The organism is Nonomuraea sp. KM90 (genome assembly GCF_052246675.1).
Classification (GTDB): Bacteria; Actinomycetota; Actinomycetes; order Streptosporangiales; family Streptosporangiaceae; genus Nonomuraea.
On the sequence record NZ_JBQQCB010000004.1, the window covers coordinates 112039 to 310577 of the forward strand.

The 198539-nt window shown below is 70.0% G+C and carries 199 protein-coding genes, 4 tRNA genes, 4 pseudogenes and 1 riboswitch (1 of these 208 running past the window's edge); of the genes and pseudogenes, 99 read left to right on the plus strand and 108 right to left on the minus strand.

Annotated elements, in window-relative coordinates; genetic code table 11:
- From rho to ACTWPW_RS06825, 3 genes are all read left to right on the plus strand, one after another.
- A protein-coding gene (gene rho, locus ACTWPW_RS06815; protein WP_375117307.1) for a transcription termination factor Rho crosses the window boundary here: on the plus strand, positions 1–1077 show its 3' portion. The gene continues 30 nt to the left of window position 1, outside the view; only the last 1077 of its 1107 coding nucleotides appear in the window; its start codon lies off the left edge, out of view; it ends in the stop codon at positions 1075–1077.
- A 36-nt stretch (positions 1078–1113) separates the two neighbouring features.
- A complete protein-coding gene (locus ACTWPW_RS06820; protein ID WP_375117308.1) occupies positions 1114–2154 on the plus strand; it encodes a putative RNA methyltransferase in 1041 nt (346 codons plus the stop codon).
- A 144-nt stretch (positions 2155–2298) separates the two neighbouring features.
- Entirely contained in the window at positions 2299–4059 is a 1761-nt protein-coding gene (locus ACTWPW_RS06825; RefSeq protein WP_375117309.1) for a S9 family peptidase, read from the plus strand.
- A gap of 220 nt (positions 4060–4279) precedes the next feature.
- Here the strand turns inward: ACTWPW_RS06825 and ACTWPW_RS06830 are convergent, their stop codons facing one another.
- Positions 4280–5470, minus strand: a complete 1191-nt coding sequence (locus tag ACTWPW_RS06830; RefSeq protein ID WP_364135183.1) for a PP2C family protein-serine/threonine phosphatase — start codon at positions 5468–5470, stop codon at positions 4280–4282.
- Positions 5471–5941: 471 nt separating this feature from the next.
- Between ACTWPW_RS06830 and ACTWPW_RS06835 the strand changes: the two genes are divergently transcribed.
- Together ACTWPW_RS06835 and ACTWPW_RS06840 are read left to right on the plus strand one after the other, a co-directional pair.
- A complete protein-coding gene (locus ACTWPW_RS06835) occupies positions 5942–10129 on the plus strand; it encodes a HAMP domain-containing protein (RefSeq protein ID WP_375117310.1) in 4188 nt (1395 codons plus the stop codon).
- Between the two features lie 3 nt (positions 10130–10132).
- Complete coding sequence (locus ACTWPW_RS06840; RefSeq protein WP_375117311.1) at positions 10133–10762, plus strand: response regulator; 630 nt, start codon at positions 10133–10135, stop codon at positions 10760–10762.
- A 135-nt stretch (positions 10763–10897) separates the two neighbouring features.
- Here ACTWPW_RS06840 and ACTWPW_RS06845 read toward each other — a convergent pair whose 3' ends face one another.
- Positions 10898–12145, minus strand: coding sequence for an NYN domain-containing protein (locus ACTWPW_RS06845; RefSeq protein WP_443168297.1), 1248 nt, complete (start codon positions 12143–12145; stop codon positions 10898–10900).
- Positions 12146–12331: 186 nt separating this feature from the next.
- Positions 12332–14680 carry a sigma-70 family RNA polymerase sigma factor gene (locus ACTWPW_RS06850; protein ID WP_443168211.1) on the minus strand — a complete coding sequence of 783 codons (2349 nt, stop codon included), beginning with the start codon at positions 14678–14680 and terminating at the stop codon, positions 12332–12334.
- A 97-nt stretch (positions 14681–14777) separates the two neighbouring features.
- Between ACTWPW_RS06850 and ACTWPW_RS06855 the strand changes: the two genes are divergently transcribed.
- Together ACTWPW_RS06855 and pyrE are read left to right on the plus strand one after the other, a co-directional pair.
- Positions 14778–15473, plus strand: coding sequence for a hypothetical protein (locus ACTWPW_RS06855; protein WP_375117313.1), 696 nt, complete (start codon positions 14778–14780; stop codon positions 15471–15473).
- Positions 15470–16003 (plus strand): orotate phosphoribosyltransferase, encoded by a 534-nt coding sequence (gene pyrE, locus ACTWPW_RS06860; protein WP_375117314.1) that lies wholly within the window; start codon positions 15470–15472, stop codon positions 16001–16003. Before ACTWPW_RS06855 ends, pyrE begins: the two co-directional genes overlap by 4 nt.
- Before the next feature lie 71 nt (positions 16004–16074).
- Here the strand turns inward: pyrE and ACTWPW_RS06865 are convergent, their stop codons facing one another.
- Positions 16075–16536 carry a hypothetical protein gene (locus ACTWPW_RS06865; protein ID WP_375117315.1) on the minus strand — a complete coding sequence of 154 codons (462 nt, stop codon included), beginning with the start codon at positions 16534–16536 and terminating at the stop codon, positions 16075–16077.
- Between the two features lie 208 nt (positions 16537–16744).
- Positions 16745–17545, minus strand: a complete 801-nt coding sequence (locus tag ACTWPW_RS06870; RefSeq protein WP_443168212.1) for a DedA family protein — start codon at positions 17543–17545, stop codon at positions 16745–16747.
- Between the two features lie 128 nt (positions 17546–17673).
- Between ACTWPW_RS06870 and fbaA the strand changes: the two genes are divergently transcribed.
- The 3 genes from fbaA (at position 17674) to ACTWPW_RS06885 (ending at position 20524) form a co-directional block, all read left to right on the plus strand.
- Complete coding sequence (gene fbaA, locus ACTWPW_RS06875) at positions 17674–18696, plus strand: class II fructose-bisphosphate aldolase (RefSeq protein ID WP_375117317.1); 1023 nt, start codon at positions 17674–17676, stop codon at positions 18694–18696.
- Between the two features lie 34 nt (positions 18697–18730).
- Positions 18731–19141: a DUF3151 domain-containing protein gene (locus tag ACTWPW_RS06880; RefSeq protein ID WP_364111088.1), complete on the plus strand. Its 411-nt coding sequence runs from the start codon at positions 18731–18733 to the stop codon at positions 19139–19141.
- A 99-nt stretch (positions 19142–19240) separates the two neighbouring features.
- The gene (locus ACTWPW_RS06885; RefSeq protein ID WP_375117318.1) at positions 19241–20524 is read left to right on the plus strand and encodes an adenylosuccinate synthase; all 1284 of its coding nucleotides are present in this window, start codon (positions 19241–19243) and stop codon (positions 20522–20524) included.
- 12 nt (positions 20525–20536) lie between these two features.
- Here the strand turns inward: ACTWPW_RS06885 and ACTWPW_RS06890 are convergent, their stop codons facing one another.
- Complete coding sequence (locus ACTWPW_RS06890; RefSeq protein WP_375117319.1) at positions 20537–21244, minus strand: GNAT family N-acetyltransferase; 708 nt, start codon at positions 21242–21244, stop codon at positions 20537–20539.
- Positions 21245–21353: 109 nt separating this feature from the next.
- On the opposite strand from ACTWPW_RS06890, the gene ACTWPW_RS06895 reads away from it, so the two are divergent.
- Positions 21354–22259, plus strand: coding sequence for a glycerophosphodiester phosphodiesterase family protein (locus tag ACTWPW_RS06895; protein WP_443168213.1), 906 nt, complete (start codon positions 21354–21356; stop codon positions 22257–22259).
- A 7-nt stretch (positions 22260–22266) separates the two neighbouring features.
- On the opposite strand, the gene corA is transcribed toward ACTWPW_RS06895, so the two are convergent.
- Positions 22267–23334 (minus strand): magnesium/cobalt transporter CorA, encoded by a 1068-nt coding sequence (gene corA / locus ACTWPW_RS06900; RefSeq protein ID WP_375117321.1) that lies wholly within the window; start codon positions 23332–23334, stop codon positions 22267–22269.
- 400 nt (positions 23335–23734) lie between these two features.
- Here corA and purD point away from each other — a divergent pair, with 400 nt between their 5' ends.
- The 4 genes from purD to ACTWPW_RS06920 all read left to right on the plus strand — a co-directional run bounded on the left by purD (position 23735) and on the right by ACTWPW_RS06920 (position 28616).
- Complete coding sequence (gene purD, locus ACTWPW_RS06905) at positions 23735–24949, plus strand: phosphoribosylamine--glycine ligase (protein WP_375117322.1); 1215 nt, start codon at positions 23735–23737, stop codon at positions 24947–24949.
- Positions 24946–25782, plus strand: a complete 837-nt coding sequence (locus ACTWPW_RS06910; protein ID WP_443168214.1) for a phosphoribosylaminoimidazolesuccinocarboxamide synthase — start codon at positions 24946–24948, stop codon at positions 25780–25782. The genes purD and ACTWPW_RS06910 overlap by 4 nt, the downstream gene beginning before the upstream one ends.
- Positions 25783–25859: 77 nt before the next feature.
- Positions 25860–27125: a UDP-N-acetylglucosamine 1-carboxyvinyltransferase gene (gene murA / locus ACTWPW_RS06915; RefSeq protein ID WP_375117324.1), complete on the plus strand. Its 1266-nt coding sequence runs from the start codon at positions 25860–25862 to the stop codon at positions 27123–27125.
- Positions 27126–27326: 201 nt separating this feature from the next.
- Positions 27327–28616: a GTP cyclohydrolase IIa gene (locus ACTWPW_RS06920; RefSeq protein ID WP_443168215.1), complete on the plus strand. Its 1290-nt coding sequence runs from the start codon at positions 27327–27329 to the stop codon at positions 28614–28616.
- 421 nt (positions 28617–29037) lie between these two features.
- On the opposite strand, the gene ACTWPW_RS06925 is transcribed toward ACTWPW_RS06920, so the two are convergent.
- A complete protein-coding gene (locus tag ACTWPW_RS06925) occupies positions 29038–29505 on the minus strand; it encodes a rhodanese-like domain-containing protein (protein ID WP_375117325.1) in 468 nt (155 codons plus the stop codon).
- 229 nt (positions 29506–29734) lie between these two features.
- Between ACTWPW_RS06925 and ACTWPW_RS06930 the strand changes: the two genes are divergently transcribed.
- A complete protein-coding gene (locus ACTWPW_RS06930; protein ID WP_443168216.1) occupies positions 29735–30643 on the plus strand; it encodes an EamA family transporter in 909 nt (302 codons plus the stop codon).
- A 61-nt stretch (positions 30644–30704) separates the two neighbouring features.
- Here ACTWPW_RS06930 and hisC read toward each other — a convergent pair whose 3' ends face one another.
- Together hisC and ACTWPW_RS06940 are read right to left on the minus strand one after the other, a co-directional pair.
- On the minus strand, positions 30705–31763 hold the full coding sequence (gene hisC / locus ACTWPW_RS06935; RefSeq protein ID WP_375117327.1) for a histidinol-phosphate transaminase: 1059 nt from the start codon (positions 31761–31763) through the stop codon (positions 30705–30707).
- A gap of 57 nt (positions 31764–31820) precedes the next feature.
- A complete protein-coding gene (locus ACTWPW_RS06940) occupies positions 31821–32939 on the minus strand; it encodes an alpha/beta hydrolase family protein (protein ID WP_443168217.1) in 1119 nt (372 codons plus the stop codon).
- A 114-nt stretch (positions 32940–33053) separates the two neighbouring features.
- Between ACTWPW_RS06940 and ACTWPW_RS06945 the strand changes: the two genes are divergently transcribed.
- Both ACTWPW_RS06945 and cpt read left to right on the plus strand, forming a co-directional pair.
- Complete coding sequence (locus ACTWPW_RS06945; protein WP_443168218.1) at positions 33054–33734, plus strand: hypothetical protein; 681 nt, start codon at positions 33054–33056, stop codon at positions 33732–33734.
- Positions 33735–33869: 135 nt separating this feature from the next.
- Positions 33870–34406, plus strand: a complete 537-nt coding sequence (cpt, locus tag ACTWPW_RS06950) for a chloramphenicol phosphotransferase CPT (protein ID WP_443168219.1) — start codon at positions 33870–33872, stop codon at positions 34404–34406.
- Here cpt and ACTWPW_RS06955 read toward each other — a convergent pair.
- The 5 genes from ACTWPW_RS06955 to ACTWPW_RS06975 form a co-directional block, all read right to left on the minus strand.
- Positions 34396–35061, minus strand: a complete 666-nt coding sequence (locus ACTWPW_RS06955; protein ID WP_364111118.1) for an NUDIX hydrolase — start codon at positions 35059–35061, stop codon at positions 34396–34398. The two genes, cpt and ACTWPW_RS06955, sit on opposite strands and share 11 nt — an antisense overlap.
- A 39-nt stretch (positions 35062–35100) precedes the next feature.
- Positions 35101–36894, minus strand: a complete 1794-nt coding sequence (locus tag ACTWPW_RS06960; RefSeq protein ID WP_375117331.1) for a DUF4434 domain-containing protein — start codon at positions 36892–36894, stop codon at positions 35101–35103.
- A 27-nt stretch (positions 36895–36921) separates the two neighbouring features.
- Entirely contained in the window at positions 36922–38010 is a 1089-nt protein-coding gene (locus tag ACTWPW_RS06965; protein ID WP_364111122.1) for a glycosyltransferase, read from the minus strand.
- Between the two features lie 19 nt (positions 38011–38029).
- Positions 38030–39277, minus strand: coding sequence for a nucleotide sugar dehydrogenase (locus ACTWPW_RS06970; protein ID WP_375117332.1), 1248 nt, complete (start codon positions 39275–39277; stop codon positions 38030–38032).
- Between the two features lie 133 nt (positions 39278–39410).
- Positions 39411–41093, minus strand: a complete 1683-nt coding sequence (locus ACTWPW_RS06975) for a glycosyltransferase family 4 protein (protein WP_443168220.1) — start codon at positions 41091–41093, stop codon at positions 39411–39413.
- Positions 41094–41149: 56 nt separating this feature from the next.
- Here ACTWPW_RS06975 and wecB point away from each other — a divergent pair, with 56 nt between their 5' ends.
- Positions 41150–42280 (plus strand): non-hydrolyzing UDP-N-acetylglucosamine 2-epimerase, encoded by a 1131-nt coding sequence (gene wecB / locus ACTWPW_RS06980; protein ID WP_364111128.1) that lies wholly within the window; start codon positions 41150–41152, stop codon positions 42278–42280.
- Positions 42281–42334: 54 nt separating this feature from the next.
- The gene (locus ACTWPW_RS06985) at positions 42335–44371 is read left to right on the plus strand and encodes a glycosyltransferase family protein (RefSeq protein WP_443168221.1); all 2037 of its coding nucleotides are present in this window, start codon (positions 42335–42337) and stop codon (positions 44369–44371) included.
- Positions 44372–44433: 62 nt separating this feature from the next.
- Here ACTWPW_RS06985 and ACTWPW_RS06990 read toward each other — a convergent pair whose 3' ends face one another.
- The 3 genes from ACTWPW_RS06990 to ACTWPW_RS07000 all read right to left on the minus strand — a co-directional run bounded on the left by ACTWPW_RS06990 (position 44434) and on the right by ACTWPW_RS07000 (position 46882).
- Positions 44434–45108, minus strand: a complete 675-nt coding sequence (locus tag ACTWPW_RS06990) for a hypothetical protein (protein WP_375117335.1) — start codon at positions 45106–45108, stop codon at positions 44434–44436.
- 75 nt (positions 45109–45183) lie between these two features.
- Complete coding sequence (locus tag ACTWPW_RS06995) at positions 45184–46671, minus strand: SPFH domain-containing protein (protein ID WP_375117336.1); 1488 nt, start codon at positions 46669–46671, stop codon at positions 45184–45186.
- Positions 46672–46681: 10 nt separating this feature from the next.
- Positions 46682–46882 (minus strand): hypothetical protein, encoded by a 201-nt coding sequence (locus ACTWPW_RS07000; RefSeq protein ID WP_364111136.1) that lies wholly within the window; start codon positions 46880–46882, stop codon positions 46682–46684.
- Between the two features lie 132 nt (positions 46883–47014).
- Between ACTWPW_RS07000 and ACTWPW_RS07005 the strand changes: the two genes are divergently transcribed.
- From ACTWPW_RS07005 to ACTWPW_RS07030, 6 genes are all read left to right on the plus strand, one after another.
- Positions 47015–48547 carry an FAD-dependent oxidoreductase gene (locus ACTWPW_RS07005; RefSeq protein ID WP_443168222.1) on the plus strand — a complete coding sequence of 511 codons (1533 nt, stop codon included), beginning with the start codon at positions 47015–47017 and terminating at the stop codon, positions 48545–48547.
- Positions 48544–49401, plus strand: a complete 858-nt coding sequence (locus ACTWPW_RS07010; protein WP_375117338.1) for a PrsW family intramembrane metalloprotease — start codon at positions 48544–48546, stop codon at positions 49399–49401. The genes ACTWPW_RS07005 and ACTWPW_RS07010 overlap by 4 nt, the downstream gene beginning before the upstream one ends.
- Positions 49402–49565: 164 nt before the next feature.
- Positions 49566–51671: a sensor histidine kinase gene (locus ACTWPW_RS07015; protein ID WP_443168223.1), complete on the plus strand. Its 2106-nt coding sequence runs from the start codon at positions 49566–49568 to the stop codon at positions 51669–51671.
- A 13-nt stretch (positions 51672–51684) separates the two neighbouring features.
- Positions 51685–52092, plus strand: a complete 408-nt coding sequence (locus ACTWPW_RS07020) for a roadblock/LC7 domain-containing protein (protein ID WP_375117340.1) — start codon at positions 51685–51687, stop codon at positions 52090–52092.
- Positions 52089–52451: a DUF742 domain-containing protein gene (locus ACTWPW_RS07025; RefSeq protein ID WP_375117341.1), complete on the plus strand. Its 363-nt coding sequence runs from the start codon at positions 52089–52091 to the stop codon at positions 52449–52451. Before ACTWPW_RS07020 ends, ACTWPW_RS07025 begins: the two co-directional genes overlap by 4 nt.
- Positions 52432–53004, plus strand: a complete 573-nt coding sequence (locus ACTWPW_RS07030; RefSeq protein WP_364111148.1) for a GTP-binding protein — start codon at positions 52432–52434, stop codon at positions 53002–53004. Before ACTWPW_RS07025 ends, ACTWPW_RS07030 begins: the two co-directional genes overlap by 20 nt.
- Positions 53005–53020: 16 nt before the next feature.
- Here ACTWPW_RS07030 and ACTWPW_RS07035 read toward each other — a convergent pair whose 3' ends face one another.
- From ACTWPW_RS07035 to ACTWPW_RS07065, 7 genes are all read right to left on the minus strand, one after another.
- Positions 53021–53395, minus strand: coding sequence for a DUF742 domain-containing protein (locus tag ACTWPW_RS07035; RefSeq protein WP_443168224.1), 375 nt, complete (start codon positions 53393–53395; stop codon positions 53021–53023).
- Positions 53392–55665, minus strand: coding sequence for a sensor histidine kinase (locus ACTWPW_RS07040; protein ID WP_443168225.1), 2274 nt, complete (start codon positions 55663–55665; stop codon positions 53392–53394). The genes ACTWPW_RS07035 and ACTWPW_RS07040 overlap by 4 nt, the downstream gene beginning before the upstream one ends.
- 56 nt (positions 55666–55721) lie before the next feature.
- Positions 55722–56396 carry a DUF998 domain-containing protein gene (locus tag ACTWPW_RS07045; protein WP_443168226.1) on the minus strand — a complete coding sequence of 225 codons (675 nt, stop codon included), beginning with the start codon at positions 56394–56396 and terminating at the stop codon, positions 55722–55724.
- 210 nt (positions 56397–56606) lie between these two features.
- Positions 56607–58022, minus strand: a complete 1416-nt coding sequence (locus ACTWPW_RS07050; protein WP_443168227.1) for a xylulokinase — start codon at positions 58020–58022, stop codon at positions 56607–56609.
- Positions 58019–59164 (minus strand): xylose isomerase, encoded by a 1146-nt coding sequence (gene xylA, locus ACTWPW_RS07055; RefSeq protein ID WP_375117346.1) that lies wholly within the window; start codon positions 59162–59164, stop codon positions 58019–58021. Before xylA ends, ACTWPW_RS07050 begins: the two co-directional genes overlap by 4 nt.
- Positions 59165–59207: 43 nt before the next feature.
- A complete protein-coding gene (locus ACTWPW_RS07060; RefSeq protein ID WP_043619667.1) occupies positions 59208–59396 on the minus strand; it encodes a hypothetical protein in 189 nt (62 codons plus the stop codon).
- Positions 59397–59456: 60 nt separating this feature from the next.
- Positions 59457–59906, minus strand: a complete 450-nt coding sequence (locus ACTWPW_RS07065; RefSeq protein WP_375117347.1) for a MarR family winged helix-turn-helix transcriptional regulator — start codon at positions 59904–59906, stop codon at positions 59457–59459.
- A gap of 62 nt (positions 59907–59968) precedes the next feature.
- On the opposite strand from ACTWPW_RS07065, the gene ACTWPW_RS07070 reads away from it, so the two are divergent.
- Together ACTWPW_RS07070 and ACTWPW_RS07075 are read left to right on the plus strand one after the other, a co-directional pair.
- Positions 59969–60478 carry a VOC family protein gene (locus ACTWPW_RS07070; protein WP_375117348.1) on the plus strand — a complete coding sequence of 170 codons (510 nt, stop codon included), beginning with the start codon at positions 59969–59971 and terminating at the stop codon, positions 60476–60478.
- A gap of 89 nt (positions 60479–60567) precedes the next feature.
- Positions 60568–60789, plus strand: coding sequence for a hypothetical protein (locus ACTWPW_RS07075; protein WP_375117349.1), 222 nt, complete (start codon positions 60568–60570; stop codon positions 60787–60789).
- 159 nt (positions 60790–60948) lie between these two features.
- Here the strand turns inward: ACTWPW_RS07075 and ACTWPW_RS07080 are convergent, their stop codons facing one another.
- Positions 60949–62229 (minus strand): TIGR04013 family B12-binding domain/radical SAM domain-containing protein, encoded by a 1281-nt coding sequence (locus ACTWPW_RS07080; RefSeq protein ID WP_375117350.1) that lies wholly within the window; start codon positions 62227–62229, stop codon positions 60949–60951.
- A 15-nt stretch (positions 62230–62244) separates the two neighbouring features.
- On the minus strand, positions 62245–62823 hold the full coding sequence (locus ACTWPW_RS07085) for an NADPH-dependent FMN reductase (protein ID WP_375117351.1): 579 nt from the start codon (positions 62821–62823) through the stop codon (positions 62245–62247).
- A gap of 84 nt (positions 62824–62907) precedes the next feature.
- On the opposite strand from ACTWPW_RS07085, the gene ACTWPW_RS07090 reads away from it, so the two are divergent.
- From ACTWPW_RS07090 to ACTWPW_RS07100, 3 genes are all read left to right on the plus strand, one after another.
- On the plus strand, positions 62908–63240 hold the full coding sequence (locus ACTWPW_RS07090; protein WP_364111170.1) for a winged helix-turn-helix transcriptional regulator: 333 nt from the start codon (positions 62908–62910) through the stop codon (positions 63238–63240).
- 27 nt (positions 63241–63267) lie between these two features.
- On the plus strand, positions 63268–63720 hold the full coding sequence (locus ACTWPW_RS07095) for a MarR family winged helix-turn-helix transcriptional regulator (RefSeq protein ID WP_375117352.1): 453 nt from the start codon (positions 63268–63270) through the stop codon (positions 63718–63720).
- Between the two features lie 115 nt (positions 63721–63835).
- Positions 63836–64987, plus strand: a complete 1152-nt coding sequence (locus ACTWPW_RS07100; protein WP_443168228.1) for an MFS transporter — start codon at positions 63836–63838, stop codon at positions 64985–64987.
- Here ACTWPW_RS07100 and ACTWPW_RS07105 read toward each other — a convergent pair.
- Positions 64981–65445 (minus strand): hypothetical protein, encoded by a 465-nt coding sequence (locus ACTWPW_RS07105; protein WP_443168229.1) that lies wholly within the window; start codon positions 65443–65445, stop codon positions 64981–64983. The two genes, ACTWPW_RS07100 and ACTWPW_RS07105, sit on opposite strands and share 7 nt — an antisense overlap.
- A gap of 183 nt (positions 65446–65628) precedes the next feature.
- Here ACTWPW_RS07105 and ACTWPW_RS07110 point away from each other — a divergent pair, with 183 nt between their 5' ends.
- The 3 genes from ACTWPW_RS07110 to ACTWPW_RS07120 all read left to right on the plus strand — a co-directional run bounded on the left by ACTWPW_RS07110 (position 65629) and on the right by ACTWPW_RS07120 (position 67638).
- A complete protein-coding gene (locus ACTWPW_RS07110) occupies positions 65629–66753 on the plus strand; it encodes a S1 family peptidase (RefSeq protein WP_375117355.1) in 1125 nt (374 codons plus the stop codon).
- Positions 66754–66886: 133 nt separating this feature from the next.
- Positions 66887–67264 (plus strand): VOC family protein, encoded by a 378-nt coding sequence (locus tag ACTWPW_RS07115; RefSeq protein WP_364111180.1) that lies wholly within the window; start codon positions 66887–66889, stop codon positions 67262–67264.
- 2 nt (positions 67265–67266) lie between these two features.
- On the plus strand, positions 67267–67638 hold the full coding sequence (locus tag ACTWPW_RS07120) for a VOC family protein (protein WP_364111182.1): 372 nt from the start codon (positions 67267–67269) through the stop codon (positions 67636–67638).
- Between the two features lie 75 nt (positions 67639–67713).
- On the opposite strand, the gene ACTWPW_RS07125 is transcribed toward ACTWPW_RS07120, so the two are convergent.
- Positions 67714–68487: a helix-turn-helix domain-containing protein gene (locus ACTWPW_RS07125; protein ID WP_443168230.1), complete on the minus strand. Its 774-nt coding sequence runs from the start codon at positions 68485–68487 to the stop codon at positions 67714–67716.
- A 145-nt stretch (positions 68488–68632) separates the two neighbouring features.
- Between ACTWPW_RS07125 and ACTWPW_RS07130 the strand changes: the two genes are divergently transcribed.
- A complete protein-coding gene (locus tag ACTWPW_RS07130) occupies positions 68633–69190 on the plus strand; it encodes a hypothetical protein (protein ID WP_443168231.1) in 558 nt (185 codons plus the stop codon).
- Between the two features lie 40 nt (positions 69191–69230).
- Here ACTWPW_RS07130 and ACTWPW_RS07135 read toward each other — a convergent pair whose 3' ends face one another.
- Positions 69231–70175: a hypothetical protein gene (locus tag ACTWPW_RS07135; protein ID WP_443168232.1), complete on the minus strand. Its 945-nt coding sequence runs from the start codon at positions 70173–70175 to the stop codon at positions 69231–69233.
- Between the two features lie 83 nt (positions 70176–70258).
- Between ACTWPW_RS07135 and ACTWPW_RS07140 the strand changes: the two genes are divergently transcribed.
- The gene (locus tag ACTWPW_RS07140) at positions 70259–70690 is read left to right on the plus strand and encodes a DUF6086 family protein (protein WP_443168233.1); all 432 of its coding nucleotides are present in this window, start codon (positions 70259–70261) and stop codon (positions 70688–70690) included.
- A gap of 256 nt (positions 70691–70946) precedes the next feature.
- Here ACTWPW_RS07140 and ACTWPW_RS07145 read toward each other — a convergent pair whose 3' ends face one another.
- The 5 genes from ACTWPW_RS07145 to ACTWPW_RS07165 form a co-directional block, all read right to left on the minus strand.
- Positions 70947–71384: a hypothetical protein gene (locus ACTWPW_RS07145; protein WP_443168234.1), complete on the minus strand. Its 438-nt coding sequence runs from the start codon at positions 71382–71384 to the stop codon at positions 70947–70949.
- An 89-nt stretch (positions 71385–71473) separates the two neighbouring features.
- Complete coding sequence (locus tag ACTWPW_RS07150) at positions 71474–72097, minus strand: transposase (RefSeq protein WP_443168298.1); 624 nt, start codon at positions 72095–72097, stop codon at positions 71474–71476.
- Positions 72007–72489 (minus strand): winged helix-turn-helix domain-containing protein, encoded by a 483-nt coding sequence (locus tag ACTWPW_RS07155; RefSeq protein WP_443168235.1) that lies wholly within the window; start codon positions 72487–72489, stop codon positions 72007–72009. The genes ACTWPW_RS07150 and ACTWPW_RS07155 overlap by 91 nt, the downstream gene beginning before the upstream one ends.
- Positions 72490–73022: 533 nt before the next feature.
- Positions 73023–73112 (minus strand) — tRNA-Ser (locus ACTWPW_RS07160).
- A gap of 182 nt (positions 73113–73294) precedes the next feature.
- Entirely contained in the window at positions 73295–73858 is a 564-nt protein-coding gene (locus ACTWPW_RS07165) for a YceI family protein (RefSeq protein WP_375110227.1), read from the minus strand.
- Between the two features lie 104 nt (positions 73859–73962).
- Between ACTWPW_RS07165 and ACTWPW_RS07170 the strand changes: the two genes are divergently transcribed.
- Complete coding sequence (locus ACTWPW_RS07170; protein WP_375110926.1) at positions 73963–74469, plus strand: MarR family winged helix-turn-helix transcriptional regulator; 507 nt, start codon at positions 73963–73965, stop codon at positions 74467–74469.
- Here ACTWPW_RS07170 and ACTWPW_RS07175 read toward each other — a convergent pair.
- Complete coding sequence (locus tag ACTWPW_RS07175) at positions 74435–74935, minus strand: SigE family RNA polymerase sigma factor (protein ID WP_364111228.1); 501 nt, start codon at positions 74933–74935, stop codon at positions 74435–74437. The two genes, ACTWPW_RS07170 and ACTWPW_RS07175, sit on opposite strands and share 35 nt — an antisense overlap.
- Before the next feature lie 221 nt (positions 74936–75156).
- On the opposite strand from ACTWPW_RS07175, the gene ACTWPW_RS07180 reads away from it, so the two are divergent.
- Positions 75157–76104, plus strand: a complete 948-nt coding sequence (locus ACTWPW_RS07180; protein ID WP_443168236.1) for a hypothetical protein — start codon at positions 75157–75159, stop codon at positions 76102–76104.
- Positions 76105–76108: 4 nt separating this feature from the next.
- Positions 76109–76900: a MauE/DoxX family redox-associated membrane protein gene (locus tag ACTWPW_RS07185; protein WP_375110229.1), complete on the plus strand. Its 792-nt coding sequence runs from the start codon at positions 76109–76111 to the stop codon at positions 76898–76900.
- A 103-nt stretch (positions 76901–77003) separates the two neighbouring features.
- On the opposite strand, the gene ACTWPW_RS07190 is transcribed toward ACTWPW_RS07185, so the two are convergent.
- Positions 77004–78185 (minus strand): ATP-binding protein, encoded by a 1182-nt coding sequence (locus ACTWPW_RS07190; RefSeq protein WP_364111234.1) that lies wholly within the window; start codon positions 78183–78185, stop codon positions 77004–77006.
- A 283-nt stretch (positions 78186–78468) separates the two neighbouring features.
- Between ACTWPW_RS07190 and ACTWPW_RS07195 the strand changes: the two genes are divergently transcribed.
- Genes ACTWPW_RS07195 through ACTWPW_RS07205 form a run of 3 tightly spaced genes read left to right on the plus strand, consistent with a single transcriptional unit; the run spans position 78469 to position 80693 of the window.
- Entirely contained in the window at positions 78469–78927 is a 459-nt protein-coding gene (locus tag ACTWPW_RS07195) for a MaoC family dehydratase (RefSeq protein WP_364111236.1), read from the plus strand.
- A 39-nt stretch (positions 78928–78966) separates the two neighbouring features.
- A complete protein-coding gene (locus tag ACTWPW_RS07200; protein ID WP_443168237.1) occupies positions 78967–79443 on the plus strand; it encodes a SigE family RNA polymerase sigma factor in 477 nt (158 codons plus the stop codon).
- The gene (locus tag ACTWPW_RS07205; RefSeq protein ID WP_443168238.1) at positions 79440–80693 is read left to right on the plus strand and encodes a hypothetical protein; all 1254 of its coding nucleotides are present in this window, start codon (positions 79440–79442) and stop codon (positions 80691–80693) included. Before ACTWPW_RS07200 ends, ACTWPW_RS07205 begins: the two co-directional genes overlap by 4 nt.
- On the opposite strand, the gene ACTWPW_RS07210 is transcribed toward ACTWPW_RS07205, so the two are convergent.
- Genes ACTWPW_RS07210 through ACTWPW_RS07225 form a run of 4 tightly spaced genes read right to left on the minus strand, consistent with a single transcriptional unit; the run spans position 80683 to position 83498 of the window.
- Positions 80683–80958: a hypothetical protein gene (locus tag ACTWPW_RS07210; protein WP_443168239.1), complete on the minus strand. Its 276-nt coding sequence runs from the start codon at positions 80956–80958 to the stop codon at positions 80683–80685. The genes ACTWPW_RS07205 and ACTWPW_RS07210 overlap by 11 nt on opposite strands.
- Before the next feature lie 11 nt (positions 80959–80969).
- The gene (locus tag ACTWPW_RS07215) at positions 80970–82496 is read right to left on the minus strand and encodes a radical SAM protein (protein WP_375110233.1); all 1527 of its coding nucleotides are present in this window, start codon (positions 82494–82496) and stop codon (positions 80970–80972) included.
- Complete coding sequence (locus tag ACTWPW_RS07220; RefSeq protein WP_443168240.1) at positions 82493–83224, minus strand: prolipoprotein diacylglyceryl transferase; 732 nt, start codon at positions 83222–83224, stop codon at positions 82493–82495. Before ACTWPW_RS07220 ends, ACTWPW_RS07215 begins: the two co-directional genes overlap by 4 nt.
- A gap of 1 nt (position 83225) precedes the next feature.
- Positions 83226–83498, minus strand: coding sequence for a hypothetical protein (locus ACTWPW_RS07225; RefSeq protein ID WP_443168241.1), 273 nt, complete (start codon positions 83496–83498; stop codon positions 83226–83228).
- Between the two features lie 126 nt (positions 83499–83624).
- On the opposite strand from ACTWPW_RS07225, the gene ACTWPW_RS07230 reads away from it, so the two are divergent.
- Positions 83625–83747 (plus strand): hypothetical protein, encoded by a 123-nt coding sequence (locus tag ACTWPW_RS07230; protein WP_443168242.1) that lies wholly within the window; start codon positions 83625–83627, stop codon positions 83745–83747.
- A gap of 521 nt (positions 83748–84268) precedes the next feature.
- Here the strand turns inward: ACTWPW_RS07230 and ACTWPW_RS07235 are convergent.
- The 3 genes from ACTWPW_RS07235 to ACTWPW_RS07245 all read right to left on the minus strand — a co-directional run bounded on the left by ACTWPW_RS07235 (position 84269) and on the right by ACTWPW_RS07245 (position 86639).
- A complete protein-coding gene (locus ACTWPW_RS07235; protein WP_375110236.1) occupies positions 84269–84496 on the minus strand; it encodes a hypothetical protein in 228 nt (75 codons plus the stop codon).
- A gap of 200 nt (positions 84497–84696) precedes the next feature.
- Positions 84697–85362 (minus strand): response regulator, encoded by a 666-nt coding sequence (locus ACTWPW_RS07240; RefSeq protein WP_443168243.1) that lies wholly within the window; start codon positions 85360–85362, stop codon positions 84697–84699.
- Positions 85363–85397: 35 nt separating this feature from the next.
- Positions 85398–86639: a sensor histidine kinase gene (locus ACTWPW_RS07245; RefSeq protein WP_443168244.1), complete on the minus strand. Its 1242-nt coding sequence runs from the start codon at positions 86637–86639 to the stop codon at positions 85398–85400.
- A 395-nt stretch (positions 86640–87034) separates the two neighbouring features.
- Between ACTWPW_RS07245 and ACTWPW_RS07250 the strand changes: the two genes are divergently transcribed.
- Both ACTWPW_RS07250 and ACTWPW_RS07255 read left to right on the plus strand, forming a co-directional pair.
- Positions 87035–87433 carry a hypothetical protein gene (locus ACTWPW_RS07250; RefSeq protein ID WP_375110239.1) on the plus strand — a complete coding sequence of 133 codons (399 nt, stop codon included), beginning with the start codon at positions 87035–87037 and terminating at the stop codon, positions 87431–87433.
- Between the two features lie 119 nt (positions 87434–87552).
- Positions 87553–87625: transfer RNA gene (locus ACTWPW_RS07255), tRNA-Arg, on the plus strand.
- A 61-nt stretch (positions 87626–87686) separates the two neighbouring features.
- Here the strand turns inward: ACTWPW_RS07255 and ACTWPW_RS07260 are convergent.
- Positions 87687–87986 (minus strand): annotated as a pseudogene (locus ACTWPW_RS07260) (tyrosine-type recombinase/integrase); the annotation flags it as partial.
- A gap of 224 nt (positions 87987–88210) precedes the next feature.
- Between ACTWPW_RS07260 and ACTWPW_RS07265 the strand changes: the two are divergent.
- Positions 88211–88714 (plus strand): hypothetical protein, encoded by a 504-nt coding sequence (locus tag ACTWPW_RS07265; protein WP_443168245.1) that lies wholly within the window; start codon positions 88211–88213, stop codon positions 88712–88714.
- 216 nt (positions 88715–88930) lie between these two features.
- Here ACTWPW_RS07265 and ACTWPW_RS07270 read toward each other — a convergent pair whose 3' ends face one another.
- Positions 88931–89206, minus strand: a complete 276-nt coding sequence (locus tag ACTWPW_RS07270) for a hypothetical protein (protein WP_443168246.1) — start codon at positions 89204–89206, stop codon at positions 88931–88933.
- Between the two features lie 188 nt (positions 89207–89394).
- On the opposite strand from ACTWPW_RS07270, the gene ACTWPW_RS07275 reads away from it, so the two are divergent.
- Entirely contained in the window at positions 89395–89634 is a 240-nt protein-coding gene (locus ACTWPW_RS07275) for a hypothetical protein (protein WP_443168247.1), read from the plus strand.
- A gap of 49 nt (positions 89635–89683) precedes the next feature.
- Here ACTWPW_RS07275 and ACTWPW_RS07280 read toward each other — a convergent pair whose 3' ends face one another.
- Entirely contained in the window at positions 89684–90124 is a 441-nt protein-coding gene (locus ACTWPW_RS07280) for a DUF6188 family protein (protein WP_443168248.1), read from the minus strand.
- 875 nt (positions 90125–90999) lie between these two features.
- On the opposite strand from ACTWPW_RS07280, the pseudogene ACTWPW_RS07285 reads away from it, so the two are divergent.
- Positions 91000–92190, plus strand: a pseudogene (locus tag ACTWPW_RS07285) (ATP-binding protein); the annotation flags it as partial.
- Positions 92191–93870: 1680 nt separating this feature from the next.
- Here the strand turns inward: ACTWPW_RS07285 and ACTWPW_RS07290 are convergent.
- From ACTWPW_RS07290 to ACTWPW_RS07305, 4 genes are read right to left on the minus strand one after another with little or no spacing between them, the layout of a single operon-like run.
- Positions 93871–94707 (minus strand): ABC transporter permease, encoded by an 837-nt coding sequence (locus ACTWPW_RS07290; protein WP_375110305.1) that lies wholly within the window; start codon positions 94705–94707, stop codon positions 93871–93873.
- Entirely contained in the window at positions 94704–95708 is a 1005-nt protein-coding gene (locus ACTWPW_RS07295) for an ATP-binding cassette domain-containing protein (protein WP_443168249.1), read from the minus strand. Before ACTWPW_RS07295 ends, ACTWPW_RS07290 begins: the two co-directional genes overlap by 4 nt.
- Before the next feature lie 56 nt (positions 95709–95764).
- On the minus strand, positions 95765–99805 hold the full coding sequence (locus ACTWPW_RS07300) for an AAA family ATPase (protein ID WP_443168250.1): 4041 nt from the start codon (positions 99803–99805) through the stop codon (positions 95765–95767).
- A 13-nt stretch (positions 99806–99818) separates the two neighbouring features.
- Complete coding sequence (locus tag ACTWPW_RS07305; RefSeq protein WP_375110308.1) at positions 99819–100130, minus strand: trypco2 family protein; 312 nt, start codon at positions 100128–100130, stop codon at positions 99819–99821.
- A gap of 165 nt (positions 100131–100295) precedes the next feature.
- On the opposite strand from ACTWPW_RS07305, the gene ACTWPW_RS07310 reads away from it, so the two are divergent.
- Positions 100296–100841: an SMI1/KNR4 family protein gene (locus ACTWPW_RS07310; protein WP_443168251.1), complete on the plus strand. Its 546-nt coding sequence runs from the start codon at positions 100296–100298 to the stop codon at positions 100839–100841.
- A gap of 64 nt (positions 100842–100905) precedes the next feature.
- Here the strand turns inward: ACTWPW_RS07310 and ACTWPW_RS07315 are convergent, their stop codons facing one another.
- Complete coding sequence (locus ACTWPW_RS07315) at positions 100906–102213, minus strand: vanadium-dependent haloperoxidase (protein WP_443168252.1); 1308 nt, start codon at positions 102211–102213, stop codon at positions 100906–100908.
- An 86-nt stretch (positions 102214–102299) separates the two neighbouring features.
- Positions 102300–102518, minus strand: coding sequence for a hypothetical protein (locus ACTWPW_RS07320; protein WP_443168253.1), 219 nt, complete (start codon positions 102516–102518; stop codon positions 102300–102302).
- 92 nt (positions 102519–102610) lie between these two features.
- On the opposite strand from ACTWPW_RS07320, the gene ACTWPW_RS07325 reads away from it, so the two are divergent.
- The 5 genes from ACTWPW_RS07325 to ACTWPW_RS07345 all read left to right on the plus strand — a co-directional run bounded on the left by ACTWPW_RS07325 (position 102611) and on the right by ACTWPW_RS07345 (position 108030).
- Positions 102611–105172, plus strand: coding sequence for a glycoside hydrolase family 2 protein (locus tag ACTWPW_RS07325; RefSeq protein WP_375110312.1), 2562 nt, complete (start codon positions 102611–102613; stop codon positions 105170–105172).
- A gap of 10 nt (positions 105173–105182) precedes the next feature.
- Positions 105183–105983, plus strand: a complete 801-nt coding sequence (locus tag ACTWPW_RS07330) for a PAS domain S-box protein (protein WP_443168254.1) — start codon at positions 105183–105185, stop codon at positions 105981–105983.
- Complete coding sequence (locus ACTWPW_RS07335) at positions 105973–106422, plus strand: hypothetical protein (RefSeq protein WP_375110314.1); 450 nt, start codon at positions 105973–105975, stop codon at positions 106420–106422. Before ACTWPW_RS07330 ends, ACTWPW_RS07335 begins: the two co-directional genes overlap by 11 nt.
- 96 nt (positions 106423–106518) lie before the next feature.
- Positions 106519–107583, plus strand: coding sequence for a DUF6745 domain-containing protein (locus ACTWPW_RS07340; protein WP_375110315.1), 1065 nt, complete (start codon positions 106519–106521; stop codon positions 107581–107583).
- A gap of 9 nt (positions 107584–107592) precedes the next feature.
- On the plus strand, positions 107593–108030 hold the full coding sequence (locus ACTWPW_RS07345; RefSeq protein WP_375110316.1) for a hypothetical protein: 438 nt from the start codon (positions 107593–107595) through the stop codon (positions 108028–108030).
- On the opposite strand, the gene ACTWPW_RS07350 is transcribed toward ACTWPW_RS07345, so the two are convergent.
- The 3 genes from ACTWPW_RS07350 to ACTWPW_RS07360 all read right to left on the minus strand — a co-directional run bounded on the left by ACTWPW_RS07350 (position 108027) and on the right by ACTWPW_RS07360 (position 111191).
- Positions 108027–109019: an LLM class flavin-dependent oxidoreductase gene (locus ACTWPW_RS07350; RefSeq protein WP_375110317.1), complete on the minus strand. Its 993-nt coding sequence runs from the start codon at positions 109017–109019 to the stop codon at positions 108027–108029. The genes ACTWPW_RS07345 and ACTWPW_RS07350 overlap by 4 nt on opposite strands.
- Before the next feature lie 119 nt (positions 109020–109138).
- Positions 109139–110494: a glycoside hydrolase family 6 protein gene (locus ACTWPW_RS07355; RefSeq protein ID WP_443168255.1), complete on the minus strand. Its 1356-nt coding sequence runs from the start codon at positions 110492–110494 to the stop codon at positions 109139–109141.
- A 139-nt stretch (positions 110495–110633) separates the two neighbouring features.
- A complete protein-coding gene (locus tag ACTWPW_RS07360) occupies positions 110634–111191 on the minus strand; it encodes a TetR/AcrR family transcriptional regulator (RefSeq protein WP_443168256.1) in 558 nt (185 codons plus the stop codon).
- Between the two features lie 96 nt (positions 111192–111287).
- Here ACTWPW_RS07360 and ACTWPW_RS07365 point away from each other — a divergent pair, with 96 nt between their 5' ends.
- From ACTWPW_RS07365 to ACTWPW_RS07400, 8 genes are all read left to right on the plus strand, one after another.
- Positions 111288–113096, plus strand: coding sequence for an MDR family MFS transporter (locus tag ACTWPW_RS07365; RefSeq protein ID WP_375110320.1), 1809 nt, complete (start codon positions 111288–111290; stop codon positions 113094–113096).
- Complete coding sequence (locus ACTWPW_RS07370) at positions 113093–113518, plus strand: hypothetical protein (protein ID WP_375110321.1); 426 nt, start codon at positions 113093–113095, stop codon at positions 113516–113518. Before ACTWPW_RS07365 ends, ACTWPW_RS07370 begins: the two co-directional genes overlap by 4 nt.
- Positions 113515–113751, plus strand: a complete 237-nt coding sequence (locus ACTWPW_RS07375; RefSeq protein WP_375110322.1) for a hypothetical protein — start codon at positions 113515–113517, stop codon at positions 113749–113751. Before ACTWPW_RS07370 ends, ACTWPW_RS07375 begins: the two co-directional genes overlap by 4 nt.
- Positions 113752–113764: 13 nt before the next feature.
- A complete protein-coding gene (locus ACTWPW_RS07380) occupies positions 113765–114244 on the plus strand; it encodes a universal stress protein (RefSeq protein ID WP_443168257.1) in 480 nt (159 codons plus the stop codon).
- A 29-nt stretch (positions 114245–114273) separates the two neighbouring features.
- Entirely contained in the window at positions 114274–114999 is a 726-nt protein-coding gene (locus ACTWPW_RS07385; protein ID WP_443168258.1) for a M15 family metallopeptidase, read from the plus strand.
- A gap of 111 nt (positions 115000–115110) precedes the next feature.
- Positions 115111–118665: a DNA polymerase III subunit alpha gene (gene dnaE / locus ACTWPW_RS07390; protein WP_443168259.1), complete on the plus strand. Its 3555-nt coding sequence runs from the start codon at positions 115111–115113 to the stop codon at positions 118663–118665.
- A complete protein-coding gene (locus ACTWPW_RS07395) occupies positions 118662–119003 on the plus strand; it encodes a DUF6300 family protein (RefSeq protein WP_364111310.1) in 342 nt (113 codons plus the stop codon). Before dnaE ends, ACTWPW_RS07395 begins: the two co-directional genes overlap by 4 nt.
- A 170-nt stretch (positions 119004–119173) precedes the next feature.
- Positions 119174–120019, plus strand: a complete 846-nt coding sequence (locus ACTWPW_RS07400) for an NUDIX domain-containing protein (protein WP_375110327.1) — start codon at positions 119174–119176, stop codon at positions 120017–120019.
- Positions 120020–120102: 83 nt separating this feature from the next.
- Here the strand turns inward: ACTWPW_RS07400 and ACTWPW_RS07405 are convergent, their stop codons facing one another.
- Positions 120103–120429, minus strand: a complete 327-nt coding sequence (locus tag ACTWPW_RS07405; RefSeq protein WP_375110328.1) for an STAS domain-containing protein — start codon at positions 120427–120429, stop codon at positions 120103–120105.
- Between the two features lie 51 nt (positions 120430–120480).
- Between ACTWPW_RS07405 and ACTWPW_RS07410 the strand changes: the two genes are divergently transcribed.
- A tRNA-Ser gene (locus ACTWPW_RS07410) sits at positions 120481–120567 on the plus strand.
- A 1-nt stretch (position 120568) separates the two neighbouring features.
- Here the strand turns inward: ACTWPW_RS07410 and ACTWPW_RS07415 are convergent.
- Positions 120569–122674, minus strand: coding sequence for a nucleotide-binding protein (locus ACTWPW_RS07415; protein WP_443168260.1), 2106 nt, complete (start codon positions 122672–122674; stop codon positions 120569–120571).
- A 153-nt stretch (positions 122675–122827) separates the two neighbouring features.
- Between ACTWPW_RS07415 and ACTWPW_RS07420 the strand changes: the two genes are divergently transcribed.
- A complete protein-coding gene (locus tag ACTWPW_RS07420; protein ID WP_375110330.1) occupies positions 122828–123784 on the plus strand; it encodes an NAD(P)H-quinone oxidoreductase in 957 nt (318 codons plus the stop codon).
- A 5-nt stretch (positions 123785–123789) separates the two neighbouring features.
- Positions 123790–124311 (plus strand): bacterial proteasome activator family protein, encoded by a 522-nt coding sequence (locus ACTWPW_RS07425; protein ID WP_375110331.1) that lies wholly within the window; start codon positions 123790–123792, stop codon positions 124309–124311.
- A 244-nt stretch (positions 124312–124555) separates the two neighbouring features.
- Here the strand turns inward: ACTWPW_RS07425 and ACTWPW_RS07430 are convergent, their stop codons facing one another.
- Entirely contained in the window at positions 124556–125353 is a 798-nt protein-coding gene (locus tag ACTWPW_RS07430) for an HAD family hydrolase (RefSeq protein ID WP_364111323.1), read from the minus strand.
- A gap of 223 nt (positions 125354–125576) precedes the next feature.
- Between ACTWPW_RS07430 and ACTWPW_RS07435 the strand changes: the two genes are divergently transcribed.
- The gene (locus tag ACTWPW_RS07435) at positions 125577–125780 is read left to right on the plus strand and encodes a cold-shock protein (RefSeq protein WP_043619750.1); all 204 of its coding nucleotides are present in this window, start codon (positions 125577–125579) and stop codon (positions 125778–125780) included.
- 181 nt (positions 125781–125961) lie between these two features.
- Complete coding sequence (locus ACTWPW_RS07440) at positions 125962–127359, plus strand: hypothetical protein (protein WP_443168261.1); 1398 nt, start codon at positions 125962–125964, stop codon at positions 127357–127359.
- Here the strand turns inward: ACTWPW_RS07440 and serS are convergent.
- From serS to ACTWPW_RS07460, 4 genes are all read right to left on the minus strand, one after another.
- On the minus strand, positions 127320–128585 hold the full coding sequence (gene serS, locus ACTWPW_RS07445) for a serine--tRNA ligase (protein ID WP_375110333.1): 1266 nt from the start codon (positions 128583–128585) through the stop codon (positions 127320–127322). The genes ACTWPW_RS07440 and serS overlap by 40 nt on opposite strands.
- 181 nt (positions 128586–128766) lie before the next feature.
- On the minus strand, positions 128767–129687 hold the full coding sequence (gene pheA / locus ACTWPW_RS07450; RefSeq protein ID WP_443168262.1) for a prephenate dehydratase: 921 nt from the start codon (positions 129685–129687) through the stop codon (positions 128767–128769).
- 163 nt (positions 129688–129850) lie between these two features.
- A complete protein-coding gene (locus tag ACTWPW_RS07455) occupies positions 129851–130270 on the minus strand; it encodes a DUF4446 family protein (RefSeq protein ID WP_443168263.1) in 420 nt (139 codons plus the stop codon).
- Between the two features lie 22 nt (positions 130271–130292).
- On the minus strand, positions 130293–131498 hold the full coding sequence (locus tag ACTWPW_RS07460; RefSeq protein WP_443168264.1) for a glycosyltransferase 87 family protein: 1206 nt from the start codon (positions 131496–131498) through the stop codon (positions 130293–130295).
- A gap of 58 nt (positions 131499–131556) precedes the next feature.
- Here ACTWPW_RS07460 and ACTWPW_RS07465 point away from each other — a divergent pair, with 58 nt between their 5' ends.
- A complete protein-coding gene (locus ACTWPW_RS07465; RefSeq protein ID WP_443168265.1) occupies positions 131557–134226 on the plus strand; it encodes a hypothetical protein in 2670 nt (889 codons plus the stop codon).
- Positions 134227–134551: 325 nt separating this feature from the next.
- Here the strand turns inward: ACTWPW_RS07465 and mptB are convergent.
- The 4 genes and pseudogenes from mptB to ACTWPW_RS07485 all read right to left on the minus strand — a co-directional run.
- Positions 134552–135895: pseudogene (gene mptB / locus ACTWPW_RS07470) on the minus strand (polyprenol phosphomannose-dependent alpha 1,6 mannosyltransferase MptB); the annotation flags it as partial.
- Between the two features lie 332 nt (positions 135896–136227).
- Entirely contained in the window at positions 136228–136767 is a 540-nt protein-coding gene (locus ACTWPW_RS07475; protein ID WP_443168266.1) for a DinB family protein, read from the minus strand.
- A 51-nt stretch (positions 136768–136818) separates the two neighbouring features.
- Entirely contained in the window at positions 136819–137574 is a 756-nt protein-coding gene (locus ACTWPW_RS07480) for a glycosyltransferase family 2 protein (RefSeq protein WP_375110338.1), read from the minus strand.
- Positions 137571–137918, minus strand: a complete 348-nt coding sequence (locus tag ACTWPW_RS07485; protein WP_364111341.1) for an STAS domain-containing protein — start codon at positions 137916–137918, stop codon at positions 137571–137573. The genes ACTWPW_RS07480 and ACTWPW_RS07485 overlap by 4 nt, the downstream gene beginning before the upstream one ends.
- Before the next feature lie 310 nt (positions 137919–138228).
- Between ACTWPW_RS07485 and ACTWPW_RS07490 the strand changes: the two genes are divergently transcribed.
- On the plus strand, positions 138229–138501 hold the full coding sequence (locus ACTWPW_RS07490) for a hypothetical protein (RefSeq protein ID WP_375110339.1): 273 nt from the start codon (positions 138229–138231) through the stop codon (positions 138499–138501).
- 16 nt (positions 138502–138517) lie between these two features.
- Here the strand turns inward: ACTWPW_RS07490 and ACTWPW_RS07495 are convergent, their stop codons facing one another.
- Together ACTWPW_RS07495 and ACTWPW_RS07500 are read right to left on the minus strand one after the other, a co-directional pair.
- Positions 138518–139624, minus strand: coding sequence for a sensor histidine kinase (locus ACTWPW_RS07495; protein WP_375110340.1), 1107 nt, complete (start codon positions 139622–139624; stop codon positions 138518–138520).
- Positions 139621–140316, minus strand: a complete 696-nt coding sequence (locus ACTWPW_RS07500; RefSeq protein ID WP_375110341.1) for a response regulator transcription factor — start codon at positions 140314–140316, stop codon at positions 139621–139623. Before ACTWPW_RS07500 ends, ACTWPW_RS07495 begins: the two co-directional genes overlap by 4 nt.
- Positions 140317–140410: 94 nt before the next feature.
- On the opposite strand from ACTWPW_RS07500, the gene ACTWPW_RS07505 reads away from it, so the two are divergent.
- From ACTWPW_RS07505 to ACTWPW_RS07515, 3 genes are all read left to right on the plus strand, one after another.
- Complete coding sequence (locus tag ACTWPW_RS07505) at positions 140411–140581, plus strand: hypothetical protein (protein WP_364111349.1); 171 nt, start codon at positions 140411–140413, stop codon at positions 140579–140581.
- Positions 140578–140778, plus strand: coding sequence for a DUF6412 domain-containing protein (locus tag ACTWPW_RS07510; RefSeq protein WP_364111351.1), 201 nt, complete (start codon positions 140578–140580; stop codon positions 140776–140778). Before ACTWPW_RS07505 ends, ACTWPW_RS07510 begins: the two co-directional genes overlap by 4 nt.
- Positions 140779–140862: 84 nt before the next feature.
- Positions 140863–141504: a YidC/Oxa1 family membrane protein insertase gene (locus ACTWPW_RS07515; RefSeq protein ID WP_364111353.1), complete on the plus strand. Its 642-nt coding sequence runs from the start codon at positions 140863–140865 to the stop codon at positions 141502–141504.
- Here ACTWPW_RS07515 and ACTWPW_RS07520 read toward each other — a convergent pair.
- Together ACTWPW_RS07520 and ACTWPW_RS07525 are read right to left on the minus strand one after the other, a co-directional pair.
- A complete protein-coding gene (locus tag ACTWPW_RS07520) occupies positions 141488–141910 on the minus strand; it encodes an ATP-binding protein (RefSeq protein WP_364111355.1) in 423 nt (140 codons plus the stop codon). The two genes, ACTWPW_RS07515 and ACTWPW_RS07520, sit on opposite strands and share 17 nt — an antisense overlap.
- Positions 141911–142061: 151 nt before the next feature.
- Positions 142062–143930 carry an ATP-binding protein gene (locus tag ACTWPW_RS07525; protein ID WP_375110342.1) on the minus strand — a complete coding sequence of 623 codons (1869 nt, stop codon included), beginning with the start codon at positions 143928–143930 and terminating at the stop codon, positions 142062–142064.
- A gap of 95 nt (positions 143931–144025) precedes the next feature.
- Between ACTWPW_RS07525 and ACTWPW_RS07530 the strand changes: the two genes are divergently transcribed.
- Complete coding sequence (locus ACTWPW_RS07530) at positions 144026–144604, plus strand: methylated-DNA--[protein]-cysteine S-methyltransferase (RefSeq protein WP_375110343.1); 579 nt, start codon at positions 144026–144028, stop codon at positions 144602–144604.
- Here the strand turns inward: ACTWPW_RS07530 and ACTWPW_RS07535 are convergent.
- A complete protein-coding gene (locus ACTWPW_RS07535; RefSeq protein ID WP_375110344.1) occupies positions 144564–145901 on the minus strand; it encodes a purine-cytosine permease family protein in 1338 nt (445 codons plus the stop codon). The two genes, ACTWPW_RS07530 and ACTWPW_RS07535, sit on opposite strands and share 41 nt — an antisense overlap.
- Positions 145892–146004: riboswitch (TPP riboswitch) on the minus strand. (Overlaps the previous gene by 10 nt.)
- 529 nt (positions 146005–146533) lie before the next feature.
- Here ACTWPW_RS07535 and ACTWPW_RS07540 point away from each other — a divergent pair.
- A complete protein-coding gene (locus ACTWPW_RS07540; RefSeq protein ID WP_443168267.1) occupies positions 146534–146956 on the plus strand; it encodes a hypothetical protein in 423 nt (140 codons plus the stop codon).
- Between the two features lie 231 nt (positions 146957–147187).
- Here the strand turns inward: ACTWPW_RS07540 and ACTWPW_RS07545 are convergent, their stop codons facing one another.
- Both ACTWPW_RS07545 and ACTWPW_RS07550 read right to left on the minus strand, forming a co-directional pair.
- Positions 147188–147511, minus strand: a complete 324-nt coding sequence (locus ACTWPW_RS07545; RefSeq protein WP_375110347.1) for a rhodanese-like domain-containing protein — start codon at positions 147509–147511, stop codon at positions 147188–147190.
- Positions 147508–147927, minus strand: coding sequence for a winged helix-turn-helix transcriptional regulator (locus ACTWPW_RS07550; protein WP_375110348.1), 420 nt, complete (start codon positions 147925–147927; stop codon positions 147508–147510). The genes ACTWPW_RS07545 and ACTWPW_RS07550 overlap by 4 nt, the downstream gene beginning before the upstream one ends.
- A gap of 130 nt (positions 147928–148057) precedes the next feature.
- On the opposite strand from ACTWPW_RS07550, the gene ACTWPW_RS07555 reads away from it, so the two are divergent.
- The gene (locus ACTWPW_RS07555; RefSeq protein WP_443168268.1) at positions 148058–149431 is read left to right on the plus strand and encodes an MFS transporter; all 1374 of its coding nucleotides are present in this window, start codon (positions 148058–148060) and stop codon (positions 149429–149431) included.
- On the opposite strand, the gene ACTWPW_RS07560 is transcribed toward ACTWPW_RS07555, so the two are convergent.
- Positions 149424–150302, minus strand: coding sequence for an Fpg/Nei family DNA glycosylase (locus ACTWPW_RS07560; RefSeq protein ID WP_443168269.1), 879 nt, complete (start codon positions 150300–150302; stop codon positions 149424–149426). The two genes, ACTWPW_RS07555 and ACTWPW_RS07560, sit on opposite strands and share 8 nt — an antisense overlap.
- Before the next feature lie 42 nt (positions 150303–150344).
- Positions 150345–150950 (minus strand): TenA family protein, encoded by a 606-nt coding sequence (locus ACTWPW_RS07565; protein WP_375110351.1) that lies wholly within the window; start codon positions 150948–150950, stop codon positions 150345–150347.
- Between the two features lie 23 nt (positions 150951–150973).
- On the opposite strand from ACTWPW_RS07565, the gene ACTWPW_RS07570 reads away from it, so the two are divergent.
- The gene (locus ACTWPW_RS07570) at positions 150974–151627 is read left to right on the plus strand and encodes a GOLPH3/VPS74 family protein (RefSeq protein ID WP_375110352.1); all 654 of its coding nucleotides are present in this window, start codon (positions 150974–150976) and stop codon (positions 151625–151627) included.
- Between the two features lie 10 nt (positions 151628–151637).
- Here ACTWPW_RS07570 and ACTWPW_RS07575 read toward each other — a convergent pair whose 3' ends face one another.
- Positions 151638–152903 carry an LCP family protein gene (locus ACTWPW_RS07575; protein ID WP_375110353.1) on the minus strand — a complete coding sequence of 422 codons (1266 nt, stop codon included), beginning with the start codon at positions 152901–152903 and terminating at the stop codon, positions 151638–151640.
- A 244-nt stretch (positions 152904–153147) separates the two neighbouring features.
- On the opposite strand from ACTWPW_RS07575, the gene ACTWPW_RS07580 reads away from it, so the two are divergent.
- Positions 153148–154497, plus strand: coding sequence for a hemolysin family protein (locus ACTWPW_RS07580; RefSeq protein ID WP_375110354.1), 1350 nt, complete (start codon positions 153148–153150; stop codon positions 154495–154497).
- On the plus strand, positions 154494–155510 hold the full coding sequence (locus ACTWPW_RS07585) for a hemolysin family protein (RefSeq protein WP_375110355.1): 1017 nt from the start codon (positions 154494–154496) through the stop codon (positions 155508–155510). The genes ACTWPW_RS07580 and ACTWPW_RS07585 overlap by 4 nt, the downstream gene beginning before the upstream one ends.
- A 318-nt stretch (positions 155511–155828) precedes the next feature.
- On the opposite strand, the gene ACTWPW_RS07590 is transcribed toward ACTWPW_RS07585, so the two are convergent.
- Positions 155829–155911, minus strand: a tRNA-Leu gene (locus ACTWPW_RS07590).
- 199 nt (positions 155912–156110) lie between these two features.
- Here ACTWPW_RS07590 and ACTWPW_RS07595 point away from each other — a divergent pair.
- The 7 genes from ACTWPW_RS07595 to pknB all read left to right on the plus strand — a co-directional run bounded on the left by ACTWPW_RS07595 (position 156111) and on the right by pknB (position 164821).
- Positions 156111–156851, plus strand: a complete 741-nt coding sequence (locus tag ACTWPW_RS07595) for an FhaA domain-containing protein (RefSeq protein ID WP_043619792.1) — start codon at positions 156111–156113, stop codon at positions 156849–156851.
- Between the two features lie 17 nt (positions 156852–156868).
- A complete protein-coding gene (locus tag ACTWPW_RS07600) occupies positions 156869–157339 on the plus strand; it encodes an FHA domain-containing protein FhaB/FipA (RefSeq protein WP_364111383.1) in 471 nt (156 codons plus the stop codon).
- Positions 157336–158637, plus strand: a complete 1302-nt coding sequence (locus ACTWPW_RS07605) for a Stp1/IreP family PP2C-type Ser/Thr phosphatase (protein WP_375110356.1) — start codon at positions 157336–157338, stop codon at positions 158635–158637. The genes ACTWPW_RS07600 and ACTWPW_RS07605 overlap by 4 nt, the downstream gene beginning before the upstream one ends.
- Positions 158638–160026, plus strand: coding sequence for an FtsW/RodA/SpoVE family cell cycle protein (locus ACTWPW_RS07610; RefSeq protein ID WP_443168270.1), 1389 nt, complete (start codon positions 158638–158640; stop codon positions 160024–160026).
- Positions 160023–161483, plus strand: a complete 1461-nt coding sequence (locus tag ACTWPW_RS07615; protein WP_443168271.1) for a peptidoglycan D,D-transpeptidase FtsI family protein — start codon at positions 160023–160025, stop codon at positions 161481–161483. Before ACTWPW_RS07610 ends, ACTWPW_RS07615 begins: the two co-directional genes overlap by 4 nt.
- A 21-nt stretch (positions 161484–161504) precedes the next feature.
- Positions 161505–162866, plus strand: a complete 1362-nt coding sequence (locus tag ACTWPW_RS07620; protein ID WP_375110359.1) for a serine/threonine-protein kinase — start codon at positions 161505–161507, stop codon at positions 162864–162866.
- A gap of 83 nt (positions 162867–162949) precedes the next feature.
- A complete protein-coding gene (gene pknB / locus ACTWPW_RS07625) occupies positions 162950–164821 on the plus strand; it encodes a Stk1 family PASTA domain-containing Ser/Thr kinase (protein WP_443168272.1) in 1872 nt (623 codons plus the stop codon).
- 155 nt (positions 164822–164976) lie between these two features.
- Here pknB and ACTWPW_RS07630 read toward each other — a convergent pair whose 3' ends face one another.
- Genes ACTWPW_RS07630 through ACTWPW_RS07640 form a run of 3 tightly spaced genes read right to left on the minus strand, consistent with a single transcriptional unit; the run spans position 164977 to position 166317 of the window.
- The gene (locus ACTWPW_RS07630) at positions 164977–165549 is read right to left on the minus strand and encodes an anthranilate synthase component II (RefSeq protein ID WP_375110361.1); all 573 of its coding nucleotides are present in this window, start codon (positions 165547–165549) and stop codon (positions 164977–164979) included.
- The gene (locus ACTWPW_RS07635; RefSeq protein ID WP_375110362.1) at positions 165546–165704 is read right to left on the minus strand and encodes a hypothetical protein; all 159 of its coding nucleotides are present in this window, start codon (positions 165702–165704) and stop codon (positions 165546–165548) included. The genes ACTWPW_RS07630 and ACTWPW_RS07635 overlap by 4 nt, the downstream gene beginning before the upstream one ends.
- 1 nt (position 165705) lies before the next feature.
- Positions 165706–166317 carry a class E sortase gene (locus ACTWPW_RS07640; RefSeq protein ID WP_443168273.1) on the minus strand — a complete coding sequence of 204 codons (612 nt, stop codon included), beginning with the start codon at positions 166315–166317 and terminating at the stop codon, positions 165706–165708.
- A 144-nt stretch (positions 166318–166461) separates the two neighbouring features.
- On the opposite strand from ACTWPW_RS07640, the gene ACTWPW_RS07645 reads away from it, so the two are divergent.
- Entirely contained in the window at positions 166462–166707 is a 246-nt protein-coding gene (locus ACTWPW_RS07645) for a cell division protein CrgA (protein WP_364111401.1), read from the plus strand.
- A gap of 34 nt (positions 166708–166741) precedes the next feature.
- On the opposite strand, the gene ACTWPW_RS07650 is transcribed toward ACTWPW_RS07645, so the two are convergent.
- Positions 166742–167602: a rhomboid family intramembrane serine protease gene (locus ACTWPW_RS07650; protein ID WP_443168274.1), complete on the minus strand. Its 861-nt coding sequence runs from the start codon at positions 167600–167602 to the stop codon at positions 166742–166744.
- Between the two features lie 124 nt (positions 167603–167726).
- Complete coding sequence (locus ACTWPW_RS07655) at positions 167727–168263, minus strand: peptidylprolyl isomerase (protein ID WP_375110365.1); 537 nt, start codon at positions 168261–168263, stop codon at positions 167727–167729.
- Positions 168264–168485: 222 nt separating this feature from the next.
- Here ACTWPW_RS07655 and ACTWPW_RS07660 point away from each other — a divergent pair, with 222 nt between their 5' ends.
- Both ACTWPW_RS07660 and ACTWPW_RS07665 read left to right on the plus strand, forming a co-directional pair.
- The gene (locus tag ACTWPW_RS07660) at positions 168486–168923 is read left to right on the plus strand and encodes a YtxH domain-containing protein (protein WP_375110366.1); all 438 of its coding nucleotides are present in this window, start codon (positions 168486–168488) and stop codon (positions 168921–168923) included.
- A 99-nt stretch (positions 168924–169022) separates the two neighbouring features.
- Complete coding sequence (locus ACTWPW_RS07665) at positions 169023–170099, plus strand: hypothetical protein (RefSeq protein ID WP_443168275.1); 1077 nt, start codon at positions 169023–169025, stop codon at positions 170097–170099.
- On the opposite strand, the gene ACTWPW_RS07670 is transcribed toward ACTWPW_RS07665, so the two are convergent.
- A complete protein-coding gene (locus ACTWPW_RS07670; RefSeq protein WP_375110368.1) occupies positions 170100–170537 on the minus strand; it encodes a hypothetical protein in 438 nt (145 codons plus the stop codon). It lies immediately after the preceding gene.
- Between the two features lie 124 nt (positions 170538–170661).
- On the opposite strand from ACTWPW_RS07670, the gene ACTWPW_RS07675 reads away from it, so the two are divergent.
- Both ACTWPW_RS07675 and ACTWPW_RS07680 read left to right on the plus strand, forming a co-directional pair.
- The gene (locus ACTWPW_RS07675; RefSeq protein ID WP_364111413.1) at positions 170662–171333 is read left to right on the plus strand and encodes a response regulator transcription factor; all 672 of its coding nucleotides are present in this window, start codon (positions 170662–170664) and stop codon (positions 171331–171333) included.
- Positions 171330–172706 (plus strand): sensor histidine kinase, encoded by a 1377-nt coding sequence (locus ACTWPW_RS07680; protein WP_443168276.1) that lies wholly within the window; start codon positions 171330–171332, stop codon positions 172704–172706. The genes ACTWPW_RS07675 and ACTWPW_RS07680 overlap by 4 nt, the downstream gene beginning before the upstream one ends.
- A 7-nt stretch (positions 172707–172713) precedes the next feature.
- Here ACTWPW_RS07680 and ACTWPW_RS07685 read toward each other — a convergent pair whose 3' ends face one another.
- The 11 genes from ACTWPW_RS07685 to ACTWPW_RS07735 all read right to left on the minus strand — a co-directional run bounded on the left by ACTWPW_RS07685 (position 172714) and on the right by ACTWPW_RS07735 (position 181035).
- Positions 172714–173064 (minus strand): hypothetical protein, encoded by a 351-nt coding sequence (locus ACTWPW_RS07685; RefSeq protein WP_443168277.1) that lies wholly within the window; start codon positions 173062–173064, stop codon positions 172714–172716.
- On the minus strand, positions 173061–173438 hold the full coding sequence (locus tag ACTWPW_RS07690) for an SgcJ/EcaC family oxidoreductase (protein ID WP_375110371.1): 378 nt from the start codon (positions 173436–173438) through the stop codon (positions 173061–173063). The genes ACTWPW_RS07685 and ACTWPW_RS07690 overlap by 4 nt, the downstream gene beginning before the upstream one ends.
- Positions 173439–173556: 118 nt before the next feature.
- On the minus strand, positions 173557–174129 hold the full coding sequence (locus tag ACTWPW_RS07695) for a PadR family transcriptional regulator (RefSeq protein ID WP_364111421.1): 573 nt from the start codon (positions 174127–174129) through the stop codon (positions 173557–173559).
- 183 nt (positions 174130–174312) lie between these two features.
- Entirely contained in the window at positions 174313–175107 is a 795-nt protein-coding gene (locus ACTWPW_RS07700; protein WP_443168278.1) for an MBL fold metallo-hydrolase, read from the minus strand.
- A gap of 39 nt (positions 175108–175146) precedes the next feature.
- Complete coding sequence (locus tag ACTWPW_RS07705; protein ID WP_364111425.1) at positions 175147–175788, minus strand: response regulator transcription factor; 642 nt, start codon at positions 175786–175788, stop codon at positions 175147–175149.
- Positions 175789–175810: 22 nt separating this feature from the next.
- The gene (locus ACTWPW_RS07710) at positions 175811–176977 is read right to left on the minus strand and encodes a sensor histidine kinase (protein ID WP_443168279.1); all 1167 of its coding nucleotides are present in this window, start codon (positions 176975–176977) and stop codon (positions 175811–175813) included.
- Between the two features lie 83 nt (positions 176978–177060).
- Complete coding sequence (locus tag ACTWPW_RS07715) at positions 177061–177582, minus strand: hypothetical protein (protein ID WP_443168280.1); 522 nt, start codon at positions 177580–177582, stop codon at positions 177061–177063.
- Positions 177583–177630: 48 nt separating this feature from the next.
- Positions 177631–178059 (minus strand): acyl-CoA thioesterase, encoded by a 429-nt coding sequence (locus tag ACTWPW_RS07720; RefSeq protein ID WP_443168281.1) that lies wholly within the window; start codon positions 178057–178059, stop codon positions 177631–177633.
- Between the two features lie 3 nt (positions 178060–178062).
- The gene (locus ACTWPW_RS07725) at positions 178063–178707 is read right to left on the minus strand and encodes a TetR/AcrR family transcriptional regulator (protein ID WP_375110378.1); all 645 of its coding nucleotides are present in this window, start codon (positions 178705–178707) and stop codon (positions 178063–178065) included.
- Positions 178708–178737: 30 nt separating this feature from the next.
- The gene (locus ACTWPW_RS07730) at positions 178738–179196 is read right to left on the minus strand and encodes a hypothetical protein (RefSeq protein ID WP_443168282.1); all 459 of its coding nucleotides are present in this window, start codon (positions 179194–179196) and stop codon (positions 178738–178740) included.
- A gap of 33 nt (positions 179197–179229) precedes the next feature.
- Entirely contained in the window at positions 179230–181035 is a 1806-nt protein-coding gene (locus ACTWPW_RS07735; RefSeq protein ID WP_443168283.1) for a flavin-containing monooxygenase, read from the minus strand.
- 186 nt (positions 181036–181221) lie between these two features.
- Here ACTWPW_RS07735 and ACTWPW_RS07740 point away from each other — a divergent pair, with 186 nt between their 5' ends.
- From ACTWPW_RS07740 to ACTWPW_RS07750, 3 genes are read left to right on the plus strand one after another with little or no spacing between them, the layout of a single operon-like run.
- Positions 181222–182580: a hypothetical protein gene (locus tag ACTWPW_RS07740; protein WP_375110381.1), complete on the plus strand. Its 1359-nt coding sequence runs from the start codon at positions 181222–181224 to the stop codon at positions 182578–182580.
- 16 nt (positions 182581–182596) lie between these two features.
- Positions 182597–182929, plus strand: coding sequence for an ArsR/SmtB family transcription factor (locus ACTWPW_RS07745; protein ID WP_375110382.1), 333 nt, complete (start codon positions 182597–182599; stop codon positions 182927–182929).
- Complete coding sequence (locus ACTWPW_RS07750; RefSeq protein WP_375110383.1) at positions 182929–183195, plus strand: hypothetical protein; 267 nt, start codon at positions 182929–182931, stop codon at positions 183193–183195. The genes ACTWPW_RS07745 and ACTWPW_RS07750 overlap by 1 nt, the downstream gene beginning before the upstream one ends.
- Before the next feature lie 4 nt (positions 183196–183199).
- On the opposite strand, the gene ACTWPW_RS07755 is transcribed toward ACTWPW_RS07750, so the two are convergent.
- The 6 genes and pseudogenes from ACTWPW_RS07755 to ACTWPW_RS07780 form a co-directional block, all read right to left on the minus strand.
- Positions 183200–183640 (minus strand): protein-tyrosine phosphatase family protein, encoded by a 441-nt coding sequence (locus tag ACTWPW_RS07755; RefSeq protein ID WP_443168284.1) that lies wholly within the window; start codon positions 183638–183640, stop codon positions 183200–183202.
- Positions 183641–183725: 85 nt separating this feature from the next.
- Positions 183726–183926: pseudogene (locus ACTWPW_RS07760) on the minus strand (cytochrome ubiquinol oxidase subunit I); the annotation flags it as partial.
- 260 nt (positions 183927–184186) lie between these two features.
- Entirely contained in the window at positions 184187–185374 is a 1188-nt protein-coding gene (locus tag ACTWPW_RS07765; RefSeq protein ID WP_443168285.1) for a CU044_5270 family protein, read from the minus strand.
- Positions 185367–185933: an RNA polymerase sigma factor gene (locus tag ACTWPW_RS07770; protein ID WP_443168286.1), complete on the minus strand. Its 567-nt coding sequence runs from the start codon at positions 185931–185933 to the stop codon at positions 185367–185369. The genes ACTWPW_RS07765 and ACTWPW_RS07770 overlap by 8 nt, the downstream gene beginning before the upstream one ends.
- 132 nt (positions 185934–186065) lie before the next feature.
- Entirely contained in the window at positions 186066–186704 is a 639-nt protein-coding gene (locus ACTWPW_RS07775) for a maleylpyruvate isomerase N-terminal domain-containing protein (protein WP_443168287.1), read from the minus strand.
- 49 nt (positions 186705–186753) lie between these two features.
- Positions 186754–187419 carry an HNH endonuclease family protein gene (locus ACTWPW_RS07780; protein ID WP_375110388.1) on the minus strand — a complete coding sequence of 222 codons (666 nt, stop codon included), beginning with the start codon at positions 187417–187419 and terminating at the stop codon, positions 186754–186756.
- A gap of 121 nt (positions 187420–187540) precedes the next feature.
- Here ACTWPW_RS07780 and ACTWPW_RS07785 point away from each other — a divergent pair, with 121 nt between their 5' ends.
- Positions 187541–188155: a DUF2975 domain-containing protein gene (locus ACTWPW_RS07785; protein WP_375110389.1), complete on the plus strand. Its 615-nt coding sequence runs from the start codon at positions 187541–187543 to the stop codon at positions 188153–188155.
- Complete coding sequence (locus ACTWPW_RS07790) at positions 188155–188391, plus strand: helix-turn-helix domain-containing protein (protein ID WP_443168288.1); 237 nt, start codon at positions 188155–188157, stop codon at positions 188389–188391. The genes ACTWPW_RS07785 and ACTWPW_RS07790 overlap by 1 nt, the downstream gene beginning before the upstream one ends.
- Here the strand turns inward: ACTWPW_RS07790 and ACTWPW_RS07795 are convergent.
- From ACTWPW_RS07795 to ACTWPW_RS07810, 4 genes are all read right to left on the minus strand, one after another.
- Positions 188364–188915 (minus strand): DUF3995 domain-containing protein, encoded by a 552-nt coding sequence (locus ACTWPW_RS07795; protein WP_443168289.1) that lies wholly within the window; start codon positions 188913–188915, stop codon positions 188364–188366. The two genes, ACTWPW_RS07790 and ACTWPW_RS07795, sit on opposite strands and share 28 nt — an antisense overlap.
- Positions 188902–189366, minus strand: coding sequence for a hypothetical protein (locus ACTWPW_RS07800; protein ID WP_443168290.1), 465 nt, complete (start codon positions 189364–189366; stop codon positions 188902–188904). The genes ACTWPW_RS07795 and ACTWPW_RS07800 overlap by 14 nt, the downstream gene beginning before the upstream one ends.
- A gap of 178 nt (positions 189367–189544) precedes the next feature.
- Positions 189545–189814, minus strand: a complete 270-nt coding sequence (locus ACTWPW_RS07805) for a hypothetical protein (protein ID WP_443168291.1) — start codon at positions 189812–189814, stop codon at positions 189545–189547.
- Between the two features lie 119 nt (positions 189815–189933).
- Positions 189934–190440 (minus strand): hypothetical protein, encoded by a 507-nt coding sequence (locus ACTWPW_RS07810; protein WP_443168292.1) that lies wholly within the window; start codon positions 190438–190440, stop codon positions 189934–189936.
- Positions 190441–190616: 176 nt separating this feature from the next.
- On the opposite strand from ACTWPW_RS07810, the gene ACTWPW_RS07815 reads away from it, so the two are divergent.
- Positions 190617–190946 (plus strand): hypothetical protein, encoded by a 330-nt coding sequence (locus ACTWPW_RS07815; protein WP_443168293.1) that lies wholly within the window; start codon positions 190617–190619, stop codon positions 190944–190946.
- A 77-nt stretch (positions 190947–191023) separates the two neighbouring features.
- Here the strand turns inward: ACTWPW_RS07815 and ACTWPW_RS07820 are convergent, their stop codons facing one another.
- Positions 191024–192472 (minus strand): hypothetical protein, encoded by a 1449-nt coding sequence (locus ACTWPW_RS07820; protein ID WP_443168294.1) that lies wholly within the window; start codon positions 192470–192472, stop codon positions 191024–191026.
- A gap of 60 nt (positions 192473–192532) precedes the next feature.
- Complete coding sequence (gene lgt / locus ACTWPW_RS07825; protein WP_375110397.1) at positions 192533–193333, minus strand: prolipoprotein diacylglyceryl transferase; 801 nt, start codon at positions 193331–193333, stop codon at positions 192533–192535.
- A 112-nt stretch (positions 193334–193445) separates the two neighbouring features.
- Here lgt and ACTWPW_RS07830 point away from each other — a divergent pair, with 112 nt between their 5' ends.
- Both ACTWPW_RS07830 and ACTWPW_RS07835 read left to right on the plus strand, forming a co-directional pair.
- Complete coding sequence (locus ACTWPW_RS07830) at positions 193446–194585, plus strand: sensor histidine kinase (protein ID WP_375110398.1); 1140 nt, start codon at positions 193446–193448, stop codon at positions 194583–194585.
- The gene (locus ACTWPW_RS07835; RefSeq protein ID WP_375110399.1) at positions 194582–195214 is read left to right on the plus strand and encodes a response regulator; all 633 of its coding nucleotides are present in this window, start codon (positions 194582–194584) and stop codon (positions 195212–195214) included. The genes ACTWPW_RS07830 and ACTWPW_RS07835 overlap by 4 nt, the downstream gene beginning before the upstream one ends.
- Positions 195215–196150: 936 nt before the next feature.
- Here the strand turns inward: ACTWPW_RS07835 and ACTWPW_RS07840 are convergent.
- Complete coding sequence (locus ACTWPW_RS07840) at positions 196151–197323, minus strand: hypothetical protein (RefSeq protein ID WP_443168295.1); 1173 nt, start codon at positions 197321–197323, stop codon at positions 196151–196153.
- A gap of 422 nt (positions 197324–197745) precedes the next feature.
- Between ACTWPW_RS07840 and ACTWPW_RS07845 the strand changes: the two genes are divergently transcribed.
- Positions 197746–198177, plus strand: a complete 432-nt coding sequence (locus ACTWPW_RS07845) for an ankyrin repeat domain-containing protein (protein ID WP_443168296.1) — start codon at positions 197746–197748, stop codon at positions 198175–198177.
- The last annotated feature ends 362 nt before the right edge of the window (positions 198178–198539 follow it).

The window sequence follows — 198539 nt, forward strand, 5'->3', positions numbered from 1 at the left end:
TCGTCTGTCTCGATCCGCCACGTCAGTGGCCTTCTGGACATCAACGACAAATCCGTGTTCATCCGTGCGGGACACCTGCCCGCTCCGGGAGACGTCCGTCTTCCCCCCGAAAAAGTACGGCAGTACGACCTGCGCCCCGGCGACCATGTCGTCGCGTCGCTCGCCGGGAACAGGCTCGTCGACGTCGAGTCGGTCAACGGCGCCACCGAGTGGCGCGGCCGGCCCCGGTTCGCCGAGCTCACGCCGATTCACCCGACCGAGCGGCTCAACGTCGAGACCGAGTCGCTCAGCACGCGCGTCATCGACCTTTTCGCGCCCATCGGCAAGGGGCAGCGCGGCCTCATCGTGGCGCCGCCCAAGGCCGGCAAGACCATGGTCCTGCAGGCGCTGGCCGCCGGGATCGCCCGCAACCACCCCGAGGCGCACCTGATGGTGGTCCTGGTGGGCGAGCGGCCCGAGGAGGTCACCGACATGCGCGCCACCATTCCGGGCGAGATGTTCTACTCGACCTTCGACCACCCGGACCGCGACCACGCCGCCGTCGCCGAGTTGGCCATCGAGCGGGCCAAGCGCCTCGTGGAGGCGGGCCGGGACGTGGTGCTGCTGCTCGACTCGCTGACCCGGCTGGGGCGCGCGTACAACAACCTGGCGCCCAGCGGCGGACGGGTGCTCACGGGCGGCATCGACGCCCGCGCCCTCTACCCGCCGAAGCGCTTCTTCGGCGCCGCCAGGAACGTGGAGGGCGGCGGCTCGCTCACCATCATCGCCACCGCGCTCGTGGACACGGGCTCGCGGATGGACAACAGCCTCTACGAGGAGTTCAAGGGCACCGGGAACATGGAGCTGCACCTGACCCGCGAGCTGGCCGAGCGGCGGCTGTTCCCGGCGGTGGACCTGGACGCCTCGGGCACGCGGCGCGAGGAGATCCTGCTGCACGAGGCGGAGCGGCAGGTGGTCTGGCGGCTGCGTCGCTCGCTGACGACCCTGGAGAAGCAGAAGGGCCTGGAGGTCCTCGTGGACAGGCTCCGCTCCACCTCCTCCAACGCCGCCTTCCTGCTCGAGGCCAGCGCCGCCTGACCCATCCGCTCCCCGCCTGCCGCGAGAATGGGCCGCATGCTGGCCGACATCGTCGAATACCTCATCTGTCCCGTCTGCCGAGCCGACCTGCGGCTCGACGAGAGCGCCGTGCGCTGCGCCGCCGGGCACACCTTCGATGTCGCCAAGCAGGGATACGTGAGCCTGCTCGTCGGATCCAGGCCCCCGGGCACCGCCGACAGCCCCGCCATGGTGGCCGCCAGGGCCGCCTTCCTCGACGAGGGGCACTACGCCCCGCTCGCCGGCGCGGTCGCGGAAGCAGTGCGGACGCATGCGACAGGTGAGAACGTTCCAGGAAAACGTGAGTCCTCTACCGAAACGAATGACGGCACGGAGTTGAGGGCGTACCGTGGGGCGGGAGTGGAGGCCGGTTACGGCACGGGGCCAGGAGGTTCCGAGCGGGAGCCGGACATCGTCGAGGATCGTCGCGCGGAGGGCAGGGCCGCGCCGGTGATCGTCGACGCAGGCGCGGGCACCGGGCACTACCTGGCGGCCGCGCTCGACGCGGTCAACGATGGCATCGGGATGGCGTTCGATGTGTCGAAGCACGCTGTACGCCGGGCGGCGCGGGTGCATCCCAGGGCAGGGGCGTTCGTGGCCGACGTGTGGCGTCCGCTACCGATCAGGAGCGGGGTGGCCGATGTGGTGATCGACGTGTTCGCGCCCAGGAACGGGCCCGAGTTCAGGCGGATCCTGCGGCCCGGCGGGGTCGCGGTGGTCGTCACCCCCGCACCTGAGCACCTCAGCCCGCTGGTCGAGGAGCTGGGCCTCCTCTCCGTGGACGAGGAGAAGGAGCGCAGGGTGGCACGCAGCCTGGAGGGGTTCACGGAGACCGGGCGGCGCTCGATCGAGTTCGAGATGGAGCTGGGGCATGGTGACATCGCCCAGGTTGTCGGGATGGGCCCGAGTGCATGGCATAACGACGCGACCACGCTCGATGAGCGAATTGCGGCATTTGTCGCCCGGAACGTCGCAAAAGGACAGCGAAAAGTAGTAACGCGCGCAGCGTTTCACCTGTCTATCTTCGAGCCGGCGCCCCGATCAAGACCCGTTACTTGACGGACATGAGCGACCGGTGTTACTGATGGGGCATTTAGTCCGAAATTCCCCCACATTCTCGCAGTATTTCCCCGGAACAGGCGCAATACTGGACGGCATCCCACGCCCGGCGGCGCGGGACATCAAAGGGAGGGGGCGCACCGGATGAAGGCGGAGGAACGCTGGCAGGCCAGGTTCCGGGCGTCGCGCATGACGCTGCCGTCCTGGGCGCGCCAGGCACCGAACCGCTCCATCTACCGCTCCAACGCCACCGGAACGTGGGAGGTCTACGCCTGGGACCGCGTGGCCGGCTCCATCCGCCAGGTCACCGACCGCCCCAAGGGCACCGCGTACGCCTCCATCGACCCCACCGGCCAGTGGATCTACTGGTTCGCCGACACCGACGGGGACGAGTTCGGCGAGTGGTGGCGCCAGCCGTTCACCGGCGGGCCCGACGAGCCGGTCGCGCCCGACCTGCGGCCGGGCCAGACCGGCGGCATCGCGCTGTCCACCACCGGCGTCGCGGCGATCAGCCTGGCCAGGGACGGCGCGTTCCGCATCCACCTGGTACGCGAGGGCGAGCGGGCCGAAACGCTGTACGAGCACACGGAGGCCGCCTGGCTGGCCGGGATGTCCCTCGACGGCTCCCTAATCGCGATAAATCATGGTGAGTACGGCGACTTCCGGCACCCGGCCCTCCGCGTCGTCCGCCAGGACGGCCGCACGGTGGGCGAGCTCCACGACGGCCCGTCCAAGGGCGTCGTCGGCCTCAGCTTCGCCCCCGTCGTCGGCGACCGCCGCCTGCTGGCCCTGCACGAGCGCCGCCAGCGCCACGAGCCCCTCGTCTGGGACCCGGTCACCGGCGAGCAGCGCGAGATCTGGCTGCGCGACGCCGGCGACCTGGCGGCCGAGTGGTACGACGACGGCCGCGGCCTGCTCATCATGCGCGACGACCGCGCCCGCAGCTACCTGCACCGCTACGACCTCGCCGGCGGCGGCCTGACCCTCATCGACACCCCGCACGGCGTGATCGAGGAGGCCGCTCCCCGGCCCGGCGGCCACGTCGAGTACTCCTGGTCGAGCGCCTCGCGCCCGCCGGTCATCCGGTCGAGCACCGGCCAGGTCGTGGTCAACCCCGGAGGCCCGCCGGCTCCGCCGAGCGTGCCCGTGGAGGACATCGACGTCGAGGGCGAGGGCGGACGCATCCACGCGCTGGTCTCCAAGCCCGAGGTGGGCACCGCCCCCTTCCCCACCGCCTTCCTGCTGCACGGCGGCCCGACGTCACACGACCGCGACGCGTTCTCCCCGGAGGTCGCGGCCTGGGTGGACGCGGGGTTCGCGGTGGTGCGGGTCAACTACCGGGGCTCGACCGGCTACGGCTCGGCCTGGCGCGACGCGCTGCGCGGCGACGTGGGGCACATCGAGCTGGCCGACGTGGCGGCCGTCCGGCAGTGGGTGGTCGACCACGGCATCGCCGACCCGTCCAGGACCGTGCTGGCGGGCTCGGCGTGGGGCGGCTATCTCACGCTGCTCGGCCTCGGCACCCAGCCGGACCTGTGGGCGTGCGGCATCGCCGCGGTGCCGATCGCCTGCCACCAGACCTCGTACGAGGACGAGGCGGAGAGCCTGCGCGCCTTCCACCGCGCCCTGCTCGGCGGCTCGCCCGACGAGCAGCCCGAACGGTACGCGGCCAGCTCCCCCATCACCTACGTCGACCAGGTCAAGAGCCCGCTGCTGATCCTCGCGGGCGAGAACGACCTGCGCTGCCCGCTGCGCCAGATCGAGAAATACGTGGCCAAGCTGGCCGAGCACGGCCGCGAGCACGAGGTCTACAACTACGACGCCTTCCCCGGCTCCCTCGTGGTCTCGGAGCGGATCGCGCAGACGGCGCTGCAGCTGGAGTTCGCCCGCAAGCATGTCGAGTGATGTCTGACACTCTGTAAGAATCTTCCTGACAGGCGCCCTTGAACGTCGGCCCGCTCGCCTGTCAACATCACGCCCACCCGCAATCAGCTGGAGGGGCGCACGTTTGAGCAGCAACGACGGGCGGCCCGGCCCAGCGGGCGCGCAGACCCACGACCGCCGGCCTGTCAACGCTCGGCCGACAGGTGCGCAGCACCACGACCGCCCGGTTGACAGCGCTCGGCTAGCGGGCGCGCAGGACCACGATCGCCAGGTCGTCGGCGCTCGGCTCAGAGGCGAACTCCGCCGCGCCCCTGCGGATGCGCTCCGCCACGGCGCGCGCCGACAGCCCCGCGCACTCGGCCAGCAGCTTGGCCAGGCCGCCGTCGTCGTCCAGCAGCCGCCCGCCGGAGCGCCGCTCGGTCACCCCGTCGGTCACGGCCAGCAGCACGTCGCCGTGCTCCAGGTGGACGGTGTCGGCCTCGAACAGGACCTCGTGGAAGACCCCGAGCAGCGACTGCGGCGTGGTCACCGCCTCGACCTTGCCGCTCGGCTTGAGCCGCAGCGCCTCCGGATGGCCGGCCGACACCAGGCGCACCTCCAGCCCGCTCTCGACGGGCGTGATGTCGCCGTGCAGCAGCGTGAGGAACCTCGCCCGCTCGCCCTCCTCCAGGATCGCCTGGTTGAGCCGCCCGAGCACCGCCGCCACGCCGTAGCCCTCCCGAGCCAGCAGCCGCAGCGTGTGGCGGGCCAGGCCGGTCACGGCGGCGGCCTCGGGGCCGGTGCCGCAGACGTCGCCGATGGCGAACCGCCACGAGTCGTCGCCCGCCTTGAACAGGTCGTAGAAGTCGCCGCCGACCTCGTTGGCCTCGCCCGCGGGCTCGTAGATGACGCCGTAGTCGAGCCCGGGGACCTCGGGCTCGTTGGGCGGGAGCAGGCTGCGCTGGAGCGCCCGGTTGGCGGCGGCCTGCTGGGCGTAGAGGCGGGCGTTGTCCATGGCCAGCGCGGCTCGCCGGCCGATGTCCTCGGCGAACTGGATGACCTCGTCGGGGAAGCGGTCGGGCCGGCCCAGGCACATCATGCCGAGGCTGCGGCCGCGCGCCATCAGCGGCACGGCGAGCACCTGCGACTCGGGCAAATGGATCATGGAGGTGACCCGGGTGTCGGCGGCACTGATGTCCATGTCCGTGAGCTGCTCGCGCAGCCCGTCGATCCTGGCCTCGTCGGCGTGCCAGAGATAGACCAGCCGCAGCGGGCCGGAGTTGTCGGAGGTGTAGACGGCGCACCAGCTCGACAGCCTGGGCACCACGACCTGGGCGATGATCGCCGGGACCATGTCGGGGTCTAGCGTGCCCGCCAGCAGGTCGCTGGCGTCAGCCAGGAACCCCAGCCAATGTGGCCCTCTGCTGCTCTCCTCCAGCCATTCGGCCGCCACCCGGTCCGCCGAGCCAGGTAGCGTGAGCCTTGCCCAATGGACACGGGAATCGCCCGCAAAGGTGACTCCCCACTCCTCGACGTTGACGGAAGGAGCTTTTGGATCACCCTGGGAAAGGTTTCGTTGCCGCAACTCCACCTGGACTGCGTCCCCGAAATGCTTCCAAATCACCTCAAACGGCTCGTCAGCGACCTGCTCTGCCAGATCTCCAGCGACCTGTTCGGCAGTATGGAGCACGCCACCGGTGGCCCACGCGGTCATCACCTCACGCGTGAACCTCATCGCAGCCGTCACAGCGGTCTCGCCCGGCGCGAAGGTCGCAGCGAGCACCGCATGGGGAGAAGCAGTCATCCCAACGTGCCTACCACACTTCCCGCTGACTTGGGGTAAATCCAAGGACAGGACTACGAGCTACTCATCGTGACAGACTTGAATCACTCGCCGGAGCCAGCAGCGAGTGAAGGAGGCCCCATGACCACGGCCAAGGCCGCGCCAAGCCCGGAGGAGAGGACTTACACCGAGTCGGATCTCGTGCCCATCCTGGAGACTCTCTTCTCTTGGCGTGACGGCGACTTCCGGCGTCGGGTCCCTCATGCGCCTCCTGGCATCCTCAGCGAGGTGCGGCTGCTGCTCAACGAAGTGGCCGATCGTCGCGAGCACCTCGCCAACGAGCTGGTGCGCGTACGTAAAGAAGTCGTCAAGGAAGGCCGCTTCGGTGAGCGGCTGACGCCCGGACCGGGTGTCGGCGCCTGGGCGGAGAGCGTCGAGTCGGTCAACATGCTGATCGACGCCCTGGTGAGCCCGGTGAGTGGCGCGGCCGACGTCATCGACGCGGTGGCCAAGGGCGACCTGTCGCGGCGCATCGACCTCGACCGCTCGGCGCGCGGCGAGGTGCGGCGCCTGGGCAAGGCCATCAACGGCATGGTGGACCAGCTCGCCCTGTTCAACTCGGAGGTCACCAGGGTGGCCCGCGAGGCGGGCACCGAGGGCCGGCTGGGCGGCAGCGCCAACCTGCGCGGCATGTCGGGCAGCTGGCGCGACCTGACCGAGGCCGTCAACACGATGTCCTCCCGCGTGGCGGCGCAGGTGCGCGACATCGCCGTGGTGACCACCGCGGTGGCCAAGGGCGACCTGAGCCGCAAGGTGACCGTCGACGCCGTGGGCGAGATGTTCGAGCTGAAGAACACCGTCAACACGATGGTCGACCAGCTCTCCGGCTTCGCCGAAGAGGTGACCCGGGTCGCCCGCGAGGTGGGCACCGAGGGCCAGCTGGGCGGCCAGGCGCAGGTCACCGGCGTGTCGGGGGTCTGGAAGGACCTCACCGACAACGTCAACTTCATGGCCAACAACCTGACCTCGCAGGTGCGCAGCATCGCGACCGTGGCGACGGCGGTGGCGCAGGGCAACCTGTCGAAGAAGATCACCGTTGACGCGCAGGGCGAGATCCTGCAGCTCAAGGACACCCTCAACACGATGGTCGACCAGCTGTCGTCGTTCGCCGACGAGGTCACCCGCGTGGCCCGCGAGGTGGGCACCGAGGGCAAGCTGGGCGGGCGCGCCGAGGTGAAGGGCGTGTCGGGCGTCTGGAAGGACCTCACCGACAACGTCAACTCCATGGCCAACAACCTGACCTACCAGGTCCGCAACATCGCCCAGGTGACCACCGCGGTCGCCAACGGCGACCTCACCCGCAAGATCGACGTGGACGCCCAGGGCGAGATCCTCGAGCTCAAGTCGACCATGAACACGATGGTGGAGCAGCTGTCGTCGTTCGCCTCCGAGGTGACCCGGGTCGCCCGAGAGGTCGGCACCGAAGGTCAGCTGGGCGGTCAGGCGCAGGTGCGCGGCGTGTCCGGGGTCTGGAAGGACCTGACGGACAACGTCAACTCCATGGCCAACAACCTCACCTCGCAGGTGCGCCAGATCGCGGCCGTGTCGTCCGCGGTGGCGCAGGGCAACCTGTCGAAGAAGATCACCGTTGACGCGCAGGGCGAGATCCTGCAGCTCAAGGACACGCTGAACACGATGGTGGACCAGCTGTCGTCGTTCGCCGACGAGGTCACCCGCGTGGCCCGCGAGGTCGGCACGCAGGGGCAGCTCGGCGGCCAGGCCAGGGTGAAGGGCGTGTCGGGCGTCTGGAAGGACCTCACCGACAACGTCAACTCCATGGCCAACAACCTGACCTACCAGGTGCGCAACATCGCCGAGGTGACCACCGCGGTCGCCAACGGCGACCTCACCCGCAAGATCGACGTGGACGCCCAGGGCGAGATCCTGGCGCTCAAGACCACCGTCAACCGGATGGTCGACCAGCTCTCGTCGTTCGCCTCCGAGGTGACCCGAGTCGCCCGCGAGGTGGGCTCGGAGGGCCAGCTCGGCGGCCAGGCCCGGGTCGAGGGCGTCGAGGGCACGTGGAAGCGGCTCACCGAGAGCGTCAACGAGCTGGCGGGCAGCCTCACCACCCAGATCCGCGCGATCGCGACCGTGACCAGCGCCGTGGCGCGCGGCGACCTGACCCGCTCGATCGCCGTCGAGGCGCAGGGCGAGCTGGCGGAGCTGAAGGACAACATCAATTCGATGGTGGCCAACCTCCGCGAGACCACGCAGGCCAACCAGGAGCAGGACTGGCTCAAGTCCAACCTGGCCCGCATCTCCCGGCTCATGCAGGGCCACCGCGACCTGCTCGAGGTGGCCAAGCTGACGATGAGCGAGCTGACGCCGCTGGTGTCGGCCCGCTACGGCGCCTTCTACAGCATCGACCCCGAGGGCGACCACGAGCTGATCCTGATCGGCGGTTACGGCGTGCGGCCCGACCGTGGCCCGCGCCAGCGCTTCGGGATCGGCGAGGGCATCGTCGGCCAGGCGGCGGCCGAGGGCCGGCACATCGTCCTGGACGACGTGCCGCCGCAGTTCATCACCATCGACAGCGGGCTCAGCCGGTCCACGCCGGCGCAGATCGTGGTGCTGCCGATCCTGTTCGAGAACCGCGTGCTCGGCGTGCTGGAGCTGGCCTCGTTCACGCCGTTCGGGGAGGTGCACCTCGACTTCCTGACGCAGCTCGTCGAGACCATCGGCGTCACGATGAACACGATCATCGCCAACTCCCGCACCGAGGACCTGCTGACCGAGTCGCAGCGGCTCACCCGCGAGCTGCAGGAGCGCTCCGACGAGCTGCAGCGCCAGCAGGAGGAGCTGCGCAGGTCCAACGCCGAACTGGAGGACAAGGCGGCGCTGCTGGCCAAGCAGAACCGCGCGATCGAGATCCAGAACTTCCAGATCGAGCAGGCCCGCCGCACGCTGGAGGAGCGGGCGGAGCAGCTCGCGGTGTCCTCGCGCTACAAGTCCGAGTTCCTGGCGAACATGTCGCACGAGCTCCGCACGCCGCTCAACAGCCTGCTCGTGCTGGCCAAGCTGCTGACCGAGAACGCCGAGGGCAACCTGACCTCGCAGCAGGTCGAGTTCGCCCGTACGATCCACAGCGCCGGCTCGGCGCTGCTCCAGCTCATCAACGACATGCTCGACCTGTCGAAGGTCGAGGCGGGCCGGATGGACATCCACCCGATCCAGGTGTCGCTGCCGAAGATGGTCGACCTGCTGGAGGCCGCCTTCGCGCCGCTGGCGCAGGACAAGGGCCTGTCGTTCACCGCGGACGTCGAGCCCGACGTGCCGCACGAGCTGCGCGCCGACGAGCAGCGCCTGCAACAGGTGCTGCGCAACCTGCTGTCCAACGCGGTGAAGTTCACCCCGCGCGGGGAGGTCAAGCTGCGCGTCTCGACGGCGCCGGCCGGGGTCGACTTCGACGACGACACGCTGCACGACGCCGACGACCTGCTGGCCTTCCAGGTGATCGACACCGGCATCGGCATCGCGCCCGACAAGCGGGACGTCATCTTCGAGGCGTTCAGGCAGGCCGACGGCACCACGAGCCGGAAATACGGCGGCACGGGCCTGGGCCTGGCGATCTGCCGGGACATCGCCCGGCTGCTCGGCGGCGAGATCCACGTGGACAGCGAGCTGGGCAAGGGCAGCACGTTCACGCTCTACCTGCCGGCCTCCTACACCGGTCCGCTGGCCGCGACCGACGGCGGGGCGGCCTCGCGGCGGCAGCTCATGACGCCGCCGTCCGAGGAGCCGTCCGGCCCGGCGTCCGAGCCGCCGCTGCCGCTCGACCTGCCGATGCCCGAGCTGGTCGAGCCGCCGGTCGAGACGCCCAGCCAGTGGCAGGGCGACGATCCGCTGAACGGTGCGAAGATCCTCATCGTCGACGACGACATCCGCAACGTGTTCGCACTGACCAGCGTCCTGGAGCGACACGGTTCCACAGTCGTCTACGCTGAAAACGGCCGGGAGGGGATCGAGCAGCTCGAACGGAACGAGGACGTCGCGCTCGTGCTGATGGACATCATGATGCCGGAGATGGACGGCTGGGCCACGACCTCGGCCATCCGCCGCATGCCCCAGTTCGCCGACCTGCCGATCATCGCGCTGACCGCCAAGGTCATGCGCGGCGATCGCGAGAAGAGCATCGCCTCGGGCGCGTCCGACTACGTGCCCAAGCCGGTCGACGTGGACCGCCTGCTCGAACGGCTGCGCGGCTGGCTCAGCCGCGGGCGCGGCGCCGCGTCCGACGCATCAGCCTCCTCAGCCGAAGGGTCGTGATCGATGCCGGATCGTGCCAAGATCCTCCTCGTTGATGACCGCGAGGAGAACCTGATCGCTCTCGAAGCGATCCTCAGCTCGCTGGACCTGGTGCCGGTGCGCGCCAGGTCGGGCGAGGAAGCGCTCAAAGCGCTGCTCAACACGGAGTTCGCACTGATCCTGCTGGACGTGCGGATGCCGGGAATGGACGGGTTCGAGACCGCTGCGCACATCAAGCGGCGGGAGCGCACCAGGAACATCCCGATCATCTTCCTGACCGTGGTCGACAGCGCTCCCGACTACGCCTTCCGCGGCTACGCGGCGGGCGCGGTGGACTACCTCACCAAGCCGTTCGACCCGTGGGTGCTGCGGGCGAAGGTGTCGGTGTTCACCGAGCTGTACAACATGAACAAGCGCCTGGCCGAGCAGGCGTCGATGCTCCGCGACCGCCTCAGCGGCGAGCTGCCGCCGGGGACGGGTGACCACGCGTCGGTGCTGCCGGAGCTGTCGCGGCGGCTGACGGCGGTGGAGGACGAGCTGGCCCGGGTCAGAGAGCTGGCCCGCAAGTCGCAGGACCCGGCGCTGACCGTGCCGCTGACCGATCTGACCGATCGCCTGAACCATCTGCGCGCCGGATTCGACGCGCTCTCCTGAGGTCTGACGCCGCACCCCCGGGACGTACGCATGGCCCCGGGGGTTTCTCGTGGCACGGTGAACCGCCGGGGTGGCATGGGGGGAAGGCGAGCGAGAGGCTCAGAGGGTGGTGCGCTTGGGGGGAACGGTGTGGCGTCAGTGGCGGGCGCGTTCCAAAGCGTCCCAGAAGCCGCGCCGCAGCGCGTGGCGTACTTCGTCGTGCAGCAGGAAGTCGATCGGCAGGGACGACCCCTGCAGCAGCCGCGCCTCCAGGTCCGACGGCATGCGCGGCTTGCGGGCGAGCACCGCCTCCAGCCACAGCGCGGGCGCGTCGCGCGCCACAGACTCCCCGAAGTCGTGTCCCTCGCGGTGGGCGGCCTTGACGGCGTCGGCCAGCGTGGTGGCCCCGGCCGTCGCGGCCGAGGGCGGGCTGACGGGGGCGGGCTGCGGGCCGGTGTACGGGCCGAGCTGCGACGGCTGGTAGCTCCCGCTGGACGGTGAGGCGAACTGGCCGGTGCTGGGGCTGGACGACTGGGGCTGCGCCTGGATGGGCCCGGTGACCGGGGCCGCGGGCGGCGGCTGCTCCGGCTGGTAGTTGCTGTACGTCGGCAGCACCGGCGGCGTCGAGGACTGGCCGCGCCCGGAGGACGACCCGTTGGACGAGGGCCCGTTGATCGACGGCTGGCTGTTCAGCGAGGAGGAGCCGGCCGCGTGGCTGCCCGTGGACGACGGCGTCTGCGGGAGCGACGAGGAGGGCAGGGACGGCGATGAGGACGGAGGCAGGCTCGTCGGCTGTGCGGGCGGCAGCGAGTGGGTGGACTGCCCGTTGCTGATCGGCTGGTGGTGCCCGTTGGACGACTCGGTGATTCCGGTCACCACGCTGACGTACGGGCGCAGGTGGACCGCGCCCAGCTCCACGAGGTCGTCGCACTCCTGCCGCAGCGACCGCGAGACGGCCCAGCCGCCGTCGGCCGCGATGTGGATGACGCTCACCCTGATGCCGAGGTCCTGCGCGTCGCACACGACCTGCGCCAGGTCCTCGTCGCCGCTGACCACCACCGCGTCGCAGATGGCGTTGTTGCGGGCGAGGGTCATGAGGTCACGGTGGACCTGGGCGTCGACGCCTTCGCGCCGGCCCGGCCGGATGCGTGACAGCCTGAGCTTGAGACCCGGTATGTCGGCCAGTGCGTCGTGCTCCGGTGTGCGGCGGCCCTCCACGGTCGCCTCGTACCAGTAGCACCGCAACAGCGGCAGGCCGGTGCGCTCGCGCGACAGGCTGGTCATCAACTGGAGCAGCCCTGGGTAGTCCCAGGAAACCGCTTCGCGATGACGCGTGCCGTGCACGGCCATCGCTCCATCAGCCAGCAGATAGCCAGCGTCCACGAACAGCGCACAGCGATCCACTGACACCGCCCCTTTCCTGGTGGTCCGACCTTGCTGGCTCTGCACCGTCAGAGACCGGACTCGGCGGCCCTCTCTCAGGGTAATGAAAGCAGGTGATCGCGCGAGGGTTAATCCCGACGATTCGACACCCGCTCACCGTCTGGCCAGACCATTTAGGCAGACCGTACCAGTTTGTCCCGTTCGCGGTCACGATCGCGCCCGCACACTCAGCGCGGCGACTCCGAACAGGACCACGTCCTTGTCCGTGACGATCGTCAGCCCGGGATCCACCCCGAGCTCAGCGCTGACCGTATCGACGTCCGTACCGAACGTCATCTCCGCCACGCCGCCCGACGACCCGTCGAAGACGTTCGAGGAGTCGCGGTCGCCGCCGCCCGGCGTGAGCGGGCCGGACCCGAGCGAGACCTTGTCACCCTTCAGGTCGGCGTCCCCCTCCCACGTGACCAGCTCGACCCTGGCCGGCGAGGCGGCCGGGCTCAGCCCGCCCAGCGGGATGCGCACCCGCCGCGACTCGCCGCCGACCACGGTCGCCGTGTCGAGCACCACGGCCTGGCTGTACGGCTCCGACGGATCGGTGACGATCAGCACCAGGCTCCAGCCCGCGTGCCGCGAGACCCCCTCCAGCATCGGCGCGTCGGCCGCCCACCAGGTGCCGTTGGCGCGCACGTTGCCGACCAGCTCGCTCACGTCGGCGAACGCCTGGTAGACGGGGCCGAGCGGGAGCTCGCGGGTCGTCACCTCGCTCGGCCGGACCGTCAGGTATTTGCGCCGCCCCGGCGGCCTGATCTTGATCGGCCCCGTAGCGTCCTCGCCCGTGGCCGACCAGTAGAGCCCCGCCCACACGACCTCGCCCCCCTTCGGCAGGGTCAGCTCGGCCCCGCTGGAGGACTCGGTGTCGGGCCGGTCGTCCCGGTCGAGCGCGGTCATCGGCCACAGGTCGTTGTCGCGCTGCCCGCTCTGGCGCCGCCTGGCCTCCGGGCAGCCCGCGCGCTCCTCGGGGCAGCTCAGCAGCGTGTTGCCGATCGCCCTGACGGCCACCTTCCCGTCGGTGGCGAACCTGGCCGGCGCGCCGCTCGCGCGTACCCCGTCCTCGGCCCGGGCCTGGACCCGCAGCGAGCCGGCCGCGATGCGGACGGCGGGCCCGGGGCCCTCCGGCGCCTCGTCGGCCACGAGCACCCGCAGGAACACCGTCGTGCCCTGCCCCGCCGCCAGCGGCGACCTGGCGCACCTGGCGCCGCCCGCCGACGGGCGGCACGCCCAGCCGTCCACCGTGCCCACGGGGCCGTGGAGCGCGGCGGCCCGGCCGCGCCGCGCCTGGGGGACGAGGGTGACGCCCGGCGGCAGGTCCACGTGCGCCGCCAGCTCCTCGCTGGGCCCCTCGCCGTAGTTGCGCAGGCGGATGCCGATGATGCCGGGCTGGGCGCGTACGAGGGCGCCGAGGGGGTCGATCGTGGCCCGCAGCCGGGCCTTGCCCGGCTGCTCCTTCCTGACCGGCGGCGGCACCCGGGCCGGCACCTCGCTCGGCAGCGGGACCGGCACCGGCACCGGCGCCACCGACGCGGGCGGCTGCGCCACCTGCCTGACCTCGGGCTGCTTCCTGATCGGCTGCTTGTCGGAGGCCAGCAGCAGCGCGGCCGCCACGACCACCGCGACCGCCGTCGTGCCACCGGCCACGGCCACCTGCTGCTGCCTGGGCGCCCGCCGAAGCCGGCCGAACAGGCGCAGCAGCCCGCCCGCGCCACCCCCGCCCGCGACCGCCTTGGCCAGCGCCGCCGCGTAGCCGCCGAACAGCGGCCCGGCGATCAGCGGCCCGACCATGACGCGCAGCCCGCGGTTGACGTCGGTCAGCTCCAGCAGGACCCCGTGGCACTCCTCGCAGCCGCTCACATGGTCGTCGACCACCTTGGAGTCGCGCCTGGCCAGCCCGCCCCGCACGTAGGCGCCCATCTTCCCCAGCACGGGACGGCAATCGTGCTGCGGCGGGGCGCCCAGGTGCATCTGCAGGTACGCCTGCCGCAGCCCCTCCCTCGCCCGGTACGCCAGCGCGGCCACCCCGTTGGCCGACAGCCCCAGCAGCGGCGCCACCTCGGCCGGCCGGACCCGCTCCACCTCGGTGTGCCAGAGCACCGCCCGCCAGCGCTCGGGCAGCGACAGGTAGGCCCTGGCGATCAGCGACCGCTCCAGCCCGACGAGCGCGGGATCGATGAAGGGCACCCCCGGGTCGTACTGCTCGATCTCTCCCGTCGTCACCTGGCGGCTCTCGACCCTGGAGCGGTCGTAGACCGTGCGCCGCACCACGGTGAGCAGGTAGGTGCGGAAGCCGGACTCCGGCCCGCCGCCCCTGCCCACCAGGTCGAGGATCTTCGTGAACGACTCCGCGACCACGTCCTCGACCTCGGCGCCCCTGACGAGCTGCCGGGCCAGCGCGCGGGCCGCCGCCACGTGGCGCTCGTAGAGCTCCCCGTAGGCAGCGGCATTGCCCTCTCTGACCGCCTGCAGCAGATCAGCATCGCTTTGCGGCGATTCGACACCCATAGTGACCTCACGATTACGCGGGGTTGCCCCGCGCAATCATTCCGCATTCCCCGTCATGACTAAACCGCGCCCGCGTCTTTACTCCGGGAGGCATTCGATGGAGCAGGACGTACTGTCGCGGTGGCGCGGCAGGAGCATGGCGACGGGCTGGTCGCTCGCCGACGACTGGTGGACGCCCGAGGCGGAGGTCGTGATCAAGGCCGTGTGCGGCGGCTGCGACGTGTCGCAGGCGTGCTGGGGTCTGGGTGCCGCGCGGGCAGGCGCGGGCGTGGGCGTCGCCGAGGGTCTGAACGACCTGGCGGCGCTCTTCTCGGTGTCGGGGGCGGGTGAGCCGCCGTTCACCGCGGTGCGCTCGTTCGCGGCGGGGTGGGCGGAGCGGAGCTTCGCGCCGATCGGGGAGCTGCACTGCGAGGATCCGCTGACGGGGCTGGTCAGCCTGGCGTACCTGCGTACGCGGCTGGCGCAGCTCTACCGGGGCTCGCCCGCCGGGACGTGCCTGGTGGTGGCCGAGCCGTCGGAGCGGGTGGAGGAGCTGGCCGAGCGGCTGGCGGCGGCGCTCAATCTGGCCACGGCGCTGCGGGCGGCGTTCCCTGGGGACGAGACGCTGGCGCTGCTGGGGCCGCTCCGGGTGGGGGCGGTGACGGATCGGGACGAGCTGCTGGCGGAGAGGGTGGCGCGGCTCCGGGCCTCGAAGATCCTGTACGGGCGGCGGCCCCGGGTCCGGGTGCGGCCTCTGCCGAAGGCGTACGGGCAGGCCCTCGCCCTGATCAGGACCCTAAGCTTGGACCCATGACGGATCGCGACAACCTTCTGGCCGAGATCAAGAACAAGGCCCTGGTGCACGGCAAGGTCATCCTCTCCTCGGGCAAGGAGGCCGACTTCTACCTCGACCTGCGGCGGATCACGCTCGACGGCGTGGCCGCGCCGCTCGTCGGCAGCGTGATGCTCGACCTGACGGCCGACCTCGACTACGAGGCGGTGGGCGGGCTCACGCTGGGGGCCGATCCGGTGGCCGCCGCGATGCTGCACGTGGCGGCGGCGCGCGGGCGGGCGCTGGACGCGTTCGTGGTGCGCAAGGCGCAGAAGGCTCATGGCATGCAGCGGCGGATCGAGGGGCCCGAGGTGAAGGGGCGGCGGGTGCTGGCCGTCGAGGACACCTCCACGACGGGCTCCTCACCGCTGACGGCCGTGGAGGCGCTGCGGGAGGCGGGGGCCGAGGTGGTGGCCGTGGCGACGATCGTGGACCGGGGGGCCAGGGAGCGGATCACGGGTGAGGGGCTGGAATACCGGTCGGCGTACACGCTGGGGGACCTGGGGCTCTGACCTGCCGGGCCGCGCTCCGGAGGGTCTTCGCGGGGCAGGGCGAGCCGCGCGACGGACGCCCGTGTCCGGGCTCAGCCGGGGTCGCGGACGGTGAAGGCTTCGCGGGCGCCCTGTTCGCCCTGGTCGCGCGGCTTGCCGTTCTCCGTGACGCGGACCGTGCCCGCGTCACTGAGCACGACGTCCAGCTCCGGCTCGAAGTAGCTCACCTCCTCGCCCTTGCTCATCTCGCGATACTGCAGCACGTCTCCGCCCGGTACGCGGACCGTGACGAGGGGGCAGGTCTCGGCGAGGCACTCGATGCGTACGGTCGGCACCTTGCCGGTGGCGTCCGAGGCCGTCGAGGGGCCGGCAGAGGGGCCGGCCGAGGAGTCCGTGGCGGGGGCGGAGGCGGGCTCGCGCTCGGGCGCCGCCGCGCCGAGCGAGCCGATCAGCGCGCGACCGCCGATGACCAGCAGCGTCACCACGGCCCCCGCCGCCAGGACGGCGAGCGCTAATCGGGCGATGCCCATCGGATCTGACCTGTGGCGTCCCACAGGGGGCAGCGTACCCGGTGGTGATCCGCCGTCGCTGTCAGTGCGCGCAGGTCGGTGCGCCCAGTTAGTGAGTCCAGCTGGCGAGTTCAATCAGTGAGCCCAGTTGGCGCGCGCGGTCGGTCGTCGTCGGCTGGGCGCCGACGGCCCTTCCGCGCGCGGTGACAGTGCTCGGCGGCGGTCCGGGGACCGTTGCCCGCGGGCGCGTCGTTCAGTGCCGGATGTCCGGCGAACCTCTGTCGGTGGGCGCCGGCCAGCCGGCCTGGCCGTCGGGGGGCGCCGGCCAGTCGGACTGGCTGTCACTGGGCGCCGGCCAGCCGGCCTGGACGCGGTGGTGCTTGCCGTTGGGCTCCGGCAGCTGCTTGGCGGCGCGGCGGTGCTTGACGGCCTCGACGATGATCGGGATCAGCGAGATGAACACGATCACGAAGACGCCCGGCAGGATGTACTTGTCGATCTGCTTGGGGTCGACCTGGCCGCCGAGGAAGTGGCCGAGCAGGATGAGGCCCTCGACCCAGACGATGCCGCCGACGACGTTCCACAGGAAGAAACGCTTGGGGCTCATCTCCAGCACGCCGGCGACTGGATTCATGAACGTACGGACGATCGGCACGAACCTGGCCAGAATCACCGCCTTGGCGGGACCGAACTTCTCGAAGAACTCCTCGGCCCTGAGCACGTGTTCCCTCTTGAACAACCGCGAATCCGGTTTGTCGAAGAGTTTGCGACCGAATCTCGCCCCGAGGAAATGCCCGAGTTGGGCACCGGCGATCGCGCACAGCGGCGTGCCGATCAGCAGGACGGGGAGCGAGAGCGGGGCGATGCCCATTCCCGCGGCCACCGACGCCGAGCTGAAAATCCCCGCGGCCACCAGCAGTGAGTCACCGGGCAAGAAGAACCCGAGCAGCAGACCCGTTTCGGCGAAGATGATCGCGAGAACGCCGATGGTGGCGAAAGCGCCGAGAATCGTGAGCCACCACGTCGGGTCGAGGAGATTCCAAAGCCAGTCCACGCGCAGAGCCTACCCGTAGCGGGCATGCTCGACATGACCATCAAGCACGCGTTGTCTCTACCACAGCGGGTAGTGAGCCGGGATACTGGGCCCTGGCGCGAAGCCGTAACTTCTCAGGGAGATGAATCATGCCTATTGCGACTCCAGAGGTCTACGCTGAGATGCTCGACCGGGCGAAGGCCGGCGGATTCGCCTACCCGGCGATCAACGTGACGTCCTCGCAGACGCTGAACGCCGCCCTGCGCGGCTTCGCCGAGGCCGAGAGCGACGGCATCGTGCAGGTCTCCACCGGCGGTGCCGAGTTCCTCTCGGGCGCCACGGTCAAGGACATGGTCACGGGCGCGACGGCGCTGGCCGAGTACGCGAGGGTGGTGGCCGCCAAATATCCGGTCACGATCGCGCTGCACACCGACCACTGCCCGAAGGACAAGCTCGACGGCTTCATGCGGCCGTTGATCGACATCTCCCTGGAGCGGGTCGCCAAGGGCCTCGACCCGCTCTTCCAGTCGCACATGTGGGACGGCTCGGCCGTACCGCTCGAGGAGAACCTGGAGATCGCCAAGGAGCTCATCGAGAAGTGCGCCAGGGCGCGGATCATCATGGAGATGGAGATCGGCGTGGTCGGCGGCGAGGAGGACGGCGTCGTCGGCGAGATCAACGAGAAGCTCTACACGACCGCCGAGGACGCGCTGGCCACGGCCGAGGCCGTGGGCATCGGCGACAAGGGCCGCTACATGCTGGCCGCCACGTTCGGCAACGTGCACGGCGTCTACAAGCCGGGTCACGTGAAGCTGCGGCCGAGCGTGCTGAAGGAGATCCAGGACGCGGTGGGCGCCAAGTACGGCAGGGACAAGCCGTTCGACCTGGTCTTCCACGGCGGCTCCGGCTCGCTGCTCGACGAGATCCACGAGGCCATCTCCTACGGCGTCGTCAAGATGAACGTCGACACCGACACCCAGTACGCCTTCACCCGCCCGATCGCGGAGCACATGTTCAAGAACTACGACGGCGTGCTCAAGGTGGACGGCGACGTGGGCAACAAGAAGACCTACGACCCGCGCTCCTACGGCAAGGCCGCGGAGGCCGGGATGGCCGCCCGCGTCGTGGAGGCGTGCCAGAGCCTCAAGAGCGCTGGGACGAAGATCTCCTAGCCACTTCGGCGGCTCGGCGGGTATGACTTGTCCTATGGATAACCTTCTCGCCGGGCCGCCCCCGACTCACCTGCCGGACCTGCCCGAGGCCAGGGAGGCGCTCGAAGCCGGGGCCAAGGCCGCCGACGTGGCCGCCCGTTTCCCCGCCTACCCGACGGCGTGGGCCGTGCTCGCGGAGGAATACTTCGCCCAGGGGCACGCCGTGACCTCCTACGCCTTCGCCCGTACCGGCTACCACCGGGGGCTCGACCAGCTGCGGCGCAGCGGCTGGAAGGGGCACGGGCCCATCCCGTGGGAGCACGAGCCGAACCGCGGGTTCCTGCGCTGCCTCTACTCGCTGTCCAGGGCCGCCCAGGCGATCGGCGAGAAGGACGAGGCCGAGCGGTGCCTGCAGTTCCTCAAGGACAGCACGGAATCGGGCTACGACGCGCTGACCAAGGGCTAGCCCTTGGGACGAATAGGCACGTTCGGGTAGTCTCTCTACGCAAGAGCCCCTGTCGCGCTTGCGTCAGGGGTTTTCGTTTTGTGCTCGGGAGACTGAACCATGCCGGCTGCCGTTCTCGTTGGTGCCCAGTGGGGCGATGAGGGCAAGGGCAAGGCCACCGACCTGCTCGGTGGCGACGTCGACTACGTCGTCCGCTATCAGGGGGGCAACAACGCGGGACACACCGTGGTCATCGGTGATCAGAAATACGCGCTGCACCTGCTCCCCACGGGGATCCTGTCGCCGGAGGTGGTGCCGGTCATCGGCAACGGCGTGGTGATCGACCCGGGCGTGCTGCTCAGCGAGATCGACGGGCTGGCCGCGCGGGGCATCTCCGCCGAACGCCTGCTGATCTCGTCGAACGCGCACCTGATCATGCCGCACCACAAGGCCCTCGACAAGGTGACCGAACGCTACCTGGGCAAGGCCAGGATCGGCACCACGGGCCGCGGCATCGGGCCCGCGTACGGCGACAAGATCGCCCGTATGGGCGTGCGCGTGCAGGACCTGCTCGACCCCGGCATCCTGGCGAAGAAGATCGAGGTCGCGCTGACCGAGAAGAACCAGGTGCTGACCAAGGTCTACAACCGGCGCGGGATCGACCCCGCGGCGGTCCTGGACGAGTATCTGGCCTACGCCGAGCGCCTCAAGCCGCACATCGCCGACACCTCGCTGGTGCTGGCGAAGGCGCTGGACGACGACAAGTTCGTGCTGCTGGAGGGCGGGCAGGGGACGCTGCTCGACATCGACCACGGCACCTACCCGTTCGTGACGTCGTCGTCGCCCACGGCGGGCGGCGCGTGCGCGGGGGCCGGCATCCCGCCGAACCGGCTCACGAAGATCATCGGGATCCTGAAGGCGTACACCACCCGTGTCGGTTCGGGCCCGTTCCCGACCGAGCTGACGGACGAGATGGGCGAGTGGCTGCGCCAGACCGGCGGCGAGTACGGCGTCACGACCGGCCGCAACCGGCGCTGCGGCTGGTTCGACGCGGTGATCGCCCGCTACGCCACCCGCATCAACGGCATCACCGACTACTTCCTGACCAAGCTCGACGTGCTGTCCGGCCTGGAGCGGATCCCGGTGTGCGTGGCCTACGAGGTGGACGGCGTGCGTCACGACGAGATCCCCATGACGCAGACCGACTTCCACCACGCCAAGCCGATCTACGAGGAGTTCCCCGGCTGGCGGGAGGACATCTCCAGCGCCAAGTCGTTCGAGGACCTGCCGCCGAACGCGCAGGCGTACGTGCGGACGCTGGAGGAGATGAGCGGGGCGCCGATCTCGGCCATCGGCGTCGGCCCGGGCCGCGACCAGACCATCGTGGTGCGCCCGCTGGTCTAGAGGCCACCGGGGTCAAGAGGTCAGGACGGCCGCCGTCATCGGGGTATGCAGGGTCCAGCCCAGCGTCTCGTACAGGGCCTGGCCCTGGGCGGTGGCCACCAGGACGCCTGTGCGCGCTCCCATCGAGGCGGCCCCGGCCGCGATCGTCCTCATGACGACCGTGCCGAGGCCGCGGCGGCGGTGGTTGCCCGCCGTCTCGACCTGGTCCACGACCGCCGTCCGGCCCGCGACCGCGTACTGTCCCCGCGCCGCGACCTCACCCGCCGCCGTGAGCAGCCGCACCGCCGTGACGCCCGAGCGGGTGGTGACGGCCAGGGTGTAGCCGGACGGTGCCCCGGCGGCGGCTGCCGAGCCGGCTGACGTGACGGCTGCTGGGGCGACTGTTGTGGCGGCTGTTGTGGCGGCGCGGGTGAGGGGCGCGGTCATCATGAACTCCGGGTCCTGGACGGCCCAGCGCGGCGGCAGCAGCGGCGCGACGGCCTCGGGCGGCGCGCACAGCTTGAGCCAGGTGCCCGGGGTGGTGAGCGTGGCCGTCAGGTGGTGAAGGGTCTCGGGGGTGGGTGCGGCCACGACGTGGCGGGCCACGTGGCCGGGCAGGCCGACGTCCACGCGCAGGCCCCAGGGCTCGCGTACGGGGCTGGGGGCGTTGCGGGAGATGACCCATCCTTCGACCCATGCCCGAACTGTTGCGGAATGGGCCGTTTTGAGAACCTCCGTCATAGAGAACAGCCTATTGTCTGGCTGGAACCACACGACCGGGCGTAGCAGGATAAAAAGGACACGGCGTGGCACCGCCTAGACGTGCCTCCCGCCAGGTAGGGTCCCGGTTGTGCGCGTTGAGATTCATGGTCACCGAGGGGCTCGCGGCCTCTGGCCGGAGAACACCCTGCCGGGGATGAGCCGCACGATGGAGCTCGGCGTGCACGCGCTCGAGCTCGACGTCGCGCTCACCGCCGACCGCCGACTCGTGCTCACGCACGATCTCACGGTCTCCGCCGTGACGAGCGCCGACAGGCGGCCGCTGCACGCCGGCGACCCGCTCTACCCGTATGTCGGCAAGCCGATCAACGCGCTGACCCTGGCGCAGCTGCGCACGCTCGACGTGGGCGTGCGGCTGCCGCGGCACCCCGACGACCCGTTCGCGCTGACGCAGGTGCCCATGCCCGAGACCCGGATGCCGACGCTCGGCGCCGTGCTCGGGCTGGTGAACGCCTACGAGGCGGAGGACGTTCGGCTGCACGTAGAGCTGAAGTCCGACCCGACGCGGCCGGAGCTCACGGCCGATCCCCGGCTCTTCACCGAGCTGGTCGTCGAGGAGCTCGACCGGCACGGCCGGCTCGGCAACGTGGCCATCCTCAGCTTCGACTGGCGCGTCATCACGCACGCCGCCGAGCTGGCCCCCGGCACGCGGCGCTTCGCGCTGATCGAGCTGGACACCCTGCACTGGAACGAGGGTGTGGACGACGACGTGCCCGCCGCGGCGCGCGACGCCGGGGCCACCACGCTCTCGCCCGAGCACGTCATGGTGGACGAGGCGCTGATGGCGCAGGCGGCGGCCGCCGGGCTCGACGTGGCGGTGTGGACCGTCAACGAGCCCGGGCTCGCGGCCAGGATGCTGGATCTGGGGGCGGCGGGGATCGTCACCGACTACCCCGACAGGATGCGGGAGCTGTGGCGGGAGCGGGGGCTGGACCTGCCCGAGCCGGTCGGCCCGCTCAGGCCCGTGGGGGTCTAGAGCCGGGCTAGAGCCAGCCGTTGCGGCGGAAGCCACGATGCAGCAGGACACAGGCCGTGACCATGACGGCCAGCACCGCCGGATAGCCCCAGACCTGCTTGGTCTCCGGCATGAAGTCGAAGTTCATGCCGTAGATGCCGGCGATCATCGTGGGCACGGCCAGGATGGCCACCCAGGACGAGATCTTGCGCATGTCCTCGTTGGCCAGGGCGTTCGAGCGGGCCAGCGCAGCCTGCAGTATCGAGCTGCACAGCTCGTTGGAGGACTCGACCTGCTCGCACACGCGCGACAGGTGGTCGCCGACGTCACGGAAATACTCGCGCATCTCCGAGGGGATGACGCGGCGCTGGGGCAGCGCGGACAGCGGGGCCTGAAGCGGCATGATCCCCCGCTTCATCTCCAGCATCTCCCGCTTGAGCTGGTAGATCCGGTTGATGTCGCGGGAGCTGACGTCCGCGAACACCGTCGCCTCGACCTCTTCCAGCTCCAGCTGCATGAGGTCGGCCACCTGCAAGTATTGGTCGACCACGTGGTCGGAGATGGCGTGCAGGACACCCGCGGGGCCGCGGTTCATCAGCTTGGGCTTGTCCTCGAGGCGCTCGCGGACCACGGTGAGCGGGCAGTGCTCGCCGTGCCGCACGGTCACCACGAAGTCCACGCCGAGGAACACCATGATCTCGCCGGTGGCGATGATCTCGCTGTTGGCGGTCAGCTCGTCGTGGTCGAGGTAGGCGATGGTCTTGAGCACCATGAACAGCGACTCGCCGTACCGCTCGACCTTGGGCCGCTGATGGGCCTTGACGGCGTCCTCGACGGCCAGCGGGTGCAGGCCGAAGACCTCGGAGAGCCACTCCACCTCGGGGGCCTCCGGCTCGTGCAGGCCGACCCAGACGAAGGCGTTGGCGCCGTCGGAGGTCCTGTTGTGCTCGCGTACGAGGTCGAGCGCCTCGGTGATGCCCGACGCGGAGACCTTCTTGCCGAGGACGTAGGCGCCGAACTCGACTATGGAGTCCACGGGCGGCACGCAGATCTCACGCACCGGCTTCGGGAGCGAGTGCGCGGCGCGCGGCTGCACAGGGTGACGGTTGATGCGACGGAAAAGCGTGGACGAGCGCATGGCAGTCCCTTTCCGCCCGACCTGGCACGCTCCACGCGCGACGAAAAGTCACCTCAATCAACACGCAAACGTGGAGGCACGATCAGGCTGCCGGATTGGAGTGGTCGGGGGTACGCAGGCCGTACGTGTGGAAGCACGTACTGCTGGGATCACCAGGATTCATCCCGGACCACCTCCAATCACAAGGGACGCCGCAAAGCCGCCCTAACTTACCACAGGCGGGTGAACCTTTCCGACCATACTCGTCCGGCGGCCTCCGGCTCAGGTAGAACTCCACAAAGTTTCCTGCCTGTTCCGGCATTTGGTGTCCTGGCCACCTGCGCCTGCGCCAGGCGGCGGGCCTGCGACAATGGAGCGCGTGCGCGTTCTAGTCATTGGTTCCGGAGGGCGTGAGCACGCCCTGTGCCGGTCACTCAGCCTCGATCCCCAGGTCAGCGAGCTCCACTGTGCGCCAGGCAACCCTGGCATAGAGGAGGTCGCGACCACCCACCCCGTCGACCCCCTCGACCCCGGCGAGGTGGCCGGGCTGGCCGAGCGGCTGCGGGTCGACCTCGTGGTGGTGGGTCCCGAGGCGCCCCTCGTGGCGGGGGTGAGCGACGCGGTGCGCGAGGCGGGCTTCGCCTGCTTCGGGCCGTCCCGCGACGCGGCCATGATCGAGGGGTCCAAGGCGTTCGCCAAGGAGATCATGCGGGCCGCCGACGTGCCGACCGCGCGGGCCAGGACGTGCGAGACCGAGGAGGAGGCCGCGGCGGCGCTCGACGAGTTCGGGGCGCCCTACGTGGTCAAGGACGACGGGCTGGCCGCGGGCAAGGGCGTCGTCGTCACCGAGGACCGGGAGCAGGCGCTCGCGCACGCGCGGGCGTGCGATCGGGTGGTGATCGAGGAGTTCCTCGACGGGCCCGAGGTGTCGCTGTTCGCGCTGTGCGACGGGAGCACCGCCGTGCCGCTGCAGCTGGCGCAGGACTTCAAGCGGGCCTACGACGGCGACGAGGGGCCCAACACCGGCGGCATGGGCTCCTACACGCCGCTCCCGTGGGCGCCCGAAGGGCTGACCGAGCAGGTCATGCGGGAGGTCGTGCACCCGACGATCGGGGAGCTGGCGCGGCGCGGGCTGCCGTACCAGGGGGTGCTCTACGTGGGGCTGGCCCTGACGACGAAGGGGCCGAAGGTCATCGAGTTCAACGCGCGGTTCGGTGACCCGGAGACGCAGGTGCTGCTCGACCGGCTGGAGACGCCGCTGGGCGGGCTGCTGATGGCCAGCGCGACCGGTGAGCTGGGGCTCGACCCGGTGTTCAAGGGCGGCTCGGCCGTGTGCGTGGTGATCGCCTCGGAGGGCTATCCGGAGTCGCCGGTCAAGGGCGACGTGATCACCGGGCTGCAGGAGACCGAGCACGCCTACGTGCTGCACGCCGGCACGAAGCGAGCCGGCGACGACGTGGTGTCCAGCGGCGGGCGGGTGCTCAGCGTGATCGGGCACGGGCCCGACCAGGAGAGCGCGCGCCGGGCGGCCTACGACCTCGCCGGCCGGATCGAGCTGCGCGGCTCCCACTACAGGACGGACATCGCCCCATGAAGCACGTTCACTCCGGCAAGGTCCGGGATCTGTACGAGACCGACGAGGGCCTGCTGCTCATGGTCGCCTCCGACCGGATCTCGGCCTTCGACTACGTCATGGAGCCTGACATCCCCGACAAGGGGGCCATCCTCACGCAGATGTCGCTGTGGTGGTTCGACCAGCTCAAGGACATCGTGCCCAACCACATCGTGGCGCGCGGCGACGACTCCCGCAGCGTGCTGTGCAAGCCGCTGCGGATGGTCCAGGTCGAGTGCGTGGCCAGGGGTTACCTGGCGGGCGGCGGGCTGAACGAATACCGCGCCGACGGCACGGTGTCCGGGGTCGCGCTGCCTGCGGGGCTGGAGGACGGGTCGCGGCTCCCCGAGCCGATCTTCACGCCGTCCTCCAAGGCGCCGGCGGGGCAGCACGACGAGCCGATCTCGTACGAGCAGGTGGTGGCCGAGGTCGGCGCGGAGACCGCGGCGGAGCTGCGGCGGATCACGCTGGCCGTCTACACGCGCGGCGCGGAGATCGCCCGCGAGCGGGGCATCATCCTGGCCGACACGAAAATCGAGCTGGGCTGGGACGCCGACGGCGTGCTGACGCTGGGGGACGAGGTGCTCACGCCCGACTCGTCGCGTTTCTGGCCGGCCGACGAATGGCAGCCGGGCCGTTCACAGACTTCTTTTGACAAGCAATTTGTACGCGATTGGTTGTTGTCGCCCGAATCCGGATGGGACAAATCCTCCGGAAACCCCCCACCTCGGCTTCCCGACGGGGTGGTCGAGCGCACCAGGCAGCGATACCTAGAAGCGTATGAGCGCGTCACGGGGGTTCCCTTTAGCGGATGATTCGGCTGGGTCATGTGGTGTGAGCGACTACTGTTGGCCCGATCGAGCCTCACCGTTGATTTCAAGGAGCCGCACGAATGGTCCGTTACCGCGTGCGCGGTGGCAACGCACTGCGTGGAACCGCGTTCATCCAGGGCGCGAAGAACGCCGTGCTGCCCATGATCGGTGCGGCTCTGCTCGCCCCGAAGGGCCGCACCGTCCTGCGCAACGTGCCGATCATCGAAGACGTCCGCCGCGCGGTCGAGCTGGCCGAGGCGGTCGGGGCGTACGTCGAGCTGCACGAGTCCGAGCGCACGCTGGTCATCGACGCCTCCAGGGTGAACAGCCCCGTGCTGCCCGCCGAGATCGCCAGGCGGTTCCGCGGTTCGGTCCTGTTCACCCCCGCGCTGCTGCACCGCCTCGGCGAGGCGATCGTGGAAGGGGTCGGCGGCTGCAACCTCGGCAGCCGCAACCTCGACTTCCACTACCTCGGCTACAAGCGGCTGGGCGCGATCGTGGACGAGGGCGAGACCGTCATCCACGTCAAGGCGTCCGGGCTGACCGGCGCCACGCTCTATCTCGACACCCCGTCCCACACCGGCACCGAGAACCTCATCATGGCCGCCGCCCTGGCCAAGGGCACCACCGTGATCGAGAACGCGGCGCTGGAGCCCGAGGTGCTCGACGTCATCGACATGCTCACCAAGATGGGCGCGCGCATCAGCGGCGGCGGCACCGGTTTCATCACCGTGGAAGGCGTCGAGGAGCTGCACGCGGTCGAGCACACGGTGATGCCCGACCGGCTAGACGCGGGCGTGTTCGCGATGGCGGCGGCGATCACCGGGGGCGAGGTCAGCCTCGTGGGCACCGGCCTCGACCTGGGCGTCGTCCGCTACAAGCTGGAGCAGATGGGCGTCGAGTTCCACCGCCAGGGCGCGGTGCTGCACGTGCGCTGCGAGGGCCCGCTGCGGCCGATCAACATCATCACCGACACCTATCCCGGGTTCGCCACCGACCTGCAGTCGCCGATGATGACCGTCGCGGCGCTCGCCGACGGCACCAGCTACATCCACGAGCGCATCTTCGACGGCCGGTTCGCGCTGGCCGGCGAGCTGAACAAGATGGGCGCGAACGTGGAGGTGGACGACAGCCGGGCGATCGTACGCGGCCGCACGCCGCTCACCGGCACCGAGGTGACGGCCCACGATCTTCGCTCGGGGATCGCGCTCGTGCTCGCCGGACTGGCGGCCGAAGGCGAGACCGTGATCGACTCGGGATACCTCATCGATCGCGGCCACGCGCATCTCGCCGCTCGAATGCGCGCGCTCGGCGCGGACATTACACGAGAGATTTCCGAGCGCTAAAAAACGCGAAGAATCCCGCGTTGAGCTGCTAAGACATCTTGTCGGGCGGTCAACCAGAACGGCTTTCCGGAAAAGTCGGGCGTGACATTACGGCCCCCGCGAGCGATCGTTCCAAAAGAGAGCACTGCAACGGACGGCAGGATGGGACGAACATTGGTCGAGAGGGCCGAAGAAACTCCCCGAGTGTCACGCCCGGGCGCCATGACACCGGACCTCACCATCGGCGTGGTCGGACCCCACGACCTGGTCGAGCGAGTCATGCTGATGGGTCACGCCGCGGCACCGCTGCCGTGTCGCTTGGTGGCGGCCGCCTACCGCGATGAGCAGGAGGCGCCCGACAAGGTGACGAGGCTCGGTCCCGGTGTCGACGCATGCCTGTTCGCCAGCCCGGTTCCCTATGACCTGGCCAGGCGTTCCGGCGTGCTGACGATGCCCGCGACGTACGTGCAGCTCGGTGGAGCAGCACTGGTGGCGGCGTTGGCCAAGGCCGCGCTGGACACCCGCATGGATCCCCAGAACGTCAGCATCGACGTGGTCAGCAGGGCCGATGTCGAGGAGGCGTACACCGACCTCGGCATCCCCGCCGCGGACGTGCACAGCCGCGACGAGCCGGGAGCCACCGGCACGATCGCGGCCTACCACGAACGCCTGGCCCGTCAGGGTGCGACCACGGGGGCTCTGACGTGCCTGCCCGCGGTGGCCGAACGCCTGCATGCCGCGGGCGTACCGGTCATCAGGATCAGGCCGACCTCGGGGGCGGTCCGTACGGCGCTGCACACAGCGGCGCTGCTCGGGGCGCACCACCGGCTGGAGGAGTCACAGCTCACCGTGGTGCTGGTGGAGGTGCCGACGCTGCGCGAACCCGTGCGCCGCGCCGCGCCCCGCTACTGGCGCGACGAGCTGCGGCTGTCGCTGCACCGGCTCCTGGTCCAGGAGGCGAACCGGATCAACGCCACCGTCTGGCCCATCGACGATCACAGCTACCTGGTGACGGCCACCAGGGGCTCGATCGCGGCGGCGACAGACGGGTTCCGGGTGTTGCCGTTCGCGGCCAGGATCAGGGACGAGCTGGGGCTGGCGGTCGAGGTCGGTGTGGGGATGGGGCGCACGACGCACGACGCCGAGTCGCACGCCAGGGCCGCACTCGCCCGCACGCAGGCGGGCAAGCAGGCACAGGGATTCGCGGTGGACCGCGAGGGCCGGGCGCTCATCCCGGCTCCGCGCATGCCGCCCACCGGGGCCACCGCCCTCAAGCCGAAGGGGGTGGAGGTGCTGGCCCGGCTGGCGGCCAAGCTCGAAGGAGGCGACACGGTCGTCGACGCGGAGGGCGCGGGCAAGATGCTCGGGGTCACACCGCGTACGGCCCGGCGGTTGCTGCGCACGCTGGTTGACGAGGGACTCGCGTGGCCGCTACCGCCGAACCGTACGCCTCAGCCCGGGCGACCACGGCAGCTCTACCGGCTGATCGTGGAGAAGCTCGGACCCCGCTGACCTGGCGGGGAAGGGACAGGCCCGCCGTGCTCGGCGCGGCGGGTCTGCCTCGGCGTGACGCTGGCATTGACCGAAGGTGTCAGCTTCGCGAACTTGAGCATTGACTCTTGTGAACTAATTGGTTGACCCGTGTAGATGGGGGTATGTTCACGGACGCCCCCGATCGATGGGATTCGGACGGGGGCACCAAATTTTCGGCGCCGGTTCTCCGCCTGGGGTGCGTTGAGAGATGGCGTTCTTGATGAACGGTTCCCGTGGGTTCCAGGCCGTTTCGAGCAGCCGGACCGCGTTCTTGGTACTGATCGATCGGGTTTCGGGCTGATTCTCGGGATATAGCGGGTTGTGTCCCCGGTGGAGAAGGGGGCTACGCGGGGCTGTAGGGGTACAGGAAGCGTCTTTCACGCAATGGTGGAGCTCCGGGTCAGCAGGCGCAGGCGATGCCGGACGTCGGGGCCGTGAGCGCGTCCACCTGGTGGCGGGTGACGCCCGACGCGGTCTCCACCGGGAACCCCTCCCTGGCCCAGTACTCGAAGCCGCCGATCATCTCCTTGACCCGGTAACCCAGCCTGGCGAACTCCAGGGCGGCCCGGGTCGCGCCGTTGCAGCCGGGACCCCAGCAGTACGTGACGACCATGGCGTCCCCGGGGACCATCGTGGCGGCCCTGGCCGCGATCTCGGCGGTCGGAAGGTGTACGGCGCCCTGGACGTGACCCTGGTCCCAGCTCTCCCGGCTGCGCGAGTCGACGACGACCAGACCCGGGGTGGCGGCGGCCAGGTCGGCGGCCACGTCGGAGACGTCGGTCTCGAAGGACAGGCGGGCGGCGAAGTGCGCGACGGCGGCGGCGGAGCCGGCGGCCGGGGCCGACATGACGGCGGAAGGGTGTGACATATCAGGCGTCTCCTTGAACGTCGGGATGACCGGCGGAAATCACCGGCGGGATGACCGGCGGGATGCTGAGCATCCTGCCAAGCACGCCCGTCGACCCGACAGTGGCGCGAAAGCCGCCTATCGCTAATATCCCGCCACATCTCGAAGTCTGATACCCGCAGGCTTTTGTCGGAGTCGCCCGGTAAGGTCATGAGCCATGAGTGCAAACGCTACTGACAATCGTTCCCCTTTGTTGGTCTGGGGCGCTCTGGCGATCGTCTATGTGGTGTGGGGCTCGACGTACCTCGGCATCAGGATCGCCATCGAGACCATGCCGCCACTGTTGCACGGCGCGTTCCGGTTCGTCACAGCCGCCCTGCTGCTCGCCGGTTTCCTGCTGATCAAGAAGGGGACGGCGGCGTTCCGGATGTCGCCGCGCCAGTTCGGTGGCGCCGCGCTCGTCGGGTTGCTGCTGCTGACCGGCGGGAACGGCATGGTCGCCGTGGCCGAGCAGCACATCTCCAGCGGCCTGGCCGCGCTGCTCGTGGCGTCGGTGCCGCTGTGGCTGGTGATCTTCAGGATCGCCGTCAGGGACCGGCCCGCCGTGCTGACGCTGGCCGGGGTGCTGGTCGGGTTCGGCGGGGTGGCGGCCTTGTCGCTGAACGGCGGGGGCGAGAGCGCCGGCACGACCGGCATCGTGGTGATCCTGGTGGCCTCGCTGTCGTGGTCGATCGGCTCGTTCCTGTCGGCGCGGATCCCGATGCCGCCCAACGTGTGGGCGGCCAGCACCGTCGAGATGCTGGTCGGCGGGGCCGGGCTGGCCCTGGTCGGCACCACGATCGGGGAGCGGGTCGACCTGGCCGCCATCTCGGGGCGGTCGTGGGCGGCGCTGGCGTACCTGGTGCTGGTGGGCTCGCTGGTCGGGTTCACCGCGTACACGTGGTTGCTGGGCAACGCGCCGATCTCGCTGGTGTCGACGTACGCGTACGTCAACCCGGTCGTGGCCGTGCTGCTCGGCGTGCTCGTGGTGAACGAGCACGTCACGGTGCAGATCATCCTCGGCGGGCTGGTGATCCTGGTCGGCGTCGCCCTGGTGGTGTCCACCGAGCGACGCGCGAAGTCCAGGGCTCCCGTCCCTGAAGAGGTCACGGTCTCCTAAATAGCCCTCCGCTCCCCTCCCGCCGCACGTCCTTCCAGGAGGGACGCGGCGGGGAGCGGGTCTAGCGGGGGAACTCCTTGGCGGCGGCCAGGAAGGCGTCGTTGGCCTCGGGTGAGCCGATCGACACGCGTACGCCCTCCGGCGAGAACGGCCGGACCGCCACGCCCTCCATGGCGCAGGCGGCGGCGAAGTCGAGGGTGCGCTCGCCGAGCCTGAGCCAGACGAAGTTCGCCTCGGTCGGCGGCACCGTCCAGCCCTGGGCGATGAGCGCCTCGCGGACGCGGGTGCGCTCCTTGACCACCCGCTCGACCCGCTCCAGCAGCTCGTCCTCGGCCTTCAGCGAGGCGATGGCCGCGACCTGGGCGAGGTGGTTGACCGCGAACGGGACGATCGTCTTGCGGACGGCGGTCGCCACCGGCTCGGGCGCGATCAGGTAGCCGACGCGCAGGCCCGCCAGCCCGTACGCCTTGGAGAAGGTGCGCAGGACGCAGACGTTGGGCCGGTCGCGGTAGAGGGTGAGGCCGTCGGGGACGTCCTCGTCGCGCACGTATTCGCGGTAGGCCTCGTCCAGCACCACCAGCACGTCCTCGGGCACCCGCGCCAGGAACGCCTCCAGCGCCCCCCGCCGGACGGCGGTGCTCGTGGGGTTGTTCGGGTTGCACACGAACACCATGCGGGTGCGGTCGGTGATCGCGTCGGCCATGGCGTCCAGGTCGTGGTCCTCGCCTGCCAGGGGCACCATGACCGACTTCACGCCGGCCAGGTCGGCGAGCAGCGGGTAGGCCTCGAAGGACCGCCAGGCGTAGACGACCTCGGCCCCCGGCTCCCCCACCGCCTCGAACAGCTGCTGCGCCACCGTGACCGACCCGGCCCCGAGCGCGACGTGCTCGGCCGGCACGCCGAAGCGCCCCGCGATGGCCTCGGTGAGCTGGACGGCGCCGGGGTCGGGGTAGCGGTTGATCTGCCGCGCGCCCTCGGCGATGGCCTCGACCACGGAGGGCAGCGGGTCGTACGGGGATTCGTTGGACGACAGCTTGTACGACCGCCCGTCGGGGCCGGCGACCGCCTTGCCCGGCTTGTAGGCAGCCATGGTGTCCAGGATCTGGCGGAAACGAGGCATGCCATCACCTTAGAAGGCGCGGCGGGGTGAAGCATCACCCGGGAGCCCGCGCGGAGCTCACTTCCAGAACGTGACCTCGGGGTAGGCGGCGGAGGGCCCGTCCAGCAGCGGCTGGACGCGGTCGCGCAGGTGCCGGTCCATGAAGGCGGCCACGTACGCCCGGGTGACCTCCAGGTCCCTGGCCGACCGCCTGGTCAGCAGCGGGTAGTCCGTGAAGGAGACGTGGTCACCGCCCTCCAGCGTGAGCCAGCGCTTCCAGTCCGTCATGCGCGCCCAGTCGCGGCCCCAGGTGAAGTCCTGGCCGCCCGGCTCGTGCACCTTGCCCGCGCCCATCACCATGAACGGCCGAGCCAGCCCCTGCTCGGGGACGGGTACGAAGAAGGTGCCGTCCATGTTGACCCCGGCCCGCACGCGCGAATCCTGCAGCATCGTCCACGACGTGCCGGCGCCGCCGAGCGAGTGACCGGCCATGCCGACGCGCGAGCGGTCGATGAGCCGGGCGCCCTGCCACACCGGGTGCCGCCCGAGCAACCGGTCGAGCACGAACGACACGTCCGCCTGCCGCCCCTTGACCGCCTTGGCGCCGAACGCCCACGGGTCGGCCTCCTGCTCCGCGCAGGCCGCGCAACCGGCCAGCCGGTCCCCGGGCAGGCTCGTGCCGTACGACTCGTGGACGTGGTCGATGCCGGCGACCACGTAACCCCGGCTGGCCAGCTCCTCGGCGAGGCCGGTCAGCGACGAGCGCGACATCGTGAACCCGGGCGAGAGCACGACCAGCGGCAGCGAGCCCTTGCGCCCGGCCGGGCGGGCCCCGGTGACGGCGTGGGTCCTGGTGCCGCTGACCGCCTCCGCCGGGACGCCGGTCACGTTCTGGCCCTCCAGCAGGGCCGCGGCCTCCTCGCGGGTCATGTACGGAGCGGCCGGGCCGGTCCCCTTCCTCGCCGGGTACCACAGCGAGACCATGAGCTCCCTGGCCTTCGCCGCGGGCACCCAGGGGTCGGGGCGGTCACGGTCCACCAGGTGCAGGCTGACCGTACCCACGGGCCGGGACCCGGTCGGCGCGGGGAGCGCCAGGGCCTGGGCGGGGGCGGGTTCGGTGCGTGCCTGGGCCGGTGCGGTCGTGAGGAGGGCGAGCAGGCCGGCGACGCCGACGGCGTACATGATCTTGGATTTCATGCCGCCCATGCTCTCGGCACCCGCCCGGGTCCCGCCTCGGTCGAACGTCCAGCGTTCGTGTGCGACTTTCGGACAACCGGGTCCGACTGGGGTCGCAATGACATGATCAGCGACGTGAGCACCGACGTTTGGGACCCCTTCGGCACGCTTCGCCGGGTGTTGTGGATCGGTGGCGGGCAGTGGGCCGGGAAGTCCACCGTCGCCCGGCTGCTGGCCGTACGGTACGGGCTGACCGCCTACCACTACGACTACCACGACGCCCGCGGCCACAACGACCGCCGGATCGCCCGTCGCGTCGCGCTCGGCCGGCCACCCGAAGGCCCGGACCTCGAACAGGTCTGGGTGGACACCACTCCGGCGGACATGGCCGAGGAGACGCTGGCCGGCTTCCCCGTCCGGTTCGAATGGGCCCTGGACGATCTGCGCGCCCTGGTCTCCGGGCGGCCCGTCATCGCCGAGGGCTGGGGGCTGCGCCCCGAGCTGGTGGCCCCGATCGCCGGCTCGCTCGGGCAGATGGTCGTCATGGTGCCCGCCCCGGCCTTCCGCGATCGCCAGCTCCGCGAGCTCTCCCGGACCGCCTTCGGCCATGAGGTCAGCGACCCGGCCCGGGCCCAGCGCAACCGGCTGGAGCGGGACCGTCTCGTCGCCGAGGACGCCGTCCGCTCCGCCCGCCGCCTGGGCATCCGGGTGATCGAGGTGGACGGCTCCCAGGACGCCGCCGCCGTGGCCGACCTCGTGGCCGACCACTTCAGGCCCTACCTGCCCCCGCCGGAGGTCCACGACGGCATGTCGTGATCCCTCCATGGACCGGACGTGGACGCGTGGCCGCCTGCCTGCGCGGGCAGAGCGTCCGCCGAGCGCGCGGGACGGCCCGCGCCGGAGGCCGTACGGCTGCCCGGGCTCCTCTCTCACCGTGGCTAGGGTGGTGCGGTGACAACTCAGGTGATCGTGCTGAATGGCGGGTCGAGCTCGGGCAAATCGGGAATCCTGCGCTGCCTGCAGGCCGTCCTGCCGGACCCGTGGCTCGCCGCCGCGATCGACGCGTTCGTCGACTCGCTGCCCGCGTCCATGCGGAACTCGGACGGTGGGATCGAGTTCGCCCCGGACGGTGGGGTGAACGTCGGTCCGGAGTTCCGGACGCTGCAGAAGGCGTGGATGGAGGGCACCGCCGCGATGGTCCGCGCGGGCGCCCGGGTGATCATCGATGACGTCTTCCTCGGTGGTGCGCACTCCCAGGAGGGGTGGCAGAAGGTGCTCGCCGGGCTGGACGTGCTGTGGGTCGGCGTCCGGTGCGACGGGGCGGTGGCGGCGGGCCGCGAGATCGCCCGGGGCGACCGGGTCGCCGGGATGGCCGAGTCGCAGGCCGAGCTGGTGCACCGGGACGTGTTCTACGACGTGGAGGTGGACACCACGCACACCGAGTCGCTGGAGTGCGCGCGGATCATCGCCGGCCGGGTCACTCCTTGAGGCTGCGGAGCATGGGCGGGTGGAGGAGCTCGGCCGGGCCCCGGCAGTAGAGCTTGGCCGGGCGCCCGCCGTCCCGCGTCGTCGTGCCGCCGGTCTCCAGCAGGAAGCCCTCGGCCTTGGTGACCTTCCGGTGGAAGTTGCGCGGGTCCAGCGGCCGGCCCCACACGATCTCGTAGACCCGGCGCAGATCGGCCACCGTGAACTCCGGGGGGCAGAAGGCCGCGCCGAGCGAGGTGTATTCCAGCTTCGCCCTCGCCCGCTCGATCCCGTCCAGCATGATGCGCCGGTGGTCGAAGGCCATGGCGGCGAGCGCGCCGATCGGCTGCCAGCTCATGTGGGCCTTCTCCGAGGCCGGCAGGTCGGGGGCGAGGCCGAGGTAGGCGACGCTGAGCACGCGCTGCCTGGGGTCGCGGTCGGGGTAGCCGTACGTCTGGAGCTGCTCCAGGTGCACCGGCGCGCCCGGGAGGCCGGCCCGCTCGCCGAGGATGCGGTGGGCGGCGGCCGGGAGGTCCTCGTCGAGCTGGATGAACCCGCCGGGCAGCGACCAGCGGCGCAGGAACGGCGGGTTGTCGCGCCGCCAGACGAGGGCGCACAACGCCTGGTTGCGTACGGTGAGCACGACCAGGTCGACACTGACCGGGACGCTCGGGACCATGGAGGGCACGTTACACGCAGTCGTACGCGCCCAGCGAACCTACGTGACGATGCGTACGTGGAGCGGCTCCGTCGTCGCCTTCCCCGAAGGCACCTTGACGCCGATCCTGACCCATTCCCCCGCCGGCACCTGGCTCCAGTCGAACGGCACCCACGCCGTCGCCATCCCCTCCGGCAGCTCCTCCTCGATCGGAGCCTCGTCCAGCGAGCCCACGGCCGACACCACCATCTCCTGGGTGCCCCCCGACCACTGCACGGTCACGGTGCCGTCCTTGAGGTTGTAGCCGCGCACCTCCAGCCCGTCCTGGACGTCGCGCGGCCGCCGGATCGCGTCCACCGCGATCGGCCGTTGCCAGTCCTGGGATATCTCCGTTTCGAGCGACGGCTGCCCACATGTCATGAAGTCGCTCCACATGTAGGAAACGATCTTCTGAACGTAACGGCCGGCCATCGTCACCGCCTGGTCCAGGCGCTCCTTGTCCGTCTTGCCGCGCGTGCCCTGCGGCGCGCAGGGCTCCTTGCCCGACGGCTCGAACGCCTCCACGTTCGCCCAGAGCTGCACCTGATGGCCGGCTTCGAGCATCTCCTGCCGGGCCGCCGCCATCTCGCGGTAGTAGTCGCGCGTGGACCCGTGGTACGCCGTGTCGTACGTCGACTCGCCCACCACCGGCCGCAGCCGCTCGTCCACCTCGCTCTCACGCTCGTCCGGCCAGAACAGGCCGACCTTGCCCGTCCCCCGGCTGTCCTGCGGGGCGATGATCCCCACCCCGGTCTTCACCAGGGCCTTGAACCCCTCCGCCACCTGCTTCGGCGTCTGCCCGAACGCCACCCGCTTGCGCGCGTCGAGGTACGGGCTGATCAGGATGGGCTTGCCGGGCAACTCCTGCTCGACGATCGTGTGCTGGTCGGCGTACACCTCCAGCGTCGGGTTCGTGGCCAGCGTGGCGGCCATCTGGACCTCGAACGGCTGGTAGACGCCGCCGAGCGACTCCCGTTCGGCGAAGCGCACGCCGTAGTCCTGAAGGATGCGCCGCGTCAGCGTGGTCAGCGTGCCGAGGTGGCGCCGCTCGGCCCTGATCGGGGTCTTGGAGTCGCGCGGGGCCAGCGGCAGCGCCGGGAAGACCCGCATGCCGAACTGGTCGCCCAGGTCGAGCAGCTCGCTCAGGCTGTCCTTGTTCGAGCCGGCCACCAGGATCATGTCGTACGACGTGGCCTTCCTGGTGAAGTCGCAGGTGGCGTCGTCGGAGCCGTCGGCCTGGGTGATGAGCCGGTAGTAGATCCGGTTGCCGGCCTCGATGGGGTGCTCCATCTCGGGGCACCGGAACAGGTTGGGGCCGAACGACTCGTCGGTCCGGTAGACGTAGGTGCGGCCGATCCGGTTGCCGGGATGGGCCGCGCGCAGGTCCCGCTCGGCGGCGTCGTGGCAGGTGAGGCCGTCCTCCTCGCACGCCTTGTAGAGCGGGTCGAGGGTGCCGTCCTTGCCCAGGATCTCCCCGTCCTCGGAGACGGTGCGGAACTGCAGGCCGTAGCCGATCCTGATGATCGTGTCGCCGCCGACGCGGTGGATCTCCTGGAGCTGCTTGCGCCAGGTGCAGGGGTTGGACTTGGGGGTGATCCAGTAGCCGGTGACCGCGTAGGGGGCCGCCTCGCCGGTGTCGAACGTTCCACAGGGATCGGTGAACTCGCTGACCTTCGGCGTCGGCTCGGTGCTCGACGGCTTCGGCACGGGCGACTTGACGGCCACCGGGCCGGAATCGCCGGAGGGCAGCACGATGATCACCGTCGCGGCTATGGCCAGGATGGCCGCGCCCACGACCAGAAAGAGCCAGCGCACGTTCAGGAACCTACCCGCCCTCGAGAATTACGGCTTGACCCCGGCCCAGGACTCCAGCTGTGAGACGAACCGCTTGGCCGAGTTGGGCCAGTGGTGGTTCGCGCGGGCGGCGGCATAACCGCGCGCGCCCTGCGCCCGCCGCTCGCGTACGTCGTCCCGCAGGGTCAGCACGGCCTGCGCGACCGCCTTGGGGTCCTCCCAGGGCACCACGACGCCGCTGTCATAACGCTCCACCAGCTCGACCGCCCGCGGCGACGGGGTCGTGATGACCGGGATGCCGTGCGCCATGTACTCGACGATCTTCGTGGGCATCGAATGCCGGTAGTTCGGCTCGTCGTGCAGCAGCGACAACCCCGCCAGCGCGCCGTCGAGCCGCTTGAGCGCCTCGTCGTTGGGCATGAAGTCGCGCCACTCCAGCAGGCCCTCGGTGACGGCCTGGTTGAGCATGGGGCGACTCTGCGGGTCGGCGTACCCGATCAGCTCCACCGCCACCCGGTACGGCTGCAGCAGCTTGGCCACCTCGACCGCCTCGTACACGCCGCGGGCCCTGGACAGCCACCCCAGATAGACCACCCGGTCGTCGCCGGGCGGCGTCACGGAGTCGGGCACCCAGGTCTCGTTCGGCACGATCAGGTGGGCGTCCTTGAACCTGCCCGCGTACGCCGTCTCGGCCAGCAGCAGGTGCATGTGCCGCTCGGCGGTGCCCTCCAGCATGCGTGCCAGGAAGCGCGCCGGCGGCCGCAGCGGCGCCGGGAGCCACGGCTTGAGCGACAGCGTGGCGGGGGTGTCCTCGTGCACGTCCCAGACCACGGGGGGCCTGTTGCGCACGCCCCACACGGCGAACAGCAGCTCGGGGTCGTGGATGAGGACGAGGTCGACCTTGTCGCGCATGCGCTTGAACAGCCGGCGCGCGGCCCACACCGCGGCCACCCGCTTGCGCTGGGCGGCGCGCGGAAGGTCCACGCCGGTGACCCAAGGTCTGGGGACGACGCCGTGCGCGGTGAACGAGGCGGCGTACGTGACCTCATGACCGGCATCCACAAGGGCACGGATCTGCCGATGCAGGATCCTCGCGTCCTCGGGGTTATGCACCACCGTCATGACGAGCACGTGCACTGCGCGCAGCCCTCCGTCGCTACAGCCGCTCGACGCGTTCACCCTCGGCGAGCACGCCTCGGGTGTCCAGCACGAGCCTGGCCTTCGCCTCGACCATGCCGAGGTCGAACGCGGCGTGCTGCTGCATGAGCAGCGTCACGTCCGCGTTGATCACTGCCTCGGCCAGATCCTCTTCACGCGGCACCGGGGTGCCGTCTACCGCCCACTCCTTGACGTACGGGTCCGCGAACGAGAGCTCGGCACCCAGCTCCAGCAACGCACGCGCCACCGGCAGGGCCGGAGTCTCACGCTCGTCTGCGATATCCGGTTTGTAGGTGACGCCGAGCATAACCACTCTGGCGCCGTTTACGGGCTTCTTATGCCTGTTCAGCAGTCGCTGCACGCGGGCCACCACGTACGACGGCATCCGCTCGTTGATCTCCTGTGCCAGCTCCACGAACCGGAACGGGTAGCCGAGCTTGCGCACCGTGTACGACAGGTACGAGGGGTCGACGGGGATGCAGTGCCCGCCCACGCCCGGACCCGGCAGGAACTTCTGGAAGCCGAACGGCTTGGTGGCCGCCGCCTCGATGGCCTCCCACAGGTCGATCCCCAGCTCGTCGCAGAAGATCGCCATCTCGTTGACGAGGGCGATGTTGACGTGCCGGTAGGTGTTCTCCAGCAGCTTGGCCATCTCGGCCTCGCGGGTGCCGCTGACGGGCACCACCTGCTCGATGAACTGACCGTAGAACGCCGTCGCCCGGTCGCGGCAGGTCGGCGTGTAGCCGCCCACCACCTTGGGGGTGTTGCGCAGGCCGAACTTGGGGTTGCCCGGGTCGATGCGCTCGGGCGAGAAGGCCAGGTGGAAGCCGTCGCCCGCGACCAGCCCCGAGCTCTCCAGCAGCGGCCTGGCCACCTCGTCGGTGGTGCCGGGCCACGTGGTGGACTCGAGGACGACGAGCGTGCCCTTGCTGAGGTTGCGGGCGACGGTCCTGGTCGCCCCCTCCACCGCGGACAGGTCCGGGCGGTGGTCCTCGTCCAGCGGGGTCGGCACGCATATGACGATCGTGTTGCTCCTGGCCAGCACGGTCTCGTCGAGCGTAGCGCTGAACCCGTTGGCCAGCATGTGCTCGAGGTCGGCGTCGGTCAGGTCGTCGATGTAGGACTGCCCGGAGTTGAGCGCGTCGACCTTGGCGGAGTCGACGTCCACGCCCACCACCCGCAGGCCGGCGGCCACCGCCTCCTTGGCGAGCGGCATGCCGACGTAGCCCAGACCGATGACAGCCAAGTCGATTTCTGTCACAGCTGTGCCTTTGGGAGCCGGAAACAACACTTCATGGTCGCAAAGGTTATCTCAAGTCCACCTAGCTCACGCCTAATGCGACCGAACCCGTCAGAAGAGACAGCCAACGTGAAGGTCATCATTCGGCAAGCGATCGGTATAGAGCTTGATAAGTCTCGGCAACGCGGCTCCACGTGCGCTTGGCAGCCACTTCCGCCCGTCCTGCCTCACCCATCTCAGCACGCCTGGCCGGGTCCTCACGGAGCCCGGCGATCGCCTTGGCCAGCTCTCCCGGGTCGCCCGGTGGCACCAGCAGCCCGGCGCCGTCGGAGCCCACGAGCTCGGACAGCGCGGGCAGATCGCTGAGCACGACGGGCTTGCCGAGCGCCATCGCCTCGACGGGTTTCAATGGCGTAACAAGTCGGCAGACGCGCAGGTCCTCCCGCGGGCAGGCGAAGATGTCGATGGCGTCCTGCGCCTGCAGCGCCTCGTCGGGGCCGACCCGGCCGGGCAGGACGGCGTCCTTCAGGCCCAGCTCGTCGACCAGCGCCAGGAGGTTGTCGCGCTCGGTGCCGTCGCCGACGATGAGCACGCGTACGGGGGTGCGGTCGTCGCGCAGCAGCGCCGCGGCCCGCAGCAGGGTGGCGAAGCCCTCGTAGGCCACGATGCTGGACACCGAGCCGACGACGATCTCGCCGTCGGCGATGCCGTACCGGTGCCGGAAGGAGGCCCCGTCGTAGTGGACCGACAGCAGCGAGTCGTCCACCGCGTTGGGCGCCAGGTGGATCTTCTCCCTGGGCACCCCGCGCTCGACGATCTCGGTGGCCATCGTCTCGGCCAGCGTGACCACCGCGTCCGCCTCGCGCATGAGGAACGCCTCGCGATCGCGCTGGAGCACGTGACGCTGGCTGCCGATGCGGATCGGGTCGCGCGAGGCCCAGGTCTCCTCCAGGAAGCCGCGCACCTCGTAGACGAACGGCGTGCCCGTCCTGTCGCGCACGGCGTGCGCGATGGAGCCGTTGCGGTGGTCGGTGGCGGCGTGCACGATCTGCGGCCGCAGCTGCGTCACCAGCTCGGTGACCCGGTCGGCGCCCCTGATGATGCGCCCCTGGGTCTCGAACGGCATCTCGCCGTGGCCGTCCGGCAGCAGCCGGTGGTAGGGGATGCCGTCGATCTCCTCGTACGGCGCCGCGTCCGCGTGCCCCTGCAACATCGGCCAGCCCCAGCTCGTGACCACGTGCGGGTCGATCCCGGCGGCCTTCTGCGAGGTGACGATGCGGTGGGTGCGGACGGTGTAGCCGGCCTGCGTGTACGGCAGCGCGTTCGTGACCACGTGCAGGACCCGGTTCTGGACCCGCTCCAGGATGGCCACCTTGGGCCCCGGCGGGATCGGGTCGGGACTGATCGCGGCCAGCTCGCCCCGGTAGTAGGCGGCCCTGCGCTTGACGAACGGGTATTTGGTGTGGGCCTCGAGCACGGCGGCGGCCTCGCTGACCCGGCCGGCGTCCCAGTGTTCCTTGGCCTCGTTCCACGGCCCCTTGACCACGCGCATGCCGAACTTGCGCACGATGCGCCGGGCCCGGCGCGCGGCCGGCCAGGCCACGCTGCCCACGATGGGACGCAGCCGGGGCGGGAGCGCGTCGGCGGCGGCCTGGGCCACCCGGACAGGGTCGGACTTGACCTTTGTCGCGACGACGCGGGAAACGATGATCGGGTGCTGGACGAAGCCCTTGAGAAGTCCACCGACGCCGGCACGGGCGGACTTCGCGGAGACCCCGTCAGATCTACGGGAGGAGTCTTGACGACTGGCGTCGGATGCCACGCAGGGACCGTACCATAGGCAGCGTTTTTTCCCTTCCGCTATGAAAGGCGAGGTCAATGAGGGAGAACCCCCTGGTCCTGCACGTATTGGGTGCTCGTCCCAATTTCGTGAAAGCGGCCCCGGTGGTGCGGGCACTCGGCGAGCTCGGTGTGCGGCAGGGCATCATCCACACTGGTCAGCACTATGACGCACTGATGTCCGACGTCTTCTTCGCCGACCTGGGCCTGCCCGAGCCGGTGGCGAACCTGGGGGTCGGCTCCGGCAGCCACGCCAAGCAGACGGCGGCCCTGCTCGTCGGCCTGGAGGAGGTCGTCCAGGAGCAGGAGCCCGACCTGGTCGTGGTGTACGGCGACGTCAACTCCACGCTGGCGGCGATCCTGGTCTGCGCCAAGCTCGGCGTGCCCACCGCGCACGTGGAGGCGGGGCTGCGCTCGTTCGACCGCGGCATGCCCGAGGAGGTCAACCGGGTCGTCACCGATGCGCTGGCCGACCTGCTCTTCGCCACCTCGCCGGAGGCGCTGGCGTTCCTGGCGAACGAGGGCGTGCCCGCGTCCAAGGTGCACCTGGTGGGCAACCCCATGATCGACAGCCTCTTCTCGGCGCTGCCGGCGCTGGACCCGGCGCCCGTGGTGGCGCGGCTGGGCCTGCCCGAGCGCTACGCGGTGGCCACCCTGCACCGCCCGGCGAACGTGGACACCCCCGAGGCCGCCAAGGAGCTGGTCGACGCGGTGCTGGAGGTCTCCCGGCAGATCCCGATCGTGGTGCCGATCCACCCGCGCGGCAAGGCGCGGCTGGCCGAGGCCGGTCTCGTGGACGGCGGTCCGGTCCGGGTGGTGGACCCGCTGGGCTATGTGGACTTCCTCTCACTCGTACGCGGTGCCGCGCTGGTCGTCACGGACTCCGGCGGCGTCCAGGAGGAGACCACCATGCTGGGCGTCCCCTGCCTGACCGTCAGGCCCAACACCGAGCGGCCGATCACGATCACGCACGGCACGAACCGCCTGGTCACCCCGGCCCTGCTGCCCGCCGCGGCGGAGAAGGCGCTGGCCGACGGAGCCGCCACGCCGGCCGGTGAGCTGCCGGTGCTCTGGGACGGCAAGGCCGGGCCGCGGATCGCCACGGTGATCGCCGCCTGGCTGAAGGGCGACAACCTGGCCCCTGCCTCTCATGGCAAACGCCCCGAATAGCGGCCGTAACCGCCGTACTATGACATACCTCCGCTGAGCGATAGGCGTACCACCATGGCCGAAACCCCCGAAGAGCCCACCTTCCAGCGACTCGGGCCCGTCAACTGGCTGCCCGAGGAGCGCAAGCTCGTCGAGCGGTACGAGGCGGAGGTCACGGAGCTGCGCCGCCGCCTGGAGATCGCCGAGGCCAAGGCCGCGTACGCGAGCTGGAAGCTGGAGGCCACCCAGGCCAAGCGCACGTTCAAGCTGGGCGAGGCCCTGGGCTCGAAGAGCCCGGGGAAGATCGTCGAGGCGGTCCGGTCGAGGGAGCGGGCGCCCAAGCCGCCGACTCCGGTGAGCGAGGCCACGGAGCTGGCGAACCACCGGCCGCCGCGGGTCGAGGTGCCGCCGGCGAAGTGGCCGACCGGCCCGGTGAACAGGCCGGACCTGAAGGTCGCGGTGATCCTGGACGACTTCTCCAGGGCGGCCTTCCGCTACGAGTGGGACCAGATCGAGTTCGGGCTCAAGGACTGGCCGGAGATCTTCGCGGAGAAGCGGCCTGACCTGCTGTTCTGCGAGTCGGCCTGGCACGGGAACCAGGGCCGCTGGCGCTACCAGATGACCGGTACGAACGCTCCCAAGGAGCCGCTGCGCGACCTGGTGGCCTGGTGCCGGCAGGAGGGCATCCCGACGGTCTTCTGGAACAAGGAGGACCCGCCGAACTTCGACTTCTTCATCGACACGGCCAAGCTGTTCGACTACGTGTTCACCTGCGACGGTGACATGCTGCCGAAATATCGGGAAATTTTGGGACACGACCGGGTGGACGTGCTGCAGTTCGCCGCCCAGCCCCGCGTGCACAACCCGATCCAGCAGAACAAGGGCCGCCTGCACGACGTGGTCTTCGCCGGGATGTACTTCCGGGACAAGCACCCCGAGCGCCGCGAGCAGATGGAGACCGTGCTCGACCCGGTCAGGGAGCTGGGCCTGCACATCTTCGCGCGCAACGGCGAGGTGGACGAGAAGTACGCCTGGCCGGAGAAGTACCGGCCGCACATCGTGGGCGAGCTGCCCTACGACCAGATGCTGGCCGCGTACCGGATGTACAAGGTCTTCCTCAACGTCAACTCCGTGCTCGACTCGCCGACCATGTGCGCCCGGCGCGTCTTCGAGCTGTCCGCCTGCGCGACCCCCGTGGTGTCGGGGTGGTCGCGGGCGATCGAGGAGACGTTCGGCGAGCTCGTCCCCATCGCGCGCGAGCCGATCGAGTCGTACAACCAGGTCCTGCACCTGATCAACAGTCCCGAGCTGCGGGCCAGGATGGGCCACCTGGCGATGCGGGAGGTGTTCGACAAGCACCTGTTCTCGCACCGCGTGGACCAGATCCTGCAGGACCTCGGGCACCAGGTGACGCCCAGGTCGCGCTCGATCTCGGTCGTGCTGCCCACCAACCGCGCCGCGCAGATCGAGCACGCGATCTCCTCGGTGGCCAAGCAGCTCCACCGCCCGCTGCAACTCGTCATGGTGCTGCACGGCCTGGACATCGACCCCGTCGTGGTGGCCGACAAGGCTCGCATGGCAGGCATCACGGACGTCGTGGTCCTGCCCGCCGACGCCTCGCTGTCGCTCGGCGCGTGCATGAACCTGGGCATCGCCGCCGCCGAGGGCGAGCTGATCGCCAAGATGGACGACGACAACCTGTACGGGGAGCACTACCTGTCGGACCTGGTCCGCGCGTTCGACTACTCCGACGCCGAGCTGACCGGCAAGGGCGCGCACTACGCGTACTTCGAGGGCAGCAACACCACCATGCTCCGCCTGCCCGGCCTGGAGCACCGCTACTCGTGGCTGGTCCAGGGCGGCACGTTCCTCGGCAAGGCGAACCTCTTCCGCTCGTACCGCTTCGCCGACATCACCCGGGGCGAGGACACCCACCTCGTACGGCGGCTGAAGGAGGACTCCGTCAAGATCTACTCGGCGGACCGCTTCAACTTCGTCTACTGGCGCAGCGCCGACACCTCGATGCACACCTGGCAGGCCGACCACATCAAGCTGACCAGGAACGCCCAGTTCGCCTTCGTCGGCCGCCCCGACGACCACGTCCTCATCTGAGCAGTACGGAGTGACGCCCCGCCGGGGCGGGCCAGGGGCGCCCCGAGCCGTCGTGAAACGACCTATCCCTTGACCCGCGCCAGGTTCTGGTCGGCCAGGTTCGCCAGCGCGTACAGGCCCTGGGGCTTGACCCGCTGGCCGACCACGAGCATCGACATGATCAGCGTGCCCCGCCTGATCATCACCGAGCCGATCTGCGCGTTGTTCTTGTCGCCCACGGCCGTGGTGAGGTAGGCCCGCGACTGGTCGCCCTTGGCCGGCATGTCCAGGGTGCGCGTCTTGTAGGTGACCTGGCTGCCGCCGACGTCGGCCGTGTAGGACGCGCACTGCCGCGGCAGCGGCGCGGGGAAGGCGGCGGACGGCAGCGACACGACCGCCTGCGTGATCGAGCCGCGGGCCGCGGAGAAGGCGATCACCGCGGCGGGCGACTTGGCGACCTCGGGCTTGGCGGCGTCGAGCTGGGCGGCCCCCGCGCACTCGGGGCGCTGCACCTTGGCCTGGCGGACCGCGGCCAGGCCCTGCTGGGTGGACTTGAGCGTGCCGAACGCCCCCAGCTCGGGCCCGTAGGCGACGCTCATGCCCTTGGGCACCGGCAGCAGGGCGGCGCGCAGCCGGGCGGTGTCGGCGGCGGACGCGGACGGGGGCGCCGAGGCGGCGGGCGCCGTGGGCTCCTCTCCTGACGAACATCCGGCAATGACCAGAGTGGTGACAAATACACCGGAAATTGCTTTATGCATGGGGTCTCCATTTCACTCCAGCGGCATTGTGCAAAACGCTAGAGGAAGCGGAGAGTAAGGGGCCGAGTAACGTCGCTATTCGCGGGATTCAGTGGCTTTACGAGGGATTTCCGGTTCGCCACCGTTCGGGGACGGGCTGTTGAGCAGCGACCTGGCCAGGCCCAGGCCGGTGCCGCCCAGCGTGAGGGCCTTGGCCAGCAGTTCCTCCACTCCCTGGGCGCCGTTCAGCACCACCATGTGGTCCACGTTCCCGAACGCCTTCGCGCCCGCCTCGACGATTTCCGGCCAGTTCTCGGCGAGTTGCTGGGCGATGACCGCCTCCTGGTTCTCCTTCAGCGCCTGGGCCCGCGCCCGGATCGCCTGCGCCTCCGCCAGGCCCTTGGCCTGTGACGCCTCGGCCTCGGCCAGGCCCTGCGCCCTGGTCGCCTCGGCGTTGGCCAGCCCGCGGGCCTGCGCGGCCTGGGCCTCGGCCTCGCCGGCGACCTTGGTGGCGGCTCCGGCGGCCTCGCCGCGCAGCCGTACGGACTCGGCCTCCGCGGCGGCGGCCAGCTTGACCTGGCTGGCCTGCGCGGCGGCGCGCAGCTCCGTCTCCCTGGCCTCGGCCTCCGCCTGGGCGATGCGGGCGTCGCGCTCGGCCTGGGAGAGGGTGACGGTCTCGTACGCCCTGGCGTCGGCGGGCTTGCGCACCTGGGACTGGAGCCGCTGCTCGGCGAGCTGGGCCTCCAGCTCGGCGGCCCGGGTCTCCTGGACCACCACCTCCTGGCGGGCGCTGGCCTCCGACAGCGGCCCCGCCTGGCGCGCCGTGGCCTGGGCGCGGTCGATCTCGGCCTGGTAGGCGGCCTCCTTGATCCGGGCGTCGCGGCGGGCGGCGGCCATGTGCGCGGCGGCGACCTGCTCGGCCTCGGTGGCCTCCTGGTCGCGCTGCGCCTGGGCGATGCGGGCGGTGGCGGCGACCTTGGCGGCGTGCGGCTTGCCCAGGTTGACGATGTAGCCGGTCTCGTCATCGATCTCCTGGATCTGCAGCGAGTCCACGATCAGGCCCAGCTTGCTCATCTCGTCGGCGGCCGACGCCCTGGTCTCGCTGGTCAGGCGCTCGCGGTTGAGGATCAGGTCCTCGATGGTGAGGTTGCCGATGATCGAGCGCAGGTGCCCGGTGAACAGCTCGTGGATCGCGCTGGTCATGAAGTCCTGCTGGTCCAGGAAGCGGCGGGCGGCGTTCGCGATGGAGGCGAGGTCGTCGCCGACCTTGTAGATCACCACGCCGCGGATGTGCACGGGGATGCCCTGCTGGGTGACGCAGGAGACCTGGAGGTTGGCGGCCCTGGTGTCCAGGCGCAGGCGCCTGGACGTCTGGAAGCCGGGCAGCACCGCCGCGCCCTTGCCCGTGATGATCTTGAACCCCAGGCTGTCGATGCCGGCCTCGCCGCGGCGGCGGGCGCCGAGGCCGGAGATGATCAGGGCCTCGTTGGGTTCGGCGACCCGCCACACGGCCTTGAACAGCAGGATGAGGACGACGGCCGCGACGATGACGCCGCCGGCCAGGACGTAGAGCTCGGGGGTCATCGGGGCCTCCCTAGACGAGTGCTCTGGCCACGTACACGGTCCTCGGGGGGAAGTACTCGACCACGACCACGATGGTGCCCGTGGGGAACTCCTCGTCGGAGACGCTGGGATGGGCGTAGAACGCCTCCACCCCGCCCCTGATCGGGATCATGACCTCGCCGACGAGCCCAGGGCCGACTCTTCCCGTGACCCTGCCCTGCTTGCCGATCACCGGACTCCCCCCGTCGTGATATTCCGGACGCTACTCCAAACGTGCATTCGCGGTAATAGGGCGCGCAAAATGTTTCTCGAGGCGCTGCGCGCCCCTGTGCGGCTTTTCTGGCGGCTGCTGATGATCGGCGCCATGAGCTTGACTCCGCGCGACCTCGGGATGGATCTGCCCATTTCCCGCCGGGACTTCTTCGACGGCATCGCCGTGGGTTGCGTGGTGACGAGCGGCGCCTCCGGAAGAGCCGAGGCGGCCCAGGAAGCCCCGGACCCTTCCGAACTCTTCAAAGTGCGCGGGGACACCGGTGCGGCGCTCAGCGTGCCGCACGCGCTGCGGGACGGCCGCTTCTGGGAGCATGCGGGCCCGTTCGTCCCCACGGGGGAGAGTTACGACCTGGTGGTGGTCGGCGGCGGGCGGGGCGGCATGGGCGCGGCCTCCGAGTGGCTGCGGCGCCGCCCCCGGGACCGCGTCCTGGTGCTCGACAACCGCGACGAGCCGGGCGGGCCCGAGCCGTTGCGGCGGGGGGACCGGGCCGGCGCCGTGATGTGCGACGCGGAGAGCTTCGGCGCGGACGCGCTGGTCGAGGTCTCCTCCCCCGGCTGGGTCGAGCGGCTGCCGGTCGCCGGGGCGGCACGGCGGGACCTGCGCCTGCTGCACGGCGAGCCGCCCGACTGGTTCGCCGGGCTGCCGGCGGAGGCCAAGCAGGAGCGGCTGGCGGGGCTGACGTACTCGCAGTTCCTGCGGGAGGTGTGCGGGGTCCACCCGGACGTGGAGCGGTTCTGCCGGACGATGTCCTGCCCCGAGTGGGGGTACGACACCCGGGCGTTCGGCGCGATCGACGCCTGGGGCACCGGGTATCCGGGGCTCTCCGGGCTGGGGCTCGACCGCGACAAGCCGTCCAGGTACAACTCACCCACCGTGCGGCGGGAGTGGCACGGGCCCGTGGCGCCGGCCGCCGTGCCCGGGCCCGACGGCCGGGTGCGGCTGCGGACGTCCAGCCCGGTGGTGTCGGTGCGCGACGGGGCCGGGGCGGCGACCGTGGGCTACTTCGACGGCCACCAGGTCCTGGCCGTCGAGGCCGGGGCGGTGATCCTGGCCTGCTGGAGCGCGGTCGTGCCGTACCTCGTGCCGGACCTGCCCGCCGAGCGGCTGCGGGAGCTGCGCCGGGCCGTGCGGGTGCCGCTGCTGCGGGCCACCGTGCGGCTGCGCGACCCCGGGCCCTGGCGGCGGCTGGGGGTGCGCCGGGTGCGGTGGACGGGGGCGTACTGGTGCGAGTCGGAGTTCGCGCCACCTGACACCGTGCGATTGCTGGCCACGCCGTGCCGGTCGGAGCTGGGGCCGGACGCGGGCTCGGCGGCGGGGCGGGCGGAGCTGCTCGCGACGCCGTACGACGTGCTGGAGCGGACCGTCCGTGACCAGCTCGCCCGCCTGCTCGGCCCGGTCGGCTTCGATCCCGGCCACGACATCGCGGCGATCACCGTCCACCGGTGGGGCCACGCGCTCCCGCCGGAGTACTGCCGGCCGTGGCACGCGTTCCACCCCGACGGGCCGTTCCCCGCCGACGCGGTGCGCGGGCGGTTCGGCAGGATCGCGATCGCGGGTTCCGACGCCGAGCCCACCGCCCGCGGCGAGGCCGCGGTCCGAGCCGTGGAGGAGCTGTTCCGGTGAAGCGGCTCTGGTTGCGGATCTTCCTGACGGGGTTCGTCCTGTGGCTGGCGACCGTGGTCGTCACCGCCTGGACCGGCAACTCCAACCTCGTGCCCACCGTGGTGCTGTTCGGCAGCTTCCTGGTGCCGGTGACGTTCGTGGTCTGGGCGTACGGGCGGGGCCGCTCGCCGGTGGTGACGGTCGAGCTGCTGTTCATGGCGTTCGTGGTGGGCGGCGTGCTCGGCGTGCTGGGCGCCTCGCTGCTGGAGAGCCGGCTGCGGCCGTCGATCATCATGTACGTGCTCGTCGGCCTGATCGAGGAGGGCGTCAAGCTGGCCGCCCTCGTCTTCGTCACCCGGCACTCCGTCAGGCGCGTGACCAGGGACGGCGTGGTGCTGGGCGCGACCGTCGGCTTCGGCTTCGCCGCCTTCGAGAGCGCCGGGTACGCCTTCAACGCCCTGTTCACCGCCGACGGCCTGTCGCTGACCCAGCTCGTCGAGACCGAGGTGCTGCGCGGCATCCTGACGCCCGTCGGGCACGGCCTGTGGACCGCGATCGCCGGCGGGGTGCTGTTCGCCGCGGGCGGCCGGATCACCGGCCACGTCGTGCTCGCCTACCTCGGCGTCTCGCTGCTGCACGCGCTCTGGGACTCGATGAGCGCCATCGCCATCGCCATCACGCTCGTGCTGACCGGCCGGCCGTGGCAGTTCGCGCTGCTGCGCATCGGCCGGGTGCCGAACGTGTCGCAGTGGCAGGTGCATGTGTACACGCTGCTGAACTGGGCGGGCCTCATCCTGATCTCGCTGGTGGCGCTGGCGTGGCTGTGGACGCTCCTCGGCCCGAGCCGTCGCGAACGCAGGATCTTGTCCCAATAATCACGGTAATGAACGTCTTCCCCCCACTGCGCCGGAAGCATAAACGGTGCTAGTCTCCTGTGCGATCTTCCGGAGGTGTATTTACACAAGGTGTGGAAATGCCCCCGACTCGAGGTTGGGACATGGGCTCGCGAAACCGGTCAATTCGGTTCAAGATCTTCTTATTGCTGCTGCTACCCCTCCTGTCTCTGAGCGCGCTCTGGGGTTTCGTCCTCAACCTCACCATGGGCGACGCCCAGTCACTGCTCCGCGCGAACACCCTTTACCAGACCCTCGGCGTCACCTCCACCGACCTGGGATTACAGCTCCAGGCCGAGCGCGTACGCTCCTCGGAAGCGCTCACCACGCGTGAGCTCACGGAGGTCCTCGGCGCCCAGCGCGCCCGCACCGACAGATCGGTCACCGAGTTCAGGCAGGCCGTAACCGAGGCCGGCAGCGCCGCCGAAGGCGATCTGCGCCTGCCGCTCAGCACCCTCGACGCGGCCCTCGACCGCCTCGGGACGATCAGGTCGGCCATCGACGGCGGTGCCAGCACCCGCCTGACCGGGCTGAACGAGTACAACCGCATCCTCGACACGATCTTCCTGCTCTACGACCACCTGGTCTCCGTCTCCGACCTGGCCATCTTCCAGCAGGCGTCGTCGCTGCAGGCCATGGGCATGGCCAGGGAGCACATCGCCAGGGAGCACGCCCTCATCATCGGCGCCCTGGCCGACGGCCGGCTCAGCGAGCCGGAGACGGCGGCCTTCACCGAGTACGCGGCCTCCCGGAAGTTCCTGCACTCACGCGGCCTGGCCGGGCTCGACGTGTCGCTGCGCAGGCCGTACGAGCAGGTCTTCGCCACCGAGCCGTTCCTCACCTTCGCCACCATGGAAGCGCGGATCATCAAGACCGGCGCGCCGCCCCCCGACGGCGAGTCCTGGCACGAGACCGTCGACAAGCTCACCGCCCGGCTCGACAAGCTCGGCGTGAGCGCCGCCGACACCCTGGCCGCCCGCACGTCGGGGGCCGCCACCGCCACCGTGGTCGAGATCTCCATCGCCGGCGGCCTCGGTTTGATCGCCGTGCTCGCGTCGATCATCATCTCTGTACGCTTCGGTCGTCGCCTGGCCGGCGAGCTGGCCGGGCTGCGCTCGGCCGCGGTCGAGCTGTCGCAGCAGCGGCTGCCCGACCTCGTGGCGCGGCTGCGCCGGGGCGAGGACGTCGACGTGCGGAAGGAGGCCAAGGCGATCAAGGTGAGCGGTTCCGCTGAGATCACCGACGTGGCCAGGGCCTTCGGTTCCGTGCAGCGCACCGCCGTGACGGCGGCGGTCGGCCAGGCCGCGCTGCGGCGCGGGATCGGCCAGGTCTTCCTCAACCTCGCCCGGCGCAAGCAGGGCCTGCTGCACCGCCAGCTCGCGCTGCTGGACGGCATGCAGCGCCGTACGCACGACCCCGACAGGCTGGAGGAGCTCTTCCGCCTGGACCACCTGACCACCCGGATGCGGCGGCACGCCGAGAGCCTGATGGTGCTGTCCGGCGCCGCGCCGGGACGCGCCTGGCGCAAGCCGGTGCCCGTGATCGACATCGTCCGGGCCGCGGTCGCCGAGGTCGAGGACTACACCCGGGTCGCCGTGGAGGCGATGCCGGTCAGCGCGATCGACGGGAGCGCCGCCGCCGACCTCACCCACCTGGTGGCCGAGCTGGTCGAGAACGCCACCATCTACTCGCCCCCTGACACGACGGTCCAGGTGCGCGGCGACCTGGTGAGCAACGGCTACGCCATCGAGGTCGAGGACAGGGGCCTCGGGCTGTCGCCCGGCGAGTACGCGCGGTTCAACGCGCTGCTGGCCGCGCCGCCGGAGTTCGACCTGGCCGACAGCGACCGGCTGGGCATGTTCGTGGTGGCGAAGCTGTCCGAGCGGCACGGGATCAAGGTCATGCTGCGCCGCTCGCCCTTCGGCGGCAGCACGGCCATCGTGCTGGTGCCGCGCTCGATGGTGACCGAGCAGACCGCGCTGGAGGCGGCCGGCGGTGACGGCAAGGCCGCGCTGCCCAGCCGTACGCGGAAGAAGGCGCTCGCGGTCGTGACCTCGGGCACCTCGGGCACACACGCCGGGCTGCCCAGACGAGTGCGCCAGGCCAACCTGGCGCCACAGCTCAAGGAAGAACCACCGCCTGAGCCGGAGCAGCAGGCCGAACGCTCTCCTGATGAGGTACGCGACCTGTTCTCCGCCTTCCAGCGGGGAACACAACGCGCCAGAGAAGAAGCCTCTGAGGAGGGGCCATGAGTAAGGGGGATGCATGAGTGTGCCGACCACCAACACCGGTGAGCTGAACTGGCTGCTGGACGACCTGGCCGCCAGGGTCGCGGCGGTGCGCCAGGCGGTCATCCTGTCGACCGACGGCCTGGCGGTGGGTTACTCCCAGGGCCTGACCCGCGAGGACGCCGAGCACCTGTCGGCGGTGGCGGCCGGGTTCCAGAGCCTGGCCCGCGGCACCGGACGCCATTTCGGCGGCGGCGACGTGCGCCAGACCATCGTGGAGATGGAGTCGGCGTTCCTGTTCGTCACCGCGGCGGGCCAGGGCACCTGCCTGGCCGTGATCGCCGAGGCGAACGTGGACGTCGGCCAGATCGCTTACGAGATGGCGATGCTGGTCAAGCGGGTGGGCCAGCACATCACCACCAACCCGCGCGCTGGGGCGTCATGAGCGATGGCCCGCAGTGGTTCGATGAGGAGGCGGGGCCCGTCGTCCGGCCCTATGCTCTCATCCGCGGCCGCACGCGCTCTTCCGGGGACGCGTTCGACCTCGTGGCGACCGTGCGCGTCGTCGGCGACCCGCCGGACACGCCCGGTCCCGAGCAACAGCTCATCCTGCGGGCGGCACGTGACCCGATCTCGCTGGCCGACCTGGCCGTCGAGCTCGACCTGCCCGTCGGCGTCGTCCGGGTCCTGCTCGGCGACATGCGTGACCACGGCCTCATCTCGGTGACGTCGCCCTCCGCCGGAGGGTCGCGGTCGAATGAGCGCATTCTCAAGGAAGTGATCAATGGACTCCGTGCTCTCTGAGGACCCCGTCGCGCTCAAGATCCTGATCGCAGGGGGGTTCGGCGTCGGCAAGACGACCCTGGTCGGGTCGATCAGCGAGATCAAGCCGCTGCGCACGGAGGAGGTGCTCTCCGACCGCGGGATCGGGGTCGACGACCTCGACGGTGTGGAGGCCAAGACCACCACCACCGTGGCGATGGACTTCGGCCGCATCACGATCCGCGAAGGGCTGGTCGTCTACCTGTTCGGCACGCCGGGGCAGGAGCGGTTCTGGTTCATGTGGGACGAGCTGTCCTACGGCGCGCTGGGCGCGGTCGTGATCGCCGACACCCGGCGGCTGACCGACTGCTTCCCGTCCGTCGACTACTTCGAGCAGCGCGGCACGCCGTTCGTGGTGGCCGTCAACTGCTTCGACGGCGCGAACCAGCACAGCGTGGACGACGTGCGCATCGCGCTCGACCTGGACGACGACGTCCCGGTCATGCTCTGCGACGTACGGCGGCGGACCTCGGCCAAGGAGGTCATGATCACGCTGGTGGAGCACTCCCTGAGGACGCTCACCTCGGCCAACTAGCGGCCCGCAGGCCGTTCTAGAGGGCCCGCAGGCCGTTGATCACCTCGCGGAGCAGACTCTCCGACGGGGTGGCGGCCTTGCCGTGCGACTGGCGCACGGTCACCAGGTCGTGTTCGAGCAGGTCCCCCAGCAGCACCCGTACGACGCCGATGGGCAGGCCGAGATCCGAGGCGACCTCGGCGACGGGCTTGGACCGCCCCGCCACGCTGCTCAGCAGCCGCCGGTGCGGCACGCTCAGCTCGGCCTTGGCCGGGGCGGGCAACCCCGTCGAGACGACGGTCGCCAGCAGGTCGACCTCGGAGGAGGCCGACCTGGTGCGTCCGCGTGCGACCGCGTACGGCCGCACGACGGGCCCCGCCTCCTCGTCAACCCACTCGTGCTCGCGGCTCACGATTGAGATCCCCCATCCTGATCACTTTCCTGCCGCCCGCGCTGCCAGCCGGACTGGAGCGAGGAGAGCAGCGCCCTGGTCTCCTCGGGCGAACGCTCCTCGGCCGGTGACACGGGAGGCGGCGCCTGCTTGAGCCGCTGCGGCAGGCCGGCCTGCCGTTCCCGCTGCGGCAGACCCGTGGGCCGGTCCCGCTGGGGCAGGCCCTGGGTCCGCTCGCGGCGCGGGAGCTGCTGCTGCGGCGTCGGGTCGTCCTGTTGCAGGGCCGGCTGCGGCACGTTCCCGTTGGCGGGGGCCCGCTTGCTGGTACGGACCCGGCGCGGCAGCTCGCCCGGCCCCGTGGTGTCCGTCCGGACGACCGACACCGAGACGGACTCGAACTCCAGCGGCTGCACCGGGGTCGCCAGCGGCTCGACCAGCGTCGCCGGGATGAGCACGATCGCGGTCGTGCCGCCGTACGGGGAGGGTTTGAGCGTCACCCTGACGCCGTGCCTGGCCGCGAGCATGCCGACCACCGCGAACCCCAGCCGCTCCGTCTGCGAGGGGTCGAACTCCGGCGGGCTGGCCAGGCGCTCGTTGATGGCCCGGCGCGTCTCCTCGTCCATGCCCAGGCCGCGGTCCTCGACCTCGACGGCGAAGCCCCGGCCGACCATCTCGCCGTGCACGGCCACCTCGTTGCTGGGCGAGGAGAAGGTGGTGGCGTTCTCGATGAGCTCGGCGAACAGGTGCATGAGGTCGGCCACCGCCGACCCGGAGACGCCGCACTCGGGCATCGGGTAGACGCGGACCCGCGTGTACTCCTCCACCTGGGCGGCCGCGCCGCTCAGCACGTCCTCCATCGGGATGACGCCGCGCCACCTGCGGCCCGCCGCACCGCCCGAGAGCAGCACCAGGCCCTCGGCGTGGCGGCGCATGCGGGTGGTCAGGTGGTCGAGCTTGAACAGTCGCTCCAGCGCCTCCGGCTCCTCCGTCTGGCGCTGCATCTCGTCGAGCAGCTTGAGCTGGCGCTGCAGCAGCGACTGGCTGCGCCGGGCCAGGTTCCGCAGCGCCTCGGAGACGCCCTCGCGCAGCCTGGCCTGCTCGACGGCCGCGTCCACGGCCGTGCTCTGCACGCTGTCGAACGCCGCCGCCAGGTCGCTGACCTCGCTGGTCGACTTCTGGCTGACCGTGATGGGCGGGGCCTCGGCCGCGATGTCCACGCTCTCGCCCTTGCGCAGCTTGGCCACCACGTCCGGCAGCCTGATCTCCGCCAGGTCCAGCGCGGTACGGCGCAGCGCCCCCATCTCGCGGGTGAGCCGGCGGCCGACCCTGATCGAGACGACGACGGAGAACACGACCGCGATCAGGCCGAGCGCGCCGGCCACGGCGGCCCGTACCACGATGCCCACGCCCGCCGGCTCCATCCGGGCCAGCAGCTTGTCACCGGTGCGCCAGATGGCCTCGCGGTACTCCGTCTGCACCTGCTCGGCGATGCCCCGCCAGAGGTCCACGTCCAGCGGCTGACCGCTGATGTAGCCCTCCAGGAGGTTCTCCATGGTGATGTAGCGCGGGGAGTAGAACAGCTTCTCGAACGGGGCCCGCAGCTCGGTGTCGAGGTTGGCCAGGGCCTTGGGGAAGAGGTACGTCCGGGTGCCGTCGATGCCGGCCAGCAGGTGGACGTCGTGCATGCTCGCCCGGCCGTTCGAGGCGATGATCAGGGCGTGCTCGCGGGCCAGCAGCTCGCGCACCTCGTCGGCGGCGATCAGGCCCTGCGACTGCAGCGCCAGCTCCAGGTCGGTGCTGACCGTCATGCGGGAGTACAGGAGGTGGATTTCGTCGGCGATCTTCGCGTACTCGGTGACGAGGCCGCCCGGGGTGAGCCGGCGCTGGTCCACCTTCTGCCTGATGCCGGGGAGCCGGTCGATCGCCTCGAAGACCGTCTGGAGCTGCGTCTTCATGTCCTGGGTGAGCGCCGACTGGGTGTCCTCGGCCAGCGCCCGCTGCCGCAGCGTCTTGTTGTTGGTGTCCACCTTGGCCCGGGCCTTGGCCAGCGCCTCGGGGTCCTTCACCGCGCCCGCGATCAGTTCGGCGGAGGCCAGGCGCTCGGTCTGCAGGTTGCCGATGAGGCCGTCGGTGTGGTTGATCACACCGGTCCAGATGGTCTCGACCTTGAGCAGGTTGAGAGCCTCCCCCGACGTGGTGCTCGCGGCGAAGCCCCAGAGAGCCACCAGGGAGATCAAGGGGATGACGAGCAGCGTCGAGATCTTGAATCTGATGGATCTGCCCGATGCCATGACACCTGCTCCCGGATAGAAGATCGCGGGAGAGAATAGCACCGAAACAGATGGTTTTAAGATCGACTAGCGATAAATCTGTGATATGTCGGGAAATTTACGGCTGGCGAGGCGCTCCGCCGCCACGCCACCCGCACCAGCCATACCGCCAGCACTCCCAGCAAGGCCACCTCGGCACCCAGGAGCACCCGCTCGACGAGCCCGATCAGCACCCGCTCGCCCGGCATGGCCACGTACGTGATCGCCAGCAGCCCGAACCCGCCCGCCAGCGCCACCCACTCCACGACCCGCGCCACGGGCTTCCAGGCGGCGTCCGCGGCCAGCCTCGGGACCAGCAGCGCGCCGGCGGCCGGGAGGCTCACGAAGGCGGCGATGGAGACGTACCGGTGGATCTGGGCCGTCAGGTCCAGGTCGTGACCGATGGGTGTGGTCGGGATCACCGCGGCGAGCACCAGGGCGCCCGACCACACCATCAGCAACCGCTCCGGCATCCCCCGTACGGGCGCCCCCGCGGCCCGCAGCCCCGCCAGCAACGCCAGCGACCCGATGCCCAGCACCGCCATCGCGACCTCCGTGACGCCCCCGCGGTCGGACACGGCGTACTCGCTGATGGTGACGTTCATGGGGTCGAGGTAGGGGTCGGGGCCGAACTGGCCCACCACCACGGCGACCACCGAGAACAGGATCGAGGCGCAGGCGATCAGGGGGTAGAGCCTCTTTGCTGCGGTCATGGCATCACTCTCGCGCCCGCGGGGGGTCTCCCACATCCGGCCCCGGCCCCGACCCAACCCTGAGCCACCCCTGAGCCGTGGGCCGCCACCCGGGGTCACCCGAGTCGCCGCGCGCGGACTGACCCGCCGAAAAGGCGCACCTCCGCCGGAAAAGCCGCACCCCCGAAGGCGGATCAGGGCCCTCGGGGGTGCGTCAGGGGATCAGGGGTCTCAGTCGAGGACGTGCCCCGTGGCGCGGGCGTAGCGCTCGCGGATCCCCGGGACCGCCTCGCCGTCGTAGGTCGACGTGTCCTCGGAGCGCCAGTCGGGCGTGGCCACCAGGGTCGCCGCCTGGTACGCGGCCCCGTCGGCGACGTACTCGGCGGGCGGGGGCACCGCGATCGAGACGCCGAAGATCGTCGGAGCGATGCGGCGCACCGCCTCCGAGCGGGCCGCCCCGCCGATCAGCAGCACCCGCTCCGGCCGCAGGGCCAGCGCGTCCAGCGCGTCGGCCAGGCCGCACAACATGCCCTCGATGGCCGCCCGCGCCAGGTGGGCCGGGGTCGAGGTGGCCAGGGTCAGCCCGTGGAGGGAACCGGTCGCCGTCGGCCGGTTGGGCGTGCGCTCCCCCTCCAGGTACGGCACCAGCGTCAGCCCGTCGGCCCCCGCGGGCGCCTGGAGGGCCAGGTCGCTCAGCTCGTCGAGCCCGACCCCGGCGATCCGGGCGGCGGCGTCCATGACGCGGGCGGCGTTGAGCGTGCACACCAGCGGCAGGAAGCGCCCCGTCGCGTCGGCGAAGCCGGCGACCAGGCCCGCGGGGTCGGCGCTGGGCGTCTCCGCGACCGCGAACACGGTGCCGGACGTCCCGAGCGACACCACCACGTCACCCGGCCGGGCCCCGACGCCGAGCGCGGCGGCCATGTTGTCGCCCGTGCCGGGCCCGATCAGCATCGCGCCCGCCGTGACGCCCTCCGCCGGACCCAGCACCCGGGGCAGCAGCGGGACCGTGCCGAAGGCGGCCTTGAGCAGGTCGGTACGGTAGGCGCCGGTCGCCGGCGACCAGTAACCCGTGCCCGAGGCGTCACCCCGGTCCGTGACCAGCTCGTCGAGGCCGGGCACCGGCGCGCCCTCCCAGGCCGTCACCCCGAAGGGCACCCCGGAGGCCAGCGCCCCCCGCAGCCGCCAGGTGAGCCAGTCGTGCGGCAGGCAGACCGCCGCGGTGCGCCGGGCGTTGTCCGGCTCGTGCTCGGCCAGCCAGCGCAGCTTGGTCACGGTGAACGAGGCCACCGGCACCGAGCCCACACCCTCGGCCCACGCCTGCGGCCCGCCCAGCTCCGCCGTCAGGTCGGTGGCGGCCTGCGCGGAACGGGTGTCGTTCCACAGCAGGGCATCGCGTACGACATTTCCGGACTCGTCGAGGCAGACCATGCCGTGCTGCTGACCGCCCACGCTGATGGCGGCCACGCCGTCCAGCCCGCCGGCCTCCTCGATGGCTTGCAGCAACGCGGTCCACCAGTGGGACGGGTGCACCTCGGTGCCCGCGGGGTGCGCCGCGCGGCCCTGCCGCACCAGCTCACCCGTCTTCGCGTCACGAACGACGACCTTGCAACTCTGCGTGGAGGAATCGACCCCAGCGACCAGCGTCACCCACGAACTCCTAACAAGTGCTCCAGCGCAAGCTGGTTCAGATGGGTGAAATGGTATCCGCGTCCGGCGGCCACCTCGGGATCGAAGTCGTCCCCGGCGAGATCGGCCAGGGTCTCGCCGCGGTTGAGGGTGGGCAGCGCGAGCTCCTCGACCCGGGAGGCACGCAGCGCCTCCCGGACCTCCGGATCAGCCCGGAAATTTCGGGCCTTATCCCGAAGTATCAGGTATGTCCGCATATTGGCGGCGGCCGAAACCCACACGTCCGAGGGGTCCTCCGTGCGCAGGGGCTTGTAGTCGAAGTGCCGCGGCCCGTCGTATCCGCCGTGTTCCAGCAGGTCGACCAGGAAGAACGCGCTCATCACGTCACCGTGGCCGAACACCAGGTCCTGGTCGAAGCGCGGCCCGTGCTGGCCGTTGAGGTCGATGTGGAACAGCTTGCCGTGCCACAGCGCCTGGGCGATGCCGTGCACGAAGTTGAGCCCGGCCATCTGCTCGTGGCCCACCTCGGGGTTGAGGCCGACCATCTCCGGATGCTCCAGCTCGCCGATGAACGCCAGCGCGTGGCCGATGGTCGGCAGCAGGATGTCGCCGCGGGGCTCGTTCGGCTTGGGCTCGATGGCGAAGCGGATGGCGTAGCCGCGCTCGCGCACGTAGCCGCAGAGCAGGTCGAGGGCCTCCTTGTAGCGCCCGAGCGCGGAGCGTACGTCCTTGGCCGCGTCCGACTCGGCCCCCTCGCGGCCGCCCCAGCAGACGTAGGTGGAGGCGCCCAGCGAGGCGGCCAGGTCGAGGTTGCGCGTGACCTTGCGCAGGGCGTATCGCCGCACGTCACGGTCGTTGCTGGTGAAGGCGCCGTCGCGGAAGACGGGATGCGTGAACAGGTTCGTGGTGGCCATGGGCACTTTCAGCCCAGTTTCGGCAAGCGCTTTCCGGAAGGCCGCGATCGCCCGGTCGCGGTCGGGTTCGACGGCCAGCAGGTCGTCGTCGTGGAAGGTGACGCCGTAGGCCCCCAGCTCGGCCAGGCGATGCACGCTCTCGACGGGATCAAGGGGCGCCCGAGCGGCGTCCCCGAACGGATCGCGCGCCTGCCAGCCGACCGTCCACAGACCGAACGTGAATCGATCGTCAGGGGTTGGCTCGTACATGGTTCGATGCTCCCCTGGCGATCAGTTGTTCACAAGCACTTGTTCACAAGCCCGAGGGATCGCGCCCCACGCTGATCTCCTCCGCGATCTTGCGGATCTCCGCCACCTCGAGGCCGGGAGCCTTGGGCAGGTGGCGCAGCAACGCGTCCATCACCACGGGCACCGGCTGGCCGGCGAACCGGCCCGCAATCCCGTGAACCGCCCTGAACAGCGCCTCTTCGGTGTCGTGCATCGGCCTCTCCTCGGTCGGGTACCCGGAGAACGCTACGGCCTCGGCACGACAGTTTGCGCGCTAACCCTCCAGCGTGTTCCTGACCGCCGAGCAAATCTCGGCCAACCGCCGCACCTGCTCCGGTGTGAGGACGTCGAACAGGCTCCGCCGTACCTCCTCGACGTGCCCGGGGGCGGCGGCGGCCAGCGCGGCGTACCCCTCGCCGGTGAGCACGGCGAAATTGCTGCGGCGGTCGGAGGGGCAGGGCTCGCGGCGTACCCATCCGCGCTCCTCCAGGCGGTTCACGGCGTGCGAGAGGCGGCTCTGGGAGCTCTGGGCCCGGGCGGCCAGCTCGTTCATCCGCATCGCGCGTCCGGGCGCCTCGGAGAGGGCCACCAGGATCATGTAGTACGCGTGGGGCATGCCCGCGTCCCGCTGCAGCTGGCGGTCGAGCGCCTCGTTGATGAGCTGGGTCGCGGCCAGGAAGCTCCGCCAGGCGTGCTGTTCGTCCTCATCCAGCCATCGGGTCACTCTCCCAATTTAGTTGAACTCTCATATACTTAGTGCCGAGAGACAGTCGAGAGGGGCGAACCATGCCGGTCCAGAGGCTCAATCACGCGGTTCTTTACGTCCGCGACGTGGAGCGCAGTGTCGCCTTCTACCGGGAGGCCCTGGGCTTCGAGGTGGTCATGGGCATGCGCGGCGCCGCCTTCCTGCAGGCCCCGGGCTCGACCAACGACCATGACCTGGGCCTGTTCCAGATCGGCCCGGACGCGGCCCCGTCCCCGGCCGGCCGCACGTCCGTCGGCCTCTACCACCTGGCGTGGGAGGTCGACACCCTCGACGAGCTGGAGCGCGTGCAGGCCAAGCTGACCGAGCTGGGCGCGCTGGTCGGCGCCTCCGACCACAGCACGACCAAGGCGCTGTACGCGCGTGACCCGGACGGGCTGGAGTTCGAGGTTTCGTGGCTGGTGCCGGCCTCGCTGCTCACCGACGAGATCCTCGCCGGCCGCAGCAGCATCCGTCCCCTCGACCTGAACGCCGACAAGCAGCGGTACGGCGCACAGACCCGAGGCGGCGTGGGCGTGTCCATCCCCGCCTGAAGTACCGTGGTCTTATCGACCCCTCCCGCCACGGAGGACTCCACGGCTGACTTCCACGGAGAACGGTCATGCCAAGCGACCCTGACCACGTGCTCGACGCCATCGACGGCGTCGTCGACGAGTGGGAGACACTGAGCGCGGACGCCATGCGCTGGGCGCCTCCCGAAAGCAAGAGTCCCGATTTCATGACCGAGATGACCGAGATCTTCGGTCCGCTCGTCAACGCGTTCTCGCAGGCGCTGCGCCCGGTTAGCGACGCCTTCGACCGCGTAATGTCCTCGATGGAGGAACGCGACGACCACCGCGACTGACCCGCCTCTTCCACCCGTCCCCACGCCTTCCTTCGAGGGAGCGGCGGTGGGGCCCACGCGCTCCCGCTCGGGCGTGCGCCCGAGCAGGACGCCGCCGCTCAAGCGGGGGCGCGGGATCGTGGGCCCGCCAGGCGGCGGGTCACTCAACCCGCCGAGGACCTAGGTGGTGCGGCGGCGGGGGGTCCGGCGGGGGTAGGCCTTGGCCGTCTCCGCCAGCCGCGCGGCGTGCTCGGCCTGCTTGCGCCAGTGCCCGTAGGCGTCACCCCGCTGGGCCAGCCGGTCGAGCTCGCTCATCGTCGCCAGCGGGATGAACGCGGGCTCGGCATCGCGCCACGGCGTGCCGGGCAGCGGCATGAACGTGTGGGTGTGGATGCGGGCCCCCAGGTCGGCCAGGTCGCCGGCGAGCTCCAGCGACAGCGCCTGGTCCGCCTCCGACTCCCCGGGCATGCCGAAGATGAAGTCGACGTTCGGCCGGAACCCGTGCTCGACCGCGATCCGCACGGCATCGCGTACGGGTGAGGTGTCGTGGCCCCGCCCCGAGGCCGCCAGCACCCGGTCGGACCCCGACTGGGCACCGATGATCAGGTTGTCGTTGGCCACGTAACGCTTGAGCAGCCGCATGGCCTCGGGCGTGACGTGCTCCGGCCGCACCTCGGAGGGGAAGCTGCCGAAGAAGACCCGCCCGTGCGGCGGCAGCTCCTCCTTGACCCCGGCCAGCAGCTCCTCCACCGCGTCCAGGTCGGGATCGGGCCCGGGGGAGCCGTAGGAGAGCGAGGTCGGCGTGATGAACCGCACGTCGCGCAGCCCTCTGGCCACCATGCCGCGCACGTGCTCGCGCACGCCGGCGACCGAGCGGTGCCGGAACTGGCCGCCGAACATGAACGGCGTCTGGCAGAAGCGGCACGTGTAGCGGCAGCCACGGGTGATCTCGATCGGCCCGTTCCTGCCCACGAACGAGGGGAACGCGTCGAGCGGGAGCTGCGGCGCCGGCCGGGTGCGCAGCGCGACGCCGTCGGCGTCCTTGATCGCCAGACCGGGGACCGAGGCCGGCGGCTCGTCCCCCTGCAGCGCCCGGACGAGGGAGATGATCGTGGACTCGCCCTCACCGATGCCCGCCAGGTCCCAGCCGGCGTCGATGACCTGCTGCGGCTCGGCGGTGGCGTGCACGCCGCCCGCGATGTGCAGCCCGCGCCCGCCGCTCAGCGACCTCACCGTGGCCAGCTCGGCGGCCATGGCCTCGGCGTCGGGCGAGTAGAACGACCAGAGCACCAGCACCCGGTCGGCGTCACTGGCCAGGATGTGCTCGGCGGTCTCCTCCGGGGTGGTGCCGAGCCGCAGCTCGTGCTCGACCCCGGCGGTCTCCAAGGCGGCGAGCAGCGCGTGCACGCCGTACGTCACCGCCTTGCGATATCGGACCACCACGCTCACTGCCAGTGCCACGTCCGGCAGCGTAGCTCAGCCTTCCGACAGCCGCATCGTGCGCAGCGGGCCCGTGAGCTTGGCCAGCTCGGCGAGCATGGCGTCGGCGCCGGCGTCCATCGCGTCGTTGTGGCGCAACGTGCCGTCCTCGCCCAGCAGCTCCCACACGAACGGGATGTGCACCGCCTCCAGCACCGGGACCATCTTCAGCGTGCTGACCACCTGGCGCAGGCCGTTGGCGGCGCGGGTGCCGCCGGAGACCCCGCCGTAGCTGACGAACCCGGCCGGCTTGTGCTGCCACTCGTAGTGCAGGAAGTCCAGGGCGTTCTTGAGCACGCCGGAGAAGCTGTGGTTGTACTCGGGCGTCACGAACACGTACGCGTCCGCCCGGTCCACGAGCGCGCTCCACTCCTTGGTGTGCGCGTTCACGTACTGCTTCTGCCTGGGGTGGTGGGGCTCGTCGAGGAACGGCAGGTTCACCTCCGCCAGGTCGACCAGCTCCACCTCGTACGCGCCCGAGTCCACGGCCCGGCCGTGGAACCAGTCGGCGACCGCGCGCCCGGTGCGACCCTGGCGGGTGCTTCCGACGATGACCTGCAGAACGGGCTTGTCCATGACTGCTCCTAGAGATCTCGTGAGTAGAGCAACTCAACTTTATTGAGTAGCTCAATATTTCTTATCACACGCTAGGATGTCCTCATGAGCCTGGACCAGGTGTGCACCCGCTTCCACACCGCCTTGGAGCTGATCGGCGCCCGCTGGTCAGGCGCCGTGATCCAGATGATCTTCACGGGCGCTCACCGCTACGCCGACCTCAAGTCGGCCATCCCCGGCATCAACGACACGATGCTGGCCAGGCGCCTGCGCGAGCTGGAGTCCGCCGGTCTCATCGAGCGGCGGGTGCTGCCCACGTCGCCGGTGCGCGTCGAATACCACCTGACCGAGATGGGCAAGGAGCTGCGCCCGGTGCTGGACGAGCTGATGGCCTGGTCGCACAAGTGGATCCCGCTGCCCGACGCCGAGTCCGCCTGATTCGACAGCGCTGTTACATTGGTCTCCGTGATCGGACTGGGGACTTTGATGCGTCACGTCCACGAGCTGATGGACGGCGCCGTCGCCGGCGTCTACACCGAGCACGGCCTGCCCGAATACCGGCCCCGCTTCTCCCCCGTCGTGCGGACGCTGGTCGAGGAGGGGCCGATGGCCATCCGCGACCTGGCCAGGGCGATCGGCGTGACCCACTCGGCGGCCAGCCAGACCGTGGTCCAGATGCGCTCCGCCGGATTCGTCACGCTGGAGAAGGGCGCCGACGCCCGCCACCGCATCGTGCACCTCACCGACCGGGCCCGCGCCGCGCTCCCCCTGGTCGAGGCCGAGTGGGCGGCCACCGAGCGGGCCGTGGCGGAGCTGGACGCCGAGCTGCCGGTGCCGCTGGAGCAGGTGATGACGGCCGCGCTGCGCGCGCTGGAGCGCCGTGATTTCCGCGAGCGCATCGGGGACATCTCCGTCTAGAATCGCTCACATGACCTGGCGACATTGATCCATAACCAGGGGCCGGCGCGGGACGCGCGGGCCTCCGGGGCGACCACAGCCCCCGGAGTCCCTACTCGTCCCCCTGGAAGGCCTCATGCTCGTCGCATCGCTGTACGTCTACGCGTTCCTCAGCGAATTCATCCTGATCTACCCGGTCTACACCCTGCTGTTCGCCGACACCGGGATGTCCGTCGCCCAGACGTCCTCCCTGTTCGTCATCTGGTCCCTCACGGGAATGGTGCTGGAGGTGCCCTCCGGCGCCTGGGCCGACACCGTGTCTCGGCGGCTGCTGCTGTGCCTCGGCCCGCTGCTGGCCGGGCTGGGCTTCGCCCTGTGGGTGCTCTTTCCCTCTTACTGGGCGTTCGCGGCCGGGTTCGTGCTGTGGGGCGCGGCGGAGGCGCTCGGCTCGGGCTCGTACGAGGCCCTGGCGTACGAGGAGCTGGAGCGGCGCGGCCAGGCGGGCCGGTACGCGGGCGTCATGGGCCGGGCCACCTCGCTCGGCCTGGCCGGCGCCGCGTCGGCGATCGGCGTGGCCGTACCCGTCTTCGGGGCCGGCGGCTACCCCGCCGTGGGCGTGGCCAGCGTGCTCGCCTGCGTCCTCTGCGCGGCCACGGCCCTGACGCTCCCCGAGCACAGGTCCCGCGGCGACGCCGGTGACCGGCGTTACCTGGCGGTGCTGATGGAGGGCATCACCCTGGCCCGCGCGGATCGGGGCGTGCTGCGCGCGGTCCTGCTGGTGTCGTTCGTGACGGCGATCTGGGGGGCGCTGGAGGAGTACGTGCCGTTCCTCGGAACCGAGACGGGCGTGCCCAAGGCCGCCATCCCGCTGGTCGTCCTCCTGGTCTGGGTCGGCGCCACGGCGGGCGGCCTGCTGGCGGGGCCCGCCGAGCGCATGCCGGTCCGCGCGTACGCCCTGATGCTCGCGCTGGCCGCGCTGGCCATGGCCGCGGGGGCGATGGGCGGGCACCCGGCCGGGTTCGTGCTGATCGCCCTGGCCTTCGGGGCGTTCCAGCTGGCCGGGGTGCTGGCCGACGTACGCCTCCAGGAGCGGATCACGGGGCCGGCGCGGGCCACCGTGACCTCGGTCGCCGGTCTGGGCACGAACGTGGTGACGCTCGGCGTCTACGCCGCGTACGGGGCGGCTTCGCCGTACGCGTCGCACGGGGTGACGTTCGCGCTCCTGACGCTCCCGTACATGCTCGTCGCCCTCCTGACGGCTCGGTCGCGGGTGCCCGCGGGTCAGTAGCGGGACGGGATCCGCCTGGGCAGCGGTGGCGGCGGCGGGTCCGCCGGAGCCTCCTCCTCGGGTGGCTGCGGCGGCTCCGCCCGTACGGCGCCCCGCCAGCGGGAGGGGAAGGCCGAGGCGGCCAGCAGCACGCATCCCGCGACCAGGGCCCAGGTCTCGGCCAGCTCCGCGTACGCCCGCGCGTACCCGGCCGGCATCAGGGCGGGCGCCACCACCCCCGGCACCCGCGCCAGCGCCGCCGCGGCCAGCCCCGCGAGGACCAGGCCCGGCACCAGCGACGCGATCGGCGAGATCCGCGACCCCGCCAGCAGGCCGGCGACGACCATGGTGGCCGCGAGCACGCCCACGGCGACCCATCCGCCGCCCAGGCTCGCATAGTAGAGAAATCCCGCCGCGATCAGCGGCGTGGCCAGCAATCCCGTGCCGGCGCCGAGCAAATGACGAACACCATTGCGCACAGAGAACACCTCCAGCAACGGGACCTTACCTACCTATCTGGGCCTTCGCCTTAAAGGCGGCAAATTCCATATTCAGGGCCATGGCCAAAAAGCCCCCATAACACCGAAATAGAGCCTGTTTGGTATCTAAGCAGGACTCGAAGCAACCGTTAGCTTGACAGCACCCCCACCCGAGGAGTGCACATGTTGAGTAAACGCTGTGCGCTGACAGGCGCGATCATCCTCGCCGCCTGCCTGGCCACCCCCCTCAGCCCAGCAGCAGCTGACCCGGCACCTCAATCCGCCTCCCCCGCACCACCCGCGATGATCGACGCGCTCGAACGCGACCTCGGCCTCTCCGAGGCACAGGTCGTCGCCCGCCTGGCGAACGAGGAGCGCGCCATGGCCGTCGAGTCGAACCTGACCACCGCACTGGGCGGTTCGTACGGCGGCGCCTGGCTGAACGCCGACGCCTCCAAGCTCATGGTCGCCACCACGGACCCGGCGACCGCCCCCACCATCGAGGCGCAGGGCGCGCAGCCCGTCGTCGTAGCGCGCTCGCTGGCCCAGCTCAACGGCGTCATGACGCAGCTCGACCAGGCCCCGAGGCGGGCCAAGGCCGCGGCCGCCCTCTGGTACGTCGACGTGACGACCAACACCGTCTCCGTCCAGGCGCCCACCGTCGAGGCCGCCGAGGCCCTCGCCGCCGCCGCGGGCGTGGACAGGAGCGCGGTCACCGTGTCGGCGACGGCCGAGCGGCCGACGACGTTCATCAACATCATCGGCGGCGCGGCGTACTACATCGGCTCCAGCCGCTGCAGCGTCGGCTTCGCCGTCACCCGCGGCACCACCCCCGGCTTCACCACCGCGGGCCACTGCGGCCGGACCGGCTCCAGGACCACCAACCCGACGGGCACCTTCCAGGGCTCGTCCTTCCCGGGCAACGACTACGCCTGGGTCGCCGCTCCCGGCAACACCGCCACCCCGTACGTACGCGGCTCCGGCGGCGCGAACGTGACCGTCCGCGGCTCCACCCAGGCCTCGGTCGGCTCGTCCATCTGCCGCTCCGGTTCGACCACCGGCTGGCGTTGCGGCACCATCCAGCAGCACAACGCCAGCGTCACCTACCCGCAGGGCACGGTCAGCGGCCTGACCAGGACCAGCGCGTGCGCACAGCCCGGCGACTCCGGCGGCTCGTTCATCTCGGGCAGCCAGGCGCAGGGCATGACCTCCGGTGGCTCGGGCAACTGCTCCATCGGCGGCACCACGTACCACCAGCCGGTCAATGAGGCCTTGAGCGTGTACGGGCTCACCCTCCGTACCGGCTGATCCACCTGAAGACGGCGCGGCGTGCCCTTCCCCGGGCGCGCCGCGCTTTCCCTATTTTGGGAGCTGTGCCGATGACTTCTCGGGGGCCGGCCGGTCTGTACATCGACCCGTCAGAAAGAGAAGGGACCTCGCCATGAAGAGACCCGTTCTGGGCAGCCTGCTGCTGTCCAGCACCGACCCCGACCGGCTGCGCTCCTGGTACGTCTCCTCGCTCGACCCGGAGGAGAACACCGACGTCAACGGATACCGGGTGCTGAAGTTCGGGGAGTTCTTCCTGTTCATCGACTCGCGGGCGGACGTGGCCGACAAGAACCCGGAGCCCGGCAGGATGATCCTCAACTTCGACGTGGAGGACGCCCGGGCCGTCACGGCACGCATGGAGCAGGCCGGCGCGCAGTGGCTGGCCGAGCTCGAGGACCGCGACGGCAGCCTGTTCGCCACGGCGATCGACCCGGACGGCAACTACGTCCAGATCATTCAGCTCAGCGAGGAACACCGCAAGGGGATGTAGAGATGCTCGGCACGACCAAGGCGTTCAGCGGATTCTCGGTCAACGACACCGGGGCCGCGAAGAAGTTCTACGGCGAGACCCTGGGGATCCGGGTCACGGAGGAGAACGGGCTCCTGACGCTGCACCTCGGGGGCGGCACGGAGGTGCTGGCCTACCCGAAGGGGGACGGCCACGTACCGGCCACCTTCACGATCCTCAACTTCCCCGTCGAGGACATCGACAAGGCGGTCGACGAGCTGACGGCCCGGGGGGTGCGGTTCGAACGCTATGAGGGCCTCGGCCAGGACGAGCGCGGCGTGGCCCGCGGCGAGGGCCCACCGATCGCCTGGTTCACCGACCCGGCCGGGAACATCCTGTCGATCCTGCAGCTCTAGGGCGCTCCAGGACCGCGGGGACGTGAGGGAGTGGGCGCACACCACCGCGCTCCTCCCCTACCTCCCCCTGACTTTTCAATCTGATGCCTTGGGCCGCTCGACGATCGGCGTGCTCGCCCGAAGCGCTCCCACCCCGCTCAGCGCCTGGCCGTCGGCGTCCTTCCACACCTCGAAGTGGTGGTTTCCCGGCGGGACCCGCTCCCACCGGTGGTGCTGCCAGGAGCCGCACGTGAACCGCACCGCCTCGCCCTCCGGCCGCAGGGCGATCCAGTACGGGGCCGCGCTCCGCGGGCAGGCCAGGTCGGCCCAGATCTCGATGCTTCCCTCGGCCGTCTGGGACCAGGTGCGGGAGGTGAGGCGCGTGGACATGCGGTCGATCCGCCAGGGGAACCCCGTACCCCTCTCCGGAGGCTCGGGACTGGTGGTCGAGACGGAGACGGCGGACGGCTCGGAACCGGACGGCCGTAACAGCACAACCGCGAGAACCACGACGCCCGCCACGACGATCACCACCGTCACCGCGCCGAGGACGATCCAGCGCCGCCGCGGGCGCCGTACCGGCCCGTTCGGAGTCTGCCGCTCGGGCATCTCCTCGGTGAGCCCCCGCCACCGCTCCTCCCACGGACCGGGATCGGCCCCGCAGGCCGTGACGTAGGCCCGGACGAAGTCCAGCGGAGGCGGCTCGTCCGGGTTCAGCCGTCTCGACACCGTGCTCGAGTGGTACCCCATCCGGGTGCCGATCTCCTGCAACGACATCGCGCCCCGCAGGCGCCGCAGGTCGTCGACGAAACCGGCTGACGGCCCGGAGCGCCGATCGATCGGGCGATCTCTGCGTCCACCGCGTGCCACAGCATCCTCCGCCGGCGTCGGGGATTGTTGCGGTTGTTGCAGCCATTAATGCGCAACGTCCGTGCCTGTTCAAGGCCATCGGGGCGCCGTGACCCTCGGAGGCGGAGCATCCGCTCCCCGTCTCGTCCCACGATGAGGAGGCACCATGAACAGCGCCATCGGCACCCTGGCCGCCCTGTCCGCCGCGGCCACCCTGAGCCCCCTGCTCGCCACGCCCGCCGCCAACGCCGCCGCACCTGCCCCGGCCACCGTGGTGACGCAGGCGCCTGCCGCTTCGGCCGCATCAGCGGCTGTGGCGACCGCGGCCACTTCGGCCGCTTCAGCGGCTGTGGCGACCGCGGCCACTTCGGCGGCTGCGGGCACTGGGGGCGCTGCGGGCGCTGCGGCCACTGCGGGCGCTTCCGCCTGCCGCCTGGCCGCCAACATCTACCGGCGCGGCAACACCCGCTACCAGATCGGCGCCGGCGCGTCCGGCTGCGGACGCGGCCTCTACGCGATCACCTGCCGCCCGCTGCACCGCCACGGCTTCCCGCTCCCGCGCTGGCACCAGCACGGGATCTACAGCAAGCACCAGAACAACGCGATCCTGTTCCTGACCGCGCGCATCCGCGGCACCAACGGCGACCACTACAAGGCCAAGTGCTGGTTCTACCGCGACAACCGGCTCCTCGGTACCCGGACCACCCACACCATCGAACTCTGACGGCTCAGGGGAGGCGGCCCAGCCGCGGGGCGCCTCCCCGCTATTGGATGGCCAGACGGTAGCCATGTTCGCTGAACCGGGGGCAGACGAAGATGTACAGGGATGCGTACCGGCCGAGTTGGAGCGTGGTGGGTTCGAGCGCCTCCCAGCATTCGGGCGTGGCGGATCGGAGGTGGCGATCTTCCAGGGGCCGCCATCGGGGTTCGCTACCGCCGTCCCATTCGCTGCTGTCCAGTTGGAGCAGCGGCTCGGTCTCGGTGCCGCAGACCTCGCAGGGGAGCTCGTACATGTCGGTGAGGTGCCAGGACTCCCAGCCACCGATCTTGCAGCCCGGCGCGATGGACAGCAGGTACTGGTAGTCGGCCTCGGTCTCCTCATCCCATTTGTCGAGAGCCGCTTCGAGCTCCTCGGGTAGTTCTTCGGGATAGGGAAATTCAGTGACCCGTTCGAGGTGCAGCACGCAGGGGCGCGGTAGGTAATAGTCCTTGCTCAGCTCGGCCGCCGGAGCGTCAGGAGGGCTGGCCGCCGTGTCGTGGGGTCGCATGGGCGGCTCGGCGAGGACGTCGGTGAGGTCCGAGGTGGTACGCCAGACCAGCAGCGGAAAGGGCACGGGATTGCCGTCCACGATGTGATCATTGGGGCACCACAGCACCTGGAGCAGATCCGTGCCCTCGGGAAAGGGGATCTCGGGGATGTCGCGCGCGTAGAACTGGGCGACGCCGACCATGGGTATCGGACTCTCCGGCGTTCGGTCCCGGGGACCTCCCGGGGTCTCATCGGTGTAGGGGATGTTCACGGAGACTGTCCGGTCGCACACCGGCCACGGCTCCGCGGCCGGCCAGATCAGCGGCCCTCCGATGTGGCTGTCGTGCATGCTCGGGTTCCCCGGTCGCGGATGCAGGCGTACGGCCGTCCTGGCGTACGCGCCCAGTTCGGGGAACAGCTGGGTGACGTCGACCGGCGGGCTGGAGGTGGTGCGGACCATGACCATGGAGCCTAGATCGGCGACACCTCCACAAGAAAGGTCGAATCGCCCCGACCCCGCCCGACGAAACTAGCCTTCGTCCGATGAGCCAATATTTCCGAATCGGTGACCAGGTCCTCTGGAATCCATCGAACGGCGTCGCCCGCCTGTTCATGCGATCAGCGGAGGCACTCGCCCCCGAAACGGGACTGCCGACGGGTCTCGGCCCCATGGAGAGCGACGAATGCGAGATCGACCTGACCGCCTTCACCGCCTTCGTCGGGGCCCTCATCGACCGCTACGAGCGTACGAACCACCCGATCCTGCACTCACTCATGGACGGCTTCATAGCGACGGCCCTGGTGCTCGTGGAGCGCGCCGGAGCGGAACTTCCCCCACCCGGCGCGGACGACGGCAGTCGGCGGGACATACAGGCGAGCAAGGAGTCAACCTGGCCACCAGGCGGCGGCCACGTACGCGACGCCGAGCGATGGGCGGCCCTTTCGGCCCGACACGCTCGGGCGATGCCCCGCTGAGAGGAAGTGCCCCCACATAGCTCAGGTCGCCGACCGAAACTGGCCGAGTGTCATCCAGTTGCCCTCGGGCAAGCGGGTCATCAAGGCAGGGCCGGATCGGGACGATGACGACGACCTGGGCTGGGAGGTACGCGAGGCGGTCGTACTGTTCGACTCCGCCATTCCCGGTGGCGAGCGGGAGTGCGGCAATGGCCTCATCGATCGCATGCCCGACGCATGCTCAACTTCATCAAGTGCGAGAGTCGAGCATCATTGATCAGGTCAGTTTCAGGAGGTGAGCGGTGGGACTGTAATCTATCTTCCAGTCTGCGTATACACCTAGGCTTCCGTCACTAATGCAGCGCAAGCCAATGCTGACCCAGCGCACTTCACCGTCGTTGCGGAAGGCGAACCCGACTGCCACAGCGAACTCCGCGCCCCCACATGGGCAGGCACATTCACCGAGATCGGCCTCATCCACGTAGTCGGCGCTGTCTGCAACATAGGAGGCATCCCCGCATGCGACGCAGACCCGTTGTACACAACCTTCAACGTCATCGGCCATGACGTTGAAGTGCTTTCCAGTGCATCGGGCGCACACTGCCTCACTCACTCGCTGGACGGCGTAGCCACCCGGTTGGTGCTCGCGGAGAAGGTCGGCGAGATCCTCGAAGTTATCACCCCGCCAGAGATGGCCTGACGTATTGATCGCCATGGCAGCTGAGTCTAGGGCCATAGGTTACGGCTCTACAGCGCGTAACTGTTGCAGCGAAGACATGGCCTTCCATGCCTTCTCCATGTGTTCTACGCTGCGTCTATTCGTGGCGAGCCCACGGTCTTTCCGAAGAGCAGAGCACAGAGGAGGGCCGTGAACGTGAAGCCGGTCACCGCAGGGGCTGCTATCAAGAGGGAGAGGCCGTCGAGGGTGCAGGGGGCCAGGTTGCCCAGCCCGCGTTTGAGGTGAGACCACACGATCTCCACCGGGTTGAGTTCGGGCGCGTAGGTCGGTAAGTAGAACACTGTCAGCCACGGGCGCGCGTCGATCAGAGTGCGCATCGCTGCGTCGACGTGGGTGTTGACGTTGTCCCAGAGCAGCACGATCGGCCCGCCGAGTTGCTGGTGGGCGGCATCCAGCAGGCGGGCGTAGTCGGTCTCGGTGAACCCTTTGCGTTCGTTCTTGCGGCGCCGGTAGATCCGCATGCGGTAGATCAGGCGGGTCCGCCGCCCCGGCTTGAGGCAGATCAGCCCGGCCAGGTTGATGCGCCCGGAGCCCTTGCCGGAGACGGTGACGGTCGGGGTGCGTCCACGGCGGGACCAGGTACGGGCCGCAGGTGGCCTCAGCGATTGCCCTGCTTCGTCGGCGAAGCAGAGCCACGCGTCCTGGTCCCGCGCCGTTGTTCCGCCAGCGGCCAGGTTTCCTTCACCCAGGTGGCGATCGCCTCTTCGTCACGCTCGATGGCGCGGCGCTGGGGCACCTGCGGGCTCCAGCCCAGCCGATGCAGCAGATAGGAGATCCCGCGCGGGGTGTAGGAGACGTGGAACAACCTGCCGACCAGCACGGTGACCCGCGCCAGGGTCCACCGCTGATCCTCGCTCCACCCCCACACGGCCGGACCGGCGTCCAACGCGGCCTCCAACCGCTCCACCTGCGCGACGTTCAGCCGGCACTGCTGCCCTCCAGGCCCCTTCGACACCAGCGCCTCGGCTCCTGCCGTGCGCCAGGCCTGGTGCCAGACATAGGCCGACTTGCGGGAGACCCGCAGCTTCCTAGCCACCTGAGGCGGCGACATGCCCGCGGCGAACAGTCCGGCGGCCTCCAAGCGGACTTGTTCACGCTTGGCTCGCGCCGCCGGGGTCAGACCACCACCATCCGGATAACGCATCCCACCGGCACACTCCCCAACCACGCCGTGTTACCTCAGACTTTTAATCGCTGTAGGGCCGACTTCATAGGAGACGCACAGAGTGATTGTCACGGATCAGGGGCGGACGGGTCGATGTCCAGACACCGAGCATGAGAGCAATACGCGATCGAGCGCACCGAGGACTGGAAGCTGTGGAAAGCCATCCCCAAGCAAGCCGACGTCCGGGACGTCCGCGTGCACGACGCCCGCCACACCTCCGCGACGCTCCTCATCGACAGGGTGTGAACAACCGCGTCGTACAGGAGACCCTCGGCCATACCCGAGTGACCACAGAGCGCTGCACCCACGTATCCACACCCTCATGCGGAACGACGGCGAGCGCCGGACCTCCAGCGTTCTGGGGTGACTCGTAGCTCCGTGGCAGCTATGAAGCCCTCAAAGACCAAAGAGGCCCTCTCCCCAACCAAGGGAAGAGGGCCTCCTACCTGCGGAGGATCGGGGATTTGAACCCCGGATGGGCGGTAAACCCAAACCGCATTAGCAGTGCGGCGCCATAGACCTGACTAGGCGAATCCTCCTGGAAGCCACCGCGGCTCAGCACAGCGTACCGGCCTTCTGGCGAGGCGGCAAAGCGATTGCCCCGCCAGCCTTCACCAAGAGTTATCAACAGCCTGTGGGTAACTGCCTGTGGATGAAGCCCGCCCAGAGTTGGGGCGGGCTTCAGGGCTGTGGATAACCCGGGCGTGAAGCGGTGGACGGGTCAGGCGGCCGGGTTGGCCTCGCCCTCGATCTCGATCTTGATCTTCTTGCCCACGAGCACGCCGCCGGCCTCCAGCGCCTGGTTCCAGGTCAGGCCGAACTCCTCGCGGTCGAACTCCGTGCTGATCGAGAAGCCCCAGACGGCCTGGCCCCAGGGGTTCGTGCCGGCGCCGCCGTACTCGACCGTGAGCTCGACCTGCTTGGTGACGTCGCGGATGGTCAGGTCGCCCACGACGGTGAACTCGTCGCCGGAGTGGCCCACCACGCGGGTGCTCTTGAAGGTGATCTGCGGGAACTTCTCCGTCGACAGGAAGTCGTCGCTGCGCAGGTGGCCGTCGCGGTCCGGCATGCCGGTGCTGATGCTGTCGGTCTGGATGGTGAGCTCGGCGGTGGACTCGAGCGGGTTCTCCGCGATCGTGACGGAGCCGTTGAAGCTGTCGAAGTGGCCGCGGACCTTGCTGACCATCATGTGCTTGACGACGAAGCCGATGCGGGTGTGCGCTACGTCCAGGTTGTACGTGCCGGCGGCCGGGATGGTCAGGGACTCCCAGGTACGGGTGCTCATCGGGGTTCTCCTCAGAAAGCTTGCGGTGCGGATGTCTGCGGCAACAAATTTCTACACGAGGAATATTCCGCACGTCAACTATCGTCCGCTAGGGTGTGAGCGTGATGAACTTTGACGACTCCCGCCTGACGGCCGTCGGGCTGCTGAGCGAGGTGCACGCCGGATTGATGGGCCGGTTCGCGCCGGTGCTGACGGCGGCGGGGTTGTCCGAGATCGACTTCGAGACGGTCATCCGATTGGCACGTTCCCCCGGGCAGCGGTTGCGCATGAGCGACCTGGCCGCGCAGACCGGGCTGTCCACGAGCGGGATGACCAGGGTCGTCGATCGGCTCGAACGTGAGGGGCTGGTGAAGAGGGAGGCGTGTGCGAGCGACCGGCGGGCGTCGTACGCGGCACTCACCGACCCCGGGCGCGAGCGGCTGGAGTCCGTGCTGCCGCAGCACCTGCGGGACATCGACGAGTGCCTCACCGGCCTGCTGGAGGCGGCCGAGCTGGAGGCGTTCCTGAAGACCCTGCGCAAGATCAGAGACGTCGTACGCCCCTGCGCCACGGCCGGGGCCACCGAGGCCGGCGCGGTCAGCGAGTCGTCGGAAGCCCCAGTGCGGTCCTGAGCTTGGCCATCCCGCGCGAGACCGTGCTCTTGACCGTCCCCACGCTGATCCCCAGCGTCTTGGCGATCTCCGGCTCGGTCATGTCCTCGTAATAGCGCAGGACGATCGCGGCCCGCATGCGTTCGGGCAGTTCCCGCAGGGCCTGTTCGAGCGCCTCGTGGACCTCCGAGACCGCCACCGCTTCGTGGGCGACCGGCTCCGGCAACTCGTCCGACGGGTACTCCTCCAGCTTGCGCCGCCGCCACTGCGAGATGTTGATGTTGACCATGGCGCGGCGGACGTACCCGTCCAGCGCGCCCCGGTCCTCGATCCGGTCCCAGGCCAGGTACGTCTTGGTCAGCGCGTTCTGCAGCAGGTCCTCCGCATCCAGCGGATGCCCGGTGAGCTGGTGGGCCGCGCGCAGCAGGGCGGGGCCGCGCGCCATGACGTACTCGCGGAACTCGTCTTCCCAACTGGTGGTCTGCATCGTGGCCAGAATCGCAGCCTGATGCCCGTTTAGGCCGGAACCACAATTCAGGTTTCGGCCCGCCGTGGATAAAGGTCCGTCAAGGTCGGTGGCGGTTTGTACGCCGCCGGAGATGAACTCCCTCCCCGGGGATGCGTATTTTGCTCCCATCTGGGCCACTACGGTGTGAGCCGCCCCCAAGTCGTGTGAATCTAGTACCCGATAAGGGCGAGGGAGGGCGGATGGGGTATCCGAGCGTTGAGCGCCGCCGGGTGCTCGCCGCGGCCGCGCTCGGCCGCGAGGGCGGCGTTCCCGGCCCCGACCCCGCCAACGGCGACCCCTTACGCGCGGTCGTCGGCGAGGTTCTGGACGTCAGCCCGCACCTGATCATCATCGAGACCCCCGACGGCGTCGAGGAGCGCCTCGTGATCGCGCCCTGGGCCACCGCCTGGCACGGCGCCGAGGCCGCCCCCGCCGACCTGCCCGTGGGCTCCATGGTGCTGATGCGTGCCCTGCGCGAGGGCCGCGTGGTCGAACGGATCTGGGCCGACACCACCCGCATCACCGGGACGATCCTCTCCGTAGCGGGCCGCAAGGACCTGACGGTCGAGCTCGACTGCGGTCCCCACCGCGGCCACCGTACGGTCGTCATCCCCTACCGGGCGTCGGGACGGCTCCAGGTACGCCATCCCAAGTTCGAACCCGGCTACCTCTTCGACGCCATCGGCCTCAGGCAGGACGGCGCGAGCCTGGCCCTGCTGCCCGCCACCTCCCAGCCCCCTTACCCGGCGCGCTCCGTGCCGCCACCGCCCCCGGTGTACACGGGCATGCAATCGCGCATCTCCGGCACGGCCACCTGGTCGGACATGTTCGACGAGGAAGAGCGGGGCGCGGCCTACCCCATGCTGGAACGCTCTGACACCGGCTGCCCCCGGACGGGCGTGTCGTGCGCGGGCCTGCCGTACCTCGCGGTCGGGTCGTTGCTCCAGGTCAGGAACGTGTGCACGAACCGCTCCGCCAACGTCCCGGTGGTGGCGTGCGGCTGCATGGCCGGGCGCTTCTGCGACCGCTGCGTCGAGTGCGACACCTCGCCGCGCGGGCGGATCGCGGAGCTGTCGCCGCCCTCGTACGTCGAGCTCGGCGGTGACCTCGTCAAAGGCTGCTTCAACGCGCAGATCGGATTGGGGTAGGCCCGTGCTGGAATCGCAGCTCCCGCTCCTGGTCATGATGCTCCTCCTCGGCACGGCGGCGAAGGTGCTCGCCGTCGGCTCGGGGCGCGAGCCAGGGTCGCTGTCCAGGCTGGGGCCCGCGGTGCTGGTGCCCGGGCGCATGCAGGTCCCCGCGCTGCTGGTCTGCGCGGCCGGCGAGCTGGTGCTGGCCTCGGGGCTGCTGCTCACGACGCATCCGCTCTTCCGGTGGGGCACGGTCGCGTTCTTCGCGCTGTCCACGTACGTGCTGCTGGAGCTGCGCAGGCGGCGGCCCGACGCGGGGTGCGGCTGCTTCGGCGAGGTGAGCTCGGCGCCGGTCGGGCTGCGCTCGATCGGCCGGACGGTGGCGCTGACCGGGATGGCCGGGATGGCGGTGTGGACGCCGGTGGCGGGCTGGGTGGCCGCGACCCGGCCGTCGTGGTTCACGGCCGCCGGGGTGGTCGTGCTCGCGATGTTGTCGCCGGAGATCGAGGAGCTGATCGACCGCGTACGCTACCGCGCCCCCTGCGAGCAGCGCCGCGGCCCCGCCGAGTCCGTCACCCTCGCCCGGCTCAGGTCGAGCGGCATCTGGCGGGCGCACCGGGGCGAGCTCGTCTCGGCCGAGCCGTACGACACCTGGCGCGAGCTGTGCTGGCGCTTCTTCGCCTTCCGCAACCACGACGATGACGACGTGGTCTTCGCCGTCTATCTGAGCGGCCGGCGCCCGGCGGTGCGGGTGGCCGTGGTCAGCGCGGCGGACAGCGGCTCTCTGCCGGAATATACGCCAGTATCGGCCTGACGCTAGAGAGCCCTAGATTTCCCTCGACAGGCATGACGATATAGCTCTATTGGGCTGTCTAGCTTCCCCACTAGACAGCCCAATAGAGGTCTAGGGGCGCCGCTCAGATCGGTTGAGCGCGCAGGAACTTCCCGAAGTGCGGCACCGTGAACGCGATCAGGCCGCGCTCGGCGCTGTAGATGAGCCCTTTCTTGATGAGGCTGTCGCGGGCGGGCGAGAGGCTGGACGGCTTTCGCCCGAGGGCGTCGGCCACCTCGGCGGTCGCGACCGGCTCGTCGCCGATCTGCGCCATGGCGTGCATGTAGTCGCGCTCGGCCGGGGTTGCCCGCTCGTAGCGGCTGCCGAAGAACCCGACCGCGAGCTCCTCCTCGGCCTCCGGGGCGGAGACCTTGACGTCTTCGATGGTGATCGGGCTGCGCGGGGCCAGGTCCCAGGCGACCTTGCCGTACGCCTGCACGAAGTAGGGGTAGCCGTCGGCCGCCTCGTAGAGGGCGTCGAGCGCCTCCTGGGTGAACTCCACCTCTTCCTCGCGCGCCGGCAGGATCAGCGCCAGGTCGGCCGCCTCCCGGTCGAGCTTGTCGATGCGCGCGTAGCGGAAGAGCCGCTCGGAATAGCTCTTGCTGGCCGACAGCACGCTCGGCAGGTGCGGCAGCCCGGCACCCACCACGATCAGCGGCCCGCCCGACTGCGACAGCTCGTGGCAGGCGGCGCAGAGCGCGGAGACGTCGGCGGCCTGCACGTCCTGCATCTCGTCGATGAACAGGGCGATGCCCACCGCCAGGTCGGTGGCCACGCTCGCCGCGTCGACGAACAGCTCGGTGAGGTCGATCTCGAGGTCGCCCGAGTCGGCGCGCCCGCGGCTGGCCGGCACCTCGATCCCGGGCGACCAGTGCGAGGTGCCCTTGGCCGCGGCCGGATCGCGCATCGCGAACGCCTTGAGCACCCCGAGGAACTCCTCGATGCGCTCGGGCGCGCGGTGCCGCGGGGCCAGCTCGCGGATCGCCATGTGCAGGGCCGCCGCCACGGGCCGCCTGATCGACTGGTCGGGCCGGGCCTCGATCTTGCCCGTGCCCCACAGCCGCTGCATGGCCATGGACTTGAACGTGTTGAGCAGAACGGTCTTGCCGACGCCCCGCAGGCCGGTCACGACCATGCTGCGCTCGGGACGGCCGCGGGCGACCCGCTCCAGCACGACCTCGAACTGCTGCAGCTCGCGATCACGCCCGGCGAGCTCCGGCGGGCGCTGTCCGGCGCCGGGAGCGTAGGGGTTTCGCACAGGGTCCACGCTCTCGGACTTTATTGCCGGATATAGCGGCCGTCTTAGATTTGGGAAGAAAGTGCTACGGCGTGTCCGAGCAGGGGCGGGCGCGAGCACCGTCATCGGACACACCCCCTCTCACCAGGCCGAACCTCTGTTCGATTGCGGTACCTAGAACTGTAGCGCGGACTCGAACACCTATGCGATGGTTTCGAGTAAAGATCTTCGCAACAGAGGACGCGGGCCCGTTGGCACCCTGCGGGGCACCCCGAACTTGGCAGCCGTCCGGGCCGGGCAATAGCGTTCGCCCATGCGGACGTTCGAGAATGTTCAGGAGCTCAAGGCGGCCGTCGGCGAGAAGTTCGGGCCGACCGAGTGGCGCACGGTCACTCAGGACCAGGTCAACCTCTTCGCCGACGCCACCGATGACCATCAGTGGATCCACGTGGACGTGGAGCGGGCCAAGGACGGGCCGTTCGGCGGCACGATCGCCCACGGATACCTGACCCTGTCGTTGCTGCCGGCGTTCATGTTCTCCCTGGTCAAGGTGGAGAACATCGCGATGGGCGTCAACTACGGGCTCAACAAGGTCCGCTTCCCCAGGCCGGTCCCCGTCGGCGCGCGGATCAGGGCCCTGGGCGAGCTCACCGACGTCAAGGGCACCCCCGCCGGCTACCTGTCCAGCCTGAAGATGACGATCGAGATCGAGGGCGAGAAGCGGCCGGCCTGCATCGCCGAGACGCTCAGCCTGTACGTCCCCGCCGAATAGGCGTGCAACAGATACCCCCGTTACGCGATCCCTGGGTTCGTGGAGGATTTCGACGAGCTCGTCCGGACCCGGGGCGACGCGCTTCTCCGGTACGGCTACGTGCTGTCCGGCAATTCCGAGGACGCGGCCGACCTCGTACAGGAAGCTCTGGCCCGTCTGGGTGACGCCTGGCCCCGCGTGCGCAAGAAGCACGACCCCGAGGGGTACGTCCGCACGACCATGGTCAGGCTGCACATCAAGGCATGGCGCCGGCGCCGGCGGGAGGACCTGGTCGCCGCCGTACCCGAGCGCGGCGAGCACGACCGGTACGGCGACGCCGACCTCTGGGCCGAGCTCCAGGAGTTGCCCCGCAAGCAGCGGGCCGTGCTCGTGCTGCGCTACTACGAGGACCTGCCGGACCAGGAGATCGCCGACATCCTCGGCGTCACCCGCGGAACGGTGCGCAGCCAGGCGGCCCGTGCCCTGGACAAGCTCCGGATCAAGCGACAGGCACCTGTGCTGCGGGAGGCGCGATGAGAAACGAAGACGACCTCGTACGCACCCTGCGGGCGGCCGCCGGTCAGGCCCGGCCCCTGGACCTGGCGGGCGGCGTGGCGCGGCGGCGGCGCGCCCGGCGTACCAGGCAGCGGGTGCGGGTCCTGCTGGCCGCCGCGGCGGTGGTGGCCGTCGTGGGCGGCACGGCGGCGGTGCTGTCGGGCGAGGAGCGGCGGGCCGAGCCCGCGGTGACCGTCACGCCGTCCGCTCCCGTGACGATCGAGTCGGTCACCGACCTGTGGCCGCGGGCGATCCTGAAGATGCCGGCCAGGGACTCCAAAGGCCGGCGGATGTACCCGGTGATCGGGCTGGGCCCGACCGAGGTGCTGCTCGCGGCGAACAGCGCGTTCGAGCGGGCGGGGCGGCTGGAGGTGTACGACTCGGCGACCGGCAGGAGGCGCGTGCTCGGCGAGATCCCGTCCGGGGGCAAGCGCTACTATCCGCAGCTCTTCGCGGCGAACGCCGGGTACATCGCCTGGTACGGCGAGACCGTCCGCGACCCGGCCGGGCTGACGGACTTCTGGATCATGCCCAGGGCGGGCGGCGAGGCCGAGCGCGTGGCCGAGGTCAAGGCGGACGTCGACGCGATCGGGCTCACGGGCGACTCCCTGGTGTGGTCGCTGCGCAAGGGCGGCGTCCACCGCGTACCCCTGAGCGGCGGCACCCCCGAGCGGCTGGCCGGCACGGACGGGCTCCACCTCACGTCCTGGCCCTGGGCCGTCGCCCGCGCCGGTGACGAGCCGGGCGCGAACGTGACCCGGGTCGTCAACCTCGAGACCGGCCGCTCACAGGACGTCGCGATCCCGGAGGGCGCGTCGATGACGCAGTGCAACGCGCAGTGGTGCGCGGCGATCCAGCGCGGCCGCCTGGTCGTGCAGCGGCTGGACGGGTCCGGACGCCGGACGCTGCCGGCCATGTTCCGGCCCTTCGGTGCCCGCTGGCTGCTCGGTGACCGGTACGCCCTGTTCAACGTCTACTCCCAGGAACGTTCGCCCATTTCAGTCGTGTACGACCTGGCCACCGGGGCGACGGCCGGGATCCACGAGAAACCGGCCGGCGCGCGCGGCGGCTTCGTGGCGATGGGCGCGTCCTCGTCCGCGCCGCCCACCACGGTCTACTGGGACGCCGACCAGCAGTACTCCGAGCAGTGCGAGCGAGGCGCCTGCCGTGGCGTGGCGCGCGGGGGCGGCAAGGAGTACACCGTCCTGAACCTGGCGGCCATCACAGAATGATCGCCGCGAGCGCCGCCAGGCCGATGAGTCCGAGGTAGGCCAGCACGAGCCGGGTGTCCCTGAGCAGGCACTTGCTCCGGGTCAGCCCGGCTCGCCGCGCCTTCCAGTAACCCGCGAACCCGAGCGCCGCGAACCCCAGCACCGCCCACGGGCCGAGCAGCCAGGCCAGCAGCGCGACGGTCGCGTACACGCACAACCGGAGCGGATCGTACGGCTCGCGCGGCTCGCGCCTCCCCGCGCCACTGCTCGTCGATTCACCGTTCACGGGGTCACCGCTCACCGGTTCACCGCCGCCACCGCCGAGAGTCGCTGGCGGGAGAGCTGCGGCCACGCCTGCACCGCGCAGAACGGCGCGCACTGGTCCTGCTCCGCCCGCGTGCCCACGTGCACGCAGCACTGCGTGAGCCGCTCCTCGATCATGGTCGAGATGTCCATGAACGGTTTGACCGTGATGCGCACCACCCGCTCCCCCAGCATCCTGCGCAGCTTCTTCCGCCGGCCGGGCAGGGCCGACGAGGCGAGGGTGAGGAGGGTGGAGACGCCGAGGTCGCAGTTCTCGCAGATGGTCCGCCACACGTCGCCGATCTGCGGATGCGACAGCGACGACTGCTCGGAGAGCAGGCCGAGCAGGGACTCTTGTACGGCCAGGCGCAGCTCGCGCGGGATCTCGGAGTCGGCGATGCGGTTCGAGACCAGGCCGAGGTTCTGCTTGAGCCGGTCGTGGCCGATCAGCTCGGTGAGGGAGCGCCACTGGCGGGCGTCGTCGCGGATGAGGTAGCCGACCGAGCAGCAGTGGGGGTGGGAGCAGGGCAGGGCGGTCAGGTCGCGCCAGGTCACCAGGCCGTCCGTCTGCGGGCCCAGGCGCTTGAGCACGCCGGTGTGGGTGAGGCGGTCCATCGGGTCGATGGTGCCCGACCTGCCCGAGCCGAACTGGGGTTGCAGGGACACGCCTCCGACGTACGGGGTGTCGAGGGCGAGGCGTACGACGTCACCGATCTCGCCGTCGTTCACGCCCAGCGCGGCGGTCATGACGAGGGTGGTGAAGATCTCGCGCTCGGACAGGCGTCGCACCGCCTGCGCCTTGATCCGGGTCAGGTCGCCGCCCCGGTGGTGCCTGGACGCCTCGGCCGACGAGCCGTCGTACTGGAGGTAGACCTCTACCCGCTCCCGGTGCTCGGTGAGGAGGTCGAGCAGGGAGTCGTCCTTGGCGATCAGCACGCCGTTGGTGTTGAGCAGGATGCGGGTGACCGGGCGCGCGCTCAGCTCGGCGAGGAGGGTCTTGAGCTCGGGGTGGAGGGTGGGCTCGCCGCCGCTCAGCATGAGGACGTCGAGCTTGCCGTTCTCCCTCTGGAGGCGCTGGTCGACGTTCGCCAGGATGTCGGGGAGGGGGACGATGCCGGTCAGGTCGGGTGAGCTGTCGGCGAAGCAGGTGGGGCAGCGGAGGTTGCAGGCCTCGGCGATGTCCTCGAGGAGGATGCAGGTGTGCTGGGTCTGGAGTTCGGGGAGACCGCGGAGGTAGGCGGAGGGGATCGGGGCGAAGTTCCCTGAAATATCGGGTACGTGCTGCTTCGTGGGGGCGGTCCACTCCTCCAGGTATTTCAGGATTTCTGGGTCTTCGTCATACAACGTGCGGATAAGTCCGTGTTCGCGGCATCCGCGTTCCAGCCACACCCGTCCGTCGCGCTCGGCCAGATAGCCGCTCAGCCGCTCGACCTTGTCGAGGTCGCGGCCGTGGCAGCTCGGGCAGAACGCGTTGACGTACCTGAGGATGCGGTCACCCCGCAGACCCATCCCTGCACTCATGTCAGGACCTTCCGCTCGAAAAGGGCATCGTAGTAGCCGCGCCGCCAGCCGTACCCGAGCCTGACGGCCAGCAGCAGCAACCCCGGGATCAGGAACCACTGGGGCCTGGTCAGGTCGAGCCAGACCGTCTCGTTGGCCCTGGTGAACTCGACGAGGAAGCGGAAGGCGGCGTACGCGGCGAGGTAGAGCGTGAACAGCTCGCCAGGCCGGGTGAGCCGCTTGCGGGCCCACAGGAGCGCGGCGAACGCGGCGAGCTGGAAGATGATCTCGTAGATGAACGACGGATGCATCGCCTGCCCGGTGAGACAGCCTGGGCATTCGGGGACCGTCGCCGGGGCGTGCACGCCCCACGGCAGGTCGGTGGGCCGGCCCGGCGCCTCCGTCAGATGGCACCCGATCCGGCCCACGGCCATGCCCAGCGCCACCGCCGGGGCGAACAGGTCACCGGTGCGCTCCTTGTAGCCGATGATCCTCTTCGCCACCAGGACTCCGACGTACGCGCCGGTCAGGCCGCCGAGGATGCTGCGGGAGCCGTACAGCCAGAGGTTCTCGATCTCCAGCGTCTCCAGCCAGCCCGCCAGCCGCATCCCGATCGCGCCGCCGACCAGGGCTCCGGCCACCGCGATCAGCGACTGCTCGTTGAGCGCCCCGCGGCTTCTGGCCTCGCGTACGAAGACGATGGAGGCCACGAATACGCCGAGGCCGACGAATATCTCGTGGTAGGGCATGTCAGGCGTACAGGCCCGGGTTGATGCCGGTGCAGAACCCGGCGGACAGGATCGACCAGAGCGCCCATCCGATCATGAGACCCAGCCCGAGACCTCTGGCCCACGGCTTGCGGACGAAGCACAGCCCGATCCCCGCGCCGAGCCCGGACAGGGCCAGCAGGACCGTGCCGACGATCATGAAGGCGGTGCCGTCCTCGCCCATGGCGGCGAAGAAGATGAAGAAGCCGACCACGACGTTGAGGGTGCTGTAGATGGCCAGCCCGGCGAACAGCATCCCGATCAGCAGGCCCGTGGAGTTGGCGGCGGTGGTGGGCGGGAGCGGCGGCGGCGCGTACCCCGCCTGTCCGTACGGCCGGAAGGGCGGCTGTCCTGGGGGCGCCTGCCCTGGCGGGACCTGTCCTTGACCGGCCTGTCCTTGACCCGCCTGCCATGGCGGGACCTGCCCTTGACCGGCCTGTCCTTGACCAGCCTGTCCTTGACCGGCCTGTCCTTGACCGGCCTGCCCTGGCGGGACCTGCCCTGACGACACCTGCCCTGGCGGGAACTGTCCTGACGAGACCTGCCCCCGAGGCGCGTGCCCGGGGTCCGGCGGCGCGAAGGACGGACGTCCAGGGCCGGGCGGCGAAACGTGCGCCGGCTGCCCGGGACGGTCACCCCGCTCCCCCGACCCACCCCCTCCCCTCGGGGACGGCGACGACAAAGGCCCCGGCACCCCGGATGGCGGCGGCATGAGCACCGGCTCCCCCGTGGGAGGCGGCGCCATGGGACCCGACCCCCCAGCGGGAGGCGGCATGGCCACGGAGCCCCCGGTCGGAGGCGGTGGCTTGGGCACCGACTCCCCACCCGGAGGCGGCAGGAACTCCGGCTCCCCGGCCGGCACCGCCCCTTGCCCCGACTCGTCAGGCTCTTCGGACGGCGACGACGACGAGGGCGGCGTCGGTGGTGGTGTGGTCATCGGCTTGGTCTACCCCCTGGTCATGATCAGACTAGGCGCCGCAATTGCCATCCGATCAACGCCTTCATCACAAAGTCGTACGAGTAGACCTACGTATACATCCCGGGATTGAGCCCGGTGCAATAGCCCGCCGACACGATCGACGCGAGCCCCCACCCGATCATCGTCCCCAGCCCCAGCCCCACCGACCACGACTTCCGCAGCCGAACGAGCACCAGCCCGCCTCCGACACCCAACAACGCCAGAACCCCGGCCCCCACCCCGATCGCCACGCTGGACTCCAAACTCAGAACGACAAGCCCGACGACCACGTTCACGACCAGGTACGCGAAGACCCCCGCAACCGCCAACGCGACGACCACTCCCGGCCGCCGAGGCGGCTCAGAAGACCCCGGCGAGGGCTGCAACGGAGGCGAAGGCGGCGAACTGCTCACGCCACGAACCTTACGCCCCCAAGCCCCTCCATCCCCAGTACCCCTGCACCCCCAAGAGCCCTCGAAGGCCCCAGTCCCCATCCCTAATCCGAGTAGTAATCCGAATAGTAAATCGCCGCCTGCACCCGGCTCCGCAGCCCCAATTTGTTCAGCACCCGGCTGACATGCGTCTTGGTCGTCGCCTCGGCCATATCCAGCTCCCTGGCAATTTCAGCATTGGACAACCCACGGCCGATACACGCCAGAACCTCCCGCTCCCGAGGCGTCAACCCCGCCGATCCCCCAGCCGATCCCCCAGCCGTATCTCCCACCGCGTCCCGACGCACCGGCGACGCCTGCTCCGCGAATGCCGAGATCAACCTCCGCGTGACCCCTGGCGAGATGAGCCCATCCCCCCGAGCCACCACCCGAACCGCCTCGACCAATGACTCGGCGTCGGTGTTCTTCAACAAAAAGCCCGCAGCCCCCGCCCGCAACGCCCCGAACACATATTCATCGACGTCGAACGTGGTGAGTATCAGCACGTCACAAACTCCGGCCAATTCCCGAGTGGCGGAAATCCCGTCGAGCCGAGGCATTCGTACGTCCATCAACACCACATCAGGCCGCAGTTCCCGAGCCATCGCCACGGCCTCCTCCCCATCACCGGCCTCGCCCACGACCTCGATGTCGTCCGCCCCGTCCAGAATCAGCACGATCCCGACCCTGACCGCCGCATGATCGTCGGCTACCAGCACCCTGATGGCCACCGGTCATCACCTCCAGCCCAGCCCACGACAACAACTCAGGCCCCGGATCCACGCCCGGAGCCGCCCGATCCGCCCCCGGCGCCCGAACCAGCCCCTGCCCGCGTCAGTGCCACGTCGACAGCCGTGGGAAGAACCGCCAGCACCCGCCAGGAACCCGTGTCACCACCAGTCGCGGCGCCCTCCCCTCTCCAAACCTCTCCGGCGTCGAAGATCCCACCCACCAACGAGGCCCGCTCCCGCATCCCGATCAGCCCCGCCCCGGCGCCCGGCAACTCCGTACGCACTCGTCCGCCAAGGGCGTTCTCCACGTTCACCAGAACCCGGTCGTCCTCATAACCGACCACCACCGAGACCGGCGACTCCCCGTGCTTGAGCGCGTTGGTGAGCGCCTCCTGCACGATCCGGTACCCGGCGAGATCCACCGCCGCGGGCAGCTCCCTCACTTCCCCCTCCACCCGCATGTCCGCGACCATCCCCGCCCGTCTCACCCTCTCGACCAAGGTCTCGGCATCCGCGAGCCGGGGGCGGGTGGCCTCGTTCTCGCCGTCATCCCCCTCCTGCCGCAACAGCCCGATCATGGCCCGCATCTCGGCCATCCCCTTGACGCTGTTCTCCCGCACGGACTCCATGATCTTCCGAACGGCGTCCCGATCAAGGTCCTTGCGCGAGAGCGCGGCCGTGGACTGTATGGCGATGGCGCTGAAGTGGTTGGCGATCATGTCATGCAGCTCGCGGGCCATCCGCGTACGCTCGGCGGATATCGCAGCCTGCCTGTCGAGCTCGGCGAGATGGGCGACCTGCTCGGCGCGCAGCCGCTCGGCCGCGGCCCGGTCCCGCTGCTCGCGTACGACAGCGGCGGTGATGACAGGCGTGATGAGCACCAGCCCGGCCTGCACCCCCATGACGGCCAGCATGCGCCAGTCCGCCGCGAGAAACCCGGCCACCGCCCCGCCCGCGACGGCCAGCACGGCGGTGACGCCGAGCAACACCCGTGCGAACCGCGCGGGCCCATATAGCGCCGCAGCGTACAGATTGTCGGTGAAAACCAGCACCGTCCCCAACGACGGCCCCACGAAACCGTCCATCACGATCCCGACCACGCCGAGCCCCAAGGAGGCCAGCGGAGCCCGCCGCCGCACCAGAACCCCCGCACAGGTGAGAGCCAGCGGCACGCCCAGCACCCACACGGGCACGCCGCGATCGATATAGGACCCGCCCGCGATCAGCATCACCCCCATCGCGAAGGCAAGCCCAGCCCACAACTCCACCCGCTTCATGCACCCATCCCACCACCTCCCGCCACCCGCCCCCTCCTCCAGAAGTCCGCCTGTGGATACACCCTTCGATGTATCCACAGGCTTCCCTCACCACAGCTCACCCCCACCCCACCAACCACACCCCCGCACCATCGCCCAGCCCCCGAAACACCCTCAGAAATGCCACAACAACCACCAGAACACCGCCACCCAAGGCCACCTCACCAGGGCTCCCACCAAGTGGAGCCCAGCCTCAACACCAGCAGCTTTGTTACGCCTCGGCGAACAAATCTCCACCCACACCCAACCCGGGCCCACCCGGCGACACACTGGTTGCGACCATGCGATCACAGAACGTGGGACCCCAGCTGCCCCGCGCCCGGGATCCCCTCCAACTACCGCGAAGGTAGGCGTACGTGGATATAGAGGCGGAGATTCGCAAGCTGAAACTCCGTGTAGACGCCCTCGAAGCAACCCTGCGTCCCACCGGCGCAACCCCCAGCCGCCCGAGGGCCCGACGCCGGCGCATGAACTTCCCGGCACAGAACTGCACATCAATGGAGGACCTACACGCCGACGTCACGACGGCGACGATCGACGTCGCCGAGGTGAAGATCCGCATCAAAGACCTGCAAGCTGAGCTGGCCCAGGACATCTCCGCCCTGAACGACGAGATCGGGGGCTTCAGAAGGCAGACCAACGACCACTTCGCCAAGTTCCGTTCGCAGACCCGGGACCAGCACGACTCCATCCATCACAGACTCGCCGACCTGGGCCTCATGATCGAACGCCTGCTGAAGAGATTGGACGCGTAGTCACGAGGTTGCCCCCACCCCACCGGGGTCCACCTCCCAAGATCCAACCCGCGACCCCGAGATTGCCGTATCCGGTTCGAGGTACTGCCCGGAACCCGCTATGCTTGCTTAAGCAGCGAGCGGCCGTAGCTCAATGGATAGAGCATCTGACTACGGATCAGAAGGTTACGGGTTCGACTCCTGTCGGCCGCGCTCCACACGAAAGGCCCCTGAACAGGCATTACGCCGTCAGGGGCCTTTGGCTTTCCGATCTTCAACCGGTCTCATCCGCCTCTTCGGGAGCCACTTTGGGAGCCACCGGCCGAAGTTTCCCGAGGAGAGCGCCGGAAATCGCCTCTGTCGCCGCACGCTTGTCACCCTCCAGCAGGTGACCATGGACATCCTTGGTGATCGAGATGCTGGCGTGCCTGAGAACCTCTGAGACGACGTGGAGCGGCGTACCTTGCGCGAGCATCAGCGACGCGCCGGAGTGCCGCAGCTCGTGGGGATGCCAGTGCCCGAGTCCAGCCTTCTTGGCGAGCTTGGAGAACAGGTGCGAGAACGTGTCCGGGTCCGAGGGGTTGCCGAAACCGTAGGAAAGATCAGCCCGTGATCCGTCCCGCTCTCGCCCGCTTGGAGCCGCTCTTGGTTGTGCGCGACCTTGTGCTTCTTGAGGGCTTCGACCAGCTCAGGAGTGAGGCACAGCAGCCGTCGTGACCGCTTCGTCTTCAGCTCCGAGATCACGAGCTTGGTCCTCGTCGAAGCATCCGGATCACGGTTCTTCATCCGCTTGACGGCGTGCGTGATGCGGAGCGTACGCGCTTCGGGATCGAAGGCGTTCCACATGAGCCCGAGAGCCTCGCCGCGCCGCGCCTGGAACAGGCAAAAGACGCATACGGCGACGCACGCCCCCAACGCGAACGGGCCTGGATCCGCTTCCTGGACCCCGGCCGCATGGCCGCCTACCGGCTATCCACCTACGTACACCTCGGCGACGAACAACGGGGCATCGACGAGGGCCAGGCCGCCCTCAACGCCCTGTCGCACGAGACCGACCACAAGAAGATCGCCGCCGTTCACGCCGACATCGCCGCAGCCCAACTCCGCATTGGCGACCTCGACGAAGGCATCGCCGGCGGACGCCTGGCCCTGGAAACCGCCCAACGCACCGAATCCGGCTGGGCCTTTCAACAACTCGCCGGAGTAGAGAACGCACTCACCGGCAAGCGCGACGCCACGGCCCGTGAACTTCTGGCCGCTATCAACGCGGCGCACCGGAGCCTGAGCCAACCATCTGCATGACCACATCGAGCATGCAGCCCCGCGCTGCCGAATTGTTCTTGTAGGCATCAAGCGGCGGCGCGGCGCGCCGCCGTACGCCCCGCGCCAGCGTCCCCGTGCCGCACTGCGGCCTGGGGGCCGGTCGCGGCACGGGCGCCGCGCGGGGCATCGCCGTAGACGCGGCCCGCCGTACCCAACGAACCCGCAGATCCCAGCGTCACGCCGCCGCAGTCCGGGTCAGTCGTCCTCATCGAGCAGCCCAAGAGCTTCCGGAGACTCCTGCAGAAACTCGCGGAACGCAGGGTCAGACTCCGACTCGGCCCGCTCGCGGATCAACGCGATCAACTTGGACCGGTCACCAGCCGACAGCTGACAGAGCCGGTAACTGATCCACTCCAGTTGCTTCACCGCGTCATCGGGATCAACGACCTCGTCATCACTCCCTTCCAGGAACCACGCCAGGTCCATAACCAGTTCGGCCAGTGTTCGAACCAGCGCCCCATCACCCTGCATGCGCTGATCATGCCGTTGGGCGGTTTCACAGGCAATACGCCTCCGGCGGGGGCGCTCCGGCTCCAGGATGCTCGCCGCGGCCGGCCGAAGGCCGGAGGTGGCCGAGGTTGAAGCCTGATCATTCCGCCCGCTCAGTCCCAGTCTCCGGCTGCCGGGTGACCGGTGCTTGCTTACTGATCTCCGGAGCCATGCACATGGACATCCGGTGCATCCTTGAGCCCGGCAAGGAGGCCGGCCACCAAGCGCTCATGATGCACCCGTTCGATGGTTCGTGCCGCACTGCCCAATACAGCCGCCTTGGCCTCTCTGAGAGCGCCCGCACCTTCACCTATGAGCTGCTTCGTTACCAAGATCGAATCTATTACCCCCACGTCCCGCTCGGCCAGAAGACGCTGAACTGCTTCCATGCCGTCTTCCTGTCCGAGTAGTGGTCGGCATTCCGTCGCCAACGCGGTTAACCGCCTTGCGCGTTGAGGATCATGCCCACTGATTGCCATCGCCCCTCCTCATTGCCACACTGCGACGCCACCGCCTGGCTGGCAAAACAGGCGCAGGCCATCGTCCGGGGCCGTGTGCACTCCATACCTCGTAGCGGGCGTCGGGCTTCACCTTCAGTTGCATTCCGGTATCGAACCCCAGCCGCAGCGATCCGGACTTGAAAGCGACCGATGAGAGGACTGTCGCACCGAAGAGAATCAGGGCCGGTGCAACATCCTGCCGTGCAGGTAATAGGCGCGCCTTCACCCGATCGGGCGCACGCAGTGTGCTGAGCTCCGCTTCGGTTTCCACGTCCACTTGGGCTCCGCTGTCCAAAAGCAGCGTCAGTTGATAGCTCACACGGATCTGGATCACCTGCATGCCGCGGTACGGCAGCAGCCATCGGTCCTCCAGCTCGACCAGGTCTCCCGGCCGGTCCATATGAAGCCTCCTGTGGCCGTCGACCGCGTCGTCCGGTTGATCGCTTGACGCTCCGCATGCCCGTCACGTGGCCGTGTTCGGTGGGCATCAGTCAGGACCACGGGGAATTCAAAGGCTATCGACCGCCCTACCCGGGGTGTGCGTTTAAGTTCGTCCGTCCCTCTAGGCGCACCTTCCGGGAGCCACTTTTGGGAGCCACCCGAACGGACGATCTTGAACTGCGGCATACGGGAATGAACGGCGAGGATGCCGCCGGCCCAGGGGGTGGACGCCTACGAACGCTCATGAAGATCATTTGGGCACCTACGGATCAGAAGGTTACGGGTTCGACTCCTGTCGGCCGCGCTCCAGCTCAAAGGCCCATTCCCGGCAACGGGAATGGGCCTTTCTGGTTTCCGTACGGCCGAAGCAGCTGATTCCGGTCGGTCGAGGGCCTTGCGGGCCTCTGGTGATGTGATCCGCGAGACGGCGGGAAGCCGAGGTGCGTGGTCGGGTCGGTTGCGGGATGGAGAGTGGGTTCGGATCGTGTGGGCCTCGGTTCGCTCGTCGAGATACTCGTCCGGCCTCGCTCCTCACCTGTGACACGTCCGTAAGCTGAGGGGGTGTCCCCCGCATTGGTACTGCTCGACGGCGTCCGCTGGCGGGGTGGGCGGGTGGTCGGCGATCGCGCGCACACCCTGCTGGCCGTGCTGGCCTTGCACGGGCGGGCGGGGGTCAGTGACGAGCGCCTGGTCGAGGAGTTGTGGCCGGACGAGGCGCCGGCCAACCCGACGAAGGCGCTGCAGGTGGTCGTCTCGCGGACCAGAGCGGCGACGGGCGCCGACGTCGTGGTGCGGATCCCCCGTGGCTACCGGCTCGGGCTGCCCGCCGATCAGGTGGACGCGCTGCTGCTCGGCACGCTGGTGGAGCAGGCACGGGCCGCGCTGGGCGAGGACGACATGGCGCTCGCGCGGCACCGCGCGGAAGAAGCCATGGGTCTCCTGGACGGCAACCTGGACGGTGCCGCCGGTGCGCTCGCTGAGCTGCGGAGCGTCGCGGCCAGGTGGGTGAGCGAGGCACGGCGGGTGGCGGCGATCGCGCAAGGCAGGAGCGGTGCCCACGAGAGCGCGCTGCCGCTGCTGGAGGAGGTCGCGGCCGATCGGCCGCACGACGAGGAGCTGCTCGCCTGCCTCCTGCGCAGCGAGGCCGCCGTACGCGGTGCCGCCGCCGCGCTGGAGCGCTACGAGCGCTATCGCGCGGGCCTGGTCGCGCGGCTCGGCACCGAACCGGGGCCCGAGCTGGCCCGCGTGTACGCCGAGCTCCTCGTCGCGGACCGGCCGGTGCGGGCGGGCATCCTGTTCGACGGTTCCTCGCTGCTCGGCCGTGCCGGCGACATCCGCGCGGTGCACGCCCTGTTGCAGACCAACCGGGTGGTCTCCATCGTCGGTCCCGGCGGGCTGGGCAAGACGCGGCTGGCCCATGTCGTGGGCAGGAACGCCACGCAGCCCATCGCCCACTTCGTCGAGCTCGTCGGCGTCTCCTCGCCGGAGGGCGTGGTGGGCGAGGTGGGCTCGGCGCTCGGGGTCCGCGACTCGGTCAGCGGGCGTCATGCCCTGACCGCCGAGCAGCGCTCCGACGTACGCGCCCGGATCTCCCAGCATCTCGACCAGGCTCCGGCGCTGCTGATCCTGGACAACTGCGAGCACGTGATCGAGGCCGTCGCCGACCTGGTGGCGTTCCTGACGGTGACGACCCGCGATCTTCGGGTGCTCGTCACCTCGCGCGCCCCCCTGTCGATCCCCGCCGAACGCGTCTACCCGCTCGGCGAGTTGCCGACGGACGACGCGGTGGAGTTGTTCCGCCAGCGCGCCACGGCCGCCCGCCCGGGGGTGCGGATCGGCGAGGGCGCGGTCGAGGAGGTCGTCGCCCGCCTCGACGGGCTGCCGCTCGCGATCGAGCTGGCCGCGGCCAAGGTGCGGGTGATGTCGGTGGAGGAGATCGCGCGGCGGCTGGCGGACCGGTTCGCCCTGCTGCGCGGCGGGAACCGTACGGCTCCCGACCGGCACCAGACGCTGCTCGCGGTCATCGACTGGTCGTGGAACCTGCTGGAGGAGCCGGAACGCCGGGCGTGGCGGTGGTTGTCGCTGTTCGGCGACGGTTTCACGCTGGCCGCGGCCGAGCACGTACTCGGCCCGGACGCCCTGCACGTCGTGGACGCGCTGACCGAGCAGTCGATGCTGAGCGTCCGCGAGACGGCCTACGGCCTGCGCTACCGGATGCTGGAGACCGTCAGGGAGTTCGGGCGGATGCGGCTGAGGGAGGCCGGCGAGGAGGCGGCCGCTCGGGCGGCGCAGCGGGAGTGGGCCACGGCGTACGCGCTCGGTCACGCCACCCAGCTGTTCGGCCCGGCGCAGTTCGCCGCGGCCGACGCGTTGCGTGCCGAGGAGAGCAACCTCGCGGATCTGCTCCGGCAGGCTCTCGGCGAGCCCGATCCCGGCACGGCGATCCAGTTGCTGGCCGGCGTCGGCGCGCTGTGGTCGATCCGCGGCGACCATCCCCGGATCCTTGCTCACCGGGACGCCGTCACCCAGGTGATCACCGGTTGGCTGCCCCCACCACACCTCGTGGAGGCGACCAGGGCCGCCACGTTGATCATGCTCATGAACATCATGATCATCACCGACCGCCGGGACGATCCGCTGCGCGATCTCCTCGGCGCGCTGCCGATCAGTGACGCGACGGATTCCCGCGTGGCGGCGATGGCCACGGTGGCGCTCGCGACCGACGGCCCCGACCTGCGACGCGTGCTGTCGGAGTTGCGCCGCAGCCCCGACTATGACGTGGCCCTGGCGGCGACGCACGCGAGCGTTCACGTCCTGGAGAACGCGGGAGACGTGGCCGGGGCGATCGAGGCCGCGGAGCGGACCCTGACGATGCTCCGCGAGGACGACGGGCCGTGGTTCCCCGCGATCATGCATGCCGTGCTGGCCCACCTGGTCATGCATCTCGGCGACAGGCGACGGGCGGTCGGGCACGCTCGAACCGCCATTCCCGTGCTGAGCCGGCTCGGCGCCGCCGACGACGAGACCCAGCTCCGCGCGCTGCTGCTGACCTCCGCGCTGGCCGACGGCGACCTCGGCGCCGCGGAGGCCGAGCTCGCCGCGATCAGCCGGATCAACGACAACGAGGCCGTGCTCGGCGGGATGGCGATGGTCTCGTTGTGCACGGCCGAGCTCGCCCTGGCCCGCGGCGAGACGGCCGCCGCGCTCGCGGAATATCGCCGGGCCGTCCAGCGGGCGCGTGACCTGCGCCTGCCGGGGATACCGCACGAGGGTTCCATGCCGTGGACGATCGTCGCGGAGTCGGTCTCCCTGACGGCGTACGCGTACCACGCCCCACCGGAAGCCGTCCGGTACGGCGAGGAGCTGTTCTCCCTCGTCGGCGGCCACGACGTGCTGTCCGCGGAAAGCCCCGTCATCGACTACCCGTTGTGCGGCTCCATGCTCTTCGCGCTCGGCGCCTGGGGGCTGCTGCGGGATGCCATGCCTTCCGGCGACGCGATCCGGTTGCTGGTGCTGGCCGAGCGGTTCGCGTACAACGGCATCGTGCCGAGCATGACCTTCGAGCGGATCGAGCCGTACGCCGAGCGGGCAGCGCCGGGGATGATCGCCACCGTGCGAGCCGGGTACGGCGACCGGCGCGGCTCCGACCTGCTCGACGAGGCGCGGGATCTCGTCGAGCAGGTCTCCGGCCGTGGCGGGCGGGGGTCACATGTGCCGCTTGTAGCTGCGTACCGACAGGGGCGCGAAGATCGCGATGACGATCAGGCACGCCAGGAGCGTCCAGGCCACCTCCCCGCTGACGAGGGCGCCGTTGGCGAGGTCGCGGGCGGCCGTGACCAGGTGTGAGACCGGGTTGACCCGGACGAACGCGGCCAGCCAGCCGGGCAGGGTCTCGACGGGGACGAACGCGTTCGACAGGAACGTCAGCGGGAACAAGATCATCATGGAGATGCCCTGGACGGCCTGGGCGCTGCGGGCGATCGTGCCGACCCAGGTGAAGACCCACGCCAGCGACCAACCCGTGACGATCGCCAGCAGGATCGCGGCGAGCACGCCGCCCACTCCGCCGCCCGGACGATAGCCCATCACCAGGCCCATGGCGAAGGTCAGCGTGGCCGCGATCGTGTAGCGCAGCAGGTCGGCGACCATCGGGCCGGCGAGCGGCGCGATCCGGGCGATCGGCAACGACTTGAACCGGTCGAAGACGCCCTTCTCCATGTCCTCGCGGAGTTGCGTGCCCGTGGCCATGCACGTCGTCAGCACGGTCTGGGCGAGGATGCCGGGGATCATCAGCGGGAGGTAGCTCTCCACGTCGCCGGCGATGGCGCCGCCGAAGATGAAGGCGAACATCGCGGTGAACAGGATGGGCTGCAGCGCCACGTCGAAGAACTGCTCCGGGTTCCGGCGCATCTTCTTGAGCGCCCGCCACGCCATCGTCAGGGTCTGGCCGACCGTCTCCCCCAGGGAGACGCGCCGGTGGGCGGACGCCACGCGGTCGGCGGCCCGGACGGCCTCGCGGGCGGGTGCGATCGTGGTGCTCATCGGTTCTCCTCCGTGCCGGTCCGGCCGTCGCCGTCCGTCTCGTGGCCGGTGAGGACGAGGAACACCTCGTCCAGGCTGGGCTTGGCCACGCTGACCGAGGAGATCGACACCCCGGCGGTGCGCAGCGCGATCAGTACGTCCGCGGCCAGGTCGGCCTGGTCGAGTGCGACGTTGAGGCGGCCCTGCTCCGGGCTGAGCACCGGGTCGGAGCCGAGGACGCGCCGTACGACCCGCACGGCGGTGGGCACCTCGTCCGGATCGGCGAGCAGCAGCTGGAGGGCGGAGTTGCCGACCGCGGTCTTCAACTCGTCGGGGGTGCCCTCGGCGACCTTGCGGCCGTGGTCGATGACGGCGATGCGATCGGCGAGCTGGTCGGCCTCGTCCAGGTACTGGGTGGTCAGCAGCACCGTGCAGCCGTCGGCGACCAGGCCGCGGATGGTGTCCCACATCTGGCCGCGCGTGCGCGGATCGAGCCCGGTGGTCGGCTCGTCGAGGAAGATCAGCGGTGGCTTGGTGATGAGGCTGGCCGCCAGGTCGAGGCGCCGGCGCATGCCGCCGGAGAAATGCGCGATCGGCTTGTCGGCGGCCTCCTCCAGGCCGAACTGGCCCAGCAGGTCGGTGGCGATGCGCCGGGCGCGCGGCGCGGCGATGCCCTGCAGGCGGCTGAAGAGCCAGAGGTTCTCGCGGGCGGTCAGGTTCTCGTCGACCGACGCGTACTGTCCGGTGACGCCGACCAGCTGGCGAATCACGTGCGGGTTGCCGGCCACGTCGACCCCGAAGATCTCGGCCCGGCCCGCGTCGATCTTCAACAGGGTGGCCAGCATGCGTAGTGTCGTGGTCTTGCCGGCGCCGTTCGGGCCGAGGACGCCGAAGATCTCTCCGGGGCGTACCTCGAGGTCGATCCCGTCGACGGCTCGGTGCTCGCCGAACGTCTTGGCCAGCCCCTCCGCACGTACGGCCAGGTCGGTGTCCCCGGTACGTTCGAGTTCTGTGGTGCTCATGGCTTCACTCTCGGCGGCCCCGGTTTCACGGCACCCTCGGCCAGGTTTCACCGGTTCTACGGACCGACCCCGAGTTGTGCCGCGATCTCGTCCAGGCACCGGGGCTCCAGCCCGGCCAGCGGGGTGATGATCTCGCTGACGAAGCCGCGGGCGAGTGAACGTCTGACCAGGTCGGGGGACGGCCGGCCACCGGTGGCCGCGGCGAGTGCCAGGCAGTAGGCCGCGTCCTCGTCGAGGTCGTCGATGACGGCGACCGCCTCGCGCTGGAGCCCTGCTTCGAGCATCGCCTCGACCAGCCCGGTGAGCACGCTCCCGGCCGGCACCTCGGCCAGCCGGCCGGCTTCGACGCGGTAACGGTCCCACAGACGCAGGCGGACGACCGCCTCCACCGGTACGGTCACGGTCGTCGCGACGCTTCCCGTCACCAGAACGGCGTGCTGCGCCAGGTCCAGGAGCGTCCGGTGCTCCTCGGCGAGCCCGGTGGCCCGGCAGGCGGCGGCCAGCCATGGACGGGCCCAGATGCCGTCATCGAAGGTCAGGGTCAGGTCCGCGATTCGGGTGAGCTCGGCCGTGAAGTCGCGGCACAGGGCCTGGTGACCGGAGTCGCACAGTTCGACGACCATCGCGGCCACCCGCTCCTGCCGGCGCGCGACGTCAACAGGGGAACCGGCGCCTGACTCGCGCAGCAGCGAGATCGCTCCGGCGATGTCATTCGACAACAGATGCCCACGCACCCTGAGGGCAAGGGCCCGGGGGTCGCCCGCGTTCGCGGCCAGGTTCATCGCCTGGTCGATGCGCCCGGTGCGCAGGAGCAGTTCGACGAGATCGCCGCGGACGCGGGATCGCCATCCGCCCGTGCCCGGCTCGTCGACGTTCTCGACGCCTTCGAGCACCAGGTCGATGAGCAGGTCGAGGTCGGCTGACGGGCGGTCGCCGAGGGCCTCGGCGGTGCCCAGGAGGATGTCGATCCGGTCCATTTCCTCCGCCTGGAACGCCGCGGCGATCGCGAGAGTGTGCTCCAGACGGCCGAGGGACGCGGCCGCCGTCGCCACCGGGGTCGCCTCCCACCTGGCCTTGTGGTCATTGACGTCACTCAGCACCGTGCGCAGCGCCAGGTCCATGGCCGCCTCAGCCAGCTCCGTCCTCCCGGCGCCATCGGCGGCGCGTGCGAATGCCGCCAGGACGGCAGGAGACGCCGCGCTCACGCTCTCCTCGAGTGCCGCGCCGATCTCTCCCACCACGGGGTCGGCGTCCTGGGGTGTGCCGCTGTCGAGGATGGCCAGCGCGGTTTCGGAGAGGGACTCCGCCCGGATGACGGGGTCGGCGATGTCCCGTCCGAGGGAGGTCGCCAGAAGCAGGTGCCCGTTGTTCCGGGCGGACGCCGCGGCCTGAGCCAGCAGGTCGTCGCGCTCTCCGGGCGTCGCGGCCGCGCTCTGCCGGGGATCGTGACCATGGGCGGCGAGAGTGGTGTGGACGAGCCTGCCGGGATCGTGGAACTGGAGGGCCGCCGCGTCCGAGGGCAGCAGGCCGAGCAGGTGCCGAGCCCGTTCCTCGTCCTGGTAGGCCGCCGACTCCACGAGTTCGGCCGCGGAGAACTCACGGTTCAGCGCGGCGAGAAGCACCTCCGGTACGTTCCGGCGTCCTCCCTTGGCGAAATGGTCTTCGCAGGCGCGCAGCAGGGCGATTCTTCGGTCATCTCGGTCCAGGGCCGAGAGGAGGCGGAGCAGGCGGTCGATCTCGCCGAGGGCACCGCACGCTTGGGCGAGATAGCCGTATATGTCCGGCCGGTCCTCGTCATCGGCATGGACGACGGCCTCCTCGACCAGGTCCCGCGTCAGCTCCGGGTCGATCTCGGCCAGGGGACCGGCGACCGTGACGATCGACCAGGCCCGCTGATGACCGGACAGGCCGTGCAGATGATCGGTGACGATTCGACGGGCGATGCCGGCGGCATCGGGCTCGCCCTGTCGTGCCAGGGCGAGGGCCGCGTGCATCGCATGCTCCACTCGCTCCAGCTCCAGCCTTCCCGGTACGGCCATCGCCTCCAGGACGAGACTCCGGGCCTCGACCGGCCGGGAGCCGAACAGGGACTCCCCGACCGCCAGCAGGGCGTCCGCGCGCGAATAGGCGTTCTGGAGCGTACGGGCCAGCTGGACCCCTTCCTCGGTCCGGCCGAGCCGTACCAGGAGCAGCGGATACGAGGAGGGCACCCGGCGGCTGTCGTCCTCGATGCGCATCCTCAGCAGGGAGACCCGGGCCAGCATGGTGAGGTCGCAGCCCGGGTCCGCCGCGAGCAGCCTGGACGCGTGCGACACCTCGGACAACGCGGCCAGATCGCCACCGGTCCGGCGGCGGAGCAGGGCACGCCGCTCGGGCGAAGCCAGCCTGGCCAGGGTGTGGCCGGCGCCCTCGGCGAGCAGGAGGGTCGGGTAGGCGTCGGTCAGGTAGTCCGGCGTCTCGTCGGGCCACCCGGCCTCGGCGAAGCCGAGCGCCCACGCGTCGATGGCGGCGCGGGTGTGCGCGACCTCCTCCTGGTCCAGATCCTCCCGTACGGTGGCCACCAGGGTGTCGTGCGCGAGCGTGTACCTGGTCGTCCGGCCGGGCCGCGGCTCCACCACGCGGGAGAGCTCCCGTTCCAGGGTCCGGCGGATCGCCAGCGGGGCGTCGTGGGTCAGCGAGGCGATGTCCCTGCTGCTCAGCGCGCCGCCGGCGACCGCCGTCGCGGTCAGGACCCGGCGCGGCAGCGGCTCGGTGAGCACGTGATCCAGCTCCTGGCGGGCGCGCAGGAGCAGGCTGGTCGCCAGGGGGAAGGGCTCCAGGACCCGGCGGCGGCAGCCGCGCAGCGGGTGGCTCCCGTCCACGTCCAGGGGAACGTGGGGGTGGCGGCTCGTCACCAGGACGTGCGCCGTCGTCCCCAGGCCGGTCGGCAGCTGCGAGGCGATGCTGGGCTCGGCAAGCTCCCGGAAGTCGTTCTCGTCCAGGCCGTCGACCATCAGCACCAGGGGACGTCCGCGCCGCTCGTGGTCCCGCACCGCGCGTTCCCAGAGGCTGAGGAAGGCGGCCGCGTCCGGTTCGGCGGGCGGGAACTCACCCAGCAGGGCCGCCAGTTGCTCGCACACCGCGCGGTGGAACTGCTGGACCCGCATCTGCCCGTCACGCCGGGAGATGACGAACGACACCATGTCCATCTCGGGATGGGCACCCGTGGCGAAATGCGTGACCAGTGACGTCTTTCCCGCCCAGGGCCCGGCGACGAGCAACAGGTACGGCTCCGGCCCGGTCGCGAACGCGGTGAGCTCCGCGAGCTCCTCCTCCCGCCCGGTCAGCTCCGGGCAGCGGGCCGCGTACTGGCGCAGGAGCGCCTCGTAGGCCGGGCGACGCCGCTCCTCCGCCGGTTGGGGGACGCTGATCCGCTCCGGTACGACGCCGTGGCCGGCCAGGAGCGCGCGTGCGGCCGCGGTGCTCGGATCGGGCTCCCGCTCGGATTCCGCACGCGGTTCGTACATGCCGATCGCGGCGGCCAGGCGTACCGCTTCGAGACCGCCGGAGCGCGCCGACTCCACGACCACGCCGACGGCCGAACCCTGGCAGACGACGGCGGCACCCGAGAAACCGCTCCAGTCACGCGCCTCCAGGAGGCGCCCGTCCGCCCGATGCAGGGCCAGGCGCCCCCGCTTCACGCTCGAACCCAGCGGGATGAACCCGTCGATCTGGTCGCTGTCACGCCAGGTGGCCCTGTCGCCGTCTCTCCAGGTCCGGTGGCGGGGAAACCCGACCGCGGTGAACGGCAGCCGCCCGTGGGAGCCCTCCGGGACGACCCCGACGGCCACGGGAGCGAGCTCGCCGAGGCGGACGTCCGGGGCGAGTTCGACCAGCGCGATGTCCGCCCGGACGCCCTTCCAGACGGTCCGGCCGGCCACCGTGATCTCCTCCGGGCCGCCTCCGAACAGCCGTACGCTGACCGCGGTCCCACCCTCGACGACGTGCCCGGCCGTCACCACCAGGGACGTGGCCAGCCGCAGCCCTGAGCCGTACCCCGTCGCGCCCGGCCGCTCGACCAGGACCTCGACGCACCGTCCGACGAGCGAGCCGACCATGCGGGACACCGTCTCAACGCGGCAACTCGGGCAACCGGTCGGTCACCGAGAGCGGACGGCCGTCCTCGTCGGTAGGCGTGAGGGTCATCCGGACCCGCTGGGTCCGGACGCCGCTCCGCTTGCCCTCAGCACCCAGTTCGGCCACCCACAGCTTCAGCCCGCCCTTCCCGCCCGCTTCCCGCGTCACAGCGACCTCGAACTCCAGCTCCACGGCCCCGACACCGAACCTCACCCCACGCCCCTGCCCATCCTCCTGCGCCGTCTCCAGCTGGTCGCGGAGCACGCGGATGTAGTCGGCCAGGGGGACACCCTCGGACTCGTTCATCAGATCACCCATCGTTGGTCAGGTCCGCCGGACATGATCCCAATGGTGACCCAAGACGGCCTGCGGCACCCGGTCTTCGGCTCCCTCCAGCCACCGCCGACTTCCATCTTCAGCGATGGAAAACGCCGCACGTTCATGTCGTCGGGGTGCCGTACGGTGTACGCCATGATCACCCCCGACGGTCCGCGTTACCCCTGGGCCGGCCTTCTCCGTACCGTGAACCGCAGGATTCACGAGCGGCATGAACGAAGCGTGGCTTCCGCGCCGCCGCGGTCCCGGCACCTCGTGGAAGCACATCGTCCTCCGGAATGGCTGGGGACGACGGGTGTCGGCGAAGAAGAGCTGGCGCGGCACGAAGAACGGCTCGGCATCCGCCTGCCACCGAGCTATCGGGAATTCCTCCAGATCTCCAACGGCTGGGACGTGGAGAGCTATTCGTGTCTGCATCTGCTGCCTCTGGCCGAGGTCGGCTGGACCCGTGACGTTGACCCTCACCTCGCTGAGACATGGGGCGACCCCATGGGCGACACCCTCTACCTCTCGGAGTACATCGACGGCCAGGTCTGTCTTCTCTTTCCGGGCGTGGTGGCGCCCGACGGGGAATGGCAGGCGTGGGACTTCGCCACCTGGCATCCGGGAGTGCTCGAATACCGATCGTTCTGGGATCTCATGACGCGCATGTGTCCGGAGTTCGCGTCGGAGGCTTCGTGATCCGGCCGTCCACGCCACCAGCTGTGCATCGTCCGAAGCCGCCCAGGACCTGAGATGACGGCGGTCAGTGCCCGTGGGGCCGGAAGTAGTGCCTCACCATGTACGCGGTGACCTGCTTGCCGATCTTCGCGCCTGCCACGTCGGCCGTACGCGTGTGGATGCCGCCCCAGACGCGGGCGTTGACGACCTCGGCGAGCGCCTGCGAGAAGCTACGGAAGTGCCGGGTGGTGCCCGAGTCGGCGCTGTAGCCGCTGAAGGGGATGTTGTCCCGGCCGAAGAAGTGCGCCAGCGCCGACATGCTCGCCCCGGTGAAGCAGGTGTGTCCTGACGTGAAGTCGGGGTGCGGCGGCGTGACGAGCAACGGCATCCAGCCGGGATCGCCCGCCGTGTCCGGGTTGCCGTCGTCGTCGGCGAGCTGGATCGCGGTGACCGGCCGCCAGAAGTTCCACGCCGCCTTCTCGTTGTAGCAGGCGATCGTGGCGTCGGCCTCGGCCATGTCGACCATCGCGAACATCCGCGCCGTCTGGAGCGTGCTCAGCCGCTGTTTCGTGGCGAGCTGGCGCTTGATCTCCCATTCGGCCAGGTGCCGGTCGTGCCACCAGATCGCGGCCTGCGTCTGGTCGGCCGTCCTGACCGTGCTGGTCGCCGAGCCGATCGCCTTGACCTCGTTGAAGTCGCGGGTGTAGCGCTCGCTGGTGAGCGACGGCGGGCCGGAGGTGCGGAACATGGACGCGCTGGGCAGGAGGAACGGCTTGAGGTGGGCGACCCAGGCCCCGTCGGAGGCGTTCGTGGGAGGCGCCGGCCGCCACTGGCCCGGCTGGGTGCCGACGGTCCAGGTCTGGTTGCCGAAGGCCCCGTCGTTCGCCCGGGCGGCGATCATCGCGGCGGCCGCCTGGTTGCCCACGGCGATCCCGCGTTGCTTGGCGGCGCCGTCGGGGATGGCGGCCAGCGACTCGTCGTACTGCGTCCGCAGCCTCGCCTCCTGGGCCGGGAACAGCGCGCTGAGCACGCCGAAGCCGGCGGTCGCGACGGCCGCGGGCGTCGACGCGGTGCCGCCGGCGGGCGGGGCGACCAGGTACGGCCGGTAGGGGGTGCCGGCGATCGCGTTCACCGCGTCGTAGACGGCGCCGTGGACCATGGCGAAGCTGCGTGCCTGGACCTGCGGCTGCTGACGGGCGATGTCCCAGATCGCCGTCTCGGCGTTTCTGTCCCAGACGATGACGGCATTCTCCGGCGCGGGAGAATCCGACGCGTGCGCCGACGACGAGCCGAGTCCGATCGGCGTCCCCGCGGCGACGACTCCCGCGACGGCTAAGCAAATGGCCTTGCGCCGCAGGACAGCCGCCCTGCCCGGCTCACGTGATTCAAGCATGCGAGCAAACTACTCTTCAGGTCACACGCGTTACAGCGGCCGGAATTTGGAATATCGATAATGGCTTGACCGAAATTCCGAAATGCTTATGACATCGATGCCACCCGCTCCTGGTCCTCGAGGAGGCTCAGGACCGTGGCGACGTCGTCGGCGCTGACCGTCTGGTGGAGGCCCTTGTGGATCTCGTCGTCCGCGAGCCGGACACCGCGCCGGGTCGCGTAGAGGACGCCCTCGTCACTGTAGAAGAACGACCAATCGGGGAACGCGGTCCGTAGTGCATCGACATCGTGACCCACTGTAGTCATGTCGTTACTCTAGCGGCCGGGCCGGGAGCCGGTCCAGAGGCCGGAACGAGAGCCCCTGGATCGTGTGGGAACGATGCCATATCGTACGGAGCATGACGTCCGTCTCCGTTCTCGACGAGGGCTGGGAGTTGCGGGGTTACCTCGGCGACGACTGGCAGTTGCACCGCGCCCAGCTGCACGCCCGCGACGGCCGGGACACCGGAGGGTGGGTGCCCGCCCGGGTCCCCGGGAGCGTCCTGGCCGACCTGCTGGCCGCGGGCCAGGTGCCCGACCCGTACGTGGGCCGGCAGAGCCTGCTCTCCGAATGGGTGCCGCAGCGCACCTGGGTGTACCGCACCCGCCTGCGCACCCCCGCCCTCGCCCCCGCGGAGCGCGCGTTCCTGGAGTTCGACGGCATCGACTACGCGGCCGCCGTCTACCTCGACGGGCACCGGATCGCGACCCACGAGGGCACGTACGTCCCGCTCGTCGTGGAGGTGACCGACCTCCTCGGCCCCGGCGAGCACACGCTGGCGGTCGTCATCGATCCCGCGCCCGTCAGCGAACCCCAGGTCGGTTACACCGCCAAGGTCGACGTGCACAAGGGCCGCATGGGCTACGGCTGGGACTTCTGCCCCCGCCTCGTCCACCAGGGCCTGTGGGCCCCGGTACGCCTGCGCACGACCGGGCCGCTGCGGGTGACCGACGTGTGGGCCAGGCCCGTGATCACCGGCGGGACCGGCCAGGTCCGGGTGAGCCTGGCGACGGAGGGAAAGGGCGAGGGCACCGCCACGTGCACCCTGCGTACGGCCGACGGCGAGATCGTGGCCGAGGCCACCGTCCCCCTCGACGGCCGCGACCCGGCCGCCGAGATCACCCTCCAGGTCGAGTCCCCCCGCCGCTGGCACCTCAACGGCACCGGCGAGCAGTCGCACCTCTACACGCTCACCACCACCGTCCATGAGAGGCAGGGGAGGCACGGGAGGCAGGGGAGGCACGGGAGCGACGAGCACCGCCTCCGCCTCGGCTTCCGCGACCTCCGCTTCACCCGCGACCCCGAAGCCCCGCCCACGGCCCTGCCCTACCGCCTGACCGTCGACGGCCATCCCACCACCATCAAGGGCTGGAACTGGGTCCCGGCCGACGCCCTCTACGGCGCCACCGATCCGGCCAAGCTGCGCCACCTCCTCACCCTCGCCCGCGACGCCGGCGTGACCATGCTGCGGGTCTGGGGCGGCGGGCTCATCGAGAGCGAGACCTTCTACGACCTGTGCGACGAGTACGGGATCCTCGTCTGGCAGGAGTTCGCCCAGTCCAGCTCCGGCATGCGCAGCCTGCCCAGCGACGACGAGGTGTTCGTGGCCCGGATGGCGGCCGAGGCCGAGCGGATCGTCCCCACCCGCCGCAACCATCCCAGCCTGGCCGTCTGGTGCGGCGGCAACGAGTTGCAGCGGGCCGACGGCGTGCCGCTGAAGGACGAGGACTCCCCGGTGCTGGCGGCCCTGCACGAGGTGGTGGCGCGGCTCGACCCGGACCGGCACTGGTTGCCGACCTCACCGTCGGGGCCGGTGTTCGGCAACACCTTGGAGAGCGTGCGCACGAGCCCGGAGCAGCACGACGTGCACGGGCCCTGGGAGCACCAGGGGCTCTCCGACCACTACCGGCTCTACGACGAGGGCCGCGGCCTGCTGCTGAGCGAGTTCGGCGTGGAGGGGATGAGCAACCTGCGGGCGATCGAGTCCGTCGTGCCCGCCCCCGAACGACGGCTCCCGACCACCCGCAACCCCGTCTGGGACCATCTCGGCCGCTGGTGGAACAACGAGCCCCTGGTGCAGGAGGCGTTCGGCGGCGCCATCGGGGATCTGGCGACGATGTCCAGGGCCGGCCAGTTCCTCCAGGCCGACGGCCTGCGGTACGCGATCGAGGCCAACCGGCGCCGGCCCTCGTGCTGCGGCGTGCTGCCCTGGCAGCTCAACGAGTCCTTCCCCAACGGGTGGTGCACCGCGGCCGTCGACTATTTCGGCGAGCCGAAGGCGGCCTACCACTACGTGCGCCGCGCGTACCGGCAGGTCCATGTGAGCGCGCGGCTCCCGGCGCCGCGCGTGACGGGCGGGGAGTTGAGCGCGGCGGTCTGGGCCTGGTGGGACGGCGGGCCGGCCGCCGTCACCGCGCGGGTCCTCCGCCTCGACGGAAGCCGGGTCGCGGAGGAGCGCTGGACGCCTGCCGCTCCCGGCCAGGTCGGCGAGCTCAGGTGCGCGGTCGATCAGACCTTCCTGCTCGACCTGTCCGTACGGGCGGGCGACCGTACGGCGACGAACCGGTACCTGCTCACGGCCGGCACCGACTTCCGCGACCTGCTCGCCCTGCCCGAGGCCCGCGTCAGCGCGCACGTGGAGCCCCACGGGACGGCGTGGACGCTGCGGCTGAGGCACGAGGAGGGGCCGGCGGTCCCGTTCCTGCGCCTGCTCGACGCCCGCCCGGCCACCGAGCCCGGCTGGGTGCGCTGGGACGACAACGCCATCGATCTGCTGCCCGGCGAGGAGCGCGTCCTGCGCGGCGAGTGGGACGGCGTGCCGCCCGAGGACCGCCGCGTGCTGCTCGACGCCTGGAATCTCGGGCCGCGCGTCTTGATGGAGCCCCCGATATTCCCAGCTAAGGCTAACTATATGCATTAGTCTTGCGACCGTGAGTAACGGTGACGCTGCCGGTTCGGCCCTCCTCCGCCGTACCACCTCCCGCATCCTGCACCGCATCGGACGGCGTGGCGCGTCGCTGGCCTTCGTGGGCCTGCTGTGCCTGGCCATCGCCGCCTCTCTCGCGTTCGCGCCCGCCGGCCAGCGCGCCACCCCGGGCTACGCCGTGCTCGCCTCCGTCGCGCCGCTGAACTTATGGGCGCTGGCCTGGTGCGTCACCGGCGTGCTGTGCCTGGTGCAGATGTTCGGGCGGTCCGACCGGATCGCCTTCGCCGCCGCCACGGCGCTGGTACTGCTCTACGGCCTGATCAATCTGATCTCCACCTTCACCGGGGCCAACCCGCGCGGCTGGGTCGCCGGGGCGGTGTGGCTGGCGTTCGGCGGCTGGATCGCGCTGATCGCCACCTGGCCTGAGGCCACCCCGCCGCCGGGGCGGTTCCCCGGGTCCACGCCGGCCGGGGCGGCGGCCGTCGTCGTGGCCGACGCCGGAGGGATCATCCAGTCGTGGAACCCCCAGGCCGCCGCGCTGTTCGGGTGGAGCACCGAGGAGGCGGTCGGGAGACCCCTGACGATCCTGATGCCACCGCGCTTCCGCGAGCAGCACGTGGCCGGGCTGAGCCGGGTGCTCGCCACCGGCCGCTCCGACCTGGCCGGGCGCGTCATCCCGCTGGTCGGCGTGCGGCGCGACGGCAGCGAGTTCGGCATCGCGCTGAGCGTCAACGCCTGGCAGAGCGACGACGGCATCGCCTACACCGGGGTCATCCGGCCCATAGGAGGCGGCGATGCTGACTGACGTGCTCATCCAGATCGCCATCGGAATCGTCCCGCTCGGCGTGGCGTACCTCGCCTTCCGCTCCGCCACCGACGCGAACCGGAAGACGCACCAGACCGCGCTGCTCCAGGTGGAGCGCCAGGCCGAGCTGGAGCGCTCCAAAGTCGACGCCGACGCCTTCCTGCGGGCGAAGACGATCTACGAGGACGCCCTGAGCCAGTTGGAGAAGCAGCTCGCCCGGATGCAGAGCCAGGCCGCTCAGGTGGGCGCCGACCTGGCCACCGAGCAGGACGCCTCCACCTCGATGCGCGACCAGATCCGCCGGCTCCAGGCGCAGATCAGAGCGCTCGAACGTACGGTGCTGACGTTGCGCGCCCAGCTCCTCGCGGCGGGCCTGGCCCCAGCGCCCTCCTCCGAGACCACGGGCCCCTACCAACGCCGGCACCCGCCGGCGGAATGAACACGGCGAGACGAATGACGGTGGACAAGCGCCGCTCCCTTCTGTCACCATCGTTGACATGATCATGCGAAGGGAGGGCGCCACCGCCCTCGTCCGGTGACTGATCTCGTGCAGCTGGAAGCTGCCGCGATCCGCGCACAATGGCTGGGCCGAGCGCTCTCGACGCTGCCCGCCGACCGTCCGGCCGCAGAGGCCGCCATCTCCGCCCTTTACCGGCTGATCGGGCGACCCCCGCCCCGATTCCACTGGGTCGCCTCGCCCCTCGCCGCCCTGGCGACCGCCCCCGTCGGGCTCCGGCCCTCCGAGAGCACCGAGCGCGTGCACGAGTGGCCGTTGCGGGCCCGCTTCTCCGAGGTCAAGGCCAGGCTCTGCGGGAGCATCGACGCCCTCGTGCGACCGGCGCAGCTCCCGATCGACCGGACCCTCCGTCAAGAGGTGCAGTTCTCGCTCCTCGGCTCCGTCAGCCGCTGCCTCCTCCCGTCCCTGCAGCGGGCGCACAGCGGGGAACACCACACCACCTGGTACAACGTCCAGTACGTCAACTGGGTCGCCTACTACGACGCCCTCCACCGGGTCGCCGGCGTGGCGTTCACCGACGACCAGCGGCGGCAGTTCGACCTGTGGACGGCCGTGGCCCGGTCGTGCCACTGGTGGTGGCCCGGCGAGCACGTGTGCGTCGTGTCCGAGCGGCCGGTGGCCCTGCACACCGAGACCGGCGACGGCGGGGCCTGGCTGCACCACGCTGGCGGCCCCGCCGTGCGGTACGGGGACGGGTGGTCCGTGCACGCCTGGCACGGCACCGTGGTGCCGTCCTGGGTGATCGAGGACCCGACCGTCGAGCGGATCGCGGGCGAGCGCAACGTCGAGGTCAGGCGGTGCGCGATCGAGAAGCTGGGCTGGGGCGCGTACATCGAGCAGGCCGGGCTGCGGCTGCTCGCCACGGCGCCCGACCCCGGCAACCCGGGCTCCGAGCTGCGGCTCTACGACATGCGCCGGGACCTGAGGGTGCTCCTCGCGGTCAACGGATCGGTCGAGCGCGACGGCCGCCGGCGGAAGTACGGGCTGACCGTCCCCGCCTACTTCGACGATCCGATCTCCGCCGCCGGCTGGACCTACGGGCTGTCCGGCGAGCAGTACTCCAGACTCCTACGCAGAACCTGAGGTGATTCCATGACTGTTACGCTCGCTTCCCTCTCCCGGCAGACCGGACTCGCCGTGCTCGACCACCTCGAGCAGTCGGTACGCATCCCCGTCGTCGACGGCCTCCAGGCCCAGGGCGACCTCATCGTCATCCCGCTCCCCGTCGTCGCCGGCTCCGTGCAGGCCCGGCCCGAGGCCCGCTGGCAGCACGTTCCCCCCGAGGGCGTCGAGCTGCTGCGCGGCGCGGCCGGCGGCAACCCGCACACGCTCGTCGCCGAACCGGGCACCTGCCGCTGGACCACGCAGGTCACGGACAGCGACAGGCTGGCGATCGGCATGTTCACCGCCACGGCCGTCGTCCATCTGCTTCATCCCGAGCACGGGGGCTCGGGATGCGCACCTGGCACGTACGTGGTCCGCCGCCAGCGCGAGCACGAAGGCCACCGCGCCCGGCTCGTCGCCGACTAGGCGAGCTGTCCGGCCCCGTGCACCTCGGCCAGCAGCTCGGCCGAGCGCATCCACGCCTTCCGGTCGGTCGCGGAGAAGGCCACGATCAGCTCGTCGGCCCGCGCGTGCTCGGCGAACCGGTCCACGTACGCCTTCACCTCGGCCGGGTTCCCCACGGCCGAATACCTGGCCATCTGCACGATCTGCTGTCCGGCCGGCGATTCGAGGATCATGTCGGCCTCCTCGGTGGTGAACGTGCGCCCCCGCCCGAGGAACCTGCTCACCCTGAGCCGCTTCGAGGCCAGGAACTGCTCCTCCGCCTCTTCCGTGGTCTCCGCCGCGATCACGTTGAGCGCGGCGATCACGTACGGCCGGTCGAGCTGCGCGGACGGCTTGAACTCCTGCCGGTAGACCTCGACGGCCTCCTCCAGCGCGGCGGGCGCGAAGTGGGAGGCGAACGCGTACGGGAGCCCCAGCGCGGCCGCGAGCTGGGCCCCGAACAGGGAGGAGCCGAGGATGTACAGCGGCACGTTCGTCCCCTTGCCGGGCGTGGCGTCCACACCCGGGATGCGGGACTCGCCGGTCAGGTAGCCCTGCAGCTCCAGCACGTCCTGCGGGAACGTGTCCGCGGCGGAGTGGGTGCGGCGCAGGGCCCGCATGGTCTGCTGGTCGCTGCCCGGGGCGCGGCCGAGGCCGAGGTCGATACGCCCGGGGTGAAGCGTCTCCAGCGTGCCGAACTGCTCGGCGATGGTCAGCGGGGAGTGGTTGGGCAGCATGACGCCGCCCGCTCCGAGGCGGATCGTCCGGGTGTGTGCGGCCACGTGGGCGATGAGCACGCTGGTCGCGGAGGAGGCGATGCTCGCCATGTTGTGGTGCTCGGCGTACCAGATCCGCCGGTATCCCAGCTCTTCGGCCCGCTGGGCGAGGGCCACGCTGGCGGCGAAACTGTCGGCCGCCGTCTCGCCCTCGCCGATGTGCGCCAGATCAAGGATGGACAGCGGCAGAGCCATGAGTACGCGCCTTTCGCAGTGCGGTGTGACCTGGCTGTGTGCAACAGCCGCGAATGCGCCGTTATTTCATGACCGCATGGAGCCCCCGCGCCGCGGGGGCTCCATGGTGTCGCGGGGCCTCAGGAGGCGGTGCAGCTGACCGTGGACGGAGTGCCGTTCTGGCCGGTGTGGCCGGCCAGGAAGCCGAACGTGGCCGTCGCGCCCGCGGCCACGGCGCCGTTCCAGTTGAGGTTCGTGACGCTGACGGTGCCGCCGCTGCCGGACAGGGTGCCGTTCCAGAGCTGGGAGATCGTCTGCCCGTTCGGGAACGTCCAGCCGACCCTCCAGCCGCTCATCGCGGACGTGCCCGTGTTCCGCACGGTGACCTCGGCCTGGAAGCCGTCCGTCCACTGGCGGGTCACCGCGTACGTGGCGGTGCAGCCGCCCGGCCCCCCGGTCGGGGTCACGGTCGGGGTCACGGTGGGGGTTACGGTCGGGGTCACGGTGGGAGTTACGGTCGGCGTGCCGGTGGGCGGCGGGGCGGCGATGGCGAGGTCGTAGGCGCGCTGCGGCACGAACTGGCCGGCCCCCGCGATGCACCCGTCCGCCTCGCCCGGCGGCTTGACCCAGAGGTAGGCGTCGATCGCGGAGTCACCCGTGTTCGTGGTGCTCCACGTGCCGGTGGCGCGGCCGGCGGGGTCGCACCACTCGCTGCCGGCGGGGCCGTTGCCGTTGCGGCTGGTGTCGATGACCGCCTTGAGCCGGGAAACGCCGGTCGCCGAGATGATGCTCTTCGCGTACGACACCAGCCCCGCCGAGGAGCGGTAGTTCGAGGTGTTGACCGCGATGCCGTCGGCGCTGTTGGCCACGTCCGCGCCGGTCAGCCTGGAGGCCGCCTCCGAGGCGGACAGCCAGGCGTCGTGCCCGATGTCAAAGTACACCTTGACCTGCGACGACGTGCCCCTGAACTTCTTGCCGGCGTAGGCCATGGACGCCTTGACCTCGGCCTGCTCGGCGGAGTTCATGCAGTTGGTCATGATCGCCAGCGCGTCGGGTTCGAGCACGATGGAGGCGGGCCGGCCGCCGAGACCGGCCGCGATCTGGTCGATCCAGGCCCGGTAGGCGGCGTGGTCGGGCGCGCCGCCCGCGCTGGGGCCGCCGCAGTCGCGGTTCGGCATGGCGTACACGGCCATGATCGGGATCTTGCCGGCCGCCGCGGCCGCGCCCACGTACGCGTCCACCTGGCTCCGCACGGTCGTGGGGTTGTACGTGGCGAACCACCGCCCCTGCGGCACGGCCGCGATGCGGTCCCTGATCACGGCGGTACGGCTGTCGTTCGGGTTGGCGGCCACCCACTTGGCCGCGTTGGTCTGGGGATCCACGTAGAAAGCGGAGTCGGCGGCCTGGGCGGTGGACGAGGAGAGGACGACCGCCCCCGCCGCGGCCGTGGCGGCCGCCGCGAGGAGCACCGCCAACATGGGCCTTCTGCGAGACATGGAATTTACTCCGTCCGTCATGTGGGAGCGCTCCCACCGGCTCCCCCGGATCGTAGGGAGCCGCGCCGCCCGCTCAAAGACATCGGATCGATCTTTAGGGTGTCATCGCAGGTCGGAGTCGCCTTAAGCGGTGAAACTTTCAGCGCAGGCAGGCCTCGAAGACCGCGGTGAGGCGATCGACGTCGGCGGGCGTGGGCTGCTCGGGGCCGATCCGGCGGCGGGTGGCGCTGATTCCGAGGAAGACCGCCGTGGCCATGCGGGCCCGCGCGTGCGCGTCCGGCCCCGAGAGCTGGGCCTCCAGCGGCTTGAGCACCGCCGAGATCAGCCGCTCCCTGGCCACCGCCTGCACCTCGGGGTGGGCGGCCGAGCGTTCGAGGGTGCGCAGGATGGCGCTGTCGGGCGGGTGCAACATGCGCTCGGCCGCGTATTCGGCCAGCCGGCGGGGCAGGGCGTCGGGGTCGCCCTCGAAGAGCGCGCTGAAGGTGGGCTCGCCTTGCAGGACCGCGCCGAACAGCCCCGCCTTCGACCCGAAATAGCGGCCCACCAGGGCGATGTTGGCCTCCGCCGCCGACGCGATCATGCGTACGGTCACCTGCTCGTAGCCCTGCTCGCCGAAAAGCGTGCGAGCCGCGTGCAGGATCCGCTCCCGGGTGGCCTCACGGTCGCGTGGCCTGGCCTCAGTCACCTGGGGACTCATGCCCGCACTCTACTCAACGAACACCCACTTGCCGCGCGGCTAGTAAACATGCGTATACTCAACTCGGATAAAACTGTAAGAAGGGGATGTGGTGTCTTGGTAGCCCAGGCGCAGGCCGCGTCTCCCACGAAGCGGCACTACTCCCACCGCGAGATCCTCGAGGTCATGTCCGGGCTCATGCTCGCGATGCTCACGTCGATGATCTCGACTTCCGTGGTGGGCACCGCGCTGCCGACGATCGTGGGGGAACTAGGCGGTCAGGACCAGTACTCGTGGGTCGCGAGCGCGACCATGCTGACGATGACGGTGTCCACGCCGTTGTGGGGGAAGCTGTCCGACCTGTTCGGGCGCAAGCTGCTCTTCCAGACCGCTCTGGGGTTGTTCGTCGCGGCCTCACTGGTGGCCGGACTGTCCCAGGACATGGGACAGCTCATCGCCGCGCGTGCCGTACAGGGCCTGGGTGTCGGTGGTTTGTCGGCTCTGTCGCAGGTGATCCTGGGTGACATCGTGTCGCCCAGGGAGCGCGGCCGCTACTCCGGCTACATGGGCGCCGTCTTCGGGATCTCCACGGTCGCGGGGCCGTTGCTGGGCGGGTTCATCGTGGACGCCGACTGGCTGGGCTGGCGCTGGTGCTTCTACGTGGTCGTGCCGTTCGCGCTGGTGTCCTTCGTGGTGATCCAGAAGGTGCTGAAGCTGCCGCGGATCAAGCGGAGCACCTCGATCGACATCTGGGGCGCCACGACGATCACGGCCAGCGCGAGCGCGCTCATGCTGCTGCTGACGCTGGGCGGCACCGAGTTCGAGTGGAACTCGTTCTGGACCTACTTCCTGGTCGCGATCGCCCTGCTGGCGCTGGCGCTGGCGGTGCTGTCGGAGCGGACCGCGCGTAACCCGATCCTGCCGCCGCGGCTGTTCCGCAACCCAACGTTCGTGCTCACCAGCCTCGCCTCGCTGTTCGTCGGCATGGCGATGTTCGGCGCGATGATCTACCTGCCGCAGTACCTGCAGATCGTCAAGGGGCTCAGCCCGACGAACTCCGGCCTGATGACGCTGCCCATGGTGGTCGCGCTGTTCCTGGCCGGCGTGATCTCCGGCAAGATCGTCACCCAGACCGGCAAGTGGAAGATCTTCCCGGTCGCGGGCCTGCTCATCGTGGCCGTCGGGCTGTTCCTGCTGTCCAGGCTGCACGTGGACTCCAGCGAGTGGCTCATCGGGTTCGACGTGGCGGTGCTGGGCGTCGGGCTCGGCCTGTCCATGCAGATGCTCATCCTGGCCGCCCAGAACGGCTCCGAGCCGCGCGACATGGCCTCGACCACGTCGGGCGTGTCGTTCTTCCGGTCCCTGGGCGGCGCCGTCGGCGTGGCCGCGTTCGGCGCGATCCTGACGAACCGGCTCAGGGACGAGATGACCGCGATGCTCGCCGCCGCGCACATCTCGGTGCCCGGCGGCTCGGGCGTCCAGCTCGGCAGCCCCAGCGCCATCCAGCAGCTGCCGACCCCCATCAAGAACATCGTGCTGGAGGCGTTCACCCGCGGTCTGGAGACCGTGTTCATCGTGGGCGTGCCCATCGCGCTGCTCGGCTTCGTGGCCACGCTCTTCCTCAAGGAGCTGCCGCTGCGCGGCGCGAGCGTGCCGGCGGTCCCCGAGGCCAAGCCGCTCAACAAGGACGACCTCGTCCTGGCCGGCCTCCTGCTGGAGCTCATCGCCCAGCGCATCGAGCGGGTGAACGGCGAGCACTCCGCGCTGCTGACCGCGGTCGCCAGGATGGCGCCGCCCGACGATCGCCCGGAGCGCGAGCGGGCCCGGTCGGTCGTCCAGGACGTGCTGCGGCCCACCTCGCGCGCCCTGATCGCGCAGGCCACGCCACCACAGAAAGACCTCGTAACAGGAGGAATCTCGCAATGATTCGCAAGTTTGTGGGCGTCGTCGCGGCGACCCTGGCCGTCCTGGCCGGGTTGTGGCTGATGATCGCGCCCTTCGCCCTCGGCACCCAGCCGGAGGGCGCCGACTGGACGAACGCCACCCAGTCCGAGTTCTTCACCGGCCTGGGCGTGGCCGTCGTGGCGCTCGCGGGTGCGATCGCCTTTGTGCTGGCCCTTCATGAGGACCTGGTGGTGCGCGGGCTGGTGGTCCCGAAGCCGCGCCCGGCCGAGCCGGAGCCCGAGCCCGTGCCGGCCGCCGCGCCGCAGGCGTCCTCCGCCGAGCTGGCCGGCCTGCTGGCGCCGCTCGTCGAGGCGCTGCGTGCGGACCTGAACACCGGCCCCCGCTCCGGCGAGCACCGCCAGAACGGCAAGCCTTCCCTGGTTGGCATGGAGGAGACCCGATGAGGGCCAAGGTGGGCGTCTCGGCCCTCGTTCTGTTGTTCCTCGGCGGCCTCTGGCTGGTCGCCGCGCCGTTCGCGGTCGGCTACCAGCCGCGCGGCGGGGCGTACGTGGACGCGACGGTCAACGACCTGTGGGTCGGCGGCGGGCTCGCCGGGCTCTCGTTCGTGGCTCTCGTGATCTACGCGGCGGACGCCCTGCGCGAGCTGGCCCGCCGCGGCAAGCACGCCGACGCCTGACGCGAGTCATGCCGTGTTCGGCAGTGGTACCGACCCCCAGTGGGAGCCGCTGGCAGGCAGGCTTCCCGCAGGGCAGTTCGAGATCGGCAAGGACGGCGCCGGCCTGCTGGTGGTGGGTTTCGACGGATCGGGCCCGAGCCGCAACGCACTCGCGTACGCGGCCGGGCTCGCCCGGAGGGACTGCGCCGCCCTGCTCATCGCCTTCGTCGAGGCCCTCAACACCACCCCGACGTGGTTCTACGCCGGGTCGCCGATCATCCCCGACTCGGCGGCCGACCTGACGGAGGACCTCAGGGACGAGTTGCGCGGCGCCGGGGTGCCGTGGCAGTTCGTCAGCGTGCGCGGGGACACCGCACGCGAGCTGGAGACGCTGGCCAGCGCGTACATGGCCGACGCCATCGTGGTGGGGCGCTCGCGTCGTTCCCTCTGGCGTGGCTCGGTTTCCGCCCGGCTGGCGAAACGGGCTCGCCGTACCCTGCTGATAGTCCCCTGACCAGGGCTGACGTCGCATATGGTGGCTAGATGAAACGTGCTGCCGCCATGGCGTTCGTGGTGCTCGCGTCCGTTTCGTGCGGCGCGGGGGAGCCGGCCGCCGCGCCCGCGCCGCCGGCTCCCGACCACGCAACGCTGGAATCACCCACGTCCACGCCCACCTCGGTCACGCCGACCCCGACAGGACCGCCCGCGTTCAGCTCGAAGGTCTCGCGGGTCTCCCGTGACCGCCTGCCCTACTCGTGGCGCCCCGGCTGCCCGGTCCACTACCGGGATCTCCGGCTGATCACGATGACGTACTGGGGCTTCGACAACAAGCCGCACACCGGCGAGATGGTCGTGCGCAAGACGGTCACCGACGACATCGAGACGGTCTTCAGGAAGCTGTACGACTGGCGCTGGCCCATCAAGCAGATGAAGCTGGTGGACGTGTTCAAGGGCGACGACTTCGACTCGATCGACGCCAACAACACCTCGGCCTTCAACTGCCGCCCGGCGACCGGGTCCAGCAACTGGTCGAACCACGCCTACGGGGAAGCAGTAGACATCAATCCCCGCGAAAACCCATATGTCACCGCAGACGGCGGCACCGCCCACCAGAACGCCAAGAAGTTCACCGAACGCCCGCTCAAGGGCAGGGGTGTGATCAACCCCGGCGACAAGGTCGTCAAGGCGTTCGCGCAGGTCGGCTGGGAGTGGGGCGGCTACTGGTCGGGGACCAAGGACTACCAGCACTTCTCCAGGGGCGGAGGCTGAGCACGGCTCTCCGGTGATCCCGCGCATGCCTCACGCGTGATGCCCCAACAGCCCCATAAGACGGAATAGGCTCTTGCGGTAAGTCTGGCGGGGCGAGCGTTAGGGGACCGGGTGAGCAAGTCCTTCGTGCACCTGCACGTACACACCGAATACAGCATGCTGGACGGGGCGGCGAAGCTGAAACCCCTGTTCAAGGAGGCCGAGCGGCTGGAGATGCCGGCCATCGCGATGAGCGACCACGGCAACATGTTCGGTGCGTACGAGTTCCAGAAGGTGGCGTCGGGCTCCCCGGTCAAACCGATCATCGGGATCGAGGCGTACGTCGCGCCGGAGAACCGGTTCGTGAAGAAGCCGGTCTTCTGGGGCCAGCGGGCCGAGACCGGCGTGGCCGACGGCGAGGGCGGCAAGGACGTCTCCGGCGGCGGCCGGTTCACCCACATGACCATGTGGGCCAAGGACGCCGACGGCCTGCGCAACCTGTTCCGGCTGTCGTCCCTGGCCAGCTTCGAGGGCTACTACTCCAAGCCGCGCATGGACCAGGACCTGATCTCGCAGTACGCGAGCGGGATCATCGCCACGACCGGCTGCCCGTCCGGCGCGGTGCAGACCCGGATCCGGCTCGGCCAGTACGACGAGGCGGTCAGGGTCGCCGGCGAATACCAGGAGATCTTCGGGAAGGAAAACTACTTCCTGGAGCTGATGGACCACGGCATCAGCATCGAGCGCGAGGTGCGCGAGGACCTGCTGCGCCTGTCCAAGCAGCTCAACATCCCCCTGCTGGTCACCAACGACTCCCACTACGTGACCGAGGACCAGGCCGACGCGCACGACAGCCTCCTGTGCGTCGGCGTGGGCAAGAACAAGGACGACCCCAACAGGTTCCGCTTCAACGGCTCGGGCTACTACCTCAAGCCGGCCGAAGAGATGTACGCCCTGTTCCCCGAGCTGCCCGAGGGCTGCGACAACACGCTGCTGGTGGCCGAGATGATCGGCGACTACGGCGACGTGTTCGCCCAGGTGGACCGGATGCCCGACTACCCCGACGTGCCCGAGGGGGAGACGCAGGAGTCGTGGCTGCGCAAGGAGGTCGAGCGCGGCCTGGTCATGCGCTACGGCAACCCCGTCCCCGACGAGGTGATCGAGCGGTACGAGACCGAGATGAAGGTCATCGGCCCGATGGGGTTCTCCTCCTACTTCCTCGTCGTCGCCGACATCTGCAAATACGCCCGCGACAACGGCATCCCGGTCGGCCCCGGCCGTGGCTCGGCCACCGGCTCGATCGTGGCGTACGCCACCCGCATCACCGAGCTCGACCCGCTGGAGCACGGCCTGCTGTTCGAGCGGTTCCTCAACCCCGAGCGCATCAACCCCCCGGACGTCGACCTCGACTTCGACGACCGCCAGCGCGACCGCATGGTGGCCTACGTCACCCAGAAGTACGGCAGCGAATACACCGCTCAGGTCAACACGTTCGGCACGATCAAGGCCAAGGCCGCCGTCAAGGACGCCAGCCGGATCCTCGGCTACCCGTTCGCCATGGGCGACAAGATCACCAAGGCGATGCCGCCGGACGTCATGGGCAAGGGCGTCCCCCTCGCGGACATCTTCAACGAGGGCCACCCCCGCTACAACGAGGGCACCGAGCTGCGCGCCCTGTACGACAACGACCCCGACGTGCGGAAGGTCATCGACACCGGCCGCGGCATCGAGGGCCTGATCCGCGGCACCGGCGTGCACGCCGCCGCCGTCATCCTGTCGTCGACGCCGCTGCTGGACCTGATCCCGATGCACATGCGGGACAAGGACGGCGTCGTCATCACCGGGTTCGACTACCCGTCCTGCGAGGACATGGGCCTGGTCAAGATGGACTTCCTGGGCCTGCGGAACCTGGGCATCATCGACCACGCCATCAAGATCATCAAGCAGAACCGGGGCATCGAGCTCGACACCCTGACGATGCCGCTCGACGACACCACGACCTACCAGCTCCTGGCCCGGGGCGACACCCTCGGCGTGTTCCAGCTCGACGGCGGCCCCATGCGCTCGCTGCTGAAGCTGATGGAGCCGACCCGGTTCGAGGACATCGCCGCCGTGCTCGCCCTCTACCGGCCCGGCCCGATGGCGGCCAACGCGCACACCAACTACGCCCACCGCAAGAACGGCCGCCAGGACATCGAGCCGATCCACCCCGAGCTCAAGGACGCGCTCGACCCCATCCTCGGCCCCACCTTCCACCTGCTCGTCTACCAGGAGCAGATCATGGCCGTGGCCCGGGAGCTGGCCGGCTACTCCCTCGGCGGCGCCGACCTGCTGCGCCGGGCCATGGGCAAGAAGAAGCCCGAGATCCTGGCCAAGGAGTTCGCCAACTTCCAGGCCGGCATGCGCGGCAACGGCTACAGCGACGGGGCCATCCAGGCGCTGTGGGACGTCATGCTGCCCTTCTCCGGCTACGCGTTCAACAAGTCCCACACCGCCGGCTACGGACTGGTCGCTTACTGGACCGCGTACCTGAAGGCCAACTACCCCGCCGAATACATGGCCGCCCTGCTCACCTCGGTCGGTGACGACAAGGACAAGGCGGCCATCTACCTGGCCGAGTGCCGCAAGATGGGCATCCAGGTGCTCCCGCCCGACGTCAACGACTCCCAGCTCGACTTCGTCGCGGTCGGGGACACCCAGGTCCGGTTCGGCATGGGCGCGGTCCGCAACGTCGGCGAGAACGTCGTCGAGGGGATCGTCAAGTCGCGCACCGAGAAGGGCCGCTTCACCGACTTCAACGACTTCCTCGCGAAGGTGCCGCTCACCGCCTGCAACAAGCGCGTCATCGAATCGCTGATCAAGGCGGGCGCGTACGACTCCATGGAGCACCCGCGCAAGGGCCTGCTGATGATCCACGAGCAGGCCGTCGAGTCCGTCATCGACATCAAGAAGAACGAGGCGCACGGCCAGGACTCCCTGTTCGGCGGGCCCGCCGACGACGGCGAGGACGAGGTGTTCTCCATCGCCGTCCCGGACGGCGAGTGGGACAAGAAGACCAAGCTCGACTTCGAGCGGGAGATGCTCGGCCTGTACGTCTCCGACCACCCGCTGGCCGGCGCCGAGCGGCTGCTGGCCAGGAACCGCGACACCACGATCGCCGACCTGCTGGACAGCGGCCGCGACGACCGTGGCGACGTCCAGGTCTCCGGCCTGGTCACGAAGGTGGACCGGCGGGTGAACAAGGCGGGCAACACGTGGGCCATCCTCACCGTCGAGGACATGGACGCCGCCGTCGAATGCCTGTTCTTCCCGCGCAACTACGAGCTGTACGGGCCCGAGCTGCGGCCGGACATCGTGGTGTCCGTACGCGGCCAGATCAACAACCGCGACGGCGCCATCTCGATCTTCGCCCAGGAGATGACCCTCATCGACGTGTCCGGCGTCAACAGCGAGTCCGGCGCCCCGGTCACCCTGCAGCTGCGGGAGGAGCGCATCACCCCGACCCTGCTGGAGGAGCTGCGGCAAGTGCTGAAGATCCACCAGGGCCAGGTCCCGCTGCACATCAACGTACGCCGGCCGGCAGGCAAGATCATGGTGATGTCGTTGCCGGAGTGGCCGGTCAACGCCGCCCCGAGCTTCGCCGCCGACATCAAGGCCCTGCTCGGGCCCGAATCGATCTCCCTGTGAACCGCCGCATCGAGGTCCTCACCGCGGAGGCCGCGCCCGACTGCCCCCGCTGCGGCGGTCCGGGGCTGCTCCACTCGCGGGTGCCGCACACCTGGACCAACGCGGCGGGCCGGCGGGTGCGGGGCTACGGCGGGGTCGTGCTGTGCCCGGAATGCGACGCTGACAAGCCGCACGCGGCACCGCTGATCACGTGGTTCCACGTCAACGGCCAGGCGGACGACGGGGACGAGGAGTTCGTCCGGCTGCTCGTGGCGTGGGCGGCCGGCGTGTTCGTGCCGACGCTGGACGAGCGGGCGCTGGAGGCCGAGATCGAGCAGCGCAGGCGCGGCGGGCTGTAGCCGCGCCTGGGCGAAAGGCCGGTCCCGCGTTTGGGGACCGGCCTTCTCCATGCGCGCGCCGAGGGCGTTTACGCAGGTCAACGCGGATATCCTGAGTTTCGGACACGCCGCGGCGCCCCGGGCGGCAGCAGCGGCATCTCACCAAGGGCGGAGGCTGAGAGAATCCCCTCATGGCGGCTAAGGACGGCGACGGCTGGACCGAGTGCTCCCAAGGCCACAGGCACTGGGGGATCCACGGTGCCTCAGGACTCCTCGTCGTGCACCATGACGAGCTCGGCATCCCGTACGTGCTCATGCAGAAGCGCTCCTGGTGGAGCCACCACGGCGGCACGTGGGGGCTGCCCGGCGGGGCGCGCGACAGCCACGAGGACGCCGTCACCGGCGCGCTGCGCGAGGCCCACGAGGAGGCGGCGCTCGGCGGTGACAGCCTGCGGGTGCAGGGCGTCTACCTCGACGACCACGGCGGGTGGGCGTTCGAGACGGTGATCGCGGAGTCGGCCGAGCTGCTGGCCGCCGCCCCGGCCAACCGCGAGAGCACCGAGCTGCGCTGGCTGCCGCTGCCCGAGGTCACCACGCGGAAGCTGCACCCCGGCTTCGCCGCGACGTGGAGCGACCTCCAGGGTGCGATCAGGCCGGAGACGATCGTGCTCGACGTGGCCAACATCGTGGGCGCGCGGGCCGAGCACGGCTGGTGGCGCGACCGGCTGGGAGCGGCCACCCGGTTGCTGTATGACATCTCGGGGCTGCGGCTGGCGCATCCGATGCTGGCGCAGTGGTATCCGCGGATGGTGGCGGTCGTGGAAGGCGCGGCGAGGAGCGCACCGGCCGTGCCCGGGATCCAGGTGGTGGCGGCCACCGGCAGCGGTGACGACGCCATCGTGGACGTCGTACGCCAGGCCAGGCCGTGGGAGCGCGTGGTCGTCGTCACCGCGGACCGGGCGCTGAAGGAGCGGGTCGGCGAGCTGGGGGCCGAAACCATGGGCCCGAAATGGCTGCTGTCACAGCTCGGCGGGTGAGCGGGCGCCAGAAGCCGCCGGGGTCGGCGGGCGTCAGAACTCGGCTGGTTGGCGGAGGTCGGAACTCGGCGGGTCGGCGGGGGTCAGAACTCGGCGGGGACCACGCGGTCGAAGGCGGCCTTGAGCCCTGTCACGTCGAGCACGCGCTGCAGCACGCCGTGCACCCCCACGATGCCTAACGAACCGGCCTGCGAGGCGACCCGGCGCTGGTGCTCCACCAGCACCCACAGGCCGCTGGAGTCACAGAACTCCAGCTCCCCGGCGTCGATCACGATCTCGATGCGCCCCTCGGTGAACAGCTGCACCAGAGCGTCCTTCAGCAGTGGCGCCGTGAGTTTGTCGAGGTCACCGATGACGCGCACGAGCGCACCGCAGCCACCGCGCTGCACCTCGACGCTGAGATCCGCCACCTCCTGAACGTACACCCCTGCCACCACAGCCGCTATCGTGGTTTCCGCACAGGAGGGTTCGCATAGTGGACGAGTGCAGCCGCCTTGAAAGCGGCCAGGTCAGCGATGGCCTCGTGGGTTCGAATCCCACACCCTCCGCTCATTCGCGGAGGCCCGCGAAGCCGTCGCCCACGGAGGCGGCGAGCTGCAGATAGGCCTCCCTGGTCGGCTCCTGGAGCCGGTCGAGGTCGATCTCCGCCCCCTCCTCCAGATGCGGGTCATATGGCACCCGGACCACCGCGCGGCACCTGGCGGCGAAGTGGGCCTCCAGCTTCTTGATGTCCACCGCCGACTTCGACCGCGGCCGGACGCTGCACAGCACCACGGTCGCGTTCTTCACCAGGTCGCCGTAGTGGTGCGCCTCCAGCCAGTCGAGCGTCGCGGAGGCCGCTCGGGCGCCGTCCACGGACGGGGAGCTGACCAGCACGATCTGGTCCGCCAGCCCGAGCACGCCGCCCATCGCGGAGTGCAGCAGCCCGGTGCCGCAGTCGGTGATGCAGATCGAGTAGAAGTTCTCCAGCACCTGCGAGACGGACTGGTAGTCGGCGCCGCTGAACGCCTCCGACACCGAGGGGTCGCGGTCGGAGGCCAGGATCTCCAGCCGCGAGGGAGCCTGCGAGGTGAACGCCCTGATGTCCACGTAGCGCTTGACCTGGTCACGCTCGTTGAGCAGGTCGCGAACGGTGGCCGAGGTCTCCAGGACGAGTTTGTCGGACAGGGTGCCGCGGTCGGGGTTGGCGTCCACGGCGATGACGCGGTCGCCGCGCATCTGGGCCAGGGTGGCGCCGAGGCCGACCGTGGTCGTGGTCTTGCCCACGCCGCCCTTCAGGCTCAGCACGGCCACGCGGTGGTGTCCCGCGGTGACCGGGGTGCGGGCCCTGGAGACGAGCTCGCGGCGGCGGCGCACCTCCGGCGGCTCGCCCGGCTTGATCCAGCCGCCGGACGCCTTGTAGATCAGGCGGCGCCAGCCCTTGGAGGGGGCGTTACGCCGTCCGCGTAGCAGGGACTCCGGGTCGAGGCTCTCGGCGGTCGGGCGGCCGGTGACCGGGGGCCTGGGCGGGGCGGTGAACACGGGGATGGGGGCCGGGCGGCGGCGCGGGCGCGGCTCCGGCGGGATCTCCCGCTCGGCGGGCCGCCACTCGGGCTGCTGCTCACTCCACTGCGGGCGCTGCTCAGGCTGCTGCTCGGTCCACTGCGGGCGGTGCTCCGGCTCCTCGGCCCACTGGGGGCGGTGCTCCGGCTCGTCCGTCCACTGCGGGCGCTGATCCGGCTCCTCCGTCCACTGGGGACGGTGCTCCGGCTCGTCCGTCCACTGCGGGCCCTGTTCGGGCTGCTGGCCCGACCACTGCGGACGCTGCTCGGGCTGCTGCTCCGACCTCTGCGGACGCTCGGGCTCCTGGGGACGGACCTCCGGATCGGTCCACTGCGGGCGCTCGTTCCGCGGCAGCGTGTGCGACGACTCGGACCACAGCGGACGATCGGTGTGCGGCCGCGTGAGCGAGGAGTCGTCCTCGGGCGGCTGATCCCCCCACTTCGGGCGCTCGGCGCGCGGCTGGGTGTCCGCCCAGGCGACCCGCTCCTCCCTCGCCGGCCCTTCCTTCGCCGGCTCCTCCTTGAGCGTCCGTTCCTTCGCCGCCTGCTCCGTCACGGGCAGCTGAGTCCCGGGCTGCTGCGTCCCGGGCTGCTGAGTCGGGTGCTCCGCGACGGCGGGCTCCTCGGCGGGCCCGGGCCCCTGCGCCTCCTCCGTCTCGATGGGGAGCCGCTGCGACCAGTCGGACGTCGCCCAGGACGTCTCCTCCTGCTCCTCGGCCTGCTCCGGCTTGTCCGTGACCTGCTCCGGCGGAGGGAACGGCAGGACGGCATAGGTGTCGGTGTCGTCGGGGCGCGGGAGCGGCTTCAGCGGGGCGAGGAAGGGGTCGTCAAGCTGCTGCTCGGGAGCCTGGGGCTCCTCCTTGACGCCGGCCCGGCCGAGCCACTCCCCGGCCTCGCTCTCCGCCTCGGGGACATCCTCGGCCGCCGCGGCGCCGTACACGGAGTCGACGGCCGCGCGGAACAGCGGCGGCGTCGGCGTTTCGTGCTGCTGCGGCACCAGTCGCCACGGGTCCGGGGGGTACGGCGAAGCGACCGGCTCCTCGACCGGAGCGGCCGAGGCGGTCACCGAAACGGGCGCCTCCTCCGTCTCCTTGATCGCATCCAGCCAGGCCAACTGTTCCTCGAGAGATTCCTCTCGATCGTGTCTTGCCACCGTGTTCCCCCTCGGGTGGGTCTAAAGGGGCAGCAAATACATTGCAGGTTAACGTGACCGGTTACCGCGCAGCCCGGCAACCCACAACTTCTTTGCCCGGCTACCGTGGTTCGCATGCGAGCCATTGAGATCGCCAGGCCGGGCGGACCAGAGGTGCTGGAGTGGCACGAAGTGCCGGAGCCGCACGTCGAGCGCGGAGACGTGCTCATCGACGTGGTCGCCTCGGCGGTGAATCGTGCCGATGTCCTGCAACGGCAAGGATTTTACGACCCGCCTCCAGGATCGTCACCGTACCCGGGCCTCGAGGTCTCGGGCGTGGTGGTCGAGGTCGGGGAGGACGTGGAGCAGTTCACACCCGGGGACGAGGTCTGCGCGCTGCTCGGGGGCGGCGGTTACGCCGAGCGCGTATCCGTGCCCTGGCAGCAGGTCATGCCCGTACCGGAGCGGGTGTCCCTGCGGGAGGCCGCCGGGCTGCCGGAGGTGGCGTGCACGGTCTGGTCCAACGTGTTCATGGTCGGGCGGCTGCGCAAGGGCGAGACGCTGCTGGTGCACGGCGGGGCCAGCGGGATCGGCACGTTCGCGGTGCAGCTCGCCAAGGCGCTCGGCGCGCACGTCATCACGACCGTCGGCTCGGCCGCCAAGGGCGAGCGGGTCAAGGAGCTGGGCGCCGACGAGATCATCAACTACCGCGAAGAGGACTTCGCCGACAAAGTACGCGCCGACGTGATCCTCGACATCATGGGCGCCAAATACCTCGCGGGCAACGTCCAGGCGCTCAAGACCGGCGGCCGGCTGGTGATCATCGGGCTGCAGGGCGGCCGCAAGGCCGAGCTCGACCTCGGGGCCATGCTCGCCAAGCGCGCCTCCGTGCACGCCACGGCCCTCCGCTCGCGTCCCGTGGACGAGAAGGGCGTCATCGTAAGAAGTGTCGTCGACAACGTCTGGCCCCTGGTCGGGGCGGGTGCGGTGCGGCCCGTCGTGTACGCGGAGGTCCCCATGTCCGAGGCCGCCGAAGCTCACCGAATGTTGGATTCAGGAGAGCACGTCGGCAAGATCCTGCTAGTACGGTGAGTGTTATGAATGCTGAGGACAACAACACCCCCCACATCGTGGTGGTGGGCCCCGACTTCCAAGGCGGTCAGGGCGATAACGGCGAGGACGATCGGTCGGTCACCAACCTGGTCGAGCAGCCCGCCAAGGTGATGCGTATCGGCAGCATGATCCGCCAGCTCCTCGAGGAGGTCCGGGCGGCTCCTCTCGACGAGGCCAGCCGCAAGCGGTTGAAGGAGATCCACGAGTCCTCCATCAAGGAGCTCGAGGACGGGTTGGCGCCGGAGCTGGTCGACGAGCTGGAGCGGCTCTCGCTCCCGTTCACCGACGAGAACGGCACGCCGCCGAGCGAGGCCGAGCTGCGCATCGCGCACGCCCAGCTGGTCGGATGGCTCGAAGGGTTGTTCCACGGCATCCAGACCACGCTGTTCGCGCAGCAGATGGCGGCCCGGGCGCAGCTCGAGCAGATGCGCAGAGCGCTGCCGGGCGTGCCGCAGGGCGACGAGCCCGGCCAGCGACCGCACGGCGGGTCGGGGCCCTATCTGTAGTCGGGGCCATCTGGAGCGGCGCGGAGCGCCTGCTGCGGACAGCCGCTGAACGCGGCCATCTGGAGCGGGGTGCAGCGCCTGCTGCAGACAGCCACTGAACGCGGCCATCTGAGCGGGTCCAGCGGCTGTTGCAGACAGTGGCTGGACGTGGCACGGGTTGTGCACCCGCTTGTGGACAGCCGCTGGGCGTGGCCATCCACAGGAGGTCTGCGCGCCCGCTGTGGACAGCCGCTGGACGCGGCGGCTACCCGTAGAGCTTCTCGATCACTCGGGCGACGCCGTCGTCGTCGTTGGTCGCGGTCACGTGATCGACCGCCGCCAGCACGTCGGGGTGGGCGTTCGCGACCGCGTACGACGTGCCTGCCCAGCTCAGCATGGGCAGGTCGTTCGGCATGTCACCGAACGCCACCGCCTGGGCGGGCTTGATCTCGTGCTGTGCCGCGAGCGCCGCCAGGGCCGTCGCCTTCGTCACGCCCTGTGCGCTCATCTCGATCAGGCCCCTGCTGCTGGAGTGCGTGGCCGTCACCAGATGCCCCACCAGCTCGTGCACGGTCGCCTGGAGCTCGTCCGCGCCCATGGCCGGGTGGAGGGCCAGCAACTTGGCGCACGGCTGCGAGGTCACCGAGGCGACCCGGGCTGCTCCGGCCCCTCGGTCCAAGCCGCCGAGCAGGAAATCTGACTCATGCGCAAAACCGGCTTCATACTCGACCGAAAATACGAGATCGGCCACGTTCGCTCTTAGCTGAGCGACGACTTCCTCGAGTACGTCCGTGGTGATCAGGTGAGATTCCACTATCCGTTCGGTATGGAGATCGTAGATCAGCGCTCCGTTTGCACAGATCGCCAGCCCACGGTGACGCACGGCACCCGCCACCCCACCCATCCACCGGGGCGGACGTCCGGTCACGAACGCCAGGACAGCCCCGGATTCCTCGACTTTGCCGAAGGCGGCAACCGTGCGGGGAGACACGGTTCCGTCGGTGCGCAACGCGGTTCCGTCCAGGTCGGTGGCCACAAGACGGGGCGCGGGAAGGCTCTGCATAACAGGTTCCAGTTTGCCCGGTGATGCCGCCTGACAGAAATCTTCCTAGGGACGGGAACACCAACGCGCCAGAATGGTGTTAGATGTGATGGCGTTGTATTAGCTGATCCCGTAGTGAAAACCAGCATGACTTTGTCTGAGCCACCCCGGGTGCTTGCTGTACGACACACCGGGACCCACGAGGTGTGGGTCCCATAGATTCACATCCTGAGGGAGAGCTTTTATGGCTCAGGGAACCGTCAAGTGGTTCAACGCCGAGAAGGGCTTCGGCTTCATCGCCCCGGACGGCGGTGCGCCGGACGTGTTCGTGCACTTCTCCGAGATCGTCGGCAACGGCTACCGCAGCCTTGAAGACGGCCAGCGGGTCGAGTTCGAGATCACGCAGGGCCAGAAGGGGCCGCAGGCCTCTCAGGTCCGAGCCATCTGACCTGTAGCAGCGAGACAGACCGGAGTTCGCTTCCAGCGGGCTCCGGTCTTTTGCGTGTGTCGGGATGGTCACGGGTGTGACTCGACTCACACACCCCTTGAACCGTCGCGCCCGTCCAGCCATCGACCTGTGTATGAGGTACGCGTGGCTATGTCACCCCGTGACCGTTGCCGGGGTACTGGTGCTTTTGGTCAACGACCACCTGCTCAAGCAGGCCTGGCCCGGGTTCGTCACGGGCAAGCTCAGTGACGTCGCGGGGCTCCTGGTGGCGCCCGCTCTGGTGGCGCTGGTGTTCTGGCGGCGGGCCGACCTGGCGGCGACCGTACTGACGGGAGCGCTCTTCGCGGTCGTGAAATGCACGGAGACGGGCGCTGAGGTCGCCACCCAGGCCTGGACCCTCGTGGCGGGTCCGTCGCGCGTCCTGGCCGATCCTACGGATCTCCTGGCCCTACCTGCCCTCGCCCTGGCCTGGTGGGTACGCCGCCGCACCCTCCACCGCCCCGCCACGACCCTGTGGTCCCGCCGGCGCACGCCCGACCGCCCCCGCGTACTGCGGTCGAGGCTCGCCCGGTTGCGGATCATCGTGACGATGCCGCTGGCCGTGCTCGCGGTCACCGCCACGGCGGCTGCCGTGCCGCCGGCCTCGGCGGAGGCCGTGGAGGTGGACAGAGGCGGCCGGATCGTCGTCCACACCAACACCACGACGTCGTGGGTCTCCCACGACGGCGGCCGCACCTGGGACGAGACGACCGCGGACCGTACCGGACCGGGCCAGAGCGCCCAGTGCACGCCGGGCCAGGCCACGCGGTGCTACCGGGTGGCCCAGGACCGGATGGCCGTGGAGCAGTCGGACGACGGCGGCAGCACGTGGCAGCCGTCCTGGGCGCTGTCGGGCGACGACCTGAAGCGGCTGACCAGGCAGCACGAACAGCCGGGCGACCTGCGTGCCATGGCCCTGGGAGTACAGGCGCGACCGGGCGGCCACGTCGTCGTCGTGGCGAACGGCGTGGACGGCATCGTGGTCCGCGACCCGTCCGGCACGTGGCGGCGCGTGGGCTGGCCCGGGGCCGAGGCCACCGCGGTGGACCTGGACCCCGAGTGGAGCGTGGCGCTCTTCCTGGCCGCCTGCATGCTGTTCGGCGGCGCCGGGGCGGGCCTGCGTCAGTTCACCGGGGTGTACACGGGCTTCGCGACGGCCGCCTGCCTCGGCCTCCTGGCCCTGGTCGGGACGGACACCGACTTCCCGTACGTCGACACGGGCGCGTTCCCGCTCCCCCTCGTCGGCCTGACGGCGCTGCTGATCGGCACCGTGGTGTGCTTCGTGCTGGCGATCGCGGGCCGGGCACGGCCCGTGCCGGCGGCGGTCGGCCTGCTGGGGGCGCCGCTGGTCTACGCGAGCGTCTACCTGCCCTTCTCGGGCTGGGCGCAGGGCACGCCGGAGTCGTACTTCGTGGCGGCCGCGCTCGCCGTGCTGCTGACCGCCCTCGTCGTGGTGGCGGGCGCCGTCCTCATCAGGAACGACGCCCGCCGCGCGAACGTCTATTTCTTCGACGGCACCAGCACGTCGAGCCCCACGTAGGGGCGCAGCGCCTCGGGAACCACCACGGAGCCGTCGGCCTGCTGGTGGTTCTCCAGGATCGCCACGATCCAGCGGGTCGTGGCGAGCGTGCCGTTGAGCGTGGCCAGGTGCTGGGGCTTGCCGTCCTTGTCGCGGAAGCGGACGGCGAGCCTGCGCGCCTGGAACTCGGTGCAGTTGGAGGTCGAGGTCAGCTCGCGGTAGCGGCCCTGGGTGGGGATCCACGCCTCGCAGTCGAACTTGCGGGCGGCCGACATGCCGAGGTCGCCGGCCGCGGTGTCGATGATCCGGTAGGGGACCTCGATCTTGGCCAGCATCTCCTTCTCCCAGGCGAGCAGGCGCAGGTGCTCCTCGTGAGCGTCTTCGGGACGCACGTAGGAGAACATCTCGACCTTGTCGAACTGGTGGACCCGGATGATGCCCCTGGTGTCCTTGCCGTACGAGCCCGCCTCGCGACGGAAGCACGACGACCAGCCCGCGTAACGCAGCGGCAGGTCGTCGGCGTTGAGGATCTCCTGGGCGTGGTAGCCCGCCAGCGACACCTCCGAGGTGCCGACCAGGTAGAGGTCGTCCTCGGGCAGCCGGTAGATCTCCTTGTCGTGGGCCACGTGGAAGCCGGTGCCCTGCATGGTCTCCGGCTTGACGAGCACCGGAGTGATCATCGGGATGAACCCGGCCTCAATCGCCTGCTGGATGGCCATGTTGAGCAGGCCGAGCTGCAGCCGCGCGCCGACGCCCTTGAGGAAGAAGAACCGCGAGCCCGACACCTTGGCGCCGCGCTCCATGTCGATGCAGTCGAGCCCTTCGCCCAGCTCCAGGTGGTCCTTGGGCTCGAAGTCGAACGTGCGGGGCTCGCCGTACGTCTCGAGCACCACGTAGTCGTCCTCGCCGCCGGCCGGCGCGCCCTCCTCGACGATGTTGGGCACCGTCTGGAGCACCTCGTCCAGCTCGGCCGCCAGCTTCTCCGCCTCGGCCTCGGCCGCCTTGACCTGGCCCGAGAGGTCCTTGGCCCGCTGGAGCAGCGCGGCCTTCTCCTCGCCCTGCGCCTTGGAGACCGACTTGCCCATGCTCTTCTGCTCCGCGCGCAGAGACTCGAACGAGGTCAGCGCCGATCGGCGACGCTCGTCGAGGTCGAGCAGCGTGTCGACGACGGCGTCGTCCTCACCGCGGGCACGCTGCGACGCCCGTAGCCGGTCGGGGTCCTCACGAAGGGTACGCAGGTCAATCACAAGGAAAAGGCTACCGGCGTACGGGTGCGCCCCGCCCCTGGATTCTCGGCCCTCGCTCCAGGACCCGTCCCGAAGCCCCTGCGCCCGGCACCACACCCCAGGCCCCGCCAGCCCGAACCCGCCCCGGAACCGTCAGACCGTCCAGCCCGAACCCGCCCCGCCCGAACCCGCCTCGGAACCGTCAGACCCGCCCGGCCCGAATCCTCGCCAGCCAGTCGCCCGCCTCCGCGAAGTCCGGGTCCGACGTGCCGCGCTTGATCTGCGGCGCGATGCCGTCGGCCCGCGGATAGCTGCCGAGGAAGCGCACCTCGCCACAAATGCGGTGCAGCCCGGCGATGGCCTCCCCGACCCGGGCGTCGGCGATGTGCCCCTCGAAGTCGAAGTGGAAGAAGTAGCGCCCGATGCCGTCACCGGTCGGCCGCGACTCGATGCGCGTCAGGTTGACCCCGCGCACGGAGAACTCGGTCAGCATCTCCAGCAGCGCGCCCGGGTGGTCGTCGGCCAGGAACACCACGAGCGTCGTGCGGTCGGAGCCGGTCGCCTCCGGCAGCGGCCCGGCACGGCCGACCTTGACGAACCTGGTCACGGTGTCGGACCTGTCACCGACGTCGGCCGCCAGCTCCACCAGCCCGTAGTGCTCGCCGGCGATGCGGGCGGCGATGGCGGCGTCGTACGGCGAGCCGGGCAGCGAGACCTCCTGCGCCGCGGCCGCCGTCGAGGGCGCGGCCACCACGACGGCGTCGGGCAGCTCGCGGGAGAGGAAGGCGCGGCACTGGGTGGTGGCCGCGGGATGCGTGTAGACCCGCTTGATGTGGCGAATCTCGGTGTCCGGCCGGGCCAGCAGCGAGAACTGCACCGGGAGCAGCAACTCGGCGTTGATCAGCAGGGGGTCGCCCCAGGCGAACTCGTCGAGCGTCGTGGTGATCGCACCCTCGATCGAGTTCTCCAGCGGCACCACCGCGCCGTCGGCGTCACCGGTGCGGACGGCGTTGAGCGCGGCGGGCACGTTGGCGCAGGGCAACCGCTCGGCGGTGGGGTCGAGGAGCCGCAGGGCCTCTTCGGTGAAGGTCCCTTCGGGTCCGAGATAGGCGAGTCTGGGCATGCATACAGAGTATCCGCAGGTGAACGGGGCACGCGGCCCTTTCACCCGACGGCGTATCCGCGGCCGATCCGGGGCGCGGGCCGCCTCCTGACCTCCTCGCAAACGACTCGCCGCACCTCTTGGAAGCTCCTCGGACAGCTCGGGACCTTCCCTGGGAAACCCCTCACAACGAGTCGGAGGCCCGGGAGGCGATGAGGGGCCCGAGGCCGAGCCTGGCCGCGCGTACCGCCTCTTCCTCCTCCGGCGACAGCTGCTGCTGGCCCTTCCCGCCCACCACGGGCCGCACGTACGTACGCGTCTCGCTACGCCCGTTGATGGACGTCAGCACGATCCCGTCACCCAGCCCGTTGATCATCGCCACCGAGAACGACAACCGCCCGGTCATCTCCGAGAGCGCGTCATAACGGCACACGGCGACGTCCCTGATGGCCTTGAGATCGCCACGGCCCTCGCTGATCTGCCGGGAGAGCATGCGCTGGCAGTCCTCCACCGTCGCTCTGGCCTGCCGCAGCGCCAGATAACCGATCAATACGCCACTGACCCCGGCGACGACGCCCACGATCACCCATGTGGTAACGAGCACGGCACTGAGAGTAATGGTTCGGTCAAGCCGGCTCGCGCCGTTTCGGCAGCCAGGACACCAACATCCACACCAGAGCCAGCGCCCCCAGCCCGAACCCGTTCTGAACGATCTTCCCCAGCACCAGGCTCACCCCCGGGATGTCGGCCTGCTTGAGCGAAACGCCCCACCACGGGATCGTCATCACGTAATACAGCCACACGACCGCCGCCACCCGCAGCCTGACCGTGTCGCGCCCGTCGCCCACGATCGCCGCGAGCACCACGACCACCCAGGCCAGGTGATGGATCCAGGCGACCGGCGAGAGCAGCACGGCCATCAGCCCGACGAGCGCGACCGCGGTGAGTGGATCATTCGCCTTGTACGCGTCCCGCGCCCCCCGGAACCCGTACCACCCGACCACGGCCACGATCACCACCCAGATCGCGGAGGTGAGCAGGTCGGGCATGTACAGCCGGATCAGCATGCCGCGGATCGACTGGTTGGTGGTGGCCGCGTTCGCGCCGAGGCGTTCGGGATCGAGCAGCGCCGAGAACCAGAAGTCGGACGCGTCCTGCGGGATCACCCCGAACGGCAGCAGCGTGAGCACCGCCGCCGCGAACGCCGCCATGAAGAACGTCCGCCACTGCCTGGTGACCAGCAGATAGATCAGGAAGACACCCGGAGTCAGCTTGACCGCCGTGGCCAGCCCGATCAGGAACCCGCGAGGCCACCAGGGCCGCCGGGCCACGCAGTCGGCCACGCACAGGGCGACCAGCAGGATGTCCACCTGCCCGAACCGCACCTGGTCCCTGATCGGCATCAGGTACGTGCACAGCACCATGAGCAGCGCGAACACCCAGGGCGCGTACTTCCTGAGCGTCTCCCCCTCCAGCACCTGACGGAACGAGAACCACACCGTCACGGCCAGCGCCACGAAAATCCCGGCCGTCCACACCCACTGCGCCGTGAGCCAGGACATCTTCGCCAGCACCACGGCCAGCATCGCGGCGATGGGCGGGTAGGTGAACGGCAACAACTGCGGCGCTGGCGTGACGTAGTCGTACACCGGCCGTCCTTCGAGGAGCATCTGCCCCCCGGTACGGTAAACGTCCAGGTCGACGAGCCGTTGGTCGTCGGGGTTGGTGAGCCACCCGTACACCAGCGGCGCCACGGCCGCCACGACGACGAGCGCCGCGAGCACCCATGCCCACCACTGCCGCCGCATCACCCGCACCTCGCCACTTGTCACGGTGTGGCACGTTACCGTGGCTGTTGTTGATCGAGGGGCACACACTGGGGGTCCGTACATGCCGAACGCCACGCCGTACCCGCCTCAGGGCCGGTACGCGGAGCGCCACCGCCTCGGCCGCCGCATCGCCGGCACCCTCACCTCCGCCCTCCTCACCGTGCCCCTGACCGCCCTCCTCACCACCACCCCCGCCCAAGCCACCTACGCGCCCACCGCAGCCCCTCAAGCCTCCCTCCACGCAGCGACCGCCCCCATCACGACCGCTCATCCGGCCTCCGACGGCACTCACACCAGCATCGCCACCACCCCGCACCTCAGATCGGCCATCACCGGCGGCACGCATGCGGCAAACGCCCCCGCCGCGCCCCGGGGACGAGTGGCCCTGATCGGCGTTCCCGGCCTGGAGTGGAGCGACCTGGACCGGACCAGGACTCCCAACCTGTGGCGCCTCGTGGGCGAAGGCGCCTCCGCCTCACTCTCGACCCGAGCCGTACCACCCCCGGACCGCGGCACCACCTGCCCCACCGCCGGATGGCTCACCGTCTCAGCGGGCCAGCGAGCAGGCACGCCGGGCAAGGGCTGCCCGCCTCCACCCACCCCCCAGCCCGATCAGCAAACCGGGCAGGACGGGCAAACAGGTCAAGGCGCCACGATCCCGGGCTGGAAGGCCCTGGCCGCGCACCAGTCGGAGACCGGCTACGACGCCCAACTGGGCACGCTGGGCCAGCTCGTCACCGACAACGGCGGGAAGGTCGCCGCGATCGGCCCGGGCGCCGCGCTGGCCGCCGCCGACAAGTCCGGAAATATCGCCAAATACGCCCCCACTCCCGATGCCCTGGGCGATCCAACCCCCTACAACCTGATCGTCCTCGAAGCCGCCGACCTCGCGAACGCCTGGCTGCAACAGCCCCCCGACGAGTACGGCGTCCCCACCTCCCTCACCCCGGCAGCCCGCCAGGCCGCCGTCACCTTGGCGGACCGGCAGATCGGCACCCTGGTCGAGCGGCTCCCCGCCGACACCACGGTCCTGCTGGCAGGCGTCTCGGACGTGACCCCAAACGCCCACCTCCACGTGGCGATCGCCGCCGGCCCCGGCCCGGACGGATCGCCGTACCCACACGGCTATCTCACCGCCACCTCCACCCGCCAGGACGCCCTGGTCACGATCACCGACCTCACCGCGACGACCATCCAGCTCCTGGGCCTGCCCGCCCCGCGCCAGGTCGTCGGCCGCCCCTGGCAACCCGGCGGCTCCGCCCCCGCCACCGCGTCCGGCACGGTGACCGAACTGGCGGACGGAGACCTGGCCAGCCAGGTCCTGCGAGAGGTACGCGGCCCGTTCTTCACCGTCCTGGTCACGCTCCAGCTCCTCTTCTACGCCCTCGCCGCCCTCGCCCTCCGCCGCCGCTCAACCACCCGCCCAAACCCCTCAAGGCATCCCGCCGCCACCGCCACCGCCACGAAGAGCGAGCGGAACGCCGCCACCACGGCACCCGCCGCCCTCACCGCGGAACACCCTGAAGACACCCCCACCGCAGAACACCCCGAAGACACCGCCACGGCGGAACACCCTGGAGACAGCGCCAAGGCCGAAAAACGCCACGAAAAGTCGGCCACCACGGCAACGCCCTCCACCACCCCCATGGAAGACGCGAGCACCTCCAAGCTCCTCATCTCCATCCAGGTCGTCGCCGTGGTCAGCGGTGCCATCGCCGTCTCCACGTTCCTGGCCCAGCTGGTGCCCTGGTGGACCCTGCCGGTGCCCATGCTCTCCGTGATCCTGACGATCCTGGCCATCGCCGGTCTCATCACCGCCGTCGCCTTCGGCGGCCCCTGGCGGGCGCACGTGCTCGGCCCCCTCGCCACCGTCGCCGCCATCACCTCGCTGGCCCTCCTCCTCGACGTCATGACGGGCTCCAGCCTCCAGGTGAACGCCGTCACCGGCTACGAGCCCGTGACCGGCGGCCGCTTCTACGGCTTCAGCAACATCGCCTTCGCCGTCTACGCCACGGGCACCGTCCTCGGCCTGGCCGGGGTGGCTCAGTGGCTGCTGGGCAGGGGGATGTCGAGGGCTGTGGTGGTGACGTTGTGCGGGTTGTACGGGGGATTCGCGGTCTTCGCGGACGGGTGGCCTTCCTGGGGCGCGGACTTCGGTGGTGTCCCGGCGTTCGTGGTCGGCCTGGCCGTTTTCCTGATCCTGCTCTCCGGCAAACGGGTGTCCCTGCTGAGGCTCCTGATCGTGGGCCTGATCGGGGCCGTGCTCGTGGGTGCCCTCTCGGTGTTCGACTGGTTGCGTCCCGACGCCCAGCGAACCCACCTGGGCAACTTCGTCCAGCAGATCATCGACGGCCAGGCCTGGACCGTCATCGGGCGCAAGTTCGGCGCCATGATCGGCGTAACCGTCGGCAACTGGTCACTGACCCTCCTCTCGCTGGTCGCGCTGGCCTTCCTGTTCCTGGTGCTGGCCCGTCCTTCCCGCTGGGGCGCCTCCGCCCTCGGCCAGGCCTACAGGCTGGCCCCGACGCTCAGGGCCGGCCTCTTCGGCGCCCTCACGTGCGCCTTCATCGGTTTCCTCATGAACGACTCCGGCATCGCCATCCCCGCTATGGCCCTGACGGTGGCGGTGCCGCTGACGCTCGCGGCCTGCGTTCGGGCCCTGCAGCTCGCCAAGCCCACACCACCAGCGCCGCAGCCAGGGCGAGCAGCACCCAGGCGAGCTGAGGCCTGAGCACGGTTCTGAGCCACTCCAGGTCGGCGGGCTGACCCTCCACCCTGGCCGGCAGGTACGCGAGCGACAGCACCAGCAGGTGCGCGACCACGAACCCGTCCAGCGCGGAGGCCCCCACGAGCGCCAGCAGCCCGAGCGCCAGCCCGTCGTACCAGGGCAGGATGTACGGCGTCGCGAACACGTACGCCACCACCAGCCCCGCTGCCACGACCGGCGCGCCCAACCCCCCGCCCGAGGGCCGACCGCCCAATGAGCCGCCGCCCAATGAACCGCCGCCCACCGACGCGCCACGCACCGGGTCGCCGGTCGACGACCTTCGGCGGGCGGCCCAGCGCAGCAGGGACCAGGCGATGAGCCCGAGCACCAGGAGCGAGCCGATCTGGATCTCCCCCCGGTACGCGCTCCCGGTGCCCACGATCGACTGGAGCCAGCCCTGGACGAGCTTCCAGAACGAGGCATGGGAGATCGACTTGCTCGTCCGGGTCATCGGCGCGATCGCGTCCGGGCCGACGATCGCGTACCCGACCGCGACCACCACGACGGCGCAGCCCGCCATGAGCGCCAGGCGGGCAGGCCGACGCCGTAGCTCCCAGGCCGGACCGAGGGCCACGAGGCCGGCGTTGACCTTGATCGCCACCCCCAGCCCGAGCAGGACGCCCGAGCCGACAGGCCGGCTCCTGGCCAGGAGCGCGGCCACCATGCAGGCGATGGCCAGCGTGTCGACGTGCAGGCCCGCGACCAGCTGGTAGAGCAGAAGGGGGTTGGCCGTCCACAGCAGGGCCGCCCTGAGGCGTCTGGCCGGGTCGTCCCTGGTGAAACGGTCTATGAGCAGGCCCGTCACGATGAACGCGACGGAGTTGAACAGGGCCAGCACGAATATCGTCAGGCGGAGCGAGTCGCCGCCCACCCAGCTCGCCACCGCCTGCACGGCCGTGGCCACGGGCCCGTAGACGCTCGGCTCCTCACGCCACGGCTCCTCCACCGCGTCGGCGACGGGATCGCCCGGCAGGTCCGCCGCGCCATGCGTGTACGGGCTGAGGCCCAGCGTCACCATGCGGCCGTACGCGGCGTAGTTGAGGTGGTCGCCGGAGCCCGACGGGGGAAGGAACGCCAGCACGCCGGCGGCCACGCAGCCGATGAGGATCAGCAACCGGGCGCTGGGCAGCCACCGAGCACCGGCCGGCAGGCGCCACGGCCACCCGGAGGGCATATGGGACGGTTCGCCGGTCAGGGGTGGCTCAGCGGATCCAGCGCCCGGGCCTCGCTCGACTCCATCGCCGGGGCCTTGCCCGACCGAGCCGGTATCCGGCCCCCGTCGTCCCGGGAATCCACCGTCCGGCTCTTGCCCGGACGAACCGCCCTGGGCCGGTGTGGCGGGGGCGGCACCTCGGGTGGGCGCGGAGGGGTCTCCCGGCTCTGCGGCAGGCGGGTGTGAGGTGATGGGGTCTCGCCCGCCAGGGCGGCGGAGAAGCAGCAGGGTGGTCAGGAGGCCGAGGCCGCCGAGGATGAGGGCGGCTGCCGCCAGGGCGACCGTCAGATGAGGCTCTGGGTTGAGGTCGAGGGAATAGGGCGGGTGCCAGGCGGGGCCGCTCAGGGTTGGGACCAGTGGTGACGGGCCCAGCAGCCCGATGGTGACCGTCAGCAGGATCGAGGCGCCGATCGCCGCCATGGCCGCCCCGGCCAGCCGGCCTCGTGCCTGTCCGTGCCGCGTCTCCGAAGTCACCGGGAAATTCCAGCACACCCGCAAGACACCTTCGCCCGATCCGGTCCTGCCTGTGGATAACGGGGCCGAGCTGTGACTTCCTGTGGATAACCAGGTCCCCAACCCCCGTCCTCCCTGGTATCTGGCCTGTGGATACCTGTGGACAAAGGTCCGGACGGGCGGCTGAGCGAGCGGGCCGGCAAAGGTCCCGACGGGCGGCTGAGCGAGCGGGCCGGCAAAAGGGCTGGACGGGCGGCTCGGCAAACGGCTGGGCCGCCCGGTGGCGGCGAGCGCCCCCGCTACTCCCCGGTGAGCCCGTCCACCGACTCCCGGATGAGGTCGGCGTGTCCGTTGTGCCGGGCGTACTCCTCGATCATGTGGACGAGGATCCACCGCAGGCTCGGCGCCCGGCCGTCGGGCCACGTTCGCCGGGCCGGCTGTCCAAGACCGCCGCCCGCCAGCGCCTCCTCGACCAGCGCCCGCGACCGCGAAACCGCGTCCTCCCAGAGCGCGTGCAGCTCCTCGGGCGAGTCCTGGGCGGCCGAGTTCCACTCCCAGTCACGGTCGGCCTCCCAGTCCACCGTGGTCCAGAGCGGCTGCCCCTCGCGCCCGTGCAGGTAGTGGGCGAACCAGTGGTTCTCGACGAAGGCCATGTGCTTGAGGATCCCGCCCAGCGTCATCGACGACACCCCGACGGTCGCCCTCAGCCCGGCCGCGTCCAGCCCGGAGCATTTCCACGCCAGGGTGGCGCGCTGATAGTCCAGGTAGCCCACGAGAGTGTCGGTCTCGTCGGCCGCGAGGGGAGGCTCGGGACGGCCCTGCTCGTCAATATCGGTCATGGGCGGTGAGTTTAGGGTCCAGGGCGAACAGAGCCCCGCGGCCAAATCGGGTCAGCGTTTCGGACGGAGCCGGTCGAGGTTCTGGACGACCAGAGGCTCGCGTACGGCCAGCGCCCGCGCCACGTCCCGCAACTGCCGCGCCCGGTGGAGCTGGGCCCGCAGGTCCGTGCCCGTGGCCCGGTGCGACATGTCCACCTCGACCTCGGTCACCCGGTAGCCCTTGCGCAGCAGGTCGATCGTCAGCGCCGTCTCCACCCCGAACCCGTGCGCCAGCGGCCGGGCCGCCTCGAAGGCCGCTCTGGTGAGGCAGCGTTGCCCGTTGAGCGGCTGGGCCGGGTCGAAGCCGGTGGCCCGGCGGATGCCCTCTTTCGAGAGGCGGACGACTAAGCCGTGCCCGCCGAGCTTCACCCTCGTCGTGAACACCGCGATCGTCATGTCGGCCGTGCCCTGGCGTACGGGCTCGATCAGCGGCGCCGCGGCCTGGGCCGTCCCGCCCAGGTCGGCGTCGAGGAAGAGCAGGTGGCGGGGGGTGGCGTCCTCGTCGAGGAGGCGCACCGCCTCGGCCCCCGTCTCCATCGCGGCGGCCTTGCCCCGGTTGCGGCTGTGCCGCACCACCCGGGCCCCGGCCGCGCGGGCCACCCTGCCGGTCTGGTCCGCCGAGCCGTCGTCCACGACCACGACGAGATCGACCCCGGGCAGCGCCGCGGCGGCCTTGACGGTGGCCGCGATGCGGTCGGCCTCATTGGCGGCCGGGATGATGACCGCCGTGTCGCCGCCGCTCCGATCCGCACTCAGAGGTTCCGTCATGATCCCTCTGTTATGAGGAACTCCTGCGGCACCTCATCGTGCACGGTGAACACCGAGTCGAGCCCGGTGACCTGCAGAATCTTGCGTACGGCGGGACGCGGGGAAGCCACCTCGAGCGACCCTCCCTGCTCTTTCATGCGCTTGAGCGCCGAGAGCAGCACGTTCATCCCCGTGGAGTCGCAGAAATCCACGGCGGACATGTCGATGACCACCCGGCTGGGCCCCTCCTGCAGCAGCCGAGTGAACTCGGACTGCAGGTGAGGCGCCGTGTAGAGGTCGATTTCTCCGGTGACCGCGACTAGCGCGCACCCGGCATGTGATCGAGTCGAGACCTTGAGCTCCACATGGGCAGGCTAGCGGCGCGAAGGCTTCCGGTCACGTTGTCACGCCGATAGGGGAACGACAGGTTTTTGTCCTGCGTTTGGGCTCCATGAAAACGGAGAGTACGCGAAGCTTGACAGCGTGACACCGGAACCGGCAACGCTTCACGGAGAGGGAGGGGCTGGGGCACGCGCGACGGGCCCCGCATCGATGAAGGCCGACAAACCCGAAGATCCACAGCGTCAGGGGCTCCGAGAACGCCTGGAGACCATCCTCATCAGCACAGAGAAGGCGACGTCATGGCATGACCAAGCGGGGCGCCTGCGCGGCCTGGTGAACCACGAAGGCTACGTCCCCATCCGCACCCGGCTCGCCATCGAGGACCTGGAGTTCCTCGCCGGGGCGCGCACCGAGCTGCTCAGGTTCACGGAGCTGGGGCTCAGGTTGCTCGATCTCCACCAGCCGCGGGACGCGGGGGGCATCACGAGCGACACCGCCCACCCGATCCTGCGGTGCCGGAGCTGCATGTGGCGCTGGCCTTGCCCGACATTTCGGGCAATGTCGGAGTCCTTCGGTGCATCGCGGGATCTGCCGGAGAGCGCCTGAGGGGCAAGACCGGCCGTCAGCCGCTGACCAGGGGAAGCCGGATCTCGAACCGGCACCCCGGCCCGTCGTTGACCACCCCGATCACCCCGTCGTGCGCCTCCACGATCCCTTGCGCGATGGCCAGCCCCAGCCCGGCCCCTCCATCGGCGGTAGGAGTACGAGCAGCCTCCCCCCGGAAGGCCACTTCGAACACCCGAGGCAGATCCTCCTCGGGTATCCCCCCGCAACAGTCCGTGACCGACAAACAGGCCATCCCCTCCGCATCCACCCCGGCCCTGAGCACCACGGCCCGGTCGGACGGCGTGTGCCGGATGGCGTTGACCACCAGGTTGCCCAGGGCCCGGCCGAGGGCCCCCGCGTCGGCCTCCACCGGCACCGCGGCCGCCGCCTCGGCCGTGAGCAGCACCCCTTTGGCCCGGGCGAGCGGCTCCGCCCCGGCCAGCGTGTCGGCGACGAGGTCGGCCAGCCCGATCCTGGCCCGCGACAGCCGCAGCGACCCGGCGTGGATCCGCGACAGCTCGAACAGGTCGTCCACCATCCCCGACAGCCGCTCCACCTCGAGCCTGATCTGCCTGTGGTAGCGCGCGACCGTCCCGGAGTCGGACACCACCCCGTCCTCCAGCGCCTCGGCCATGGCGCGCATCCCGGCCAGCGGCGTACGCAGGTCGTGGCTCACCCACGCCACCAGCTCCCGCCGCGCCCCCTCCAGGGCCCGCTCCCGCGCGTACGCCTCCTCAAGGGTGTTCGCGATCGTCTGCAGCTCGGCCGGCAGCCCCTGGGGCGCGACGAACGGCAGGTCGCGTACGGCCGCCACCAGCCGCCTGCTCTCCCCGACCACCCGCTTGGCCAGCACGAACGCCACCCCCAGCCCCACCAGCCCGCCCACGGCCACCACGCTCAGCACGAAGTCCTTGGTCGGCCCCTCGATGATCATCTTGGTGATGATCGCCACGACGCCCGCCAGCGTGGCCGCCACCGCGACCACCACGACCACGGCCAGCATCACCCCGATGGACCTGGTACGCAGCCGCCACATCACCCAGATGCCCGCCAGCGCGACCAGCAGCCCGAGCCCGGCCGTGACGCCCACGACCATGGGCAGGTCCCCCGGCTTGGGCATCATGGGCCCTCCAGCGGCTCGTACCGGTAGCCGACCCCCCACACCGTGACGATCCTGCGCGGCTCGGTCGGGTCGGGCTCGATCTTCTCCCGCAGCCGCCGCACGTGCACGGTCACGGTTGACGAGTCGCCGAACGACCACCCCCACACCTGGTTGAGCAGCGCCGACCGGCTGAACGCCTGCCGCGGGTTACGCATGAGGTAGGCCAGCAGGTCGAACTCCCGGGCCGTCAGCATCACCTCGGCGTCGCGCCGCCGTACCTCGTGGGCCCCCACGTCCACCACCAGGTCGCCGTCGCGGAGCACCCCCGTGCCCCCGGTGACGGAGGCCCCGCGCGCCCGCCGCAGCACCGACTGCACGCGCAGCGCCAGCTCGCGCGGGCTGAACGGCTTGGTGACGTAGTCGTCGGCCCCGGTCTCCAGCCCGACCACCCGGTCGATCTCCTCGCCGAGCGCGGTCAGCATGATCACCGGGACCGGCCAGCGCTCCCTGAGCTTTCTGCACACCTGCAGCCCGTCGATCTTGGGCAGCATCAGGTCGAGCACCATGAGGTCGGGCGGGTTCGCCAGCGCCCTGCGCAGCGCCTCGACGCCGTCGCCGACGCACTCGACCTCGTGCCCGTCGCGCTCCAGATAGCGCGCCACGACCTCGGAGACCGTGGGATCGTCGTCCACCACCAGGATGCGCGTGTTCACGACTTCACGGTACGGCCGTGGTGCACGTAAGTGACATGTACGTCATTGGTTCGTAAGGCTCGCGGATCATGTCCCCAGGACGTACGGTTGCCTCATGGGTAGAGTCGTGATGCTCGTCATAGGGACCTTGCTGGGTCTCTTCGTGCTGTTCAACTTCTTGCTGCCGATGCTGGTCGGCCTGGTCAAGCTCGCTTTGATCGTCGGTGTGGTCGCTCTGCTCGTCTTCGTCGCGGTCACCGTGGTGGGCAAGTCGCGCTCGCAGTGACGCAGATCCTGTTCGATCCGTGGCTGGTGGGGATCACCATGGTGGCGATCCTGCTGCTGGCCACGTGGGCGGCCACGCTGCTGCCCACGCTCAGCGGAGAGCCGCCGAGCTTCCCGCTGACCTATGCGCGCCGCACGGCCTTCCAGCGGCAGCGCGATCCGGACGCGGCCGGTCGTTCGCGCCCGCGAGCCCCCTAGGCATGCCCCGCTTTCCAGTAAGGCGGGGCTCCCTCTGTGAGACGAGTGAGCCCCTCGTCCGCCTCTCCTAGGGAACAAGGGCTCATGATCGATTCTCTCGTCACCTTTGTCATCGGCATGTCCGGCGGCAGCGCCGCGCTCGGGATCGTGCTGTTCACGCTGGCCGTACGCCTTCTGCTGCTGCCGCTCAACGTGCGCCAGGCCCGTACGATGAAGATCCGCGAGCGGCTCGCCCCCAAGCTGCGCGAGCTGCAGCAGCGGCACGGGCGCAACCCGGAGCGCCTGTCGAAGGAACTGTCCGCGCTCTACGCCAAGGAAGGCACGTCGCCGTTCGCGGGGTTCATGCCGATGCTGGCGCAGTTGCCGTTCATGTGGCTGATGTACCGGGTGGCCACGCATCCGACCGCGCTCGCCGGGCACGACCTTTTCGGGGCTCCGCTGGGGCAGCAGGTGGCGGGGTTGGTAGCCAATTACGGTCTGGTCAGCATGCCGGTTTTGGTCTTTGTATTGGTCATTCTGCTGATCGTGGCGGTGGCGTGGTTCTCCGCCCGGCAGATCAAGGTTCAGGAAGAGCAGCCGGAGCTGATGAAGAAGATCATGCGGCTGCTGCCGTACGGCTCCGTGCTGGCCGCTCTGGTGCTCCCCCTGGCGGCCGGCCTCTATCTGCTCGTCTCCACGGCCTGGACCGTCAGCGAGCGGGCCGTGCTCGCTAGCCGGCCTCTCTGAGTGCCGCCACCTGCCCGTTCATCGATTGACTGGGGGCGGGCAGGATGGCCCATACGGTCGTCGTGTCCCCGTCGTGCCTGACCCCCCAGCTCTCGGCCACGTATTCCACGATGCCGAGCCCCCGGCCCCCGAGCGAGGACAGGGTCGGGCGGCCCGCCCGCGGCTCGGTGGCCGCACCCCCATCGCTCACCGCCACTTCGATGTGATCGTCACTGCGTAGCCAGGCAACCCTCACCATGCCCGACGGCAGCGGATGCGCGTGCCGCAGCGCGTTGCTCAGCAACTCGCTCACCACCAGCACGGCATCGTCGATCGCGGCGGAAAAGACCCCACTGTCCTGCAGGTCAGTGCTCAGACGCTGGCGGGCGACGGCAACGCTGGACGGCGCGTACGGCAGCAGCACCACGCTTGACACACCCACCTCCCCGTTACCTGTGCCCCCCGCGGGAACACTCCCCGGTACGACCGAAATGCCCCGTTACTCAATCCCAGAAACCGCATCTCGATCACAGCTTGTACACATTGGACGATAGATCAGCTCAACCGTGACCACCTCGTTACCGCATCGGTGTGTCGGATCCGATAGTGGAAACGCATCTCAGTACGAGCCGCATTCTGGTGCCTCCTCCAGGCCTCGGATGAGCGCTGACATCTCCGCCCTGCGCCCTGGCGAGACTGCGGACGATGTAGAGACCGAGCCCCACTCCACCAAACCGTCTTCGGTCGCCGCTGTCCACCTGGACGAAGCGCTCGAAGATCCGCTCCCTGTCGGCCGGGGCGATGCCGACCCCCTCGTCGTCGACCACCACGACGACGTTGTCGTCCTCCGGCCACGCCTCGACGCTGATCAGCCCGCCCTTCGGCGAGTACTTGAACGCGTTCTCCAGCAACTGCCCCAGGACGATGTCCGTGGCCAGCGCGTCGCCCAGCACGTACGGCAGCCCGTCCGGCATGACCACCTCGACCCGGTGCCGGTCAGACAGGGCGGGCAGCCCCAGCGTGGCCGCGTCGATCCGCTCGGCCAGGTCGAACTCCTCGATCCGCACCTTGAGCTCGTCGGCCCCGGCCCTGGCACCCAGCAGCAGGTGGTCCATGAGCTCGCCCAGGGACCTGGCCCGCTCGGCGATCGTGTGCACGGCGGAGCGGCGCTCGGGGTCGCCCATCTTGTCCCAGCGCGAGTCCAGCGTGCTGGCGAACCCCCGCACGATCGTGATCGGCGTACGCAGCTCGTGGCTGGTCGTGGCCAGGAACAGGTCCTTGGCCTCCTCCAGCTCCTTGGCCGCGGTCACGTCGCGGAAGTCGACGACCACCTCGCCGGTCTCCTCGATCTGCGCGCTCACCACGTCCAGCCACCGCCCGTTGTCCATCTGGGAGGTGACCTTCTCGCCCGGCTTGGGCAGCGGGAACGGCGGCGGCCCGCCGATCACGGACGCGGCGGGCAACGCGGTCAGCTCGGCGGCGGCCGGGTTCCACCGCACCACGTGGCCGGCCTGGTCGAGCACGGCGATGCCGTCGGCGCTGGCGTCGAACACGGCCCGCTCGTGCGCCCGCTGCCGCACCGCCTCCTGGTAGGCCACCGCGTTGCCGACGGCGATCCCCGCATGCCCGGCCAGCAGCTCCAGCAGCTCCAGCTCCAGGTGCCCCGGCCTGCGCCGGGCGAACAGCGAGTAGAGCGCGCCGTACGGGCGCCCGCCGACCGCCGCCAGGCCGAGCGCGATCGTGTGCAGGCCGTTGAGCCGCGCCCACACCAGGTCGTCGAGCCCGTCGGACTCCAGCATCACGGTCTTGCCGGTGCGTAAAAGCTTGTCCACCAGGCTCGTACGCAGGTCGCTGGTGGCGCCCCTGATCGTGTCCGGCAACTGGTACGTGCTGACCACCCGCAACCTGTCACCCTCGATCAGCACGAACCCGCCCGCGTCCGCCCCGGTGAGCTCGGTGAGGTTGGCGGAGATCCGGTCGAGCACGGCCGACAGCTCCAGCTCGGAGTTGATGTCGCCGACCACGTCGGTCAGCCGGCGCACGAGCCTGGCCCGGCGCGCCATCCGGTTCCTGGCCACCTCGTCGGCCCGGGCGGGGTGGTAGACGCACACGTAACCGCCCACGGCGTTGCCCAGCCGCAGGGCGCTGATGTCCACCCGCAGGTCGAGCACCGTGCCGTCGCTGCGCACGCGCTTGGTGCGCAGCGACACGGGCTCCCCCGTGCGTACGCGTTCCAGCACGGCGTTGTGCTCGGCGGTCAGCTCGTCAGGCACGATCGGCGCCCTGCGCCCGAGCAGCTCCTCCGCCGGCCACCCGAACACGCGCTCGGCCGCGGCGTTCCACACCAGCACGCTCTGGTCCCGATCGAGCGCCACGACGGCGTTGGGCGAGCTGGCGAGCGCCGCGCGAGCGATCTCATCGTCACTACCGGCCCATTCGTCCCCCACACCTCCATAGTGCACGTGGCGCGGTGGGTGCGTCGGGCGATCCGTCCGATACGCTGCGGTCACGGTAATTCCTGGCGGGTGGGAGGGTGAGGGGTATGTCGAGCAACGATCTCGATGCCCTGCTGCGGGTGACCTCCAGCACCTATCGGGGTGACACACCACCGGACATCGCCTTCGGCACCTACGACGGGGCCGTGGGCAGGATGGTGCTGGCGGTGACCGGCAAGGGCATCGCCGCCTGCAGCTTCGAGCCGGAAAACGACGTCTTCGAGCTGGTCAGCAGGCATGTGGGCCGGTTCATCGGGCCCGACGCGCGACGCCTCGACCCGGTGCGCAGGGAGCTCGACGCCTACTTCTCGGGGCGGCTGCGCGCGTTCGCCACGCCGGTGGACCTGACGCTGGCCACGACTTTCGCGCGCACGGTGCTGCAGAAGACCATGGCGGTCCCCTATGGCACCACCACCACGCTGGAGCAGATCGGCGAGAGCATCGGCCGGCCGCGCGCGCTGCGGGCGATCGGCAACGCGCTGGCCTCCAACCCCATCTGCGTGATCGTGCCCTGCCACCGGGTGGTGCGCGAGGACGGCGCGCTCGGCGACTACGCGGGGGGCGCGGCCGCCAAGCAGCACCTGCTCAACGTCGAGCGGCGGACCGCCGGGCCAGCAGCCCGATGAGCAGCGTCACCAGCGCGGCCACCAAGGCACCGCCCAGGGCGCCGTTCATCCACGGCTGCCGGACGAAGCCGAGGACCTCGCGCACGCCCGCCCACCACGCGTCCCACTGGGGGATCGTCGGCGTCGAGGTCGTCAGCCAGTAGGCGGCGAAGCCCAGCGCCCACGGCACCAGCATCGACCAGCGCGAGGGCGCGTCCTCCGCGGTGTTCCAGCCCGTGCCGCGGCGCAGCAGGAAGTAGTCCACGGCGAGCACCGCGAACATCGGCACGAACACCGCCCCGATCAGGCCGAGGAACACCCCGTACGAGGTGACGTCCACCAGCAGGGCGATCACCACGGTGAGCACGCCGATGCCGACGGAGAAGACGCGCCGGTCCATCCGCGGCATCAGGTTCTGCAGCGAGACCGTGGTGGAGTAGACGTTGGCGAAGGACTGGTCGGTCTCGCGCAGGACCAGGATGCCGAAGAACAGCGCGCCCAGCGGCACCGCCACGAACGGCCCGAACACCGACGTCTGGTCGGCCTGCACCCCGGCGGCGCCCGCGAGGGCCACCGCGTACACGCCCAGCCCCAGACACGCCACCTGGGCCAGGGTGTATCCGCCGACCACGCCGGTGAAGGCGGCCCTGCTGGAGCGCGAGTGGCGGGCGAAGTCGGCGGCCATCGGCACCCAGGACACCGAGAGCGCGATCACGTAGTCGACCGCGGCGGGGAAGGCCGTCCAGCTCCCGCCCTCCGGGGAGGGGGCGTCGCGCAGGAAGAACACCGTGAACCAGATCATCGCGATGATCACGCCGACGGTGACGTACCGGCGCAGCAGCCGGATCGACCCGAGCGGCCAGATCGTCAGCGCGGTGGTCAGCACCCCCGCCACGACCACCCACACCTGGTACGGCACCGAGCCGAAGATCGCGGTGGCACCCTTCGCGATCACCCAGAGCTCGAAGGCCCCCCAGCCGATCATCTGCACGATGTTCAGCACCGTGGGCACGTAGGAGATCCTGGCCCCGAACAGCCCGCGCAACAGCACCATCGCCGGCTGCCCGGTCTGCGTGCCGGGGATGGCGGACAGGCCCACCATGGCGGTGCCGATCAGGCTGCCCACCACCGTGGCCACCAGCACCGCGGCCAGGCTGAGCGGGGCGTCGCCGAGCGGGTTGAGCAGGAGCAGGGCTCCGGAGAAGCCGAGGAGGCTGACCCCGAGGTTCGCCCAGAGAGCGCCCTGGTCGAGCACGCCGAGGGTCTTCGGCGGGCGGCCTTCGAGGGTCAGCGGAACTTCTTCGACGCCATGCGTCATCGCACACTCCCTACGCCGGCATTACCCGGACAGGTTCATGCGGTCGGCAGCAGCAGTAGCTACCCTCTCAGCCTGGTTGCCCCAAGCTCCCGCGGGGGTTGGTACACGAAGCCGGGATCATCCCAGCTCGCGCCCCCATGATGCACCATTCGTCCTAGATCGGCCACCACCGGGTAGCTGCCATCGCGCCCTGGGGAGAGTCCGTGCAGGTCCGCAGGACGAACAGCTGGAGAGGCCTCTCGCACCGCGTCGGCGGGCTGCCCACGCACGCATTCTCCAAGCCACGCTGTACATCACTGCCGAGCGACCAGGCATATTCCCGGCATATTCCACGGTGCTGCCGAGGAGTGCAACGATCGCTCCGGTGAACCTCGGGCCGTATTCCACCCCCCTGGCACCAGGCGAGGCGACCCTGACCCGCCCGGGTGTGGTCGGAAAGCCCACGTCATCAGAGACGACGACATCCGGCACCCCGGCGCCACCTGTGCGATGCTCACCGCCTTCGAAGACGTCACCTCGCACGTCTCCCCCGCCGGCCACGCGGGAGGGCTGAAGTTCACGTTCCACGGCCAACCGAACCAACCGAGACATCTCTTGCTGGAGGACTGTTGAAGACACGCATTCTGGGCGCCGTGCTGGGAATCGCAGCGTTGAGCGGGCTGCTGGTGGCAAGCCCGGCGCAGGCGGCCGACGGAGTGTCCTCCGCCCGCGTGGAAAACCCGGACAGAGCCGGCGCCGGGTACGTCCGGACGACCGTCGACTTCGTCAGCCGGACGAGGGTCGTCTTTCGGAACTTCACGGTGCGCGACATCTGCCCCGCTGACAACCATGGGGTGCGGGCCCAGATGGAGTGGACGCACACCGACCTGACCACCGGGTACAGCGCCTGGAAGGTGGACACCAGCTGCGGCTCCCACGGCACCAACTTCGGAAACTTCGTCCGCACCGGCCCCAAGCCCATCCGGCTGGTCCGCGTGAGGGTGTGCATCTACAAGCGATCAGGCCAGCACCTGGCTTGCGACTACAGCCTGTCCCGAGACAACCAGTACACCTGAGCCGCTGACGCTCAGGCTCTCAGCTGGTCGGCGTAGGCGGTAACCGAAGGCGTCGGCGAGCAGGGCGAGTTCGCCGTAACCGGAAGCGAAGCTTGAACGTACGCCGCCGGCCTGCCGAGCTCGGCCTCGCCGTCGGTGAAGAAGGCGGCGTGGATGGTGAATCTCGCGCTGCAACTACTCGAAGGCGATCTCCATCGACCGGGCCCGGTGCCGCATCGCGGTAACGCCGCCTCATGCCACGAAGGGCTCCTGGCCCGTCTCGCTGACCATCGGCCGGCGCGCGGACTCCCACGACTGCATGCCGCCCCCGACGTTGACCGCGTCGCGCCCGAGCTGGTTGAGCCAGGCCGCGACCTGCAGCGAACGGCCGCCCACCCGGCACACGACGTAGACCGTCCGGTCGCCGGGCACCTCGTCGACCCGGCCCTGGATCTGCGTCATGGGGATGTGCACGGCTTCGGGCGCGTGCCCGGCCAGCCATTCGTCCTGCTCGCGGACGTCGAGCAGGTAAGCGTCGGCGGGAACGGCGTTGGCCTCGATCTCAGGAACGGTCATGGCTCCATCATCTCGCGCCGCGAGTCGTAGGCCGCACGCGCCTCCGCGATCTCCGCCTGATGCTCCTCGGTCCACGTGACCAGGGACTTGATGGTCTGGTGCAGCGTACGGCCGAGCGGCGTCAGCGCGTAGTCCACCCGGGGCGGCACCACGGGGTGAACCGTGCGGGTGACCAGGCCGTCGCGTTCGAGCTGGCGCAGGGTGACGCTGAGCATGCGCTGGCTGACGCCGTCGATCTCGCGGCGGAGCTGGGTGAAGCGCAGGCTCTGGCAGTCGAGCAGGGCGATCACCAGCAGCGACCACTTGTCCGCGATGCGGTCGAGGATCTGCCGGACCTCGCAGTCCTCGCGGGTGTCCCACTGGCGTACGTCGTAGTCGTCGTCCACGGTGCCTTCGCAGTAACTGAGTGATCTCAAAGTGCCGTCTTCCACGACATTTCATCCTGGCCCATGATGTGGACGGTTACAAGAGAGAACCGACATGCCGAGAAGTAACCGGGGGTTTGTTGTGTCTGTGCCCGCCCGTTCCTGGGGCGTACTGATCGTTTTGTGCGGTGCCATCTTCCTGGAGGGCATCGACGTGGCCATGCTGAACGTCGCCCTCCCGTCCATCCGGGCCGACCTCGGGCTTTCCACCAGCATGCTGAGCGGGGTCGTCAGCGCGTACGTGCTGGGGTACGGCGGTTTCATGCTGCTCGGCGGCCGGGCGGCCGACCTGCTGGGCCGGCGGCGGATGTTCCTGCTCTGGCTGGTGGTGTTCCTGCTCTTCTCCGGTCTCGGCGGCTTCGCGACCGAGGGCTGGGTGCTGCTGCTGGCCAGGTTCGTCACGGGGGTGGCCGCCGCGTTCATGACCCCGGCCGGCCTGTCTCTGATCACCACGAACTTCCCCGAGGGCAGGCAGCGCAACCGGGCCCTGCTCATCTACGCGGGCACGGCGGCGGGCGGGTTCGCGCTCGGGCTGGTGATCGGCGGCCTGCTGACCGCGATCGGCTGGCGCTGGGTGTTCTTCGCCCCCGTTCTGCTCTCGCTGGTCATCCTGCTGGCCGCGATCCCCCTGCTCAAGGAGCCGGCCACGGCCCGCCCCGCGGTGCGGGGGTTCGACGTGGCGGGCGCGGTGAGCATCACGGGGGCGATGATGCTGCTGGTCTACGGTGTCGTACGCCTGGAGCACCCGTCCGACGGCCTGCCCCTGACCGTGGCGGTCTTCGCCGCCGGCCTGGCGCTGGTCGCGGCCTTCGTCGCCGTCGAGCGCCGCTCCGCCGTCCCGCTGGTCCGTCTCGGCATCCTGCGCTCGGGCCCGCTCGTCCGGGCCAACCTGACGGCCGCCCTGCTCACGGCCTCGTTCTTCGGCTTCCAGTTCCTGGTCACGCTCTACCTCCAGGAGTTGCGCGGCTGGTCCACCATCCAGACGGGCCTGGCCCTGCTGGCGGCCGCCGCCGACGTGGTGCTCGCGCCCACGCTCACGCCGTGGCTGGTCAACCGGTTCGGCAACGCCAAGGTCGTGCTCGGTGGCCTGCTGTCGGGCCTGCTGGCGTACGCGCTGTTCCTCGGGGTGGGCCTGGACTGGGCGTACGCGGCGATGCTGCCGTCGATGCTGCTGATCGGCCTGATGTTCGCCTTCGTCTACGGCCCGCTGACGATCGTGGCCACGGACGGCATCGCCGAGCACGAGCAGGGCCTGGCCGGCGGGCTGATCAACTCCTCGTTCCAGTTCGGGGCGGCCCTGGGCCTGTCCCTGGTGACCGCGGTCAACGTGGCCGCCCTGGGCACGGCGACGGGCGCCGAGGCGGGCCTGGCCGCGATGCGGACGGCCCTGGTGGTGCCCGTGACGGCGACCCTGCTGGCCGCGATCATCGCCGCCGCCGGCCTGCGTTCCCGGGTCCGCGACGAGAACCGGGTGCTGAGCGGCAGCGCTACTTGAGCAGCTTGGACAGGCGGCGGTCGGCCAGCGGCTTGCCGCCTGTCTGGCACGTGGGGCAGTACTGCAGCGATGAGTCGGCGAACGAGACCTCGCGGATCGTGTCGCCGCACACGTCGCAGGGCTGTCCCGCACGGTTGTGGACGCGCAGCCCCGACTTCTTCTCCGCCTTGAGGTCCTTGGCCGCCAGCCCGTGCGCGCGCTCGACGGCGTCTCTCAGCGTGGTCACGATGGCCTCGTGCAGGTCGGCGACCTGCGCGTCGGTCAGCGTCGCGGCGATCTTGAACGGGGACATCTTCGCCGCGTGCAGGACCTCGTCCGAATAGGCGTTGCCGATGCCCGCGATGATCTTCTGGTCGCGCAGCAGCCCCTTGATCTGGGTGCGGTTGCCGCCCACGATGTGCTTGAGCGCGTCGACGGTGAACGTATCGGCCAGGGGGTCGGGGCCGAGGGCGGCGATGCCGGGGACATCGTCCGGATTTTTCGTGACGTAGACGGCGAGCCGCTTCTGCGTCCCCGCCTCGGTCAGCTCGAACCCGGGCGCCAGGCCCTCCTCGTCGGGCGCCAGCCTGACCCGCACCGCCAGCGGCCCCTTGCCCGGGCGCACCGGCTTGGCGCCCGAGAGGTCGTCGCGCCAGCGCAGCCACCCCGCGCGGGCCAGGTGGATGACCAGGTGCAGGCCGTCGCAGTCGAGGTCGAGGAACTTGCCGTGCCTGGTCACGCCGGTGACGGTCAGCCCGCCGAGCGCCGTGACCGGCGGGTCGAACGTCTTGAGCGCCTGGAAGGCGACCACGTCGACCCCCAGGATCGTGCGGCCCACCGCCCGCTCGCGCAGGAAGTGGGTGAGAGACTCCACTTCGGGAAGTTCGGGCATGCCACCAGACTACGGTGCCGGGTACGGTGCCGGCCGTACTGTCTAGGGCACGTCCCAGAAGGCCAGCTCGTGTGCCATCCCCGCCGCGAACAGGGCCTCGGCACGCGCCGGGTCGGGATCGGCCTCGTCGATCATCTGCGCGATCCGCACGGTGAGCGCCTCGAACCCGGGGTCGGCGTACGTGTCCACCCAGGCCCGATATCTCGGCTCAGCGGGCGGATTCTCCGCCAAAATCCGCCCAAGACTCGAATATCCCCACATGCACGGATAAAGCGCCGCCAACCCCTCCCCGTACGACCCCGCCGACTCCAGCAGGAACGCCGTGTACGCCGCGCACGCCGGCCCCTTCACCGCCCCCTCCAGATCGGCCCCGAACTCCGCCGACATCGTCCGGTGCAGCCTCAGCTCGTCGTGGTACGTGGTGTGCGCCAGATCCACGAGATCGCCCAGATGCGCCGCGGGCGCCTGCCAGGCCAGCCGGGCGAACACCCGCACGTAGTCCAGCAGGAACAGGTAGTCCTGCTCCAGCCACGACCGGAACACCGGCTCGGGCAGGTCACCGCGCCCGATCCCGGCCACCGTGGGGTGCTCGATCTGGGCCTGGAGCAGCGGGCGCCCGATGGCGTGCAACTTTTCGGAGATGGTCATGGCTGGGAGGTTAGTGTCGAAGCATGACGGTGACGATCGCCGAGGAGCTCCTCCTCCTGGCCCACAGCGAAGACCAGGGCAAGCCGCTGATCAGCGCCATCCAGCTCGATCCTGCCCTCGCCGGCGCGATCCTGGCCGAGCTGGCCGTCCACGACCGGGTGGAGCTGTCGAAGAAGAAGCTGGCGGTCAAGGACCCGACCCCGCTGGGTGACGAGGAGCTCGACGCCGCCCTGGCCCTCATCACCGCCAAGGGCGGCACCAGGAACCCGGCCTGGTGGGTGCAGAAGCTGCAGTCGGGCAAGCTGCGCAACCGCCTGCTGACCCGCCTCGCCGCATCCGGCGTGCTGACGGAGGAGCGGGTCAAGGTGATGGGCATCTTCCCTGTCTCGCGCTGGCCGGAGGCCCACCCCGGGGTCGAGGCGAACGTCAGGGAGCGGGTCTCCGCCGTCCTGGCGGGCGCCGACCCCGACGCCCGCACGGCCGTCCTGATCGCGATCACGCACGCGGCCAAGCTGGACCGCAAGGCGTTCCCCGGCGCCGACAAGGCGCGCATCAAGGAGATCGCCGAGGGCGCCTGGGCGGCCGACGCGGTGGCCAAGACCATCGCCGCCATCAACGCCGCCGCCATGGTCGCCGTCACCGCGGCGGCCACGGCAGGGGCCGCCGGCAGTAGCTGACGAAACCGGCTCAGCCGGCGTCCACGACCTCCTTGGGCACCGGCTTGTCCTCCTTCAGGGCGTTGAACAGCGCCAGGGCCTTCGCCCGGTCCCACTTGACGGCCGTGCCACCGGCGGGGATGACCTCGTTCCCGCCGAACGGCACGACCGTGGTCACCGGGCTGTCACCCATGGCCAGCCCCAGCGAGAGCATGTTGAACACGCCCGTGCCCGAGTCGACCACGACCGCGTCCGTGGCGCTCATCGCCAGCGGGATCGCGGTGAACGGGTTGAGCAGCACTCCCGGGCTGGCCGCCTTCTTCACGACCGCGCCGAGGAACTGCCGCTGCCGCTTGGTCCGCTCGAAGTCGGGCAGCGCGCCACCCTTGCGGGTGCGTACGTATCCGAGGGCCTGGCCGCCGGTGAGCAGCTGCGTGCCCTTCTTGAGCTTGAGGCCCGCCTTGGGGTCGTCCACGGCCGCGCGGACGTTGATCTCGACCCCGCCGACGGCGTCCACGATCTCGACGAACCCGGCGAAGCCGATCTCCATGTAGTTGTCCACATGCACCCCGGTGACCGTCTCGACGGTGCGGACCAGGAGCTTGGGGCCGCCGATGGCGTAGGCGGAGTTGAGCTTGTCGCGCCCCTTGCCCGGGATGGTGACCGCCGAGTCGCGCGGCAGGCTGACCAGGGTCGGCTTGTCGCTGCCCTCGGGGATGTGCAGCAGCATCATCGAGTCCGTACGCTGCCCGGCGGCCCGGCCGGTGGCCAGCTTCCTGCGCTGGGCGGCGGTCAGGCCCTTGCGGCTGTCGGAGCCGACGAGCAGCCAGTTGGTGCCCGGGGTGTCGGCGGGCCGGCCCGTGTAGTCGTCGAGCACGCCGTCGATGCCCGACAGCCTGGAGTCGATCCAGAAGACCAGGCCCACGGCGGCCACCAGCACCACCACCAGGAACCCGGCGACGATCGTCAGGATGGTCTTCCCCGACGGTCGCTTGCGCGGCCCCCGCGGCCCCTTCGGGGTGGGCTCGCCACGCGACTTCAACGGCTTGACGGGGCTGCTGCCGGCGCGTTCCCGGCCGTACACCCGCGAGCTGCCCCTGGGCGGCTCCGCCCCGGGTGGGGCTTCCGCGGGAATCGGGGAGGCGGCGGGAAGCTTGTGCGTGGGTGCTCCCGGCCCTCCGGCGGGCATCCGGTGCGCGGGCGCGCCCCCGGAACGCAGGCCGTCACCAGGCCGTGGTGGCAGCGGGCGGCCGTCGCCTGGCGAGCGCATGGCTCGTGTCCGGTCGTCCTCGGTCACTTCGCCTTCTTCCCTTCGCTTTGTCATAAACGCTACGTCCAACCCCCCAGCAGTGAAGACGTTCCGCCAAGGTTTTCCCACGGAAAAGTACGCGGAACCAGCGGAGAGTCACTGCGGAAACATAGATGCCACCAGCATCGTTACGGTTATGGACGACCTCTATCGAAGGGATGATCGTGTCCGATCCGGACCCCTGGAGTCTTCGCCCGTGCTCTGGCACGGGTTCCTCTGAGGGCTCACCACGGTGAGCGCCTATCTCGGGCTGCTGGCCCTCCTGCTCCTCACCGCGGCGACCGGCTACTTCGTCGCCCAGGAATTCGCCTTCGTCGCCGCCGACCGCGGCCTGCTTCGTGAGCAGGCCGCCGCGGGTGACGCCGCCGCCGCGAAGGCGCTCCAGGTGACCTCGCGCCTGTCCTTCATGCTCTCCGGCGCCCAGCTGGGCATCACGGTCACGGCACTGCTGGTCGGTTTCCTGGCCGAGCCCGCGATCGCCACCCTCGTACGGCCGTGGCTGACCGACGCGGGCTTGTCCGACGCCATGGTCACCGGCATCTCGGTGGCGCTGGGCGTCTTCGTGGCGACCGTCGTGCAGATGGTCTTCGGCGAGCTGGCCCCGAAGAACCTGGGCATCGCCAGGCCGGAGCCGGTGGCCAAGTTCCTGGCCGGTTCGACGCTGGTCTACCTCGCGGTCGTGGGCCCGGTGGTGCGGCTGTTCGACTCGGCCGCCACGGGCCTGCTCAGGCGCGTCGGCATCGAGCCCATCGAGGAGGTGGAGCACGGCGCCACCCCTGAGGAGCTCTCCCGCATCATCGCGGAGTCGACCCAGGCCGGCGAGCTGCCACCGAGACTTTCCGACCTCCTCGAACGAGCCCTGGAGTTCGGCGACCGCACGGCGGAGGAGATCATGGTCCCGCGCCCCCGTGTCGTGGTCCTGCGGGCCTCCCAGCCCATCTCTGACCTCCTCGACGCCATGCGCACCCGCGGCCACTCCCGCTACCCGGTCCTCGGCGACGACGGGGACGTGGTGGGCGTGACAGGCGTCCGCGAGCTCCTGGCCTCGGGCCTGGACGAGGGCCGCATCGCCACCATCACCCGCCCCGCGCTCCTGGTCCCCGACTCGGTCCCGCTGCCGGCGGTCCTGGACCGGATGCGAGCGTCGAAGGACGACATAGCCTGCGTCATGGACGAGTACGGCGGCCTAGCGGGCGTCATCACCGTCGAGGACCTGGCGGAAGAGCTGGTCGGCGAGCTGGTGGACGAGAACGACCCGGAGCCGGCCGGCGCGGTGGAGCACCCCGGTGGCATCTGGGAGGTCCCGGGCCGGCTGCGCCTGGACGAGGTCGAACGCGCGACGGGCATCGCGCTCCCGGAGAGCGGCGACTACGACACCCTCGCCGGCCTGGTCCTGGCCAGGCTGGGCAGGATGCCGAACGCCGGCGACACGATCACGGTCCCGGTGACCCCGGAAACGGATCCGTTCACCCAGGACACCGGTGAGCACCTGGCGGAGCTGACAGTGATGTCGCTGAACCGCAGGGTCCCCGAGTGGGTCCGCCTGACACCGGTCCAGCACGCGGAGGCGACCCGCCGATGACCATGATCATCCTCAGCCTCGCCCTCCTGGCGTTCAACGCCCTCTTCGTGGCGGCCGAGTTCGCCTTCGTCTCCTCACGGCGCCACCGCCTGGAGGAGATGGCGGTGGGCGGCAACCGCCTGGTCAGGCTGGCCGCGAAATCGGCCGCCGGCGGCAGCCGCCAGCTCTCCCTGATGCTCGCGGGCGCCCAGCTGGGCATCACCCTGTGCACCCTGGGCCTGGGCCAGGTGACAGAGCCGGCGATCGAGCACTACCTGGAGCCGGTCTTCGCCGCGATAGGGATCCCGGAGGCCATGCGCGTACCGATCGCCCTGGTGATAGCCCTGGCGTTGGTCACGTTCCTGCACATGGTCATCGGCGAGATGGCCCCCAAGTCATGGGCGCTGACCCACCCGGAGCGCGCGGCGTTGCTGCTGACCTTCCCGTTCAGGGCCTTCACCACGGCGATGCGCCCCTTGCTCTCGGCCCTGAACGCCCTGACCAACCTCATCCTCCACCTCTTCGGCGTCCAGCCGAGGGACGAACTGGCCACCACGAGAACCCCTCGCCAGCTGGCCATGCTGGTGGGCGAATCAGGCCGGATGGGCCTCCTGGACAGGGAGGAGCACGACCTCCTGACCAGAGCCCTGAGGCTGGACGACGAGGGCATAGAACGCCTGATGGTCCCCATAGACCAGGCGACGAAGGTCCCTCTGACCGCGACGGCGGCCCAGATCAGATCCACCGCAGCGGGCAGCACCCACCTGAGGCTCCTGGTGGAGGGCCCGACAGGCGTGGAGGGCGCCCTGCACGCCCGAGACGCCCTCCTGAACCCCTCGAGCAAGGCGAGCGACCTGTCGCGGCCCCTGCCGAAGCTCCCCTGCACCACCCAGGTCCCGGAAGCAGTGACGATCTTGCAGGAGCAGAGATCCCACCTGGCTTTGGTGACGAATCAGGAGAAGACAGTCATCGGAATGGTGAGCCTCACCGACCTGGTGGGCGAACTACTGGACACAAGAGCGGCTGTGACCTAAAACACAGAGGGCCGGGCAGGACGCAAGTGCCAAGAAACCACCTTGCAACCACCCGGCCCTACAGTCCGAAGGGCGGCCACAGCCGTTACCAACAGGTTCTTGAAAAGAAAGACCCGCACCCTTGCGATCCGCCCAGCACTTCGCCAAGCTGCCAAGGACGCAACCGCGAGGGTGTGTCGGGGGGTCTGGGGGCGAAACTCCCCAGGAGCGCCAGCGACAAACGCTGGGGGTCCGGGGGTCATCCCCCGGATGGATATGACGAGGGGACCCGAGGAAGCAAGCCATAAGGCTTGCGACCAAGAGTCCCCAGTCACCGAGTGGGCGAGGAGGGATTTGAACCCTCACGTCCTTTCGGACACACGGACCTGAACCGTGCGCGTCTGCCGTTCCGCCACCCGCCCTTGTGGGTGCGGAAAGAACATTAGCACGGAACAGCCACTGGTACTGAACCCGGATACGATCGCATAAGACACGGGAGCGGAGGAGCTGGGCGCGACTGCCGACGAGCGCCAGGGACACCGTCCCGTGGAACGGGCGGAAACCGGGCGCCGGAAGCGTCTGGGGGCCGCGATCATATGCACGGAGGAAGGGAGGTACCCGGTGGGAGTCCTTCAGCGCTTCGAGCGAAGGCTCGAAGGCTTGGTTGAGGGAGCCTTTGCGCGGGCGTTCAAATCTGACCTTCAGCCGGTCGAGGTCGCCAGCGCGGTTCAGCGGGAGATGGATGAGCGTGCGGCGATCGTCGCTCAAGGTCGCACGCTCGTGCCCAACGACTTCGTGGTTGAGCTGTCCACGACCGACAGCGAACGGCTTGAGGTCTACGCCGACAGCATCAGCCACGAACTGGCCAACCTCGCCAGGGAGTACGCCAAGGAGCAGGGCTACTCCTTCGTGGGACCGGTCCGGGTCCGCTTCGAGACCGCCGGCGATCTGGCTGTGGGCTTGTTCCGCATCCGGTCGGGGGTCATCCGCGGCGCGACGGTCGAGCAGGACGAGATCCGCCAGCCGGCGAGCGACCTGCCTCCGTCGAGACCGCACGCGTTCAACGGGCGGCCGCGGCTGCTCGTCTCCACCCAGGACGACCCGCAGGGTGACCGCTCTTACGAGCTGACCACTCCGGTGACCTTGCTCGGCAGGGGCACCGACTGCGATCTTCGTCTGGTCGATCCCGGCGTTTCGCGGCACCACGCGGAGCTACGCGTCGAGGGCCAGCTCGTGGTCCTGGTCGATCTGGGGTCGACGAACGGTACTTTTGTCAATGGCCAGCCGGTACGCAGGATCGAGCTCCAGAACGGCACGCGAGTGACTCTGGGGCGTACGACTCTGGTGTTCCGGCGCGATTAGGGGTAGACAGACGGTCCATGTCCGAGCTCACGCTGCTGCTGATCCGGCTCGCTTTCCTGGCGGTGCTGTGGTTCTTCGTCATTGCCGCAGTCGGCGTGATCCGGACTGACTTGTTCGGTTCACGCACGGCTTCCGCGGGTGCACGCAAAGCCGTGAAACCCGCCAAACCGGTGGCCAAGCCCAAGAGCAAAAAGGGCGAGCCACGCCAGCTCATCGTTACGGGTGGCCCTCTCCAAGGCACCACCATTAACCTCACGGAGACGCCCATCACCATTGGCCGGGCCAATGACGCCACGCTGGTAGTCACCGACGACTACGCTTCCAGCCGGCATGCCCGGCTCTTCCCTCAGGACGGTCAATGGATCGTGGAAGATCTTGGGTCCACCAACGGCACGTATCTCGACCGCTCGAAAGTCACCCGCCCGACCCCGGTGCCGCTCGGTGTTCCGATCCGCGTCGGCAAGACAGTCATTGAATTGCGCAAATGACCATCGCACTCCGCTACGCCGCCCGCTCGGACGTCGGCCTCCTCCGCGAAGGGAACGAGGACTCGGCGTACGCTAGCGGCCGCCTGCTCGCTGTCGCCGACGGCATGGGCGGGCACGCACACGGCGAGGTGGCGAGCTCAGTCGCCATCGCCGCCATGGCCTCTCTGGAAGAGGCCCAACAGGGGGGTGACCTGCTCAACGCCATCGAGGCAGCGGTACGCGACGCCAACCGCAAGCTGCACGAAATGGTGGGGCGGGATCCCAGCCTCAAAGGCATGGGCACGACTCTCACGGCCATGCTCTGGCACGGCACCCAGGTCGCCCTGGTGCACGTCGGCGACTCGCGCGCCTACCTGCTCAGACGCGGGGAGCTCTACCAGATCACGCATGACCACACGCTGGTGCAGCAACTCGTCGACGACGGGCGCATCACGCCGGAAGAGGCGGCCACACATCCGCAGCGCTCGATCCTGCTGCGCGCGCTCGACGGAAGCGGCGAGGTCGATCCCGATCTCACGCTCCGCGAGGCGCAGGTGGGCGATCGCTACCTGCTGTGTTCCGACGGCCTGTCCGGTGTGGTGAGCGCGGAGACGCTGCACGCCACGCTCACCAACATCGACGACCCGGAGGAGGTCGTCCGCCAGCTCATCGACCTGGCGAACAGGGGTGGCGGGCCCGACAACATCACCTGTGTCCTGGCCGACGTGCTGGAGATCACCGATGGGCAGCTGGTGCCCGTGGAGGCCGCCGTCGTCGGCGCTGCGGGAATGAACCGGCTGCGCGGGAACCCGCAGGACACCTCGCCGGGGCGAGCCGGCGCGGTGACCGCACCCCAGCCGGTGCTCACCGACGACGAATTCGATGAGCCGGTCGCCGAGACGGCGCCCCGGCGGTCCCGGAAGCGTCGTCGAGTGTGGCCCGTGCTGGTCACCGTGCTCGGCATAGGCATCGTCGGCGCCGGCGTCGGCGGTTACTTTGGATACCAGTGGACTCAGGACCAGTTCTTCGTCGGCGCTAGGGGCGACGAAGTGGTCGTGTACCAGGGGATCAAGAGGGAGGTGGGTCCGTTCCCGCTCTTCCACGTCTCCAAGCCCACGGGCAAGCAGCTCTCCCAGCTGTCCGAGGCCGACCAGGCGCTGATCAAGAGCGGCATTCCCGTCACCACCCTCGCCGAAGGCATCACGAGGATCAACAGCTTGAAGTTCTCCCAGGAAACGAAGGACGACAGCGAGACCTCCACGGGGGCGAGCGCGACCCCCACGCCCACCGCCACCGCGACCAAGACGAAACAGCAGTAGATGAGCGAAGTCGCCGTCTCCCCCGTCCCGATGCCGGCCAAACGGCGCGGGGCTCAGCTGGTCATGCTCGCGCTCGCGGTGCTGATCGTCATGGGCGCGTACGCGAACGTGGGCCTGGCGATGGACGGCCAGGTGCCCGCGGGCATGCTGACGTACGGCCTGAGCCTGGGCGGTCTGATGCTGGCCGCCTACCTGGTGCTCGCCAAGTTCGCCCCGTGGGCCGATCCGCTGATCCTGCCGCTGGTGACGCTGGTCAACGGCATCGGCCTGGTGATGATCTACCGGCTGGAGAACTCCGGCTCCAGGATGCAGGCGGGCGCCTCGGCCACCAACCAGATCATCATGACCGGCATCGGCGTGGTGCTCTTCGCCGTGACGCTGCTGGTGCTGCGCGACCACCGCACGCTGCAGCGGCTGACCTACACGGCCGGGCTGATCGGCGTCGTGCTGCTCATCTCGCCGCTGGTGCCGGGGCTGGGCAAGGAGATCAACGGCGCGCGCATCTGGATCGGGTTCGGCGCCGCCACGATCCAGCCGGCCGAGTTCGCCAAGATCGCGCTGGTCATCTTCTTCGCCGGCTATCTGGTCGCCAAGCGTGACGTGCTGGCGCTGGCCGGGCGGCGGCTGCTCTTCATCGACCTGCCCCGGGCCCGCGACCTCGGTCCGGTGCTGATCACCTGGGCGATCGCCATCGGCGTGCTGGTGCTGCAGAAGGACCTGGGCTCGTCGCTGCTGCTGTTCGGCGGCTTCGTGGTGATGCTCTACGTCGCCACCCAGCGCACCTCGTGGGTGCTGATCGGCATCCTGCTGTTCGTCGGCGGCGCGTTCCTGGCCGGGCAGATCTTCTCCCACGTGGGCGACCGCTTCGACGTCTGGCTCAACCCGGGTGCGAGCGAATACTACGATCGCGCGTTCGGCGGCAGCTTCCAGATCATGCAGGGCCTGTTCGGCCTCGGGGCGGGCGGCATCCTGGGCACCGGCCTGGGGCAGGGTCACCCCGACCTGATCCCGCTGGCCTTCTCCGACTTCATCTTCAGCGCCACCGGCGAGGAGCTCGGCCTGACCGGGCTGATGGCGATCCTGATGATCTACGCGCTGATCGTCCAGCGTGGCCTGCGCACCTCGCTCGCGGCCCGCGACCCCTACTCGAAGCTTCTGGCGGGCGGCCTGTCGTTCATCCTGGCCTGGCAGGTGTTCATCATCGTCGGCGGCGTGACCAACCTCATCCCGCTGACCGGCCTGGTGACCCCGTTCATGTCCCAGGGCGGCTCGGCGCTGCTCGCTAACTGGATCCTTATCGCGCTCCTGGTACGAACGTCAGATGCCGCGAGACGCCCCCCACCCCAGGCGATCCAGAACGAAGGACTGACGCAGGTGTTCCAGCGATGAACGGCACCCTGAAGCGCGTGGCCGTGGCCTGCCTGGCCATGTTCGCGCTCCTGATGATCAACGTGAACATCGTCCAGGCCGTGCGGTCCGAGGGGCTGCGTACCGACGCGCGCAACACCCGCAACTACTACGACCGCTACGCCATCGAGCGCGGCCGCATCACGGCCGGCGGCAAGGTGATCGCGCAGTCCGTCGAGACGGACAGCAACAACTTCCGGTTCGTCAGGAAATACGCCGAGGGCAAGCTCTACGCGCACGTCACCGGCTTCTTCTCGCCGGAGAGCGCGAGCGCGATCGAGGGCACCGAGAACAAGCTGCTCGACGGCTCCAGCGCTGACCTGCTGCTGCGGCGGAGCATCGACCTGTTCACGGGCGAGCCCACCAAGGGCGCCAACGTCGATCTCACGATCAACCCCAAGGCGCAGAAGGCCGCCTACGACGCGCTGCGGCAGAGCGGCAGGCGCGGGGCCGTGCTGGCGCTCGACCCGAAGACCGGGGCGATCCTGGCGATGGTGTCGCTGCCCACGTACGACCCCGCGGAGCTGTCCGGCACCGAGAAGGACCCGGTCTTCAAGCGCTATGACGAGCTGGCCAAGGACAAGAGCCAGCCGCTGCTCAACCGCACCATCGGCCAGACATACCCGCCCGGGTCGACGTTCAAGGTCGTGACGGCGGCGGCGTTCCTGGAGGACGACCCCTCGCGCGGCCCCGACACCACGGTGGAGGCCCCGCAGCGGCTGCCGCTGCCCAACACCAACATCAGCCTGCCCAACTACGGCGGCGCGGCCTGCGGCAGCGGCCAGGTCACCCTGATCTACGCGCTGGAGAGGTCCTGCAACACGCCCTTCGGTTCGATGGGCATGGAGCTGGGCTACGCCAAGATGAACGAGCAGACCGAGAAGTTCGGCATGGGCGAGCCGCTCGCCGTGCCGATGTCGGTGGCCGCGAGCGACTTCGGTCCCGAGGAGGACAAGGCGGCCCTGGCGATGGCCTCGATCGGGCAGCGCAGCAACCGGATGACGCCGCTGCAGATGGCCATGATCGCCGCGGGCATCGGCAATGACGGCACGGTGATGAAGCCGTACCTCGTCAACAAGATCACTGACGCCAAGGGCGAGACGATCGAGGAGGCCAAGCCCGATGAGCTGACCGAAGCGGTCAGTTCCGAGACGGCGGGCAAGTTGCGCGAGATGATGGTGAGCGTCGTGAACAACGGCACCGCCAACCTGGCGCAGGTCCCAGGCGTCCAAGTAGCGGGTAAGACAGGCACTGCGGAGACCTCGAACGGGCAGCCTCCGCACGCCTGGTTCATCTCCTTCGCGCCCGCCGAGGACCCGAAGGTGGCCCTCGCGGTCATCGTCGAGTCCGGAGCGGCCAAGGTCGGCGCGGAGGCGACCGGCGGGCACACCGCCGCGCCGATCGCAAAGGCCGTGCTGGAGGCGGTGCTGAACAAGTGAGTGACGGTAACCTGCTGGGTCATGCGGCTCCGTAACCGCTATCTCCTGCTCTCCCGCATCGCCACGGGCGGTATGGGAGAGGTGTGGCGTGCCCGTGACGAGTTGCTCGGGCGCGAAGTCGCGGTGAAGATCCTGCGCAGCCACATCTACGCCGACCTCACGTTCCGGGAGCGGTTCCGGAACGAGGCCCGGATCACCGCGGCACTGGCCGACCCCGGAGTGGCGCAGATCTTCGACTACGGCGAGCAGAGCGACGTGGCCTACCTCGTCATGGAGCTGGTGCACGGCGAGCCGCTGTCGGCCATCCTGGCGCGTAACGGCGCCATCGGGCCCGAGGTGGCGCTCGACGTGGTGCACCAGACGGCCAAGGCGCTGCACGCGGCCCACTCCGCCGGGATCATCCACCGCGACATCAAGCCCGGCAACCTGCTGGTCACCCCCGAGGGGACCATCAAGGTGACGGACTTCGGCATCGCGCGCGCCCTGGAGGCGGCGCCGGTGACGCAGACCGGCACCGTGCTGGGCACAGCCCAATACGTCAGCCCCGAGCAGGCGCAGGGCTTCCCGCTCACTCCGGCGACCGACCTCTACTCGCTGGGCGTGGTGGCGTACGAGTGCCTGGCGGGGCGCACGCCGTTCCGGGCGGACAGCCAGGTGGCGATCGCGCTGCAGCACCTCAACGAGCAGCCGCCGCCGCTCGGCGTGGACGTGCCCGCGCCGGTGCGTGAGCTGGTCATGGCGCTGCTGGCCAAGGAGCCCGAGCAGCGCCCGGCCACGGCGCTGGAGGTGGCCGACCGGGCATACGTGCTGCGCGAGTCGCTGGCCACCGTCGAGCACGGCGCCGAGCTCAGCATGCTCACCGACCCGGGGGGCTTCCGGGTACGCGAGCCGGCCCCCGAGGACGAGCGGGAGACCGACAACCTCCCTCGGGCCACCACGCTGCAGGAACGGCCGGGAGGCAAGCGGCACAAGGGCGCCCGGACGCTGGCCCTGGTCGCCACGGCGGGCTGCGTGGCGGCGGTGGGGCTCACCGCCATCACGTTCGCCGACCGGCAGCCGCCGGCGCCGAAGCCCGAGGTGGCCGAGCCGTCCGGGTCCGCGACGGTGGCGCCGCCGCCCGATCAGGTCAGACCGACGAAGACCAAAACGCGCACGCGGCGACCTCCGGTGGTTCCGGTGAAGTCACCGAGGCCGATACCCTCGCGTTCGGCTACGGTAAGCAAGTCGGCAACTCCTACCAAGAAGCCGACACCGAAACCGACGCCGACCACCCGAACCCCTACGCCCACCCCGACCCCAACGCCCACCACTTCACCCACAACTCCGACACCTACCGCCTCGCCGGACCCGGGTGATACAAACCCGCCCAAAGAGGAGACGTGATGCGCTATGGGGTCGATGATGGACACCGGCGGCCCCCCGAGCAGGCCGGTACCCAAGATGAACGGTAAGGGACAGTGCAGGAAATGACTCAGCCTCGGCTACTCGGAGGTCGTTACGAGCTCGACGGTGTCGTCGGGCGCGGCGGCATGGCCGAGGTGTATCGCGCCCGAGACATCCGGCTGGACCGCATAGTCGCGATCAAGACCCTCCGCTCCGACCTGGCGCGTGACCACACCTTCCAGGCCCGGTTCCGCCGTGAGGCGCAGTCGGCGGCCTCCCTGAACCACCCGGCCGTCGTCGCGGTCTACGACACCGGCGAGGATGCCACCGACGGCACCCCCGTGCCGTACATCGTGATGGAGTTCGTCGACGGCAGGACGCTGCGCGACCTGCTGCGCCAGGACCGGCGGCTGCTGCCCGAGCGCGCGGTGGAGCTGGTGGACGGGATCCTGCGGGCGCTCGACTACAGCCACCGCGGCGGCATCGTGCACCGTGACATCAAGCCGGCCAACGTGATGATCACGCGGGCGGGCGACGTCAAGGTGATGGACTTCGGCATCGCGCGCGCGATGGCCGACTCGGCGGCCACGATGACGCAGACGGCGCAGGTGATCGGCACCGCCCAATACCTGTCGCCCGAGCAGGCGCGGGGCGAGCGGGTCGACGCGCGCAGCGACATCTACTCCACCGGCTGCGTGCTGTACGAGCTGCTCACCGGCCAGCCGCCGTTCACCGGCGACTCCCCGGTCGCGATCGCCTACCAGCACGTGCGCGAGGAGCCCATCCCGCCGTCGCAGATCGACCGCGACATCCCGCCGTGGGCCGACGCGATCGTGCTCAAGGCCATGGCCAAGGACCCGGCGCACCGCTACCAGAACGCGAGCGAGATGCGGGCCGACATCCAGCGGGCGATGTCCGGCATGCCGACCGACGCGCAGACGATGGCGATGTCCGGCAACATGGGCCAGGGCACGCGCATGATGACCGCGACCCAGTCGGCCGCCGGCCCGGCCACGCAGCGCACGGGCGCGATCCCGCCTTACGACTACGGCGACGGTGACGGCGGTGGTGGCCGCGGGGGCCGGCGCCGGGCGGGAGGCGGCGGCAACAACGCCGTCAAGACCGCGTTGTGGGTCATCATCCCGCTGCTGATCATCGGTGGCTTCATCACGGTCGGCTACATGGTCTTCGGCGGCAAGGACACGCCGACCGACACACAGGTGACGATCCCGTCCCTCGCCTCGCAGGAGCGGCAGTACGCCGAGGACCAGCTCAAGGGGCTCGGGCTCAACGTGCAGGTGGTGCAGGAGTTCAGCTCCGACATCGAGAAGGGCGCCGTGATCAAGACGGAGCCCGCCGAGAACACCAAGGTCGACAAGGAGTCGACGGTCAAGCTGGTCGTCTCCAAGGGCACGGAGAAGATCAAGGTTCCTGACGGGCTGGTCGGCCTGTCCCAGGAGGAGGCCACCAAGCTCCTGGAGGAGAACGAGCTGCGCGGCGTCATCAAGACCAGAAACTCCAGCAGGCCGCAGGGCACGGTCATCGCCACCGAGCCCAAGGCCGGCGCTGAGGTCGAGAAGGGCGGCACGGTCACCCTCTTCATCCCGAAGGAGCTGGGTGAGGTGCCCAGCGTGATCGGCCTGACCGTGGAGGACGCCACCGCCCAGCTCAAGTCCGCCGGCTTCAAGGTCAAGGTCTCCGAGCAGTCCAGCAACGAGCCCGAGGGCACGGTCGTCCAGCAGAACCCGGGCGAGGGCACCAAATACCCGGCGAACACGACGGTCACGATCGTGGTGTCCACCGGCCCCGAGGACACGGCGCCACCCGCCAACACCGACTTCCCGACTGAGGACGTCCCGACGGACGAGCCGACCGACGACTTCCCGTCGGACGAGCCGACCGAGGACAACCCGATCGGTGATGACGGCCTCGGTGGCGGCGGCGTGGGCGGCTGAGCCCGGCACGTCCCGCACGCGCGGAAGGGCCGCCCTCCGGGGCGGCCCTTCTCCGTGCTGCTGGGGGAAGACCTGCGGAAAACAAAGAACGCCCCCGCCGCTCGGGGGCAACGGCGGGGACGCTCACTTGTACGTCGCTCTACGCGAGACGTTTGTTACAAGATTTCGCGCAGCCAATTCCGCAGCAGCCGGTGGCCGTGCTCGGACAGCACGGACTCGGGGTGGAACTGGATGCCCTCGATGGGCGCCACGCGGTGCCGCAGGCCCATGATGACGCCGTCGTCCGTGCGGGCGGTCACGTCGAGCACCTGGGGCACGGTCTCGGGCAGCACGGCCAGGGAGTGGTAGCGGGTCATCAGCACGGGTGAGGGCAGGTCCTCGAAGACGCCCCTGCCGTCGTGGGAGATGGCGCTGGTCTGCCCGTGGAAGAGCTCGGGCGCGCGGGCCACGGTGGCGCCGTAGGCGATGGCGATGGCCTGGTGGCCCAGACAGACGCCGAGCAGCGGCCGGTTGCTCACGGCCGCGTGGTGGACCAGGGGGACGCTCACGCCGGCCGCCTCGGGTGTGCCGGGGCCGGGGCTGATGAGGACGCCGTCGAAGCCGTCGGCGTCGTGGACGCGTACGTCGTCGCGCGGCCGCACGTCGCACTCGGCGCCCAGCTCGCGTAGGTATTGCACGATGGTGTGCACGAAGCTGTCGTGGTTGTCCACGACGAGCACGCGGCTCATTTCCTCACCGTCACCTCGTCCAGCGTCACCAGGGGCTCCAGGAACGGGAACACGACATACCAGAGTACGGCCACCGCCACGGCGACCAGCACGGCGGCCGTCAGGGCCCGGATGAGCGGGCGGCCGGGGAGCTTGCGCCAGAGCCAGGCGTACATGTCACTCCTCGCGGGGTTCGCTCCGCTGGAGGACGCCGTGCACGATGAGCCGCTCGGCGGCGGAGTATTCGGGGTGGCAGGTGGACAGCGTGATGTGGGCGCGGACGGGACGGAGACCGGGCTTGCCGGGCACGGGGGCGAGCACGTCGACCTCGTCGGGCCGCACGATGTCCTGGGACGTCACGCGGTAGGTGTAGCGCGCCTCGCGGGTCTCCACGACGATCTCGTCGTCGGGTTCGAGCTCGTCGAGCTCGTTGAACGGGGCCGCGTACGTGGTGCGGTGCCCCGACAGGACGAAGTTGCCGACCTGGCCCGGCATGGCGCTGTCGGGGTAGTGGCCCGGGCCCTTCCTGAGCTGCGCGGCGCCGACGCCCTCGATCACCGCGTACCGGTAGTCGGGGCCGAGCTCGGGGATGCGCAGCAGGGCGAGGGCCTGGCCGGGCTCGATCCGGTCGAGGCGGCCCCGGTCTTTCGCGGCCAGCTCGCGCTGGAGCAGCAGTTGCCGGCTCTCGGTGTAGGCGCCGGTGCCCCAGAGCAGGTAGGCGCAGAACAGCATGAGGATCAGGCCCGCGGTGATGCTGGTCTCCCCCACGGCCCGGAGCGTGGCCCGCATCCGATCAGCGTATTCGGCCACGATAGGGCCCCTGGGGATCGCCATGTCGTGCGCGTGGCGACTATCCTGGGGCACGCTTCAACTACGCTTAACGAAGAGCCTGTGGACGATCCGGATGCCCAGGCCCTCAGCAGGAGTTACCCAGTGCCCAAGTCCAAGGCTCGCAAGAAGGCGGTTTACACCCCGCCGCAGAGATCTCAGCAGGTCAAGGTCAGCCCGCGCTGGCTGGCACCCACGATGGTCGTCGCATGGATCGTCGGCATCCTGTGGATCGCGATCTACTACGTCGCACCGCAGGCGCCGTTCTTCAGCGACCTCCAGAACTGGAACCTGCTGATCGGGTTTGTTTTCATCATCTTCGGTGTGGTTCTTTCCACCCGCTGGCGTTAGTTCTTTCCACAGTCTTTTCCACAGCCTGGGGAAGCTAGGCCGCGCTCAGGATGGCCGAAACTCTGACCATCACGAGCACGGCCAGCACCGCCAGCGCTCCCGCGATCACCAGCACCTGCCAGAGGGTCCGGTTGTTCTTGGGGGCGTAGGCCAGCGCGCCCGCGAGCAGCGATCCGGTGATCAGCCCGCCGATGTGCCCGGTCCAGCTGATGCCCGGGACCAGGAACGTGATCGCCAGGTTGATCACGATGAGCACGGCGATGCCGCGCACGTCGAAGTTGAGCTTGCGGCCCACCACGAACACCGCGCCGAAGAGGCCGAAGATGGCCCCGGAGGCGCCGACGGTGGGCTGGGTGAGCGGGTCGAGCCAGAGGCCCAGCACCGAGCCGCCGAGCGCGCTGATCAGGTAGAGCGCGGTGTAGCGGACGTGGCCGAAGGCGCGCTCCAGGTAGGGGCCGATCACATAGAGCGCCCAGCAGTTGAACAGGATGTGGAAAACTCCGCCGTGCACGAAGGCCGCGCTGATCAGGCGGTAGTACTGGTCGCCCAGGGCCACGCCGGCGGGCCACATGGCGAGCTGGCCGACGATCGCGTCGCTGAGATATTGGCCGCCGAAGACCAGGACGTTGATGACCAGGATGGCGTAGGTGACGATCGGCGTGCGTACGACGTTGCCGCCGAACGTGGACCTGGCCTGGCGGATGCCCTTGTTGCCCGCGGCCACGCACTCGGGGCACTGGAAGCCGACCGCCGCGTCACGCATGCAGTCGGGGCAGATGGGACGCTCACAACGCTGGCAGCGGACCCAGGTCTCCCTGTCGGGGTGCCGGTAGCACGTGGGCACCGCCTCAGCGGGCTGCTCGGGCTGCGGGGGCGGCGGCGGCTGGCTGGTCATGACCGAAAGCCTATGGCTTGTGCGGGCATGCCGCGTGGCCTCTCCACCGCCGGCCGCCGCGGGCCTCCGCACCCCGCCGTGCCCCGTCAGGAGGGGGTACGGCGGGGGGCCGGCTCCGCCGGGGTCAGGCGGGGACGCGGTCGATGGTGACCGACTCCAGGACGACGTCCTCGGCCGGCCGGTCGCGGCGGTCGGTACGGGTCTTGGCGATGGCGTCGACGACGTCCTGGCCCTCGATGACCTCGCCGAAGATGGAGTGCTTGCCGTTGAGGTGCGGCGTCGGCACGACCGTGATGAAGAACTGCGAGCCGTTGGTGCCCTTGCCGAAGCGGATGCCCGCGTTGGCCATGGCCAGCAGGTAGGGCCGGTTGAAGTAGAGGTCCGGGTGGATCTCGTCGTCGAACTCGTAGCCCGGGCCGCCGATGCCCTGGCCCAGCGGGTCACCGCCCTGAATCATGAAACCGGAGATGACCCGGTGGAAGATCGTGCCGTCGTAGTAGCGGCCGGTGCTCTTCTCGCCGGTGCCCGGGTGCGTCCATTCGCGGGAGCCTTCAGCCAGCTCGACGAAGTTCCGTACCGTTTTCGGCGCCTTGGTGGGAAAGAGCTCTACCTTGATATTGCCGCGGTTGGTCTGCAGGTTTGCGATCAGCTTCTCAGCCACGAGACAGCTGCCCCCCTCTATGCACAGGGTTGGTTCTGTGATGTTTTGTGGACTATGGCCCTAAGGGCCTTCCGAGCCATCCTCCCATGGACGGCCATGATTGAGCCGCCTTGTCCAGGGAAGGTCAGGCTCGGGGCCCCAACGACAGGGGAGGTTGTCGTGTCCCTGACACTGAGAAGACGCCGCGTGGTCATAGAAATACCCGCCACGTGGATGGGCCGAGTGAAGGCCCGGGCCGTACACACCGGCCAACGCATGGCGCCGATGGCGGACCAGGCCAAAGTGGTCGCCGCCCAGCGCATCGAAGACGCCCGCTACTGGGCGGCGCCGCGGCTGGAGTCCGCGGCGCACGGGTTCGAGGACCAGGTGGCACCGCGGGTCAGCTCGATGCTGACCACGGCCGCCAGGAAGATCGATCCCACGCCGTCACGGTCGAGGCGGTGGCCGATGTTCATGCTGCTGACCGGCCTCGCGGTGGGGACGATCGGTTACATGTTCTACCGCCGCAACGCACAGCAGTGGACCGAGCACATGAAGGACTCCGCCTCCGATGCCTCACGTTGGGTCAATGAGAAGGCGGACAGGACTTCGGAGTCCGCGGACCGAATGGCGGCCAACGTGTCGAACAGAGCGGATGAAGCGTCTCGCAAGATGTCGTGATTCCGCCGGGAAGCGCGCCCTCGTACCGGAACGGGGGCGCGCTTCGCCGTCTCCGGGGGACTGTTGACGTAAGACCAAGCGCTTGCTACAACCCGGGGCATGGCGCTGTCACCCCTCGACGACTATCCCGTGCACCAGGCCGCGCAGGTCATGCGGCACGTGACCACCGGCGACCGCAACTTCTACGACCGCTACTACTTCAACTGCCACGCCGCCTCCGACGAGCTCATGCTGATCGTCGGCCTCGGCCAGTACCCCAACCTCGGCGTCACCGACGCCTTCGCCTGCGTGCGCACGCCGGATGTGCACCGCGTCGTACGGGCCTCCCGCGAGCTGGGCGCCGACCGGATGGACACCCGGGTCGGCCCCTTCCGCGTCGAGGTCGTCGAAGGGCTCAAGCGGCTCAGGGTGGTCCTGGAGCCGAACGAGCACGGCCTGTCCTTCGACCTCCTGTGGGAGGGCACGATCCCGGCCGTGCTGGAGCCCCGGCACTTCCTGCGGTGGCAGGAGCGGGTGGTGTTCGACTCCGTACGCCTGGCGCAGACTGGGCAGTGGTCCGGAAATATCAGGATCGGTGATGAGGACATACCGGTCACCCCCGATCGCTGGATGGGCACCAGAGACCGCAGCTGGGGCATCAGGCCCGTCGGCGAGCCCGAGCCGCCCGGCATCCAGGCCAAGAACTCCGGCACGTTCTACTGGCTCTACACGCCCATGCGGTTCGACGACCACGCCATCCTCTGCATCATCCAGGAGGACGAGCGGGGCCGGCGGATGCTGGAGGAGGCCGTCCGCGTGTGGTCCGACGGCCGGGAGGAGGAATACCTCGGCAGACCGGAGTACCGCCCGGTCTACGCCCCCGGCACCCGCGACGTCGTCGAGGCCACGATCACGTTCGCGCCGCCCGGCGGGAAGCCGTTCGACGTGCGCTGTACGCCGCTGCTGCCGGTGCATCTCATGGTCGGCACCGGCTACGGGCTGGAGCAGGAGTGGCGCCACGGGATGTACCAGGGCGAGGGGCCCGTCGTGCAGGGCGTGACGTACCGGCTGCCCGACGACGCCGCCAGGATGTGGGGCCTGGTGGACGCCGTCGGGCGCTTCGAGTACGACGGGCTCGTGGGCCACGGGCTCTACGAGTACTGGGCCCTGGGGCCGCACCCGTCGTTCACCGGGTGACTACTCCGGCTTCTTGCAGGTGATCTTGACGGTCTTGGCCGTGCCCTCCGGCGGGGCCTGGCCGTCGCCGAACTGGACCATGTCCCCCGGCTCGGCGGGCAGAGCGGGCAGGGCGGGCACCGCCTCCGCCTTGTCCCCCGGCTCGAGCACGTGCTTCTTGATCTCACCCGGCTCCACGCCCTCAGGGAGATCCTCGACCTTGACCGCCTCGGAGGGAGTGCCGTCCGGCGCGACGATCACCTTTCCCTCGCGCTTGGTCACGATGCCCTTCTTGGCCGGCAACGCCTCCGTGAGCTCGATGGTCGTGCCGTCGCTGGTCGTGCAGACCACCTTCGAGCCGGCCGTGGGAGCGGGCTCGTCTGCCATGGCCGAGCCGGCCAGGCCGGTGATGGCGAGCACGGCGACGGCGCCGAGCACCGCGAGACGACGCTTGAACATGGATTCTCCTCAATGGGGTGCGATCGAACGCCCCGAGCCTGGCGCGTGCTACCTGAAGCGACCCTGAAGAGGCCCTAAATGATCTTCAGGTTGGCTTTAGGTCCGCTGAGGCACTCTGGACAGCGTGCGAGTCTTATTGGTGGAGGACGAGGAGCGGCTGGCCGACCTGGTCAAGGGCGGGCTGGCGGGCGAGGGCTTCGCGGTGGACGTGGCCCACGACGGGCGCGACGGGCTGTGGATGGCCACCGAGAACGCCTACGACGTGATCGTCCTGGACGTGATGCTGCCCAGGATGAACGGGTACGCCGTCTGCTCCAGGCTGCGCGAGGCGGGCGACTGGACGCCGATCATGATGCTCACGGCCAAGGACGGCATCTACGACGAGGCCGAGGCGCTGGACAACGGGGCCGACGACTACCTGGCCAAGCCGTTCTCGTACGTGGTGCTGCTGGCCAGGCTGCGCGCGCTGGTGCGGCGGGGCGGGCGGGAGCGGCCGGTGTCGATCAACGTGGGCGACCTCGTGATCGATCCGGCCGGGCTGCGCTGCCGCAGGGGCGAGGTGGACATCGGGCTGACGCCGAAGGAGTTCGCGGTGCTGCACGCGCTGGCGCGCCGGCCCGGTGAGGTGGTCTCCAAGAGCGAGCTGCTGGCCCAGGCGTGGGACTTCTCCTACGACGGCGACCCGAACATCGTCGAGGTCTACATCAGCGCCCTGCGCCGCAAGATCGACCTGCCCTTCGGGAGGACGACGCTCATGACGGTCCGCGGGGCCGGGTACCGGCTGGAGGCAGCGTGATCCGGCCGCGGATGCCGGCGGGGCTCGCCTCGCTGCGGCTGCCCGCGCCGGCGACGGGGCTCTCCTCCGTGCGGCTGCGGGCGACCGCGGCGGCCACGCTCGTGGTGGCCCTCGCCCTGGGAGTGGCGGCGCTGGTGATGGTGGTGGTGCTGCGCAGCAGCCTGGTGAGCAGCGCCGACGCCGAGGCGGCCAAGAAGGCCTCGGAGGCGGCACCGTACGCGAAGACGCTGCAGATGGGGCCCTTCGGCACGGAGCCGACGAGGGCCCTGCCCCCCGGGGAGATGGCTCCGGCCGAGAGGCTGGAGAAGGTCAACGGGCAGGTGTACCTGGTCGACGGGACGGTGGCGCGGTTCGTCGACAAGGACGTCCTGCTGACCGAGGAGAAGGTGGCTTCGACCGCGGAGTGGGCCCAGCCGGGCGAGTACGCCGTCGCCGGGGTCAAGGTGGCCACCGCCGCCGGGCCCGCCATGGTGTGGGGGCGGGCCTCGCTGGAGGGCGCGGAGCAGGCGCTGCACACGTTGTACGGCATGCTGCTGCCCGGTGTGCCGACCCTGCTGGCCGTGGTGGCCGGGATGACGTGGTTCTCCGTGGGCCGCGCGCTCAACCCCGTGGCGGCGATCCGGGCCAAGGTCGCCGACATCACGGCCCGCGACCTGAACCAGCGGGTGCCCGTACCACGCTCGAAGGACGAGATCGCCGCGCTGGCGACCACCGTGAACGGCACGCTCGACCGGCTGGAGACGGCCGTGGAGCGGCACAAGCGGTTCGTCGCCGACGCCGCGCACGAGCTGCGCAGCCCCATCGCGACCCTGCGCGCCCGGCTGGAGCTGGCCGAGCCCAGCGAGCTCACCAAGGAGGCCCTGGCCGACGTCGAACGCCTGCAGTCCCTGGCCGCCGACCTCCTCCTGCTGGCCAAGCTGGACGCGGGCGAGCCGCTGCGCGCGAAGGAGCTGGACCTGGGCCAGGTGGCGGCGGAGGCGTCGCTGCGGGCCAGGCGGCGGCCGGAGGTGCGGGTGGAGCTGGAGGTCGAGCCCGACGTGGTGATGAAGGGGTCGAGCGCGCACCTCGACCGCCTGGTGACGAACCTGGCCGACAACGCCGTGCGGCACGCCGCCTCGACCGTACGGGTGCGGGTGGCCGCCGAGGCGGACCGGGCGGTGCTGGAGGTGCGCGACGACGGCCCCGGCATCCCGCCCGAGCAGCGGGAGGCCGTGTTCGACCGCTTCACCAGGCTGGACGAGGCCCGGGCCAGGGACGCGGGCGGGGCCGGGCTCGGATTGCCGATCGCGCGTGACATCGCGCTCCTGCACGAGGGGTCACTCGTGTACGACGGCTCCGGCTTCGTCGCGCGGTTCCCCCTGCACGGCGGTTAGGCCCCGGTCAGGCCAGCCGGGCCGGGCACCCCAACCGGGTTCCGATGCGGGCCAGGCCGTCGGCGAACGCCGTGCGCGTGCGCTCGTCGAACCCGATGAAGAACCGGTTGGCCAGCGGAACACCCCAGCGCATCCACTCGGCCACGTTGTAGACCCGGTGCACCACGCGCGTGCCCTCCGGGTCGGGGGCGACCGACCACTCGCCGCGGTACCACCAGCCGCCCTGGTAGGCGACGGTGTGCTCGCCGAGCTCGACCTTCGTCTCGTGCTCCGGGCGGTCGCCGAGCAGGATCCGCCACACCGGCTCCACGGGCGCCTCGACCACGCCGGCGACCTCGGTGATGAGCGTCTTCCTCATGGCCGGCTCACCCGGGTGTTCTGGAAGGAGGCGAAGCGCCAGCCCTCGGGCGTGCGCAGCGCGGTCAGCGTGATCATCGAATCCCGGCCAGGATCGGGCCGGCCGTCCACCGACGAGGAGCCGCCCGAGATCACCAGGGCGACGTCCTCCGTGAGCGGCCTGATCACCGGCTCGCCACCGCCCCCGGTGAGCTTGATCGGGGTCCTGAACAGCTCCCGGTGGGTCTCCTCGATGGCCTGCCTGCCCCGCAGGTGCAGGCCGAAGAACGTGATGTAGTCGGCGTCCGCCGTGAACAGGCCGGCGTAGCCCGCGGCGTCGCCGGCGTTCCAGGTCTCGGCCATCCGCCCGAGCAGGCGGACGATCTCTGTGGACATGGCACTGCTCCCTCTGTCGCGGCGCCTATCCTGTGAATGCGAGTTCGGGCAGGGCAGGCGCCTTGTTCGGATTTCCGGCCGCCGGGGTGTTGGCGCACCCTGGCGGCCGTTTCTTCTCCTACATCTCGATCGTGGTCTCCCAGTCGAGCTCGCCCTTGTCGAGGCGGTCGAACAGGTCCTTGATCCATTTCAGCTCGGCCGTGTAGAGCGCCCGCTCGATCTCGACCTCCAGCGTGAGGATCGCGGGCAGGCCGCTGTCGGCCACGGCGCGGAGGTGGGCCTCCATCCCGGCCAGCAGGCCCTCGATGGTGGCCGCGCGGGCCCGGAGCGCGCGTTGCGCCTCCGTGAGCGGCAGGCAGCCGATGAGCGAGACCGCCGCGACGAACGCGCGCCGGTCGGGATCGGGCTTCTCCAGGAGCTGCCGCAGGCGGGTGCGCAACTCCTCGCGGCCCTCGCCGGTGATCTCGTAGACCGTGCGCTCGGGCCTGCGGCCCTCGCGGCCGGTGCCGGCGGGGGCGATCAGCTCGTCCTTGGCCAGTCGCTCGACCGCGTGGTAGAGGCTGCGGGGCAGGCCGGTGATGTAGTCCTTGTGCGTGTCGACGATGAATCGGTGCAGCTCGTAGGGGTGGCTGGGACGGACGCTGAGCAGGGCCAGCACGGTCAGGCCGACCAGGTCGTGGCGTCTCGCCATAGCGCCTCCCTCCATATTGCAAAATGCACTATAACGCGGGCGCGCCGAGTCTGTCGAGCGAATGGGAGGAGGGGCGGGGGGAACGCGCGAGTCCGGGGAAGCGGGCGGGTTCCGGGGAGCGGGCGGGTTCCGGGGAGCGGGCGGGTTCCGGGGCGCGGGCGGCGAGGGGGACGGGCCGTGGGGTCAGGTGTCGAGTTGCATGAAGGCGCGGGCGATGGCCTGTCGGGAGACGTCCTCGGGGTAGGGGAAGTGCCTGATCACGTCGCGCAGCCCCTCCACGTGGGCCCGCTTGGCGAGGTCGGCCACGAGGGCCAGCTCGGCGTGCTGCGCCTGCGCGTACGCCCGGTCCACGACCGCGCCGTGCCCCGGCACGATCACCGGCTCGGGCATCTCCGCCAGCATGCCGGCGACGGTGGCGGGCCAGTCCAGCGGGTACGAGTCACCGAACGCCGGCGGCGCCCCCTCCTCCACCAGGTCCCCGGCGAACACCACGCCCGCGTCCGGCACGTGCGCGACGATGTCGTTGCTGCTGTGCCCGAGCCCGAAGTGCCGCAAGTGCACGATGCGGCCGCCGATGTCCAGGCCGGCCGCGGCCGTGAACGTCTGGTCCGGCGGCACGATCGTCACCTCCTCCAGCTCCTCGCGCCGCTCCGGCCGGTGCTCGATCAGGCCGGCGCGGTGCTCCTCGCCGTACGTCTCGATCTCCTCGGCGCACCTGGCGTGGGCCCAGATCTCGGCGGGGCGGAAGAGCGCGTTGCCGAAGTAGTGGTCGAAGTGGGAGTGGCTGTTGACGACCGTCCACGGGTAGGCGGTGACCTTCCGGATCGCCGCGATCAGGTCCGCCGCCTCCCTGTGGGAGCCGCGCGTGTCGAGCACCAGGCAGTGCCCGTCGCCCACGACCAGTCCCGTGTTCAGGTCGAACGACTGGTGCCGCCGCACGTAGACCCGGTCGCCGACCTCCTGCCACTGCTCGTTCATGCCACTCGACTTTACTTTTCCGGCCTACTTTTGTCGTGATCAATCCCTTAAGTACGTCAGCACCGCCAGGACCCGCCGGTGCCCGTCGGCCGCGGGCGGGAGGTCGAGCTTGGTGAAGATGTTGGCGATGTGCTTGGCCACGGCCGCCTCCGTGACGAACAGCTCCTTGGCGATCGACGCGTTCGACCGTCCCTCGGCGATCAGGCCGAGCACCTCCTGCTCGCGCGGGGTGAGCCGGCCCAGCGGGTCGCGCCGCCGCCTCAGGAGCTGGCGCACCACCTCCGGGTCCACCACCGTGCCGCCGGCGGCCACGCGGTCGAGGGCGTCCACGAACTCGCGTATGTCGCCGATGCGGTCCTTGAGCAGGTAGCCGATGCCGGCGCCGGCGCCCGACTCGAGCAGCTCCGCCGCGTACGTCTGCTCCACGTACTGGCTGAGCACCAGCACCGCCAGCTCCGGGTGCCGCGCCCGCAGCTCCAGGGCGGCCCGCAGCCCCTCGTCGGAGAAGCCCGGCGGCATCCGCACGTCGGTCACCACGGCCTCCGGGCGGTGCTCGGCGACGGCCTCGATCAGCGCCGGCGCGTCGCCCACGGAGGCGACGACGGTGTGGCCGAAACGTTCGAGCAGCCCCACCAGGCCCTCACGGAGGAGGACGGCGTCCTCGGCGATCACCACGCGCACGGGCTCTTCATCTCCATCCTGGTCATGTGCCGGGAATCTCCACCCGGAGGAGGGTCGGGCCGCCGGCCGGGCTGGACAGTGACAGTCTCCCGCCGACCACGGCCAGCCGGTCCGCCAGTCCGGTCAGCCCCGTCCCCTTGCCCGGATCGGCACCGCCGATGCCGTCGTCGCGTACCTCGACGACCAGCGTGCCGCGCTCGACCCGGCCGGTGACCAGGCCGCGGCCGGCCCGGCTGTGCTTGGTCAGGTTGGTGAGGGCCTCGCTGACGACGTAGTAGGCGGTCACCTCGACCGGGGCGGGCAGGCGCCCCGGCAGGTCGATCCGCACGTCGACGGGCACGGGCGAGCGCCCCGCCACGTCGTGGACCGCCGCCGCCAGCCCCCGGTCGGTGAGCACCTGGGAGTGCACGCCTCTGATCAGCTCGCGCAGCTCGGCCAGCGCCTGCTTGGCCTCGTCATGGGCCTGCCCGATGAGCCGGCCCGTCTCGGAGTCGCCGGGCAGGTCCAGCCTGGCCAGGCCGAGCGTCATCGACAGGGCGACCAGCCGCTGCTGGGCGCCGTCGTGCAAGTCGCGCTCGATCCTGCGGCGCTCCATCTCGAACGCGTCCACCAGCCGCGCCCGCGACCGCAGCACCTCGTTGAGCTGGGTGCTCTGCGGGGCCAGCATCGCCCGCACCATGGCCCCTCTGGCACCGCCCCAGGCGGTGATCGTGTACGCGGCGACGGGGAACAGCAGGAGCCCGGCGACGAAGGCCAGGACCCCGATCAGCGGTGCCACGCTGGGCTGCAGGATCGGGGACAGGGCCAGCACCAGCGGGCCGCCGATGGTGAACGCCAGCATGACCAGGTCGATCCACCACATCGCCAGCACGGTCATGATCGCCAGCCCGGCCTCCCGCCGGCGCCGGTCCGGCGCCGTGGGGAGGGGGGCGACGTCGACGAGGCGGAGCCGGAGGCGTTCGAAGGGGGCGATGAGCGGGACGAGCAGGGCCAGGGCGGCCAGCCCCGCCGCGATGCCCAGCGCCGGGGAGACGAGCGTGCCGCTGACGGCGGCCGCGGCCGTGAGCCCGGCGGCCACGCCCGGGACGACGCTGGACATCAGGTACGCCGCGCTGCGCCACGGCCAGGCCGAGGCGAGGAACGGAATGGGTCGCTGAGTAAGGGCTTCCAGCGCGGTCCTGTTGAGCACATTGTGACCGTATCCGCTGGTGACAGGGGCGGGCACTAGTGCTGGGTGTAGGTTTCACGGTGGTGCCGCTCGGAGGCGGCCGCTCATTCGTACGGCGCGTAACGCGAATCCAGCCGGCCGTTTCCCCCGCCGGCCGGGGAATTAATGCGGGTTTCTCCGGCCATTCTGGCGTAGGGCAGGACGCCTATCTGGAATTCGTCCTCGTAGATGATCGTCCCGGGGTCGGGCGAGCGTACGACGTCGTACGGCACGGCATAACGATGGAGGAGGTCCTCCAGGGGGGCCAGGGCGGCGATGAGGTCGGTCGCGTTCGGCTTGAACCACGGGACCGCGCGGACGGTGTTTCCATCGGCGTAAAAGGGTGGATATGGCAAATGGGCGAGGAACCAGTCGTCCACCTCTGTGAACAACTCGTCGTCCTCCGGGGTGAGGCGGCCGCCGTGGCGGAGGTGATGGCAGGCGGCGAAGATGCCCACCGGCACGCCCAGCCGTCCGTAATAGCGGACCTGGAACCGTACATAAAGGCGGCCGTCGACTTCGCGCGCAGCTTTCCGGTTTCCATTAGTCACATTCTCGGTTTTACCCCGCCGGATCGCCGCGCGCACGAAAGGCACACCCCGCGGATATGTTTGTCGAACGCCGGGGTCAGGCTTTCAACCGGTGGCGGCGGGCAGCAGGAGGGGCTCGGCCGCGGCGCGCAGCTCCGAGCTGAACGGCGCCGGGCGGAAGGTGGCGGGGTCGAGGTTGACGTTCACGCGGTAGCCCTCGGCGTGCACGACCGAGCGGTCCGGGGACAGGACGCGGAAGCCGTAGACGCCGCTGGTGCGGCCCATGCGGTCCATCCAGAAGTCCACCAGGACCTCGCCCGCCCCCACGATGGGCGCGTTATAGGTGATCTTGAACTCGCGTACGGCGAGGTAGACGTCCTTGAAGCGGGAGACCGCCGGGTCGAAGTTCCAGCCCTGCTCGGCCCAGAAGGCCGAGATCGCGCGCTCGACGAGCAGGGCGTAGCGCGAGTTGTGCAGCAGGCCCATGGCGTCGAGGTCGTCGAAGTGGACCTGGGCGGGACGGGTTTCCGGCAACGTTCAGCCCTCCGGGAGGAGCGTGGGGTCGGTGGTCAGGGCCCGCAGCCGCCGCAGCACGGCGCGACGGGCCCGGTCGTAGGTGCCGCTGTCGCCGCCCAGCAGGCGCGAGTGGGTGATCGAGGCCTCGCCGAGCGCGTCGATCTCGTACGCGAGCTGCGCCGTGTCGGTGTCAGCCGGCAGCTCGCCCAGCTCCACCGCCTCGCGCACGACCCGCTCGACCAGGCCGAGCCAGTCGGTCAGCGCTCTGGCGACGCGCTCGCGCACGGGCCCGGGGCGGTCGTCGAACTCGACCTGGGCCACGAAGAAGAAGCAGCCGCCGGGCAGGACCTTCGCCTCGTAGAAGCGCAGGCGGGCCTCGTGGAGGGCCAGGACGCGGCCCACGCCCGGCGGTGTCAGCAGCGCGGGCTTGACGATCTCGTCCACCCACTGGCGGGCGGCCCATTCGACGGCGTCGAGCTGGAGCTGCTCCTTATCCCGCCAATGGGCGAAAAATCCGGACTTGCTCACTCCAACGGCGGCCGCCAGCCTGCCCAGGGTGAGCCCGTCGAGCCCGTCCACCGAGGCCAGCGACACCGCCTGCGCGAGTATCGCCTCCCGGCTGCGCCGGCCGCGCTCGCGCCGGCCGTCCTCTCTGCTCTCCGCCATACCCCGGAGTCTACATGAACGACCGATCGTTCAGATATCTGCCTCCACGCTCCCCCGCCGCCCGAACCGGTCCGCAACGGCGTCGAACATCGCCACCGCCCGCCCCGGGTCCGTGACCTCCGACACCGGCATCCCGAGCTGCGGGTCGAAGCACTCGAGCCCGGACTCGCGCTCCACCACGGACGCCACCTCGTACAGCAGCCCGAGGACCCGGCGCGCCTCGTCGCCATGGGTCCAGTAGGGAACGCTCATCTCCCAGTCGCCCTCCCAGTGGTTCACCGAGATGCCGGTCGCCTCGTGATCGAGCTCCCAGTTCGGCGGGTACTCCACGATGCGCACCTCGCCGAGCAGCTCGCGGGTCCGGGTGACGATCTTGTCCCAGGCGGCGAGGTCGGGTGGCAGGGGCTCCTCCCGCTCGTCGATCGCCTCCAGCGCCGCGTCCCAGGACTGGCCGGGCTCGCGGCGCGCGAAATACAGGTCGTAGCTCATGCTGGACGAAGGTACTAGCCGGGGCCGGCTCCGCTAGGGCCTGAACTCGAGGCCCTCGAACGCGCCCGAGGCGCGCCACCGGTCGATGAAGGCGAAGTACGCCATCGCCCCGTGCGGGTGGCCGACGAAGAGTTGCCCCTGCCTGCCCAGCTCCTGTCCCTCGTTGTTGTAGTAGCCGGGCGTGCAGTCCGGGGAGCCCAGGAGCCGGCCGGCCCCCGACAGGATCAGCTGCACCCAGGACTCCTCGGCCTCCGCCGTGGCCTCGACCACCGCGTAGCCGTGGTCGAGGGCATGCCTGACCGTCGTGGCGATGGTTTTGCCCGCCTCCGTCAGGTTGTGCGGGATGTTGGAGATGAGGTTGGCGCCCTGCGTCGGCTGTACGAGGAAGGCGTTCGGGAAGCCGTGCACGTGGATGCCGTGCAGCGTGCGCATGCCCTCCGCCCAGTGGTCCGACAGCCGGACCCCGCCGCGCCCGGTCATGTCGTAGCCGGCGCGGCGGGTGTAGTGGGTGCCGACCTCGAAGCCCGAGGCGTAGATGACGCAGTCGACCTCGTACTCCCGGCCCGCCGCCACCACGCCCTTCTCCGTGATCCGCTCGACGCCCTTGCCGTCGGTGTCGACCAGGTGGGTGCCGGGGACGTTGAACGCCTGGAGGTATTCGTCGTGGAAGCAGGGCCGCTTGCAGAGCTGGCGGTACCAGGCCTTCAGCCCCCGCGCGGTCTCCGGGTCGGCGACGACGGCGTCCACGCGGGCGCGGATCTCCTCCATCTTCTCGAAGTCCGCGTCCTCGAACGCGGCCAGCATGTTCTCCTGGGTCAGCTCCTCGGGCGGGATCGCCCCGATCCTGCTGCGGAAGCGGCGGGAGATGTCGGTCCAGCCGTCCATGACCAGGTCCTCGTCGGCCGGGCCGCCGGTCTGGTTGGCCGTGAAGTTCTCCAGCCAGCGCTGCTGCCAGCCCGGCGTCGCGATCGTGGCGAACCAGCCGGGGTCGATCGGCCGGTTGTCCCGCACGTCCACGCTCGACGGGGTGCGCTGGAAGACGTACAGCTCCTCGCAGGCCCGCGCCAGGTGCGGCACGCACTGCACGCTCGTCGCGCCCGTGCCGATGACGGCCACCCGCTTGCCGGCCAGCCGGTCCATGGGCGCACCCGAGGGGTCGCCGCCCGTGTAGGCGTAGTCCCAGCGGCTCGTGTGGAACGAGTGGCCGCGGAAGTCCTCGATGCCCGGGATTCCGGGGAGTTTGGGCACGTGGAGGGGGCCGATGCCCATGGCGACGAACTGGGCGGTGAACGCGTCGCCGCGGTTGGTCCGCAGGGTCCAGCGTGAGCGCGTCTCGTCCCAGGTCAGATCGACCACCTCGGTGTGGAACAGCGCGTTGTCGTACAGGCCGAAGTGCTTGCCGATGCGGCGGCAGTGCTCGAGGATCTCGGGGGCGTGCGCGTACTTCTCGGTCGGCATGTGGCCGGTCTCCTCGAGCAGCGGCATGTACACGAGCGAGGCCGTGTCGCACTGCGCGCCCGGGTAGCGGTTCCAGTACCAGGTGCCGCCGAAGTCGCCGCCCTTCTCCACGATGCGCACGTCCTCGATCCCGGCCTCCCTCAGGCGGGCGCCGGTGACGAGCCCGGCGAAGCCGCCGCCGATGAACGCGACCGTCACGTGGTCGGTCTTCGGGGCGCGTTCGGTGACGGGGGTGTACGGGTCGTCGAGGTAGTGGGCGAAGCGGCCGGTGAGGCGGAGGTACTGGTCGTTGCCGTCCGGTCGAAGCCGCTTGTCGCGCTCTTCGCGATATTTTCGGCGAAGGGCGTCCTTGTCGATGCTGGGACGGTCGGCGACGGTCATGCATCCCTCCGGAGGATTGCGCGGCACCATACTCAATTCCAGAATGTCATTCGGTAATGTCCGCGACAAGGCTCTCCGGGCGGCAACGGCGCCGGCCGATCGGCGGGTTCTGTCCACTATTGTGGGGGCCCGTACTGTGGGGGTCCGTAGGGTGGGGGCTCCGACACACGAGGAAGCGGATCTGCCTTGTCCCATCGCGCCCTGGTCATCGCCATGTTGCCCGCGATCGGGCTGCGCGTGCTCGCCGTCCTGGGCTTCCCTCCGGCGCTGCTGTTCTACGGCGACTCCTTCGCCTTCCTGCGCGAGGAGCTGACGCCCGGGACGACACGGCCCTCGGGATACTCCCTGCTCCTGGCCCTGCTGCGGCCCGCGCACAGCCTCACCCTGGTGACCGTCCTGCAGCACCTGCTGGGACTGGCGCTCGCGGTGGCGGTGTACGCGCTGCTGCGCCGCCGCGGCCTGCCCGGCTGGGGCGCCGCACTGCTGGTGACGCCGCTGCTGTACGACGAGTTCCTCGTGCTCCTCGAACACATGATCATGGCGGACGCGATCTTCGTCGCGCTCATCACGGTCGCGATCGCGCTGATCGTCTGGCGGGTCACGCCCACGACGGCCGCCGTGGGCGGGTTGCTGCTCGGCCTGGCCGGGATCACCAGGACGGTCGGCCTGCCGCTGCTGCTCCTGACGGCCGCGTACCTGCTGATCAGGCGGTACGGCTGGCGTCCGCTGGTGGCGCTGCTGGTGGCCGGGGCGATCCCGCTGGGCGCGTACGCCACCTGGATGAAGGTGGAGAAGGACAAGTTCGGCCTGACCGAGGCCGACGGGAACTTCCTGTGGTCCAGGACCATGAGCTTCGCCGACTGCGCGGTGATCAAGCCGCCCGAGCGGCTGGCCGTGCTGTGCCCGAACATGCCGGTCGAGCAGCGGCCCTATCCGCCGTACTGGTTGTGGGAGAGCTTCTCGCCGCTGCTCAAGGTGCCCGGGACGGCCAACCGCAACCAGCTCGCCGGGGAGTTCGCCAGGGCGGCGATCCTCGCGCAGCCGGGTGACTACCTGGGGGCGGTCGCGACCGATCTCAAGCAGTTGCTGCGCTGGGAGCGTACGGCCGTGGACGAGAAGACGCCGTACAAGCTTCCCTCCGCCGAGCGGCCGCTGAGCGAGTCGGTGCGGGGCGTGGCTGAGTCGTACGAGGGGGGTCCGGCGGCCACGCGGGTGGTGGAGCCGTTCGCCGGGTGGCTGCGGGCGTACCAGCGGTTCGGGTACGTGCCGTTCCCGCTGCTCATGCTGGCCCTGGGCGGGACGCTGGTGGCCGCGCTGGTCCGACGACGGTGGGACGCGCTGCTGCCCGGGGTCGCCGCGCTCGCGCTGGTCGTCTCGCCGCCGTTCCTGGCGGCCTTCGACGTGCGGTACGTCATCCCGGCGATCCCGCTGGTGTGCCTGGCGGTGGGACTGACGCTCGGCGCCCGGACGCCGTTCCGGGCCGCCCGCGCAGATGGTCGATCATCGGCGCCCGCTGCTACGGTTTCACGTGTACAGCAGCGCTGACACGTGACGGGATGCCATGACCGAGGCCGGGCCGACGGGCGACGCCCTGGTCGAGATGCTGGCGGCGCTGGCCAACCCGCTGCGGCTGCGCATCATCGCTGAGCTGGCCGAGGGGCGCGACTACGTGAGCCACCTGGCCCGCGTGATCGGGGTGAGCCGCCCGCTGCTGCACATGCACCTGCGCCGGCTGGAGGCCGCCGGTCTGATCACCGGCAGCCTGGAGCTGTCGAACGACGGCAAGGCCATGAAGTATTACGAGGTCACCGACTTCAGTCTGCACCTGACCGCGCCGGCGCTGGCCGAGGCGGCCAAGACACTCACCAGACCGGACCCGGAGGAGGGCTCCTGATGGCACTGTCCTGGCCCGAGGTGATCTTCTACCTCGGCGTGCTGATCCTGGTCACGTTCCTGATCAGCCTGTTCGTCGTGGGCATGTTCGACGCCCGCAAGGCCAGGCTCCAGGCCGACCAGGCCGACGACCTGCGCCGCCTCGTGCAACGGTTCGAGCAGCTGGCCGAGAACACGATGGACGCCCAGCAGCGGGTGGCCGCCGACCTGGCGGAGCTGCGCTCCCGGGCGGCGGCGATCGAGAAGATCTTACGGACGGTCGAGTAGCCGGTCACAGGTTGTTCGTGGTCGGTGGGAATCGGGTGACGTAGCGGCGCTGCCACGGGGTCTCGACCGCCTGTTTCGCGTAGTGCTCGCGCACGTAGGCCACCGCCTGGTCGTTCGGGACCCCGTCGAGCACGGCCAGGCAGGCCAGGGCGGTGCCGGTGCGGCCGCGCCCGCCGCCGCAGGCGATCTCGACGCGCTCGGAGGCGGCCCGCTCCCACGCCTCGCGCAGGGCCTCGGCGGCCGCCTCGCGATCGGTGGGGAGCCGGAAGTCGGGCCAGCGCACCCACCGGTGCTCCCACTCGACCTGCGACGGGCGCTTGCCCAGGAGGTAGAGGGCGAAGGTGGGTCGCGGGCCGGGCGGCAGCGGGTGTCTCAGGCCCCGGCCGCGGACGAGGCGGCCCGAGGGCAGGCGCAGCACGCCGGCTGCGGTGGGCTCCCAGGTCATGCTGCGAGGCTAGCCGCCCGCCACGGCCCGGCCGGTGGGCTTCATCGCAGGGCGAAAACGACCCGCTGCCCAGCAACAGCCTGGAGATGATGCCGAGGCCGTAGTTGACGAGATAGATCTGCCCCCAGAACTTCGTCAGCCGTTCGTAGTGGGGCTCGCCCCGCACGACCCAGACGGTCTGCAGGAACGCGATCAGTGGCGCGAGACCGAGTGTCAGGGCGACGAACAGGAAATGCCTGCTCGTCGTCAGCCCGAACTCCAGCCGGGCCAGGGAGAGCGCGTCCATGCCTCAGCGCCGGGCCCGCCGGAACACGGGAGCCGTGGGCGCCCCTGCACGCCGTGTCCGTGGCCTGCTGCTTCTTCCGGCAGCGGGCCCGCCGGCGCAATTCTCACCGTTTCGGCGGCCGGGCGCCCGCCCCGGAGGACTTCCCGGGAGCGCCGCCGTTCCCACAGGTCACCACCCCACCGGCGACCTACGCCGTCACGATCGAGGACGTGCCGCCTTCACGAGATCAACGAGCAGACACCGTACGAAGCCGTCGCCGTTCAGTTCGGTGCCGTGTCGGTCCACTCCGTGATCTCGTACGTCTCGTACTCCGACACCTCGCCAGGCTGGTGGAAGCGGTCCGGCTGGCTTCCCACGGTCAGGCGGCGGGGCCGGCCGTCGTCGCCCGGCGGGAGGCTCCGGGAGCCCCGGGGCGGGGTGGCCACGAGGTCCCGCATGGCCAGCAGCGTTCCGTCGTCGGGGTTGATGATCCACTGGCGTCGGTAGGTGCCCAGCTGCTCGGGGACGGTGGAGAGGCCGAGGGGGATGGTGGTCTCCAGCGGGAGGGATATCACCACTCCGGGGCGGCCCAAGGGATCGGCCGCCCTGCCCTCGACCCGGACGCCGGGCAGGGTGGCGAGCATCCGGAACGCGGCCGCCCGCACCTCCGGCGGGACGGGTGCCCCGGCCAGCAGCGTGCCGGCCACGTCGCTCAGGGCCCGGACGCGCTTGTCCTCCGGCAGGGCCCGGATCGGCTGCCTCGTGACCTTCGGGGCGTACGCCTCCCAGTCGCCCTTGAGGTTCAGCAGGGCGTTCTCCAACTGCTCCGGCTGGGTGGGGAGGGCGGCGAGCTGCCGCGGTGTCAGGCCGAAGAATCGTTGATCGGCGACCCTGCGGCAGGCCGGCTCCCTGTTCGCGGCTTCCAGGAAGAGGGTGCCCCGCCCCTGCGGGGTCGGGACCCGTACCTTCATGGGGGACCCCGCCTCCTGCCATTTCCGCCTGTCGTGGGCGGTCCACGGGCGGGCGGGCAGGTCCTCGTGGGTGCGGCAGGCCGCGCCGCTCCGGTCGGTCCACGTGTCGTACCGCATCCTCGACTCGACCTTGTAGTGGTCCGCCGCGCTGTCGCCGACCGCGTAGATCTTTCCGGTGATGCGGGTGGTGTGCCAGTACGCGCCGAGCGGACCCTTCCGTACGTTGGCGGCGGCCACCAGCAGCGCGTTGCCGGGCGGACTCTCGCTCGGCCGGTTCGGCCGGATCGGCCGGTCGCCGGGCGGCGCCAGGGAGACGGCGGCCATGGTCCCCGCGACCAGGGCGGCCGTCGCGATCGCGCTCACCAGGGAGATTCTGAGCGTGCGGCGGATGCGGGGCGGGGGGTCGGATCGCCAGTTCGTACGCAGGGCGAGGTGTTCGGGGGTCTCCTCGCGGGCCAGGGTCGTCCGCAGTTGCCGGAGCGCGTCGAGCTCATCCATCGTTGTTCTCCCCGGGTAGGGCTTTGCGGAGCTTCGTCCGTGCCCGATGAATCTTGGCCTTGACGGTGCCGAGGGGCAGCTCCAGGATCGTCGCGATCTCGGCGTACGACAGCTCGCCCCAGGCCAGCAGCAGAACGGCGTCGCGGTCCTGGGAGCTCAGTGAGGCGAGCGCCTTCGCCAGGCGAGGGCCGTACGCCGCGGCGGCCATCCGGTCGCTGACCAGCTCGGCGACGCCGTCCTCCGCGGGGTCCACGCCCGTTCGGGCGAACGCCCGGTACATCCGGGTCTCCTGCCGGTGGTGCTTGGCGATCAGATTGCCGGCGATGCCCCAGAGCCACGCGGCGAACTCCGCCCGCCCGTCGAACCGCCCCCGCTGCCGGAACGCGGTGGCGAACGCCTCCGCCACGACGTCATCGGCGAGCGCGAGCCCGAGGCGGCGCTTGAGGTAGGCGTGAAGTCGCGGCGCGTGGCGGCGGAACAGTTCGCCGAACGCCTCGGGGTCCTCCAAGGAGGCGGCGACGATTTCCGCGTCGTCGAGCTTCTCCGCGGGCCGACTCACCACTCTCGCCGTAGCCGTGGGGTGGTGGGTCCCTTCATGAGCGCTTCCTCCGTGTTGAGGGTGCTGGACACCTTCTCTATCCCGAAGAGGGCTCGCGGGTTGCGTTCGTTCGTGGGGCCGCGTGGCGGGCGGTCATCCGCGCCGCGTGCCGTACCAGCGCCACTCGGTGAATCGCGGGCGGTCGGGAAGGGCGACGCGGCCGGTCGCCCACAACAGGACCTCCCAGGCGTCACCGTCGATGGCGATATGGGGAAAGAGCGTCCTCAGCACCCGCTCGCACAGCCCCCTCGGCGGTGACCACTCGACGTTCAGCCCCTGAGCGACGTCATGGGTGTGGACGAGGGTCTCGACCACGCCCATCGCGGCGAAGCCCGCCGGGTCCGACGGGCCGAAGACGTGGTAGGCGACGGTGGTCGAGGGGGCGGTGCGCAGGACGGACGCGAGCAGGCCGGCACACGCCTCCACGATGGCCATGAGGCCATCGGGGCCCGCGGCCCGGTCGACGAAGAAGACGTTCGCCGGTCCGCCGGTCCGGTCGCTGCTCGTCCGGAACGGCAGCAACGCGGACATCGGCGGCTTCGCCGGCCCGAACCTGGCGGCATAGGTGAACAGGTCGTCGGCCAGATGTTCGAGCGTCTCCCAGCACGTCCACTCCAGGGTGCCGGCCTTGGCGTCCCACGCCTGGGGGTCCGTGCCCCTCAGAGCGTCGATGGCCAGCATGACGATTCGACGCACGTCCTCTCCGTCGACCGCCGTGTCCGCGCTGCGCATGCGGAGGATCGTAACAACGTGGGAGCTTCTGGTCTGGCCGGTGCGACCGTCAGGTGCGGCAGGTGCGGAGCATGTTGAGCAGGGCGGTCCTCTCCTTCCGCGTCACGAACAGCCGGTAGTGGTGCTTCACCGTGATCCACGAGGTCGCGTAGCGGCACCAGTAGGCGCGGCGCGGCGGGCGCCAGCTCTGCGGGCCCTGGCCGCCCTTGGCGATGTTGGCGGAGTGGCTGACGGTGATCAGTTCGGGGCGGACGAGGTCGTTGGCGAAGGCGCGGCGCCGGGCCGGGCTCCACCTCTTGGCGCCGGAACGCCAGGCGTACGCCAGTGGCACGACATGGTCGACGTCCACCAGCTTCTCGCTCTTGAGGCGCTTGCCGTCGTACGGGCTGTACCACGTGCCCTTCACCGGGTGGCAGGCGGCGTTCCTGCGTACGTGCCGCCCGTCCCGCGCCAGGACCGTCTCGCGGGTGTCGCACTTCCCCTTGTGGTGTCCCCACAGGGGCTGGAACCGCTTGCGGCTGTAGCCGCGGATGGATAAGGGCCTGGCGACCTTCAGCTGGGCCAGTTGGCGGGCGGCCAGGGCCGCGGCGCGGGATCGCTCGTACGGCTCCGCCGCCGCCCGCCCGGTGGCGAGGACCACGGTGATCGGGCTGATCAGAAGAGTGAGTACGACGACCTGGACTGCCCGCGTCAGAAGGCTCGCGCTATTCCCCATGCCTAGCGACATCCCCGCGGGCGCCGATGATATTCGGCCGCCGTCGCGATAGCCCACATCAGCGGCAATTATCGTTTATCGTTGTTATCGATGGTCGATATACGAGCGTAGGAGCCCCGCCATGGCCAAACCACCGACGAGCATCCGGATCCTCGAACTGAGCGCCTGGCTGGGACTGGGTTTCGCCATGGTCATGCTCCTGGGCGCCTTCTACGCGATCTTCAGCGAGTCCAGGACCAGCACGCGTCACGTCTCCACCGACGTCTACGCGAACGCCACGACGGCCGGCGACCCGGCACCCCTGACCAGCAGCCCTCCGGGCACCGTCAGCCTCGTCAGGCCCGCCTTCAACGCCACCCTGACCATCACCGAGCCGACCCCTTGGCAGAGCTTCCTCCTGATCCTGCCCGAGCTGCTGCTGACGCTGCTGCTCTGTGTCGTCGCGGTGTTCCTCCTCCGGCTGATGCGCAGCTTCCACACGGGCGATCCCTTCACGCCGAAAAACGCCAGAAGGCTCGCCGTGATCGGCTTTCTCGTGCTCGGCGTCGCCGCGATCCCAGGGGTGGACGAATGGGTCCTTCGTACGCTGGTCGCCGGCACCCCGCTGCAGGGAACGGACCTGCACGCCGCGGAGGACTACCGCTGGGCCATGTTCGTCGGGTTCGGCGTCCTGGCCCTGGCCGAGTTCTTCCGCCAGGGCAGCAGGCTCCGCGCCGACCTCCAGGGTCTGGTCTGATGCCACCCGAAGACGACCACCGCATCACCGTCCACCTGGACAAGCTGCTGGCCGAACGCGGGCTCACCCTGACCGAGCTGGCCGAGCGGGTCGGTGTGACGATCGTGAACCTGTCGATCCTGAAGAACGGTCGCGCGCGGGCGATCCGCTTCTCCACGCTCTCCGCGCTCTGCCGCGAGCTGGACTGCCAGCCCGGCGATCTCCTTCACTACGATTTCCCCGATTTCCCCGATTGACCGGAGCGATGGAGCGCGCCTTCGCGGTGAGCGCTCCGCGCCCGCCCAGCCGCCATCCAGCAGGCGCCCCACAGCAGGAAGAACGGCGACCACAGCAGCAGATCCCAGCGTGCCAGTTCACCAGCCAGTGCCGCCTGCCCGGCCGGTGCGGGGCGGACCCCGGTCAGCAGCAACGTGTCCCCGACGAAGCCGAACCCCACGACCCCGACGGCCCGGGCGATCATGAAGATCCCCACCGTCCATGTCATCGCGAGCAGCAGCCGGCGCGGAACGACCGCACCCCAGGGCCGTACGGTGGCCAGCGCGACGATGATCCCGGCCACCGCGGCACCCGCCAGCACCCAGTGGCTCGTCACGAACAGCGGATCACGGGCGAGCAGCCGCTCGCGCAGCTCAGGTGGCAGCGGATCCTTGTCGGCCAGCGCGTCGGCCCCCAACGCCTGGGCGAGCTTCATCGCCCCGTAGAGCGCGGAGCACACCGCCGCCCCGTACGCACCCAGCCGCGCCCCATCACGCCACGCCACGTCGGGTCCTCACCACGTAGGACCTGACCATCTCCAGGGACAGCCCGATCGCGACCGCCCCAAGAACCCCGTGGTACCACTGCCACCCCACGCCGATCCCGACGAACGCGTCCAAAGCCATGGTCCCCCCACCACCGATCACGGCCAGCAGCATCACGCCCAGGACGAACACCATCAATCCTCTCGGCGCCCTGCGCCCCGGCGCCGTGACCGTGGCGACGGCCACACAGGCCGCGAGCAGGCCGGACGCGCTCGCCAGCCACTGGCCCACGGCCGCGTCCATGAAGTAGCCCGCGGTCTCGGCCGCCGACACGGGCGGCCCACCCGGAAACCCGAGCCGGGCCTCCAGGGCGAAGACGGCCTTGCCGGCGGCGTACCCGAGGAAGAGCACCACCAGCGCGTACGCCGGCCAGTGTCGCGAACGTGCCTGTGGACGAACGGAATCAGCCATGCCTGCGACCGTAACCACCGCACGTGCGACCTCACTCCCGTGCGAGAGGGAGGCACCTCCCCTGTACGGGGGAATTGCCGCCACGTCCTGCCACTGGTCACCCGCCACCCACACCGATGCCCTACGCGCGGCGGCGAAATTCAGCCCCCCTGCTCGATGGCCTTCCGGCGGACCTCGGTCACGGGGAGAAGGGTTCGGCGAAGGACTCGAACCGGGCGCCCGCCGAGGTTGCGATCCCGAGAATCGCGGCTCCGCGCTGCGACGCGGCGGTCAGGGCGTCGTTCAGCTGCAGAGACGCGAGAACGGACAGAAGCCACACGCGCGGGCACCGGCCGAGCGGGCAGACCTGGTCGACGAACCTGGCGGGGACGAAGCCGGTTGAGGGAGTTCCTGCTCGGCCGTGGTGCGCGTAGTCGTAGCCTTCGCGGCCGACGTGCCGGCCGGACACGCACGGCAGGGCCGATCCAGCAACTCCCTCCCGCTCGCGGGCCCGTTCCAGCAAGCAAGATGCGGAGGCAGTCTCGGTCTCCCTCGCATATTCACGTACGGAGCAAAGGCGGGGCGCCTCTACCCGTTGGGGCACCTATAGCCGTCGGAATCCCAGCAGTCGTCGGCCGCCGAGGACCAGATCTTCACCTCGCGGGATCCCTCGACCGATGCCTCGACAACCCGCTCCCCGAACTTCTTGGTCAGGTCGTATGCGTCGCAACCCGCCTCGCAGCCCTGGCCGCGCTCGGAGGCAGGTCTGCTGCTCCAGCCGGCCTTCCGGAAAGCCGCCACGACCTCCTTCGGCTTCACGTTCTCAATCTGAACAAAGACATGCGATCCGTACGTTGAGGAATCGCAGTCGCTCTGGTCTTCCATGGACGCGGCCAATCCCGCCTGGGCAAGAACGGGACCAAGAACCTCCCGAACAAGGGCGTTCTCGTAATCCGCCCGTTCCTGACAAAGGTCCTCGCCGACAGCCACCTCCAAGACCGTGCAGCCCGAAGGGAAGACGGCGCTCAGTCCGATGAGGACCAGGATCAGCCAGACGTTCCTCGTCATTCCCTGAGCCGGCGGCGACTTGATCATCGCGCCAGTAAACCACAGGCTGTCGCCACGAATTGGCGGCCGGCCATCCACGCATTCATGGCCACGACGCCCAAAGCCGTGGTCAGCACTCCCTGCCCGGGGCCGCAAATCTGCCGCTCTCGCCAGCTACCATGCCAAGGCCAGGAGAGAAGCCCCTCATACTCAGAGATGGTTGCATGATGTCCGCGGTCGTGATCTTCACAGAAGATGAGCCTTGGTTCATCAACTCGTACAACTGGCACTCCATCCTGGAGCGTTCAACCGCCACCTCGATGCGCCCGGCCGACCGTGAAAAGTTCAACGAACATATCAATGTGATGGGGGTGAACTTCCCTCTCATCGAACAAGCCGCCGACCGGCGCGCGGTGGCTGAATTTCTACTCGGATTAGTCGAGGACATCCAACGCGATTTACTGCGAGTGGGGAAAAGATATGGGAGCCCTCAGAAAATACCGGGACCTGGCGCAGAAGGTGTGCAGCGAGATCGGAAGATATCAACAGAATAACCTTGGGGTGAGCTTGCAATGTTTCCCGTGATGAGGCCGCAGTAAGCCTGGGCCTCAACCCTTGTTCCCGCCAATCGTTACCGGATGACCAGAACGCTGCGCCCGTCATCGGGCTTGTGGATCTCACCGAGCATGCGGAGAAAGCGGCGGCCGTGCGGATATCGGGAGTCGTCGGGGAGCCAGCCGGTGATGCGGGTGATCGCGGCGCGTTGCAGGTCGCGGAGGACATGACGGGCGAGCATCGCGGCGACTGCCTGCCCGTGACGGGTGCGGGTGATCTCGAGCTCGGTGAACTTACCTGAGTCAGGTGACGGCTCCTGGAGCTTGATCTCCACGGTGCCGAGCACTTCCCCGGTGGTCACGTCCCCCGGTGGTCTCTCGTAGGACCATCGGCGAAGGTCCCACACCCGCGGCTCGTCCCGGGGCTCGGCCTCTCGAACGTACGTCTGACCGTCTTCGCCGACCACGGCTACATACCGGATCCGGTTGTCGGAGCATGGGGTCAGATACAGGTGAGGGCGCGAGCAGAGCGGATCCCAGTGGTAGGCGAACCAGATCAGCGATGCGGCCAGGTCAGGGTGGGCGGCGGCCCATCGATCGTCGAAGAAGAACCACTGCTCGAAGCAGTCGTGGCCGTCCTGGATCAACATCTGCGCCACTTGCTCGCCCACCTGGATGACGGTGCGTTCGCGGTGATTCGCAAGCTCGGGTGGGACGGTCTCGATGAGGCGCAGTGCCGCGGCATGGGAGTCCGGCGGGCCAGGCTGGTCCTTGGAGATTTCCCTGTAGTCAGGCCAGCGGTTGCAACGCTCGAGCGCGGTCGCGATGCCGTCCTCGGCGGGCCCGATCAGCAGGCGGAGAACTTTCAGTTCCAGTGGCCATTCTTCGGTGGACGTGTCGAGATCGCGCAGCGCCGCGCCGAACTGCGGGAGTCGGACACCCGGTAATGCGTAAGTGGGATTCCACCCGATGCTGTCGTGCGTTGCTTTGCAGGTGAGCAGAACGGCGTACACGATCCCTTCCACTTCCCCTTCCACTTCCGCTTCCGCGGACGGCGGGCGGTCGGTCAATTCGGTGACCTTTGTCGGTGCCGTGAACGCCGCGGCCCCCGGCGGGGGGCCGGCCGCTTCGGGTAGCGGCCCGTCATGTACGGCGAAGGACCACCGTTCGGGATCGGCCGCGACGGCGGCGTCGTCCACGAGGTAATAGGCCACGTCGTAGTCGAGCCCGTTGGCGAGAACGCGCATGCTGTGCTCGTCGACGTTGCACTGGTAGGTGTCCGGGAGCCGCGTTCTGGCCAGGGTACGCAGTTCCTGCATGGATTGCGGGGGTGGTTCTCCCTTGGAGAAAAGGTCGTCCAGCCCATAGACGGTCGTGCCGAGCTCGCGGTTGAGCCAGTCATAGGCGTCCTCGGCCGAAACGTCGTGCCAAACGTCGCGGATCCAGCCCAGCACCGTCGGCTCGGCCAGGTGCCGTACCGACTTGCCCAATATCCCTTGATTCCACGATCGATAAATCACGTACAAGGTGTCCGCCCTGAAGATCGCCGAGCAGGCACATCGTAGCGATGGCATACAAAGGACAGCTCACGACAGGGTGGACGACCGCGGCCGGTTCACGGTGAGGTAGATGATCGCGGCCGTGAAGCAGAGCAGGGCGGTCCAGTCGTTGAGGCGCAGGCCGAGGAGGTGCGGGGAGGGGTCGATACGGAGCCACTCGATCCAGGCGCGACCGGTGGTGTAGGCGGCGGCGTAGAGCGCGAATGTCCGGCCACGGTCGAGCCGGAATCGCCGTTCGGCCCAGACGACGAATCCGGCCACGGCCAGGTTCCACAGCGACTCGTACAGGAAGGCCGGATGGTAGGTGGCCGTGGACTCCATGCCGGGGGGCCGGTGGGCGGGATCGATCTCCAGCGCCCAGGGCAGGGTCGTCGGCCCGCCGTACAGCTCCTGGTTGAACCAGTTGCCCCAGCGGGCGATCGCCTGGCCGAGCGCGAGCCCGGGTGCGACGGCGTCGGCGAAGTCGCGTAACGGGATGCCCCGTCGACGGCAGGCGAGCCATGCGCCGACCGCGCCGCCGGCGACGGCGCCCCAGATGCTGATGCCGCCCTCCCAGATCGCCAGGGCGCGCAGCGGTTCCCCGCCGGGACCGAAATACTGCTGCCAGGCAGTGGCCACGTGATAGAGGCGGGCGCCGACGAGGCCGAACGGCACAGCCCAGGTGGCGATGTCGCCGATCGTGCCGCTCTCGCCGCCGCGAGCGACCCAGCGGCGCCGGGTCACCCAGATGCCGACGAGGACGCCGAGCAGCATCAGGAGGGCGTAGGCGCGGATCGGGATCGGGCCAAGGTGCCAGACGGCCTGGCTGGGGCTGGGGATGGCGATCACGGGATCGAGTCTGGTTCCGGCACGGCAACGCGCACATCGAGCGGTCCGCCGATTCACCGATCAGTCGACTGGTTGATGGCGGGCAGACGGGCAGCTGATTATGTTCAGCGGTGTGGAGACCTGGGAGCGGTCGCGGCGCCGGTGGCAGCATGCCTTCTTCGTCTCGTGGCTGGTGCTCACCTCGGCCGGGCCCCTGACGGAGGCCGGCCAGGTGCTGCCGGTGGTGCTCGTCGCCGGCCTGGCCGCCTGGTACGCCGTGTGGTTCGTGCTGCGCACCCCGCCCCTGGACGACGTGCCGTTGCCGTACGTGCTCGGCGGCGGGCTGATCTGGCTGGGGCTGTTCGTGATCGACTCCTCCTTCCTGGTGGTCGCGCTGACCGTGCTCGTGCCGTACTGCATGGACGCCGTGCGGGTCGGTCGTGTCGCGGTGGTGTCGTGCGCCGGTGGGTGGCTGTGGCATCGCTTTCACGCGACCGGGGCGGTCACCTGGACCGAGATCGCCATCGCCAGCCTGATCGCGATCAGCACGGCGACCGCGGTCGGATACTTCAGTTCGGTGTCGCGGCAGAGCGCCGAGCGCAAGCGGCTCATCGAGCAGTTGCAGGCCGCGCAGGAAGCGCGGGCGGCGGCCGAACGGCAGGCGGGTGTGGCGGCCGAGCGACAACGGCTGTCCCGTGACATCCACGACAGCTTGACCCAGGGGTTCGCGAGCGTGGTGATGCTGCTGGAGGCCGCGCAGGCGACCCTGCCCGACAACAAGCATCTGACCCAGGCGCTGCGGGCCGCGCGAGAGAACGTCGCGGAGAGCCGCCGGGTGGTACGCGCCCTGCGGCCCGGCCAGCTCGACGAGTGCGGCCTGCCGGAGGCCCTGCAGGGGCTGTCCGGCCGCCTGTCGGACGAGACCGGCGTCGACGCGCACACCGTGATCACCGGTACGGTCCGGCCGCTGGACGCCCAGGTCCAGGAGGAGCTGCTGCGCGTGGCGCAGGAGGCGGTCGCCAACGCCCGCCGCCACGCCCACGCCGGTCAGGTCACACTCACCCTTTCGTACATGGAGGATCTGATCGTGCTGGACGTTCACGATGACGGCGACGGCTTCGAGCCCTTACGGGCTGCCTCCGGACACGGCCTCTCGATCATGCGGGAGCGCATGGAACGCCTCGGCGGCACCCTTCTCGTGGAAAGTGCCCCAGGGGCGGGCACCACGGTCGTGGCCCGCCTTCCGGCGGTGGCGCTGAGCGGAGCACGATGACGATCAGGGTCCTGATCGTTGACGACCACCCCGTGGTCCGCGACGGCATCCGCGCGATGCTCGGCACCCAGGACGACATGGAAGTGGTCGGGGAGGCGATCTCCGGCACGGACGCGGTACGGCTGGCGTGCGCCCTGCGGCCCGACGTCACGCTGATGGACCTGCAGTTGCCCGAGATCGACGGCGCCACGGCGACCAGCCGGATCCGTGAGCACGACCCGGACGCCAAGGTCATCGTCCTGACCACCTACGACACCGACGGCGACATCTCCCGCGCCATCCACGCCGGAGCCATCGGCTACCTGCTCAAGGACACCGGCCGGGAGCAGCTGTTCGACGCGATCCGGGCAGCGGCGCGAGGCGAGAGCACCCTGTCGCCGCCCATCGTGACGCGAGTGCTGTCGTGGGCACGCGCCGACGCGCCCGATACGCTCAGCGGCCGCGAGATCGAGGTCCTCGGCGCGGTCGCCCGAGGGATGAGCAACAAGGCCATCGCCGGGCACTTGTGCATCAGCGAGGCCACGGTCAAGACCCACCTGCTGCACGTCTTCGCCAAGCTTGGCGTGGCTGACCGGACGGCCGCGGTGACAGTCGCCGCTTCCCGCGGCATCATCCGGCTCGGCGGATAACGGGCGACAGCGAGCCGCCGCCGACCTGCTCAGTTTCCCGGCGCTCGCCGCCGGCCGGCCAGGGCTACGGACCATGGCGGTCTTTCCGCATGCCGGCCTGAAGGACTGAAGGATGAGCGAACAATCTGAGCGCAAATGGGAGGAGTCTGAGCGAGGGGAAGGCATACAGAGTTCGAGGCTCCGCTCGACTGGAAGCGGCGGCTGAGCCCCGTGCGCGAAGCGCCCCATAGGAAGACCGTTGTGCGCGCCAGGCGCACCCCAGGAAGGACAGCCCGAGCAACAGCGAGGACCGCTCGAGGCGGGCACCAGCCAGCCCACCGTGTAACCAGGCAACGGGTGGGTGAGCCCGGCCCACCTACCGGGCCCCTTCGATGGTGGAGCCTAGGAGATTCGAACTCGTGACTTCCTGCTTGCAAACGGGAGCCCGGTCACAACGTCAGGTGCCCTACGTCCTGGTTAAGCAGTCGGTGGTATATGGCGCCGGGCGCTCGTGTGTGTTCCCGTTGCTGTACGCCCCTCCTGTACAGGGCCACTACCACTGCAAGCGGCCAGCCCGCTCATCTGGTGGCAAGGGACCCGTACCGCAGGGCCGCTAGGCCCGAGGAACGGAAGCCCCGCGGCAGCCTGACCTTCCGCTTCTCAGACGGAGCATCACCCAGCTCGGGTGATCGAGACCATGGGCAGGTGTGCGTGCATGGTTGCCGGATGTGTTGACGTGAGGGGACGTTGTTGTCAGTGCTGCTGTCACTTCAGCCATGGCCGCCCGGTTCCGGAGGTCGATAAAGGAAGGCCCAAGCGCCGATCGCCCTAACCGCCGCGGGTCGATATGCGAAGTGGTGTCGACGGTGGCCGGTATAGCGGGTGGATGAGTGACCGAGGACAGTTTTGCCGTCACCCAAGCCGTTCACGTGGTGATCATCTGAGCACTTTGGCGTCTCATGTTGTGCACGGAGAGGAGGCAATATGGGCCAAGTCAGCGACTACGAATCGGTCGCGAGTGGTTCTCCAGTACAGAACCGGTCCGTCCGGCGTCCATGCGCCGCTCTTGATTTCCCTCCATGGCATCTCTGCCTTCGTCAAGCCGTAGGACCCGAGTAAAGCAGCCTGACGCGTGCAGCGATCGTAAACCTGGGCGACATGTCCAAGTGTCGTAGCTCCCCAGGTCTTGGGAATGGAGTCGTCTCCTTCGACCGTGGGGATGCCAAGGAGGGCAAGCCGGTCACGAATCAGTGGTCTCAGCATGAGTGCGTCTCCCGGCACGGTAGTGCGATCGGAACCATCTACCCGCAACACTGTCGCCTGCGTGATCTTCCACAATTCCTGCCAATCCTCCCCAACACACCAAACAGGCCCGCAGGCAAGACGGTGATTGAGATCGTCGACCTCGGTTACTTCGAGCTGCCGGTGCGTGTCGAGATTGACTACGGTGCGCTCGTACTCGTCGTAGGCCCACGGCCACGAGCTCACTCGGAGCCTTCTATCCGGAAGGACCTGCTCTGGAATTCCGCCGGTGAGCGGGACCCGCCAGATGTCGCCGTCGTATCCCCACCAAACAGCCTGCTCGCCGATGAGCTGGAAACCGTCAACATAGGCTTCATCGGCTTGAGCCGTTGCCGGCAAGCGCGCCACCATATGCATGGTTCCGCCTGTTCGAGGCATGGCCCACAGCTCATAGTGACGCTGCCCGCCGGGAGAGGCTCCAGGAGCGTACCCCTTGACGAGCCACGCCACGTGCGTAGTTCCAAGTGCTGTTTCCTGGACCTCGAAGCAGCCACCACACATCGCCCATTTGGGCGCTCGCGCTAAGATGCGTTGCTCCTGGTTTCTCGTATTGAAGCTGATGAATTCCGGACGGTACTCATGAGTCATCAAGAGCAGCTCATCTTTGTCGAGTGCCCCGACTGGCCACAGCCAAGTCCCGTCCCTTCGTTCGGCAGGCACTATAGTGACGGCTTCGGGCCAGACCTCATCGACTGATGCCAAGCCCGGCAACGCCGGGAGCTGCGCGGGTCGCTCAGGCGTTTCCTCCTTGGGCGAACCCCAAATCAGGCCAAATGCGATCACAAGCAGTAGGGCCCCCGCCGCACGAACTAATGCGACACGATCCATCCAGCCTCTCATCTGGCGAAGCCCCCACTCCAGCGTCCGAGTCAGGCCTCCATTCAAGGCCACGATGCTCCGAAGGATAGCTATGCCTGGCTTAGCCGGTAAACCGTACGCTGCCTCTCATCACCTCGTACACCGACGACCCACCGCGAGGCGGTACACGACCCAGAGACTCTACGCATTCAACCGGTGTAGCGGGTGCAGACGGAGCGTCGAGTTCGGTTCCCCGGACCCCTTCATTACGAGTGAGAACGAGATCCTCCACGGCTGTTGTTAGCATCCGCGTTAGCAAGATCACAGTACCTGGAATCACGGGCCTGTCCCGACAGGTCTCCGATATCTCGCGAGGCGTCAACCAAAATTGACGGCCCTATATAGGCCATGATCAGTAACGCCTGTGTCCCTGCGTTGTCCAAGGAGTTGCCATGGCTGCTACCGATGACATCGGATGGTGGATCGTCGGCCATGACGGATGGACAGGCCCCGGCCTGATCCGCGACCGGCTCGCCGCAGGCACGGATCCCAACCCCGGCGTAAACATCTTTGACAAGCCGCTGCACATCGCGGCTGAGCAGGGAACGCCTGAAGTGGTCGCCGAGTTGGCTGCGCGCGTCGACGATGTCGACGGCGAACATCGAGGCCGCACCGCGCTCTGGATGGCCGTCTTCGAAGGCCGCACCGACGACGCCCGAGCCCTTGTTGCCGCTGGAGCGGAGCCGTGGCGCCTCATGATGGACGGCTGGTCCCCCGGCGGCCTCAGCGTGGCCGGCCCTACTCCCGACTTCTTCCCCATCTCCTCACCCGAGATCGGTCTCTCCGAGGCCGAGGCCGCCGCGGCGGAAGACAAACGTCTGTAGGAGGTTCGAACTCCTGACTCCCACTTCCTGCTTGCAAACGGGAGCCAGCCACAACGTCGAGCATTCCTCCTCCTGGTCAACTCGCAGGTGCTGGCTGATGGTGCCTGCTCTTATGCGGCAGCGTTGCTGTATTCCGCTGCTGTACAGCACCTCACCGCACGGGACCAGCTCATCCATCCGATGGCAAGGGGACCCGTACCGCAGGGCCGCCAGGCCCGAGGAACGGAAGCCCCGCGGGGTCACGTCCACGGACGTGGTGTATGAATCGATCTTCGCGTGATCCTGTTTCTGCAGGTTAAGCGGTAAGTGTCTGCGGGAGTGGGTTCTGGATTGGTGTGTCGCCGACGATGAGCCGGACACGG

What these genes read in the sequence shown, in the direction of transcription:
- ACTWPW_RS06820 (WP_375117308.1), top strand. Translation starts at nt 1,114, where the DNA reads ATGCTGGCCGACATCGTCGAATACCTCATCTGTCCCGTCTGCCGAGCC.
- ACTWPW_RS06825 (WP_375117309.1), top strand. Translation starts at nt 2,299, where the DNA reads ATGAAGGCGGAGGAACGCTGGCAGGCCAGGTTCCGGGCGTCGCGCATG.
- ACTWPW_RS06835 (WP_375117310.1), top strand. Translation starts at nt 5,942, where the DNA reads ATGACCACGGCCAAGGCCGCGCCAAGCCCGGAGGAGAGGACTTACACC.
- ACTWPW_RS06840 (WP_375117311.1), top strand. Translation starts at nt 10,133, where the DNA reads ATGCCGGATCGTGCCAAGATCCTCCTCGTTGATGACCGCGAGGAGAAC.
- ACTWPW_RS06850 (WP_443168211.1), bottom strand. Translation starts at nt 14,680, where the DNA reads ATGGGTGTCGAATCGCCGCAAAGCGATGCTGATCTGCTGCAGGCGGTC.
- ACTWPW_RS06855 (WP_375117313.1), top strand. Translation starts at nt 14,778, where the DNA reads ATGGAGCAGGACGTACTGTCGCGGTGGCGCGGCAGGAGCATGGCGACG.
- pyrE (WP_375117314.1), top strand. Translation starts at nt 15,470, where the DNA reads ATGACGGATCGCGACAACCTTCTGGCCGAGATCAAGAACAAGGCCCTG.
- fbaA (WP_375117317.1), top strand. Translation starts at nt 17,674, where the DNA reads ATGCCTATTGCGACTCCAGAGGTCTACGCTGAGATGCTCGACCGGGCG.
- ACTWPW_RS06880 (WP_364111088.1), top strand. Translation starts at nt 18,731, where the DNA reads ATGGATAACCTTCTCGCCGGGCCGCCCCCGACTCACCTGCCGGACCTG.
- ACTWPW_RS06885 (WP_375117318.1), top strand. Translation starts at nt 19,241, where the DNA reads ATGCCGGCTGCCGTTCTCGTTGGTGCCCAGTGGGGCGATGAGGGCAAG.
- ACTWPW_RS06890 (WP_375117319.1), bottom strand. Translation starts at nt 21,244, where the DNA reads ATGACGGAGGTTCTCAAAACGGCCCATTCCGCAACAGTTCGGGCATGG.
- ACTWPW_RS06910 (WP_443168214.1), top strand. Translation starts at nt 24,946, where the DNA reads ATGAAGCACGTTCACTCCGGCAAGGTCCGGGATCTGTACGAGACCGAC.
- murA (WP_375117324.1), top strand. Translation starts at nt 25,860, where the DNA reads ATGGTCCGTTACCGCGTGCGCGGTGGCAACGCACTGCGTGGAACCGCG.
- ACTWPW_RS06920 (WP_443168215.1), top strand. Translation starts at nt 27,327, where the DNA reads ATGACACCGGACCTCACCATCGGCGTGGTCGGACCCCACGACCTGGTC.
- ACTWPW_RS06925 (WP_375117325.1), bottom strand. Translation starts at nt 29,505, where the DNA reads ATGTCACACCCTTCCGCCGTCATGTCGGCCCCGGCCGCCGGCTCCGCC.
- hisC (WP_375117327.1), bottom strand. Translation starts at nt 31,763, where the DNA reads ATGCCTCGTTTCCGCCAGATCCTGGACACCATGGCTGCCTACAAGCCG.
- ACTWPW_RS06940 (WP_443168217.1), bottom strand. Translation starts at nt 32,939, where the DNA reads ATGAAATCCAAGATCATGTACGCCGTCGGCGTCGCCGGCCTGCTCGCC.
- ACTWPW_RS06955 (WP_364111118.1), bottom strand. Translation starts at nt 35,061, where the DNA reads ATGGTCCCGAGCGTCCCGGTCAGTGTCGACCTGGTCGTGCTCACCGTA.
- wecB (WP_364111128.1), top strand. Translation starts at nt 41,150, where the DNA reads ATGAGGGAGAACCCCCTGGTCCTGCACGTATTGGGTGCTCGTCCCAAT.
- ACTWPW_RS06985 (WP_443168221.1), top strand. Translation starts at nt 42,335, where the DNA reads ATGGCCGAAACCCCCGAAGAGCCCACCTTCCAGCGACTCGGGCCCGTC.
- ACTWPW_RS06990 (WP_375117335.1), bottom strand. Translation starts at nt 45,108, where the DNA reads ATGCATAAAGCAATTTCCGGTGTATTTGTCACCACTCTGGTCATTGCC.
- ACTWPW_RS06995 (WP_375117336.1), bottom strand. Translation starts at nt 46,671, where the DNA reads ATGACCCCCGAGCTCTACGTCCTGGCCGGCGGCGTCATCGTCGCGGCC.
- ACTWPW_RS07005 (WP_443168222.1), top strand. Translation starts at nt 47,015, where the DNA reads ATGAGCTTGACTCCGCGCGACCTCGGGATGGATCTGCCCATTTCCCGC.
- ACTWPW_RS07020 (WP_375117340.1), top strand. Translation starts at nt 51,685, where the DNA reads ATGAGTGTGCCGACCACCAACACCGGTGAGCTGAACTGGCTGCTGGAC.
- ACTWPW_RS07025 (WP_375117341.1), top strand. Translation starts at nt 52,089, where the DNA reads ATGAGCGATGGCCCGCAGTGGTTCGATGAGGAGGCGGGGCCCGTCGTC.
- ACTWPW_RS07030 (WP_364111148.1), top strand. Translation starts at nt 52,432, where the DNA reads ATGGACTCCGTGCTCTCTGAGGACCCCGTCGCGCTCAAGATCCTGATC.
- ACTWPW_RS07040 (WP_443168225.1), bottom strand. Translation starts at nt 55,665, where the DNA reads ATGGCATCGGGCAGATCCATCAGATTCAAGATCTCGACGCTGCTCGTC.
- ACTWPW_RS07045 (WP_443168226.1), bottom strand. Translation starts at nt 56,396, where the DNA reads ATGACCGCAGCAAAGAGGCTCTACCCCCTGATCGCCTGCGCCTCGATC.
- xylA (WP_375117346.1), bottom strand. Translation starts at nt 59,164, where the DNA reads ATGTACGAGCCAACCCCTGACGATCGATTCACGTTCGGTCTGTGGACG.
- ACTWPW_RS07060 (WP_043619667.1), bottom strand. Translation starts at nt 59,396, where the DNA reads ATGCACGACACCGAAGAGGCGCTGTTCAGGGCGGTTCACGGGATTGCG.
- ACTWPW_RS07070 (WP_375117348.1), top strand. Translation starts at nt 59,969, where the DNA reads ATGCCGGTCCAGAGGCTCAATCACGCGGTTCTTTACGTCCGCGACGTG.
- ACTWPW_RS07085 (WP_375117351.1), bottom strand. Translation starts at nt 62,823, where the DNA reads ATGGACAAGCCCGTTCTGCAGGTCATCGTCGGAAGCACCCGCCAGGGT.
- ACTWPW_RS07090 (WP_364111170.1), top strand. Translation starts at nt 62,908, where the DNA reads ATGAGCCTGGACCAGGTGTGCACCCGCTTCCACACCGCCTTGGAGCTG.
- ACTWPW_RS07100 (WP_443168228.1), top strand. Translation starts at nt 63,836, where the DNA reads ATGCTCGTCGCATCGCTGTACGTCTACGCGTTCCTCAGCGAATTCATC.
- ACTWPW_RS07110 (WP_375117355.1), top strand. Translation starts at nt 65,629, where the DNA reads ATGTTGAGTAAACGCTGTGCGCTGACAGGCGCGATCATCCTCGCCGCC.
- ACTWPW_RS07115 (WP_364111180.1), top strand. Translation starts at nt 66,887, where the DNA reads ATGAAGAGACCCGTTCTGGGCAGCCTGCTGCTGTCCAGCACCGACCCC.
- ACTWPW_RS07120 (WP_364111182.1), top strand. Translation starts at nt 67,267, where the DNA reads ATGCTCGGCACGACCAAGGCGTTCAGCGGATTCTCGGTCAACGACACC.
- ACTWPW_RS07130 (WP_443168231.1), top strand. Translation starts at nt 68,633, where the DNA reads ATGAACAGCGCCATCGGCACCCTGGCCGCCCTGTCCGCCGCGGCCACC.
- ACTWPW_RS07135 (WP_443168232.1), bottom strand. Translation starts at nt 70,175, where the DNA reads ATGGTCCGCACCACCTCCAGCCCGCCGGTCGACGTCACCCAGCTGTTC.
- ACTWPW_RS07140 (WP_443168233.1), top strand. Translation starts at nt 70,259, where the DNA reads ATGAGCCAATATTTCCGAATCGGTGACCAGGTCCTCTGGAATCCATCG.
- ACTWPW_RS07145 (WP_443168234.1), bottom strand. Translation starts at nt 71,384, where the DNA reads ATGGCGATCAATACGTCAGGCCATCTCTGGCGGGGTGATAACTTCGAG.
- ACTWPW_RS07165 (WP_375110227.1), bottom strand. Translation starts at nt 73,858, where the DNA reads ATGAGCACCCGTACCTGGGAGTCCCTGACCATCCCGGCCGCCGGCACG.
- ACTWPW_RS07170 (WP_375110926.1), top strand. Translation starts at nt 73,963, where the DNA reads ATGAACTTTGACGACTCCCGCCTGACGGCCGTCGGGCTGCTGAGCGAG.
- ACTWPW_RS07175 (WP_364111228.1), bottom strand. Translation starts at nt 74,935, where the DNA reads ATGCAGACCACCAGTTGGGAAGACGAGTTCCGCGAGTACGTCATGGCG.
- ACTWPW_RS07180 (WP_443168236.1), top strand. Translation starts at nt 75,157, where the DNA reads ATGGGGTATCCGAGCGTTGAGCGCCGCCGGGTGCTCGCCGCGGCCGCG.
- ACTWPW_RS07195 (WP_364111236.1), top strand. Translation starts at nt 78,469, where the DNA reads ATGCGGACGTTCGAGAATGTTCAGGAGCTCAAGGCGGCCGTCGGCGAG.
- ACTWPW_RS07205 (WP_443168238.1), top strand. Translation starts at nt 79,440, where the DNA reads ATGAGAAACGAAGACGACCTCGTACGCACCCTGCGGGCGGCCGCCGGT.
- ACTWPW_RS07215 (WP_375110233.1), bottom strand. Translation starts at nt 82,496, where the DNA reads ATGAGTGCAGGGATGGGTCTGCGGGGTGACCGCATCCTCAGGTACGTC.
- ACTWPW_RS07220 (WP_443168240.1), bottom strand. Translation starts at nt 83,224, where the DNA reads ATGCCCTACCACGAGATATTCGTCGGCCTCGGCGTATTCGTGGCCTCC.
- ACTWPW_RS07225 (WP_443168241.1), bottom strand. Translation starts at nt 83,498, where the DNA reads ATGCTGTTCGCCGGGCTGGCCATCTACAGCACCCTCAACGTCGTGGTC.
- ACTWPW_RS07245 (WP_443168244.1), bottom strand. Translation starts at nt 86,639, where the DNA reads ATGAAGCGGGTGGAGTTGTGGGCTGGGCTTGCCTTCGCGATGGGGGTG.
- ACTWPW_RS07270 (WP_443168246.1), bottom strand. Translation starts at nt 89,206, where the DNA reads ATGCAGGGTGATGGGGCGCTGGTTCGAACACTGGCCGAACTGGTTATG.
- ACTWPW_RS07275 (WP_443168247.1), top strand. Translation starts at nt 89,395, where the DNA reads ATGCACATGGACATCCGGTGCATCCTTGAGCCCGGCAAGGAGGCCGGC.
- ACTWPW_RS07280 (WP_443168248.1), bottom strand. Translation starts at nt 90,124, where the DNA reads ATGGACCGGCCGGGAGACCTGGTCGAGCTGGAGGACCGATGGCTGCTG.
- ACTWPW_RS07290 (WP_375110305.1), bottom strand. Translation starts at nt 94,707, where the DNA reads ATGAGCACCACGATCGCACCCGCCCGCGAGGCCGTCCGGGCCGCCGAC.
- ACTWPW_RS07295 (WP_443168249.1), bottom strand. Translation starts at nt 95,708, where the DNA reads ATGAGCACCACAGAACTCGAACGTACCGGGGACACCGACCTGGCCGTA.
- ACTWPW_RS07300 (WP_443168250.1), bottom strand. Translation starts at nt 99,805, where the DNA reads ATGGTCGGCTCGCTCGTCGGACGGTGCGTCGAGGTCCTGGTCGAGCGG.
- ACTWPW_RS07305 (WP_375110308.1), bottom strand. Translation starts at nt 100,130, where the DNA reads ATGAACGAGTCCGAGGGTGTCCCCCTGGCCGACTACATCCGCGTGCTC.
- ACTWPW_RS07310 (WP_443168251.1), top strand. Translation starts at nt 100,296, where the DNA reads ATGATCACCCCCGACGGTCCGCGTTACCCCTGGGCCGGCCTTCTCCGT.
- ACTWPW_RS07315 (WP_443168252.1), bottom strand. Translation starts at nt 102,213, where the DNA reads ATGCTTGAATCACGTGAGCCGGGCAGGGCGGCTGTCCTGCGGCGCAAG.
- ACTWPW_RS07320 (WP_443168253.1), bottom strand. Translation starts at nt 102,518, where the DNA reads ATGACTACAGTGGGTCACGATGTCGATGCACTACGGACCGCGTTCCCC.
- ACTWPW_RS07325 (WP_375110312.1), top strand. Translation starts at nt 102,611, where the DNA reads ATGACGTCCGTCTCCGTTCTCGACGAGGGCTGGGAGTTGCGGGGTTAC.
- ACTWPW_RS07335 (WP_375110314.1), top strand. Translation starts at nt 105,973, where the DNA reads ATGCTGACTGACGTGCTCATCCAGATCGCCATCGGAATCGTCCCGCTC.
- ACTWPW_RS07345 (WP_375110316.1), top strand. Translation starts at nt 107,593, where the DNA reads ATGACTGTTACGCTCGCTTCCCTCTCCCGGCAGACCGGACTCGCCGTG.
- ACTWPW_RS07350 (WP_375110317.1), bottom strand. Translation starts at nt 109,019, where the DNA reads ATGGCTCTGCCGCTGTCCATCCTTGATCTGGCGCACATCGGCGAGGGC.
- ACTWPW_RS07355 (WP_443168255.1), bottom strand. Translation starts at nt 110,494, where the DNA reads ATGTCTCGCAGAAGGCCCATGTTGGCGGTGCTCCTCGCGGCGGCCGCC.
- ACTWPW_RS07360 (WP_443168256.1), bottom strand. Translation starts at nt 111,191, where the DNA reads ATGAGTCCCCAGGTGACTGAGGCCAGGCCACGCGACCGTGAGGCCACC.
- ACTWPW_RS07370 (WP_375110321.1), top strand. Translation starts at nt 113,093, where the DNA reads ATGATTCGCAAGTTTGTGGGCGTCGTCGCGGCGACCCTGGCCGTCCTG.
- ACTWPW_RS07375 (WP_375110322.1), top strand. Translation starts at nt 113,515, where the DNA reads ATGAGGGCCAAGGTGGGCGTCTCGGCCCTCGTTCTGTTGTTCCTCGGC.
- ACTWPW_RS07385 (WP_443168258.1), top strand. Translation starts at nt 114,274, where the DNA reads ATGAAACGTGCTGCCGCCATGGCGTTCGTGGTGCTCGCGTCCGTTTCG.
- ACTWPW_RS07400 (WP_375110327.1), top strand. Translation starts at nt 119,174, where the DNA reads ATGGCGGCTAAGGACGGCGACGGCTGGACCGAGTGCTCCCAAGGCCAC.
- ACTWPW_RS07420 (WP_375110330.1), top strand. Translation starts at nt 122,828, where the DNA reads ATGCGAGCCATTGAGATCGCCAGGCCGGGCGGACCAGAGGTGCTGGAG.
- ACTWPW_RS07425 (WP_375110331.1), top strand. Translation starts at nt 123,790, where the DNA reads ATGAATGCTGAGGACAACAACACCCCCCACATCGTGGTGGTGGGCCCC.
- ACTWPW_RS07430 (WP_364111323.1), bottom strand. Translation starts at nt 125,353, where the DNA reads ATGCAGAGCCTTCCCGCGCCCCGTCTTGTGGCCACCGACCTGGACGGA.
- ACTWPW_RS07435 (WP_043619750.1), top strand. Translation starts at nt 125,577, where the DNA reads ATGGCTCAGGGAACCGTCAAGTGGTTCAACGCCGAGAAGGGCTTCGGC.
- pheA (WP_443168262.1), bottom strand. Translation starts at nt 129,687, where the DNA reads ATGCCCAGACTCGCCTATCTCGGACCCGAAGGGACCTTCACCGAAGAG.
- ACTWPW_RS07465 (WP_443168265.1), top strand. Translation starts at nt 131,557, where the DNA reads ATGCCGAACGCCACGCCGTACCCGCCTCAGGGCCGGTACGCGGAGCGC.
- ACTWPW_RS07475 (WP_443168266.1), bottom strand. Translation starts at nt 136,767, where the DNA reads ATGACCGATATTGACGAGCAGGGCCGTCCCGAGCCTCCCCTCGCGGCC.
- ACTWPW_RS07480 (WP_375110338.1), bottom strand. Translation starts at nt 137,574, where the DNA reads ATGACGGAACCTCTGAGTGCGGATCGGAGCGGCGGCGACACGGCGGTC.
- ACTWPW_RS07495 (WP_375110340.1), bottom strand. Translation starts at nt 139,624, where the DNA reads ATGATGCCCAAGCCGGGGGACCTGCCCATGGTCGTGGGCGTCACGGCC.
- ACTWPW_RS07505 (WP_364111349.1), top strand. Translation starts at nt 140,411, where the DNA reads ATGGGTAGAGTCGTGATGCTCGTCATAGGGACCTTGCTGGGTCTCTTC.
- ACTWPW_RS07515 (WP_364111353.1), top strand. Translation starts at nt 140,863, where the DNA reads ATGATCGATTCTCTCGTCACCTTTGTCATCGGCATGTCCGGCGGCAGC.
- ACTWPW_RS07530 (WP_375110343.1), top strand. Translation starts at nt 144,026, where the DNA reads ATGTCGAGCAACGATCTCGATGCCCTGCTGCGGGTGACCTCCAGCACC.
- ACTWPW_RS07535 (WP_375110344.1), bottom strand. Translation starts at nt 145,901, where the DNA reads ATGACGCATGGCGTCGAAGAAGTTCCGCTGACCCTCGAAGGCCGCCCG.
- ACTWPW_RS07545 (WP_375110347.1), bottom strand. Translation starts at nt 147,511, where the DNA reads ATGACCGTTCCTGAGATCGAGGCCAACGCCGTTCCCGCCGACGCTTAC.
- ACTWPW_RS07560 (WP_443168269.1), bottom strand. Translation starts at nt 150,302, where the DNA reads ATGCCCGAACTTCCCGAAGTGGAGTCTCTCACCCACTTCCTGCGCGAG.
- ACTWPW_RS07565 (WP_375110351.1), bottom strand. Translation starts at nt 150,950, where the DNA reads ATGACCATCTCCGAAAAGTTGCACGCCATCGGGCGCCCGCTGCTCCAG.
- ACTWPW_RS07570 (WP_375110352.1), top strand. Translation starts at nt 150,974, where the DNA reads ATGACGGTGACGATCGCCGAGGAGCTCCTCCTCCTGGCCCACAGCGAA.
- ACTWPW_RS07585 (WP_375110355.1), top strand. Translation starts at nt 154,494, where the DNA reads ATGACCATGATCATCCTCAGCCTCGCCCTCCTGGCGTTCAACGCCCTC.
- ACTWPW_RS07600 (WP_364111383.1), top strand. Translation starts at nt 156,869, where the DNA reads ATGTCCGAGCTCACGCTGCTGCTGATCCGGCTCGCTTTCCTGGCGGTG.
- ACTWPW_RS07605 (WP_375110356.1), top strand. Translation starts at nt 157,336, where the DNA reads ATGACCATCGCACTCCGCTACGCCGCCCGCTCGGACGTCGGCCTCCTC.
- ACTWPW_RS07610 (WP_443168270.1), top strand. Translation starts at nt 158,638, where the DNA reads ATGAGCGAAGTCGCCGTCTCCCCCGTCCCGATGCCGGCCAAACGGCGC.
- ACTWPW_RS07615 (WP_443168271.1), top strand. Translation starts at nt 160,023, where the DNA reads ATGAACGGCACCCTGAAGCGCGTGGCCGTGGCCTGCCTGGCCATGTTC.
- ACTWPW_RS07620 (WP_375110359.1), top strand. Translation starts at nt 161,505, where the DNA reads ATGCGGCTCCGTAACCGCTATCTCCTGCTCTCCCGCATCGCCACGGGC.
- pknB (WP_443168272.1), top strand. Translation starts at nt 162,950, where the DNA reads ATGACTCAGCCTCGGCTACTCGGAGGTCGTTACGAGCTCGACGGTGTC.
- ACTWPW_RS07630 (WP_375110361.1), bottom strand. Translation starts at nt 165,549, where the DNA reads ATGAGCCGCGTGCTCGTCGTGGACAACCACGACAGCTTCGTGCACACC.
- ACTWPW_RS07635 (WP_375110362.1), bottom strand. Translation starts at nt 165,704, where the DNA reads ATGTACGCCTGGCTCTGGCGCAAGCTCCCCGGCCGCCCGCTCATCCGG.
- ACTWPW_RS07640 (WP_443168273.1), bottom strand. Translation starts at nt 166,317, where the DNA reads ATGCGGGCCACGCTCCGGGCCGTGGGGGAGACCAGCATCACCGCGGGC.
- ACTWPW_RS07650 (WP_443168274.1), bottom strand. Translation starts at nt 167,602, where the DNA reads ATGACCAGCCAGCCGCCGCCGCCCCCGCAGCCCGAGCAGCCCGCTGAG.
- ACTWPW_RS07665 (WP_443168275.1), top strand. Translation starts at nt 169,023, where the DNA reads ATGGCGCTGTCACCCCTCGACGACTATCCCGTGCACCAGGCCGCGCAG.
- ACTWPW_RS07670 (WP_375110368.1), bottom strand. Translation starts at nt 170,537, where the DNA reads ATGTTCAAGCGTCGTCTCGCGGTGCTCGGCGCCGTCGCCGTGCTCGCC.
- ACTWPW_RS07685 (WP_443168277.1), bottom strand. Translation starts at nt 173,064, where the DNA reads ATGAGGAAGACGCTCATCACCGAGGTCGCCGGCGTGGTCGAGGCGCCC.
- ACTWPW_RS07690 (WP_375110371.1), bottom strand. Translation starts at nt 173,438, where the DNA reads ATGTCCACAGAGATCGTCCGCCTGCTCGGGCGGATGGCCGAGACCTGG.
- ACTWPW_RS07695 (WP_364111421.1), bottom strand. Translation starts at nt 174,129, where the DNA reads ATGGCGAGACGCCACGACCTGGTCGGCCTGACCGTGCTGGCCCTGCTC.
- ACTWPW_RS07700 (WP_443168278.1), bottom strand. Translation starts at nt 175,107, where the DNA reads ATGAACGAGCAGTGGCAGGAGGTCGGCGACCGGGTCTACGTGCGGCGG.
- ACTWPW_RS07725 (WP_375110378.1), bottom strand. Translation starts at nt 178,707, where the DNA reads ATGGCGGAGAGCAGAGAGGACGGCCGGCGCGAGCGCGGCCGGCGCAGC.
- ACTWPW_RS07730 (WP_443168282.1), bottom strand. Translation starts at nt 179,196, where the DNA reads ATGAGCTACGACCTGTATTTCGCGCGCCGCGAGCCCGGCCAGTCCTGG.
- ACTWPW_RS07735 (WP_443168283.1), bottom strand. Translation starts at nt 181,035, where the DNA reads ATGACCGTCGCCGACCGTCCCAGCATCGACAAGGACGCCCTTCGCCGA.
- ACTWPW_RS07745 (WP_375110382.1), top strand. Translation starts at nt 182,597, where the DNA reads ATGACCGAGGCCGGGCCGACGGGCGACGCCCTGGTCGAGATGCTGGCG.
- ACTWPW_RS07750 (WP_375110383.1), top strand. Translation starts at nt 182,929, where the DNA reads ATGGCACTGTCCTGGCCCGAGGTGATCTTCTACCTCGGCGTGCTGATC.
- ACTWPW_RS07755 (WP_443168284.1), bottom strand. Translation starts at nt 183,640, where the DNA reads ATGACCTGGGAGCCCACCGCAGCCGGCGTGCTGCGCCTGCCCTCGGGC.
- ACTWPW_RS07765 (WP_443168285.1), bottom strand. Translation starts at nt 185,374, where the DNA reads ATGGATGAGCTCGACGCGCTCCGGCAACTGCGGACGACCCTGGCCCGC.
- ACTWPW_RS07775 (WP_443168287.1), bottom strand. Translation starts at nt 186,704, where the DNA reads ATGCGCAGCGCGGACACGGCGGTCGACGGAGAGGACGTGCGTCGAATC.
- ACTWPW_RS07780 (WP_375110388.1), bottom strand. Translation starts at nt 187,419, where the DNA reads ATGGGGAATAGCGCGAGCCTTCTGACGCGGGCAGTCCAGGTCGTCGTA.
- ACTWPW_RS07785 (WP_375110389.1), top strand. Translation starts at nt 187,541, where the DNA reads ATGGCCAAACCACCGACGAGCATCCGGATCCTCGAACTGAGCGCCTGG.
- ACTWPW_RS07790 (WP_443168288.1), top strand. Translation starts at nt 188,155, where the DNA reads ATGCCACCCGAAGACGACCACCGCATCACCGTCCACCTGGACAAGCTG.
- ACTWPW_RS07800 (WP_443168290.1), bottom strand. Translation starts at nt 189,366, where the DNA reads ATGGCTGATTCCGTTCGTCCACAGGCACGTTCGCGACACTGGCCGGCG.
- ACTWPW_RS07810 (WP_443168292.1), bottom strand. Translation starts at nt 190,440, where the DNA reads ATGATCAAGTCGCCGCCGGCTCAGGGAATGACGAGGAACGTCTGGCTG.
- ACTWPW_RS07815 (WP_443168293.1), top strand. Translation starts at nt 190,617, where the DNA reads ATGATGTCCGCGGTCGTGATCTTCACAGAAGATGAGCCTTGGTTCATC.
- ACTWPW_RS07835 (WP_375110399.1), top strand. Translation starts at nt 194,582, where the DNA reads ATGACGATCAGGGTCCTGATCGTTGACGACCACCCCGTGGTCCGCGAC.
- ACTWPW_RS07840 (WP_443168295.1), bottom strand. Translation starts at nt 197,323, where the DNA reads ATGGATCGTGTCGCATTAGTTCGTGCGGCGGGGGCCCTACTGCTTGTG.
- ACTWPW_RS07845 (WP_443168296.1), top strand. Translation starts at nt 197,746, where the DNA reads ATGGCTGCTACCGATGACATCGGATGGTGGATCGTCGGCCATGACGGA.